At 65.0% G+C, this 226,970-nt stretch carries 220 protein-coding genes, 4 tRNA genes and 1 pseudogene (1 of these 225 running past the window's edge); 88 read left to right on the top strand and 137 right to left on the bottom strand.

Annotated features, from left to right (window positions below; translation table 11 throughout):
- Positions 1–101 carry the end of an FmdB family zinc ribbon protein gene (locus ACFVYC_RS01125; protein WP_387545640.1) on the top strand. Its footprint begins 172 nt before the window's first position, so 101 of the gene's 273 nt are visible here — the last part of the coding sequence; its start codon lies off the left edge, out of view; it ends in the stop codon at positions 99–101.
- Positions 102–192: 91 nt separating this feature from the next.
- The gene (locus tag ACFVYC_RS01120; protein WP_387545638.1) at positions 193–918 is read left to right on the top strand and encodes an RcpC/CpaB family pilus assembly protein; all 726 of its coding nucleotides are present in this window, start codon (positions 193–195) and stop codon (positions 916–918) included.
- 54 nt (positions 919–972) lie between these two features.
- Here ACFVYC_RS01120 and ACFVYC_RS01115 read toward each other — a convergent pair whose 3' ends face one another.
- From ACFVYC_RS01115 to ACFVYC_RS01085, 7 genes are all read right to left on the bottom strand, one after another.
- A complete protein-coding gene (locus tag ACFVYC_RS01115) occupies positions 973–5,091 on the bottom strand; it encodes an AAA family ATPase (protein ID WP_387545636.1) in 4,119 nt (1,372 codons plus the stop codon).
- A gap of 130 nt (positions 5,092–5,221) precedes the next feature.
- Positions 5,222–6,811, bottom strand: a complete 1,590-nt coding sequence (guaA, locus tag ACFVYC_RS01110) for a glutamine-hydrolyzing GMP synthase (protein WP_387545634.1) — start codon at positions 6,809–6,811, stop codon at positions 5,222–5,224.
- A gap of 88 nt (positions 6,812–6,899) precedes the next feature.
- Complete coding sequence (locus tag ACFVYC_RS01105; protein WP_387545631.1) at positions 6,900–7,424, bottom strand: DUF3817 domain-containing protein; 525 nt, start codon at positions 7,422–7,424, stop codon at positions 6,900–6,902.
- Entirely contained in the window at positions 7,421–8,257 is an 837-nt protein-coding gene (locus ACFVYC_RS01100; protein ID WP_387545628.1) for an SURF1 family protein, read from the bottom strand. Before ACFVYC_RS01100 ends, ACFVYC_RS01105 begins: the two co-directional genes overlap by 4 nt.
- 104 nt (positions 8,258–8,361) lie before the next feature.
- On the bottom strand, positions 8,362–8,850 hold the full coding sequence (locus tag ACFVYC_RS01095) for a PTS sugar transporter subunit IIA (RefSeq protein WP_307094404.1): 489 nt from the start codon (positions 8,848–8,850) through the stop codon (positions 8,362–8,364).
- Between the two features lie 41 nt (positions 8,851–8,891).
- Complete coding sequence (locus ACFVYC_RS01090) at positions 8,892–10,631, bottom strand: glycerol-3-phosphate dehydrogenase/oxidase (RefSeq protein ID WP_387545626.1); 1,740 nt, start codon at positions 10,629–10,631, stop codon at positions 8,892–8,894.
- Positions 10,632–10,734: 103 nt separating this feature from the next.
- Positions 10,735–11,871, bottom strand: coding sequence for a GuaB3 family IMP dehydrogenase-related protein (locus tag ACFVYC_RS01085; RefSeq protein ID WP_387545625.1), 1,137 nt, complete (start codon positions 11,869–11,871; stop codon positions 10,735–10,737).
- A gap of 133 nt (positions 11,872–12,004) precedes the next feature.
- On the opposite strand from ACFVYC_RS01085, the gene ACFVYC_RS01080 reads away from it, so the two are divergent.
- The 4 genes from ACFVYC_RS01080 (at position 12,005) to ACFVYC_RS01065 (ending at position 14,889) form a co-directional block, all read left to right on the top strand.
- Entirely contained in the window at positions 12,005–12,874 is an 870-nt protein-coding gene (locus tag ACFVYC_RS01080; protein WP_387545623.1) for a WXG100 family type VII secretion target, read from the top strand.
- A 52-nt stretch (positions 12,875–12,926) separates the two neighbouring features.
- A complete protein-coding gene (locus ACFVYC_RS01075) occupies positions 12,927–13,565 on the top strand; it encodes a hypothetical protein (protein WP_387545621.1) in 639 nt (212 codons plus the stop codon).
- On the top strand, positions 13,562–14,209 hold the full coding sequence (locus tag ACFVYC_RS01070) for a hypothetical protein (RefSeq protein ID WP_387545619.1): 648 nt from the start codon (positions 13,562–13,564) through the stop codon (positions 14,207–14,209). The genes ACFVYC_RS01075 and ACFVYC_RS01070 overlap by 4 nt, the downstream gene beginning before the upstream one ends.
- 74 nt (positions 14,210–14,283) lie before the next feature.
- Entirely contained in the window at positions 14,284–14,889 is a 606-nt protein-coding gene (locus ACFVYC_RS01065) for a hypothetical protein (RefSeq protein WP_387545616.1), read from the top strand.
- A 34-nt stretch (positions 14,890–14,923) separates the two neighbouring features.
- On the opposite strand, the gene ACFVYC_RS01060 is transcribed toward ACFVYC_RS01065, so the two are convergent.
- The 6 genes from ACFVYC_RS01060 to ACFVYC_RS01035 form a co-directional block, all read right to left on the bottom strand.
- Positions 14,924–16,690 (bottom strand): ABC transporter ATP-binding protein, encoded by a 1,767-nt coding sequence (locus ACFVYC_RS01060; protein ID WP_387545614.1) that lies wholly within the window; start codon positions 16,688–16,690, stop codon positions 14,924–14,926.
- Positions 16,691–16,767: 77 nt separating this feature from the next.
- Positions 16,768–18,279: an IMP dehydrogenase gene (guaB, locus tag ACFVYC_RS01055; RefSeq protein ID WP_050054391.1), complete on the bottom strand. Its 1,512-nt coding sequence runs from the start codon at positions 18,277–18,279 to the stop codon at positions 16,768–16,770.
- A 214-nt stretch (positions 18,280–18,493) separates the two neighbouring features.
- Positions 18,494–20,572: an acyltransferase family protein gene (locus ACFVYC_RS01050; protein WP_387545612.1), complete on the bottom strand. Its 2,079-nt coding sequence runs from the start codon at positions 20,570–20,572 to the stop codon at positions 18,494–18,496.
- 37 nt (positions 20,573–20,609) lie between these two features.
- Positions 20,610–21,689: a flavin-containing monooxygenase gene (locus tag ACFVYC_RS01045; protein WP_387545610.1), complete on the bottom strand. Its 1,080-nt coding sequence runs from the start codon at positions 21,687–21,689 to the stop codon at positions 20,610–20,612.
- Between the two features lie 171 nt (positions 21,690–21,860).
- Positions 21,861–23,495 (bottom strand): LuxR C-terminal-related transcriptional regulator, encoded by a 1,635-nt coding sequence (locus ACFVYC_RS01040; protein ID WP_387545608.1) that lies wholly within the window; start codon positions 23,493–23,495, stop codon positions 21,861–21,863.
- 208 nt (positions 23,496–23,703) lie between these two features.
- Positions 23,704–25,227, bottom strand: a complete 1,524-nt coding sequence (locus ACFVYC_RS01035) for an ATP-dependent DNA ligase (protein WP_387545605.1) — start codon at positions 25,225–25,227, stop codon at positions 23,704–23,706.
- 59 nt (positions 25,228–25,286) lie between these two features.
- Between ACFVYC_RS01035 and ACFVYC_RS01030 the strand changes: the two genes are divergently transcribed.
- Positions 25,287–25,889 (top strand): dihydrofolate reductase family protein, encoded by a 603-nt coding sequence (locus ACFVYC_RS01030; RefSeq protein ID WP_387545603.1) that lies wholly within the window; start codon positions 25,287–25,289, stop codon positions 25,887–25,889.
- Positions 25,890–25,960: 71 nt separating this feature from the next.
- On the opposite strand, the gene groL is transcribed toward ACFVYC_RS01030, so the two are convergent.
- Both groL and groES read right to left on the bottom strand, forming a co-directional pair.
- The gene (groL, locus tag ACFVYC_RS01025) at positions 25,961–27,571 is read right to left on the bottom strand and encodes a chaperonin GroEL (RefSeq protein WP_387545601.1); all 1,611 of its coding nucleotides are present in this window, start codon (positions 27,569–27,571) and stop codon (positions 25,961–25,963) included.
- A gap of 77 nt (positions 27,572–27,648) precedes the next feature.
- The gene (groES, locus tag ACFVYC_RS01020; RefSeq protein WP_003805290.1) at positions 27,649–27,942 is read right to left on the bottom strand and encodes a co-chaperone GroES; all 294 of its coding nucleotides are present in this window, start codon (positions 27,940–27,942) and stop codon (positions 27,649–27,651) included.
- 225 nt (positions 27,943–28,167) lie between these two features.
- On the opposite strand from groES, the gene ACFVYC_RS01015 reads away from it, so the two are divergent.
- On the top strand, positions 28,168–29,103 hold the full coding sequence (locus ACFVYC_RS01015; RefSeq protein WP_387545599.1) for a DMT family transporter: 936 nt from the start codon (positions 28,168–28,170) through the stop codon (positions 29,101–29,103).
- On the opposite strand, the gene ACFVYC_RS01010 is transcribed toward ACFVYC_RS01015, so the two are convergent.
- Complete coding sequence (locus ACFVYC_RS01010) at positions 29,028–29,405, bottom strand: hypothetical protein (protein ID WP_387545597.1); 378 nt, start codon at positions 29,403–29,405, stop codon at positions 29,028–29,030. The two genes, ACFVYC_RS01015 and ACFVYC_RS01010, sit on opposite strands and share 76 nt — an antisense overlap.
- A 53-nt stretch (positions 29,406–29,458) precedes the next feature.
- Between ACFVYC_RS01010 and ACFVYC_RS01005 the strand changes: the two genes are divergently transcribed.
- Positions 29,459–30,700: a class I SAM-dependent methyltransferase gene (locus tag ACFVYC_RS01005; protein WP_387545596.1), complete on the top strand. Its 1,242-nt coding sequence runs from the start codon at positions 29,459–29,461 to the stop codon at positions 30,698–30,700.
- On the opposite strand, the gene ACFVYC_RS01000 is transcribed toward ACFVYC_RS01005, so the two are convergent.
- Together ACFVYC_RS01000 and ACFVYC_RS00995 are read right to left on the bottom strand one after the other, a co-directional pair.
- The gene (locus tag ACFVYC_RS01000; protein ID WP_387547060.1) at positions 30,684–31,481 is read right to left on the bottom strand and encodes a shikimate 5-dehydrogenase; all 798 of its coding nucleotides are present in this window, start codon (positions 31,479–31,481) and stop codon (positions 30,684–30,686) included. The genes ACFVYC_RS01005 and ACFVYC_RS01000 overlap by 17 nt on opposite strands.
- Positions 31,482–31,590: 109 nt before the next feature.
- Positions 31,591–33,036, bottom strand: a complete 1,446-nt coding sequence (locus tag ACFVYC_RS00995; protein WP_387547058.1) for a glycoside hydrolase family 3 N-terminal domain-containing protein — start codon at positions 33,034–33,036, stop codon at positions 31,591–31,593.
- 388 nt (positions 33,037–33,424) lie between these two features.
- On the opposite strand from ACFVYC_RS00995, the gene ACFVYC_RS00990 reads away from it, so the two are divergent.
- Complete coding sequence (locus tag ACFVYC_RS00990; protein WP_387545594.1) at positions 33,425–34,576, top strand: glutamate--cysteine ligase; 1,152 nt, start codon at positions 33,425–33,427, stop codon at positions 34,574–34,576.
- Between the two features lie 89 nt (positions 34,577–34,665).
- On the opposite strand, the gene tsaD is transcribed toward ACFVYC_RS00990, so the two are convergent.
- From tsaD to ACFVYC_RS00960, 6 genes are read right to left on the bottom strand one after another with little or no spacing between them, the layout of a single operon-like run.
- A complete protein-coding gene (tsaD, locus tag ACFVYC_RS00985) occupies positions 34,666–35,757 on the bottom strand; it encodes a tRNA (adenosine(37)-N6)-threonylcarbamoyltransferase complex transferase subunit TsaD (RefSeq protein ID WP_387545592.1) in 1,092 nt (363 codons plus the stop codon).
- The gene (rimI, locus tag ACFVYC_RS00980; RefSeq protein ID WP_387547055.1) at positions 35,754–36,230 is read right to left on the bottom strand and encodes a ribosomal protein S18-alanine N-acetyltransferase; all 477 of its coding nucleotides are present in this window, start codon (positions 36,228–36,230) and stop codon (positions 35,754–35,756) included. The genes tsaD and rimI overlap by 4 nt, the downstream gene beginning before the upstream one ends.
- A gap of 44 nt (positions 36,231–36,274) precedes the next feature.
- Positions 36,275–36,946 carry a tRNA (adenosine(37)-N6)-threonylcarbamoyltransferase complex dimerization subunit type 1 TsaB gene (gene tsaB / locus ACFVYC_RS00975; RefSeq protein WP_387545590.1) on the bottom strand — a complete coding sequence of 224 codons (672 nt, stop codon included), beginning with the start codon at positions 36,944–36,946 and terminating at the stop codon, positions 36,275–36,277.
- Positions 36,946–37,551 carry a tRNA (adenosine(37)-N6)-threonylcarbamoyltransferase complex ATPase subunit type 1 TsaE gene (tsaE, locus tag ACFVYC_RS00970; RefSeq protein WP_387545588.1) on the bottom strand — a complete coding sequence of 202 codons (606 nt, stop codon included), beginning with the start codon at positions 37,549–37,551 and terminating at the stop codon, positions 36,946–36,948. Before tsaE ends, tsaB begins: the two co-directional genes overlap by 1 nt.
- Entirely contained in the window at positions 37,548–38,771 is a 1,224-nt protein-coding gene (gene alr / locus ACFVYC_RS00965; RefSeq protein ID WP_387545587.1) for an alanine racemase, read from the bottom strand. Before alr ends, tsaE begins: the two co-directional genes overlap by 4 nt.
- A gap of 37 nt (positions 38,772–38,808) precedes the next feature.
- Positions 38,809–39,900: a carbohydrate kinase family protein gene (locus ACFVYC_RS00960; protein WP_387545584.1), complete on the bottom strand. Its 1,092-nt coding sequence runs from the start codon at positions 39,898–39,900 to the stop codon at positions 38,809–38,811.
- Between the two features lie 277 nt (positions 39,901–40,177).
- Here ACFVYC_RS00960 and ACFVYC_RS00955 point away from each other — a divergent pair, with 277 nt between their 5' ends.
- The 5 genes from ACFVYC_RS00955 (at position 40,178) to ACFVYC_RS00935 (ending at position 46,098) form a co-directional block, all read left to right on the top strand.
- On the top strand, positions 40,178–40,423 hold the full coding sequence (locus tag ACFVYC_RS00955; protein WP_387545583.1) for a hypothetical protein: 246 nt from the start codon (positions 40,178–40,180) through the stop codon (positions 40,421–40,423).
- A 151-nt stretch (positions 40,424–40,574) separates the two neighbouring features.
- Entirely contained in the window at positions 40,575–41,996 is a 1,422-nt protein-coding gene (locus ACFVYC_RS00950) for a 6-phospho-beta-glucosidase (protein ID WP_387545580.1), read from the top strand.
- 75 nt (positions 41,997–42,071) lie between these two features.
- Complete coding sequence (mshA, locus tag ACFVYC_RS00945) at positions 42,072–43,337, top strand: D-inositol-3-phosphate glycosyltransferase (protein WP_387545577.1); 1,266 nt, start codon at positions 42,072–42,074, stop codon at positions 43,335–43,337.
- Between the two features lie 36 nt (positions 43,338–43,373).
- Positions 43,374–45,050 (top strand): formate--tetrahydrofolate ligase, encoded by a 1,677-nt coding sequence (locus ACFVYC_RS00940; protein ID WP_387545575.1) that lies wholly within the window; start codon positions 43,374–43,376, stop codon positions 45,048–45,050.
- Positions 45,051–45,180: 130 nt separating this feature from the next.
- Positions 45,181–46,098, top strand: coding sequence for a DUF559 domain-containing protein (locus tag ACFVYC_RS00935; protein WP_387545573.1), 918 nt, complete (start codon positions 45,181–45,183; stop codon positions 46,096–46,098).
- Positions 46,099–46,182: 84 nt separating this feature from the next.
- On the opposite strand, the gene ACFVYC_RS00930 is transcribed toward ACFVYC_RS00935, so the two are convergent.
- From ACFVYC_RS00930 to glmS, 8 genes are all read right to left on the bottom strand, one after another.
- Positions 46,183–47,268, bottom strand: coding sequence for an inositol-3-phosphate synthase (locus tag ACFVYC_RS00930; protein WP_387545571.1), 1,086 nt, complete (start codon positions 47,266–47,268; stop codon positions 46,183–46,185).
- A gap of 163 nt (positions 47,269–47,431) precedes the next feature.
- Positions 47,432–48,472 (bottom strand): L-glyceraldehyde 3-phosphate reductase, encoded by a 1,041-nt coding sequence (gene mgrA / locus ACFVYC_RS00925; RefSeq protein ID WP_387545568.1) that lies wholly within the window; start codon positions 48,470–48,472, stop codon positions 47,432–47,434.
- A 109-nt stretch (positions 48,473–48,581) separates the two neighbouring features.
- Complete coding sequence (treZ, locus tag ACFVYC_RS00920; protein WP_387545566.1) at positions 48,582–50,351, bottom strand: malto-oligosyltrehalose trehalohydrolase; 1,770 nt, start codon at positions 50,349–50,351, stop codon at positions 48,582–48,584.
- A complete protein-coding gene (gene treY / locus ACFVYC_RS00915; protein ID WP_387545563.1) occupies positions 50,348–52,675 on the bottom strand; it encodes a malto-oligosyltrehalose synthase in 2,328 nt (775 codons plus the stop codon). Before treY ends, treZ begins: the two co-directional genes overlap by 4 nt.
- Entirely contained in the window at positions 52,672–54,927 is a 2,256-nt protein-coding gene (gene glgX, locus ACFVYC_RS00910; protein WP_387545561.1) for a glycogen debranching protein GlgX, read from the bottom strand. Before glgX ends, treY begins: the two co-directional genes overlap by 4 nt.
- A gap of 63 nt (positions 54,928–54,990) precedes the next feature.
- A complete protein-coding gene (locus ACFVYC_RS00905) occupies positions 54,991–56,583 on the bottom strand; it encodes an NAD(P)H-hydrate dehydratase (protein ID WP_387545559.1) in 1,593 nt (530 codons plus the stop codon).
- A gap of 31 nt (positions 56,584–56,614) precedes the next feature.
- Positions 56,615–56,962 carry a holo-ACP synthase gene (locus ACFVYC_RS00900; protein ID WP_104042503.1) on the bottom strand — a complete coding sequence of 116 codons (348 nt, stop codon included), beginning with the start codon at positions 56,960–56,962 and terminating at the stop codon, positions 56,615–56,617.
- Between the two features lie 236 nt (positions 56,963–57,198).
- On the bottom strand, positions 57,199–59,085 hold the full coding sequence (gene glmS / locus ACFVYC_RS00895; protein WP_387545556.1) for a glutamine--fructose-6-phosphate transaminase (isomerizing): 1,887 nt from the start codon (positions 59,083–59,085) through the stop codon (positions 57,199–57,201).
- Between the two features lie 135 nt (positions 59,086–59,220).
- Here glmS and coaA point away from each other — a divergent pair, with 135 nt between their 5' ends.
- The 3 genes from coaA to mscL are packed head-to-tail and all read left to right on the top strand — an operon-like array spanning position 59,221 to position 61,504.
- Positions 59,221–60,189, top strand: a complete 969-nt coding sequence (coaA, locus tag ACFVYC_RS00890) for a type I pantothenate kinase (RefSeq protein WP_387545553.1) — start codon at positions 59,221–59,223, stop codon at positions 60,187–60,189.
- Between the two features lie 5 nt (positions 60,190–60,194).
- Positions 60,195–61,079 carry a D-alanyl-D-alanine carboxypeptidase family protein gene (locus tag ACFVYC_RS00885; RefSeq protein ID WP_387545550.1) on the top strand — a complete coding sequence of 295 codons (885 nt, stop codon included), beginning with the start codon at positions 60,195–60,197 and terminating at the stop codon, positions 61,077–61,079.
- A gap of 20 nt (positions 61,080–61,099) precedes the next feature.
- Positions 61,100–61,504: a large conductance mechanosensitive channel protein MscL gene (gene mscL, locus ACFVYC_RS00880; RefSeq protein ID WP_387545547.1), complete on the top strand. Its 405-nt coding sequence runs from the start codon at positions 61,100–61,102 to the stop codon at positions 61,502–61,504.
- Between the two features lie 64 nt (positions 61,505–61,568).
- On the opposite strand, the gene glmM is transcribed toward mscL, so the two are convergent.
- The 3 genes from glmM to rplM form a co-directional block, all read right to left on the bottom strand.
- The gene (gene glmM / locus ACFVYC_RS00875; protein WP_387545545.1) at positions 61,569–62,930 is read right to left on the bottom strand and encodes a phosphoglucosamine mutase; all 1,362 of its coding nucleotides are present in this window, start codon (positions 62,928–62,930) and stop codon (positions 61,569–61,571) included.
- A 146-nt stretch (positions 62,931–63,076) separates the two neighbouring features.
- Complete coding sequence (rpsI, locus tag ACFVYC_RS00870; RefSeq protein WP_050684362.1) at positions 63,077–63,583, bottom strand: 30S ribosomal protein S9; 507 nt, start codon at positions 63,581–63,583, stop codon at positions 63,077–63,079.
- Between the two features lie 38 nt (positions 63,584–63,621).
- On the bottom strand, positions 63,622–64,065 hold the full coding sequence (gene rplM / locus ACFVYC_RS00865; protein WP_015937805.1) for a 50S ribosomal protein L13: 444 nt from the start codon (positions 64,063–64,065) through the stop codon (positions 63,622–63,624).
- Positions 64,066–64,360: 295 nt separating this feature from the next.
- Between rplM and ACFVYC_RS00860 the strand changes: the two genes are divergently transcribed.
- The 18 genes from ACFVYC_RS00860 (at position 64,361) to ACFVYC_RS00775 (ending at position 80,048) form a co-directional block, all read left to right on the top strand.
- The gene (locus ACFVYC_RS00860) at positions 64,361–65,026 is read left to right on the top strand and encodes a prepilin peptidase (protein ID WP_387545542.1); all 666 of its coding nucleotides are present in this window, start codon (positions 64,361–64,363) and stop codon (positions 65,024–65,026) included.
- Positions 65,027–65,302: 276 nt separating this feature from the next.
- A complete protein-coding gene (locus ACFVYC_RS00855; RefSeq protein WP_387545540.1) occupies positions 65,303–65,503 on the top strand; it encodes a Flp family type IVb pilin in 201 nt (66 codons plus the stop codon).
- 91 nt (positions 65,504–65,594) lie between these two features.
- Positions 65,595–65,990: a TadE/TadG family type IV pilus assembly protein gene (locus tag ACFVYC_RS00850; RefSeq protein ID WP_387545539.1), complete on the top strand. Its 396-nt coding sequence runs from the start codon at positions 65,595–65,597 to the stop codon at positions 65,988–65,990.
- Complete coding sequence (locus ACFVYC_RS00845; protein WP_387545537.1) at positions 65,978–66,946, top strand: pilus assembly protein TadG-related protein; 969 nt, start codon at positions 65,978–65,980, stop codon at positions 66,944–66,946. Before ACFVYC_RS00850 ends, ACFVYC_RS00845 begins: the two co-directional genes overlap by 13 nt.
- 20 nt (positions 66,947–66,966) lie before the next feature.
- A complete protein-coding gene (locus ACFVYC_RS00840) occupies positions 66,967–67,755 on the top strand; it encodes a Flp pilus assembly protein CpaB (protein ID WP_387545536.1) in 789 nt (262 codons plus the stop codon).
- The gene (locus ACFVYC_RS00835; RefSeq protein WP_387545535.1) at positions 67,752–68,951 is read left to right on the top strand and encodes a CpaE family protein; all 1,200 of its coding nucleotides are present in this window, start codon (positions 67,752–67,754) and stop codon (positions 68,949–68,951) included. The genes ACFVYC_RS00840 and ACFVYC_RS00835 overlap by 4 nt, the downstream gene beginning before the upstream one ends.
- 35 nt (positions 68,952–68,986) lie before the next feature.
- Positions 68,987–70,402, top strand: a complete 1,416-nt coding sequence (locus ACFVYC_RS00830; protein ID WP_387545534.1) for a CpaF family protein — start codon at positions 68,987–68,989, stop codon at positions 70,400–70,402.
- Between the two features lie 176 nt (positions 70,403–70,578).
- Positions 70,579–71,355 (top strand): type II secretion system F family protein, encoded by a 777-nt coding sequence (locus tag ACFVYC_RS00825; RefSeq protein ID WP_387545532.1) that lies wholly within the window; start codon positions 70,579–70,581, stop codon positions 71,353–71,355.
- A 10-nt stretch (positions 71,356–71,365) separates the two neighbouring features.
- Positions 71,366–72,238, top strand: a complete 873-nt coding sequence (locus tag ACFVYC_RS00820) for a type II secretion system F family protein (protein ID WP_387545531.1) — start codon at positions 71,366–71,368, stop codon at positions 72,236–72,238.
- Positions 72,239–72,548: 310 nt separating this feature from the next.
- On the top strand, positions 72,549–72,764 hold the full coding sequence (locus ACFVYC_RS00815; protein ID WP_387545528.1) for a Flp family type IVb pilin: 216 nt from the start codon (positions 72,549–72,551) through the stop codon (positions 72,762–72,764).
- Between the two features lie 88 nt (positions 72,765–72,852).
- Positions 72,853–73,227 (top strand): TadE/TadG family type IV pilus assembly protein, encoded by a 375-nt coding sequence (locus tag ACFVYC_RS00810; protein WP_387545527.1) that lies wholly within the window; start codon positions 72,853–72,855, stop codon positions 73,225–73,227.
- A complete protein-coding gene (locus ACFVYC_RS00805) occupies positions 73,215–74,180 on the top strand; it encodes a pilus assembly protein TadG-related protein (protein WP_387545525.1) in 966 nt (321 codons plus the stop codon). Before ACFVYC_RS00810 ends, ACFVYC_RS00805 begins: the two co-directional genes overlap by 13 nt.
- A 28-nt stretch (positions 74,181–74,208) precedes the next feature.
- Positions 74,209–74,967 (top strand): Flp pilus assembly protein CpaB, encoded by a 759-nt coding sequence (locus tag ACFVYC_RS00800; protein WP_387545523.1) that lies wholly within the window; start codon positions 74,209–74,211, stop codon positions 74,965–74,967.
- Positions 74,964–76,157: a CpaE family protein gene (locus ACFVYC_RS00795; protein WP_387545522.1), complete on the top strand. Its 1,194-nt coding sequence runs from the start codon at positions 74,964–74,966 to the stop codon at positions 76,155–76,157. The genes ACFVYC_RS00800 and ACFVYC_RS00795 overlap by 4 nt, the downstream gene beginning before the upstream one ends.
- Positions 76,157–77,656 (top strand): CpaF family protein, encoded by a 1,500-nt coding sequence (locus ACFVYC_RS00790; protein ID WP_387545520.1) that lies wholly within the window; start codon positions 76,157–76,159, stop codon positions 77,654–77,656. The genes ACFVYC_RS00795 and ACFVYC_RS00790 overlap by 1 nt, the downstream gene beginning before the upstream one ends.
- 8 nt (positions 77,657–77,664) lie before the next feature.
- Complete coding sequence (locus tag ACFVYC_RS00785) at positions 77,665–78,597, top strand: type II secretion system F family protein (protein WP_387545517.1); 933 nt, start codon at positions 77,665–77,667, stop codon at positions 78,595–78,597.
- Between the two features lie 7 nt (positions 78,598–78,604).
- Complete coding sequence (locus tag ACFVYC_RS00780) at positions 78,605–79,489, top strand: type II secretion system F family protein (RefSeq protein ID WP_387545516.1); 885 nt, start codon at positions 78,605–78,607, stop codon at positions 79,487–79,489.
- A 94-nt stretch (positions 79,490–79,583) separates the two neighbouring features.
- A complete protein-coding gene (locus ACFVYC_RS00775) occupies positions 79,584–80,048 on the top strand; it encodes an Hpt domain-containing protein (RefSeq protein ID WP_387545515.1) in 465 nt (154 codons plus the stop codon).
- Between the two features lie 22 nt (positions 80,049–80,070).
- Here ACFVYC_RS00775 and ACFVYC_RS00770 read toward each other — a convergent pair whose 3' ends face one another.
- A complete protein-coding gene (locus ACFVYC_RS00770; protein ID WP_387545513.1) occupies positions 80,071–80,862 on the bottom strand; it encodes a response regulator transcription factor in 792 nt (263 codons plus the stop codon).
- A 254-nt stretch (positions 80,863–81,116) separates the two neighbouring features.
- Here ACFVYC_RS00770 and ACFVYC_RS00765 point away from each other — a divergent pair, with 254 nt between their 5' ends.
- On the top strand, positions 81,117–82,787 hold the full coding sequence (locus ACFVYC_RS00765; protein WP_387545510.1) for a sensor histidine kinase: 1,671 nt from the start codon (positions 81,117–81,119) through the stop codon (positions 82,785–82,787).
- A gap of 22 nt (positions 82,788–82,809) precedes the next feature.
- On the opposite strand, the gene ACFVYC_RS00760 is transcribed toward ACFVYC_RS00765, so the two are convergent.
- The 31 genes from ACFVYC_RS00760 to rpsJ all read right to left on the bottom strand — a co-directional run bounded on the left by ACFVYC_RS00760 (position 82,810) and on the right by rpsJ (position 101,415).
- The gene (locus ACFVYC_RS00760; RefSeq protein WP_387545508.1) at positions 82,810–83,703 is read right to left on the bottom strand and encodes a tRNA pseudouridine synthase A; all 894 of its coding nucleotides are present in this window, start codon (positions 83,701–83,703) and stop codon (positions 82,810–82,812) included.
- A gap of 32 nt (positions 83,704–83,735) precedes the next feature.
- Positions 83,736–84,320: a 50S ribosomal protein L17 gene (gene rplQ, locus ACFVYC_RS00755; RefSeq protein WP_387545507.1), complete on the bottom strand. Its 585-nt coding sequence runs from the start codon at positions 84,318–84,320 to the stop codon at positions 83,736–83,738.
- Positions 84,321–84,391: 71 nt separating this feature from the next.
- Entirely contained in the window at positions 84,392–85,402 is a 1,011-nt protein-coding gene (locus ACFVYC_RS00750) for a DNA-directed RNA polymerase subunit alpha (protein ID WP_013601812.1), read from the bottom strand.
- A 131-nt stretch (positions 85,403–85,533) separates the two neighbouring features.
- Entirely contained in the window at positions 85,534–85,935 is a 402-nt protein-coding gene (rpsK, locus tag ACFVYC_RS00745; protein ID WP_018769149.1) for a 30S ribosomal protein S11, read from the bottom strand.
- 53 nt (positions 85,936–85,988) lie between these two features.
- Complete coding sequence (rpsM, locus tag ACFVYC_RS00740) at positions 85,989–86,363, bottom strand: 30S ribosomal protein S13 (RefSeq protein ID WP_003803743.1); 375 nt, start codon at positions 86,361–86,363, stop codon at positions 85,989–85,991.
- A 185-nt stretch (positions 86,364–86,548) separates the two neighbouring features.
- The gene (gene rpmJ / locus ACFVYC_RS00735; RefSeq protein ID WP_009358722.1) at positions 86,549–86,662 is read right to left on the bottom strand and encodes a 50S ribosomal protein L36; all 114 of its coding nucleotides are present in this window, start codon (positions 86,660–86,662) and stop codon (positions 86,549–86,551) included.
- A gap of 70 nt (positions 86,663–86,732) precedes the next feature.
- Positions 86,733–86,954 (bottom strand): translation initiation factor IF-1, encoded by a 222-nt coding sequence (gene infA / locus ACFVYC_RS00730; protein ID WP_009358723.1) that lies wholly within the window; start codon positions 86,952–86,954, stop codon positions 86,733–86,735.
- A gap of 172 nt (positions 86,955–87,126) precedes the next feature.
- Positions 87,127–88,062, bottom strand: coding sequence for a P1 family peptidase (locus tag ACFVYC_RS00725; protein WP_387545504.1), 936 nt, complete (start codon positions 88,060–88,062; stop codon positions 87,127–87,129).
- A gap of 127 nt (positions 88,063–88,189) precedes the next feature.
- A complete protein-coding gene (gene map / locus ACFVYC_RS00720) occupies positions 88,190–89,017 on the bottom strand; it encodes a type I methionyl aminopeptidase (protein WP_387545502.1) in 828 nt (275 codons plus the stop codon).
- Between the two features lie 70 nt (positions 89,018–89,087).
- Positions 89,088–89,657 carry an adenylate kinase gene (locus ACFVYC_RS00715; RefSeq protein ID WP_258802896.1) on the bottom strand — a complete coding sequence of 190 codons (570 nt, stop codon included), beginning with the start codon at positions 89,655–89,657 and terminating at the stop codon, positions 89,088–89,090.
- Positions 89,658–89,662: 5 nt separating this feature from the next.
- Positions 89,663–90,973 carry a preprotein translocase subunit SecY gene (secY, locus tag ACFVYC_RS00710; RefSeq protein WP_387545500.1) on the bottom strand — a complete coding sequence of 437 codons (1,311 nt, stop codon included), beginning with the start codon at positions 90,971–90,973 and terminating at the stop codon, positions 89,663–89,665.
- 216 nt (positions 90,974–91,189) lie between these two features.
- Positions 91,190–91,681 (bottom strand): 50S ribosomal protein L15, encoded by a 492-nt coding sequence (gene rplO, locus ACFVYC_RS00705; protein ID WP_307094345.1) that lies wholly within the window; start codon positions 91,679–91,681, stop codon positions 91,190–91,192.
- Positions 91,682–91,888, bottom strand: coding sequence for a 50S ribosomal protein L30 (gene rpmD, locus ACFVYC_RS00700; protein ID WP_013601818.1), 207 nt, complete (start codon positions 91,886–91,888; stop codon positions 91,682–91,684).
- Positions 91,889–91,890: 2 nt separating this feature from the next.
- A complete protein-coding gene (gene rpsE / locus ACFVYC_RS00695) occupies positions 91,891–92,613 on the bottom strand; it encodes a 30S ribosomal protein S5 (RefSeq protein ID WP_387545496.1) in 723 nt (240 codons plus the stop codon).
- The gene (rplR, locus tag ACFVYC_RS00690; protein ID WP_079596676.1) at positions 92,610–92,993 is read right to left on the bottom strand and encodes a 50S ribosomal protein L18; all 384 of its coding nucleotides are present in this window, start codon (positions 92,991–92,993) and stop codon (positions 92,610–92,612) included. The genes rpsE and rplR overlap by 4 nt, the downstream gene beginning before the upstream one ends.
- Before the next feature lie 2 nt (positions 92,994–92,995).
- Positions 92,996–93,532: a 50S ribosomal protein L6 gene (gene rplF, locus ACFVYC_RS00685; protein WP_387545494.1), complete on the bottom strand. Its 537-nt coding sequence runs from the start codon at positions 93,530–93,532 to the stop codon at positions 92,996–92,998.
- Between the two features lie 18 nt (positions 93,533–93,550).
- Positions 93,551–93,949, bottom strand: coding sequence for a 30S ribosomal protein S8 (rpsH, locus tag ACFVYC_RS00680; protein WP_387545492.1), 399 nt, complete (start codon positions 93,947–93,949; stop codon positions 93,551–93,553).
- Positions 93,950–94,034: 85 nt separating this feature from the next.
- Positions 94,035–94,616, bottom strand: a complete 582-nt coding sequence (gene rplE, locus ACFVYC_RS00675) for a 50S ribosomal protein L5 (RefSeq protein ID WP_307094343.1) — start codon at positions 94,614–94,616, stop codon at positions 94,035–94,037.
- The gene (gene rplX / locus ACFVYC_RS00670; RefSeq protein ID WP_104042536.1) at positions 94,616–94,975 is read right to left on the bottom strand and encodes a 50S ribosomal protein L24; all 360 of its coding nucleotides are present in this window, start codon (positions 94,973–94,975) and stop codon (positions 94,616–94,618) included. The genes rplE and rplX overlap by 1 nt, the downstream gene beginning before the upstream one ends.
- A gap of 3 nt (positions 94,976–94,978) precedes the next feature.
- Complete coding sequence (rplN, locus tag ACFVYC_RS00665; protein ID WP_024366126.1) at positions 94,979–95,347, bottom strand: 50S ribosomal protein L14; 369 nt, start codon at positions 95,345–95,347, stop codon at positions 94,979–94,981.
- 712 nt (positions 95,348–96,059) lie between these two features.
- Positions 96,060–96,365, bottom strand: coding sequence for a 30S ribosomal protein S17 (gene rpsQ, locus ACFVYC_RS00660; protein WP_104042537.1), 306 nt, complete (start codon positions 96,363–96,365; stop codon positions 96,060–96,062).
- On the bottom strand, positions 96,362–96,691 hold the full coding sequence (rpmC, locus tag ACFVYC_RS00655) for a 50S ribosomal protein L29 (RefSeq protein ID WP_163161897.1): 330 nt from the start codon (positions 96,689–96,691) through the stop codon (positions 96,362–96,364). Before rpmC ends, rpsQ begins: the two co-directional genes overlap by 4 nt.
- A gap of 2 nt (positions 96,692–96,693) precedes the next feature.
- Positions 96,694–97,110 (bottom strand): 50S ribosomal protein L16, encoded by a 417-nt coding sequence (gene rplP / locus ACFVYC_RS00650; RefSeq protein WP_013601829.1) that lies wholly within the window; start codon positions 97,108–97,110, stop codon positions 96,694–96,696.
- Positions 97,111–97,941, bottom strand: a complete 831-nt coding sequence (rpsC, locus tag ACFVYC_RS00645) for a 30S ribosomal protein S3 (RefSeq protein ID WP_387545486.1) — start codon at positions 97,939–97,941, stop codon at positions 97,111–97,113.
- Positions 97,942–98,307, bottom strand: a complete 366-nt coding sequence (gene rplV, locus ACFVYC_RS00640) for a 50S ribosomal protein L22 (protein ID WP_009358304.1) — start codon at positions 98,305–98,307, stop codon at positions 97,942–97,944. It lies immediately after the preceding gene.
- Between the two features lie 38 nt (positions 98,308–98,345).
- Positions 98,346–98,627, bottom strand: coding sequence for a 30S ribosomal protein S19 (gene rpsS / locus ACFVYC_RS00635; RefSeq protein ID WP_018773666.1), 282 nt, complete (start codon positions 98,625–98,627; stop codon positions 98,346–98,348).
- 12 nt (positions 98,628–98,639) lie between these two features.
- Complete coding sequence (gene rplB, locus ACFVYC_RS00630; protein ID WP_387545483.1) at positions 98,640–99,479, bottom strand: 50S ribosomal protein L2; 840 nt, start codon at positions 99,477–99,479, stop codon at positions 98,640–98,642.
- 29 nt (positions 99,480–99,508) lie between these two features.
- Positions 99,509–99,814 (bottom strand): 50S ribosomal protein L23, encoded by a 306-nt coding sequence (rplW, locus tag ACFVYC_RS00625; RefSeq protein WP_011692807.1) that lies wholly within the window; start codon positions 99,812–99,814, stop codon positions 99,509–99,511.
- A complete protein-coding gene (gene rplD / locus ACFVYC_RS00620) occupies positions 99,811–100,434 on the bottom strand; it encodes a 50S ribosomal protein L4 (protein ID WP_142038810.1) in 624 nt (207 codons plus the stop codon). The genes rplW and rplD overlap by 4 nt, the downstream gene beginning before the upstream one ends.
- Before the next feature lie 4 nt (positions 100,435–100,438).
- A complete protein-coding gene (gene rplC / locus ACFVYC_RS00615; protein ID WP_013601833.1) occupies positions 100,439–101,089 on the bottom strand; it encodes a 50S ribosomal protein L3 in 651 nt (216 codons plus the stop codon).
- Between the two features lie 17 nt (positions 101,090–101,106).
- Positions 101,107–101,415: a 30S ribosomal protein S10 gene (rpsJ, locus tag ACFVYC_RS00610; RefSeq protein ID WP_003803825.1), complete on the bottom strand. Its 309-nt coding sequence runs from the start codon at positions 101,413–101,415 to the stop codon at positions 101,107–101,109.
- A gap of 385 nt (positions 101,416–101,800) precedes the next feature.
- On the opposite strand from rpsJ, the gene ACFVYC_RS00605 reads away from it, so the two are divergent.
- A complete protein-coding gene (locus tag ACFVYC_RS00605) occupies positions 101,801–103,237 on the top strand; it encodes a GH1 family beta-glucosidase (protein ID WP_387545480.1) in 1,437 nt (478 codons plus the stop codon).
- Positions 103,238–103,242: 5 nt separating this feature from the next.
- On the opposite strand, the gene ACFVYC_RS00600 is transcribed toward ACFVYC_RS00605, so the two are convergent.
- The 7 genes from ACFVYC_RS00600 to rpoB all read right to left on the bottom strand — a co-directional run bounded on the left by ACFVYC_RS00600 (position 103,243) and on the right by rpoB (position 115,876).
- A complete protein-coding gene (locus ACFVYC_RS00600; protein WP_258061655.1) occupies positions 103,243–103,368 on the bottom strand; it encodes a hypothetical protein in 126 nt (41 codons plus the stop codon).
- 101 nt (positions 103,369–103,469) lie between these two features.
- Positions 103,470–104,660: an elongation factor Tu gene (gene tuf / locus ACFVYC_RS00595; protein WP_163161890.1), complete on the bottom strand. Its 1,191-nt coding sequence runs from the start codon at positions 104,658–104,660 to the stop codon at positions 103,470–103,472.
- A gap of 261 nt (positions 104,661–104,921) precedes the next feature.
- Entirely contained in the window at positions 104,922–107,036 is a 2,115-nt protein-coding gene (fusA, locus tag ACFVYC_RS00590; protein WP_387545477.1) for an elongation factor G, read from the bottom strand.
- A 69-nt stretch (positions 107,037–107,105) separates the two neighbouring features.
- Entirely contained in the window at positions 107,106–107,576 is a 471-nt protein-coding gene (rpsG, locus tag ACFVYC_RS00585) for a 30S ribosomal protein S7 (protein WP_026531948.1), read from the bottom strand.
- Position 107,577: 1 nt separating this feature from the next.
- The gene (rpsL, locus tag ACFVYC_RS00580; RefSeq protein ID WP_011692814.1) at positions 107,578–107,952 is read right to left on the bottom strand and encodes a 30S ribosomal protein S12; all 375 of its coding nucleotides are present in this window, start codon (positions 107,950–107,952) and stop codon (positions 107,578–107,580) included.
- Positions 107,953–108,367: 415 nt separating this feature from the next.
- Positions 108,368–112,267 (bottom strand): DNA-directed RNA polymerase subunit beta', encoded by a 3,900-nt coding sequence (locus tag ACFVYC_RS00575; protein WP_387545473.1) that lies wholly within the window; start codon positions 112,265–112,267, stop codon positions 108,368–108,370.
- A 99-nt stretch (positions 112,268–112,366) separates the two neighbouring features.
- A complete protein-coding gene (rpoB, locus tag ACFVYC_RS00570; RefSeq protein WP_387545471.1) occupies positions 112,367–115,876 on the bottom strand; it encodes a DNA-directed RNA polymerase subunit beta in 3,510 nt (1,169 codons plus the stop codon).
- A 677-nt stretch (positions 115,877–116,553) separates the two neighbouring features.
- Between rpoB and ACFVYC_RS00565 the strand changes: the two genes are divergently transcribed.
- Complete coding sequence (locus ACFVYC_RS00565) at positions 116,554–117,753, top strand: acetyl-CoA C-acetyltransferase (RefSeq protein WP_387545469.1); 1,200 nt, start codon at positions 116,554–116,556, stop codon at positions 117,751–117,753.
- Positions 117,753–118,259 (top strand): aminoacyl-tRNA deacylase, encoded by a 507-nt coding sequence (locus ACFVYC_RS00560; protein ID WP_387545467.1) that lies wholly within the window; start codon positions 117,753–117,755, stop codon positions 118,257–118,259. The genes ACFVYC_RS00565 and ACFVYC_RS00560 overlap by 1 nt, the downstream gene beginning before the upstream one ends.
- A 139-nt stretch (positions 118,260–118,398) precedes the next feature.
- Here the strand turns inward: ACFVYC_RS00560 and rplL are convergent, their stop codons facing one another.
- The 9 genes from rplL to ACFVYC_RS00515 form a co-directional block, all read right to left on the bottom strand.
- Positions 118,399–118,773, bottom strand: coding sequence for a 50S ribosomal protein L7/L12 (gene rplL / locus ACFVYC_RS00555; protein WP_306634857.1), 375 nt, complete (start codon positions 118,771–118,773; stop codon positions 118,399–118,401).
- Between the two features lie 78 nt (positions 118,774–118,851).
- Positions 118,852–119,448: a 50S ribosomal protein L10 gene (gene rplJ, locus ACFVYC_RS00550; protein ID WP_387545466.1), complete on the bottom strand. Its 597-nt coding sequence runs from the start codon at positions 119,446–119,448 to the stop codon at positions 118,852–118,854.
- 294 nt (positions 119,449–119,742) lie between these two features.
- Positions 119,743–120,861 carry a GNAT family N-acetyltransferase gene (locus ACFVYC_RS00545; protein WP_387545464.1) on the bottom strand — a complete coding sequence of 373 codons (1,119 nt, stop codon included), beginning with the start codon at positions 120,859–120,861 and terminating at the stop codon, positions 119,743–119,745.
- Positions 120,862–120,868: 7 nt separating this feature from the next.
- Positions 120,869–121,978 carry a GNAT family N-acetyltransferase gene (locus ACFVYC_RS00540; RefSeq protein WP_387545461.1) on the bottom strand — a complete coding sequence of 370 codons (1,110 nt, stop codon included), beginning with the start codon at positions 121,976–121,978 and terminating at the stop codon, positions 120,869–120,871.
- A gap of 127 nt (positions 121,979–122,105) precedes the next feature.
- The gene (rplA, locus tag ACFVYC_RS00535) at positions 122,106–122,813 is read right to left on the bottom strand and encodes a 50S ribosomal protein L1 (protein WP_387545460.1); all 708 of its coding nucleotides are present in this window, start codon (positions 122,811–122,813) and stop codon (positions 122,106–122,108) included.
- Positions 122,814–122,994: 181 nt separating this feature from the next.
- On the bottom strand, positions 122,995–123,426 hold the full coding sequence (rplK, locus tag ACFVYC_RS00530) for a 50S ribosomal protein L11 (protein WP_018773647.1): 432 nt from the start codon (positions 123,424–123,426) through the stop codon (positions 122,995–122,997).
- Positions 123,427–123,555: 129 nt separating this feature from the next.
- Complete coding sequence (nusG, locus tag ACFVYC_RS00525; RefSeq protein ID WP_387545457.1) at positions 123,556–124,398, bottom strand: transcription termination/antitermination protein NusG; 843 nt, start codon at positions 124,396–124,398, stop codon at positions 123,556–123,558.
- A 114-nt stretch (positions 124,399–124,512) separates the two neighbouring features.
- Entirely contained in the window at positions 124,513–124,797 is a 285-nt protein-coding gene (secE, locus tag ACFVYC_RS00520) for a preprotein translocase subunit SecE (protein ID WP_387545455.1), read from the bottom strand.
- Between the two features lie 82 nt (positions 124,798–124,879).
- Positions 124,880–124,952: transfer RNA gene (locus tag ACFVYC_RS00515), tRNA-Trp, on the bottom strand.
- 275 nt (positions 124,953–125,227) lie between these two features.
- On the opposite strand from ACFVYC_RS00515, the gene ACFVYC_RS00510 reads away from it, so the two are divergent.
- Positions 125,228–126,445 carry a pyridoxal phosphate-dependent aminotransferase gene (locus ACFVYC_RS00510; protein WP_387545454.1) on the top strand — a complete coding sequence of 406 codons (1,218 nt, stop codon included), beginning with the start codon at positions 125,228–125,230 and terminating at the stop codon, positions 126,443–126,445.
- A 104-nt stretch (positions 126,446–126,549) separates the two neighbouring features.
- On the opposite strand, the gene ACFVYC_RS00505 is transcribed toward ACFVYC_RS00510, so the two are convergent.
- Both ACFVYC_RS00505 and ACFVYC_RS00500 read right to left on the bottom strand, forming a co-directional pair.
- Positions 126,550–127,239 (bottom strand): LuxR C-terminal-related transcriptional regulator, encoded by a 690-nt coding sequence (locus tag ACFVYC_RS00505; RefSeq protein WP_387545452.1) that lies wholly within the window; start codon positions 127,237–127,239, stop codon positions 126,550–126,552.
- Entirely contained in the window at positions 127,236–128,678 is a 1,443-nt protein-coding gene (locus tag ACFVYC_RS00500) for a PspC domain-containing protein (RefSeq protein ID WP_387545451.1), read from the bottom strand. The genes ACFVYC_RS00505 and ACFVYC_RS00500 overlap by 4 nt, the downstream gene beginning before the upstream one ends.
- Before the next feature lie 124 nt (positions 128,679–128,802).
- Here ACFVYC_RS00500 and ACFVYC_RS00495 point away from each other — a divergent pair, with 124 nt between their 5' ends.
- The 9 genes from ACFVYC_RS00495 (at position 128,803) to ACFVYC_RS00455 (ending at position 136,723) form a co-directional block, all read left to right on the top strand.
- Complete coding sequence (locus tag ACFVYC_RS00495) at positions 128,803–130,335, top strand: PspC domain-containing protein (RefSeq protein WP_387545449.1); 1,533 nt, start codon at positions 128,803–128,805, stop codon at positions 130,333–130,335.
- A gap of 1 nt (position 130,336) precedes the next feature.
- Positions 130,337–130,615: a hypothetical protein gene (locus tag ACFVYC_RS00490; RefSeq protein ID WP_387545446.1), complete on the top strand. Its 279-nt coding sequence runs from the start codon at positions 130,337–130,339 to the stop codon at positions 130,613–130,615.
- 3 nt (positions 130,616–130,618) lie between these two features.
- Positions 130,619–130,876, top strand: coding sequence for a PspC domain-containing protein (locus tag ACFVYC_RS00485; RefSeq protein ID WP_387545445.1), 258 nt, complete (start codon positions 130,619–130,621; stop codon positions 130,874–130,876).
- Between the two features lie 138 nt (positions 130,877–131,014).
- Positions 131,015–131,983, top strand: coding sequence for an ABC transporter ATP-binding protein (locus ACFVYC_RS00480; RefSeq protein ID WP_387545443.1), 969 nt, complete (start codon positions 131,015–131,017; stop codon positions 131,981–131,983).
- Positions 131,980–132,837 (top strand): ABC transporter permease, encoded by an 858-nt coding sequence (locus ACFVYC_RS00475; RefSeq protein ID WP_387545441.1) that lies wholly within the window; start codon positions 131,980–131,982, stop codon positions 132,835–132,837. The genes ACFVYC_RS00480 and ACFVYC_RS00475 overlap by 4 nt, the downstream gene beginning before the upstream one ends.
- Before the next feature lie 85 nt (positions 132,838–132,922).
- Positions 132,923–134,194 carry a sensor histidine kinase gene (locus ACFVYC_RS00470; RefSeq protein WP_387545438.1) on the top strand — a complete coding sequence of 424 codons (1,272 nt, stop codon included), beginning with the start codon at positions 132,923–132,925 and terminating at the stop codon, positions 134,192–134,194.
- A complete protein-coding gene (locus ACFVYC_RS00465) occupies positions 134,191–134,820 on the top strand; it encodes a response regulator (protein ID WP_387545436.1) in 630 nt (209 codons plus the stop codon). Before ACFVYC_RS00470 ends, ACFVYC_RS00465 begins: the two co-directional genes overlap by 4 nt.
- 97 nt (positions 134,821–134,917) lie before the next feature.
- Entirely contained in the window at positions 134,918–135,943 is a 1,026-nt protein-coding gene (locus ACFVYC_RS00460) for an ATP-dependent 6-phosphofructokinase (protein ID WP_387545434.1), read from the top strand.
- 63 nt (positions 135,944–136,006) lie between these two features.
- Positions 136,007–136,723 (top strand): GNAT family N-acetyltransferase, encoded by a 717-nt coding sequence (locus ACFVYC_RS00455; RefSeq protein ID WP_387545432.1) that lies wholly within the window; start codon positions 136,007–136,009, stop codon positions 136,721–136,723.
- Here the strand turns inward: ACFVYC_RS00455 and ACFVYC_RS00450 are convergent.
- From ACFVYC_RS00450 to ACFVYC_RS00425, 6 genes are all read right to left on the bottom strand, one after another.
- Positions 136,685–138,205 carry a DHA2 family efflux MFS transporter permease subunit gene (locus tag ACFVYC_RS00450; RefSeq protein WP_387545430.1) on the bottom strand — a complete coding sequence of 507 codons (1,521 nt, stop codon included), beginning with the start codon at positions 138,203–138,205 and terminating at the stop codon, positions 136,685–136,687. The two genes, ACFVYC_RS00455 and ACFVYC_RS00450, sit on opposite strands and share 39 nt — an antisense overlap.
- Positions 138,206–138,254: 49 nt before the next feature.
- Positions 138,255–138,704: an ankyrin repeat domain-containing protein gene (locus ACFVYC_RS00445; RefSeq protein WP_387545428.1), complete on the bottom strand. Its 450-nt coding sequence runs from the start codon at positions 138,702–138,704 to the stop codon at positions 138,255–138,257.
- Positions 138,704–139,786, bottom strand: a complete 1,083-nt coding sequence (locus tag ACFVYC_RS00440) for a YgfZ/GcvT domain-containing protein (RefSeq protein ID WP_387545426.1) — start codon at positions 139,784–139,786, stop codon at positions 138,704–138,706. Before ACFVYC_RS00440 ends, ACFVYC_RS00445 begins: the two co-directional genes overlap by 1 nt.
- A 157-nt stretch (positions 139,787–139,943) precedes the next feature.
- Complete coding sequence (locus ACFVYC_RS00435; RefSeq protein WP_387545424.1) at positions 139,944–140,696, bottom strand: flavodoxin family protein; 753 nt, start codon at positions 140,694–140,696, stop codon at positions 139,944–139,946.
- 38 nt (positions 140,697–140,734) lie between these two features.
- Positions 140,735–141,343 (bottom strand): FABP family protein, encoded by a 609-nt coding sequence (locus ACFVYC_RS00430; protein WP_104042566.1) that lies wholly within the window; start codon positions 141,341–141,343, stop codon positions 140,735–140,737.
- Between the two features lie 169 nt (positions 141,344–141,512).
- Positions 141,513–142,280 (bottom strand): permease, encoded by a 768-nt coding sequence (locus tag ACFVYC_RS00425; protein ID WP_387545422.1) that lies wholly within the window; start codon positions 142,278–142,280, stop codon positions 141,513–141,515.
- Positions 142,281–142,616: 336 nt separating this feature from the next.
- Between ACFVYC_RS00425 and ACFVYC_RS00420 the strand changes: the two genes are divergently transcribed.
- From ACFVYC_RS00420 to asd, 14 genes are all read left to right on the top strand, one after another.
- On the top strand, positions 142,617–143,315 hold the full coding sequence (locus tag ACFVYC_RS00420; RefSeq protein ID WP_387545420.1) for a winged-helix domain-containing protein: 699 nt from the start codon (positions 142,617–142,619) through the stop codon (positions 143,313–143,315).
- Between the two features lie 49 nt (positions 143,316–143,364).
- The gene (gene mshD, locus ACFVYC_RS00415) at positions 143,365–144,333 is read left to right on the top strand and encodes a mycothiol synthase (RefSeq protein ID WP_387545418.1); all 969 of its coding nucleotides are present in this window, start codon (positions 143,365–143,367) and stop codon (positions 144,331–144,333) included.
- A 130-nt stretch (positions 144,334–144,463) separates the two neighbouring features.
- Positions 144,464–146,713: an RNA degradosome polyphosphate kinase gene (locus ACFVYC_RS00410; protein WP_387545415.1), complete on the top strand. Its 2,250-nt coding sequence runs from the start codon at positions 144,464–144,466 to the stop codon at positions 146,711–146,713.
- An 11-nt stretch (positions 146,714–146,724) separates the two neighbouring features.
- On the top strand, positions 146,725–147,693 hold the full coding sequence (locus tag ACFVYC_RS00405) for an NUDIX domain-containing protein (RefSeq protein ID WP_387545413.1): 969 nt from the start codon (positions 146,725–146,727) through the stop codon (positions 147,691–147,693).
- Positions 147,694–147,777: 84 nt separating this feature from the next.
- Positions 147,778–149,412 (top strand): hypothetical protein, encoded by a 1,635-nt coding sequence (locus tag ACFVYC_RS00400; RefSeq protein ID WP_387545410.1) that lies wholly within the window; start codon positions 147,778–147,780, stop codon positions 149,410–149,412.
- Positions 149,409–149,801: a GntR family transcriptional regulator gene (locus ACFVYC_RS00395; protein ID WP_387545409.1), complete on the top strand. Its 393-nt coding sequence runs from the start codon at positions 149,409–149,411 to the stop codon at positions 149,799–149,801. The genes ACFVYC_RS00400 and ACFVYC_RS00395 overlap by 4 nt, the downstream gene beginning before the upstream one ends.
- The gene (locus ACFVYC_RS00390) at positions 149,801–150,322 is read left to right on the top strand and encodes a DUF1648 domain-containing protein (RefSeq protein ID WP_387545407.1); all 522 of its coding nucleotides are present in this window, start codon (positions 149,801–149,803) and stop codon (positions 150,320–150,322) included. The genes ACFVYC_RS00395 and ACFVYC_RS00390 overlap by 1 nt, the downstream gene beginning before the upstream one ends.
- Before the next feature lie 2 nt (positions 150,323–150,324).
- Positions 150,325–151,128, top strand: coding sequence for a thymidylate synthase (locus tag ACFVYC_RS00385; RefSeq protein ID WP_387545405.1), 804 nt, complete (start codon positions 150,325–150,327; stop codon positions 151,126–151,128).
- Positions 151,125–151,709 carry a dihydrofolate reductase gene (locus tag ACFVYC_RS00380; RefSeq protein WP_387545402.1) on the top strand — a complete coding sequence of 195 codons (585 nt, stop codon included), beginning with the start codon at positions 151,125–151,127 and terminating at the stop codon, positions 151,707–151,709. The genes ACFVYC_RS00385 and ACFVYC_RS00380 overlap by 4 nt, the downstream gene beginning before the upstream one ends.
- 2 nt (positions 151,710–151,711) lie before the next feature.
- Positions 151,712–151,930, top strand: a complete 219-nt coding sequence (locus tag ACFVYC_RS00375; protein ID WP_387545400.1) for an NF038396 family protein — start codon at positions 151,712–151,714, stop codon at positions 151,928–151,930.
- Positions 151,931–152,051: 121 nt separating this feature from the next.
- Positions 152,052–153,068, top strand: coding sequence for a WXG100 family type VII secretion target (locus tag ACFVYC_RS00370; protein WP_387545397.1), 1,017 nt, complete (start codon positions 152,052–152,054; stop codon positions 153,066–153,068).
- 20 nt (positions 153,069–153,088) lie between these two features.
- The gene (locus ACFVYC_RS00365) at positions 153,089–153,730 is read left to right on the top strand and encodes a hypothetical protein (protein WP_387545395.1); all 642 of its coding nucleotides are present in this window, start codon (positions 153,089–153,091) and stop codon (positions 153,728–153,730) included.
- Complete coding sequence (locus ACFVYC_RS00360) at positions 153,727–154,137, top strand: hypothetical protein (protein ID WP_387545392.1); 411 nt, start codon at positions 153,727–153,729, stop codon at positions 154,135–154,137. The genes ACFVYC_RS00365 and ACFVYC_RS00360 overlap by 4 nt, the downstream gene beginning before the upstream one ends.
- Positions 154,138–154,246: 109 nt before the next feature.
- Positions 154,247–155,377: an aspartate-semialdehyde dehydrogenase gene (asd, locus tag ACFVYC_RS00355; protein WP_387545391.1), complete on the top strand. Its 1,131-nt coding sequence runs from the start codon at positions 154,247–154,249 to the stop codon at positions 155,375–155,377.
- Positions 155,378–155,561: 184 nt separating this feature from the next.
- Here asd and ACFVYC_RS00350 read toward each other — a convergent pair whose 3' ends face one another.
- Positions 155,562–156,698, bottom strand: a complete 1,137-nt coding sequence (locus ACFVYC_RS00350) for a winged helix DNA-binding domain-containing protein (protein ID WP_387545389.1) — start codon at positions 156,696–156,698, stop codon at positions 155,562–155,564.
- A 55-nt stretch (positions 156,699–156,753) separates the two neighbouring features.
- Here ACFVYC_RS00350 and ACFVYC_RS00345 point away from each other — a divergent pair, with 55 nt between their 5' ends.
- On the top strand, positions 156,754–157,251 hold the full coding sequence (locus ACFVYC_RS00345) for a hypothetical protein (RefSeq protein WP_387545386.1): 498 nt from the start codon (positions 156,754–156,756) through the stop codon (positions 157,249–157,251).
- Here the strand turns inward: ACFVYC_RS00345 and ACFVYC_RS00340 are convergent.
- The 8 genes from ACFVYC_RS00340 to ACFVYC_RS00305 form a co-directional block, all read right to left on the bottom strand.
- Complete coding sequence (locus ACFVYC_RS00340) at positions 157,232–158,299, bottom strand: UDP-N-acetylmuramate dehydrogenase (protein WP_387545384.1); 1,068 nt, start codon at positions 158,297–158,299, stop codon at positions 157,232–157,234. The two genes, ACFVYC_RS00345 and ACFVYC_RS00340, sit on opposite strands and share 20 nt — an antisense overlap.
- A 39-nt stretch (positions 158,300–158,338) precedes the next feature.
- On the bottom strand, positions 158,339–158,776 hold the full coding sequence (locus ACFVYC_RS00335) for a MaoC family dehydratase (RefSeq protein ID WP_387545383.1): 438 nt from the start codon (positions 158,774–158,776) through the stop codon (positions 158,339–158,341).
- Between the two features lie 2 nt (positions 158,777–158,778).
- The gene (locus ACFVYC_RS00330; protein ID WP_387545381.1) at positions 158,779–159,240 is read right to left on the bottom strand and encodes a MaoC family dehydratase N-terminal domain-containing protein; all 462 of its coding nucleotides are present in this window, start codon (positions 159,238–159,240) and stop codon (positions 158,779–158,781) included.
- 41 nt (positions 159,241–159,281) lie between these two features.
- On the bottom strand, positions 159,282–159,506 hold the full coding sequence (locus tag ACFVYC_RS00325) for a DUF3188 domain-containing protein (protein ID WP_387545379.1): 225 nt from the start codon (positions 159,504–159,506) through the stop codon (positions 159,282–159,284).
- A 55-nt stretch (positions 159,507–159,561) separates the two neighbouring features.
- Positions 159,562–160,482, bottom strand: coding sequence for a DUF2797 domain-containing protein (locus ACFVYC_RS00320; protein WP_387545376.1), 921 nt, complete (start codon positions 160,480–160,482; stop codon positions 159,562–159,564).
- A gap of 29 nt (positions 160,483–160,511) precedes the next feature.
- Positions 160,512–161,375, bottom strand: a complete 864-nt coding sequence (locus tag ACFVYC_RS00315) for an HpcH/HpaI aldolase/citrate lyase family protein (RefSeq protein ID WP_387545375.1) — start codon at positions 161,373–161,375, stop codon at positions 160,512–160,514.
- 167 nt (positions 161,376–161,542) lie between these two features.
- A complete protein-coding gene (locus ACFVYC_RS00310) occupies positions 161,543–162,484 on the bottom strand; it encodes an aldo/keto reductase family oxidoreductase (protein ID WP_387545373.1) in 942 nt (313 codons plus the stop codon).
- 58 nt (positions 162,485–162,542) lie between these two features.
- A complete protein-coding gene (locus tag ACFVYC_RS00305) occupies positions 162,543–164,255 on the bottom strand; it encodes a glycoside hydrolase family 13 protein (protein ID WP_387545372.1) in 1,713 nt (570 codons plus the stop codon).
- A gap of 97 nt (positions 164,256–164,352) precedes the next feature.
- Between ACFVYC_RS00305 and ACFVYC_RS00300 the strand changes: the two genes are divergently transcribed.
- A complete protein-coding gene (locus tag ACFVYC_RS00300) occupies positions 164,353–165,561 on the top strand; it encodes an ROK family protein (protein ID WP_387545369.1) in 1,209 nt (402 codons plus the stop codon).
- Here ACFVYC_RS00300 and ACFVYC_RS00295 read toward each other — a convergent pair.
- The 3 genes from ACFVYC_RS00295 to yidC all read right to left on the bottom strand — a co-directional run bounded on the left by ACFVYC_RS00295 (position 165,554) and on the right by yidC (position 167,718).
- A complete protein-coding gene (locus tag ACFVYC_RS00295; protein WP_387545367.1) occupies positions 165,554–166,213 on the bottom strand; it encodes an SDR family oxidoreductase in 660 nt (219 codons plus the stop codon). The genes ACFVYC_RS00300 and ACFVYC_RS00295 overlap by 8 nt on opposite strands.
- A 63-nt stretch (positions 166,214–166,276) precedes the next feature.
- Positions 166,277–166,834 (bottom strand): dihydrofolate reductase family protein, encoded by a 558-nt coding sequence (locus ACFVYC_RS00290; RefSeq protein ID WP_387545365.1) that lies wholly within the window; start codon positions 166,832–166,834, stop codon positions 166,277–166,279.
- 65 nt (positions 166,835–166,899) lie between these two features.
- Entirely contained in the window at positions 166,900–167,718 is an 819-nt protein-coding gene (gene yidC / locus ACFVYC_RS00285) for a membrane protein insertase YidC (RefSeq protein ID WP_387545362.1), read from the bottom strand.
- 240 nt (positions 167,719–167,958) lie between these two features.
- Between yidC and ACFVYC_RS00280 the strand changes: the two genes are divergently transcribed.
- On the top strand, positions 167,959–169,152 hold the full coding sequence (locus ACFVYC_RS00280) for an acyltransferase (protein WP_387545360.1): 1,194 nt from the start codon (positions 167,959–167,961) through the stop codon (positions 169,150–169,152).
- Positions 169,153–169,218: 66 nt separating this feature from the next.
- On the opposite strand, the gene ACFVYC_RS00275 is transcribed toward ACFVYC_RS00280, so the two are convergent.
- From ACFVYC_RS00275 to ACFVYC_RS00260, 4 genes are all read right to left on the bottom strand, one after another.
- Positions 169,219–169,292 (bottom strand) — tRNA-Met (locus tag ACFVYC_RS00275).
- Positions 169,293–169,353: 61 nt separating this feature from the next.
- Positions 169,354–169,425: transfer RNA gene (locus ACFVYC_RS00270), tRNA-Thr, on the bottom strand.
- Positions 169,426–169,774: 349 nt separating this feature from the next.
- Positions 169,775–171,919, bottom strand: a complete 2,145-nt coding sequence (locus tag ACFVYC_RS00265) for a DEAD/DEAH box helicase (RefSeq protein WP_387545358.1) — start codon at positions 171,917–171,919, stop codon at positions 169,775–169,777.
- Between the two features lie 405 nt (positions 171,920–172,324).
- Positions 172,325–172,981, bottom strand: coding sequence for an MOSC domain-containing protein (locus tag ACFVYC_RS00260; RefSeq protein ID WP_387545356.1), 657 nt, complete (start codon positions 172,979–172,981; stop codon positions 172,325–172,327).
- Between the two features lie 169 nt (positions 172,982–173,150).
- On the opposite strand from ACFVYC_RS00260, the gene ACFVYC_RS00255 reads away from it, so the two are divergent.
- From ACFVYC_RS00255 to ACFVYC_RS00240, 4 genes are all read left to right on the top strand, one after another.
- Positions 173,151–173,768, top strand: a complete 618-nt coding sequence (locus tag ACFVYC_RS00255; RefSeq protein ID WP_387545355.1) for a Tat pathway signal protein — start codon at positions 173,151–173,153, stop codon at positions 173,766–173,768.
- Between the two features lie 2 nt (positions 173,769–173,770).
- Positions 173,771–174,982 (top strand): glutathionylspermidine synthase family protein, encoded by a 1,212-nt coding sequence (locus ACFVYC_RS00250; protein WP_387545353.1) that lies wholly within the window; start codon positions 173,771–173,773, stop codon positions 174,980–174,982.
- Between the two features lie 13 nt (positions 174,983–174,995).
- The gene (locus ACFVYC_RS00245; RefSeq protein WP_387545350.1) at positions 174,996–176,537 is read left to right on the top strand and encodes an APC family permease; all 1,542 of its coding nucleotides are present in this window, start codon (positions 174,996–174,998) and stop codon (positions 176,535–176,537) included.
- 69 nt (positions 176,538–176,606) lie between these two features.
- Entirely contained in the window at positions 176,607–177,779 is a 1,173-nt protein-coding gene (locus ACFVYC_RS00240; protein ID WP_387547051.1) for an acyl-CoA dehydrogenase family protein, read from the top strand.
- Positions 177,780–177,803: 24 nt separating this feature from the next.
- Here the strand turns inward: ACFVYC_RS00240 and ACFVYC_RS00235 are convergent, their stop codons facing one another.
- The 8 genes from ACFVYC_RS00235 to ACFVYC_RS00200 are packed head-to-tail and all read right to left on the bottom strand — an operon-like array spanning position 177,804 to position 184,417.
- Positions 177,804–178,271: an alpha/beta fold hydrolase gene (locus tag ACFVYC_RS00235; RefSeq protein ID WP_387545348.1), complete on the bottom strand. Its 468-nt coding sequence runs from the start codon at positions 178,269–178,271 to the stop codon at positions 177,804–177,806.
- Positions 178,202–178,600: an alpha/beta fold hydrolase gene (locus ACFVYC_RS00230; RefSeq protein ID WP_387545346.1), complete on the bottom strand. Its 399-nt coding sequence runs from the start codon at positions 178,598–178,600 to the stop codon at positions 178,202–178,204. Before ACFVYC_RS00230 ends, ACFVYC_RS00235 begins: the two co-directional genes overlap by 70 nt.
- Before the next feature lie 32 nt (positions 178,601–178,632).
- Positions 178,633–179,322, bottom strand: a complete 690-nt coding sequence (locus tag ACFVYC_RS00225; RefSeq protein ID WP_387547048.1) for an SDR family oxidoreductase — start codon at positions 179,320–179,322, stop codon at positions 178,633–178,635.
- Positions 179,267–180,853: an MFS transporter gene (locus ACFVYC_RS00220; RefSeq protein WP_387545345.1), complete on the bottom strand. Its 1,587-nt coding sequence runs from the start codon at positions 180,851–180,853 to the stop codon at positions 179,267–179,269. Before ACFVYC_RS00220 ends, ACFVYC_RS00225 begins: the two co-directional genes overlap by 56 nt.
- Positions 180,850–181,359 carry a winged helix-turn-helix transcriptional regulator gene (locus ACFVYC_RS00215; protein ID WP_387545343.1) on the bottom strand — a complete coding sequence of 170 codons (510 nt, stop codon included), beginning with the start codon at positions 181,357–181,359 and terminating at the stop codon, positions 180,850–180,852. The genes ACFVYC_RS00220 and ACFVYC_RS00215 overlap by 4 nt, the downstream gene beginning before the upstream one ends.
- A 46-nt stretch (positions 181,360–181,405) precedes the next feature.
- Positions 181,406–182,569, bottom strand: a complete 1,164-nt coding sequence (locus ACFVYC_RS00210) for a cystathionine gamma-synthase (protein WP_387545341.1) — start codon at positions 182,567–182,569, stop codon at positions 181,406–181,408.
- 27 nt (positions 182,570–182,596) lie between these two features.
- On the bottom strand, positions 182,597–183,982 hold the full coding sequence (locus ACFVYC_RS00205; protein WP_387545338.1) for a cystathionine beta-synthase: 1,386 nt from the start codon (positions 183,980–183,982) through the stop codon (positions 182,597–182,599).
- A 42-nt stretch (positions 183,983–184,024) separates the two neighbouring features.
- Entirely contained in the window at positions 184,025–184,417 is a 393-nt protein-coding gene (locus tag ACFVYC_RS00200) for a VOC family protein (RefSeq protein ID WP_387545335.1), read from the bottom strand.
- A 132-nt stretch (positions 184,418–184,549) separates the two neighbouring features.
- Between ACFVYC_RS00200 and ACFVYC_RS00195 the strand changes: the two genes are divergently transcribed.
- The 3 genes from ACFVYC_RS00195 to ACFVYC_RS00185 all read left to right on the top strand — a co-directional run bounded on the left by ACFVYC_RS00195 (position 184,550) and on the right by ACFVYC_RS00185 (position 187,430).
- The gene (locus ACFVYC_RS00195) at positions 184,550–185,533 is read left to right on the top strand and encodes a DNA-3-methyladenine glycosylase family protein (RefSeq protein ID WP_387545334.1); all 984 of its coding nucleotides are present in this window, start codon (positions 184,550–184,552) and stop codon (positions 185,531–185,533) included.
- Positions 185,534–185,652: 119 nt separating this feature from the next.
- Positions 185,653–186,621: an ATP-binding cassette domain-containing protein gene (locus tag ACFVYC_RS00190; RefSeq protein WP_387545332.1), complete on the top strand. Its 969-nt coding sequence runs from the start codon at positions 185,653–185,655 to the stop codon at positions 186,619–186,621.
- The gene (locus ACFVYC_RS00185) at positions 186,621–187,430 is read left to right on the top strand and encodes an ABC transporter permease (protein WP_387545329.1); all 810 of its coding nucleotides are present in this window, start codon (positions 186,621–186,623) and stop codon (positions 187,428–187,430) included. Before ACFVYC_RS00190 ends, ACFVYC_RS00185 begins: the two co-directional genes overlap by 1 nt.
- Before the next feature lie 90 nt (positions 187,431–187,520).
- Here the strand turns inward: ACFVYC_RS00185 and ACFVYC_RS00180 are convergent, their stop codons facing one another.
- Both ACFVYC_RS00180 and ACFVYC_RS00175 read right to left on the bottom strand, forming a co-directional pair.
- The gene (locus ACFVYC_RS00180) at positions 187,521–188,438 is read right to left on the bottom strand and encodes a hypothetical protein (protein WP_387545328.1); all 918 of its coding nucleotides are present in this window, start codon (positions 188,436–188,438) and stop codon (positions 187,521–187,523) included.
- A 131-nt stretch (positions 188,439–188,569) separates the two neighbouring features.
- On the bottom strand, positions 188,570–190,261 hold the full coding sequence (locus ACFVYC_RS00175) for an AMP-binding protein (RefSeq protein WP_387545327.1): 1,692 nt from the start codon (positions 190,259–190,261) through the stop codon (positions 188,570–188,572).
- Between the two features lie 103 nt (positions 190,262–190,364).
- Between ACFVYC_RS00175 and ACFVYC_RS00170 the strand changes: the two genes are divergently transcribed.
- On the top strand, positions 190,365–190,643 hold the full coding sequence (locus ACFVYC_RS00170; RefSeq protein WP_387545325.1) for a putative quinol monooxygenase: 279 nt from the start codon (positions 190,365–190,367) through the stop codon (positions 190,641–190,643).
- 80 nt (positions 190,644–190,723) lie between these two features.
- On the opposite strand, the gene ACFVYC_RS00165 is transcribed toward ACFVYC_RS00170, so the two are convergent.
- Positions 190,724–191,152 (bottom strand): thioredoxin family protein, encoded by a 429-nt coding sequence (locus ACFVYC_RS00165; RefSeq protein WP_387545324.1) that lies wholly within the window; start codon positions 191,150–191,152, stop codon positions 190,724–190,726.
- Between the two features lie 274 nt (positions 191,153–191,426).
- Between ACFVYC_RS00165 and ACFVYC_RS00160 the strand changes: the two genes are divergently transcribed.
- Positions 191,427–192,158: a potassium channel family protein gene (locus ACFVYC_RS00160; RefSeq protein ID WP_387545321.1), complete on the top strand. Its 732-nt coding sequence runs from the start codon at positions 191,427–191,429 to the stop codon at positions 192,156–192,158.
- Between the two features lie 356 nt (positions 192,159–192,514).
- Positions 192,515–193,570 (top strand): LysM peptidoglycan-binding domain-containing protein, encoded by a 1,056-nt coding sequence (locus ACFVYC_RS00155; protein ID WP_387545318.1) that lies wholly within the window; start codon positions 192,515–192,517, stop codon positions 193,568–193,570.
- A 151-nt stretch (positions 193,571–193,721) separates the two neighbouring features.
- On the opposite strand, the gene ACFVYC_RS00150 is transcribed toward ACFVYC_RS00155, so the two are convergent.
- Positions 193,722–194,153: a CBS domain-containing protein gene (locus ACFVYC_RS00150; protein ID WP_387545317.1), complete on the bottom strand. Its 432-nt coding sequence runs from the start codon at positions 194,151–194,153 to the stop codon at positions 193,722–193,724.
- Between the two features lie 276 nt (positions 194,154–194,429).
- Between ACFVYC_RS00150 and ACFVYC_RS00145 the strand changes: the two genes are divergently transcribed.
- On the top strand, positions 194,430–195,245 hold the full coding sequence (locus ACFVYC_RS00145) for a hypothetical protein (protein WP_387545315.1): 816 nt from the start codon (positions 194,430–194,432) through the stop codon (positions 195,243–195,245).
- Between the two features lie 151 nt (positions 195,246–195,396).
- Here the strand turns inward: ACFVYC_RS00145 and ACFVYC_RS00140 are convergent.
- Both ACFVYC_RS00140 and ACFVYC_RS00135 read right to left on the bottom strand, forming a co-directional pair.
- A tRNA-Tyr gene (locus ACFVYC_RS00140) sits at positions 195,397–195,478 on the bottom strand.
- 188 nt (positions 195,479–195,666) lie between these two features.
- Positions 195,667–195,921, bottom strand: a complete 255-nt coding sequence (locus tag ACFVYC_RS00135) for a hypothetical protein (protein WP_387545312.1) — start codon at positions 195,919–195,921, stop codon at positions 195,667–195,669.
- Positions 195,922–196,108: 187 nt separating this feature from the next.
- Here ACFVYC_RS00135 and ACFVYC_RS00130 point away from each other — a divergent pair, with 187 nt between their 5' ends.
- The gene (locus ACFVYC_RS00130) at positions 196,109–196,600 is read left to right on the top strand and encodes a YajQ family cyclic di-GMP-binding protein (RefSeq protein ID WP_050054209.1); all 492 of its coding nucleotides are present in this window, start codon (positions 196,109–196,111) and stop codon (positions 196,598–196,600) included.
- Positions 196,601–196,779: 179 nt separating this feature from the next.
- Here the strand turns inward: ACFVYC_RS00130 and htpX are convergent, their stop codons facing one another.
- Positions 196,780–197,646: a zinc metalloprotease HtpX gene (htpX, locus tag ACFVYC_RS00125; RefSeq protein WP_387545309.1), complete on the bottom strand. Its 867-nt coding sequence runs from the start codon at positions 197,644–197,646 to the stop codon at positions 196,780–196,782.
- Between the two features lie 106 nt (positions 197,647–197,752).
- Between htpX and ACFVYC_RS00120 the strand changes: the two genes are divergently transcribed.
- From ACFVYC_RS00120 to ACFVYC_RS00110, 3 genes and pseudogenes are all read left to right on the top strand, one after another.
- Positions 197,753–198,238, top strand: coding sequence for a Fur family transcriptional regulator (locus tag ACFVYC_RS00120; protein WP_387545307.1), 486 nt, complete (start codon positions 197,753–197,755; stop codon positions 198,236–198,238).
- Positions 198,239–198,245: 7 nt separating this feature from the next.
- Complete coding sequence (locus tag ACFVYC_RS00115; RefSeq protein WP_387545306.1) at positions 198,246–199,742, top strand: catalase; 1,497 nt, start codon at positions 198,246–198,248, stop codon at positions 199,740–199,742.
- Between the two features lie 140 nt (positions 199,743–199,882).
- Positions 199,883–200,517, top strand: a pseudogene (locus ACFVYC_RS00110) (DUF2461 domain-containing protein).
- Between the two features lie 3 nt (positions 200,518–200,520).
- Here ACFVYC_RS00110 and ACFVYC_RS00105 read toward each other — a convergent pair.
- The 7 genes from ACFVYC_RS00105 to ACFVYC_RS00075 form a co-directional block, all read right to left on the bottom strand.
- Positions 200,521–200,880 carry a nuclear transport factor 2 family protein gene (locus ACFVYC_RS00105; protein ID WP_387545304.1) on the bottom strand — a complete coding sequence of 120 codons (360 nt, stop codon included), beginning with the start codon at positions 200,878–200,880 and terminating at the stop codon, positions 200,521–200,523.
- A 163-nt stretch (positions 200,881–201,043) separates the two neighbouring features.
- Positions 201,044–202,591, bottom strand: a complete 1,548-nt coding sequence (locus ACFVYC_RS00100; RefSeq protein WP_387545302.1) for an amino acid permease — start codon at positions 202,589–202,591, stop codon at positions 201,044–201,046.
- A gap of 173 nt (positions 202,592–202,764) precedes the next feature.
- Positions 202,765–203,175: a DUF779 domain-containing protein gene (locus ACFVYC_RS00095; protein WP_387545299.1), complete on the bottom strand. Its 411-nt coding sequence runs from the start codon at positions 203,173–203,175 to the stop codon at positions 202,765–202,767.
- A gap of 3 nt (positions 203,176–203,178) precedes the next feature.
- Positions 203,179–204,702, bottom strand: coding sequence for an aldehyde dehydrogenase family protein (locus ACFVYC_RS00090; RefSeq protein ID WP_387545298.1), 1,524 nt, complete (start codon positions 204,700–204,702; stop codon positions 203,179–203,181).
- Positions 204,703–204,806: 104 nt separating this feature from the next.
- Positions 204,807–206,144 carry a GAF domain-containing protein gene (locus ACFVYC_RS00085; protein ID WP_387545295.1) on the bottom strand — a complete coding sequence of 446 codons (1,338 nt, stop codon included), beginning with the start codon at positions 206,142–206,144 and terminating at the stop codon, positions 204,807–204,809.
- A 116-nt stretch (positions 206,145–206,260) separates the two neighbouring features.
- Entirely contained in the window at positions 206,261–207,694 is a 1,434-nt protein-coding gene (locus ACFVYC_RS00080) for an FAD-dependent oxidoreductase (RefSeq protein ID WP_387545292.1), read from the bottom strand.
- A gap of 102 nt (positions 207,695–207,796) precedes the next feature.
- Positions 207,797–208,795 (bottom strand): DNA topoisomerase IB, encoded by a 999-nt coding sequence (locus tag ACFVYC_RS00075; protein ID WP_387545290.1) that lies wholly within the window; start codon positions 208,793–208,795, stop codon positions 207,797–207,799.
- 84 nt (positions 208,796–208,879) lie between these two features.
- Between ACFVYC_RS00075 and rarD the strand changes: the two genes are divergently transcribed.
- Positions 208,880–209,902, top strand: coding sequence for an EamA family transporter RarD (gene rarD, locus ACFVYC_RS00070; protein ID WP_387545287.1), 1,023 nt, complete (start codon positions 208,880–208,882; stop codon positions 209,900–209,902).
- Between the two features lie 631 nt (positions 209,903–210,533).
- On the opposite strand, the gene ACFVYC_RS00065 is transcribed toward rarD, so the two are convergent.
- The 7 genes from ACFVYC_RS00065 to ACFVYC_RS00035 form a co-directional block, all read right to left on the bottom strand.
- Complete coding sequence (locus ACFVYC_RS00065; RefSeq protein ID WP_387545284.1) at positions 210,534–212,318, bottom strand: DUF2334 domain-containing protein; 1,785 nt, start codon at positions 212,316–212,318, stop codon at positions 210,534–210,536.
- 65 nt (positions 212,319–212,383) lie between these two features.
- The gene (gene wecB / locus ACFVYC_RS00060) at positions 212,384–213,574 is read right to left on the bottom strand and encodes a non-hydrolyzing UDP-N-acetylglucosamine 2-epimerase (RefSeq protein ID WP_387545282.1); all 1,191 of its coding nucleotides are present in this window, start codon (positions 213,572–213,574) and stop codon (positions 212,384–212,386) included.
- A gap of 49 nt (positions 213,575–213,623) precedes the next feature.
- Positions 213,624–214,235, bottom strand: a complete 612-nt coding sequence (locus ACFVYC_RS00055; RefSeq protein ID WP_387545280.1) for a calcium-binding protein — start codon at positions 214,233–214,235, stop codon at positions 213,624–213,626.
- 35 nt (positions 214,236–214,270) lie between these two features.
- Positions 214,271–215,608 (bottom strand): glycosyltransferase family 2 protein, encoded by a 1,338-nt coding sequence (locus ACFVYC_RS00050; protein WP_387545279.1) that lies wholly within the window; start codon positions 215,606–215,608, stop codon positions 214,271–214,273.
- 12 nt (positions 215,609–215,620) lie between these two features.
- Positions 215,621–215,884, bottom strand: a complete 264-nt coding sequence (locus tag ACFVYC_RS00045) for a hypothetical protein (protein WP_387545277.1) — start codon at positions 215,882–215,884, stop codon at positions 215,621–215,623.
- 586 nt (positions 215,885–216,470) lie between these two features.
- Entirely contained in the window at positions 216,471–217,841 is a 1,371-nt protein-coding gene (gabT, locus tag ACFVYC_RS00040; protein WP_387545275.1) for a 4-aminobutyrate--2-oxoglutarate transaminase, read from the bottom strand.
- Between the two features lie 85 nt (positions 217,842–217,926).
- The gene (locus tag ACFVYC_RS00035) at positions 217,927–219,357 is read right to left on the bottom strand and encodes a gamma-aminobutyraldehyde dehydrogenase (protein ID WP_387545274.1); all 1,431 of its coding nucleotides are present in this window, start codon (positions 219,355–219,357) and stop codon (positions 217,927–217,929) included.
- Positions 219,358–219,512: 155 nt separating this feature from the next.
- Here ACFVYC_RS00035 and ACFVYC_RS00030 point away from each other — a divergent pair, with 155 nt between their 5' ends.
- Entirely contained in the window at positions 219,513–220,949 is a 1,437-nt protein-coding gene (locus ACFVYC_RS00030; RefSeq protein ID WP_387545272.1) for a PucR family transcriptional regulator, read from the top strand.
- A gap of 83 nt (positions 220,950–221,032) precedes the next feature.
- On the opposite strand, the gene ACFVYC_RS00025 is transcribed toward ACFVYC_RS00030, so the two are convergent.
- Positions 221,033–222,601, bottom strand: coding sequence for a CHAD domain-containing protein (locus tag ACFVYC_RS00025; protein WP_387545269.1), 1,569 nt, complete (start codon positions 222,599–222,601; stop codon positions 221,033–221,035).
- Between the two features lie 144 nt (positions 222,602–222,745).
- On the opposite strand from ACFVYC_RS00025, the gene ACFVYC_RS00020 reads away from it, so the two are divergent.
- From ACFVYC_RS00020 to ACFVYC_RS00005, 4 genes are all read left to right on the top strand, one after another.
- Complete coding sequence (locus ACFVYC_RS00020) at positions 222,746–224,050, top strand: CynX/NimT family MFS transporter (protein WP_387545266.1); 1,305 nt, start codon at positions 222,746–222,748, stop codon at positions 224,048–224,050.
- 6 nt (positions 224,051–224,056) lie between these two features.
- A complete protein-coding gene (locus ACFVYC_RS00015; protein WP_387545264.1) occupies positions 224,057–224,737 on the top strand; it encodes a FadR/GntR family transcriptional regulator in 681 nt (226 codons plus the stop codon).
- Between the two features lie 138 nt (positions 224,738–224,875).
- Entirely contained in the window at positions 224,876–225,451 is a 576-nt protein-coding gene (locus ACFVYC_RS00010; protein WP_387545262.1) for a hypothetical protein, read from the top strand.
- 140 nt (positions 225,452–225,591) lie between these two features.
- The gene (locus tag ACFVYC_RS00005; protein ID WP_387545260.1) at positions 225,592–226,806 is read left to right on the top strand and encodes an AI-2E family transporter; all 1,215 of its coding nucleotides are present in this window, start codon (positions 225,592–225,594) and stop codon (positions 226,804–226,806) included.
- Positions 226,807–226,970: the final 164 nt, after the last annotated feature.

Below are 226,970 nucleotides of genomic sequence, written 5' to 3'. Positions count from 1 at the left end.
GGGACTCCAAGGGGAGCGCCGTCTCGCCCGCCCCGGCTGCTTCGACGCCCGCTCCTGCCGCGGCACCTGCCGCTTCCGCGCCGGCTGCCGCAGCCAGCTAAGCAGGACTGTTCGACGCCGGCAGGGCCGGTTTGTCCACATAGCGCACCGTGCTCCTGTTGCGGGTATCCCCCGCGGCCATAGCGTAGGCGCATGCCTGTAAACCTTCTCCGTCCCGGCCGGGCCGCATCCCGCTACCCGCGGACCCCACGGCGTTCCGGCAGTGCCGGCCGCAGATCCACACCGGTCCGGTTCGGTGCGTGGCTGGGCCGGAACCGGCGGCTCGCCGTTGCGCTGTTGCTGTGTGCGGCGGCTTCAATCACCGTGCATCAGCTCACCCCCGCGCCTGTCCACACCGTCACCGGGCTGGCCGCCGCCAGGGATCTGCCCGCCGGTGCGGTTGTGGTGGCGACAGACCTGGCCCATGTACAGGTGCCGCCGGCCATGATGGCCCCAGGTTTCCTGGCCAAGGAGAGCGAGTTGGCCGGAAAGCAACTGGCCGCTCCCCTGCGAAGGGGACAGCTCCTGACGGACGCGCAACTGCTCGGTCCCGGGCTCCTGGCCGGCACTCCGCCGGGCTCGGCGGCGGTGCCGCTTCGCATGGCTGATCCGTCGTCCATCCAGCTCGTCTCGCCGGGGCAGCTCGTGAACGTGGTGCTGACGGCGGGCAACGGCTTCGACCAGCAGGCGCCGTCAGAAGTCCTGGCAACAGGTGTGCCGGTGTTGTGGACCTCCGGCAAGGGCGGCGGGAGCGGGCAGTGGCTGGGCACCGCTGAGACTGACGGGCTAATGGTGGTGGCGGCCAGCGGGGAGCAGGCTGCCCGGCTGGCCGGTGCTTCCACCCAGGGCAAACTGTTCTTCGTCCTCGTTGGCCCCTAGCTGCCCGCCCAGGGCGGCGCCGGCAGTCAGGGCCGGCCAGTCAGCGCCGGTCCGTCAGCCCCAGTGCGGGGGTTTTTGTTCCTTCAGCCAGGCGTCATGGTCATCGTCGGCATCGCCCCAGCGCCGGGGGTCATCCTCGGAAGCCTTCGTGGGCAGAATGCCTTGCGTACCGCCTTGCCCCCTGCCCTCCTGCTCCTGGACCTGTTCGGCCTCGGGAGCCCGGTCCACCGGGATGGGCTGCCCGTCTCCGGATTCGTCTTTGTTGTCTTCAGGGGCCACGCGGACCGCCTCCTTGCTGTCCAAGTCTTTCGCCTGCGGCCGGCGGCGTGCCCGCTCCCCGGCGTCGATACCATTGAGCGCCTGGTCCACGTCGTCGTCAAGGAACCCTGTTGAGGTTCCCGTCCGGCCGGGAAGCACCACCCGCTCAAGTCCCAGGTAGCCGGCAATCCGGTCGGCGCAGGCTGAAGGATCAGTGAAAACCTCAATGGTCCACAGCGGCATGTACCGCCAGCCCAGCCGCTCCAGCAGCTGCGGCCGCAGCCGGCTCCGTTCGCGCACGCTCATGGTGCGGTACAGCTCGGTACCATCGGACTCGATGGCCACAGGCCACGGCAGGTCGGTCTCGTCCCGGCCCATGGTGCCCAGCGGATCCGCGGCCGCCACCACGTCAATTGCGCCGTCATACTGGTGCCAGACCCGCGCGCCGCGGGCCCGCAGCCGGTCCCCGAGATCGGCCACCAGCGGATCGGCGCCCAATGCCTGTTCGCTGGCCGCGGCACGGGAAGCGGGAGTACCCAAATCCGTATTTCCCGCAATTTCACGGTCCAGCAGGGAATACAGGTCCACTGCCCCGTGCGTCAGCCGGGTGTGGTCCAGGTCCTCGGGCCGGAAGCAGGTCAGCACGTGGATGGACCGGCGGGCCCGCGTCATGGCGAGGGCGAATTTTTCCCGGCCGCCCTCAGCAGAGAGCGGCCCGAAGTTATGCAGGGCACGGCCGTGGGGGGTGCGTCCAAAGCCCGGCGAGAAAATGACGTGGTCGCGCACCAGGCCCTGTGCCCGCTCGAGGTCTACCACGCGGAAAGACTCAGGCCCGGCGCCAAAGAATGCTGCGAGGCCGGGGTGGTTGGGCAGCTGAAGCCGGATGGACTCGCCAATCCTGGCAGCATGGCGGAGGCTTGCGGTGACCACTGCCAGTGACGTGCGGGGGCGGGTGCGGGCGTGTTCAAAGACCAGCTGCACCACCCGGTTGACCTCGGCCACCACCGACTCCACGCCTTCGTGGTCCGCGCTGGGAAGGCCGGTGCCGTCCGGCAGGTACTCCACCAGCAGGGACCGGTCCAGGCCCGTAGCGGACTGGCCCTCCGGAAGGCGGTGCAGGGCGCCGTCGTAGAAGTTCTTGCTGAGCTGGAGGACCAGGTCCTCGTCCACCGCGCGGTAAACGAAGTTCAGCCGCCACACCGGAAGCACGGCCGAGAGTGCCCTGAACGCACTCTCCACGCGCTGGTGTGCCGTCTCCCCGGCGGCCAGCCGCTCCACGCCCACCGTAAACGTCCGGGGGCTGGCGATCATCGCATCGCCGAAGGCGATCACCTGGCGGGCGCGGGCGATGGATGGCAGCACGGCCTGCAGAGATGTGGCCTCGGAGTCGAGGATCACCACGGCGTCAAAGTGCTGTTCGGCGGGAAGGAGGCCGGTCATCAGGTAGGGACTGACGGACCAGACGGGAACGAGGGTGCCGATGAGGTCGGGAGCCTGTGCCGTCAGCGCGGGCAGGGAGACCCTGCCGTCTTTGAGGAGGCTGCGCAGGAGGTCAGCCTGCCGGGGGTGCGCTGCGATGCCGGCCCGCCACCGTTCGGCCAGATCCCAACGGAGCCGTGCCGCTCCGCTGGCGATGTGTGCGTTATCCGCCAGCCGGTATTCGGCCTCGAGCTGCCGCAGGGCGTCACCGTCGGACATGGCGAGGTAGTCGTCTCCGCTGATCATCGCTTCGAGCGCCGACTGCCACCAGGCGAGTTCCAGTTCCGCTGCGACTGAGCCTGCCGGAACCTCACGTTCCGCCAGGTCTGCCAGGAGCTCCCCCAGCCCGTGCTCGCGCATGTTCTCCACCAGGAGGGTACGCTCCGGGAGTGTCTTGAGGGTGTCGGTGTCCGCCACCAGCCGCTCGAGCCGCTCCATCAGCTCTTCATACCGGACTTTGGACAAGGCGCCGCCGGCCTCCGTGTGCCGGAGCGCCTCGCCCAACTGGGTGAGTTCGCGGTCAAGGGCGCGGTACATCACGTTGATCTCGGCAAGCCCGGACGGCACCGCAGGGTGGCGCTGCGTGGTGGCATATCCTGCCCACAGGGCGCGCTGCTCCTGGACCAGGACCAGCGAGCTGTGCAGATCCGCTATATGGACGCCGGGACGGACGTACTCCTTGGCCACCCTGCGCAGCCGCGAACGCTGCATTGCGGTCAACTCGATGCCGCGCTCACGGCGCCAGGCGGACGGCGCGGTGGCAGAGATGAGGTCAGTGACCGGCCTGTCGAAGATGTCCGGGGTGAACTTGTCCAGGCTCCCGCGCACGGCTACGAGGAGCTCGAGCTGTTCGCCCCATTCAGCGAAGGAGGCGCCCAGCCGGATTTCCGCATGCTCCGCCACGGCGTTCATACGTTCGCGCAAGGCCGGGAGGCCCTTCTCCACGGACCGGACCAGGTCCTGGGCTTCCTCGGTCTCCTTGCGGTTGAGGAGCCGCGCGCCATGCCAGGGGCTGTTGGTGGACGCCTTACTGAAGCTGCCCAGCTCGGCGGCACGCCGAAGCCTGCCGGCAAGTTCATCGCGGTCCCTGATGCTGTCCAGGACACTGCGTTTGAGCCGCACAGTGGTGGCGGGCGCCGGGTGGATCGACGTCAACTCAGCAAGCGACTGCATCGCCTGGTAGGGCGAGCAGCCCCAACGCTGGCGGACGTTGTGCAGCGATGCCACGTGGTCCATCAGGGCGTGGCGGTGCTCCGTCAGGGTGTCATGCAGGTTTCCGAGCTGGGGTTGCAGGGATTTTTCGTTCCGGACAATCGCCCGCAGCAGTTGGCCCTTCAACTGCTGCGCACTGACGTTCCCGGACAGCTGAAAGAGGATGGACTCAAGGCCAAGGCCTTCGAGCTGGCCGGACACTTCATTGAGGCTGGCGCGGCGGTCGCCTACTACCAGGACCGTCTTTCCGGCGTCCACGAGGGCGCCGATGGTGTTGATGGCCGTCTGGGTCTGGCCGGTACCCGGCGGGCTGCTGACCACCAGGGAATCGCCGGCGCGGGCCGCGTCAATCACGTACTGCTGGTCGATGTCCGCGTCCAGCAGGAGCATCTCGTCCCGGGGATGCCTGCTGTCCAACGGCGGGAAACGGGACGGGTCCGGCTCGTCAAAGTCCACCACTTCGCCGCCGGCAGCGGTGGCCAGGGCGGAGACGAGAGGGTTGGAGTCGTTGATCCAGGGGTCGTCCAGGTTCCCCGAAAGGTCCGCGAAGGTGGAAACCAGCAGGTTGTGCTGTGCTTCTGCGCCGTGGATGGGCCGGATGAGCGTGGCCAGCCTGTCCAGGACGGGCTGGGGATCGAAGCGGGCAGTGCTGTAGGCGAGCCGGGTAACGGCGTTAACGTCGAAGACGATCCCGTGGGTGTTCTTCAGGTGCCGCACCAGGGCCGGGTTGATGTGTGCCTGCTCCGTCAGTTGAAGCTCGTAGTCGTCCTCCCCCGGACGGACCGTCAGCGAAATCGCCGTGAGCATGACCGGGGCCGAGATGCGCTGGGGCTTGCCGCCCACAGCCGACGTCCACACCACCGTGCCCGCGGAGAAATAGCCGGCGTCGATGCCGCGGTCATTGGCAAGCTCGAAAATCTTGGACCGGATGTTGCGGGAGGCCCTGGCAGCCACGACGTACTGCTGGCGGTCGCGGATCAGCGTGGAAAGCCGGGTCTTGCGCCCCGCCATCAGCTGGGCGAGGCCGGACGGGTGGGCGTGCGTCAGGTCGATGGAACCTTCGGGGGTCTTGGTGAAGCGCAGCATCGTATCCGCCCCGGTGACGGGCTTAAGCCCGGACAGCCATTTACGGAGCTCCTCGGAGCCTTCCGGGTGGCCTTGACCAACTGACACTTCTGCCTTCTTTTCTGCGTTTGCACGTGACGCCCTGGACCATACCGGCATAGATTCGAGCGTAGCCGCTACAACGCCCGGACTGAGAGACCGCAACACGGGACCGGGCCAAATTGCGGAGGTTTTCGCTGCGGAGACAGCAGTGGCCGGCCTCCTTCCCGGAGGCCGGCCACTTATGGTGCTATTCCCACTCGATGGTTCCCGGCGGTTTGCTGGTGACGTCGAGCACCACGCGGTTGACGCCGTCCACCTCGTTGGTGATCCGGTTCGAGATCCTGGCCAGGAGCTCGTACGGCAGCCGTGACCAGTCCGCGGTCATGGCGTCTTCCGAGGAAACAGGACGGAGCACGATGGGGTGGCCGTACGTGCGGCCGTCGCCCATAACGCCCACGCTGCGGACGTCGGCGAGCAGGACCACCGGCATCTGCCAGACTTCGTTGTCCAGCCCGGCTGCGGTGAGTTCCGCCCGGGCAATGGCGTCGGCCTTGCGCAGCAGGTCCAGCCGTTCCTTGGTGACCTCACCGACAATGCGGATTCCAAGTCCCGGTCCGGGGAAGGGCTGGCGGCCCACAATTTCCTGCGGCAGACCCAGTTGGGCACCTACAGCGCGGACCTCGTCCTTGAAGAGGGCCCGGAGCGGCTCCACGAGCTCGAACTGCAGGTCCTCAGGCAGGCCGCCCACGTTGTGGTGGCTCTTGATGTTCGCCGCGCCTTCACCGCCGCCGGATTCGACAACGTCCGGGTACAGGGTGCCCTGGACCAGGAACTTGATCTTTTCGCCGTGGGCGGCTGCCTCGGCGATGATGGCAAGTTCGGCCTCTTCGAAGGCGCGGATGAATTCGCGGCCGATGATCTTGCGCTTGGTTTCCGGATCGCTGACGCCGGCAAGGGCGGCCTGGAAGCGTTCCTGCTCGTTGGCGACGTAGAGCTTGACGCCGGTGGCGGCGACGAAGTCGCGTTCCACCTGTTCAGCTTCGCCTTCGCGCAGCAGGCCATGATCCACAAAAACGCAGGTGAGCTGATCGCCCACGGCGCGCTGGACAAGGGCGGCGGCGACGGCGGAGTCAACCCCGCCGGACAGGCCGCAGATGACCCTGGCATCGCCGATCTGCTTGCGGATGCGCTCCACCTGCTCTTCGAGGATGTTGCCGGTGGTCCAGTTTGGTTCCAGCCGGGCACCTTTGAAGAGGAAGTTCTCCAGGACCTGCTGGCCGTAGGCGGAGTGCTTGACCTCGGGGTGCCACTGGACCCCAAACAGGCCCTTTTCCTCGTTGGCGAAGGCAGCTACTTCAGCACCCGCCGTCGTCGCCAGGACTTCAAAGCCCTCCGGCGCCGTGTGCACCGAGTCGCCGTGGCTCATCCAGGTGTTCTGGTGCTGGGGCATGCCCTCGAGGACCGAACGGCCCTCACCGAGGATGGTGGTTTCCGTGGAGCCGTACTCCCGCAGCCCGGTCTTGTCCACCTTGCCGCCGAGGGCGTTGGCCATCGCCTGGAAGCCGTAGCAGATGCCGAAGACGGGGACGCCAGCCTCGAAAAGGTCGGCACCGACGCTGGGTGCACCGTCAGCATAGACGCTGGAGGGCCCCCCCGAAAGGATGATGGCGGCGGGGTTCTTGGCCAGGAGCTGCTCGGTTGTGTAGGTATGCGGAACCACTTCCGAATACACATTCGCTTCCCGGACGCGGCGGGCAATCAGCTGCGCGTACTGGGCACCGTAGTCAACAACCAGCACCGGCTTCTGGGAAGTCTGGGATGCAGTGGGAGTAGTCACCGTACTAGCCTACTGGCCGCCGTTGCACCGGCGCACCTTGAGAAGCCGCGCTGTGACGCAGCGAACTCCCCAGCGTTGCTGCGGCTTCCTAGTACCGCTGCGGCGCCTGGGGATTCGCGGCGAGCTCTGCCTCAACTTCGGCGTGGAACTTCTTCTCCACAATGAAGGACAGGAACGGGATGACGCCGCCCAGTGCCAGCAGGATCATTTTCAGGAACGGCCACCGCATCAGTGACCAGAGCCGGAAGTTCGAGACCAGGTACACCACGTACATCCAGCCGTGCACAATCAGGACGGCAACGGACAGGTTGACTCCGCCCAGTACCCCCCGCGGTTCAGCCTCGGCGAACCCGAAGCCGAAAGGCTGGCCGGTGGCGGCGTTCGTGCCGCCGGCGAAGAGGTACTGCCCGAACCCGTACCGGGCGATCAGTTCGGCGCAGAGCAGCAGCAGCATGGTGCCCGTGAGGTAGGCCAGCAGCTTGTAGAACTTCAGGGCCGAGCGGATCTGCGCCTCGGTGCCGCCAAAGCGGCGCTTCTTGCCGGAAGCCTTGCCGGCCGTGGCGCTGCCTGTGTTGGTGCCTGCGGCGGGGGTTGCGGGTTTCGGATCAATCATGGCTGTACCTTTTGCTGGTTCTGTTCGGGGAGTAGCGGGGTCTCGTCATCGTCGTCGAGGCTTTCCTCGAGGTCCCGGTGGTAGTCGTCCTTGACCAGCCGCCACCAGATGAAGAGCGCAAAGCCGGCGAAGACAACCCACTCCAGGGAGTAGAAGAGGTTAAGCCAGTTGATCTGCTGAGCGGGCGGCTGCGGGCCGATCTGCAGGGGAAGAAGGTCCCCCGGCACTGCCGCGGGGCTGACGTCCGCACCCTCAGCGATTTCCGAGGTGGCAGCAACAAAGCCGGGATAGCTGCTGATTTCCCAGTAATTGATCAGCTCGGCCACCGAAACCGCGGTGGCTTCCCCGGGTGCTGCGGCCGTCCCTGCCAAGGGCGCTTCGGACGGCAGCAGCCGTCCGGTGAGTTCAACGGTGCCCGACGGCGGCGCCGGGGCATCTGTGGGATCTGCCACCCATCCCCGGGCCACCGGGATCCACGTCAGGGGCGACGCCGCAACACCGCTGAGGGCGGGGGCGCCGGTGACGGCGAAGGCGGAGACCACCCAGTAGCCGGTCTTGCCTTCGTGCAGGCGGCCCGGGACCAGGACCTGCCGTGCCGGATCATAGGTGCCCTGCGCGCTGACCATTTGGTCGGCGTCGGTGCCGTGGAAGAAGTCGCCGGGCTCAAGCGTTTCGGTCAGCGGCTGCACCTGCTCGGTGGCCGGGTTGACCGGCACTTCCGGTTGGGTGGAGCGTCCGAACTGCCATTGGCTGAGCAGCACGAAGACCCCGGAAATGACGATCGCGAGGATGAAACCTACGATCCATCGGGGTTTGAGGGCAGTTTTCCACACGTCTTAACCGTACTTCGTCCCGCTGTAGAACAACTAAACGCCGAGGGCGGGCGCCCTCCCGCACGGCAGCAGCACCACACGGGAAGGGCGCCGTGACCGGTGCGTCAGTGGTCGAAAAACACCAGGCTGGAATTGATGAGCTCCGCGATCACTTCTGCGTCATAGGCGCGGCGCAGCGATTCGCGGAATGACTCCTTGGACAATGAGCGGGCCAGTGTTGCCAGGACCTCGAGGTGGTCGGAGAAGGAACTGGCAGGGGTGGCAATCAGCAGGATTACCGTGGCCGGACCGTCTGCGGCACCGAAGTCCAGCGCGTGGCCGTATTTGGCAATACCCACCGCTATTGAGGTGCGGGACACAAATTCACTGCGGGCATGGGGCAGGCCGATCCCGCCCGGCAGTCCGGTGGCCAGCTGGTGCTCGCGCGCGTTGACGTGTTTGAGGAATCCGGGCAGGTCCGATACCCGTCCGGCGGCGAAGAGACGTTCCGCCAGCTGGGTGGCAGCGTCCGCCTTGTCCGATGCCTCAAGCTCCAGGATCACCATTTCAGGTGTGGTGAGGCCGGCATCATACCGGTCAAGTGGTTCCGCCAAGGCGTGTCCCTTCAGTCAGCAAAGCTGGTGCGGCGCGCCCCTCAGCGCAAGGGCACGATGTCTTCCACACCCAGGCGGGCGGCGTCTGCGGATTCGTCGTCCGGCTGTTGCTGGCTGAGGCGTTCCGCCTCTACCCGTGCAATGTAGTGCCTTACCTCGTTTTCACGTTGGGCGTCACTCCAGCCAAGGACGTCACCCATCAGTTTAGCGACTACCGGTACGGCAGACACGCCACGGTCCCAGGCCTCGATGGAAATCCTGGTCCGCCGGGTCAGGACGTCGTTGACATGGCGGGCGCCCTCGTGGCTTGCCGCGTACACCGCTTCCGCCTGCAGGTAGTCATCGGCGCCGGGGATCGGCTCCGCCAAAGCAGGGTCCTCCGCGATGATGGCCAGCACCTCGGGCGTCAGGGACCCGTACCGGTTCAGCAGGTGCTCAATCCTGGCCACGTGGACGCCTGATTCCTCCGCCGTGCGGTTCCTTCGGTTCCAGGCGGCCTTGTAGCCGCTCGCCCCCAGCAGCGGGATGGTTTCCGTGCAGCTGGGCGGTACCCGCTCGTCCATGGTGCGGGTGGCCTCGTCCACGGCGTCCTTGGCCATGACCCGGTACGTGGTCCACTTGCCGCCGGCCACCACCACCAGGCCGGGGACGGGGTGCGCCACCACATGTTCCCGCGACAGCTTGGCGGTGGAGTCGTTTTCCCCGGCCAGCAGCGGGCGCAGGCCGGCGTACACACCTTCCACATCTTCGCGGGTGAGCGGGCGCTTCAAGACCTTGTTGACGTGTTCCAGGATGTAGTCGATGTCCTTGCTGGACGCGGCCGGATGGGCCTTGTCCAGGTGCCAGTCCGTGTCAGTGGTGCCGATAATCCAGTGCCGGCCCCAGGGAATGACGAACAGCACAGATTTTTCGGTGCGGAGGATCAGGCCCACGGTGGACTGGAAACGGTCCCGCGGAACCACCAGGTGGATTCCCTTGGATGCCCGGACCTTCAGCTGGCCGCGGTCGGTGACCATTGCCTGCGTTTCGTCCGTCCAGACTCCGGTGGCGTTAATGACCTGCTTGGCGCGGATGTTGAACTGCGTCCCGTCCTCGTGGTTGACCACCTTCGCCCCCACCACGCGTTCGCCTTCGCGCAGGAAGTCCACTACCGCCATCTGGTTCACCGCATGGGCACCGTAGTAGGCAGCTGTCCTGATGAGGTTGGCGCAGTATTTCGCGTCGTCCACCTGGCCGTCGTAGTACCGGATGGACCCCACGAAAGCGTCGTTCTTGAGGCTCGGGGCGGCCCGCAGCGTCCCCCGCCTGGTGAGGTGCTTATGGAACGGCACTCCCCTGCTGTGGCCACTGGAGACGGACATGGCGTCGTACAGGGCAATGCCGGCACCAACGTAGGGGCGCTCGAAGAAGGGTTTCGTCAGCGGATACAGGAACGGCACCGGCCGGGCCAGGTGCGGCGCCAGTTCGGAGAGCAGCAGCCCGCGCTCCTGCAATGCCTCCTTGACCAGGCCAAAGTCGAGCATTTCCAGGTAGCGAAGGCCGCCGTGGATGAGCTTCGAGGACCTGGACGACGTGCCGGCAGCCCAGTCGCTGGCCTCGACGATGCCCACGTCCAGTCCACGGGTGACCGCGTCAAGGGCCGCACCGGTACCCACGATGCCGCCGCCGACAATCAGGATGTCCAGTTCCTGGCCCGGCTCCGCGGTTGCACGCAGCCGCTGGATGGCTGCTTCCCTGGCTGCGGGGCCCAGGGCCCCGCCGTTAGCAGGAACACTCTTCATCGAACGCCTCCAGTGCCACTAGTCCCGGTAGTGAACCCACCCTACTTCGTTGCGGCACGCTTGGGCAGGGCGGCAGGAACCAATTGGGGCCTCCCGCCGCCGGTCAGTTTCCTGCGTAGGGGGAAACCACGACGTCGACCCGCTGGAATTCCTTCAGGTCCGAATAGCCGGTGGTCGCCATGGAGCGGCGGAGCGCGCCGATGAGGTTGGAGGTTCCGTTGGTGTGGTGGCCAGGTCCGAAAAGCACCTCTTCGAGCGGACCAACGGTACCGACGTTGGCGCGGTCGCCCCGTGGCAGTTCCAGGTGGTGGGCTTCCTGCCCCCAGTGCCAGCCCTTGCCGGGTGCCTCATCCGCCCTGGCCAGCGCGCTGCCCAGCATCACGGCATCGGCGCCCATGGCAATCGCCTTGACGATATCGCCCGAGCTGCCCATGCCGCCGTCGGCAATCACATGGACGTAGCGGCCGCCGGACTCGTCCATGTAATCGCGGCGGGCTGCGGCGACGTCGGAAATTGCCGACGCCATCGGCGAGTGGATGCCCAGGGCACGGCGGGTCGTGGTGGTGGCGCCGCCGCCAAAGCCAACCAGCACGCCGGCAGCACCGGTGCGCATCAGGTGCAGCGCCGGTGTGTAGCCCGCCGCGCCGCCTACGATCACGGGGACGTCCAGTTCGTAGATGAACTGCTTGAGGTTCAGCGGCTCGTGGTCCTTGGAGACGTGCTCGGCGGACACGGTGGTGCCGCGGATAACAAAAATGTCGACGCCGGCGGCCACCACGGTCTTGTAGTGTTCCTGCGTGCGCTGCGGGGTGAGTGATCCGGCCACAGTCACGCCGGCGGCGCGCATCTCGGCCAGGCGGGACGTGATCAATTCCGGCTGGATGGGGGCCTTGTACAGGTCCTGCATCCGCCCCGTCACGGCCGGGCTGTTGGTCTCGTCCTGGAGGGCGCCGATTTCGTCGAGGACGGGCTGCGGGTCCTCGTACCTGGTCCAGAGGCCCTCGAGGTCAAGGACGCCGAGGCCGCCAAGCCGGCCCAGGGCGATAGCCGTTGCCGGAGACATGGCCGAATCCATGGGCGCTGCGATGACGGGCATGCTGAACTGATAGGCGTCGATCTGCCAGGAGACGGAGACGTCCTTGGGGTCGCGGGTACGACGGTTGGGGACAATCGCAATGTCATCCAGGGAGTAGGCACGACGCCCACGCTTGCCACGGCCGATCTCGATCTCGTAAGTCACTGCTCTAGGTTATCCCAGCCGGGGCACCCCCTATGGGCAGCGGTGCCCATGGCAGCTGCCGGAAGAAGTCCGTAACCTAAGGTCAGGGGGCTTCGATGAACGCTTCCGTGCGCGATTCCAAGGAGAACTAACTATGGCCCCTGGCCTTTACGGTGCCGACATTGAGCAGTTGCGGTCCTTGTCCAAAACCATGGGCCTCTCCGGGTCCCGCTTGATGGAAACGGAACGCCGGATCAGCAGCCTGGTCTCAAGCGCTGGATGGAAGGGCAACGACGCTCTCCACTTCCGCCGAGAATGGAGTGACACGTGGCGCCCCATGATGAACAGGACCTCGCAGTCGCTGATCGATGCCTCCAAAATGCTCCTCACGCAGGCCGACGAGCAGGAAAATGCCAGCACCAGTAGCGGCGGAGATTCAAGTCCCGGCGGGGCGGCCAATCCGCCCAGCCCTGGAGCATCGGGAACCACGCCGTCCATCGGGCTTGAGGGCGTCCTCTCCGTTGCTGGAAGCCCCGGATGGTGGGCCGCCAACGCCGCGGTGACCGGGGCCGGCCTCTACACGGACAACCTCCTGGCAACCATGGCCAAGGGCGGCCTCCTCACGAAACTGACCAACTGGCCCTGGCTGACAGCACAGTATGCCCAGACTCCCGGGGTTGGCTACGTTCGGGGAACACAGGTTCTCAACGGCACGTCCATGCTGGGACGCCTTTCCGGCGGGCTGGGCGTGGCCACCGGGTTGCTTCAAATCGGACAAGGCGCCACCACGGGCAACACGGGGATGGTGCTCGACGGCAGCATCTCCACTGTTTTGGCGGCGGGAAGCTTCATCCCTGGTGCCGGTCCCTTCTTCGCGGTTGCCGGGATAGCCTGGGGTGGCATGGGCCTCCTTGCCACGAACCTGGGATACGGTTCAGCCTCCGAGATGGTCGGAGATGCGGCCAAAAAGACCGTCGATGCTGTAGCCGACGGCGCCAAGAAAGTCTGGGGCTGGCTCACCTGACCGCCGGGCTTCCCTAGAATGACATCCGAGACCTGTCTACCCAAAGGCTGCTGTGACCACTCAAGAAGACTCACCCCTGCTCATCACCGAACACGAACTCATTGCCCTGATCGCCCTGGCGGGAACCAGCGGAGCGCTGAAGTGCCAGAGCCTGTTCAGGCTTGACCATGCGGCCGGCGCACCCCTTGAGCAGGCGGGTGTGGCTACCCTCCTGGAACGCGGGCTTATGACAGTTGAAGGGGAGGGCCTCCTGCCGGCGGGTCCTGCCACCGCCGTTGCAGCGATCCTTGCAGACTCCGACGCGTGGCTGGAGGTCGCTTTGGTGACGCCGAAGTCGGAGCATGTCTACTTCCTCTTCGGTTCCGGTGACGCCGCCCTGATCCTCAGCCTCAGCAAGTACGGTGTCCACGAGCTGCGCCCCTTGACCAATGCCGATGGCATGTTCACCACCGCCGTCGAGATGGTCAGCTTCTACCTTGGCACCGCGCCGGATGGCCGCCCGGCGGCGGGCACGCTCCGCCGGCACGTTGCGGACGGCACCTTCCACGCAGTCCATATCAAGGCTGCGGCGGATGGTTCCCTGGAGATAGCCACCGGCGATGCCGCACAACCTGCCCGCACTGCCCTGAGGCCGGAAGACCTGGAGGACCGGCTGCGCCAGGGTTTGGGTTTGGGCCTTAGGACGGCATGACACATCCCGTTCCCTTCCCTGCCAGCCTGCCCTCACATTCCCTCGATCATTGGCTCTCCCCGGAACTGGCCCGGGTCAGTCCCCCGAACGCGCCGTCGCGGTTGCGGCAGCTAGCGGACGCCCAGGGCACCCTGGCGGCGGGCTGGAGCAGCGCCATCGCCGGCGGACCAGTCCTTGCCCTGGCCGGCGCGTTCTTCTCAGCCACGTCAGGAAACCCGGCCGCGGTGCTGGTCCTCGGCGCGCTGGGGGCCGCCCTGCTGGTGCTCGGCCTCTTCTCCTGGAAGCGGGTCCGGGCCACCCTGCCAAACACCGACCGGATCCTTATAACCCGTGGCCCCGGATCGGCCCGCGGCGGCATCGTCACGGTGTCAGTGCTGGCCGCCATGGGGGGTGGGATCCTGTCCTTGTTCCTGCCGGCGGCCGCTGCAAGGGGCAACGCCACCGTGGTACTGCTGGCAGGCTGCTTTCTGCTCACCCTTGCCCTCCTGGTGGCCTGCATATTGGTCCCTTCGGCAGTGATGGGCCGGGCGCGGCAGTCCTTCCGGCTGCGGGTCCAGGCAAACCCCGGACTCCGGAGTGCTGTGGAAGCCGACCTGGCGACCTGGCGCGACCCCTACGGCAACGCCGGTTACGGCCCGCTCTAAGCGCCGGCGGACACACGGGATGCGATCCTCCTGACGCCGCCCGCCGAACCCGCCGGGTTGGCTACAGTGGCCAGATGGCAGAACGATGGATCTTCGACGGGCACATCGCCGGCATCGGCACGTCCTCCGGCCTGCGGGCAGTGGTGGGCATGTGGCAGGAGTCGCCGTTCGGTTCCTTTGCGGACGTGATGCTCCAACAGCCTTCCGGGCATCGGCTGCTGCTGGCGCCCACCATGGAGGTGGCTGACTTCGTCTCCAGTACTTACAGCTTCGACGAGGTGCGTGTTGTGGACGTGGCCGCGACCTGGGATCACGCTGGCCTTGCAGCCGACGCCGGTCCTCTGGTAATCCGCGCGGTCGTGGGAGCCAGGACTATCCTGGGGAGCGCACTCCGGGCAGTCCCCAGGCCTCTCGCCGTCCACCCCCGCTGGCTGGGCGCCGTCAGCCCACTGGCTGCGCTGGTAGCCCCGGGTGCGCGGACGTTCGGCACCGCCGGAGGCGGCCGGCTTGAGTATTACGGGGTGAGCGACCTCCACAACATCAGGTCCGCCGCCGTTCGCTGGAACGGCACCGACGCGGGCGCGCTGGCGCCCATCAAACCTGCGGTTACCTTTGGTTTCAGCAGTGTCCCGCCGCGGCCAACCATTGCACGGGTCCGCACCACGGTGGTGGAGAAGTAGCTCAATCGCCGCCAGGACCGGGACGCCGCCGGACTCAGGCGCCTTCGGACTCCTCTACAGTCAGCTGCGATTCAAACATCCGAAAGTAGCGCCCCCTCAGTGCCACGAGTTCGGTGTGGGTGCCCTCTTCCACGATCTGCCCGTCTTCGAGCATGTACACGATGTCGGCCTTTTCGATGGTGGCCAGCCGGTGGCTGATGGCGATGATGGTGCTGCTCCGGTCCGCGAAGAGGCGGGTGAAGATGCGGTGCTCGGCCAGGGCATCAATGGCCGACGTGGGTTCGTCCATCACCATAAACGAGGCATCCCGGTAGAAGTTGCGAGCCATAGCCAGCCGCTGCCACTGGCCACCGCTGAGCCCGCTGCCTTTCCGGCCGCGGGGATCCTCCATCCAGTTGCTGACGTGGTTGTCCAGCCCGTTGGGCAGTTTATTGATGAAGTCCAGGGCCTCGGCATCCCCGGCGGCCCGGCGGACGCGGTCATCGTCCCGCGGTGAGTCGACGTCGCCGAAGTAGATGTTCTCCGCGGCTGTGGCGAACTCATACTTGAGGAACTCCTGGCTCAGCACGGCCAGGTGGCGGTGCCAGGAGGTCACGTCGACGGCGGCGAGGTCCACGTCGTCGAGCATTACCTGGCCCGAGTCCGGGCGGTAGAGGCCGGCCAGGATCCGGATGAGGGTGGACTTTCCGGCGCCGTTTTCCCCCACGATAGCGATGTGCTGGCCTTCGCGGATGGTCATGCTGATGCCCCGGATCACCTCGATGTCGCTGCCGGTGTACGTGAAGCGGATGTCCTTCAGCTCCACTGTCTTCGGGGATTCCAGCAGCGGGGGTGCGTGCTCGGAATGCACCGGCAGGGCCATAAACAGCTCATAGTCCTTGAGGTTTGCGTGGTCCTCGTCGATGGAGCTGAGGGACGAGACGAGGTTGTTGGCCGTGGACAGCGCCCGGCTGACGATCTGCTGCACGTACAGGAACTGGCCGACAGGCTGGGCGCGGGCGATGATCTGCCCCACCACCCAGATCAGCGAGACCACCTCCGCGCCATACTGCAGGGCGTCGGCGGCGAGCTGCTTGGGGATGTAGCGACGCTGGAAATCAAGACGGCGGCGCTCGTCTGCGTCCCGAAGGCGGGAACGGAAGTCCATCAGGAAGCCCACGATGCCGTAGAGGCGCATCTCGGCTATGTGCTGCGGCCGGAGCAGGTTCTGTTCGATCATCCGGCGCTGCCGCCGGGAATCCACCTGCGTGTTCCAGTGCGCAATCTGCTCCCGGGACAGCTTGAACTGCAGGTACACGCTGGGCACGATGGCCACCAGGACGATCACCGCGATCCACCAGCTGACCAGCAGCAGCGCGCCGATGGCGAGGATGACCGAGACGAGCTGGGTAAAGATCGCCGCGATCCGGTCCAATACACGCGCGTAGGAGTCGGAGAACCTTTTGGCGCGGTCGTACAGGTCCACGGTTTCTTTGTCGTCGTAGCGCCAGAATTCCAGCGCAAGGAACCGCTCGTACATCTGGTCGCCCACGATGGCGCCCACCTTGAAACTCATAAGCTGCTGGATGTAGCGGTCCACGCTGTTGAATGCACCCCAGAACAGGCCCAGGGCGGCGGTGATGATGACGTAGACAATGGCCAACTGCCCGGCTTCCGCGTCACCGGCGTACGCAGCGGCCAGCGCGGTGGTGGTGAGCGCAGCGAAGTAGGTGGTCACCAGCGGCAGCACGGCCGAGATCAGCGAGCCGAGCACTTTCATCACCACAGCGCCCGGGGAGGCACGGAAGCTGACGCGCAGCACTTGGGCTACCGCCCGGGCATACGGGCGAAGGGCCAGCCGGCGAGGCGGCTGGCCCTTCGTTTTATCCCCTGCCGTTGTCAGCGCGATCCGTAGTTCGGCGCCTCGACGGTCATCTGGATATCGTGCGGGTGCGATTCCTTCAGCCCTGCCGGGGTGATCCGGACAAACTTGCCTCGGGCCTTCAGCTCAGGGACGGTGGGGGCACCCGTGTAGAACATGGTCTGGCGCAGGCCGCCCACCAGCTGGTACGCCACGGACGCCAACGGTCCGCGGTAGGCCACACGGCCCTCGATGCCTTCGGGGATCAGTTTGTCGTCGCCGGAGACGTCCGCCTGGAAGTAGCGGTCCTTGGAGTAGGACGTGTTCTTGCCGCGGGACTGCATGGCGCCGAGGGAGCCCATGCCGCGGTAGGACTTGAACTGCTTGCCGTTGACGAAGATCAGTTCACCCGGAGATTCGTCGCAGCCGGCCAGGAGGGAGCCCAGCATTACGGTGTCGGCGCCGGCAACGAGGGCCTTGCCGATGTCGCCGGAGTACTGCAGGCCGCCGTCGGCGATCAGCGGAACGCCGGCGGGGATGGCTGCCTTGGCGGATTCGTAGATGGCCGTGATCTGCGGAACGCCCACGCCGGCCACCACGCGGGTGGTGCAGATGGAGCCAGGTCCCACGCCCACCTTGATGCCGTCAGCGCCGGCGTCGATCAGGGCCTGGGCGCCTTCACGGGTTGCGGCCTGGCCGCCAATGACGTCCACGTGCGCGGCGACGGGATCAGACTTGAGGCGGCGGATCATGTCCAGCACACCCTGGGAGTGGCCGTTGGCGGTGTCCACGAAGAGGGCGTCGACGCCGGCATCAACCAGTGCCATGGCGCGCTCCCAGCCGTCCCCGAAGAAGCCGATGGCTGCGCCCACGCGAAGGCGGCCTTCGTCATCCTTGGTGGCAAGCGGGTACTGCTCCGCCTTGGTGAAGTCCTTGGTGGTGATCAGGCCCTTCAACCGGCCCTGCTCGTCCACCAGCGGCAGCTTTTCGATCTTGTTGGTGGCCAGCTTGTGCGAGGCCTCCTCGCGGCTGATCCCCACGTGCCCGGTGACCAGTGGCATCTTGGTCATCACGTCGCTGACGAGCCGCAGCGGGAAATCGGACTCGGGCACAAAGCGGGTGTCGCGGTTGGTCACGATGCCCAGCAGGCGGTTGTCCTCGTCCACCACGGGCAGGCCGGACACGCGGTACTGGGCGCACAGGTCATCCAGTTCGCGCAGGGTTGCCTCGGGCCGGATGGTCAGCGGGTTGGTGATCATCCCGGACTCGCTGCGCTTGACGCGGTCCACCTGGTCCGCCTGGTCGGCGATGGACAGGTTGCGGTGCACCACGCCCAGGCCGCCCTGGCGCGCCATGGCGATGGCCATCCGGGATTCCGTCACGGTGTCCATAGCCGCGGACAGCAGGGGTGTCTGCACGGTGATGCGCTTGGAGATCCGGGAAGAGGTATCCGCCTCGGAAGGGATGACCTCGGTGTGGCCGGGCAGGAGCAGGACGTCGTCGTAGGTCAGGCCGATGAAGCCAAAGGGGTTGTGTTCGGGCTCGGTCATGAGTGCGCCTCTTACCTTGGTTGCTGTGCGGGTAGGGGTTGCAGCCGATGACCAGCCCGTCATTACGGGACTGGCCTGTGCAGAAGATTGTGCGGACCACCGCTGGATGCGGCGCTCGGGGTTCAGAAAGTGTTGAGTAAATATTAGAACCTCGACGCCGATCCCCCTATTCCAGGCAGGAATTGTGAGCAACCGCACGGCCCCGCCCGCAGCGTCAGTTCCAGCCTGTCGAGGCGAGGAGCCGCTGCTCGAACATGGGGATCATGCTTTCCACGTAGGTGCGGGTGAGGTGGTTGTCGTCCTTGTAAACGTAGACGTTCCCCACCACGCCGGGGCAGATGCCGCGGGCACAGATAAAGTCGCTCAAGTCCATCAGGTGCAGCCCCTCCACCTGGCCCGCGTAGCTGTCCAGCGGTGAGGGGTTCACCAGGGACTCCTCCAGGGACACACTGCATTCCGGCGCGTCCGGGCCGTTCCGCTGGATGCACTCAGGCATGTTGAACGTGAAGCGGGGGTTGTCCCTGATGCCGATGATCTCGATGCCGGCGTCCGCGAACGGCCGGATACCGTCCAGGTAGCCCGGGACTTCGGTCTCGAAGGGAGCTTCCTCATACGTCAGGCTTGCCACGGTGAACACGGCATCGGGCCGGTGTTCCAGGACATACGCGGCGCTGGCCCGGTTGTAGGCATTGCACTCCGCGTTCCTTTCAGGTGACTCGGCACCAAAGCGGCATGCCGGCATCAGCAGCGTCACCAGTTCCCAGCCCCGCTCAGCCGCGATCGGCGCCAGTGCCCCCAGGTACTGCTGCGAGTGGGAGTCGCCCAGGACCACGATCCGTTTGGTGGCTTCCCCCTCCGGGACCTCCTGCCGGCACCCCTTGAGAATGGGGTCGCCGGTGGCGTTGGCACCAGTGCAGGGAGCGTGGATGCCGGCCCAGTCACGGTCCAGCGCGGCCGGCCCTGGAATGATCTTTGCCTGTGGATCGGAAACCGGCGCGTTGTCCGGGCTGAGCACCGCGGCCCCCGGCGTGAGCTCCCGCGGCTGGGCCGCCGTCGCGCTTTCCTCTGCGGTGAGCGTGGTCTGCCAGACGGCCACGGGACCGGCGAGGACTGCCCCGCAGGCAACAATGACGACGGCGGTGCGCCAGGCCCGAAGTTTCGGCCAGTGCCAGTCCCGCAGCGGCCTTTCAACGAACCGCGTAGTGAGGACAGCGAGCACAACCGCTGCCCCAACGATTGCGAGGCCCTGGATCAGGTTGGGTGCCTCCACTCCGGTGGCCGCGAGCGCCAGCACCAATACCGGCCAGTGCCACAAGTACAGGGCATACGAATTGTCACCAAGCGCCACCAGCGGCTTGCTGCCCAGGAACCGGTCGACGCCGTAGCGGCTGCCGCTTTGGCCCGCGACGATGATGGCAGCCGCGGCGAGGGTGGGCCACAGCGCGACGTACCCGGGAAAGGACCGGTCCACTGTGAGCAGCAGGCCGCAGGAGATCATGGCAGCCAGTCCTGCCCAGCCCAGGACCACCCGCAGCGCCCGGGCAGGTTTCAGGTAGGGCAGCGCCAGGGCCAGGAGGGATCCCAGTGCAAACTCCCAAAGCCGGGCCCTGGTGTCGAAGTAGGCGTACGCCTGGTTCGTTGCGGTCTGCTCCACGGAGTACGCCAGCGAGAAAGCGAAGACCGCCCCGAAGACCAGCGCCAGCAATCCGCGGTAGTTCACGCGGGTAAAAGCCGGGACCCGCTGCAGCAGCACCAGCAACCCGGCAGTGCCGGCGAAAATCACTGGCCACAGGATGAACACCTGGCCCTGGATGGACAGCGACCAGAAGTGCTGGAGCGGGCTGGCGCCGGCGTGGTCCTGGGCGTAATAGTCAACAGCAGTGTCAGCGAGCAGCCAGTTCTGGCCGTAGAGCAGCGACGCCCAGGCCTGGTCCAGCACCTGCGGCCACCGGCTCTGCGGCAGGATCAGCCACGTGCCGGCCAGGACGCCGAGAATGACCACGACGGCGGCCGGCAGCAGCCGCTTGAACAGGTGCAGCCAGTGTGCCAGAAGCCCGAAGGGACGTCCTGCTTCGGCTTTTCGGACAAAGGAAAGCGTCAGCAGGAAAGCCGAGATCAGCAGGAAGATGTCCACTCCGCCGGACACCCGGCCCAGCCAGACATGATAGGCAACCACCATCAGCACGGCGAGGGCGCGGAGGCCCTGTACCTCGGGCCGGAACGTTGGTTTCCGGCCCTTGGCGTCGGCTCCGGGAAGCGTTCCGGCTGCAGCCTCTGTTCTCGCTATCGACACAAAAAGACCTCACAGGCGCATAGGCAAAACATCGATTCTACCCGTTTGGGGTTATTTTCCCTGCCAGGTACCGCGAATCCCGGCCTGCGCCGGGGAGGGTGGCGGATGCCGCAGCGTGCAGGAATTCCTGCCCCAGGAAGAACAGGCCAGGGATATCCAGAGCCACGCCCCGGTGCTGCCGGGGAAGCCCGCCGCCGTCAAGCAGGTTCGGGTCGATCCAGCTGAAGTCGTCCCGGAACCCGGTGCACCAGATGACGTTTGCGACGTCCAGCCGGGCTCCGTCCGCCAGGACCGGCTTCCCGTCCTCGACGCCGGCCACCCTCGGCCTGACCTGCACGCCGGCCGCGATCAGGTCCCTGGTCTTGGTCCTGATCAGGGGCGTGGCGTGCGCCTTGAAGGTGGGGGCCACCCTGCGTCCAACCGGCGAATCGAGCGTCAGCACGTGCAGGCCGAGGAAGCGCACGATCGGCAGGACGAAGCGGGCCGCGGCGCGCCCGTGCTTCACCGGGAGTTCGCCGCTTGGCTTTCCGGCCACGGTGGTCGGGTGCGTGCGGCCCACTTCGAGGGCAATCTCCGCCCCCGAGTTTCCCAGCCCCACCACCAGGACCGGGCCGTCCTGCAGTTGCCCTGGATTCCGGTAGTCGCCGGAGTGGAGCTGGAGCGTGGAAGGTGCCAGGTCGGCAGCGAAAGCGGGCAGCCTGGGAGCCTGGCTGACTCCGGTGGCGACGACGGCGTTGCGCGCCTCCCAGCGGCGGCCGTTGGAGGCCGCCACGAAGTGGTCGGCCTCCCGCCACAGGCGTTCCACGCGGGTTCGGTGCAGCACAGGCAGGGCGTTCCTTGCGGCATAGCCTTCCAGGTACCCGGCCACCTCGTCCTTGGTGGGGAAAGACAGCGGGTCCGCCGGAAACGGCTCGCCCGGCAGTCCGTCGTACTTCGCGGGGGTGAACACCCGGAGCGAATCCCAGCGCTGGCGCCAGGCGTCACCGGTGCGCGCGCTCGCGTCCAGGATAAGGAACTTCCGCTGCTGTTCCTTCAGGTGGTGGCCCAGGGCGAGTCCTGCCTGGCCGCCGCCGATGATGATCGTGTCCAGCATGCCGGTCACGTTGCTGTTGTTCATGGCTGCGCTCCTGTTTCAGTGATGAAGATGCCTGCGGCAGACCCCTCCCGTCCCGCTGGGCCCAGGACTGGAAGGTTCATGTCTTGAGGCTACGGGCGCAGCCAGCCGGTCCGCGTCGGGTAAAACATGCAAATTGGAGCGGGCCCTTGATGGGTAATTATGTGCAGGCACTCACCCCGCGATCCCGTGCTCAAAGGCGTACCTGGTGGCGGCTGCCCGGGAGGACAGCCCAAGCTTCAGGAAGATGTTGCTGATGTGCCGGCCCACGGTCTTTTCGCTGAGGAAAAGTGCTGCAGCGATGGCCCGGTTCCCCTGGCCGGATGCCACGAGCCGAAGCACCTCCGCTTCCCTGGGCGTCAGTGGTCCGAAGGCACCGCCGTCGGCCTTCTGCATCAGGGACGCGGCCCAGGCCGCGGCGGGAGCAGCCCGCAATTCAAGGAACTCCGAATGGGCCGCCTCAAAGTCCATCAGGGCCGAGACTTCATCACCGAGGTCCCGGCCCGCCCGCCCGATCAGGGCCCGGCAGCAGGCAGCCTCATAGGGCGCTCCAAGGTCCAGCCAGAGGTGCCAGGCCTGGCGGAGCGCCCGGGCTGCACCAGCAGGATCGCCTTCGTGCAGCCGGACCGCGCCGTCCGCCTGGCCGGCCACGGCCCGGACCATGGCCATGGGGCATTCGCGGGCAAAGGCTTCCAACTCGTCAGCCGCGCGCCTCGCTGCCTCCGGATCAGGCACGGCCAGTTCGATTTCCACCAGCGCCGGCAGCAGGGTCCGGCGGGTAGCGGCGTCGGCTGCCCCGGCTGCCCTGCGGATCATCGACTGCGCCTGCTGCTTGTCCCCGCGTGCCAAGGTGAGGAGCGCAAGACCAGGCTGTGGTTCATAGCCGGTGCGGGCCGCTTGGCGGTAGGACGCTTCGGCATCGTCCAGCTGTCCCCGCAGCCGTTCCACTTCTCCCTGCTGGTAGTAGCCTCCGTAAAGTGCCTGGGGATCACCACGCACCGCAAGTCCTTGGGCAGCTGCAGCCGCAGTGAGCGCTTCGGCCCAGGCACCGTGCAGCCGGAAAAGCTCGGCGCGGTGGGCCTGGCACTGGCCGCTGAAAAAGACCATGTCCGGGCGAGCCCTGCACCAGCGGTCCAGGGCGGCCGTCCATTCCAGGGCTCTCTCCAGGTCGAAGGCCAGGTGGCAATTAACGATGACTGCGCAGTAGGCAATACCTGAGGGAATAGGGGAAAGTTCTCCGGCAGTGACAGCCACCATGACCTCGTCGAACATCTTGAGCGCCTCGTCAGGGTGGCCCAGCATCAGGGTGGCCTGGCCTGTGCCGAGGAGACCAAGCGCGGACATGTCCTTGCTGTGGAACTGCTGGCCCAGTGCGGCAACAAGCGAAAATGTCTCCAGCGCGGCGGCCGGGTCGCCGCCATAAAGTTTGCCCAGGCCCTCGGGGAGGAACAGGAGTGCTTGCACGGCCGTGGGCCCGGCCAACTCATCCACGAGCCGCTGGCCGCGTGCCAGCCACCCTCCCGCCTGGGCATGCTGCCCCAGCAACATCAGTTGCATGCCCATCCAGCCTGCGCACCGGGCGGCACTCTCGACGTCACCGACGACCAGGTACTCCTCGTGGGCGCGGGTGAGGGTCGCCAAACCGGCGGCGCTCTCCCCCGTCAGGATTTCGGCCGTCGCCAGTCGTTCCAGGTCGGCAGCGGGCAAGCCGCCGCGCTGGTCGGCTTCGCGGAGGGTCAGGCAGGCCTCGGTCCAGCGATGTTCCTGAAAGGCCCACCTGCCGTGGTCAAGGCCCGTCTCAGCTGACATGGTGGCCTCCTGCCCGCCTACCCCAGCCGGAGTGCCGCCGTCGCGCACTGCACGCGACGTTGCCTGGCGCCGACCGTACTTAAGCGCCACCGTACGCCCGCGGCGGACGCGGGACAAGCGGCCCGGGGGCCCTGGCGAGACCCCGCTGTTGCCCGCAATCGGGGCGCCTGAGGCACGTCACACCCGGGTGGGTTCCCCCGCGCGCCTGCTACGAACGCAACAGCGAGCGCAGCGTTTGAATGGTGTCGGCTTCCGCAGCCGTCTTATCGTCGCGGTAGCGCTTGACGCGTGCGAACCGCAGCGCGATTCCGCCGGGATAGCGCGGGGATTGCTGCACGCCATCGATCGCGATCTCCACCACGGTGACGGGCTCCAGCCAGACGGTGCCCGCCGTGCGCCGCACTTCAAGCTCCTGGAACTTCTCGGTTTGCCAGCGCAGCAGGGCATCGGTGAGGCCCTTGAAGGTCTTCCCCACCATCACGAAGCTGCCGGGTTCGCCGAACTCGCCGGCGGGGTCGAGCGCTCCGAGATGCAGGTTCGACAGCAGCCCGGCGCGCCGTCCGGACCCCCACTCGCACGCGAGCACCACGAGGTCATAGGTCAGCACCGGCTTCACCTTGATCCAGTTGGAACCGCGCCGGCCGGCCGCGTAGGTTGAGCCCACGGCCTTCACCACCACCCCCTCATGCCCCGCAACGAGCGCAGCCTGCGATACTTTCTCGGCAGCCGCGGCATCCGCCGTGATCTCCCCCGGGATCCGGTATTCGGGTGCAATGCGTTCGAGCACAGCGATGCGCGTGGCCAGTGGCTCGTCCAGCAGGTCGCGGCCGTCGATGTGCAAAACGTCGAAGAACCAGGGATGCAGCAACGTGCTGCGCGCGGCGTCCGCCCCGAACCGCGACATGGTCTCCTGGAATGGCCGCGGGCCGCCGTCCTCGTCGAGGGCGAGGGTTTCGCCGTCGAGGATCACATCGTGCACCGGGAGCCCGCGCACCACCTCCACCACCTCGGGCAGCCGGTGGGTCACCTCGGCCAGGGTGCGGGTGTAGATGCGCACCTCGTCGCCGAGCCGGTGCACCTGGATGCGCGCGCCGTCGAGCTTGTATTCCACAGATGCTTCCCCCGTGGCATCGAGCGCCGCCGCTGCACTGGCGGCGGTTGAGGCGAGCATGGGCTGCACCGGCCGGCCGACGACGAGGCCAACGGCGTCGAGCTGGGCCGCCGTGCCCGTGACCGCCAGCAGGGCGGTCCCGCCGAGATCGCCGGACAGCATGGCGGCGCGGCGTACGGCGTCGACGGGCCGATCCGCGGCACGGGCAATAGCATCGGTGAGAACGCCTTCGAGCGCACCGGTGCGCAGTTCACCGAGCAGTACGCCCGAAATGAAGGCCTGCTCGCGTTCGGTGGCTGCCGCCGTCAGCGACCGGAGGGCGGCGGCGCGCTCCGCGGCCGAGCCGGCGCCTGCCGGGACGAGCAGCCGGTCCAGTGCAGCGTCGAGGTCGGCGACGGTCAGGCTGGGCTCGGCGGCCGGCTCCCCCATGGCCGCTGACATGCCGCGCCAGCCGACCCCCACCCTGCCTTGACGCGGTTTGGCGATCAGCAGGCCCACCGCCGTCGCAATGTCCCCGGCCTCAAGCCGGCGCAGCAGGTCTGCCAGCGCGGCGACCTTCGCGAGCCTGGAGCGCGTGGACGCAACAGCGTCAGTAGTCTTCACGAGCTCCTCGAGCAGCATGGCACCAGTCTGCCACGCCGGCTCTGGACAGCATCCGGGGGCAGTCTCACACTGGACGGATGGGAATCATCGTCGCGAACCTGTTCCTGACCCTCGACGGCGTCTACCAGGCGCCGGGCGGCCGCGAGGAGGACCCCGAAGGCGGCTTTGCCTTCGGTGGCTGGCAGGCGCCGGTCTCCGATAATGAGGCAGAGGCGGCCATCGAGGCCGAGGTCGGCAAGATCGACGCCCTGCTGCTCGGCCGGAAGACCTACGACATCTTCGCTTCCTACTGGCCCCACCAGTCCGACGACATCGGCGGCACGCTCAACCGCGTGCCCAAGTTCGTGGTCTCCGGCAACCTCACCGCTCCGGACTGGGCGGGCACCACAGTCCTGCCGGATGCCACGGCCGCGGGCAGGCTGCGCGAGGAATACGGGCAGGTCCACATGTTCGGCAGCGGCGTCCTTATCCGTTCCCTGCTGGCCGCAGACGTTCTCGACCGCCTGCATATCTGGCTTTACCCGGTGGCTTTGGGCCAGGGCAAGCGCCTCTTCGACGCCGGGACCGTCCCGGCAACCTTCCGCCTCGCCGAGCCGGCGCGCACCTTCCCAAAGGGAGCAGTGTCACTGGTGTACGAGCGTGCCGGCGAAGTGGAGACGCAGGAGATGGCGGCCACTTAATTCCCGCCGTCACACAAAAAACCGGCCCAGCAGGTGCTGGACCGGTTTTTTGCGGCTACAGGGCGGGGATGCTAGTGGCTGTGGCCTGCGTGCTCGTCTTCCTCGGCAGGCTTCTCCACAACGAGGGTCTCGGTGGTGAGAACCAGTGCAGCGATGGAGGCTGCGTTGCGGAGGGCTGCGCGGGTGACCTTGACGGGGTCGATGACACCGGCAGCGATCAGGTCTTCGTACTCGCCCGACTTGGCGTTGAAGCCGTTGTTGGTTTCGAGGTCGGCGACCTTGGCGGTGATGACGTAGCCATCGAAGCCGGCGTTCTGGGCGATCCAGCGCAGCGGCTGCACCAGTGCGCGGCGGACAATGCCCACAGCAGCGGCGGCGTCGCCTTCGAGTGCCTTGACGGCGGGATCCTCGTCGAGGGCCTTCAGTGCGTGGATCAGCGCGGAACCGCCACCGGCCACGATGCCTTCTTCGAGGGCAGCGCGGGTGGAGGACACTGCATCTTCGATGCGGTGCTTCTTTTCCTTCAGCTCAACCTCGGTGGCTGCGCCGACCTTGATCACGCCGATGCCGCCGGCCAGCTTGGCCAGGCGTTCCTGCAGCTTTTCCTTGTCCCAGTCGGAGTCGGTGCGGGTCAGCTCGGCACGGAGCTGGGCAACGCGTGCTGCCACGTCTTCGGCCGAACCTGCGCCGTCAACGATGGTGGTGTTGTCCTTGGTGACCGTGATGCGGCGGGCGGTACCCAGCACCTCAAGGCCAACGGTGTCCAGGCTCAGGCCCAGTTCCGGGGACACAACCTGTGCACCGGTGAGGGTGGCGATGTCCTGCAGCATGGCCTTGCGGCGGTCGCCGAAGCCGGGAGCCTTGACGGCGACAACGTTCAGGGTGCCGCGGATGCGGTTGACGATCAGCGTGGACAGGGCCTCGCCGTCGATGTCTTCGGCGATGATGAACAGCGGCTTGGAGCTCTGCAGCGCCTTTTCCAGCAGCGGCAGGAATTCCTGCACCGCGGAGATCTTGCCCTGGTTGATCAGGATGAGGGCATCCTCGAGGACTGCTTCCTGGCGTTCCGCGTCGGTGACGAAGTACGGGGACAGGTAACCCTTGTCGAACTGCATGCCCTCGGTGAGGACCAGTTCGGTCTGGGTGGTGGAGGACTCCTCGATGGTGATCACACCATCCTTGCCCACCTTGCCGAATGCCTCGGCGAGGAGCTCGCCGATCTCGTCGCTCTGGGCGGAGATTGCTGCCACGTTGGCCACCTGGGTGCCTTCAACGGGGCGGGCGTTCTCCAGCAGGCGGGCAGCAACGGCTTCAACGGAAACCTCGATGCCGCGCTTGATCTGGCCGGGAGCGGCGCCTGCCGCTACGTTGCGCAGGCCTTCCTTGACCAGGGCCTGGGCCAGGACCGTCGCGGTGGTGGTGCCGTCGCCGGCAACGTCGTTGGTCTTGGTGGCAACTTCCTTGGCCAGCTGCGCGCCAAGGTTCTCGTACGGGTCGTCCAGCTCAACTTCGCGGGCGATGGTGACGCCGTCGTTCGTGATGGTGGGCGCGCCCCACTTCTTGTCCAGGACGACGTTGCGGCCGCGCGGGCCGAGCGTCACCTTGACGGTGTTGGCGAGCTTATCGATGCCGGCTTCAAGAGACCGGCGGGCAGCGTCATTAAACGCAAGCTGCTTTGCCATGGTTTTGTCCTTTCAAGACAGAACCCCGCGCAGCTGACCAGCAGAATGCAAGACCAGCGGCACGGGGATCCGGGGAGTTACTTTACGACGATCGCCAGGACGTCGCGGGCGGACAGCACGAGGTACTCGGTGCCGCCGGTCTTGACTTCGGTTCCGCCGTACTTGGAGTAGATAACGACGTCGCCCACGGCAACGTCGACAGGAACGCGGTTGCCATCTTCGAAGCGGCCGGGGCCTACTGCAACAACTTCGCCCTCCTGGGGCTTCTCCTGCGCGGAGTCCGGGATAACCAGGCCGGAAGCCGTGGTCTGCTCGGCTTCGAGCGGGCGGACAACAATACGATCCTCAAGAGGCTTAATAGAGACCGACACTCGGACCTCTCCTTTTCGTCAGCAAATTCGTGGACTGGAAAGCTTCCCGCCGTGGCTGGCAAACCGTCGTCGCGGTGCCGGCAGCAGCCTGGCTGGCAGCTCTTCATGTGTTAGCACCCTCCTAGGGAGAGTGCTAATGAAGACTCTATGTAAGGGTTAGCACTCGGTCAAGGCGAGTGCCAGCGTTTCGTCATTGGAGTACTCGCTGCCGTGTAGGTTTGATCGGTGCGAGCCGCCGTTTACCTCATCCTTGCCAACCTGTTCTGGGCCGGAAACTTTGTGGTCGGACAGGCCGCCATGAAAACCATGGAGCCGCTCCAGCTGACGTTCTGGCGCTGGGTGATCGCGGCTGGGCCCCTCCTGCTGCTGGCCCACCTCGTGGAAAAGCCGGACTGGCGCGCGGTCCTGCGGCGCTGGCCTATCCTGCTGCTCCTGAGCGCCCTGGGCATGAGCGGCTACACCCTGCTTCTTTACAGCGCCCTGCAGAATACGTCCGCCCTGAACGCTTCCCTGGTGACGGCGGCAAACCCGGCGTTGATTATGGTGCTGGCGGTGGTCCTGCTCCGAGACAGGCCGCGCCCGCTGAGCTGGGTGGGCATTGGCCTGGGTCTCTGTGGCGTCCTGCTGGTGCTCACCGGCGGCGACCTCCAGCGGCTGTTGACCTTTTCGATCAACAAGGGCGAACTGCTGATCCTCGCTGCCATCACCGTCTGGGGCCTCTACACCATCCTCGCCCGCCGGCTGAGCGTCCCCGCAATCACCTCCACGGCCGTCCAGGTGGCGATTGCCGCCGTCGTCCTCAGCCCGCTGGCCCTCATCACGGGCGCCGGCCTGCCGGAAACCCCTGGGGAGGGCTGGTCCCTGGTGTTTATCGCCCTGTTCCCCTCACTGGGTTCGTACCTGCTCTGGAACCTGGCCCTCAAACGCACCACCCCGGCCAACGCCGGCAACTACCTGAACCTCATTGCCGTATTCACCGCCATTATCACGGTCATCCTGGGCCAGCCCATTACTGTTCCGCAGGTCCTCGGCGGCGTCCTGGTTATTTCCGGGGTGCTGCTGACCAGTGCAGGCGGCAGAGCGCCTCAGCGTCCCAGGTCGTCGAAGTCGACGTCATCGCCGGCCTCGCCGTCACCGTCCGCCGGTTTCCGCGCCCGGTAAAGAACCACGCCTGCGGCAGCTGCGGCCAGCAGGGCGAACACCAGGATGGCGATGCTGCCTGCGCGGGCGCCGTCGTACAGCCCGCGGATGTCCCGGGCTTCCTGGGTGTCGTCCGCGATGTCGTTGCCGCCTACTGAGTAGACGGTGGCGTTGAACGTGTCCAGGAAAAAGATCACCACCAGGAGCGCGATGCACACCACGGCCACCAGGGCTCCGGCGATCAGTGCCGGCCGGGCGAATCTGGCGGGGCCCCTGTCCCGGGCTGGTTCTCCGGACGGCTGGGGGCCTGCGCTCTCTTCCATGGTTTCAACACTATCCGCATCCCGCCGGACGCTCCTCCACTAGGCTGGAATGCATGTCTCACGCTCCCCAGGACCACATCGCGCCGTTGCTCACCCCAGAGGGCTGGGAGCTTTTGGCGTCTTTGGGCCCGTACCAGGAGGACAAGTCCTTCGAGCTCAATTCAGCACTGCGGAAGGCCGGCCACTCCCCCGCCCTGGTCTCCGCAGTCCTGACCCAGTCCCGGCTCCGCACGAAAGCCGAGGCGAAGTTCGGTGAGTTCGCCCGCAGCATGCTGTTCACCCAGGCAGGCCTGGAGCAGGCAACAAGGCTCACCGTGGCCGCGCGTCACGCCCAGCGCTTCGCGGGGGCCGGCATCAGCCACGTGGCGGACCTGGGCTGCGGCCTTGCCGCCGACTCGCTGGCGTTGGCATCGATGGACATCAACGTGACGGCGGTGGAAATGGACGAGGCCACCGCCGCCTGCGCCACCGTCAACCTCATTCCGTTCTCCAACGCCACGGTGGTTCATGCAGATGCCACCGCCGTTCCGCTGGACGGGATCGACGGCGTCTGGCTGGACCCTGCCCGGCGGGTCACCTCCACGTCCGGTACCAAACGCATCTGGGACCCCGAGGCCTTTTCGCCGCCTCTGTCCTTTGTTGAATCCCTGGCGGCGACCGGCCGTGCGGTCGGGGTGAAGATGGGGCCGGGGATGCCCCATGACTCCGTGCCGGCAGACTGCGAGGCCCAGTGGGTCTCCGTGTCCGGCGATGTCACCGAGGTGGCGCTGTGGTTCAACGCCGTGCGCCGGCCCGGCGTCCGCCGGGCAGCGCTGGTCCTGGGTTCCTGGGGTGCGGCCGAGCTCACCAGCGGCGAGGATTTCGGGGCGGGTCCCGCCGCCCCTGTGGGTCCGGTGGACGGCTACCTGTACGAGCCCGACGGCGCCGTGATCCGCGCGGGGCTGGTGGCCGACGCCGCCCTGCAGCTGGGCGGGCACCTGGTGGATGAACACATCGCCTACATCTGCGCGCCGCAGTTGGTGGACACACCCTTCGCGCGTGCCTACAAGGTGCTGGACGTTATGCCGTACAACGTCAAGGCGCTCAAGGCCTGGGTGAAGGCGGAGGGCATCGGGGTGCTGGACATCAAGAAGCGCGGCACCGCCGTCACCCCTGAGGATCTGCGGAAGCAGCTTCTCGCCGGAGGAAAAAAGGCCGGCAACAAAACAGCCACCCTGGTCCTGACCCGGATCGGGGAGGACAGGGTGGCCATCGTGGTGGAACCTGTCCAACACGCCGCTACTGGGCGCGCGTAAACTCCTCGGCCGCACGGACCTGCTCAGCGGTGGGCCGAACCCCGGTGTAGAGCACAAACTGCTCCAACGCCTGGATGGTGGCCACCTCCGCTCCGGTAATTACCGGCTTTCCGGCGGCCCGGGCGGCACTGATCAGCGGGGTTTCGGCAGGCAGGGCAACCACGTCGAACACCACCCGGGCGGCGTCGATGGTTTCCTGCGGGAAGGCCAGGGTGTCCGCTCCTGGCCCGCCGGCCATACCCAGGGGTGTGACGTTGATGATCAGGTCTGCAGTCCTGCCGTCGAGCGCCGGACGCCACTGGAACCCATACTGTTCCGCGAGCGCCCGCCCGGTGGTTTCGTTCCGTGCGAGGACCGTGACGTCAGTAAACCCCGCGTCCCGAAGCGCAGCGACGGTGGCCTTGGCCATGCCTCCGGCCCCCTGGACCAGCACCGAATAGCTGTTGGGCACCGCGTTCGAGGCGAGCAGCTGCTCGATCGCCGTGTAGTCGGTGTTGTAGGCCTTCAGGTGCCCGTCGGTGTTGACGATGGTGTTGACGGAATCGATGGCTGTGGCCGACGGGTCCATTTCGTCAACGAGGGCAATCACGTCCTCCTTGTACGGCATGGAGATGGCGCAACCGCGGATTCCCAGCCCCCGCACTCCGGCGATGGCCTGCTCCAGGTTGGTGGGGGCGAATGCCTTGTAGATCCAGTTCAGGTCCAGCTGCCCGTACAGGTGGTTGTGGAACCGGGTCCCGTTGTTGCTGGGCCGGGCCGAGAGCGAGATGCAGAGGGTCATGTCTTTATTCAGAATGGGCACCTGACCATTTAACCCGTTCCCGCCCAACTAGCTCGCAATAGTTGTCGTTTTGACCGCGCAAAACGACAACTAATGCGAGTCAGTTGGGTCAGGGGCAGCCGGTGCCCGCCGGGAAGCTTCCGACGGCGACGGGCAGCTTGCCGGGTGCTGGCGCCTTCCCGGCCAGGACGGCGGCGAGGGCGTCGAAAGCCCCCTGGCTGCGGCCGTACAGGGCCACCTTAACCGGAGCGGCCGAGCCCTGCAGCGGCCAGGGGGCGTCGAGGGCGACGGCGATGTCTCCCCCCGCGGGCCGTCCGCCGTACGGGATGAGGCTGACCAGGGGGCCGGATCCCAAGCTGAGACCGTAACGGGCCGCAGCGTCCTCGAACCGTGCCCTGTCCGCGGGGCTGCCGCCGGACACCCGGACCGCTCCGGGAACGAGGGGTCCGCCGCAGTGCCCGGAGAGGACGGTGACGGCGGCGGCGGACACCCTGGCGGAAAGGGGGGCTCCGCTGCCGGCGGCAGCGCCTGTTGGTTTGCCCGTGCCCGCAGCTGCCCGGGCGTGCCAGGTCATCATGGTTGCCACCCGGACGGCCGCCTCGTCCAGGCGGGCCGCGGGCAGGGTACCGGCGGCGACGGCGCCAACAATTGCGGCGTGGGCCTGCGCGACGTCGGCGGGCATCAGCAGCAGGTCGGCTCCCGCCGCGAGGGCCATAACGGCGGCGGATCCGGCCGGATACTGCTTGTGCACTGCCCCCATGTTCAGGGCGTCCGTCACCGCCACCCCCTTGAACCCGAGCCCCCGCAGCGCGGCGTAGGTAGGTGTGGAGAGCGACGCCGGGACTCCAGGTTCCAGCGCGGGCACGGCGATGTGCCCGGTCATCACCATGGGCGAACCGGCGGCGATCGCGGCCTGGAACGGCTTCCAGTCACGTGAGCCCAGCTCCGCCACGCTGGCCGGCTGCACGGGAAGGTTGAGGTGCGAATCGGTGGTCACCGACCCGTGGCCGGGAAAATGCTTGACGGTGGGAAGAACGCCGGCGGCCAGCATGCCCTGCGAATACTCCACCCCCAGCGCGGCGGCGGTGTCCGGGTTGCCCGACATGGACCGGGCCCCGATCGTGGGATCCGCCGGCCCGATGGTTACATCAGTGTCCGGGGCAAAATCCGTGTTGAAACCCAGCGGCACCAGTTCCCCCGCAAGGCCCTGCCCGGCCTCACGCGCCAGGGCTCCGCTGCCCGCGGCGCCGTAGCTCATGGGGCTCGGCCATTCCGTCAGCGGCGCACCGAGGCGCGCCACCAGCCCGCCCTCCTGGTCGACGCCGATCATCCCTGGCCAGGGCCTGCCGTCCGCAGTGGCCGCCTGCCCCAGCCGCTGGTTGATGGCGCCCATGGCCGCGAGGTCTACTCCCCCCTCCGGGTCCAGCGGCACGTTGTCGCCCATGATGATGGACCCGGCGAGGTGCAGGCGTTCGACGACGGCGGCATGGGCGCCGGCGTCCCTGCCGGTGAAGAAGGGAAGGAGGACCTGGCCGGCCTTCTGTTCCGGCGACATCCCCGCCACGGCGGCTGCGGCGGCGTCCTGGTCGCGCTGCTGCGGGCCCCACCCCAGCGGGCGCAGGGCTGGGTCGGCCGACGGCGAAGGTGCGGGGGAAGCGGTACGGGGTGCCGGCGTCGTACGCGGTGATGCAGAAGGCGCGGCGGACGTGGAAGGGGCCTGCGACGGGACAGGGGCCGGGGCGGCAGTGCAGGCCGCGAGCCCCAACGCAGCAGAGGCTGCAGCCAGAACCGGGAAGGTTTTGTGAAGACTGTCACGCAGGTGTTGGAACGAGGCCATCAATACGATGCTACCCCTGCACTAGACTTGAAACACGCGTTCGCCTGCCGGCAGAAGCCCCTCAGTGACGGCGTGAGCCAGCGGCAACAGGACAGTTAGGAAACGCGTGAACATTGAGTTCGCTTCATCGAGGCAGTCAACACTTGGTGTCGAATGGGAACTCGCGCTGGTGGACGGCAGGACGGGTGAGCTCGCCTCCGTCGCCAATGAGGTGCTCCGCGGCGTGGCTTCCCGCCACCCGGAGCTGAACGAGGATGACGAGCACCCGCACATCAAGCAGGAACTGCTGCTGAACACCGTGGAGCTGGTCACCGGGATTTGCGAGACCGCCGCGGAGGCCAAAGAGGACCTCAGCCGGTCCCTCGCGGCCGTGCGGGAGATCACCGATCCCATGGGCGTGGAAGTGTTCTGCGCCGGCAGCCACCCGTTCAGCCCGCCGCAGCTGCAGCCGGTGACGGACAAGGCCCGGTACGCAAAGCTGATCGACCGTACCCAGTGGTGGGGCCGGCAAATGGTCATCTACGGCGTGCACGTACATGTGGGGCTGGACCGCCGCGAGAAGGCGCTTCCCGTGGTGGACGGGCTGGTCAACTACTTCCCGCACTTCCAGGCGCTCTCCGCGTCGAGCCCGTTCTGGGGCGGCGAGGACACCGGCTACGCATCCCAGCGGGCACTGATGTTCCAGCAGCTCCCCACGGCGGGCCTGCCCTTCCAGTTCAGCTCCTGGGACGACTACGAGTCCTATGTGCAGGACATGTTCACCACCGGCGTGATCGACACCCTTTCGGAAATCCGCTGGGACATCCGGCCCGTGCCGAACCTGGGGACCATCGAAATGCGCATCTGCGACGGTTTGGCCACACTGGAGGAAGTAGGCGCCATCGCCGCCCTCACCCAGTGCCTCGTGGACGAGTTCTCCACCACCCTGGACAACGGCGGGACCATCCCCACCATGCCGCCGTGGCACGTTCAGGAGAACAAGTGGCGGGCGGCCCGCTACGGGATGGACGCCATCATCATCCTGGATGCCGCAGGCAAGGAGCAGCTGGTCACCGACCACCTCCTGGACACCCTGAACCGGCTTGAGCCCGTGGCCGCCAAGCTCGGCTGCCCCGATGAGCTTGCCGACGTCGAAAAAATCATCCGCCGCGGCGCCGGGTACCAGCGCCAGCGCCGGGTTGCCGAGGAGCACGGCGGGGACCTCCAGGCAGTGGTCCTGGACCTGGTCAAGCAGATGCGGAACGGCCCCACCGCCTGATTTTCCCCTCGTTGCTCTATCAGTTGTGGTTCCCAAACAGGTGTTTTAGGGACCACAACTGATAGGGCATCGGGAGGGACATCCTGGGGTCAGGCCGGGAGGGACACCGACGTGACCGGCAGGGACGAGTCCGGGGCGAAGCCAATTCCGCTGGGACGTACGCCCGCCATCACCAGTTGCGCACCGAGGGCGGCCACCATGGCGCCGTTGTCCGTGCAGAGATCCAGCGGGGGTACGTGCAGCCTGATCCCTGCGGAGGCGCAGCGCTGGGCCGTCAGCTCGCGCAGCCGGGTGTTGGCCGCCACACCGCCGCCCAGGAGCACATCCTTGATGCCGTTTTCCCTGCAGGCCAGGACAGCCTTGGAGGAGATAACGTCCACCACGGCTTCCTGGAAGGCGGCCGCAATGTCCGGGACCGGAACGTCCTCGCCGCGGGCCTCGAACTGCTCAACGCACCTGGCAACCGCAGTTTTCAGGCCGCTGAAGGACCAGTCGTAGCGGTGCGGGCCCGGTTCCTCAGCGGTTCCCATGTACTTGGGCTGGCTGAGGCCGCGCGGGAAGCGGATGGACTTTGCGTTGCCGGTGCGGGCCACCTTGTCGATGGCAGGCCCGCCCGGATAGCCGAGTCCAAGGATGCGGGCCACCTTGTCGTACGCTTCGCCCGCGGCGTCGTCGATGGTGGAGCCGAGGAGGACCACGTCATCGGTGATGCTGTTGATTTTCAGGATCTCGGTGTGCCCGCCGGAGACCAGCAAGGCGCCGAGGTTCTCGGGCAGCTGCGGGGCCCGCCCGTTGTCCGGCCCGTCCAGCAACCCCACGCCCACGTGGGCTACAAGGTGGTTGATGGCGTAGAGCGGCTTCCCGGTGGCAACGGCCAGGGCCTTGGCTGCGCAGACGCCCACCATAAGGGCACCGGCCAGGCCCGGGCCGGAGGTCACGGCGATGGCGTCCACGTCGTCCAGCGTCACGCCGGCCTCGGACAGTGCCTGCTCAAGGGTGGGCACGAAGGCATCAAGGTGTGCCCTTGAGGCGATCTCGGGGATGACGCCTCCAAACCGGACATGCTCATCCATGGAAGATGACACGGTGTTGGTCAGGAGGGTGGTCCCGCGGACAACGCCCACGCCGGTCTCGTCGCAGGACGATTCGATGCCGAGCACCAGGGGCTGCGAGCGGTTCATGGCCTGCCTCCTTCCGTTGATCTGTCGTCTGATCCTTGGCCGTCCCTGCCGGGAAGCTGGAGCCGCATGATCAGGGCGTCCACGCCGTCACGGTAGTAGCGGGGGCGGACGTGGATCTGTTCGAAACCGAAACGCCGGTAAAGCTGCTGGGCACGGGGATTGTCCGCGCGGACCTCCAGCAGGACGTCCACCGCGTACCGCCGTTGCGCCTCCTCGACGAGCCGGGTCAGCAGCGTGGTGCCGATCCCCCGCCCTTCGTATTCAGGCACGACGGCGATGGTCTGCACGTCCGCGATGGGTTCGATGCACATCAGCCCGGCGTAGCCCACGATGCCGTCGCTGCCCTCGGCCACCAGGTACCAACGGGTCTCCGGCTGGGCCAGTTCGTCGTAAAACATGTGCAGGGGCCAGGCATCCACGGGGAAAAGCCGCTGCTCCAAAACGCTGACGGCGACGACGTCGTCAGGGGTCATCGCGCGGACCGAGACGCCATGGTTGCCGGGATCGGGGGCAGTGCTCACAGGGCCCTCTTCCTCGGTCCGGGGACCTGGGCGTCGGATTCGCGGAGGTACAGCGGGGTGGAGTCCAAAAGTGCATCCCCTGCGGCGAGCCGGGCCAGCGCGAACTGGCCCAGGTACAGCGCGTCCGGCTGTTCCTGGGCGAATTCCGGGTTTGCCTTCAGAGTCTCTGCGTAGAGCCCGGCGCCGGCGCCGTAGGCGGGCAGGTCCGGCAGGTCCGTGGCGAAGCTGACGTGCGGGCCGTCCTCCAGCACGGGAAGCTGCCCGTCCGCAAGGCTGTAGCCTGCCCAGTAGACCTCTTTGCGGCGCGCGTCCGTCACCACCAGGAATTCGGCGGCAGCCGTGGTGGATTCGGCGACTTCCAGCGCCACGGCGTCCAGGCTCATCAGGCCATGCAGTGGCTTACCCCAGACAAACGAGAGGGTGCGGGCCGTGGCGATGCCCGACCTCAGCCCCGTGAACGGGCCGGGGCCCACGCCCACCACCAGGGCGTCGATGTCGCTGCCGCCCACGCCGGCGTCCGCCAACAGCTGTTCAATTCCCGGCGCGAGAACCTCCGCATGGCTGCGGGTGTCCTCGGTGGAGAAACTGGCCACCACACCTTCGAGGGCGTCGCCGGAAACCAGTGCCGCGCTGGCCACGGCGGAGGTGTCGATGGCGAGGATGAGCATCAGGCGTTCCCTTCAAAGGTGGCAACCGGCTCCGGAGGAGCAGGCCAGCGTGGACCGTATCCGCGCATCACGATGGTGCGGGGCTCGTCAGTGTCCTCGTTTCCGAAGTCCAGGGTGCCGCCGTCGGACCTCGTGAAGCCCGTAATACCGAGTCCAATGGCACGGTGCAGGTCGATCTCCAGCCGGCTCTCGCTCAGGTGCTCCACCCGGTCGTGGCCCCATTCCACCACCGTCACGGAGGAGTCGAGGGTGTTTTCGAGGTCGATGTCGTCAATTTCGGCGGCCGAGTCCAGGCGGTAGGCATCCACGTGGACCAGGTCCGGTCCGCCGGGGCGTGGGCCGTCGGGCAGGTTGGGGTGGATGCGTACCAGGACAAACGTGGGCGAAATGATGCCGGCGCGGACGCCCAGCCCCTCTCCCAAACCTTGCGTGAACGTGGTTTTCCCGGCACCCAGCTCGCCGGAAAGCACCAGCAGGTCCCCGGCTTCGAGGACCGCCGCAAGGCGTACGGCGAGCGCGTGGGTCTGCTCCGCCGTCGTCGCCGTGAGGGACTTTTCCCAGTTGGGACGGGCCCCGCCGTTGTCGCGGGCCTGGGGCGCGTTCACGCGGCCCCCTCCGCAGACTGCACGACGGCGGCCGGGGCCTCTTCGTTGATAAAGCGGCGGGGAACCCGGGGGCTGATCCGGGTGACGATTTCGTAGTTGATGGTTCCGGCGGCACGCGCCCAGTCATCGGCAGTGGGGCCGGCGTCGGCGCCGTCGCCGAACAGCTCGGCCTCGGCACCCAGCAGGCCCGCACCCGCAGGGCCAGTGCCGCCGAAGTCGATGACCATCTGGTCCATGGCGATCCGTCCCACCACGGGGTAGGTTTTGCCGGCCACCCGGACGGGGCCGCCGGTGGCGACGCGCGGCACGCCGTCGGCGTAGCCCAGCGGGATCAGGCCCAGCGTGCTGGGGCCGCTGGTGCGGTAGTGCAGTCCGTAGGAGACGCCTTGCCCGTCCGGGACTTCCTTGCACTGGGACACCAGGGTCCGCAGCGTCATGGCCGGACGGAGCCCCAGCTCCGCGGACGTCTGCCCGTCAAACGGCGACAGCCCGTAGATTCCCAGTCCCACGCGGACCAGGTCAAAGTGGGTATCCGGGCGGGACAGGGTGGCCGGCGTGTTGGCAAGGTGCCGGACTTCAGGGTCCACACCAGCATCCTCGGCAACGGCGATCGCTTCCCGGAACGCTGCCAGCTGCTGGTCGGTTTCGGGCCGCTCGGGTTCGTCAGCCACCGCGAGGTGCGAGAAGATCCCCACCACGCGCAGCAGTCCCTGGTCCTGGTATTCCATGGCTTCGCCCACCAGGTGGTCCCAGGTATCAAGCGTTGCCCCGTTGCGTCCCAGGCCGGTGTCCACTTTCAGATGGATGCGGGCGGGGCGCTCCTGCTCCCGCGCTGCCGCGACAATACGGTCAAGCTCCCAGCCCGAGCACCCAATGTCGACGCCGGCTGCCACCGCCGCACTGAAGTTGCTTTCGGTGGTGTGCAGCCAAGCGAGCAACGGCGCCTCGATGCCGGCGGCACGCAGCGCCAGGGCCTCGGAAATGTGGGCGACCCCCAGCCAGGAGGCGCCGGCGTCCAGCGCCGCACGCGCCACCGGAACCGCGCCGTGTCCATAGGCATCCGCCTTCACCACCGCCATGACTTTCGCCGGGGAAGCTGCGGCCGCCAGCCGGCGGACGTTGTGCCGGATGGCGTCAAGGTCGATCACGGCTGACCGTTCATTGCGGGGGTCCTGTGCCGTGGCGGCATCGAAATCACCGGTTGCTGCGGGGTAAGTCACCCTAGTGATTCTAGTGCTGGCGCTTCGGGCCGAATAATCAGGCGTCCGAGAGGTGTGCGATGGTGGCCGATGCCCTGCGCTGGGCAGCGAGCGGGACGTCGTGGACGATGTCGGCCAGGAAGGAGAAGCGGCGGAGCCACTGGCTGGACTTTCGTTCCGGGCGGGCGTTTGCCCGTTTCCACCAGTCAGCGATGTCTCCCCAGCCAGGGGCAGCCAGCGATCCTCCCACCTCCTGCACCGCCAGCGAGGCACACAGGTTCGCGAACCGCAGCCTGTTGCCCAGGGGCCAGCCGGCCAGGGTCCCCACGATGAATGCGGCGTCGAAACAGTCACCGGCGCCCGTGGGATCAAACGCTTTGACGGGCAGCGAAGGCACCCATTCTTCCTCGCCTGTTTCGGAATCGACCGCCATGGCACCCTGCGGCCCGAGGGTCACCACGGCAACCGGCACCCGGTCCGCCAGCGCGTACAGGGCGGTCCACGGATCGTCCTTGCCGGTGAACGCCATGGCCTCGCGCTGATTGGGCAGGAACGCGTGGAAGTACTGCAGGTTGTCCAGCCGGACCGGCGCCCACACGCCACTGGGGTCCCATCCGACGTCGCCGAACAGCTTGACCCCGGCCTGATGCGCTTCCTTCGCCCACGGCTCAACTTCCATCCCCACCTCCGCGATGCCGGCGAGCGCGGGAGGCGGGTTCCCGATGAGCTCGGAGGCAGTGACCGGCGCCGCATGGCCGTGCGTCACCAGCGACCGGTCCTTATCCACGCACAGTGACACAGTGACCGGAGAGTGCCAGCCGGGCACCTTCCGCGACAGGCTCAGGTCCACGTGCTCCTGGCGGGACAGGATCTTCCAGTTGAAGTCGCCATAGCCGTCGTCCCCGAAGGCTGCCGCGAGGCCGGTGCGCAGGCCCAGCCGGGCCGCAGCAATAGCCTGGTTCGCCACACCGCCCGGGCAGCTGCCCATGCCGTCGCTCCAGATCTCCGTACCCGGTTCCGGGCCGTGGGGCAGGCCGGTGAAGATGATGTCCTGGAACACCGTTCCGGCCAGCAGCACGTCAAACCCGGGGTCCGAGGGCGAGCGGACGGCAGCCAGGGGGTCAAACGGGCGTGCGGGAATCGCGTCCATGTGCCGCACACTACGCCCTGCCCCGGACATCCGGTAGGGGCGGGCACGTCCCGTGAGATCGCCCACCTTATTATGAGCTGCTCATATTAATTCCGTAGAGTTAATACCAGGCCGCCAAACTTTAGGTGGTGCCGCAGCGTAAACCGTCCCAGCGTGCTGGCAGTCGGCCGCCGCAGTCCGGCCCCCGATGTCCGCCTGTGCCCCTCCTGATTGGCGCGCAGGCGGTACTGCACCGGCATCGGCAATACCGGCAAGCCCCCGATAACCAGGAGACACCATGACTCTGCATTCCCAACTGGCCGCAACCCAGAAAACCCAAGCCACCGTCCGCAGCAGCACACCGCGTGGGGGCAGCTACATCTCCCTCCCGGCTGACCGCGAAATTCCAGTCCGCGCCGGGGGTCATTACGTTTCACTGCCCGGCGCGCTGCCCGGCAATGCCAACAAGGCCCAGGGCACCTACGTAACGCTTCACTCGGCTCCTGCGGGAGAGACGGAAATCAGCTACACCCGCGTCGGCTGACCCTCAAAAGCACCATGGCGCCTGCCGCCCTTTCCGAAAGAAAGGGGCGGCAGGCGTTTTTGTGCCTTCAGCACCACGCCCAGCCCCGCCCGCTCAAGCAGGGCCGCCGTCTCCCCCGCCCGAGCCGGAAAGCGAAGCTAGACTGCTGATTATGCGGCTACTGATTGTGGGCGGCGGTGGTTTCCGGGTTCCGCTGATCTACCGCGCGCTGGTCTCGGGCCCCTTCACCGGAGTGGTCACCGAACTGGTGCTGTACGACGTCGACCTCTCCCGCCTTGCCGCCGTGACAGCTGTCCTGCGCAGTATGCCCGTTGCAGGTGCCAGCCTGCCGGTCCATCCCACCACCAACCTCCCGGAGGCGTTGCAGGGTACCCGGATGGTGTTCGCCGCCATCCGCCCCGGCGGTACCGCCGGCCGGGTGGCCGACGAAAAGGTGGCGCAGGACCTGGGCCTGCTGGGGCAGGAAACCACCGGGGCCGGCGGTATTTCCTACGCGCTCCGGACCATCCCGCACATGCTGGACCTCGCGCACCTGATGAGGGAACACTGCCCGGACGCCTGGCTGATCAACTTCACCAACCCGGCCGGCATGGTCACCGAAGCGCTCGTGCCCGTGCTCGGCCGCCGGGTCATCGGGATCTGCGACTCCGCGGGCGGACTGGTGCACCGTGCGGCCCGGGCTGCCGGCATCACGCTGCCGGAAGGAGCGCTCGACGGCGTGGGCTACTACGGCCTGAACCACCTGGGCTGGCTGTACCGGCTGGAGTCCGGCGGACGGGACGTGCTTCCCGCGCTGCTGTCGGATCCGCAGGCGCTTCAGTCCTTTGAAGAGGGCAGGCTGTTTCCGCAGCCGTTCCTGGCCCGCCTCGGTGCGCTTCCCAATGAGTACCTGTATTACTACTACCAGCAGGACGCCGCCCGGGAGGCGATGCGTGCCATGTCCGCCACCCGCGGGGAATCCATCCACAGCCAGCAGCAGGAGCTGTACCCGCGGCTCGCCGCCGCGGGCGGAAAGGCGTTCGGGTTGTGGGAGGCTGCGCGCCGGTCCCGGGAGGAGGGCTACCTCGCCGAGGCGCGCGGGCAAGACGAACGCCGCGATGAGGCCGACCTCGCCGGCGGAGGCTACGAGCGCGTCGCGCTGGCAGCCATGCGCGCCCTCTCGGGGTCCGGTCACGCGCAGCTGGTCCTGAACACCCGCAACACCTTGCCTTCGGAACCCGCCGCGACGGCAGCGCACCAGCCGTTCACCGCTCAGCCGTCCACCTCCGAAGCCGCCATTCCGGGACTGCCGGCGGACGCCGTCGTCGAACTTCCCTGCACCATAACGCCCGACGGCGTGCTGCCGCTGGCCCAGCAGTCTCCCCCGCCGGAGCAGCTCCGGCTGCTGCGGCAGGTGAAGGACGTGGAGCAGCTGACCGTGCGTGCAGTAGCAGAGGGTGACCGGGACGCGGCATTCCAGGCTTTCGCCCGGCATCCCCTGGTAGGCTCCGACGAGCTCGGCGCGGCGCTGCTGGCAGGGTACGAGCAGGCGTTTCCGGCCCTGGGGAAGCTGTGGCGCGGCGGCACGCGTTGACACAGGAGTAATGTTTTAGCGAATGCCCAGTACTGACCCGGCGCGCACCTGCGCCGGCGGCCGGAAGGAGGTCCCGTGGCACCGGTCCGCAGGGTGGCCTTACTGTCCCTCCACACATCCCCCATGGAGCAGCCGGGTTCCGGTGATGCCGGCGGCATGAACGTCTACATCCGCGAACTGGCCTCCGCGCTTGCCGAAGCCGGCGTGGAAGTGGAGATCTTCACGCGGTCCACCTCCGCCGGCCAGCCCGCCGTCGAGCACCCCGATCCCGGGGTGTGCGTCCACAACGTCCTGGCCGGGCCCGCGAAGAAGATTCCCAAGGAGGAGCTTCCGGGACTTCTCCACCACATGGTCGAAGAGATTGAGCAGATCCGGCAACGGCAGCCGCACGGCCGCTACGACGTTATCCATTCCCACTACTGGGTCTCCGGAATCGCGGGGCTGGAGCTTTCGGAACTGTGGGGCGTGCCGCTGGTCCACACCATGCACACCATGGCCAAGGTCAAGAACCTGCTGCTCGAGTCCGGTGAGCAGCCCGAGCCGCGGCGCCGGGAGCTGGGTGAGCACCGGATAGTGGACGGCGCCGCGCGGCTGGTTGCCAACACAAGTGCCGAGGCGGCCGAGCTTGTGTCCCACTACGGCGCCTCGTACGACCTGATAGACATCGCCCCGCCGGGTGTGGATCTCAGCACGTTCACGCCTGCATTCCGGGCCAGGTCGCGGAGTGAGCGGAACATCGGCCCGGAGACTTTCCACCTCGTGTTCGCGGGCCGGATCCAGCGGCTGAAGGGGCCGCAGATCCTGGTGAAGGCAGCGGCCCTGCTCCGGCACCGGCGTCCGGACATCAACCTGCGGCTCACCGTCCTGGGCTCACTGAGCGGGAACAAGGAATTCAACCTCCGGCGCCTGGTTGCCGAGGCGGGAATGGACGACGTCGTCACGCAGCTTCCGCCGGTGAAGGCACCGGAGCTTGCGGCATGGTTCCGGGCGGCCGACGTTGTGGTGATGCCCTCCTACAGCGAGTCCTTCGGGCTCGTGGCCCTCGAAGCCCAGGCCTGCGGCACGCCCGTGGTGGCCACGCGGGTCGGCGGGCTGTCGCGGGCGATCTTCGACGGCAGGACCGGGCTGTTGGTGGACGGCCATCACGCCTCGGACTGGGCCGATGCGCTGGAGGCCCTTTATGACGACCCCGCCACCCGGGAGGACATGGGCCGGGCAGCCGCCATCCGCGCCCAGAACTCGGGGTGGCAGCGCACGGCCGCCATCACGCTCGAGACTTACCACGCCGCCGTCGACAACTTTGTGCAGCGCCGGCTGACCACACCGGTTCCCGCCTCCTGACCGCCCACTGCCACTTCGCTCCAGCAAAGGACAAAGATGTCTGCTACCCCGAGTGACCTTGAAATTGCCCGCGCGGCACGGATCCGGCCCATCGAGGAGATCGCCGCATCCGCGGGGATCAACGCGGAGGCGGTGGAACAGTACGGGCGGTACAAGGCGAAAATTGATCCCGCGCGGCTATCGGCGCCCCCGCCGCACGGGAAGGTGGTGCTGGTCTCGGCCATGTCCCCCACTCCGGCCGGTGAGGGGAAATCCACCACCACCGTGGGGCTCGCCGATTCCCTTGCCCGGGCCGGGCACCGGGTGATGATCGCCTTGCGGGAGCCGTCGCTGGGACCGGTCCTTGGCATGAAGGGCGGAGCGACGGGCGGCGGATACTCGCAGGTCCTGCCTATGGACGAAATTAACCTGCACTTCACCGGGGACTTCCACGCCGTGACGTCGGCAAACAATGCCCTGATGGCGCTGGTGGACAACCACATCTACCAGGGCAACCAGCTCAATATCGACCCCCGGCGAATGACGTTCAAAAGGGTGCTGGACGTCAACGACCGCGCCCTGCGGGAGGTGGTCATCGGCCTGGGCGGGCCGGCGCAGGGGATTCCCCGCCAGGACGGTTTCGACATCACGGTGGCCTCGGAGATCATGGCCGTTTTCTGCCTGGCCACAGATCTGGCGGACCTCCGCGGGCGCCTGGGCCGGATCACGTTCGGCTACACCTATGACCGTTCCCCTGTCACGGTGGCTGATCTGGGTGTGCAGGGGGCCCTGACCCTGCTCCTGAAGGAGGCCATCAAACCGAACCTGGTGCAGACCATCGCGGGCACCCCGGCCCTGGTCCATGGCGGTCCCTTCGCCAACATCGCCCACGGCTGCAACTCCTTGATTGCCACCCAGACAGCTCGCCGGCTCGCGGACGTGGTTGTCACGGAAGCAGGCTTCGGGGCTGATTTGGGTGCCGAAAAGTTTATGGACATCAAGTCCCGGTTTGGCGGCCTGGCCCCGTCAGCGGTCGTGGTGGTGGCGACAGTACGTGCACTGAAAATGCAGGGCGGGGTTGCCAAGGACCGGCTTACTGCACCGGACCTGCCGGCCCTCGAAGCCGGGGTGGCCAACCTGCGCCGGCATGTGCGGAACGTGGAAAAGTTCGGTGTCACGCCGGTGGTGGCCATCAACAGGTTCTCCTCAGATTCTGCTGAGGAGCTCGAGTGGCTGCTGGCCTGGTGTGCGGCGGAAGGAGTTGCGGCCGCCGTCGCCGATGTGTGGGGTCGCGGCGGCGGGGGTGACGGCGGCGACCAACTCGCGGCCCTCGTGGCGCGCGTGGTGGCCGGGCCCAACAGCTTCCGGCCTTTGTACCCGCTGGAGCTGCCGGTGGAGGACAAGATCCGGACCATCGCGCAGGAGATTTACGGTGCGGACGGCGTCGAGTTCTCCGTGCCCGCCCTGAAGCGGCTGGCCGACATCGAAAGGAACGGTTGGTCCGGGATGCCCGTGTGTATGGCCAAGACCCAATACTCGTTCACGGACGACGCCTCCCGCCTCGGCGCACCCAAGGGTTTCACTATCCACGTGCGCGACCTCCTCCCCAAGACAGGCGCCGGCTTTATCGTGGCGCTGACCGGAGCGGTGATGACCATGCCCGGCCTGCCTGCCGCCCCCGCCGCCATGCGAATGGACGTGGACGATGCCGGCAACCCGGTGGGCCTCTCCTGACCTCTCCCCCAACGTTGACCTATCAGATTTGGCTGCCATAAGGAGGTTTTGGGGACCATAACTGATAGGGCAACGGCAACCTGTGGATATCTTCTGCAGGCAAAACGGCGTCCGGGTAACAATGGTCGGCATGCGACCTCCCGCGCCTTTACCGGCCCGCCTCTCCTCGATGCCGTTCACTGTCCACGAAGCCCGGGCGGCGAGGCTCAGTAATGGCAGGCTGCGTTCTTCGGATATCGCCTCCACAGGACGCCTACTCTATCTGCCGGCCGGCTGGGAATTCGAACTCCACGGGCTCTCCCGGGCACTTTCCGCTGCCACTCCCGGGGCATGGATCTCGCATATCACGGCAGCAGTGTTGTGGGGGCTGTGGCTTCCGGCCTGGCTGCAGGATTGCCGGCAACTCCACCTCAGTAAGCCGAAGACGCTGCCACCGGTCCGCCGTGAAGGCGTCATTGGACATACGGTGCTGGCGTTCGAAGACGAAACGATGATCTGGGAGGGAATGCGCATTTCGACTCCTGCCCGCACATGGCTGGATCTTGCAGCCTTGTTGCCCCTGGCGGATCTTGTGGCCGTAGGCGACCAATTGGTACGTCAGCCACGAAACGGTTTGGAAGAACGAACAGAGCCCTGGAGCACAGTGGAGCGGTTGCAGTGCATGCTGAACAAGCATCCCAAAATGAAGGGGATCGTTAAAGCCCGGGAGGCATTACTGCTGATCCGCCCCGGAGCTGACTCCGCTCCAGAGACCTTCCTGCGTCTTGCCCTTGGCGAGGCTGGTCTCCCCGAGCCCGAACTACAAGTGCGGATCGTGCCCGGTGATCCCTTTTCCCCGGCTGCTGACATGGGATACCGGCGGCATCGCATCGCCATCCAGTACGACGGCGGCCACCACCTCACGAGGGAACAGCAGTCCCGGGACAATCGGCGGGACGAAGTCTTCAACCGGGCGGGGTGGCGGTACTTCAAATTCAATGCCGATGATCTCGCCAAGGACTTCCGGGGCGCAATCAATCAAGTGCGGTTGGCCCTCCGGGGTTCTTAAAAGCCAGTTGCCCTATCACTTATGGTTCCCAAACCAAGGGTTTGAGGACCAAAAGTGATAGGGCAACTGCAGTAAATGCCCGGGTTAGCGCTCGAGGTCTCCGCGGATGAAGGCTTCAACTTTCTCGCGGGCGAGGTCGTCATTGAACTGCTCCGGCGGGGACTTCATGAAGTAGCTCGATGCGGAGAGCAGCGGGCCGCCGATACCGCGGTCCAGGCCGATCTTGGCGGCGCGGATGGCGTCGATGATCACGCCGGCGGAGTTGGGCGAATCCCAAACCTCGAGCTTGTACTCGAGCGATACGGGGGCGTCGCCGAAGTTGCGGCCTTCGAGGCGGACGAAGGCCCATTTGCGGTCGTCGAGCCACTGGACGTAGTCGGACGGGCCGATGTGGACGTCCTTGGCAGCCAGTTCGGCTTCCACGTTGGACGTGACGGCCTGGGTCTTGGAGATCTTCTTGGATTCCAGGCGGTCGCGCTCCAGCATGTTCTTGAAGTCCATGTTGCCGCCGACGTTCAGCTGGTACGTGCGGTCCAGGGTGACACCGCGGTCTTCGAACAGCTTGGCCATCACGCGGTGCGTGATGGTGGCGCCGATCTGGCTCTTGATGTCGTCGCCGACGATCGGGACACCGGCAGCCGTGAACTTGTCCGCCCACTCCTTGGTTCCGGCGATGAACACGGGGAGGGCGTTGACGAAGCCGACACCGGCGTCGATGGCGCACTGGGCGTAGAACTCGGCAGCTTCCTGCGAGCCGACGGGCAGGTAGCAGACCATAACGTCAACGGCGGCGTCCTTGAGTGCCTGGACTACGTCCACGGGCTCTTCGGTGGACTGCTCAATGGTCTCGAGGTAGTACTTGCCGAGACCGTCGAGGGTGTGGCCGCGCTGGACGGTGATACCGGTGGGCGGCACGTCAGCGATCTTGATGGTGTTGTTTTCGCTCGCGAGGATCGCATCGGCAAGGTCAACGCCGACCTTTTTGCCGTCAACGTCAAACGCGGCGACGAACTCAACGTCACCTACGTGGTACTGGCCAAACTCAACGTGCATCAGGCCCGGGATCGTGGCCTTGGGATCTGCGTCCTTGTAGTAGTGGACGCCCTGGACCAGCGATGCGGCACAGTTTCCTACGCCGACGATTGCAACACGAATCGGATGTGAAGACACGGAACTCCTTTAGGACAAACGTCAGCCGGCCGGGTTCCGCTGCGAGGAAAGTACGACGGCGGCCGGCAGGCTCGGCGCCGCGCGGCGCCTTTTCATATTACCCAACAAGGTGGGACGGAAAGTTGTTCCCCCGTCCCACCTTCTGGAAAATGACGGAGGCGAATTAGACGGGCTGAGTGCTGAGGCTGATGTCCGATTCCTCCGCGAACTGGTCGATGGCGGCCAGCTCGCTTGCGGTGAACTCGAGATTGTTGATCGCCGCCAGGGTGTCCTCCAGCTGAGCGACGCTGGACGCACCCACCAGCGCGGACGTGACGGGCGAACCTTTGGGCTGGTCCCGCAGGATCCACGCGATGGCCATCTGTGCCAGGGACTGCCCGCGGCCCTCAGCGACGGTGTGCAGGCCGCGGATCCGGTCCAGCTTCTCGGCAGTGATGGCGTCCTCGGAGAGGAAGCGGGCTTTGGCGGCGCGGGAATCAGCGGGGATGCCGTTGAGGTAACGATTGGTGAGCATGCCCTGGGCCAGCGGCGAGAAGGCAATGGACCCGGCCCCCACCTGGTCAAGTGCTTCGTACAGGTTGGGGCTGCCGTTCTCGGTCCACCGGTTGAGCAGGGAGTAGCTGGGCTGATGGATCAGCAGAGGCGTGCCGAGTTCCTTCAGGATTCGTGCCGCCTCAAGGGTCTGTTCCGGGGTATAGGAGGAAATGCCCGCGTACAGTGCCTTGCCCGATCGCACCGCATAATCCAGGGCACCCATGGTCTCTTCCAACGGGGTCTCCGGGTCCGGCCGGTGGCTGTAGAAGATGTCCACGTAGTCCAGGCCCATCCGCTGGAGCGACTGGTCCAGGCTGGAGATCAGGTACTTGCGGGAGCCCCATTCACCGTAGGGGCCGGGCCACATGTAGTAGCCGGCCTTCGTGGAGATGACCAGCTCGTCACGGTACGGCTTGAAGTCGTCCTTCAGGTGCCGGCCAAAGTTGGTCTCGGCGGAACCGTCCGGCGGCCCGTAGTTGTTGGCGAGGTCGAAATGGTTGACGCCCAGGTCAAAGGCGCGGCGAAGGATGGCCCGCTGTTCGTCAAAGCGCTTGTCGTCGCCGAAGTTGTGCCAGAGGCCGAGTGAGATGGCCGGAAGTTTCAGGCCGCTGCGGCCGACGCGGCGGTAGGGCATGGATTCGTAGCGGTTTTCCGCCGCGGAGTAAGTCATGGATTCCATCCTGCCAGCTGTGACCGGCGCAACAGAGGGGAGCCGGGAAAGTTACGCCGCGGGCTGACATCATCAGCCCGCGGCGCATCTTCCGTTACAGACCGGAAGGTCAGGACTTCAGGATCGCGGCGCTCCAGGGAGCCAGGTCCAGGACATCGCCTTCAAGGCCGGTCCCCTCATCCGTGGCCAGCAGGACAGACCCGGAGGCGTCCTCCAGCCGGACCTTCGCGTCCGAAAGGTTCAGCAGCACCTCAACGCTCCCCCGCCGGAAACGCAGCCAACCGGCGTCGTCGTCGAACGTTACGTCCGTCTCCCCGAAGCCAAGGCCTGCAAGCTCGCCGTGCTCCCGGCGCAGCGCGGTAAGCGAGCGGTAAAGCTCCAGCAGCCGGGCGTGGTCTCCCCCGGCAGCTTCGTCCCAGTTCAGCTTGGACCGGCGGAAGGTCTCCGGGTCCTGGGGATCGGGCACGACGGCGGGATCCCACCCCATGCGCTCGAACTCCTTGATCCGCCCTTCCGCCGTAGCCTTGCCGAGCTCCGGTTCCGGATGCGAGGTGAAGAACTGCCACGGTGTGCTCGCCGCGAATTCCTCGCCCATAAACAGCATGGGCGTGAAGGGCGACGTCAGGGTGAGCACTGCCGCAACGGCCAGTTGCCCGTAGGACAGGGACTGCGAGAGCCTGTCCCCGGTGGCCCGATTGCCGATCTGGTCGTGGTTCTGGTTGCACACCACCAGCGCGGCGGGGTGCACCAGCGAGGCATTGATGGGCCGGCCGTGGTGGCGGCCGCGGAAGCTGGAGTAGCTGCCGTCGTGCAGGAAGCCGTCCTTCAGGACCTTCGCCAGCACCGCCAGGGACTGGAAGTCCTCGTAGTACCCGGTGGTCTCGCCGCTGACACTCACATGCACGGTGTGGTGGAAATCGTCGCTCCACTGCCCGGCGAGCCCGTAGCCGTTGGCGTCCCGCGGGTAGATCAGGCGCGGGTTGTTCAGGTCAGACTCGGCGATCAGCGTTTTCGGCAGTCCGGTTTCCGCCGAGACGGCATCGCCCAGGGCGCCGAACTCCTCCAGGATGTGCACGGCCCGCTCATCGCGCAGCGCGTGCACGGCATCCAGCCGCAGCCCGTCCACATGGTAGTCCCGGAGCCATAGCGCGAGGTTGTCCAGGATGTACTCGCGCACTACGTCCGAGCCGGGGCCGTCCAGGTTAACGGAGTCGCCCCAGGTGTTGGCGTCCCCTTGCTTCAGGTACGGGCCGAACTTGGGCAGGTAGTTGCCGCTGGGTCCGAGGTGGTTGTATACCACGTCCTGGATGACGCCCAGGCCGGCGGCATGGGCTGCGTCAACAAAGCGTTGGTACGCGGCCGGCCCGCCGTAGCCTTCATGGACGGCGTACCACTGCACGCCGTCGTAGCCCCAGTTGTGGGTGCCGTTGAAGCCGTTGACCGGCAGCAGTTCCACGAAGTCCACGCCCAGGCCCGCCAGGTAATCCAGCTTCCCGGCCGCAGCGTCGAGGGTCCCCTCCGGCGTGAAGGTCCCCACGTGGAGTTCGTAGATGACCGAACCCTGCAGCTCCTTGCCCTTCCAGCCGCCGTCCTGCCAGCTGTGGGACGAGGGGTCGTAGGTTCGGGAGAGCTCATGGACGCCGGAGGGCAGCCGGCGCGAGCGCGGATCGGGCACCGGCTGGCCGTCGCCGTCCAGAAGGTAGCCGTAGTCCACGTCGCCGTCAGCGGGTGCGTCCGGCGCCGTCCACCACCCCTCCAAGCCGGGTGCCGTCGCCTTCTTCAGCATCGGGTACTGCCGGCCGTCCGCCAGCAGGATTACCGACTGTGCGTCCGGAGCCCAGACGTCGAAACGCCCGGGCCCCACATTGACGAGGGTCATGCCTTTTCTCCATCCACCGGTACGAGCAAAGCCACGGGGTAGGTACCCAGGACGTCAGCCACCAAAACCGTGCCCGGCCCGTAAACGGAACCGGAGAACTCATCACGCACCGCAACGGGGAGTTCGACGGCGGTGTCCCGCCATCCGCCGTCGGCCGCCAGCCCGGCGGGGAGCCGGGTAGCCAGGGTCAGGGCGCCCAGAACCCCGTCAGCACCGCGGTGGAAGGCGACCAGATGCTCTGCGGCCGCACCTGTTGCTGCCACCGGGGCGTAGCCCTGGAACAGTTCGGGCCGGTCGCGGCGGAGCCGGAGCGCCCGGGAGGTGACCAGGAGCTTGCTGATTTCGGTGCCCGCTTCCGGCAATGTGCCGGCGTCGAGCCTTGCCAGCTCCGCCTGGCGGACCGCGAAGTCCACCGGCCGCCGGTTGTCCGGGTCGGTCAGGGACCGTTCCCAGAATTCGCTGCCCTGGTAGACGTCCGGGACTCCCGGCATGGTCAGCTGGACCAACTTGGCGGACACGGAGTTGGACGCGGCGTAGGAGTCGGTCCGTGCCACGAAGTCCTCCACCACCCTGGTGACCCGGCCGTCGTCGAACACGGCGTTCACCGCGGCCTTTACGGAGGACTCGAACTCCTCGTCCGGGTCCGTCCACGTGGTGGAGTTGCCGGCTTCGCGGGCAGCCTTTTCCGCGTAGCCCTGGAGCCGTTCCCGGCTGGCCGGCCAGGCGCCGATAATGGCCTGCCACAGCAGGTTCTCGTACGGGCCGTCCGGAATCGGGGCAAGTTCCCGGAGGGTGTTGAGGGTGGCCGTCCACTCCTGCGGCAGTTCCGCGATCACGGAGATCCGGGCCCGCGCATCCTCGCTGCGCTTGGTGTCGTGCGTGGACAGGGTGGTCATGGACAGCGGATATTGTTCCTGCCGCCGCGCCATCCGGTGGTGGAACTCCTCGGGTGAAACGGAGAACTCGGTCGGTTCGGCCCCCACCTCCGTCAACGTGCCCAAACGGGTGTAACGGTAGAACGCCGTGTCCTCCACACCCTTGGCCATCACCATGCCGGAGGTCTGCTGGAACCGGACCGCGATCGGATTGGCCGGGTCCAGGAGCAGCGGAAGCAGCGTGCCGACGGCGACCTCCAGCTCGGGCCGGCGGGCCGCCGCGGACTCGCAGGCTTCCTTGAGGATCTCGGCGCCCGTGGGCAGGTAGGACCTGTACACCGGGAAGGCTGCGATGATTTCCGCCAGCGCGTCAGCTGCCTGATCCACCGGAAGCCCGTAGGACTCCGGAACCAGGCGGGCCAGCCGCAGCACCTCTGAGCGGAGGATGCCGTCGGCGATCATCCGCTTGGTGCCGCGGATCATCTCGGCGTAATCGGCGGGTGCGGCTGATTCCCGGAGCTTCGCGTCAAGGTCCTCGAGCGGCTGCTGGCCGGCCGGATCAACAAACACCCGGTCAACATCAGCAAGGGCGTCGTACCCGGTGGTGCCCTCGGTGGCGAAGTCCTGGGGCAGGACTTCGCCCGGCTCCAGGATCTTTTCCACTAGGACGTAGGCTCCGCCGCTGAGGTCCTTCAGCCACCGCAGGTAGCCGGCAGGATCCGCGAGGCCATCGGGATGGTCCACGCGGAGCCCGTCCACGAGGCCCTCAGTGAACCAGCGGCCCACTTCGGCATGGGCTTCCTCGAACACGCGGGGCGTCTCCACCCGGATCCCTGCCAGCGTGGTGACCGCGAAGAAGCGTCGGTAGTTCAGTTCGGCATCCGCGCGGCGCCAGCCGATCAGCTCGTAGTGCTGGCGGCTGTGCACCTCCTGGGCTGAGTCGCCGTCGGAATATGTTCCTTCGGCGATCGGGAAGCGGTGGTCGTAGTAGCGGAGTTCGCCGTCCTTGACCTCCAGCTTGTCCAGGTCATCATCCGAGCCCAGCATGGGCAGCCGGATCTTGCCGCCGGCCAGTTCCCACTCGACGTCGAAGGCGTCCGCGTAGGGTGATCCCTGACCTTCCTTCAACAGGGACCACCACCACGGGTTCTGCGCCGGCGTTGCGACGCCCACGTGGTTGGGCACGATGTCCACCAGGACACCCATGCCGTGTTCGCGGGCCGCTTTGGACAGGGCGAGCAGGCCTTCCGGCCCGCCCCGCTCCGGGTCTACGGCGGAGGGGTCGGTCACGTCATAGCCGTGGTCCGAGCCCTGCTCCGCCGTCAGGATGGGCGAAAGGTACACCCAGTCCACCCCGAGCGATTTCAGGTACGGGACCTTCTCCGCGGCGTCAAACAAGGTGAAGCTGCTGCGGATCTGGAGCCGGTAGGTGGAGGAAGGGACCCTCACTTCTCCGTAGCCTTCCGCGAGCCCACCTTGGTGGTCTTGCCGGGTTCAGCGATGACGGGGGTGCTGATGGATTCCGCCTCGCTGGAGGTGGACTGCGTCAGCGCCGCGAGCGATGCCGCCACGGAGTGGTCCGGCTCTACTTCCTCAACAGTGTGGGCCCGCAGGACCACCAGGGACTTCGCTTCCACGGGCAGCGGCTCCCCGGCCGTCACTGGCTCAGTGTCAGCGTTATGGCCCGCGGTGTCGATGATGATGTCCCAGGCCGGCGCGTACTCATCAGACGGCAGGTTGAACTTGACCGTGTCATCGTGCGCGTTGAAGTACAGCAGGAAGTTGACGTCGGTGATCCGGCGCCCGCGGCTGTCCTTGCCCTGGATGCCGTCGCCGTTCAGGAAGACTCCGACGGACCGGCCGAATCCGCTGTCCCAGGCCTCGGGCTTCATGGTTTCACCGTCCGGGTCCAGCCATACGATGTCCGGCAGCCGTTCGCCTTCGCCCCGCAGGACGGGCCGGCCGTCGAAGAACCGGCTGCGGCGGAAGGTGGGATGCTTGGCGCGGAGCGCGTTGACTGCGGAGGTGAATTCCACCAGCGGCTGGTCGATGCTGTCCCAGTTGATCCAGGTGAGCTCGGAGTCCTGGCAGTAGCCGTTGTTGTTGCCCTGCTGCGTGCGTCCCATTTCGTCGCCGTGCAGGAGCATGGGTACGCCTTGGGACAGGAGCAGCGAGGCGATGAAGTTGCGCTGCTGGCGGGCCCGCAGCGAGAGGACCTTGGGATCATCTGTGGCGCCCTCGACGCCGCAGTTCCAGGAGCGGTTGTGGGATTCGCCGTCGTTGTTGTCCTCGCCGTTGGCATCGTTGTGCTTCTCGTTGTAGGACACCAGGTCCGCCAGGGTGAAGCCGTCGTGTGCCGTGACGAAGTTGATGGAGGCCACGGGGCGGCGTCCGGAGTGTTCGTACAAGTCTGCAGAACCGGTGATGCGGGAAGCGAATTCGCCCAGGGTGGCGGGCTCGCCGCGCCAGAAGTCGCGGACCGTGTCGCGGTACTTTCCGTTCCACTCTGTCCACTGCGGCGGGAAGTTGCCCACCTGGTAGCCGCCGGGGCCAACGTCCCAGGGCTCGGCGATCAGTTTGACCTGGGAGACTACCGGGTCCTGCTGGATGAGTTCGAAGAAGGTGGACAGCTTGTCCACGTCGTAGAACTCGCGGGCCAGGGTGGAGGCGAGGTCAAAGCGGAAGCCGTCCACGTGCATCTCGGTGACCCAGTAGCGGAGGGAGTCCATCAGCAGCTGCAGGGAGTGCGGCTGGCGGACGTTCAGGGAGTTGCCGGTGCCGGTGTAGTCCATGTAGTGCTTTTCGTCGCCCTCCATCAACCGGTAGTAGGCGGCGTTGTCGATGCCCTTGAAGGACAGCGAGGGGCCCAGGTGGTTGCCTTCGGCGGTGTGGTTGTACACCACGTCGAGGATGACCTCGATGCCGGCCTTGTGAAGCGAACGGACCATTGCTTTGAAGTCCTGGACCTGCTGGCCGGTGTCGCCGGTGGAGCTGTAGGTGTTCTGCGGCGCGAAGAAGCCGATGGTGTTGTAGCCCCAGTAGTTGTTCAGGCCCTTGTCCTGCAGGGTGCCGTCATTGACGAACTGGTGCACGGGCATCAGCTCGATGGCCGTGATGCCCAGCTTCTGCAGGTGCGAGATCACGGCCGGGTGCGCCACGCCTGCGTAGGTGCCGCGCTGCTCTTCGGGGATCTCCGGGTGCAGTTCGGTGAGGCCCTTGACGTGGGCTTCGTAGATGACCGACTGGTGGTAGGGAATGCGGAGGTTCTGGTCGCCGTCCCAGTCGAAGAACGGGTTGATGACCACACCCATCATCATGTGGCTGGCGGAGTCCTCATTGTTGATGGAGTCCGGCTCGCCCAGGTTGTACGTGAACAGCGACGGGTCCCAGTCCACCTGGCCGTGGACGGCCTTGGCGTAGGGGTCCAGCAGGAGCTTGTTGGGGTTGAAGCGGTTGCCGGAATCAGGGTCGTACGGGCCGTGGACCCGGTAGCCGTACTTCTGGCCGGGCTGGACCTGCGGGATGTAGCAGTGCCAGACGTACCCGTCCACCTCATCCACGGTGATGCGGGTTTCCTTGCCGTCCTCGTCGAAGAGGCAGAGCTCCACTTTTTCGGCTCGTTCGCTGAACAGCGCAAAGTTGGTGCCGGTTCCGTTGAACGTGGCGCCAAGGGGATAAGCCGATCCGGGCCAGACTTCCATAATGCTCCTATGTTTTGATCGGCAGCAGAAGGCAGGCCCCCTGTTGCCGGTGCGAACTTATGCCTACCGTAACGGCTGGGTGTGACTATTACGTTTCCGGACCCCAGAGTTACTAAGCGTGCTTACTTTACCCCAAACATGAGGTAGGGAGTCCGCAATTCCGCCAGCAGCGATCGGCCCGCCAAAGCAGGCGTCCGACGCCGCCCTCCCGGCCCTGCCATGCATGGCGGCTCCCAGCGCGGCCAGCACAGCCCAACGGCCTTCAGGTTCCATGCCCGGATTCAGGGGGCGTCCGACGTCGGGACCGCCTTGGGCGAGCAGGGCACCAATGATGCCCGCGAGGACGTCGCCGCTGCCGGCGGTGGCGAGCCGGGCGGTGCCGTCCGCCTGGCTGAACACGTCCCCGGAGGGTGCGGCCACCAGGGTCGTGGCGCCCTTGAGCAGGACGGTCGCCCCGGTCAGCCCGGCAGCCCGGCGGGCGGCGCCGAGGGTTCCTTCCTCCACTGCCGAGCGGTCAAGGTCAGCGCCCAGCCGTTTCAACAGTGCGGCGAGTTCGCCGGCGTGCGGGGTCAGCACCACGTGCGGGGCGAGGACATCGGGGAGGGCTGGCAGGGCACCGGCATCGGCCACCACGGGCAGGCCGGACTCCACGGCGTCCCGCGCGCGTTGCAGCTGCTCGTGGTCTTCGGGCCCCATTCCGGACCCCACCAGCCAGGCCTGCACCCGGTTATCGGCCACTTTGCCGGTACTGCAGACCACTTCGGGGCAGGACTGGCGGACCAGGCCGGCGACCTCGGGCGGACCAAGGTACCGGACCATCCCCACCCCGGCGGCCAGGGCGCCCCTGCAGGCCAGGACGGCGGCGCCGGGGTAGTCGGCGGATCCCGCCACCACTCCGAGGACGCCTCGTGAGTACTTGTGGGCACGCCGGGCAGGATTGGGAAGGAGGTCAGCGATGTCCGCATCTTCCAGCCGGCGCAGCGCAGGCCGGGCGAGGTGGTCTTCGATGCCGATGGGCACCACCTGCACCCTGCCGGCGTAATCGGCGCCGGGGTCAGCCAGCAGGCCGGCCTTGGCTGCCGCGAAGGACACTGTTACATCCGCAGGAAGCACGGGCCCCGACACCTCACCGGTATCGGCGTCGACGCCGCTGGGAAGGTCGCAGGCCACCACAAAACCGGCAGTGTGGCCGGCCCGGGCATCAACGAGGGCACCGACCAGGCTGGCGGCACTCCCCCGCAGCCCGCCCTTCGCACCCGTCCCCAGGACAGCATCGATGACGACGTCGGCGCGCGCCGCTTCTGAGGCCAGCCCGGCGAGTGCGTCGGCGGAAAGGTGCCGGACCCGGCCGCCAGCCCGTTCAAAAGCAGCCAGCCCCCCGGGGTGGGCTGAATCAGCGGTGAGCACCGCCGTCGTACGCATCCCCCGGGCGGCCAGGAAAGCCGCGGCGTAGAGGCCGTCCCCGCCATTGTTGCCTTTGCCGGTGAGCACCACCACGCTGGCGCCGTAGATCCGCCGGTTGCGGGCCTTGAGCTCGAGGACCACCGTGTTGGCCAGTCCGTGGGCCGCGCGCTGCATCAGGACGTCGCCCAGGCCCGCGGCGAGGAGGGGTTCCTCGGCCTCCCTGACCTGGGTTCCGGTGTAGGCGCTGATCACGGTGTCAGTGGTACCGGGCCGGACGGCCGGTTCAGCCTTCGGCCAGGACCGTGGCCGTGGCGATGCCGCCGTCGTGGCTGATGGAGAGGTGCCAGCGCTTGACGCCCTTGGACTCGGCGACGGCCAGCACGGTGCCCTTGACCTGGACAGTGGGGCCGTTGTGGTCCAGGCCGATCCAGCAGTCCTGCCAGTTCATGCCGGCCGGCGCACCGAGGACCTTAGCGACGGCTTCCTTCGCGGCGAACCTTGCGGCCAGCGAGCGGGTGTTCAGTTCCCGCTCGGCCGGGACGAACAACCGGTCCCGCAGGCCGGGGGTGCGCTCAAGCTGGCGGCCGAACCGCTCGATGTCTACAACGTCTACGCCTATGCCAACGATCATGCGGCTTATTCTACGGTGACGCCCGTTACTGGCCGGACCATCGCCGGCGTCCCGCTCCTCCGCGGCTGAACACAAATGCGTCTCTTTCACGCCGGGAGCTCAAGCGGGCGCCCCGCCTTTCCGGGGCTCCCCGGAGTTGAAGTTGGTAAAAGTTACGCAAACGGGGTTCTGCGCGGCACAAACAAAAGGCCCCGGGTTCGTGAACCCGGGGCCTTTGTTTGTCAGTCTGGAACCAGTTACTCGACCGTGACGCTCTTGGCGAGGTTACGGGGCTGGTCCACGTCGTAGCCCTTGGCAGCGGCGAGTTCCGCGGCGAAGATCTGCAGCGGGACGGTGGTCAGCAGCGGCATGAGCAGGGTGGGGGTTTCGGGGACGTAGAAGACGTGCTCGGCGTAGGCCTTCACGGCTTGGTCGCCTTCCTCGGCGATCACCAGGGTGCGGGCGCCGCGGGCACGGACTTCCTGGATGTTGGAGACCACCTTGGCGTGCAGGGAGTCGCGGCCGCGGGGGGACGGGACCACCACGAACACCGGCTGGCCGTCATCGATCAGGGCGATGGGGCCGTGCTTGAGTTCACCGGCGGCGAAGCCCTCGGCGTGGATGTACGCGATTTCCTTGAGCTTCAGCGCGCCTTCGAGGGCCACCGGGTAGCCCACGTGGCGGCCCAGGAACAGCACCGACTTTTCATTGGCCATGCTGCGGGCGAGCTCCCGGAGCGGGCCGGCGCCGTCCAGGATGGTCTGGATCTTCGCGGGGATCTTGTTCAGGTCCGCGAGGACGTCCTTGATCTGGCCGGAGAAGATGTTCCCGCGCAGCTGCGCCAGGTACAGGCCCAGCAGGTAGGCGGCGGTGATCTGGGCCAGGAACGCCTTGGTGGACGCCACCGCGATCTCCGGGCCGGCGTGCGTGTAGAGCACGGCGTCCGATTCACGCGGGATGGTGGACCCGTTGGTGTTGCAGATGGAGATGGTCTTCGCGCCCTGTTCCCGCGCGTAGCGGACGGCCATCAGGGTGTCCATGGTTTCGCCGGACTGGCTGATGGACACCACCAGGGTGTTCGAATCCAGGATCGGATCGCGGTAGCGGAACTCGTGGGCGAGCTCCACCTCGGTGGGGATCCGGCACCAGTTCTCGATCGCGTACTTCGCCACCGTGCCGGCGTAGGCTGCGGTGCCGCAGGCCAGGACGATGATCTTGTTGACCTGCTTCAGCAGCTCCGGGTCGATCCGGAGCTCATCCAGGGTCAGCATGCCGTTCAAGTCAGAACGTCCCAGCAGGGTCTGGGCGACGGCGTCGGGCTGGTCATGGATTTCCTTCTCCATAAACGAGCTGAACCCGCCCTTTTCGGCAGAAGCGGGATCCCAGTCGACGTGGTATTCCTTGCCGGCGGCCGGGTTCCCGTAGAAGTCGGTGATATCCACGGTGTCCGCGGTGATGGTGACGATCTGGTCCTGGCCCAGCTCCACTGCACGGCGGGTGTAGTCGATGAAGCCGGACACGTCCGAGCCCAGGAAGTTCTCGCCCTCGCCCAGGCCCACCACCAGGGGTGAGTTGCGGCGGGCGGCCACCACGACGTCGGGCTGGTCGGCGTGGACCGCGAGGAGCGTGAACGCGCCCTCGAGGCGCTGGCAGGCGAGCTCCATCGCGGTGGTCAGGCCGCCGTCGGAGACGTCGCCGCCGAGCTTGTTCCGGAAGATGTCCGCCAGCAGCGCCGCGGCCACCTCGGTGTCCGTCTCGGACAGGAAGGTGACGCCCTTTTCCAGCAGCTCGAGCTTGAGCTCGGCAAAGTTTTCGATGATGCCGTTGTGGATCACGGCGAGCCTGCCGTCATCGGCCAGGTGCGGGTGGGCGTTCCGGTCGGTCGGCCCGCCATGGGTGGCCCAGCGGGTGTGGCCGATCCCGGTCACCGTTTCAGGCAGCGGACGCGCTTCCAGCTCGGCAATGAGGTTGCTCAGCTTTCCCGATTTCTTCCGGGACTCGATGGAGCCGTGGGACACCACGGCGACTCCCGCGGAGTCGTAGCCCCGGTACTCCAGGCGGCGCAGCCCCTCAAGGACAACATCCAGCGCACTGTGACTTCCGCCGTTATTAGAACGGCCCACGTATCCTACGATTCCACACATAGGCTCAAGACTATCGGCACGAGTGCCCCAGATCTAAACCCGGACGCGGCGCCGGGGAGCCGCTGGTGTTGCGCACGCCCTTGTGCGGGCACGCGCCCGCATTTCGCTCTCAGCCGGGGTGGGGGCAGAATCTCTATGGTGACTGTGCAACGCAATGACGCGAACGGCGAAGGCGTCTCCCCGTTCGTTGAGCTGGACCGGCAGACCTGGTCCCGGCTCGCAGACGAGATGGAACAGCCCCTTAACCAGGAGGACATCGTCCGTCTCCGCGGCCTTGGCGATCCCCTGGACATCAAGGAGGTCCGGGAGGTCTACCTGCCGCTCTCCCGGCTGCTGCACCTGTATGTCGAGGCCGCTGGCCAGCTCCACGCCGCCACCACTACCTTCCTGGGCGAGCAGACCCAGCGCACCCCGTTTGTGATCGGCGTGGCGGGCTCGGTGGCCGTCGGCAAGTCCACCATTGCCCGCGTACTCCGCGAGATGCTGCGCCGCTGGCCGGGCACCCCGAATGTTGAACTCATCACCACTGACGGCTTCCTGTACCCGCTGGCTGAGCTGAAGCGCCGGCAGCTGCTGGAGCGCAAGGGCTTCCCCGAGTCCTATGACCGGCGTGCGCTGCTGCGTTTTGTGAGCGAGATCAAGGGTGGCGCCGAGGAAGTGCGGGCACCCTGGTACTCCCACGTCACGTACGACATCGTTCCGGGCAGGGAAGTGGTGGTCCGCAGGCCCGATGTCTTGATTGTGGAAGGGCTCAATGTCCTGGCGCCGGCGAGGCCCCGGCACGACGGCCGGCAGGGGCTGGCGCTGAGCGACTTCTTCGACTTCTCCATCTATGTGGACGCGAAGACCTCCTACATCGAGGAGTGGTACGTGGACAGGTTCCGCAAGCTCCGCACCACGGCGTTCGCGCAGCCGGAGTCCTACTTCCACCGGTACGCGGCGCTGTCCGACGACGAGGCCGAGAGCACCGCCCGGGACATCTGGAAGCGCATCAACGAGCCCAACCTGGAGGAGAACGTCCTTCCCACCCGCGGCCGGGCCCAGCTGGTGCTCACCAAGGAGGCGGACCACTCGATCCGCCGGATGCTGCTCCGAAAGGTTTAACACGGGTGTGCTACCACTGCGCTCCTCACGCCGGTACGGCTGAAAAGGTGACCAGCCGCCGCAGCTTCGCCCAGTTCCTCGCAGCGGGGGCGGGGCTCACTGTGCTGGCAGCCTGCACGCCGGAGGCACCCGGGGCGGTGGCGCCGTCGTCCGGCTCTCCTGCTGCGTCATCTTCGCTCGCTCCGTCACCCACCGCAGTCCCGGGCACGACGGCGGAGGCCACGGCGGCGGCTCCCCCGCCTCCGGAGCCGTCCCCCACGCCGTCGCCCTCCTCTGCCTTGCCGCGGCAGTTCTCCCTCACGGACCCTGCCAGCCCGTGGCTGGTGGTGAACAAGCACCGGCCGCTGGTCCCTGCGGACTACGTGCCGGCTGACCTGGTGCAACCCGCCGTCGCGATGTCCGCCTTCGGGGAGGCAGCACTACTGAACAGGACCACGGCGGCGGCGGCGGAAGCGATGTTCGCGGCGGCCGCGCAGGCTGGCGTGGCGATGGTCCTGGCGAGTGGGTACCGCTCCTACGGCACGCAGGTGTTCACGTACAACGGCTATGTCGCGTCCAGGGGCCAGGCCGACGCGGACACGGCCAGTGCCCGGCCGGGGTACTCGGAACACCAGACGGGGTGGGCGTTCGACATCGCCGACGGCGGCGGCGCCTGCGGATTCCAGCCGTGCTTCGCCGACCAGCCCGCGGCCGTGTGGGCGAAGGCGAACGGGCACCGGTTCGGATTTGTGGTGCGGTACCCGTGGATGTTCCACCCGATCACGGGCTACTACTACGAGCCGTGGCACCTGCGGTACATCGGGGTGGAGGCGGCCACGGACATGGTGAACCGCGGCATCAACACGCTCGAGGAGTATTTCGGCGTGGAGGCGGCGCCGGGGTATCCGTGAGATGGGCTAGCGTGATTCCTATGCTGACTGGATTCAAGAATTTCATTATGAAGGGCAACGTCGTGGACCTTGCCGTCGCCGTTGTGATTGGAACTGCCTTCGGCGCGGTGGTAACGGCGCTGGTGAACAAGGTGCTGATGCCCTTCGTCGCGGCGATAGTGGGCTCCCCGAACTTCGACAGTTTTGCGAAGGTTGAGCTCAACGGCAACGCCATCGAGTTCGGTGTCCTGCTGACCGCAATCGTCAACTTCCTCCTGATTTCCGCGGCCATCTACTTCGTGGTGGTGATGCCGATGAATCTGATGATCGAACGGCGCAACCGCAGGCTGGGGGTCAACCAGGACGTGAAGGAGGCTTCTGCGGAGGATCCGCAGATCGCGCTGCTGACCGAGATCCGCGATGCGCTGAAGAGCCGCACGCCCTAGCAAGTCAGATGCAAAGAGCGACCCGCTTCTTGTCGGAGGCGGGCCGCTCTTTTTGTGCTGGAACCTATTCGGAGACGAGTTCCAGTGCCAGCTCTGCGCGGACCACCTGGGCAAGGTGATCGGCGATGGAGTGGGCGGTCTCTTCGTCGGCCGCTTCCACCATGACGCGCACAACGGGTTCGGTTCCGGAGGGGCGAAGCAGGACGCGGCCGGTATCGCCCAGCGAGGCTTCCGCTGCTGCCACGGCCTGGGCCAGGACCTCGTTGCTGCGGACTCCGGCACGGTCCACGCCCTTGACGTTGATGAGTACCTGCGGGAGCTTGGTCATGACCGTGGCGAGTTCCTTGAGCGGCTTTCCCGTCAGGGCAATCTGCGCGGCGATTTGCAGGCCGGTGAGGACACCGTCCCCGGTGGTGGCGTGGTCGGCGAAGATCACGTGGCCGGACTGTTCGCCGCCCAGGTTGAAGCCGCCGTCGCGCATTTCCTCAAGGACGTAGCGGTCCCCCACTGCGGTTTCGCGGATGCGGATGCCGGCATCGCGGAGCGCGATCTTCAGGCCGAGGTTGCTCATGACCGTGGCCACCAGAACGTCGTCTTTGAGCTTGCCTGAGGCTTTGAGTGCAACGGCGAGGATGGCCATGATCTGGTCGCCGTCCACATCGTTGCCTTCGTGGTCCACCGCAAGGCAGCGGTCGGCGTCGCCGTCATGGGCGATGCCGAGATTGGCGCCATGCTTTACGACAGCTTCCTTGAGGGGCCCCAGATGGGTGGAGCCAACGCCGTCGTTGATGTTGTGGCCGTCCGGGTCCGCGCCAATGACTACAACGTCCGCGCCGGCGTCCTTGAACACCTGGGGCGAGCAGCCGCTGGCGGCGCCGTGGGCGCAGTCGAGGACGACCTTGAGGCCGTCAAGGCGGTGCGGCAGGGTCTGGAGCAGGTGGACGATGTAGCGGTCCTCTGCGTCGGAGAAGCGCTGGATGCGTCCGACGTCAGCGCCGATTGGGCGGACTGCGTCTCTGGCCATCTGAGCCTCGATGGCGTCCTCCACCTCGTCGGGGAGCTTCTGGCCACCGCGGGCGAAGAACTTGATGCCGTTGTCCGGGGCCGGGTTGTGGGAGGCGGAGATCATCACACCGAAGTCCGCGTCCAGATCGGCAACCAGGTATGCGGCGGCTGGTGTGGGGAGGACTCCGGCGTCGTAGACGTCCACGCCGGAGCTGGAGAGCCCTGCCTCCACGGCGGCGGCGATGAATTCGCCGCTGGCGCGCGGATCGCGGGCCACCACGGCGCGCGGCCGGGACCCGTTCGAGTTGCGCTCGTGGCCAAGCACCACGGCGGCCGCCTGGGCCAGCTGCATGGCCAGCTCCGCAGTCAACAGACCGTTCGCCAGCCCCCGGACACCGTCAGTTCCAAATAATCTAGACACCGGTCAAGTCTAGAGGATGGGCGTGCTGCGGCTTGAAACCGCTGGTCACGGGCCTGCCGAAACGCTTCTCCGGATGGAGGCAAGAGCGCGTTAAACGGCAGAAGCCCGCCCCGCCGATGGCGGAACGGGCTTCTGTGCAAGCGGATTTAGCGCTTGGAGTACTGCTGAGCCTTGCGGGCCTTCTTGAGACCGGCCTTCTTACGCTCGATGACGCGGGCGTCACGGGACAGGTAGCCTGCCTTCTTCAGCGTGGCGCGGTTGTTCTCGACGTCGATCTCGTTCAGTGAACGGGCGATGCCGAGGCGCAGGGCACCGGCCTGGCCGGAGATGCCGCCGCCGTGGATGCGGGCGATAACGTCGTAGGCGCCTTCGAGATCAAGGATCTTGAAGGGCTCGTTGACGTCCTGCTGGTGCAGCTTGTTCGGGAAGTAGTTGTCCAGCGCGCGGCCATTGATGGTCCACTTGCCGGAGCCGGGGACAACGCGAACGCGTGCAACGGCTTCCTTGCGGCGGCCAACTGCTGCGCCGGCAACGGTCAGGGCCGGGCGCTCCTTCTTCGGCGCAGCGGCGTCAGCAGCTGAGCTTTCAGAGGTGTAGCTGGTCAGGGTTTCCTCAGCCTCAACGGCTTCGGTGGTCTCTTCGTTCTGAGCCACGATTCTCCTTGTATAGATAAGTTGTTTGGTGGCCAGGACTACTGGGCGACCTGGGTGATTTCGAAAGTCTTGGGCTGCTGGGCGGCGTGCGGGTGCTCAGCACCGCGGTACACCTTCAGCTTGCCCAGCTGCTGTGCAGCGAGGGAGTTCTTGGGGAGCATGCCCTTGATGGCCTTCTCAACGGCGCGGACCGGGTTGGATTCCAGCAGCTCCGCGTAGTTGACGGAGGTCAGGCCGCCCGGGTAACCGGAGTGGCGGTAAGCGCGCTTCTGCTCCAGCTTGGCGCCGGTGAGGGCTACCTTCTCAGCGTTGATGATGATGACGAAGTCGCCCATGTCCATGTGGGATGCAAAGGTGGCCTTGTGCTTGCCGCGCAGCAGGATTGCGGTCTGGCTGGCGAGACGACCAAGGACAACGTCTGTGGCGTCAATGACGTGCCACTGGCGGTTGATATCGCCGGGCTTCGGGGTGTACGTACGCACGGTGTTTGCCTCGTTCTTATTCTGGCGTTCTGGTTTAGGTGTCACTAGCTCGTGCACCTACTATCTATGCGCTACCGGAACAGAGGTGAGGGCTCTATGTAACCAGTCATCCTGTGGTTCCGAATGTGCACGTTGAGTAGTTATCCTGCAACCGGATTCTCAAGCGGGCACGCACCATCGGAATAGGACACGCACAACGACTACCAAGATTAGCGCGTTAAGGGGTTCAGGGTCAAAATGGGGTAGCCGGGCGGCGCCTCAGCTCCCGCCGGCCTGACGGAGGCAGGGGGTCGCAGTGTTTGCAACGGGTAATGACGGCACCACGGACTGGCTCCTTGTCATTGGGGCCGCGCTCCTGGGGCTGGTCCTCTCCCCCGTTGCGGAGGCCCTCATTGCCAGGTACCTGCCGAGACTGGGCGGCCTCCCCCGCCCTTCAGTACGCATCACGACGGCGGCGCTCACCGGCCTCTTCTGCCTGGCCTTCGCCATGCGCCTTGGAATCACCCTCGGCTTGCCGGCTTTCCTATTCCTGGCCGTGCTGGGCGTACAGCTCGCCCGGATAGACGTTGCCCTGCATCTCCTGCCCAACCCGCTCGTATTAATACTGCTCGTGGGCGGCTTCATGCTGTTGTTCAGCCCGGGAATGATTAACCATCAAATTGATAATCTTTTCCGCGCGGCGTTGGGGGCCGCCATATTGTTCCTGGGCTATCTTATATTGGGACTAATTTCTCCTGGCGGGATTGGTATGGGCGACGTGAAGCTGGCAGCACCTGTCGGTCTATACCTGGGATACCTAGGTTGGAGCCAGCTGCTTTACGGAGGCCTCCTCGGGTTTATCCTGAACGGCCTTGTCACGGTCATTATTCTTGGCCGAAAAGGCAGGAATAAAGCCACAGAAGTGGCTCACGGTCCGTCAATGCTTGGTGCTGCCGCGGCAGCCGGCCTCCTCTTCCCTTAATCCCGTCCGGCGGGATTTTTGTGTCCTTCCGCTGGTCAGGGGCACTTCGGAACGAGTAGTAGGCAGGCGTAGCCGGCTGATTCCCGAGTACTGCTTCTACCTTTCGAGTACGTACTCTTTTAGCGCTTGCTAAAAGTCGAGTACTACTACGCATTGTTGCCTTCAATCCTCAAATGACAATCTCTTCCTAGCGAAGTCCAGCCGCTATGAATTATGGGGCAGCTGGAGATTCATTGAAATCAATTAATCCATTTCATCGAATTAAAGGAAAACATAATGACTTCTCTCATGGTCTCAATGATGGCTTTTATCGCCGGCGTCAAGGATCGGTTTGAGTCCGAAAAGGGAGCCACGGCAACGGAGTATTCACTTCTCGTAGGTCTCATTGCCCTACTCATCGTTGGCGGTGTCACTGCCTTTAGCGGTGCTCTGAACGGCTTCTTCAACCAAATCGCCGGCACAGTAAACGGCTGGTAACAGAAGTTACTGCAGGAGCTACAAGGTGCCGCGTTCGCAAGCGCGGACGCGGCACTTCTTATGTTGGCCGCAGAGGGACTCGGGGAGAAAAGTGAAACCTAGCAAAGATCCGCAAGGGCGGGAACACGGAGCAGTCGCCGTGGAGTTCGCGCTCGTCGCACCTATCCTTGTCGCGATACTCATTGCCATCGTCGAGTTCTCGAATGCCTACAACGTCCAGGTGTCCGTCACACAGGCCTCACGGGAGGCTGCTCGGACCATGGCTATCACCAAAGATATGGTCAAGGCCACTACAGCCGGAAGGGCCGGAGCGCCCTCAATCAACGCGGCCTTGCTCAGCTTCGACTACTCCGCGGCGGGATGTCCTTCCGTCAGCCCGGCTCCGACAGCCCTCGTTACCGTCACCTACACAGGAACTCCGCTTACAGGGTTCTTCGGGTCTTCCTTGGTCCTGACAGGCAAAGGAGCCATGCAATGCGGCGGCTGAAAAAGGCCTACGGAGCCGACCGGGCCGGTGAGCGGGGAGCGGCCGGCGTAACGGTAGCAGTCATGATGCTCGCTCTGATCGGGGCAGGAGCGATGGCTGTCGACGTCGGCCAAATTTATTCAGAACGTGCCCAACTTCAGAACGGAGCGGACGCTGGGGCACTCGCGGTGGCGGCCAGCTGTCAGGCAGGGGCTTGCAACTCCAGCCTGGCGGGGAGTTTTGCGAATGCGAACTCGAACGACAACGCCAGCGATGTTGCGGTGGATTTGTCGGCGACTGGTCAAGTCACGGTCAGCACATCAACCAGGACGGGCTCGTCGTCTTTCCTGACCAATCTGTTTGCGACGGCACTCGACGCCGGCCCCGTCCAAGTCGGGGCGAGCGCGACCGCAGCGTGGGGTGCCCCCGGATACGGTCCGGCTGCCCTTCCGTTGACATTCGCACCATGCCAGTTCGACATTGGCGGAGGTCTGCAAACCATTACGATCCATGGCACTGAGACCTGCGTCAGCGACAGCCCTTCCGGCGCTTCGGTGGCAGGCGGGTTCGAATGGCTGGTTCCGGATGCCGGTGTTTGTGGGACGACTGTTCGTCCCGATGATCCGGCAACTCCAGGGGTGACGGATCCTTACTCGCAGAGCAAGACAGGCCTCAGTATGCCGTCCACGTGCAAACCAGTCATCGAAACATTGCTCAATACGGTCGTGCTGTTCCCTGTTTACTCCAGCGTCGTGAAGACAGGTGCAAACGCAAAGTACTACATCAAGGGTTATGCAGCCTTCAAGTTGGCGGGCTACAGGTTCCCCGGCATGTCGGGCGGCGATATGGCCGGGCTGGGCGGCAGTGATAACGGGATTCGCGGTCAGTTCGTGACCTGGGTAGCGGACCCCACCACCTACTCGGGTGGCGGATATTCGGGTGGCGGGGTCTCCCTGCCAGCCCATCTCATCAATTAGGGCAAGACCAAGGGGAAGACATGAAAGCTCGCCTACTGGGAGGCATTGCCGCGCTGGTTGTAGCGGTGATAGGCACAGTCCTTCTGTTCAATTACGTTCAAGGCGCGGAGCGCCGCGCACTGGCCAACACCGAGACCGAAGTGGTCTTTGTGGTGAAGCAGGAGGTGCCTGCCGGCACACCTGCAGGCCAGCTCAACCAGTACCTCATAAAGAAGGCCGTACCGCGGATGGCGGTAGCGGAAGACGCCGTCGTGGATCTTGGTTCGGTAGGCGCAATGGTCACCTCCGTCGGCCTGGTTCCTGGCGAACAGCTACTGACCAGCCGGCTGGTGGACGCAACCACCTTTATGGGTCCCGCCCGGGTTGAGGTTCCGGCTGGGCTTCAGGAAATCACTTTCAGACTGGACATTGATCGGGTTGTAGGTGGAAGCATCCAGGCCGGCGACACTGTTGGCGTTTTCGTGTCCCTCGGTGACCCGGCCGCCGCGGACCCCGCCGCGGCCGGTGCAAGTGGGACGCAGCTGACCTTCCATAAGGTCCTTGTTACAGCAGTTCAGTTCAGTTCAGGACAGGCTGCACAAACGCAGGGCGAGGCCACGCAGGCCACGTCCGCGGGCGCGCTCAACTCCGAAAGTAGCAGCAAGCAGGGCTCCAGTGACTCATACCTTATTACCCTTGCCCGGAATGCCGTCGACGCGGAAAAGTTGGTATACGCCGCGGAATTCGGGAAGATCTACCTTTCGAAAGAACCCATAGACGCTACTGAGGGCACTAACGGAGTCGTCTCCCAGACAAAGGTTTTCCGATGAGCCGGTTCATCCTGATCACCGCCTCTGCGGAGTACGAACGGACCATCCGCGCCTCAATAGCACCCCTCAGCGGGTCACTGCAGTCCTTTCAAGCCAGCTACCTCCCGGAGAGTCCGGAGGCCATCATCCACCAGCAGGTTGGCGAACAGCCCGAGGTCCTCATCCTGGGGCCCGAATTGCCGCGCGACGAAGCGTTGAAGTTCGCGGCGGTGATGGACCTTCAGTACCCGGAAATCAGCATCGTCCTCGTGGCAGAAGATGATGGTGAACTCGCGCTGAACGCCATGCGGTCGGGAGTGCGGGACCTCATTCGTCCGTCAGCTGACATGGAGCAGATCCGGGCACTGGTTGAGCGCGCCAGCCTGGCAGCTGCCGGCCGTCGCCGGGGACTCGCGCCCAACACAGCCGAACGTCCGACTACAGAGGGAGGCCGCGTCATCGCTGTCATGTCCCCAAAAGGGGGCGTGGGCAAAACGACGGTTGCAAGCAACCTGGCGATCGGGTTAGGTCAAATAGCTCCAATGAGCGTTGTTCTGGTGGACCTGGACCTACAGTTTGGAGACATCGCCAGCGGGCTGATGATTGACCCTGATTTCACGATCACCGATTCGGTAGTGGGTGCGGCCAGTCAGGACGCCATGGTCCTTAAGACCTACCTCTCCCTTCACCCCGGGAACATCTACGTGCTGTGCGCCCCCCGCAACCCCATCGACATGGATGGGATCAACGGAGAACATATCGTCCACCTGCTGCATCAGCTGCGAACCGAATTCCAGTATGTGGTGATTGACACCGCACCCGGGTTGGGAGAGCACGTGCTGGCAACACTGGAGGGGGCCACAGACGCAGTATGGGTCTGTGGAATGGATGTACCCAGTATCCGGGGCATGCGCACAGGTTTTCAGATTCTTTCCGAACTGAACCTGCTTCCCGACGGGAGGCACGTCGTGCTGAACATGGCCGACCGCCGGACTGGCCTCACAGTGCAGGACGTGGAAGCCACCATCGGAGCCCCGGTGGACGTTGTCCTTCCCCGCTCCCGCGCGGTTCCATTCTCGACAAACAAAGGCGTCCCGCTGCTCCAGGACGGCAGCCGTGACGCTGCGGCCAAAGGTTTGAGGCACCTCGTTGAGCGCTTCAAGCCTAACTGGGAGGGCCCCCGAAAGAAGCTTCACAGAAGGGCGGTTGTGCAGTGACACTCTCAAACAGATTCGCAAAGCTTCGGGGCGAGGTGACCGCACCCGATGCGCCCAATTCACAGGACACGTACTCGGCGCCGGCAACGCTGGGTGCCCTGCAGCAGGCGCAGGCGGCGGAACAGGCCCAGACTCCCACTCCCGTTGAGGTCACTGCTGGGATTGCCAGCGAGGCCCTGAACGGCCTCAAAGAGCGGGCCAGCCAAGCCCTCTACGAGAGGTTGGGCTCCCGGATCACGGATTCAAACCTGGATGAAGTCGAACTTCATCAGTTCGTGAAGGACGAGTTGAAGACGATAGTCGACGAGGAACAGGTCCCGCTAACACAGGGCGAGCGGCAACGACTGTCCCGCGAAATCATAGACGACGTCCTCGGTCACGGGCCTTTGCAGCGGTACCTCGATGACCCGTCAGTCACCGAAATAATGGTGAACCGGGCCGACCAGATCTACGTTGAGCGGAACGGCCACCTTTTTCTCACTGACACCAGGTTCGTCACTGACGAGGCGCTGCGCAGGGTGATCGAAAGAATCGTCACCAGGATCGGTCGGCGCATTGACGAGTCGTCTCCGCTGGTCGATGCACGCCTCCCGGACGGTTCGCGCGTGAACGCCATCATCCCACCCCTGGCCGTCAACGGTGCATCTCTAACAATCAGGAAGTTCGGCCGCGAGGCCCTGACCGTGCAGAAGTTGCTCGAGCTCGGAAGCCTTTCACCTGAAATGGCAGAGCTGCTCCAGGCCTGTGTCCTTGCCCGCATGAACATCATCGTTTCCGGCGGTACGGGAACAGGCAAGACGACAATGTTGAACGTGTTGTCTTCGTTCATACCGTCCACCGACCGAATCGTCACCATCGAGGATGCTGTCGAACTTCAGCTTCAGCAGGAGCACGTTGTTCGTTTGGAAAGCCGGCCGGCGAACATAGAGGGCAAAGGAGAGGTTTCGATACGCGACCTGGTCAGGAATTCCCTTCGCATGCGGCCAGATCGAATCGTGGTCGGTGAAGTCCGCGGAGGTGAATCGTTGGACATGCTGCAGGCGATGAACACCGGGCATGACGGTTCCATATCAACTGTGCATGCAAATTCGCCCCGCGACGCGGTGGCCCGTCTGGAAACTTTGGTTCTCATGGCAGGCATGGACCTCCCCTTGCGGGCTGTCCGTGAGCAGATCGCCTCCGCGGTCAATCTCATCGTGCACATCTCACGTCTCCGCGACGGATCGCGCCGTGTTACTCACATCACGGAAGTGCAAGGTATGGAAGGCGACATTGTGACCCTCCAGGATGCTTTCGTTTTCGACTATTCTGCGGGGATCGATGCCGACGGGCGTTTCCTCGGGAAGCCAGTACCTACCGGGGTCAGACCACGCTTCACGGACAGGTTCGACGAACTGGGTATTCGAGTTTCTCCGGCGGTCTTTGGCGCTCCAGCAGTTAGGAGCCGATGATGCAGGTCCCTGAAGTCCCCGTGACGATGATGATCACGGGCGTGGCATTGGTAGTCGCAGCTATCGTTCTCCTCGTTGCCGTTGTCTTGAAGCCCGGGAACACTATTCCGCTGTCCCGCCGTCGTCCAGATGTCCCGGCCGCTGCAACAAGGCTAAGTGTCCTCACGGATTCCGCGTTGGGTGCCATCAACAAGCAACTGAAGGGCAGGGACGGTTTTGCGATAAGTCGCGGCAGGCTCGAACGCGCAGGCTTAAAGACCCAGCCGGCGAACTTCCTTCTGATGGCGGGAGCCGGCGCCCTGGCAGGCAGCGTCTTCGGGTTCCTTCTGGGTGGCCTGTTCTTCGCCATCCTGATGATCCTGCTGGTGCCTGGCGTCATGTTTGCTTCGCTGTCGGTCTTTGCGTCCCGGCGTAAAAGCAAGTTCGACGAGCAACTACCAGACACACTGCAAATGCTGACTGGCGGCATGCGGGCCGGGCACTCACTCCTTCGGGCTATAGACGGGACGGCACGGGAATCGGACGCCCCAATGTCGGAGGAGCTCGCCAGGATCGTCAACGAGACCCGGATTGGGCGGGACCTGGGCGAATCGATGAATGACGTTGCTGGCCGCACGAGCAGCGAGGACTTCGCCTGGATTGCGCAAGCTATCGAGATTCACCGGGAGGTGGGAGGCGACCTTGCGGAAGTTCTGGACCACGTGGCTGAGACGATCCGCGATCGAAACCAGATCCGGCGTCAAGTTAAGGCCTTGAGCGCTGAGGGAAGGATGTCGGCCGCCGTTCTGATGGGGCTCCCTGTAGTCCTGTTCTTCGCACTGATACTCATCAACGGCCAGTATGCAAAGACCTTTATCAGCACCGTTCCCGGCTACCTCATGCTCGGGGCTGTCGCGGTCATGCTCACCGCCGGTGGTTTCTGGCTCAGCCGACTGATCAAACCCAGGTTTTAGGAGGCCCGAGATGTCACCCTTGGCTTTTGCCTTGATTCTTGCAATAGTCGTACCTGTCACGTATCTGGTGTGGGCGGTCGCTGCCACAGACCGTGCTGCCATACGGAACATCCAGGCAAACCTTGGACAGCGAGCCAGGAACGCCGATCCCAAGAATCTCTCGGCTGAATTGAGCACCATCGTCCGCAGAATCACGCCCGCGGGTTATGTCGCCTGGCTCGACAAGCAACTCGGCGCCCTGGGGCGGCCGAAGGAGTGGCCGCTGGAACGCCTCCTCGTTGTCAAACCGGTGTTGGCACTCGGAGGAGCCGCAGTCGGACTGTACATCTTCCTGGCATCCCCGGCACCGGCACGCTTTGCCGTTCTGCTCGCCTCAATAGCGTTCGGCTACTTCGCGCCGGATCTGCTGATCCGAACAAACGCAGAGAAACGGCGGGCCAGAATTAGACAGGAACTGCCGAACACGCTGGATCAGATGCTTATTTCTGTACAGGCCGGGTTGGGGTTCGAGGCCGCGATGGCCCGCACTGCCCAGAACGGGAGCGGGCCGCTCGCGGATGAACTAACCCGGACCTTGCAGGACATGCAGGTAGGTCGGTCCCGGAAGGAGGCGTACCTAGCGATGTCTGACCGCGTTGACGTCCCGGATCTGCGATCTTTTATCAGGGCAATTGTTCAAGCAGACGCCTATGGCATCGCAATCGCAAAAGTTTTGAAGCTTCAAGCTTACGAGATGAGAATTAAGCGACGTCAGCGGGCAGAAGAACATGCAATGAAAATTCCCGTGAAGATCCTTTTCCCGCTCATCTTCTTCATCTTCCCGGCCCTCTTCATTATCCTGCTGGGGCCGGCAGTCATGAACATCATCGCAGCCTTCTCCTAGGTCGCCACGCCTCTGAACGCCAGGGCGGAGTTTCCATTGACCCTGGCACTCAGCTCGCGCTGTCCTAGCGCGGCCCCATAGACCGGACCCCCTCGGCACCCAGAACCGAGGGGGTCCGTTTGCGTGCCTGGTCAAAGCGCCAAGTCACATTGTTAGCGCAGCAAAGTCAAAGCAAAAGCGCAGGAAATGTGCGGGAGTAAAAGCGTTTGCACAGGATATTCCAAGATCCAGGGTTAGAGCGAAAACCGCTTGCTAACTTCGTCTTAGTGCTGGTGCAGGGCCAGCCAACCGACTCGCTCAGGAGTACACAATGCTTTCTCTCTACACCAATCTGATGATCCGCCTTCGCCGTGAAGAGAAGGGCGCCACTGCCGTTGAATACGGCATCATGGTCGCGCTCATCGCCGTGGTCATCATAGTCGCCGTCACACTCCTCGGAAAGAACGTCATGGGCACCTTCAATGATGTGGCCAACAGCGTGAAGCCGACGACCGCCGCCACGACCCCCGCTGCCACCACCCCGTAAAAACACGTCACCTTCCGGACCCCATGTCGGAACCGGAAAGCCTCAAGCAGGAGGGCACAAACGAGTCATTCGAGAGGAGGTGCAGCAGGTGTCACATGATTCGGAACGCGGTGCAGCCGCCGTCGAATTTGCGATCCTGCTGCCCCTCCTCTTGATGCTGGTGCTGGGCACGATCGAATTCGGCCGGGCATACAACGCCCAAATCACTCTCACCAACGCTGCCCGGGACGGCGTTCGAGTCATGGCAATTGCCAATGACCCAGTTAGCGCCAAGGTGGCGGCGAAGAATGCGGCTGCCTCCGTCGGCACCACTATCCCCACCTCAGACGTCACCCTCAGCACCAACACATGCAGCACCGGCGCCCAGGTCACGCTCACCATCAAGTACAGCCTGTCCACCATCACCGGCATTGCAGGACCGTTTTCCATGACGGGCAAGGGGGTCATGCTGTGCGGCGGCTGAGCACGAATAGGCAACACAAAGAACAGGGCGCAGTCAGCGTCATCGTCGCCATCCTCCTGGTAACCCTCCTAGGCTTTGCGGCAATCGCCGTTGACGTCGGAGTTATCTACTCAGAACGCGCTCAACTGCAAAACGGCGCCGACTCCGCCGCCATAGCCCTCGCCCAGAAGTGCGCCAAAGACGGGGACGACCCCGCGTGTTCCACGACGTCCGACCTCGCCACCAGCCTCGTCAACCAGAATGCTCTGGACGGCATGAGCAAGGTCTACGACATCGAGCTGAATGAGACCGCCCGAAAGGTCAGTGTCACTACGTCAGCTAAAGAAGGTGGGGGCCCAGACAACTCTGTCTCGCTTTTCTTCGCAGACGTCTTGGGCATCCCGAGCAAAGAGGTCGGCGCTCGAGCAACCGCGGAATGGGGTAACCCCTCCAAGGGACCGGTTATCCTCCCGCTGGCCATTGCCCACTGCAAATTGAACATCCCGGCCGGCGGCGCAAAGGGCACAGAACAGTTACTGGAACAGTCAGTCAATGGATGCGGTGGTATCCCCGGCGGGTTCGGCTGGATACAGACCACATCAACAAAATGTTCGGTAACCGCAACCGCGGGAGCCGCCAGCAACTCCGGCATCTGGTTCGCCAGCGACACGGGCGCGAGTGTCCCCTCCACGTGCAGCGCCGCTGACTTCACCCAGATGCAGAACCAAACGGTCCTCCTGCCGTTGTACGACATTGCGACGGGAACCGGCTCCAGCGGGAAGTACTACATCAAGGGCTTTGCCGCGTTCCACGTAACCGGTTACCACTTCGCCAGCATCAGCTGGACAGCCGGGGCGAAAGTGGACAACAAGGCCATCAGGGGATACTTCGTGAAGTTCGTCTCACTGGCGCAAGGCTTTGAACTCGGGAATACCACCAACTATGGGGCGTCCGTCGCCCGCCTCACCCTCTAATCCAGTACCCTTCATCCAGGAGTTGAAAGTGAAGTCTCGCCTGTTCGCCGGAACGGCTGCGGTCGCTTTGGCGATTGTGGGAGCCCTCCTCATCGTCTTCTACGCCCAGGGCGCGGACCAGAGGGCGCTGGCTTCAACGGAACCCAAGGACGTCCTCGTGGTTAAGACGGCCATCCCGGCCGGGACCCCGGTCAATGACATGGCCGCCTCACTGGTAATCGAGAAGGTACCGGCGGCAGGAGTTTCAGACTCCGCCCTCGGCACCCTGGACAACAAAGCCGGCACTGTCGCCGCCGTGGACCTGGTCCCCGGCGAGCAGCTCTTGGAAGAACGGCTCGTCGCCCCGGAAGACGTCAAAGCACAGGGCGCCGTCGAGGTGCCCGCCGGCCTGCAGGAAGTCTCCTTCGAAGTGGAACCCAAACGGGTGGTCGGCGGCCGGATCAACGTGGGCGACCGCGTGGGCATCTCATTGAACTTTGAGAACGGCGCTTACAAGGCAAAAGCGGAGGACGCCACCACGCAACTAACCATCCGCAAGGTCCTGGTGACGGCCGTTCAACGCGCCCCCCAGCCTGCGAGCGCCGAGCAGCCGGCCGAGGGTGGAGCGGACCCCGCGGACACCACGCTCCCCGAGGGCTCCCTCATGCTGACGGTCGCCGTCACCGACGTTGACGCCGGGAAAATCATCTTCACCTCAATCAACGGCAGCCTCTGGCTCACCAAGGAACCCCTGGACGCCCAGGACAACGGCCCCCGGATCGAACGGAAGGAAGTGGTGTACAAGTGAGCCGCTTCGTCCTCCTCTCCCCCAGCGCAGAATTCGACCACAAACTCCGCCAAGCAGTAGCAAACGGCCTCCGCGGCTCCGTCCAGACCATCGCCTCGGACATCCTCCCCGCCGGCCCGCAGGAGCTGTTCGCCCTCCTGAACCAGGAGCAGCCTGAAGTCCTCATCATCGGCCCGGACGTCCCCTACGAGGAGGCACTGCGGTTCGCCAAGGTCTTCGACGTCCAGCTCCCCGGCCTTAGCCTGGTGCTGGTCAGCGACGTCGACGCCGGGCACCTCCTCACCGCCATGCGCGCCGGCATCCGCGACATTCTCAGCCCACAGGCTGACGCCGCCGAAATCCGCGTCCTCCTCGAACGCGCCTGCCAGTCCTTCGCCACCCGCCACCGCGCCCCGGAAACGCAAGGAGAAACAGGAGGCAAAGGCCTCGTGATCGGCGTCTTCTCCCCCAAGGGCGGAGTCGGCAAGACAACCCTTGCCACCAATATCGCCATCGGACTCGGCCAGATCGCACCGATGAGCGTTGTCATCGTGGACCTGGACCTGCAGTTCGGCGACGTCGCCTCGGGCCTGTACCTCACCCCCGAGCACACCGTCACGGATGCCGTCTCGCCGGCAGCCGCCCAGGACTCCCTCGTCCTCAAGGCCTTCCTCACCGTGCACCCGGCCGGCATCTACGCCCTCTGCGCGCCGCCCAACCCGGTGGACGCGGACCACATCACCCCGGAACAGATCACCCGCCTCCTCGAGCAGCTGGCCCAGGAATTCCAGTACGTCGTACTCGACACCGCTCCCGGCATGCCCGAAATCGGCCTCGCCGCCATGGAACAGTGCACCGACGTAGTGTGGGTCAGCGCCATGGACATCCCCAGCCTCCGCGGCCTGCGCTCCGGCCTGGAAGTGCTCCGGCAGCTCGACATCATGCCCGAGTCACGGCACGTTGTCCTGAACATGGCCGACGCCAAAGCCGGCCTCAACGTCCAGGACGTCGAATCCACCATCGGCGCGCCCGTGGACGTCAGCGTTCCCCGGTCCCGCGCCGTGGCCCTCTCCACCAACCGCGGCATCCCCGTCCTCCAGGAATCCAAAAAGGACCCCGCCGTGAAAAGCCTCCGTCAGCTGGTGGAAAGGTTCAACCCTGCGTGGCGCGCCCAGGCCCAGCGCAAGCTTCACCGAAGGGTGGTCATCTGATGAAGCTTTCCGAGCGGATCAGCGCTCTCCAGGACCGTAACCAGCCAACCGGCAGCAATGTTGCCGTACTTGAACCGCCGAGCGCCGCCGTCGTTCCCCCCGCACCAGTGGGCGAGCCGCGGCGCCTTCCTGCCCAGCAGGCTCCAGCAACATCAACGTACGACGCCGGCACCCCCGCTGTGCCCAAGGTCCAGCCCGTGGATGTCTTCGCAGCTATGAAGCACCGGGCGGCCACCGCCCTTTTCGAGCGGATGGGGGCGCGCTTCAACGACGGCGCCGTCACCGAGCAGGAACTCCGGGCCACCGCCAAGGAGGAACTGACGCGGATCATTGACGCCGAACAGGTCCCGCTCACCGCCGAAGAACGCACCCGGCTGGTCCGGGACGTGGCCGACGACGTGCTGGGCTACGGCCCGCTCCAGCGACTGCTGGATGATCCCGCCGTCACGGAAATCATGGTCAACCGGATGGACCAGATCTACGTGGAGCGCAAGGGCAAACTGACCCTCACCGAGTCCCGGTTCAGCTCCGAGGAACACCTGCGCAAGGTCATTGAGCGGATTGTGTCCAAGGTGGGGCGCCGCATCGACGAGTCTTCCCCGCTGGTGGACGCCCGACTGGAGGACGGCTCCCGCGTCAACGCGGTGATCCCGCCGCTGGCCGTGGGCGGCTCGTCGCTGACCATCCGTAAGTTCAGCAAGGTCCCCCTGACCGTCCGCAACCTGATCGATTTCGGGACGCTGACCCCCGAGATGGCCGAGCTGCTGGACGCCTGCGTCAAGGCCAAGCTCAACATCATCGTCTCCGGCGGTACGGGCACCGGCAAGACGACGCTGCTGAACGTGCTGTCTTCCTTCCTTCCGGCTGATGAACGCATCGTCACCATCGAGGATGCCGTGGAACTCCAGATCCAGCAGCAGCACGTGGTGCGGCTCGAAAGCAGGCCACCCAACACCGAGGGCAAAGGCGAAGTCACCATCCGCGAGCTGCTCCGGAACTCGCTGCGTATGAGACCCGACCGGATTGTGGTGGGCGAGGTCCGCGGCGGGGAATCGCTGGACATGCTGCAGGCCATGAACACCGGCCACGACGGTTCCCTTTCAACCGTGCACTCGAACTCACCCCGCGACGCCGTTGCACGTCTGGAGACCTTGGTGCTGATGGCCGGGATGGACCTGCCGCTGCGCGCCATCCGCGAGCAGATTGCCTCCGCTGTCAACCTCATCGTCCAGATCTCCAGGCTGCGCGACGGCTCCCGCCGCATCACCCACGTCACCGAAGTCCAAGGCATGGAAGGAGACATCGTGACCCTCCAGGACGCCTTTGTCTTCGACTACTCCGCCGGCGTGGACGCCCACGGACGCTTCCTGGGCAGGCCCGTGGCAACCGGCATCAGGCCGCGGTTTATCGACAGGTTTGAAGACCTGGGCATCCACGTCTCCCCCGCCGTCTTCGCCGGTCCTACAGCCCCCGCCAGCCAGACCACCCCCGGAAGATAGGCCCGGCCATGATTCTCGCTGTTGGTGCAGTCATCCTGCTCGTGGCCGTCAGCCTCCTGGGCGTGGCGGCACTGCTGCCGAGCGCTCCCGAAGTGCCGCTGGACCGTCGTCGTCCGTTCGAACCCGAGCCGCCGTCGTCAATCTCCCGCCTGGCACTCTCCGCCGTGCGGTCCTTCGAACGCCTCCTGCAGGGACGCCACGTCTCCCTGTTCTCCCGGGCGGAACTCGAAAATGCCGGACTCCACCTGAGCCAGGCCGAGTTCTTCCTGTTGGTGGGCATCGGGGCCGGCATCGGAATGCTCGCGGGTGTGGTCACGGTGGGGCCACTTGCGGGCATCCTGCTGGCCGTCCCCGCACCGTTCGTGGGAAAACTCATTCTGGGATTCCTCGCCGGAAAACGCCGTGGCGCCTTCGACAGCCAACTCGGCGATACCCTCCAGTTGCTCTCCGGAGGCCTCCGTGCCGGCCACAGCATCCTGCGGGCCATCGACGCCGCGGCCACCGAATCACAGAAGCCGACGTCGGAGGAGATGCGGCGGGTGATCACCGAAACCAGCCTGGGCCGCGACCTGCTCGCTGCCCTCAATGACACCGCCGACAGGATGAAAAACGAGGACTTCGTCTGGATTTCCCAGGCCATCCAGATCAACCGCGAAGTAGGCGGGAACCTGGCGGACGTCCTGGACCAGGTCAACGAAACCATCCGCGAGCGCAGCGAAATCAAGGGACACATCAAGGCACTGGCCGCGGAGGGAAAGTTCTCCGCCTACATCCTCATTGCCATGCCCTTTGGCATCGTGGCCATGCTGCTGGCCGTCAGCCCGACCTACATGAACTCCATGTTCACCCATCCCCTGGGCTGGGTCATGATCGGAGCCTCATTTGTCCTCATGACCATCGGCGCCCTCTGGATGCGCAAGATCATTGACCTGAAGTTCTGAGGACGCCATGAACCTGATAGTTCTCCTCTCCATCCTGCTGGTCTGTGTCCCCGCCGCTGGCCTGGCCTGGTCCGTCCTTACCGCGGACAGGCAGGGCCGCCTGGCCGTCAACGATCTCCTCTCGCGCGGGGCCGCCCCGCTCACTGTGGTTGAAGCCAGCAGGCCCGGCCTGCTCGAGGGCATCGGCCGGCGCCTCACACCGCCGTCGTATGTCTCCTTCCTGGACCGCCTGCTCGCCCTCGCCGGCCGCCCCGCCACCATGCCGCTGGGCAAAGTCCTCGGCTCCAAACTGGCGCTCGGCTTCGCGGGCGTCGCCGTCGGGGTCTACCTGACGTCGATCGGCAGCACCCCCCTGATGAAGCTCGCCGGCCTGTTCGTCCTGTTCCTGGGGTACTTCATCCCGGACCTGCTGCTCTACAGCAAAGGGCAGGAACGCCAGAAGGTCATGCAGCTGGAACTGGCCAACACCCTGGACCAGATGCTCATCTCCGTGGAGGCCGGGCTCGGCTTCGAAGGCGCCATGGCCCGGGCCGGCGAGAACGGCAAGGGACCGCTGGCGGAAGAGCTTGTCCGCACCCTGCAGGACATGCAGGTGGGCCGCAGCCGCCGGGAGTCCTATGTTGCGCTGGCCGAAAGGACCAACATCCCGGAGCTGCGCAGCTTCGTGCAGGCCGTGGTCCAGGCGGATACCTACGGCATCGCAATCAGCCGGGTGCTCCGCGTGCAGGCGAAGGTCATGCGGGTCAAGCGCCGCCAACGCGCCGAAGAAAAGGCCATGAAGCTTCCCGTGATGATCCTGTTTCCGCTGCTGTTCTTTATCTTTCCGGTTCTCTTCATCGCAATTCTTGGACCTGCGGTCATCAACACGATCGAAACATTCAGCGCCCAATAGGCTCCGCTGGTCCCGGCTGCAGAAATGCCTCAAGTTTTACACAGGATCACCCGAAATAGGGCAGCCAACTAATTCCAGGAAGTAGCCTTGAAGAATGCACAGTCCAGATCCCGGCTCCAGCGACAGGAGCGCAGCTGCGTTTCCTCCGCAGCCCGGGATCACAACAGTTACCGGCTCGGACATTTCGCAGGAAGCTGTCGGGCTCTTGCCGCTCGTTGACGCGGCAGTCCTGGAGGAGCTCGAGGACGAGCTTGCCGGTTCCGGACTCGCGCAGCGTTTCGCCGTTGATTACGCAAGCATGTGGGACCAACGCTGCTCGCGGCTTGCCGCGGCGGTGGACAGCCAGGACAGCGATTCAGCCCTGGATGCGGCCATCAGCCTGAAGATCAGCTCAGCCATGGTGGGCGGGCTCCGCCTCGCCAGGCTTGCCGAGCTGCTGGAAATGCTGATCCGCCGCGGAGACTTCGGCCAGGGCCAGGTCCTTATGGAGCGGGTGGCCCTCGACGGCGGCCTGACGGTGTCCGAGCTGCAGTCAACCTACATCCTCAAGAACGGCTAGCCCTTCGCGCATGGCGCTCCGGTCAGGGGACCTGTCCAGCGTCCGGCCGGCTCGGCGCCAGCCGGTACCCGACGCCCCGCACGGTCTGCAGCCAACAGGGCGATACCGGGTCCTCCTTCAGCTTCCGCCGCAGGTTTCCGATGTGAACCTCGACGGCGCGTTCGTCGGCTTCGCTGATGTAGGTGTCCTCGTCGTAGTACTCGCCGCGGACTGCCCGCACAAGATCAGCCCGTGTGCAGACCGCCCCGCCGCCGCGCAGGAGGACGTGCAGCAAATCGAATTCGCTCCGGGTAAGCGCCAGGGGCTCGCCTTTGATGTCCACCGTGCGGGTCCGGTGATTCAGCGCCAGCCCGTTGTGGTGCAGGACGGCGGAGTCTTCCGGCCGGGCGGCCGCAGCAGGCGCCGCGCCCCGCACCGGCGACGCCTCCTGCCCATTAACCTCATGCCGGGGCCGGCGCATCATGGCTGCCACGCGGGCCCTCAGTTCGCGTGGCCGAAAAGGCTTGGCAATGTAGTCGTCAGCACCGGCGTTGAGGGCGGACAGCAGGTCGGGCTCCTCTGACCTGCCGGTGAGCATCACCACATAGGCATTGCTGAAGTTGCGGATCCGCCGAAGCACCTCGAAGCCGTCGATGTCCGGAAGCCCGATGTCAAGCGTCACCACGTTGGCCTGCTTGTCCCGGACCACTTCCACTCCGGCCCGCCCGTCAACCGCCGTATGCACCTCGAAGCCTGCCTGGCTCAACACTCCCTCAAGGAGGTTCCGCACATCGGCATCGTCTTCGATTACTACAGCCACACCAAGATCGTCCATTGATATCCCTGCGCCAGGCGGTTATGACCCCCCATCAGCCCAGCGCCAATGCCATAACCACTCAAACCCTTTATACGCTACAAGTAACCACGAATGGTGACATCCGTTTCAACTATGCATTTCGAAAGTCAATTATTATGACAAGAGATGTAGATTACGAGCCGGAGAGGACGTGTGCGCGTTGCCCCATAGGAAGACGTACGCACATGCTGCGGCAATTCGCTTCCTGCCCGCGGCCGGTTCGGGCAGGATCAATGGCTGAGCGCGTTTTTCCCCGCGGGCCGGCCCGCTTGTTCCAACGGCTCGGGCCGCGTTCGCAGGTTGCCTTGTGCCAGCTTCCCCTGACGCTTATCGTCGCAGCCCTTGCCGTCGCCACGCCGTATGCCTGGCCCACACTCCTTAACAGCCCGCTCTTTCTGGCCGGGATCCTGCTCTCCGGTGCGCTCTTCCTCGGCTGCCTTCTCGTCCCCTGGGAGCGGCTGATGCACCGCCCCTACCTGCTGATCCCCATCCTGGACTTCGTCGCGATCGGGCTGCTGCGGAACGGGGCAGCTCCCCTACTCCCGGGCCTGGCCGTACTGGCGGTGTTCCCGGTCATCTGGCTCTCTGCCTCCGGCATGCTCACCCGGATTAGCCTGGTCCTGAGCTTCTTCGGCCCCCTGCTCATCATGGTGCCCTCACTGGCAGCACGGTTCCCCAACCTGACGGCCTCGGACGTCACCACCACCGTCCTCTTTCCCCTCATGATGCTCGCCGTGTCCCTGGCCATCAGGTTTGCCAGCGTCCATGTCCGGCTGCAGCAGCGCGAGCTGGCGGAGAAGGACAGGGAGCTCCGGAAGCTGCTCCGTGAGAGCAGGGAGCGGGAAAAGCTGCTTCTGACGGTCCTGGACGCTACAGATGTCGGAATTGCCGCCGTCGACCGGTCCGGCCACTTCCTGGTGTCCAACAACAGGCAACGAAACTTCCGGCAGGCCACACGCGCCGACGACGCCGTGCCCGGCCAGGGCCACCAGCTGATCTTCGGGCAGGACCGGCGGACCCTGCTGCCGCCGGAGAAGCGTCCCATCAGCCGCGCGATCGCCGGCGAGTCATTTGCCGACTACCTCGTGTGGGCCGGGGAGGGACCGGAGCAGCGGGCAGTATCGACGGCGGCCCGGCCACTGGTCAGCGAGGACGGCCAGCTCACCGGTGCTGTTGTCGTCTACAGTGACGTCACCGGTTGGGTGGAGGCGCTGGCGGCGAACCAGGAGCTGGTCTCCAACGTGACGCACGAGTTCAAGACGCCCCTGAACTCCATCATCGGGAACGTGGACCTGGTGCTCGACGACGTGGCCGCTCTCCCGCCGCCGGTGGCTAAGCGGCTGCTGGTGGTCCAGCGGAACGCCGAGCGGCTGCTGGCACTGGTGGCGGACCTTTCAGCGTCGGCATCCGCCGCGCTCAACGTCCATCCCAAACGGACGGATCTCGCCAGCCTGGTGGAAACAAGCATCGGCTCCGCGCAGGCGCAGGCGGAGCACGCGAACATCGTGCTCACTGCCGATGTCCCCTCACCGCTGTGGGCTTACGCGGACCCGCTCCGGATCGGACAGGCCCTGGACAACCTCGTCTCCAACGCCATCAAGTACTCCCCCGACGGCGGGAGCATCAGTATCAGCGCCCAGAGCACCAAGGAGTGGGTGCAGCTCAGTGTCAGCGACACTGGGATGGGAATCAGCGGCGAGGACACCACCCGGGTCTTCAACCGCTTCTACCGGACGGAGTCTGCCAAGGGTGCGGCCATCGCCGGCGCCGGGCTGGGCCTGTCCATCACCAAGATGATTGTGGAGGGCCACGGCGGAAACATCACCTGCGCCAGCGGGCAGGGGGGCCAAGGGAGCACCTTTACCCTGACACTCCCGGTCGAAGGACCCCCGCCGTCGTTCTAGCGCCATGGAGCAATCGATGAGGCTAGTGCTCCCGCCGCGCCCGGGTGAGTTCCGCGCGGGCCAGCAGTTCGTCGTCGGACGGGTAGGCAACTTCCTCCAGCACCAGCGGGTGCGGGGCGGCCAGCACGGACTTGGCATCCCGTTTCCGGGCCAGCAGCCGCTCGTGGAGCCAGCCCGGCTCCTCCACACCCTCCCCCACATACAGGGCGGAGCCGATCAGGGCACGCACCATGTTGTGGCAGAAAGCGTCTGCCTGGACGGTGGCCACGATGACGCCGTCCTCCGACCGGGCGAACTCGAAGCGTTGCAGCTCGCGGATGGTGGTGGCTCCTTCGCGGGGCTTGCAGAAGGACAGGAAGTTCTGCAGCCCCAGCAGCGTGGAGGCGCCTTCGTTCAGCAGCGCAACGTCCAGCGGGTTCTTGTGCCAAAGGGTGGAATAGCGGCCGAGCGGGTCCCACAATGCGGGGCCGTCGGCGATGCGGTAGCTGTACCGCCGCCACAGGGCAGAGAAACGGGCGTCGAAACCCGCCGGCGCCAGCGAGATCCGATGAACCTCCACCGCTCCGGTGAGGTCACCAAGCCCCCGGCTCAATGCTCCGCGCATCCTGCGGAGCATCGCGACGGCGGGATCAAGTTCGTGCCCCCGCGGCAGTCCCAGCCACTCGGCTTCCGTTAGGTCCAGGTGCACTACCTGGCCGCGGGCATGCACACCGGCGTCGGTGCGGCCGGCGACGGTCACGCGGACCGGACGCCGGACCAGCAGGTGCAGTGCTTCCTCCAGGACGCCCTGGACTGTCCGAAGCCCCGGCTGCAATGCCCACCCGCTGAAGGGGCCGCCGTCGTACGATACATCAAGCCTGATACGCAAAAACCCGCCGCCCCCCATAACGGGGGCCGCGGGTTTTTGGTCGTTCATAGACTTAAGTCTATGCGAAGGAAGTCAGCGAATTACTTCGCGTCCTTTTCCTCTGCAGCGGGAGCTTCCTCAGCGGCCGGAGCCTCTTCGGTTGCAGCCTCTTCAGTTGCAGCTTCCTCGGCCGGAGCCTCGGTGGTTTCCTCAGCGACAGGAGCCTCTTCAGTCTTGGCAACCTCAGCCTCGGGAGCTTCCTCGGCCGCCGGAGCAGCCTTGGCAGCAGCCTGGGTAGCCTCGGCTACAACGGCCTGCTTGGCGGAAACGGGCTCAAGGACGAGCTCGATGACAGCCATGGGAGCGTTGTCGCCCTTGCGGTTGCCGATCTTGGTGATGCGGGTGTAGCCGCCGTCGCGGTTCTCCACAGCCTGGGCGATGTCGGTGAACAGCTCGTGGACGACGCCCTTGTTGCTGATCAGGCCGAGCACGCGGCGGCGGGAAGCGAGGTCGCCACGCTTGGCGAAAGTCACCAGGCGCTCTGCGTACGGCTTCAGGCGCTTGGCCTTGGTCACCGTGGTGGTGATCCGCTTGTGCTCGAACAGTGCTGCTGCCAGGTTCGCGAGCATGAGGCGCTCGTGAGCCGGGCCGCCTCCGAGGCGCGGACCCTTAGTGGGGGTAGGCATAATTGTTTCTCCTCAAATGGAAGCCGTGGGCGGTGCACACCATGGTGCCTGCCCGACGGCCAAGGTCTGGTTTAGAGTTCGTCGTCGCCGAAGGCGGCGTCGTCCTCTTCGATTGCTGCGGCGCGTGCTGCGAGGTCAAAACCGGGAGGCGAGTCCTTGAGGGACAGGCCCAGTTCAACCAGCTTTGCCTTGACCTCGTCAATGGACTTGGCACCGAAGTTGCGGATGTCCATCAGGTCAGCCTCGGAGCGTGCAACGAGTTCACCCACGGTGTGGATGCCCTCACGCTTGAGGCAGTTGTAGGAACGGACGGTGAGGTCCAGATCCTCGATCGGCAGGGCCATGTCAGCTGCCAGGGCAGCGTCGGTGGGCGACGGGCCGATCTCGATACCTTCAGCTGCGGTGTTCAGCTCACGTGCCAGACCGAAGAGCTCCACCAGGGTGGTGCCTGCGGAAGCAACGGCATCGCGCGGGGCGATGGCCTGCTTGGTCTCGACGTCGACAATCAGCTTGTCGAAGTCGGTGCGCTGCTCAACACGGGTTGCTTCCACGCGGAAAGTAACCTTCAGCACCGGCGAGTAGATGGAGTCGACCGGGATGCGGCCGATCTCTGCATCGCCGGACTTGTTCTGAGCTGCCGAAACGTAGCCGCGGCCGCGCTCGATGGTCAGTTCGAGTTCGAACTTGCCCTTCGAGTTCAGCGTGGCGATGTGCAGATCCGGGTTGTGGAATTCGACGCCGGCCGGCGGAGCGATGTCCGCGGCGGTGACGACTCCGGGGCCCTGCTTGCGCAGGTAAGCAACAACCGGCTCATCGTGCTCGGAGGAGACCGACAGGCTCTTGATGTTCAGGATGATCTCAGTGACATCTTCCTTGACACCCGGAACCGTGGTGAACTCGTGCAGCACGCCATCGATCCGGATGCTGGTTACAGCGGCACCGGGGATGGAGGAGAGCAGGGTACGGCGGAGGGAGTTTCCGAGGGTGTAGCCGAAGCCCGGTTCCAGCGGTTCAATGATGAAACGCGAACGGTTTTCGGAGACTACCTCTTCGGAGAGGGTGGGGCGCTGTGCAATGAGCACTTAGGTTTCCTTTCGGCGAGCATCCGCTATATGACGCAACACAGGTGGTGGAAATTCGGTCTGAAGACTTAACGCGCTGGGCTTGCCCGGACCATCAACGGTCCGGGCAAGCTCAGGCGGCGTAGAAAGCCTTAGACGCGGCGGCGCTTCGGCGGGCGGCAGCCGTTGTGCGCAGCGGGGGTGACGTCCTGGATGGAGCCGACCTCAAGGCCTGCGGCCTGCAGCGAACGGATCGCGGTTTCGCGTCCGGAGCCCGGTCCCTTGACGAAAACGTCAACCTTGCGCATGCCGTGCTCCTGGGCGCGCTTGGCAGCGGCTTCGGCAGCCATCTGTGCAGCGAACGGAGTGGACTTACGCGAGCCCTTGAAGCCAACCTCACCTGAGGAAGCCCAAGAGATAACAGCGCCGTTCGGATCCGTGATGGAAACGATGGTGTTGTTGAACGTGCTCTTGATGTGCGCCTGGCCAAGCGCGATATTCTTTTTGTCCTTCTTACGCGGCTTGCGAACCGCGCCACGAGTCTTCGGGGGCATTATTTCTCCTACAGAAAGTTATTGGGGAAAGTACCGTTAATCCCGGACGGGATTTAACGGGCCTTCTTCTTGCCGGCGACGGTGCGCTTCGGGCCCTTGCGGGTACGGGCGTTGGTCTTCGTACGCTGTCCGCGTACGGGCAGGCCCTTGCGGTGGCGCAGGCCTTCGTAGCTGCCGATTTCAACCTTGCGGCGGATATCTGCTGCTACTTCGCGGCGAAGGTCACCCTCAACCTTGTAGTTGCCTTCAATGTAGTCACGCAGCTCAACCAGCTGTGCATCAGTCAGGTCCTTGACGCGAACGTCAGCGCTGATGCCAGTGGCAGCCAGGGTTTCGTGTGCACGGGTCTTGCCCACGCCGTAGATGTAAGTAAGCGCAATTTCCAGCCGCTTTTCGCGGGGAATGTCTACGCCAGCGAGACGAGCCATAGTGGCAGTGCTCCTTGAATAAACCGGAGGTCGTAAGCAGTACACCCGCACGTTCTGTGCGGCCCCGGCCTCCGACCGGGGGTTAGCTGTCCGGACTCTTTCGAGCTAAATGTTCCAGATCAGCTTGTGCTGCCTTTATTTACTTGCGTGGGTTAGCAACCCAGGATTTCCTTCAGGGAAGGAAATTAGCCCTGGCGCTGCTTGTGGCGCGGGTTCTCGCAGATCACCATGACCCGGCCATTACGGCGGATCACTTTGCACTTTTCGCAGATCTGCTTGACGCTCGGCTTGACCTTCATGGCATTCCTTTGCGTGTAACAGTTGGTCAACTGGAGCGGCCCTCAGTTCACACTGAAGCCGCCCAGCAATTTACTTGTAGCGGTAGACGATACGACCACGGGTGAGGTCGTACGGGCTCAGCTCCACCACTACGCGGTCCTCGGGGAGAATCCTGATGTAGTGCTGGCGCATCTTTCCAGAGATGTGTGCCAGAACGATGTGCTTGTTGGTGAGCTCAACGCGAAACATCGCGTTAGGCAGCGCCTCGGTCACAACGCCTTCGATCTCAATGACCCCGTCCTTCTTGGCCATACCCTCCGCTAACTGTTGTTGCCGCAGTCCTCCCGGATTGCACCGGACATGACCACGAACGTTTTTGTTGGATCGATTGTCAGTTCCAGGCCCCAAAAGGGCGTGGCAGTCCAGACAACCAACAAGCAACACTACTCCGTATCGCCGTAAAAGTTAAATCGGCAATAGTAACCTACTCGCCGCCGTACGCACCATAATTCCCGGCCGGAGTACTCACAGCCCGGGCGCTTGCCACCCCGTCGAGGATGGCCATACGTACGACGTCGGCTGCCGCACTCTGCAGCGCAATCAGGCTCATCTGCCGGGCAGCTTCGTCCGTGCGGTCCAGGTGCACGGCCCCGGTTGCGAGGCAAAAGACGGTGTCTCCGTCGGCGAGAGTGTGACTGGGATTCAGGGCCCGGGCGATTCCCGCATGCGAAGCCGACGCCGTCCGCTTGCACTCGGCCACATCGAGGATCGCATTGGTAGCCACGACAACAAGGGTTGTGTTGAGCGTTGACCCGGGCTGCACTGCCGACTCCTGGAGTACGGAGTGCTCAATCACCGGCAGTCCCAACGCATTCACCACGGCCAGCGCGCCGACGACGATTCCGTTGTCCATGGTGATCGACGCCGTGCCGATTCCGCCCTTATAGGTCTGGGCCATCAGCGCTCCGGTGCCGGCTCCGACGTTGCCGCGCTCGACGTCGTGCCCTTCCTGTTCCGCGGCGGCCGCGGCAGTTGCCGCGTAGCCCATGTCCGCCGTCGGGCGTGCTGAGAAGTCACCGCCGCGGCCGAGGTCGAAGATCGCAGCCGCCGGGACAATCGGCACCACTCCCCCGGGGACGGCGAAGCCCCGATCATTCTCCTCGCACCAGCGCTGGGCGCCGGCCGCGGATGCAAGGCCATAGGCGCTCCCGCCGGTGAGTACCACGGCGTCCACAGCGCTGACCAGGGTGGTGGGGTCCAAGGCATCAGTCTCGTGGGTGGCCGGCCCGCCGCCCTGGACGTCCACCGAACCAACCGTCCCCTGCGGCGGGAGGACCACGGTCACGCCGGTCAGCCAGCCGTCGTCGGACTTCTGCGCATGGCCAACCCGAATCCCGGGCACATCAGTGATTGCTCCCATGGCACCCATTGTGCCCTTGCCCTTCCTGACGACGCGGATAATCTCTATCGACGCTCAAAATCCCTGGCGACACCCCTATTAGGAGGTCACCAGGGATTTTGCGCGTCGCGAGGGAAAATGCGCGTCGCTACGGGATCGGGACCGGGGTGACGCCGAGGGGCACGAGGTGCTCCGCACCGCCGTCGGGCGCCGAAAGCACCCAGATGCCCTTGTCGTGGACCGCAACGGAGTGCTCCCACTGGCAGGAACGCCTGCCATCCGTAGTGACAACGGTCCAGTCGTCCTCCAGCACCGCGGTGTCGATGCCGCCGCGGACCAGCATGGGCTCGATCGCCAGGCAGAGGCCCGGCCGGATCTTCGGGCCGCGGTGGCTGGTGCGGTAGTTGAGCACGTCCGGCGGCATGTGCATTTCCGAGCCGATACCGTGGCCCACGTAGTCCTCGAGGATACCCAGGGGCTTGCCCTGCACCGAGGAGACGTAGTCATCGATGGCCGCGCCGATGTCACCCACATGCTTGCCGGTGGCCAGGGCGGCGATACCCCGCCACATTGCTGCACGGGTTACATCCGAGAGGCGCTGGTCCTCGGGGTCAGCGGTGCCCACGATCACAGTCCGGGCAGAGTCCGAGTGCCAGCCGTTGACGATCGCGCCGCCGTCGATCGAGATGATGTCGCCGTCACGCAGCACGCGGCTGCCGGGGATACCGTGCACCACCTCCTCGTTCACGGAGGTGCAGATGGTGGCCGGGAAGCCGTGGTAGCCGAGGAAGTTCGACTTTGCGCCGGCTTCGTTCAAGACGGCGGCGAAAACGTCGTCCAGGTGCTTGGTGGTGACTCCCGGGACCGCTGCCGCAACCGCGGCGTCCAAGGCACGGCTCAGAACCAGTCCGGCTTCGTGCATGGTGCGCATCTGGGCGTTGGTCTTGTATTCGATGCGGGGCTGGCCAAAGGCCATGGTGTTTCCTTTCAAATAGCTGAGGCTCCTCCCGTTTACCGGGAGGAGCCTCGGAAAAGCTTTGCCTGGATCAGGCTGCCTGTGCGGCCTTGATGGCCTGCATCACGCGGTCGGTGACCTCGTCAATGGGGCCTATGCCGTCCACCTGGGTGAGGATGCCGCGTTCGGCATACTTCGCCACCACGGCTTCGGTCTGCTCGTGGTAGAGGTCCAGGCGGTGGCGGATGACGGCTTCGTTGTCGTCGCTCCGGCCCGTCTCCTTGGCCCGTCCCAGCAGGCGGTGCACCAGTTCCTCGTCGTCGGCAGTCAGCTGCAGGACGACGTCGAGCTTCTCCTCGCCCTTGGCGAGGATCTCATCGAGGTAATCCACCTGCGCGGTGGTGCGGGGATAGCCGTCGAGCAGGAAGCCGCTTTCGACGTCGGCCTCACTGAGCCGGTCGCGCACCATCTTGTTGGTCACGCTGTCCGGAACGAAGTCGCCGGCGTCCATGTACTTCTTGGCCTCAATGCCAAGCGGCGTCTCGCCCTTTACGTTCGCACGGAAGATGTCGCCGGTGGAGATCGCCACGACGCCGAGGCGCTCCGAGATCCGTTCAGCCTGCGTTCCTTTTCCGGAACCGGGAGGTCCAATAATCAGCATTCTCGTCATCGCAAAAGCCCTTCGTAGTGACGTTGTTGTAGCTGCGCATCAATCTGCTTGACGGTCTCCAGGCCAACGCCCACCATGATAAGGATCGAGGTGCCACCGAACGGGAAGTTCTGGTTCGCGTTGATCAGTACCAGTGCCACCAGCGGAATCAGCGCCACGAAGCCCAGGTAGAGGGCGCCGGGCAGGGTGATGCGGGAAAGCACGTACTGCAGGTAGTCAGCGGTCGGTTTGCCCGCGCGGATACCTGGAATGAAGCCGCCGTACTTCTTCATGTTGTCCGAGACCTCTTCAGGGTTGAAGGTGATCGCGACGTAGAAGTAGGTAAAGAACACGATCATGGCAAAGTACAGCACCATGTAGATCGGCTGGTCACCGCGGACCAGGTTGTTGTTGATCCATTCCACCCACGGCTGAAGCTGTTCGCCCTGCTGCGGCTGGTTGAACTGGGAGATCAGGCCCGGCAGGTAAAGCATGGACGAAGCGAAGATCACCGGGATAACGCCGGCCATGTTGACCTTGATGGGGATGTACGTACTGGTACCGCCCACGGTCCGTCGCCCGATCATCCGCTTGGCGTACTGAACCGGCACACGGCGCTGCGACTGCTCAACAAACACCACGAGGGCCACGGTCAGCAGGCCGATGGCGAGGACCATAAAGAACGTTCCGGGACCCTGCGAGCTCCAGATGGCGCCGAGGGAGGTGGGGAACGTGGCCGCGATGGAGGTGAAGATGAGCAAGGACATACCGTTGCCCACGCCCTTCTCGGTGACGAGCTCGCCCATCCACATGATCAGGCCGGTGCCGGCCGTCAGGGTAATGATGATGAGGATGGTGGTGATCACGCTGCTGTCGGGGATGATCGGCAGGTTGCAGCCGGGCAGGAGCTGCCCGGACCGCGCCAAAGAAACCAGCGTGGTGGCGTTCAGCAGGCCCAGGGCGATGGTGAGGTACCGCGTGTACTGGGTCAGCTTGGACTGACCGGACGCGCCCTCTTCGTAAAGCTGCTGGAACCGGGGAATAACCACCCGGAGCAGCTGGACGATGATGCTTGCCGTGATGTACGGCATGATGCCCAGCGCGAAGATGGACACCTGGAGCAACGCGCCGCCGCTGAACAGGTTAACGAGCTGGTACAGGCCGCCTGCGGTCTGACCGTTCTGCAAGCATTGCTGGACATTCTGGTAGTCCACACCTGGCGAGGGAATGAAAGCACCCAAGCGGAAGATGGTGATGATTCCCAGCGTGAACAACAACTTGCGTCGCAGATCAGGCGTGCGAAAGGCCCGGCCAAATGCGCTAAGCAAGCGTCCTCCTGGTGGTAATTAAGAGTGGTGTGATGGGGATCTATGAATCCCAACACCCGAGTCTAACGGTTGGATGCACCATGCGAACAATCGTGAGAAGCGCGCAGGCGGTGGGCGGCGGGAAAAATTCGCCCGGCGGATGTGAAAAACTCCCGGTCTCCAGGGCCTTGGCCCCGGAAACCGGGAGTTCAACAACGGGCTTGGCACCCACCGGCTCTAGAGAGCGGTGGTGCTTCCGCCTGCTGCAGCAATCTTTTCAGCGGCGCTGGCCGAGAATGCGTGGGCGGTGACGTCAACCTTGACGGTGATGTCGCCGGTGCCCAGCACCTTGACGGGCTGGTTCTTGCGAACGGCACCCTTTTCGACCAGGTTCTCCACGGTGACTGTGCCACCTTCCGGGAACAGCTCGTTGAGCTTGTCCAGGTTTACAACCTGGAACTCAACCCGGAACGGGTTCTTGAAGCCGCGCAGCTTCGGCAGGCGCATGTGCAGCGGCAACTGGCCGCCGGCAAAGCCAGCCTTGACCTGGTAGCGGGCTGCAGTACCCTTCGTGCCACGACCGGCGGTCTTACCCTTGGAACCCTCACCACGACCAACGCGGGTCTTGGCGGTCTTGGCACCCGGGGCGGGACGCAGGTGGTGAACCTTCAGGGCGTTCTGCTTCTCAGCAGCGGCGCTCTGTGCCTTGTCAGCAGTGTTCTCTGCCATTTACTTCGCCTCCTCTACCTTTACCAGGTGCGGAACCGTGTTGAGCATTCCCACGGTGACGGCGTCGGCGGTGCGGACAACGGTGTGTCCGATCCGCTTCAGGCCGAGGGACCGCAGGGTGTCGCGCTGGTTCTGCTTGCCGCCAATGGCGGACTTGATCTGAGTGATCTCCAACTGGGAGTCGGAGGGAATCAGGTTCTTAGCCATAACTAGGCACCTGCCTTCGAAGCCAGGAGAGCCTTCACCAGTGCCGGCGGAGCGATCTCGTCGAGGGGCAGGCCGCGGCGTGTTGCCACTGCTGCCGGCTCTTCAAGGCGCTTCAGGGCATCAACGGTCGCGTGAACGATGTTGATGGCGTTGGAGGAACCGAGCGACTTGGAGAGGATGTCGTGGATGCCCACGCACTCCAGTACTGCACGGACCGGGCCACCGGCGATAACACCGGTACCGGCGGAAGCCGGACGCAGCATAACAACGCCTGCGGCGGCCTCACCCTGAACGCGGTGCGGGATGGTGTTGCCAACGCGGGGAACGCGGAAGAAGGACTTCTTGGCCTCTTCAACGCCCTTCGCGATTGCGGCAGGAACTTCCTTAGCCTTGCCGTAGCCAACGCCGACCATGCCGTTGCCGTCACCGACGACGACCAGGGCGGTGAAGCTGAAGCGACGACCACCCTTGACCACCTTGGAGACGCGGTTGATGGTGACGACGCGCTCTACGAACTGGCTCTTCTCGGCTTCACGGCCGCCGTCGCGGCCGCCACGGCCACCACGGTCGCCGCGGCCCTGGCCACGGTCGCCACGCTCGCCGCGACGAGCGCCGCCACGGCGGTCGTCGGCAGCTGCGGGAGCAGTGGTCTCAGTGGCAGCTACGGCTTCAGTAGCCTTCTGATCTGCAGACACAGTGTCCTTTTCCTTGTTTGCTTCCGTCACAGTGACAGCCCACCTTCACGTGCACCGTCAGCGACGGCGGCGATCCGGCCGTGGTACTTGTTACCACCGCGGTCGAAGACAACAGCTTCGATACCGGCAGCCTTGGCACGCTCTGCGACAAGTTCGCCGACGCGCTTGGCCTTGGCAGTCTTGTCGCCGTCGAATGCACGAAGGTCGGCTTCCAGAGTGGAGGCGCTCGCTACGGTCAGGCCCTTGGTGTCATCGACAACCTGGACGAATACGTGGCGTGCGGAACGGTTGACGACCAGGCGAGGACGTACAGCCGTACCGGAAATGCGCTTACGGATACGAAGCTGGCGGCGGCTGCGCGAAGCAGACTTGCTCTTGTTCGTACGCTTCTTGTTAATTGAGATGGCCATGGTTACTTACCAGCCTTTCCGACCTTGCGGCGGATGACTTCGCCGGCGTAACGGATGCCCTTGCCCTTGTAGGGGTCCGGCTTCCGCAGCTTGCGAATGTTGGCAGCAACCTCGCCGACCTGCTGCTTGTTGATTCCTGAAACAGAGAGCTTGGTCGGGGTCTCAACTGCAAAGGTGATGCCCTCCGGTGCGGAGACATTTACCGGGTGGCTGTAACCGAGAGCGAACTCAAGGTCAGATCCCTTGGCCTGAACGCGGTAACCGGTACCGACGATTTCAAGCTTCTTCTCGTAGCCCTTGGTGACGCCCTCGATCATGTTGGAGATCAGGGTGCGGGTCAGGCCGTGGAGTGAACGGGAGGCGCGCTCGTCGTTCGGGCGGGCGACAGTCAGGGTGTCTGCTTCCAGGGAAACCTCGATCGGGCTGGCCACAGTGTGGTTCAGCTCGCCTTTGGAACCCTTGACGCTGACGACAGAGCCGTCAACCTTGACCTCAACGCCGGCAGGAACGGTGATGGGGAGACGTCCAATACGTGACATTATTCTCTTCCTTTCCCGTTACCAGACGTAAGCGAGGACTTCGCCGCCCACGCCCTTCTTGCCGGCCTGCTTGTCAGTCAGGAGGCCGGAAGAGGTGGACAGGATTGCGACACCCAGGCCACCGAGCACGTGCGGCAGGTTGGTGGACTTTGCGTAAACACGCAGGCCCGGCTTGGAAATACGACGAACACCAGCAATTGAACGCTCGCGGTTCGGTCCGAACTTGAGGTCGATGGTCAGCTTCTTGCCGACCTCAGCCTCTTCTTCCTTCCAGCCGGCGATGAAGCCTTCGGCCTTGAGGATGTCAGCAACGCGTGCCTTGAGCTTGCTGTACGGCATGGACACGGAATCGTGGTATGCCGAGTTTGCATTGCGCAGACGCGTAAGCATGTCTGCGACAGGATCTGTCATTGTCATGGTGGGCTCTTGCCCTTCCTCATAACGGTTTCCGCGGTGCTGCTTCGATTCGAAGCCGTACCGCCGGACCTTTTACGTAGTTAGATTAGTCTTCGGCCTTGAACGGGAAACCAAGCGCCTTGAGCAGCGCGCGGCCTTCGTCATCGGTCTTGGCAGTGGTGACAACCGTGATGTCCATACCGCGGACGCGGTCGATCTTGTCCTGGTCGATCTCGTGGAACATAACCTGCTCGGTCAGACCGAAGGTGTAGTTGCCGTTACCGTCGAACTGCTTGCCGGAGAGACCACGGAAGTCCCTGATACGGGGCAGTGCGAGGCTGACCAGACGGTCCAGGAATTCCCACATACGGTCGCCACGCAGGGTAGCGTGTGCACCGATGGGCATGCCTTCGCGCAGCTTGAACTGTGCGATGGACTTGCGGGCCTTGGTAACCTGCGGCTTCTGGCCGGTGATCTGGGTGAGGTCGCGGACAGCGCCGTCGATCAGCTTGGAGTCCTTGGCGGCATCTCCAACACCCATGTTCACAACGACCTTCACGAGGCGCGGAACCTGGTTGACGTTTTCGTACTTGAATTCCTCAATGAGCGTGCTCTTGATGGATTCGGCGTACTTGGTCTTCAGACGAGGAACGATCTTCGTTGCCGGAGTCTCGAGAGTCTCAGTCATTAGATGTCCTTCCCTGAGCTCTTGGCCACGCGGACACGCACTTCGCGCTGCACGCCATTGCGCTCAACGGTCTCGGTGCGGAAGCCAACGCGGGTGGGCTTCTTGGTGGACGGGTCAACCAGAGCCACGTTGGAGATGTGGATCGAAGCTTCAACAACCTCGATGCCACCGGTCTTGGTGCCGCGCTGCGACTGACCGACCTTGGTGTGCTTGGTTACGCGGTTAATGCCTTCAACCAACACGCGGTTGGTTTCGGGGAACACGCGCAGGACCTTGCCCTGCTTGCCGCGGTCGCCGCCGCGCTCAGCCTTGGCGCCAGTGATGACCTGAACGAGGTCACCCTTTTTGATCTTAGCCATGGACTAGAGCACCTCCGGAGCCAGAGAAACGATCTTCATGAACTTCTTGTCGCGAAGTTCACGACCAACCGGTCCGAAGATACGGGTACCGCGGGGGTCACCGTCAGCCTTCAGGATCACAGCTGCGTTCTCGTCAAACTTGATGTAGGAACCATCCGCACGGCGGCGTTCCTTCTTGGTACGGACGATGACTGCCTTGACAACATCGCCCTTCTTTACGTTGCCGCCCGGGATTGCATCCTTGACGGTTGCGACAATGACGTCGCCAATGCCTGCGTAGCGACGGCCAGATCCACCGAGAACGCGAATGGTAAGGATTTCCTTAGCACCCGTGTTGTCGGCGACCTTGAGTCGCGACTCCTGCTGAATCACTATTTACTCCTTGCGTCGCGCCGGTTCTCAGACCGAAAATCTTCCTACGGAATGAGCCTTGCGGAACGGTTGATCGGGGTGTCTCTTGACCTGCCTGGATTTTGCCAGACCAGGCCTAAACTCCCGTGCCAGAAGCAGTTGCTCCCATCCGTTCCAGGAATCCTGGGCGCAAGGGGGCACTATGCCGTGGCACGCTTGTTTACGAGGTTTGATGTCGGCACACAAAAGGCGCCATACAAACTCAAAATCTTAGCACGCTTTCCGGTGATCCCCATATCACCGCCGGCGCTCCCCCGCAAGACGGACGACGGCGTCTCGCACCGCAGCCTTTCCGCCCGCCCCGCCTGCCACTCCCCTGGAGCCGCCGCGCCGCCGTCGCACGCCCTCTCACTTCCTGCGGCCTTTCGGCAAACGCTCTATCACCTCCTGCGCCTTCTTGACGGACGCTCTATCACCTCCTGCGCCTTCTTGACGGACGCTCTATCACCTCCTGCGCCTTCTTGATGGACGCTCTATCACCTCCTGCCGCCCTCAAGCGTGAAGTGATAGAGCGTCCGCCAGAATGCAGCCAAAAGTGATAGACCGTCGTTAGAAACACGACCGAAAGTGAGAGAGCGTCCGGGGGTGGATGACGGCCCGCGGCGACGGGTTAACGCGGAAGCCCCCGCTCCCAAAAGGGAGCAGGGGCTTCCGGTTACCGAAGCAGCAGGTGCTACTTGGCCTTCTCGAGGATTTCCACGAGCCGCCAGTTCTTGGTGGCGGACAGCGGACGGGTCTCGGCGATGACAACGAGGTCGCCGATGCCGGCGGTGTTCTCTTCGTCGTGTGCCTTGACCTTGGAGGTACGGCGGATGACCTTGCCGTACAGGGCGTGCTTCACGCGGTCTTCAACCTGGACAACGATGGTCTTTTCCATCTTGTCAGAGACCACGTAGCCGCGACGCGTCTTGCGGTAACCGCGCTGCTCAGCCGTGGCTGCGGTAGCAGTTTCGGTCACGTTCTCGTCCTTTTCACTCACTTGGCATCCTCCTCGGTCTCAACCGTCTCAGCCTTGTCGGCCTTCTTGGTTGCTGCCTTCTTGGACTTCTTCTCTTCCTTGGCTTCCACAACCGGTGCGGCAACCTCGGCACGAATGCCCAGCTCGCGCTCACGGAGAACGGTGTAGATGCGGGCGATGTCCTTCTTTACCGCGCGCAGACGACCGTGGTTCTCCAGCTGTCCGGTGGCGGACTGGAAACGCAGGTTGAACAGCTCTTCCTTGGCCTTGCGGAGTTCTTCAACGAGACGCTCGTTGTCGAAACCGTCCAGCTGTGCGGGAGCCAGATCCTTGGATCCTACTGCCATTTCTATTCACCACCTTCGCGACGCAGAATGCGTGCCTTCAACGGGAGCTTGTGGATTGCCAGGCGCAGGGCCTCGCGGGCTACCGATTCTTCAACGCCGGAGATCTCAAAGAGAACCCGACCCGGCTTGACGTTTGCGACCCACCATTCCGGTGAACCCTTACCGGAACCCATGCGGGTTTCGGCAGGCTTCTTGGTGAGGGGACGGTCCGGGTAGATGTTGATCCAGACCTTTCCGCCACGCTTGATGTGGCGGGTCATCGCGATACGTGCAGACTCGATCTGACGGTTGGTGACGTATGCCGGGCTCAGGGCCTGGATACCGTACTCACCGAAGGAGACCTTGGTGCCGCCCGTAGCAGCGCCGGAACGACCCGGGTGGTGCTGCTTGCGGTGCTTGACTCGACGTGGGATAAGCATTTAAGCCTGTCCTCCTTCTGCAGCAGCAGGTGCTGCTTCAACTGCCGGTGCTTCGGCAGCAGGAGCTGCGTCAGCTGCCGGACGGTCGGGGCGACGGCGGCGGTCACCACGGTCAGCGCCACCCGGGCGGCCCGGACGGTCGCCGGAGCGGCCGCGGGACGGGGCGGAAGCGGCCTGCTGGGCCAGTTCCTTGGCGGTGACGTCACCCTTGTAGATCCAAACCTTCACGCCAATGCGGCCGAAGGTGGTCTTGGCTTCGTAGAAGCCGTAGTCGATGTTCGCACGGAGGGTGTGCAGGGGCACACGTCCTTCGCGGTAGAACTCCGAGCGGGACATTTCAGCGCCACCCAGTCGACCCGAGCAGGCGATCCGGATGCCCTTGGCACCTGCACGCTGTGCGGACTGCATGGCCTTCTTCATTGCGCGGCGGAAAGCCACACGTGAAGTCAGCTGCTCAGCAACGCCCTGGGCTACAAGCTGTGCTTCCATCTCGGGGTTCTTGACCTCGAGGATGTTCAGCTGAACCTGCTTGCCGGTGAGCTTTTCGAGCTCGCCGCGGATGCGGTCTGCTTCTGCTCCACGGCGGCCGATGACGATACCGGGACGGGCCGTGTGGATGTCCACGCGGACACGGTCACGGGTGCGCTCGATCTCAACCTTGGCGATACCGGCGCGCTCCATGCCCGTGGACATGAGCTGGCGGATGCGGATGTCTTCGCGAACGAAGTCCTTGTACCGCTGGCCGGCCTTGGTGCTGTCAGCGAACCAGTGCGATACGTGATCGGTGGTGATGCCGAGTCGGAACCCGTGCGGGTTTACTTTCTGTCCCACTTAGCGAGCCTCCTCTTTCTCCGGGGTAGCGACTACCACGGTGATGTGGCTGGTGCGCTTCTTGATCTGAAATGCACGACCCTGGGCACGCGGCTGGAACCGCTTCATGGTCGGGCCTTCATCAACAAACGCTTCGCTGATGATGAGGTCGCCTTCGTCAAACGCAACGCCGTCGCGGTCCGCGAGGACCCGGGCGTTGGAGATTGCCGACTGAACTACCTTGAATACCGGCTCCGAAGCTGCCTGCGGGGCAAACTTCAGAATTGCCAGAGCCTCATTCGCTTGCAAACCACGAACAAGGTTGACGACGCGCCGGGCCTTCATAGGCGTTACGCGGATGTGGCGCGCAATTGCCTTGGCTTCCATTGCTTTCCTTCTCTCGTCTTTGACGTAAGTGCAGGCGCCTAGCGGCGCTTGCCCTTACGGTCGTCCTTGACATGGCCGCGGAATGTCCGCGTGGGAGCGAATTCGCCGAGCTTGTGCCCGACCATCGACTCAGTGACAAACACCGGGATGTGCTTGCGTCCGTCGTGCACGGCGATCGTGTGCCCGAGCATGTCGGGGACGATCATCGAACGGCGGGACCAGGTCTTGATGACGTTCTTGGTGCCCTTTTCGTTTTCCCTGGCTACCTTCACAAAGAGGTGCTGGTCAACGAAAGGACCTTTTTTCAGGCTGCGTGGCATGTGTCCAGGCTCCTATCGCTTGTTCTTGCCAGTACGACGGCGACGAACAATAAGCTTGTCGCTCTCTTTGTTGGGGCGGCGCGTGCGGCCTTCCCGCTTACCGTTCGGGTTGACGGGGTTACGTCCACCGGACGTCTTGCCCTCGCCACCACCGTGCGGGTGGTCAACCGGGTTCATGGCGACACCACGGACAGTCGGGCGAACGCCCTTCCAGCGCATACGGCCGGCCTTGCCCCAGTTGATATTCGACTGCTCGGCGTTGCCCACCTCGCCGACGGTTGCGCGGCAGCGCACGTCAACGTTGCGGATTTCACCGGAAGGCAGACGCAGCTGGGCGAAGCGGCCTTCCTTGGCGACGAGCTGGATCGATGCACCGGCGGAGCGGCCCATCTTGGCGCCGCCGCCCGGACGCAGTTCAACTGCGTGGATAACGGTACCCACCGGGATGTTGCGCAGGGGCAGGTTGTTGCCAGGCTTGATGTCAGCGTTGGCACCTGCCTCTACGAAGTCACCCTGGGACAGCTTGTTCGGGGCGATGATGTAACGCTTGGTGCCATCAACGTAGTGCAGGAGGGCGATGCGAGCCGTACGGTTCGGATCGTACTCAATTTCAGCAACGCGGGCGTTGACGCCGTCCTTGTCGTGGCGACGGAAGTCGATCAGACGGTACTGGCGCTTGTGTCCGCCACCCTTGTGACGGGTGGTGATCTTACCGGTGTTGTTACGGCCGCCCTTTTTGGGCAGCGGACGTACCAACGACTTTTCCGGCGTCGACCGCGTGATTTCGATGAAGTCCGCTACGCTCGAGCCACGACGGCCCGGGGTAGTCGGCTTGTATTTACGGATTCCCATAATTTATTTCCTCGTTAAAGTGGTCTCCGCTACGCGAGCGGACCGCCGAAGATGTCGATAGTGCCTTCTTTGAGGGTGACAATCGCACGCTTGGTGTTCTTGCGGGTACCCCATCCGAATTTGGTGCGCTTGCGCTTACCGGCACGGTTGATGGTGTTGATCGATTCGACCTTGACGGAGAAGATTTTCTCCACGGCCAGCTTGATCTCGGTCTTGTTCGACCGGGGGTCCACCAGGAAGGTGTACTTGCCCTCGTCGATCAGGCCGTAGCTCTTTTCCGACACGACGGGTGCAAGCACGACGTCGCGGGGATCCTTGATGGTGGCTGCACTCACTTGGCATCCTCCTCGTTCTTTGCCACTGCCTTGCCGGCAACGAATGCTTCGTAGGCAGCCTTGGTGAAGACAACGTCATCAGACACGAGAACGTCGTAGGTGTTCAGCTGGTCTGAGTACAGAACGTGAACACCGGCGAGGTTGCGCACGGACAGTGCAGCAACGTCGTTGGCGCGCTCGATGACAACCAGCAGGTTCTTGCGGTCGGAAACGCCGCGCAGCGTTGCAAGTGCAGTCTTGGCGGAAGGCTTGGTGCCCTCAACCAGTTCGGCAACAACGTGGATGCGTCCGTTGCGTGCCCGGTCAGACAGTGCGCCGCGCAGTGCAGCAGCAATCATCTTCTTGGGGGTGCGCTGGCTGTAGTCACGCGGGGTGGGACCGTGGACAACGCCACCGCCGGTCATGTGAGGAGCACGGATGGAACCCTGACGGGCGCGGCCGGTACCCTTCTGCTTGAACGGCTTGCGTCCTGCACCGGAAACTTCAGCGCGGGTCTTGGTCTTGTGGGTACCCTGGCGAGCAGCAGCGAGCTGGGCAACGACAACCTGGTGCAGCAGCGGCACGTTGGTCTGTACGTCGAAGATCTCTGCAGGCAGGTCAACCTGGACAGTGTTAGCCATTGAACTAGGCTCCCTTCACGGCGGTGCGTACGAGGACGACCTGGCCGCGGGCGCCGGGAACGGCACCCTTGATAAGGAGCAGCGACTTCTCGACGTCAACCGCGTGGACCGTGAGGTTCAGCGTGGTGTGACGAACGGCGCCCATGCGGCCGGCCATTTTCATGCCCTTGAAGACGCGGCTCGGGGTGGATGCGCCACCGATTGAACCGGGCTTACGGTGGTTCTTGTGGGCACCGTGGGAAGCTCCAACGCCGTGGAAGCCGTGACGCTTCATAACACCGGCGAAGCCCTTACCCTTGGTGGTGCCGATGACGTCGATCTTCTGGCCGGCTTCGAAGACCTCTACGGAGAGCTCCTGGCCCAGCTCGTACTCAGCAGCATCTGCGGTACGGAGTTCGACGACGTGGCGGCGAGGCGTAACGCCTGCCTTCTCAAAGTGACCAGCCAGCGGCTTGGTGACCTTGCGGGGATCGATCTGGCCGTAGCCGATCTGTACGGCGACGTAGCCATCAGCTTCTGCGTTGCGCAGCTGAGTGATGACGTTCGAATCTGCCTGGACCACAGTGACGGGGATGAGCTTGTTGTTCTCGTCCCAGACCTGGGTCATGCCGAGCTTCGTGCCCAGCAGGCCCTTTACGTTACGGGTTGCGGTCATAGTCTCTCAGCACCTCCCTACAGCTTGATTTCGATGTTCACGTCTGCCGGCAGGTCGAGACGCATAAGCGAATCAACAGCCTTCGGCGTGGGATCGATGATGTCGATAAGACGCTTGTGCGTGCGCATTTCGAAGTGCTCGCGGCTGTCCTTGTACTTGTGCGGAGAGCGGATTACGCAGTAAACGTTCTTCTCCGTCGGCAGCGGCACGGGGCCAACTACAGTTGCGCCTGCGCGCGTGACCGTCTCAACGATCTTCCGTGCTGAAACGTCAATGACCTCGTGGTCGTATGACTTCAGCCGGATGCGGATTTTTTGTCCCGCCATGTCGCCTGACTCTCTTTCAGTAAATGCTGCTCTGTTTACTTACCTGTTGTGCGGCTGCCGAAGCATTTGAAGTCGTAACTACCACCCGCCGCACAAGCTGAATCCGGATAAATCCGGGTTCCTCAACCTGCCGGCGCAACCGACCCCCGCGGTCGGGCGTGTCGCGCTTTCCGCGCGTACTCGTCCGCAGTTCCATGGGGAGTGGGTTATGTTTGGGCTCTTACTTGGACCCTGACACCCGGCATTATCCGGATCGGGACGCGAAAGAGCGCTTGAACAACTCATCTAGTATGCCGGAATTTGGCGCCAGAAGCGAATTGGCCCTACTCAGCGGTGCCGGCCCCGGGTCATTGCCAACGCGTACGCCCGAATGGATGATAGGGGCATGACGCTGGAGAGCACCGAATCCGTGACTGAACTGGCCAGCCGCATGCCGCCGTCGTTCACCCTGGGCGTTGCGGCCGCAGCGTTTCAGATCGAAGGAGCCCTGACCCAGGGAGGCCGGGGGCCTTCCGGCTGGGACGCCTTCGCTGAGAAGCCAGGCAGCATCATGGACGGGCACTCTCCCGCAGTGGCCTGCGATCACTATAACCGCCTCCCGGAGGACATCGCCCTGCTGCGGGAGCTGGGCGTGGACTCCTACCGCTTCTCGTTGTCCTGGCCCAGGATCCAGCCAGACGGGCGGGGCAGCCTTAATCCGGAGGGACTGGATTTCTATGACCGGCTGATCGACCAGCTGCTCGCTGCCGGCGTCTCCCCCATGGCCACCCTCTACCATTGGGATACTCCCCTGCCGCTGGAACACCGCGGGGGCTGGATGAACCGTGAAACAGCTGAACGGTTCGGCGAGTATGCCGCTGCCGCCGGCGAACGCTATGGCGACCGCGTGGCGCAGTGGGTCACGCTGAACGAGCCACTGTCGGTGACCCTGAACGGGTACGCCCTGGGCGTGCATGCCCCCGGCCGCACGCTGATGTTCGACGCCCTTCCGGCCATCCACCACCAACTACTGGCGCACGGGCTGGGTGCGCAGGCCCTTCGTGCCGCCGGAGTCAAGGGCGATGTTGGCGTCACCAATCTGCACTCCCCCGTTCGTCCCGCCACCGGCAAGCCAGGGGACAGGCTGGTGGCGAGAATGTACGACCTGCTGATGAACAGGATCTACGCCGATCCCGTGCTGCTGGGCCGTTACCCCCGCCTGCCGCTGTATGCCAGGCCGTGGCTGCGGTCCATTGGCAAAATTTCCGACGCCGACCTTCGGACTATTCATCAGCCGCTCGATTTTTACGGCCTCAACTACTACTTCCCGATCAAGGTGGCGATTGGCCGCGGTGTGGCACCTATCCCCGCTGAACCGCACAAAGCAGTCAGGACGCTGCCGTACCACGAGGTGGGCTATCCCGAGCTTGACCACACGGGGTTCGGCTGGCCGGTGGCTCCTGACCACTTGGGCGTCCTGCTCAAGGAACTGCAGGACCGGTACGGTGCCGCGCTCCCGCCCGTCTATATCACCGAAGGCGGGGCCAGCTTCCCGGAGCCCGACCAGGTGTCCGGGCCTGTCCAGGACGAGGATCGGATGAACTACATCGCTTCACACCTGCGCGCGGCCCTGGACGCGACCTCCCCGGGCGGGGTGGCGGCGGGCGTGGACCTGCGCGGCTACTACGTGTGGACGCTTATGGACAACTTCGAGTGGGCCGCCGGCTACTCGCAGCGTTTCGGACTGGTCCATGTCGACTTCGAAACACTGGAGCGAACGCCCAAGCGGTCCTTCTACTGGTACCAGGCGCTCAGCAAGGCACGAAGGGCCGCGGACGGCTAGTCCGGCTACTGGTTCTTGTTTGCCCGGTTGATTCGCTTTGCACGGTCTATTTCATTGCGGAAGTGCTTCTTGGCCCAGAACACACCGGCGACCACAACAACCGCGATAATCAGAAAAATCAGCCATCCCATGATGAACTCCTCTCGGTCCAGCAACAGTATCAGGGTGGGGTTAACAAAAAAGAACGGCCCCGCTGCAGTTGCAGCGGGGCCGTTCTTCAGGTCAACCGGAATTACTTGTTGATCTTGGTAACGCGTCCTGAACCAACGGTGCGGCCGCCTTCGCGGATTGCGAAGCCGAGGCCCTCTTCCATGGCGATGGGCTGGATGAGCGCAACGGTCATCTCAGTGTTGTCGCCAGGCATAACCATTTCCGTGCCCTCGGGCAGGGTGATAACGCCGGTTACGTCCGTGGTACGGAAGTAGAACTGCGGGCGGTAGTTGGAGTAGAACGGGTTGTGACGTCCGCCTTCGTCCTTGGAGAGGATGTAGACGTTAGCCTCGAAGTCGGTGTGCGGGGTGATGGAACCCGGCTTGACGACAACCTGGCCACGCTCTACGTCATCGCGCTTCAGACCGCGGAGCAGGAGGCCACAGTTCTCGCCGGCCCATGCTTCGTCGAGCTGCTTGTGGAACATCTCGATACCGGTAACCGTGGTCTTCTGGACCGGACGGATGCCGACGATCTCGACCTCGGAGTTGATGGCGAGGGTTCCACGCTCGGCGCGGCCCGTAACAACGGTGCCACGGCCGGTGATGGTGAAGACGTCCTCGATGGGCATGAGGAACGGCTTGTCACGGTCACGTACGGGGTCCGGAACAGACTCGTCAACAGCAGCCATCAGGTCCTCAACGGACTTGACCCACTCCGGGTCGCCTTCCAGTGCCTTCAGGCCTGAAACGCGGACAACCGGTGCTTCGTCGCCATCGAAGCCCTGCGAGCTGAGCAGCTCACGAACTTCCATTTCAACGAGGTCCAGCAGTTCCTCATCGTCAACCATGTCGGACTTGTTCAGCGCGACCAGCAGGTAGGGAACACCCACCTGGCGGGCGAGCAGAACGTGCTCGCGGGTCTGAGCCATCGGGCCGTCAGTGGCGGCAACCACGAGGATTGCACCGTCCATCTGGGCAGCACCGGTGATCATGTTCTTGATGTAGTCAGCGTGACCGGGAGCGTCTACGTGTGCGTAGTGGCGCTTTTCGGTCTGGTACTCAACGTGGGAGATGTTGATGGTAATGCCGCGCTGACGCTCTTCGGGAGCAGAGTCAATCGACGCGAAGTCACGCTTCTCGTTGAGAGTCGGGTACTTGTCGTACAGCACCTTGGAAATGGCGGCCGTCAACGTCGTCTTACCGTGGTCAACGTGACCAATGGTGCCGATGTTAACGTGCGGCTTAGTCCGCTCGAACTTTGCCTTTGCCACAGGTTCCTCCTAGAACGTTTTCAAATGACATACCCTTCAGCCGCGCTTGTCGCGGCGGAAACTCAGGTAAGTCTACTTGGGGGGCTTTGGATTGGTGAAATTGCAGATTCAGGAACTAATACTAGTCCCTAGAGCCTGTTCGTGCAGATGGCCGGAATCCGGCTTTGACCGGACGAATCCGACCGTCCCCGGCCACCTGCACCAGGCGGGCCTCCGTCAACCGGAAGCACACCCGAGTTTTTCGCTGCGAGCGTCCGAGGACTATTCGCCGCGGGTCTTCTGGATGATCTCGTCGGCAACTGCCTTCGGGACCTCGGCGTAGCTGTTGAACGTCATGGAGTACACAGCGCGGCCCTGGGTCTTCGAACGCAGGTCACCGATGTAGCCGAACATGCCGGACAGCGGAACGTGCGCACGAATAACCTTGACGCCCTGTGCATCTTCCATGGACTGCATCTGGCCACGGCGGGAGTTGAGGTCACCGATAACTTCACCCATGTATTCCTCAGGGGTGCGGACCTCTACATCCATCAGCGGTTCGAGCAGAACCGGGTTCGCCTTGCGTGCAGCTTCCTTGAAAGCCATACGGCCTGCGATCTTGAAGGCCATTTCCGAGGAGTCGACATCGTGGTAGGCGCCGTCAACCAGCGTGGCCTTGATGCCGACTACCGGGTAACCGGCCAGGACGCCGTCGTTCAGCGCATCCTGGATACCAGCGTCAACAGACGGGATGTACTCGCGGGGAACGCGGCCACCGGTGACCTTGTTCTCGAACTCGTACAGCTCGCCTTCGGCGGTGTCCAGCGGCTCGATCGCAATCTGGATCTTTGCGAACTGACCCGAACCACCGGTCTGCTTCTTGTGCGTGTAGTCGTGGCGTTCGACGGCGCGCTTGATGGTTTCGCGGTAAGCAACCTGGGGCTTGCCCACGTTTGCCTCGACCTTGAACTCGCGGCGCATGCGGTCCACCAGGATGTCCAGGTGGAGCTCGCCCATGCCGGCGATGATGGTCTGGCCGGTGTCTTCGTTGAGGGACACCTGGAAGGTGGGGTCCTCAGCGGAGAGCTTCTGGATGGCCGTGGAGAGCTTCTCCTGGTCACCCTTGGTGTTCGGCTCGATGGCGACCGAGATCACGGGCTCCGGGAAGCTCATGGACTCGAGCACGATCTGGTTGCTGGAATCACACAGGGTGTCACCCGTGGTGGTGTCCTTCAGACCGATCGCTGCGTAGATGTGGCCAGCGGTAGCGCCCTCAACGGGCATTTCCTTGTTGGCGTGCATCTGGAACAGCTTGCCGATGCGCTCCTTCTTGCCCTTCGTGGAGTTAACCACCTGGGCGCCTGCTTCCACGTGACCGGAGTACACGCGGATGAAGGTGAGCTGGCCGAAGAACGGGTGCGCAGCAATCTTGAAGGCCAGTGCGGAGAACGGCTCTTCGGAGGAAGGCTTGCGGGTCAGTTCCTTCTCTTCGTCGCGAGGATCGTGGCCGACCATCGGGGGGACGTCGAGCGGGTTCGGCAGGTAGTCCACCACTGCGTCGAGCATGGGCTGAACGCCACGGTTCTTGAAGGCGGAACCGCAGAAGATCGGGTAGAGCTCGGAGTTGATCGTCATCTTGCGGATGCCGGCCTTGAGCTCGTCGATCGAGATTTCTTCACCCTCGAGGTACTTCTCCATGAGTTCCTCGGAGGACTCTGCAACCATCTCGACGAGGTTTGCGCGGTACTCTTCAGCCTTTTCCTGGAGGTCAGCCGGGATCTCGCGGATCTCGTACTTCGCACCCATGGTGACGTCACCCTTGGCATCGCCGGGCCACACCAGTGCTCGCATGTAGAGCAGGTCCACGACGCCGATGAAGTCGTTCTCGGCACCGATGGGCAGCTGCATAACAAGCGGCTTGGCACCCAGGCGGCTGATGATGGTGTCTACGGTGAAGTAGAAGTCCGCACCGAGCTTGTCCATCTTGTTGACGAAGCAAATGCGCGGGACGTTGTACTTGTCAGCCTGGCGCCAAACGGTCTCAGACTGCGGCTCAACGCCTTCCTTGCCATCGAAGACAGCGACAGCGCCGTCGAGGACGCGCAGGGAGCGCTCAACCTCAACGGTGAAGTCAACGTGGCCGGGGGTGTCGATGATGTTGATCTGGTTGTTTTCCCAGAAGCAGGTCACGGCGGCAGACGTGATGGTGATGCCGCGTTCCTTTTCCTGTTCCATCCAGTCAGTGGTCGAAGCGCCGTCGTGCGTTTCGCCAATCTTGTGGTTCACACCCGTGTAGAACAGGATGCGCTCGGTGGTGGTGGTCTTGCCGGCATCAATGTGGGCCATGATGCCGATGTTGCGGACCTTACTAAGGTCGGTAAGCACGTCCTGTGCCACGGTGTCTCCCTTTCGGATGGACTACACGTTCGCCGCCGGCCTGTGAGGGCCGGCGGCGTACGGGAAGTATTACCAGCGGTAGTGTGCGAAGGCCTTGTTGGACTCGGCCATCTTGTGGGTGTCTTCGCGACGCTTCACAGCGGCACCGAGACCGTTGGAGGCATCCAGGATTTCGTTCTGGAGGCGCTCGGTCATCGTCTTTTCGCGGCGGGCCTTGGAGTAGCCAACCAGCCAACGCAGGGCGAGTGCGGTGGAGCGGCCCGGCTTGACCTCAACCGGAACCTGGTAGGTGGCGCCGCCGACGCGGCGTGAGCGGACCTCAAGGGAAGGCTTGACGTTGTCCATAGCCTTCTTGAGGGCTGCTACGGGGTCGCCGCCGGACTTGGCGCGTGCGCCTTCGAGGGCACCGTAGACAATGCGCTCTGCAGTGGACTTCTTGCCGTCAACGAGCACCTTGTTGATGAGCTGGGTGACCAGCGGGGAGCCGTAAACGGGATCTAGTACGAGCGGCCGCTTGGGGGCCGGACCCTTGCGAGGCATATTACTTCTTCTCCATCTTTGCGCCGTAGCGGCTGCGGGCCTGCTTACGGTTCTTGACACCCTGGGTATCGAGGGCGCCACGGACGATCTTGTAGCGGACACCCGGGAGGTCCTTCACACGACCGCCGCGAACGAGCACAATGGAGTGCTCCTGCAGGTTGTGGCCTACACCGGGGATGTAAGCGGTGACTTCCACGCCGCCGTTGAGACGCACACGTGCCACCTTACGGAGGGCCGAGTTCGGCTTCTTCGGGGTGGTGGTGTAAACGCGGGTGCAAACACCGCGGCGCATCGGGCTGCCGTTAAGCGCAGGAGCCTTGGTCTTTTTGACCTTAGGCGTGCGGCCCTTGCGGACCAGCTGGTTAATCGTAGGCACTCTCGTGTTCTCCGTTGGTTTGATCTCTACCGGCGCATTCGGGCGTCAGCCGTCACTGCATCGGTTTTGGCGTTGTCCCTGCAGCCTTGGCGTCTAGAACCGTGCCTAGGCGTGCAAAAAAGTGGCATTCGTTGCGCACCTAGCCCGCAACCCGGAAACAAGCTCACACCCAGCATCATGAGAACAAAACCAAAATGATGCTGCGGCGGCCTTCATCCACTGCCACACAGAACAATTACAAAAATTCTAGCACGGCTTGATCAGGGGCCTTAATCGGGTGTATACGAAAGGCCCCTTCTCCCGCCGTCATCCTCCCCCTGACGGGAGAGCAGCGCTTAAACAGAAACGCGGGGTCACTCTGAGCCCAATCCGAAGTGAGGATCGGGCCGTAAGTGACCCCGCGTTGCCTTAGGCGCTAGCGGAAGTCGTTGCCCAGGTCGTAGTCATCCAGCGGGATGGCGTGGAACTCAGGAGCTCCGTCGCCGCCCAGGGTGTCGTACGAGAAGTCACTGAATGCGCTGGGGCCGGTGAACAGGTTGGCCTTTGCTTCCTCAGTGGGCTCGACGGTGACCTCGGTGTAGCGCGGGAGACCCGTGCCGGCCGGGATCAGCTTACCGATGATCACGTTCTCCTTGAGGCCAAGCAGCGGATCGCTCTTGCCTTCCATGGCCGCCTGCGTCAGGACGCGGGTGGTCTCCTGGAAGGAAGCTGCGGACAGCCAGGACTCGGTGGCCAGCGACGCCTTGGTGATGCCCATGAGTTCAGGACGTCCGGAAGCCGGAGTCTTGCCCTCTGACACCACACGGCGGTTGGCATCCTCGAAGCGGCTGCGCTCGGCGAGCTCGCCGGGCAGCAGGTCCGATTCGCCGGACTCGATGACCGTGACGCGGCGCAGCATCTGGCGGACGATAACCTCGACGTGCTTGTCGTGGATACCGATGCCCTGGCTGCGGTACACGCCCTGGACCTCGTCCACCAGGAACTTCTGAGCCGCACGGGGACCCATGATGCGCAGGACCTGCTTGGGATCCACCGGTCCGTTGATCAGCTTCTGGCCGACGGTGACGTGGTCGCCATCCTCGATCAGCAGGCGTGAACGGCGCAGGACCGGGTAGGCGATCTCTTCGGTTCCGTCATCGGGAGTGATGACCAGGCGCATCTGGCGCTCGGACTCTTCGATGGTGATGCGGCCGGCTGCTTCTGCAATCGGTGCAACACCCTTCGGAGTACGGGCTTCGAAGAGCTCCTGGATACGGGGCAGACCCTGGGTGATGTCGTCGCCACCGCTGGCGGAAACAGCACCACCGGTGTGGAACGTACGCATGGTCAGCTGGGTACCGGGCTCACCGATGGACTGTGCGGCGATGATGCCCACGGCCTCGCCGATGTCCACGGTCTTGCCGGTTGCCAGCGAACGGCCGTAGCACAGGGCACAGGTACCGACGCTGGACTCACAGGTGAGTACGGAGCGGACCTTGACCTCGGTGATGCCGGCCTTGAACAGCTCGTCAATCACCACGTCACCGCAGTCGGTGCCTGCGGCTGCGAGGACCTTGCCCTCGGAGTCCACGACGTCGACAGCCAGCGTACGTGCGTAGGCGCTGTTCTCGACGTTCTCGTCCAGTACCAGCTCACCGTTGGAATCGGCGACGGCGATGGGCGTGACCAGGCCACGCTCGGTGCCGCAGTCCTCTTCACGGACGATGACGTCCTGGGACACGTCCACCAGACGACGGGTCAGGTAACCCGAGTTGGCGGTACGCAGCGCGGTGTCAGCCAGACCCTTACGGGCACCGTGCGTGGCGATGAAGTATTCCAGAACCGACAGGCCCTCACGGTAGGAGGACTTGATGGGACGGGGAATAATTTCACCCTTAGGGTTGGCCACCAGGCCACGGATACCCGCGATCTGGCGAACCTGCATCCAGTTACCACGTGCACCGGAGGACACCATGCGGTTGATGGTGTTCATCGGGGACAGGCTGTCGCGCATTGCCTGGGCGATCTCGTTGGTTGCCTTGTTCCAGATCTCGATCAGTTCCTGGCGACGCTCGTCGTCGTCGATCAGGCCCTTGTCGTACTGGCCCTGGATCTTGGCTGCGCGCTCCTCGTAGCCGGCAAGGATCACCGGCTTGTCCTTGGGCACCTCAATGTCGGAGATGGCCACGGTGACGCCCGAGCGGGTTGCCCAGTAGAAACCGGCATCCTTCAGGTTGTCCAGCGTTGCCGCCGTGACAACCTTGGGGTAGCGCTCGGCAAGGTCGTTGACGATCCGGGACAGTTCTCCCTTGTCGGCAACGTCCTCAACCCACGGGTAATCCTCGGGCAGGGTCTCGTTGAACAGAACCTGGCCGAGTGAGGTTTCCACCAGTGCCGTCTGGCCCTGCTCCCAGCCTTCCGGAGCTTCCCAGCCGGTGTACGGCACGAAGCCGTCGAGGCGGATCTTGACCTTGGAGTTCAGGTGCAGCTCGTGCAGGTCGTAGGCCATGATGGCTTCCGCTACCGAACCGAAGATCCGGCCTTCGCCGGCTGAACCGACACGCTTGGTGGTCAGGTGGTAGAGGCCGATGATCATATCCTGCGAAGGCAGGGTAACCGGGCGTCCGTCAGAGGGCTTCAAAATGTTGTTGGAGGACAGCATCAGGATGCGGGCTTCAGCCTGGGCCTCGGGGCTCAGCGGCAGGTGCACTGCCATCTGGTCGCCGTCGAAGTCAGCGTTGAAGGCGCCACAAACCAGCGGGTGAAGCTGGATTGCCTTGCCTTCAACAAGCTGAGGCTCGAACGCCTGGATGCCGAGGCGGTGCAGGGTAGGTGCACGGTTGAGCAGCACCGGGTGTTCGGTGATGATCTCTTCCAGCACGTCCCAAACCTGCGGACGGTAACGCTCCACCATGCGCTTGGCCGACTTGATGTTCTGGGCGTGGTTGAGGTCAACCAGGCGCTTCATCACGAACGGCTTGAAGAGCTCCAGTGCCATCTGCTTGGGCAGGCCACACTGGTGCAGCTTCAACTGCGGACCGACCACGATGACCGAACGGCCGGAGTAGTCGACGCGCTTGCCGAGGAGGTTCTGGCGGAAACGGCCCTGCTTGCCCTTGAGCATGTCGCTCAGGGACTTCAGCGGACGGTTGCCCGGTCCGGTGACCGGACGGCCGCGGCGGCCGTTGTCGAAGAGGCTGTCAACAGCTTCCTGAAGCATGCGCTTCTCGTTGTTGACGATGATCTCCGGAGCACCCAGGTCAAGCAGACGCTTGAGCCGGTTGTTGCGGTTGATCACACGGCGGTACAGGTCGTTGAGGTCGGAGGTCGCGAAGCGGCCGCCGTCCAGCTGGACCATGGGGCGCAGTTCCGGCGGGATCACCGGGACGGCGTCGAGGACCATGCCAAGCGGGCTGTTGTTGGTGGTCAGGAACGCGTTGACCACCTTCAGGCGCTTGAGGGCACGGGTCTTGCGCTGGCCCTTGCCGTTGGCGATGATGTCGCGCAGCAGGTCCGACTCGGCCTGCATGTCGAAGCTCTCAAGACGCTTCTTGATGGCTTCGGCACCCATGGAGCCTTCGAAGTACATGCCGTAGCGGTCACGCAGTTCGCGGTACAGACCTTCGTCACCTTCGAGGTCTGCGACCTTGAGGTTCTTGAAACGGTCCCAGACCTGCTCGAGGCGCTCGATGTCGGCGTCGGCACGCTTGCGCACGTTGGCCATCTGGCGGTCGGCGGAGTCGCGGGCCTTCTTCTTGTCGGCAGCCTTGGCGCCTTCACCCTCAAGGCGGGCAATTTCACCTTCGAGGTCGCGGGCGATCGCCGCGATGTCGGAGTCGCGGTTGTCGATCAGCTGCTTCTTCTCGATGTCGTGCTCAACCTGGAGGTTGGGCAGTTCCTCGTGACGGGAAGCTTCGTCAACGCTGGTGATCATGTAGGCAGCGAAGTAGATGACCTTTTCGAGGTCCTTCGGTGCCAGGTCAAGGAGGTAGCCCAGACGGGAGGGAACACCCTTGAAGTACCAGATGTGCGTGACGGGAGCGGCCAGCTCGATGTGGCCCATGCGTTCGCGGCGGACCTTTGCGCGGGTGACTTCAACGCCACAACGCTCGCAGATGATGCCCTTGAAGCGCACGCGCTTGTACTTGCCGCAGTAGCACTCCCAGTCCCGGGACGGGCCGAAGATCTTCTCGCAGAAGAGTCCGTCCTTCTCGGGCTTGAGCGTGCGGTAGTTGATGGTTTCCGGCTTCTTAACCTCGCCGTAAGACCAGCCACGGATGTCTTCCGCGGTGGCGAGGCCGATCTGCATGAGGCCGAAGGAGGATTCGCTGGACATATGGTCCCTGTTCTCTCTTGTTCTCTAAATTCTGAAGTCTTTGTGCGGGAGGAGGAAGGAGGACGACGGCGGACGTGCGGCCCGCCGTCGTCGGACCCCTTAGACCTCTTCTACGGAACTGGGCTCTGCACGAGACAGATCGATGCCCAGTTCTTCCGCAGCGGTGAAGACTGCGTCATCAGAGTCACGCATTTCAATTGTGGTTCCGTCCGTGGAGAGGACTTCCACGTTCAGGCACAGCGACTGCATTTCCTTGATCAAGACCTTGAAGGACTCGGGAACACCCGGCTCGGGGATGTTCTCGCCCTTGACGATGGCTTCGTAAACCTTCACACGACCATGGATGTCATCAGACTTGATCGTGAGGAGTTCCTGGAGCGTGTAGGCAGCGCCGTACGCTTCGAGCGCCCACACTTCCATCTCACCGAAGCGCTGGCCACCGAACTGTGCCTTACCACCCAGCGGCTGCTGCGTGATCATGGAGTACGGGCCGGTGGAGCGCGCGTGGATCTTGTCGTCCACCAGGTGGTGGAGCTTCAGGATGTACATGTAGCCGACCGAGATCGGGTCCGGGAACGGCTCGCCGGAACGGCCGTCGAACAGACGGGTCTTGCCGGAGGAGTCGATCAGGCGCTGGCCGTCGCGGGTGACGTTGGTGGAGTCCAGCAGGCCCGTGATTTCCTCTTCGCGGGCGCCGTCGAACACCGGCGTTGCAACAGTGGTCTGGCCACTCTCACGCGGCAGGTTCGGCAGCTGCTTGACCCACTCGGGCTCGCCTTCGATCTTCCAACCGGTCTTGGCAACCCAGCCAAGGTGCGTTTCGAGCACCTGGCCCACGTTCATACGGCCCGGGACACCCAGCGGGTTCAGGACGATATCAACGGGGGTGCCGTCAGCAAGGAAGGGCATGTCCTCGATCGGAAGGATCTTGGAGATAACACCCTTGTTGCCGTGGCGGCCGGCGAGCTTGTCGCCGTCGGTGATCTTACGCTTGGCAGCCACGTAGACGCGGACCAGCTGGTTCACGCCCGGGGGCAGCTCGTCGTCGTTGTCGCGGTCGAAGACGCGCACACCGATGACGGTGCCGGACTCGCCGTGGGGAACCTTCAGGGAGGTGTCACGGACTTCGCGGGACTTCTCACCGAAGATGGCGCGCAGCAGGCGCTCCTCCGGGGTCAGCTCGGTTTCACCCTTCGGGGTGACCTTTCCGACCAGGATGTCGCCTGCTTCGACCTCGGCACCGATGTGGATGATGCCGCGCTCGTCCAGGCCTGCGAGGACTTCCTCGGACACGTTGGGGATGTCACGGGTGATTTCCTCGGCACCAAGCTTGGTGTCGCGGGCATCGATCTCGTGCTCCTCGATGTGGATGGAGGAAAGAACGTCCTCGGCAACAATGCGCTGCGAGAGGATGATGGCGTCCTCGAAGTTATGGCCTTCCCATGACATGAATGCCACAAGCAGGTTCTTACCAAGGGCGAGCTCGCCCTGGTCCGTTGCCGGGCCGTCGGCGATGATGCCGCCAACTTCCAGGCGCTGGCCTTCGTTTACCAGGACGCGGTTGTTGTAGCAGTTGCCCTGGTTGGAGCGGGCGAACTTGTTGATGCGGTAGTTGGTTTCCGTACCGTCATCGTTAAGCATGATGACCAGCTCGGCGGAGACCTCGGTAACCACACCTGCCTTCTTCGCGATGGTGACGTCACCGGCGTCGACAGCAGCGGCGCGCTCCATGCCGGTGCCCACGAACGGAGCCTCGGAACGGACCAGCGGCACGGCCTGGCGCTGCATGTTGGCACCCATGAGTGCGCGGTTTGCATCGTCATGCTCGAGGAACGGAATCAGGGCGGTAGCCACGGACACCATCTGGCGCGGGGAAACGTCCATGAACTCAACGTCCTCGGCAGGAACCAGGACAGGCTCGCCTCCACCACCACGGGCACGGACCAGGACGGTGTCCTCGGCGAACTTCTTGTTCTCGTCCAGCGGCGCGTTGGCCTGGGCAATCAGCACCTCAGCCTCGTCGTCGGCCGTCAGGTACTGGACGTCATCGGAAACGACGCCGTCCTTGACCAGGCGGTACGGCGTCTCGATGAAGCCGAACGGGTTGATGCGGCCGTAGGATGCCAGCGAACCGATCAGACCGATGTTCGGGCCTTCAGGGGTTTCGATGGGGCACATACGTCCGTAGTGGGACGGGTGCACGTCACGGACTTCCATGCCGGCGCGGTCACGGGACAGACCACCGGGGCCAAGTGCCGACAGGCGGCGCTTGTGGGTCAGGCCCGAGAGCGGGTTGTTCTGGTCCATGAACTGCGACAGCTGGGACGTTCCGAAGAACTCCTTGATCGCGGCAACCACGGGGCGGATGTTGATCAGGGTCTGCGGCGTGATGGCCTCGACGTCCTGGGTAGTCATACGCTCGCGGACAACGCGCTCCATGCGGGACAGGCCGGTGCGGACCTGGTTCTCGATGAGCTCGCCTACAGCGCGGATGCGGCGGTTGCCGAAGTGGTCGATGTCATCGATCTCGACGCGCAGGTCCACTTCCTGGCCTTCGCGAATGCCCTTGGTAGTCTTCTCGCCAGCGTGCAGCGCAACCAGGAACTTGATCATGGCAACGATGTCTTCAACGTGCAGGACCGAAGCTTCCTTGTCGCCAAGGGAGCGGTCGATGCCAAGCTTGCGGTTGATCTTGTAGCGGCCAACCTTGGCCAGATCGTAACGCTTGGAGTTGAAGTACAGGTTGTCCAGCAGCGACTGGGCAGCCTCGACGGTGGGCGGCTCGCCCGGGCGCAGCTTCCGGTAGATGTCCAGCAACGCGTCTTCGCGGGTTTCGGTGGCGTCCTTCTCCAGGGTTGCCCGCATGGAGTCGTACTGGCCGAACTCTTCGAGGATCTGGCCTTCGGTCCAGCCGAGGGCCTTCAGCAGGACGGTGACCGACTGCTTGCGCTTGCGGTCAAGGCGAACGCCGACCTGGTCACGCTTGTCGATTTCGAGCTCGAACCAGGCGCCGCGGGACGGGATGATCTTCGCAGTGAAGATGTCCTTGTCGCTGGTCTTGTCCGCGGTGCGCTCGAAGTAGGCGCCCGGGGAACGGACCAGCTGGGAGACGACGACACGCTCGGTGCCGTTGACCACGAAGGTGCCCTTCTCGGTCATCAGCGGGAAGTCGCCCATGAACACGGTCTGCTGCTTGATTTCGCCCGTGTTGTTGTTCATGAACTCGGCCTTGACGTACAGCGGAGCCGAGTACGTTGCGTCCCGGTCCTTGCACTCGGCCATGGTGTACTTCGGATCGGCGAACTCCGGATCGGAGAAGCTCAGGGACATGGTGCCCTGGAAGTCCTCGATCGGGGAGATTTCTTCGAAGATGTCCGAGAGTCCGGACGTGGTGGCGACGCTAAGATCGTTTTCTTCGACAGCCTTCGCTACGCGTGCCTGCCAGCGTTCGTTTCCAACCAGCCAGTCAAAGCTGTCCGTCTGGAGGGCAAGCAGATTCGGAACGTCAAGAGGTTCGTGAATCTTTGCGAATGAGAGCCGGCGAGTGGCACCATCAGTGCTGTCGGCGGTGTTAGCGGTTTCGTTATTAGAGGTGCTCGAGGCGACCAAGAGGGATCCTTCCACAGACCTTCAGGCGTTTTCAGATCTCCCCCGCTGTGCACCCTGCGGAATGACTCCGCAGTGCTACCAATCCGGTTCCGCTATATGACCCGGGGCCCGCGCTGACCATGCTGTGACGTTGTTGACGGCACGTTGATTGCCAGCTGCCAGGCGAAAGCCCACCGCTATATGAAGGCTGAAGGTAAACAGGGAAGACGCAAATATCTACGATACGGCAAAATAACCTACATGTCTACCCCACATCCGGCGCGATTGCAAGCACCGGTTTTGCCGCCCGCTTCCTGGCCGCATCCGGCAGGAGGGACTAAAGCCGCAGGGTGACGCCTTCGGCGGATCACTCGTTTGCGCGGCGAAGTAGATTTTACTCGTACGCGTTGGCGTCCCTTTAAGGACCCCGTACTCGGCGTAGAGCGTGTTGCACTGCTCGCAGGCGGCTTTGACCCCTCCTGCCTGGAGAGCCACGGGGTCTGACGAGCGCGACGGCGTCGCCTGGGAAGGTGCAGCGCTGGACGCAGTGGGGGTAGCCGACGTCGTTGTTCCGGGAGTTTACAGGGCGCACTGCCGATTTTCGCGGAATCACCGGTGCCAAGTCAGCGTTGGAATACTAAGTGACGAGGCTCACGATAGCCTTGGCCTACATCCTTTACAGAGCGGAAGAGATCACAATGGGCAACTCCACGGACAACACTGACGTTGTCATTCTCGCAGCAGTTCGTACGCCGCAGGGCCGGATCAACGGCCAGCTGGCGGGCTTCACCGCCGTGGACCTCGGGGCGCACGCCATCAAGGCAGCACTGGAGGCCAGCGGCGTGGAAGCCGGCCAGGTGGAGGCCGTCATCATGGGACAGGTGCTCCAGGCGGGCGCTGGCCAGAACCCCGCACGGCAGAGCTCCATCGGCGCCGGCATCGGCTGGAACGTTCCTGCAGTGACCGTAAACAAGGTCTGCCTCTCAGGGCTGACCGCGGTGATCGATGCCGCCCGGTTGATCCGCAGCGGAGAGGCGTCCGTGGTGGTGGCCGGCGGGCAGGAGTCCATGACCCGGGCACCGCACCTGCTGCCCGGCTCCCGGCAGGGGTGGACCTACGGTTCAATACAGGCTGTGGATGCTGCTGCGCACGATGGACTCACCGACGCCTTCGACGGCCAGTCGATGGGCCTGTCCACTGAGACCCGGAACCTTGCGCTGGGGATCGACAGGACATCGCAGGACAACGTTGCGGCCCACTCGCACCAGCGGGCGGCCCTGGCAGCAAAGAACGGGACGTTCGACGACGAGATCGTGCCCCTCAGCGTGAAGCAGCGCAAGGGAGATCCGCTGGTCGTCGACACCGACGAGGGAGTACGCCCCAACGCCTCCGTTGAGTCCTTGGCCGGGCTGCGCGCAGCGTTCGTCACCGACGGCACCATCACCGCCGGCAACTCCTCTCCCCTGTCCGATGGCGCAGCCGCCCTGGTCCTGGCCTCCCGGGCCTTCGCCGAGGAAAACGGGCTTGAATTCCTGGCAGTGGTCGGCAAGCCGGGGCAGGTTGCCGGGCCGGACAACTCGCTGCACTCCCAGCCGTCCAACGCCATCCTGAACGCCCTTGGCCGCGCGGGCTGGACTACCGCGGACCTGGACTTCATCGAGATCAACGAAGCATTCGGGTCAGTGGCCGTTCAGTCACTGCAGGACCTCGACTACCCGCTGGAGAAGTGCAACATCCATGGCGGTGCCATCGCACTGGGACACCCTATTGGTGCATCGGGGGCCCGCTTGGCTGTCCACGCGGCGCACGAGCTCAAGCGGCGCGGAACGGGCAAGGCCGCGGTGTCCCTTTGCGGCGGCGGCGGGCAGGGCGAAGCGCTCCTGCTGTACCGCGACTGATGGCAGACGAAGCCGGGGCCGGCATGTCGGTTCATGGCGGCGCCGGCAGGGACAGGTTCCTTGCCGACGCCGCAGCCCGCGGGCTGCAAGTGGACGTTGTGGAAAGGCCAGCTGCCAGGAGCCTCGCGGAGGCGGCCGGCATCCTCGGAATCACGCCCGCGGACATCGTGAAGTCGCTGGTGGTCAAGCACAAGGACGGCTCGTTCCTCTTCGCCCTGATTCCCGGCGACCGCCAGATCTCCTGGCCCAAGCTCCGCAACCTGGTGGGCGTCAACAAGCTGTCGCTGCCACCCGCGGAGGTGGCGCTGGATGCAACAGGATATGAACGCGGCACCATCACGCCGCTGGGCAGCACCAATGACTGGCCGGTGTACGCCGACGCCACTATCACGGGCCGGAGGATCTCCATGGGTGCAGGTGCCCATGGTTACAGCGCCTTCGTGGATGCCGATGCCCTCACTGGTGCGCTGCGCGCCGTCGTCGCGGACATCAGCGACCCCGCCTGACCCCACTCAGCCCAGCTGACTCGCAGTTGACGTAGTGAAAGCGCGTTTTCACAGCGTCAACTGCGAGTCAGTTGGGCGGGAGAACGCAAAAAGCCCCGCCCACAAACGTGGACGGGGCTTTTCGAAGGAAAAGGCGTTGTTACTTGAGGGTAACGGTGGCGCCTGCAGCCTCGAGCTGCTCCTTGGCCTTCTCGGCAGCTTCCTTGGTGGCGCCTTCGAGAACAGCCTTGGGTGCGCTGTCAACCAGGTCCTTGGCTTCCTTGAGGCCCAGGGAGGTGATGGCGCGAACTTCCTTGATCACTGCGATCTTCTTTTCGCCGGCAGATTCGAGGACGACGTCGAAGTCGGTCTTCTCTTCAACCTCTTCAGCAGCGGCGCCGGCGGGGCCAGCAACAGCTACTGCAGCAGCGGTAACTTCGAAGGTCTCTTCGAAGAGCTTGACGAACTCGGAGAGCTCGATGATGGTCAGTTCCTTGAAAGCTTCAATGAGCTCTTCGTTGGTGAGCTTCGCCATGGTAGGCGTCCTTCCTGTTGTGGTGTTCCGGCGGCACAGGGCCGCGCGTCACACCGGAGTCTTGTGGGGTAAAGAGAATTAGTTCTCTTCGGCTGCGGGAGCGTCAGCTGCGGGAGCTTCGGCTACTGCTTCAGCTGACGCATCAGCAGCTTCTTCAGCGGCAGGCGCCTCGGCAGCTGCCGGTGCACCGTTCTCTTCTTCAAGCTTGAGGCGCAGTGCGTCGATGATGCGTGCAGCTGCGGCGGCGGGTGCCTTGAGGACACCTGCAACCTTGGCGAGCTGCAGCTCACGGGACTCGAGTGCTGCCAGTGAGGCAACCTCAGCGGCGTTCAGTGCCTTGCCCTCGAAGTAACCGGTCTTGATGACCAGCTGCTTGTTGGTCTTGGCAAAATCCGTCAGGCTCTTGGCAGCGGCAACTGCGTCACCCTTGATGAACGCGATTGCAGTGGGGCCGGCAAGCTGGCCGTCGAATGCTTCGACGCCGGCTTCCTTGGCTGCAATGGCGGTCAGGGTGTTCTTGACGACCGCGAACTTGGTGTCCTGGCCGAGAGAAACACGCAGCTGCTTGAGCTGTGCAACGGTGAGCCCGCGGTATTCGGTCAGGACAGCGGCGTTCGATTCCTTGAAATCGTTAGTGATCTCAGCTACTGCTGAAACCTTGGTAGGCGTTGCCATAACCCTCCTTCCGGGGATAGTGCCGGTATGCGACGGTCCCCGCTCAGGTGAGCTAAAACTAAAAACGCCCCGCGCAGATGCACGGGGCTTGGCTCAACACAGATAATCCGTGGAGCTTTGCTTCGTTCACCTGCGCCGGCCGCCCTACGTTGAGGGTCCTTCGTCCAGAAAGCCACTGTTTCCCACGCGCACAACTACAGATTTGAGCAATGCTCGAGAGAGTGGATTTCCAACAACCGACGGTCTTTGGTCCTCCAAGTCTACGGGAGAGCCATCACTGCGCCAAATCCGGACTCAACTGGTGCTGGTGTGCAGGTGCGGGAGCTCCTTCTGCCAGATCCCGGTCACGCCGGCCGTCTGGAAACCCAGCTGCTTGTTGACGGTCAGGAGGTACCGGTTCTCCGGGGCGTTCCAGGTGTAGATAATCCGCGCATCGGGAAACTGCTCGGTGAGCCGTTCCATGTTGGCCACCTTGATCAGCAGGCCCAGCTTGTTGCCGCGGTGTTCCTGCAGCACCAGCGTATCGTCCTGGAAGACAACGTCCGCGCGGTGCGCCAGCACGGTGATGGTGGTCAGGCCCACCAGCGCGCCGGTGGCGAGGTGTTCGACGGCGGTGACCACCGTCCGCCTGCCCTGCGCGATGGCGACTTCTTCGGCTTCCCGGAGGATGCCGCCGTCGAGCACCATATCCTGCTCAACGGGCGGGTCCAAGGAGGGGTCGACGTCGGCCCCCGCCTGGTTCTCCAGGGCCGCCACGGCTTCCAGCCAGCTGTCCGGGCAGCGGTCCGTCCAGTGGTGCAAGCGGTAGCGTCCGCTGTTGGCCGCGTCCGCCTCGGCCTGCAGGTCTGCAACCAGCTTGGTGTCCAGCGGCAGCGCGCAGGAACTGAACTGCTCGATGTGCTGCAGGGTGTAACCGGTCTTCTGCGCGAACTCGACTTCGCGGCTCTCCAACGGCACGAAGCCCTGCCCCGAGCCGGGAACCAGCTGGGCGCGCTCAAACTCATGCAGGGAGGCCCCGGGGTGGTTCGTGTCCACCAGGATCATAAAGCGGCCTTCCCCGCGGGCGAACTGCTCCGCGGCCTGGAGGAGGCGCCGGCCTACGCCCTGGCGCTGGAACTCCGGCAGGATGTCGAGAGTGAACTCGGCCAGGTCCAGGTTGTCGGTGAGGGGAAGGGCGATGTCGACGGTCCCCACGATCTCCCCGTCCACCTTGGCTACGAGAATAAGCTGGCGCTCGTACGGGTCCTGGAACTCAAGCAGCTTCTCCAGGGGGCCGTAGGCAAGATCGTCGCTCCCCCAGGTCTGCATTCGAACCTTGCGGCCCACCTCGACGGCGGCGAGGAAGTCCGCTGCGTCCGGCGTGTCCAGTGAATCGGGAATCCAAAGCTGCTCGATCTTCACGTCTTTAGCCATAGGCGCATCATCCCAGCCGTTTCTGCCACTCACCTTCATAACCTGCAGGTTTGAATCCAAGTGCGATATTTATGGCCAGCATATGTTGGTTTTCGTTGGCATTCCACGTCAGCACCGACCGCGCTGACGGCCACCTGTTCCGGGCGCGCCGCAGGTTGGCCACTTTGGCCAGCATGCCCAGGCGGCGGCCGCGGTGTTCGGAAGTGACCAAGGTGTCCTGCTGCACGATGGAGTCCGGCACCCCGGCACGCCAGTTCAGGACCGTATAGGCCACCAGTTGCCCCGAATTTCGGTGCCGGGCGGCCGTCACAGCTGACTGGACCCCACTCCGGATCAGCGTGTTCTCCTCTTCCCGGACCCTGGCGGCATCCCAGTCCTCGCCCTCCCAATTCATCCCGGCGATGGGAACGTCCGTGGTCATGGTGGCTTTGAGCCGGGCATAAGCCTGCACCAGAGCCTGCGGGCAGCTGTCATCCCAGCCGAGGATGGTGTATTCCGCAGCCCGGGCCGAGGCTTCGGCCTCCAGCCCGTCCAGCAGCTCCGGCGGAACGGGCAGGGCGAGGCGGCTGGACCGTTCCACCTGCTCCAGCTCGTAGCCGGCGGCAACTGCGAAAGCCACGGCGGGCTCGTCCAGCGGAAGGCCGCCCGCACCCGATTTCGCCGGAAGAAGGACCGCTCCGTCCGCCGGCAACGGCACCTCGTGGTAGGCGTCAAGGGATGTTCTGCCGCGTTCGCGGGCGACGGCTTCAGCGTGCTCCAGAAGGGCACGCCCAAAGCCCCGGCGCCGGTGGGCGGGGGCGATTAGGACCTGGATACCTGCGGTGTGCGTGTTCTCCCGCAAGGGGAGGGTCACCGAGCACATACCCACGGTTTCAGTGCCGCTTTTCGCCAGGTACAGGTGCCGTTCCTCATACGCGTTGCCCCGCCAATACTCCCCGGCTTCCTGAAGCGTGTCACAGCGGTCCAGGTTGCCCCAGACAGCGAGTTCGTGCTCCACGCGCAGGGCGTGGCACTCCTTGAACTGGGCTGTTTCGCTGCCCGGCGGCAGGATATCCACAGCAGTTATCGCCAGCGCGTCCGTTGCTCCAAGGGACGGTTCCAGATCCGGTGCGGCCATTCCTACAGCTTAGGCAGGAACCTGCCTGTGGGGCATGGGTTTCCTGGGGGTTAAACCAAAACCGCCCGGAGCTTACGCCGGGCGGTTTTGTTTGCAGCGTATCCGCTGCGGAGTTTCAGACGAGGACTTAGGCCTCGGTCAGAACCTTCGTGACGTTCGGGTCAACGGAGATGCCGGGACCGAACGTGGTGGCAACCGTGGCCTTCTGGATGTAGCGGCCCTTGGAAGCGGACGGCTTCAGGCGAAGCACCTCTTCCAGTGCTGCTGCGTAGTTCTCGGCCAGCTTGAGGGCGTCGAAGGACACCTTGCCGATGATGAAGTGCAGGTTGGAGTGCTTGTCGACGCGGAAGTCGATCTTTCCACCCTTGATGTCGTTGACGGCCTTGGTGACATCGGGGGTCACGGTGCCCGTCTTCGGGTTCGGCATCAGGTTACGCGGACCCAGGACCTTACCGAGGCGGCCAACCTTGCCCATGAGGTCAGGGGTGGCGACGGCGGCGTCGAAGTCGGTCCAGCCGGCTGCGATCTTTTCGATCAGGTCATCGGAACCAACGAAGTCGGCGCCGGCTGCGATTGCTGCCTCAGCCTTGTCGCCCGTAGCGAAAACCAGGACGCGGGAAACCTTACCGGTGCCGTGGGGCAGGTTTACGGTGCCGCGGACCATCTGGTCAGCTTTACGGGGGTCGACGCCGAGGCGGAATGCAACCTCAACGGTGGCGTCGAACTTGGACGGGTTGGTGTCCTTGGCGAGGGTCACTGCCTCGAACGGCGCGTAGAACTTCTCCGCGTCGATCTTGGCGGCTGCTGCCTCATATGCTTTGCTGCGCTTTGCCATGCTGCTGTTTCTCCTTGTGCAGTTGTGGTCTGCGGACCGCGCTGGGCCCTGCCACAGTCGGTGAGCGGGCTCGTTATCCGTGCCCGGTTCCCAACATTTCAATTTCGGTGGTGCCGGTTTCCCGGCGGTGCCGCCCGTCGTCGTACTCGGTGACCCGAGCCGACATCCGGCAGCGAGGGGATTAACCCTCGACGGTGATACCCATGGAGCGGGCGGTGCCGGCGATGATCTTCGCTGCGCCTTCGAGGCTGGTGGCGTTGAGGTCTTCCATCTTGGTGGTGGCGATCTCGTTGACCTGGGCCTGGGTCAGCTTGGCAACCTTGACGGTGTGCGGGGTTGCTGAACCCTTGGCGACGCCTGCGGCCTTCTTGATGAGCTCTGCAGCCGGCGGGGTCTTGGTGATGAACGTGAAGGAACGGTCCTCGTAGACCGTGATTTCCACGGGGATGACGTTTCCGCGCTGGGCTTCCGTCGCAGCGTTGTACGCCTTGCAGAATTCCATGATGTTGACACCGTGCTGGCCAAGCGCAGGACCGATCGGCGGAGCCGGGTTAGCGGCACCTGCCTGGATCTGCAGCTTGATGAGGCCGGTGACCTTCTTCTTGGGAGCCAATGTAGGGTCCTTCTCTCAATAACGTCCTGGGGCACAGGAGCGTGCCTCAGGTTTTTGGCCGCCATGGCGAGGCGGCCGGCCGTTCCGGAGCTGCTAAAGCGGGCAGTCCCGGGACGAATTCTTGGGTTGTCAGATCTTGGTGACCTGATTGAACGCCAGGGTGACGGGCGTTTCGCGCTCGAAGATGGAAACCAGTACCACGAGGGTCTGGGACTCGACCTTGATCTCGGAGATCGTGGCGGGAAGGGTCTCGAACGGGCCTTCCTTGACGATGACGGACTCGCCAACTTCGAAGTCGACATCCACGGGAGCCTGGTGCTGCTTGTTGACCGGTTTGCCCTTCTCGGCCTGCTCTTCCTCGAAGACGGGGGCGAGCATGGAGAAGACCTCGTCCAGGCGCAGCGGCACAGGGTTGTGGGCATTGCCCACGAAGCCGGTGACGCCGGGCGTGTGACGGACGGCGCCCCAGGAGGCGTCGGTCAGGTCCATGCGGACCAAGACGTAGCCGGGGATGCGGACGCGGTTGATGACCTTGCGCTGGGCGTTCTTGATCTCAACGACTTCTTCCATGGGCACCTGGATCTCGAAGATGTAATCTTCCATGTCCAGGGTCTGGATGCGGGTTTCAAGGTTGGCCTTCACGCGGTTTTCGTAACCGGCGTAGGAGTGGATGACGTACCAGTCGCCTTCCTGGCGGCGCAGCTTGGCCTTAAACTCCTCAGCGGGGTCGACCTCGGCCTTGGCGGCTGCGGCGGCAAGGGCGTCGCTGGACTCTTCCCCGGAGCCGGCGTCGTCAGACTCAGCGTCCTGGTCCGACTCAGCGTCTTCGTCAGACTCAGCGTCTTCATCAGACCCGGCGTCGCTGGCTTCGGGCGCGGAGGACTCAACCTCAGACACGTCACCGGCTTCTGCCGTGATGTCCGCGGACTCTTCCAGCTCAGTCTCGGTTACCTCGAGCTCCTGCTCAGACACTTGGTCTCCTGCTTCCTCATTGCCTAACATGCCTATTTAAATGGCTCAATTCCGCACACCGGTCTGTCCCTCCGGTTTTCCGGATGGAACATACGGCCTGCGGACAGTTCAGCCTTAGCTGTCCGTGGGGACGCTACCGCCGAAGATCCAGCTGACAGCGGTTCCAAAACCGAGGTCCAGCAGGCTGACGATGATCATCATGATGCCAACGAACACCAGCACCACGAGCGTGTAGTTGATCAGTTCCTTGCGGGTTGGTGCAACAACCTTCTTCAACTCGCCGATGATCTGGCGGATGAAGAGTGCAATGCGGGCGAAGAAGTTGGCCTTGACGTCCTTCTTAGCTGGGCGGCCCTTGGAGCTGCTGGCAGCTGTTTCGGTCACCTGGTCCTCGCTCATCTTTGCAATGTTGGATTACCCGGCCCTGATCAGAACCATGGTTGCTGCGCTTGCCCCGGACTTTCGTCCGGGGCAGCTTGCGCAGGGCAGACAGGACTCGAACCTGCAACCTGCGGTTTTGGAGACCGCTGCGCTACCAATTGCGCCACTACCCTATGGAGTGATTCCACCCTCCGACAACGAACCACCAGTCTGCACTGGGGCGCACGTCATCATCCGTGTTTCAACACCGGTGAACCAGTCTACGCAACAACTTCGCGTTCGTAAAACCAGCCCGCTCCCGGCCCTCTCCGCCGACCAGTCATGACCTTGACTAACAGGCAGTCACATTCAAAACCGGCAACCCGGAGGGTCCGGTGAACAGCATAGAGTAGAACACGTCGAATCCCACATTCCAGCCTTCGGGCTGCAAGCGAAGAACGGACCTGCCATGTCTGCCGCCCGCGTTTCCCAGCGCATATCCGCTATTGCCGAATCCGCAACCCTTGCCGTTGATGCCAAGGCGAAGGCGCTGAAGGCAGCAGGCCGGCCGGTTATTGGTTTCGGCGCGGGTGAACCCGACTTTCCCACCCCGGACTACATCGTCCAGGCGGCGATCGAGGCGGCAAGCCAGCCCAAGTACCACCGCTACTCCCCCGCCGGCGGGCTGCCCGAGCTGAAGAAGGCCATCGCCGAGAAGACCCTCCGTGACTCCGGTTACGCCGTCGACGCTTCCCAGGTCCTGGTGACGAACGGCGGCAAGCAGGCCGTCTACAACACATTTGCCACCCTGGTTGATCCGGGCGACGAAGTCATTGTGCCCACCCCGTTTTGGACGACGTACCCGGAGGCCATCCGCCTCGCCGGCGGCGTGCCTGTTGAGGTTTTTGCCGGGCCGGAGCAGGACTACCTGGTGACCGTGGAGCAGCTCGAAGCAGCCGTTACTGACAGGACGAAGATCCTGCTCTTTGTCTCGCCGTCGAACCCCACCGGTTCCGTTTATTCTCCCGAGCAGGTGGCGGAGATCGGCCAGTGGGCTGCGGCCAAGGGCCTGTGGGTGGTCACCGATGAGATCTACGAGCACCTGACCTACGACGACGTTCCCTTCACCTCCATCGCCACCGCAGTCCCCGAACTGGGCGACAAGGTAGTCATCCTCAACGGCGTGGCCAAGACCTACGCCATGACCGGCTGGCGCGTGGGCTGGATGATCGGCCCGGCCGACGTCATCAAGGCCGCCACCAACCTGCAGTCGCACGCCACATCCAACGTCTCTAACATTCCCCAGGTGGCCGCCCTGGCCGCCGTCTCCGGGCCGCTGACCGCCGTCGATGACATGAAGGTCGCCTTCGACCGCCGCCGCAAGGCCATCGTCGCCGGCCTGAACGCGATTGAAGGCGTGGAATGCCCGACGCCGAAGGGTGCCTTCTACGTCTACGCGGACGTCCGTGCACTGCTGGGCAAGGAGTTCCCGACCGCCTCCGGCACCGCCACGCCGCAGACCTCCGCTGAGCTCGCAACCTTGATTCTTGACGAGGTTGAAGTGGCAGTAGTTCCGGGCGAGGCTTTCGGGCCGTCCGGCTACCTCCGCTTGTCCTACGCGCTTGGCGACGAGGACCTCGCCACCGGTGTGCAGCGCCTGCAGGACTTCCTCGGCAAGGCCCAGTAGGCACCCTCTCTCACTTACTGCAGGAATACCGCAAACGCTCTATCACTCTCTTCAGGGGAGGGATAGAGCGTTTGGCGTTAAGCCGCATCAAGTGAAAGAGCGTTTCAGAGGAGGCGACGCTCGGCGGCCCACTTGGTCAGCTCGTGCCGGCTGGAGAGCTGGAGCTTGCGGAGCACCGCGGAAACATGGGTTTCCACCGTCTTGATGCTGATGAACAGTTCCTTTGCCACTTCCTTGTAGCTGTAGCCGCGGGCGATCAGGCGCATGACCTCCAGCTCCCGGGCCGAGAGCTTGTCCAGTTCGTCGTCGGCAATGTCTGCCGGCGCGGTGCCAAAAGCGTCCAGGACAAACCCTGCCAGGCGTGGCGAGAAGACGGCGTCCCCGCCTGCCACCCGGTACACGGCATCAGTGATTTCCGCCCCGGAAATGGTCTTGGTGACGTAGCCGCGTGCTCCTGCGCGGATTACGGCCACAACGTCCTCGGCCGCGTCCGAGACGCTGAGGGCAAGGAACCTGGTGGTGGACAGCAGTGCCGCGGAGCCGGCGATGACTTCCCGGCCACCGCCGCCAAGTCCGCCCGGCAGGTGGACATCCAGCAGCACCACGTCCGGGCGTTCCTGCGCAATAACGGCGATGGCCTGCTCCACCGTGGCCGCTTCCCCCACCACGTAGATGCTGGGGTCGAGGTCCGCTTTCAGGCCGGAGCGGAAGATGGCGTGGTCGTCCACGATGACCACCCGGGCCGACCTGGCGGTCCGGACGGGTCCCGTGCCGGCTCCCTGCGTTGTGTTCATGGTTTGCCTTCCGTGCTGTCCTGCGGGGCGGCGGGGAAGCCCAGGCGGACCTCCGTGCCTTCACTGGTACTGGTGATGGTGGCCGTGCCGCCGTGGCGGCCCATCCGGCCGATGATGGATTCCCGGACGCCGAGCCTGTCCTCCGGCACATCCTGCAGTTCGAAGCCGGGGCCCCGGTCCTTGATGAACACCTCGGCGCGTCCGTCCGACGCCTCCAGGTAGACGGAGACGGCCCCGCCGCCGTGGCGGGAAGCGTTCAGCATGGCCTCGCGGCTGGCCTGGATCAGGGCTTCATGCCCCTCCGTGACGGCGGCGTCTCCCACGCTGACCACCTCGACGGCGTTGCCCAGCAGGTCTTCCACTTCGGCAGCTGCGGCCTTGATCCGGTCCGACAACTGCCCGGCGTCCTTGCCGGGGTCCTCGAACAGCCAGCCACGCAGTTCACGCTCCTGCGCACGGGCCAGCCGGACGACGTCGTGCTCATTGGCGGCGCGCCGCTGGATGAGTGCCAGCGTCTGCAGCACGGAGTCGTGAAGGTGGGCTGCAATCTCAGCCCGCTCGGTTTCCCGGATCCGGCCGGCGCGCTCACCTTCGAGATCGCGCCAGAACTTCAGCGCCCACGGCAGCAGGACCAGCACCACCCCTCCGAGGACGGCCACGGAGGCCAGTAGCGCCAGCCAAGTCTGTTCCCAGGAACCCGATCCCGACACCATCACCAAAACACCGGCCACCACCAGCGCCAGTCCGGCAGCCAGCCGGGCCCATCCACCGGCCTGGTCCGCTTTGGTTTTGTCCACAAGCCCGGCCCGCCGGGTCTCATCCAGCTGCATCCAGGCAATTGAAGCCCCGCCGAGAACTGCTGCCGCCGGAATCAAGGTGCCCAGCGGAACGTCGACGCCCAGGAGCTGGGCAACCAGGATGCCTGCCACCAGGAGCAGCCCGACACCGAGCAGGATCTCCTTGCCGAACCGCATCTCACGGAACCTGAACCAAGGCGGCCGTGCAGCATCGGCTGCGTGTTCCGCTGCCTGCCCCGCCGCTGTGTAACCACGGGCATCGGGAGGGGCAGTAGCTGCGCCGGGGCCGCCGCCGGCCACACCTGGCGGCACCGCTCCAGAGCCGTCCAAGGAGACTTCAGGGGCGGCGGAGGCCATTGTCCGGGGAACGAAGCCCTGCACCGGCCTGCGGCTCACAGCGGGGGCTATGGGCGACGCCGGGCGGCGCGCCTGCCGGCGGGCGTTTTCGTCCGCGGTGGGCACCATGATCCACAGCCAGGCATAGAAGACGACGCCGGCCCCGCCGGCCAGCGAAGCCAGGAGCATGGCCACCCGTACGTTCCGGACGGGCCAGCCCAGATGCACGGCAAGGCCGGAGCACACACCCGCGAGAAAGCGGTCGCTGCGGCGGACCAGCGGAGGGCGGGCAGGGACGGTTGTCATGCTTCAATCCAAGCACGGATCAGGGTTCCCCGGACCGCATTCCGGCCCGAACCGGGGGCCACTCAGGGACCGTTCAGGGTGTCCCCCAGTAGAGCCGAATCCCTGCGGGCGGAAGGATCGAGGTATGAACTCGCAAACCCCCACCCCTGATGACGGCCAGCCAACGGAGCCCCTCCCCAAGCGGGAAACCGAACACCCCACGGAGCCCCTGCTGCCGTCCGCTTCCCCACCGGCGTCGGACCAGGACCAGGACCAGCAGTCCACGCATGAGAGCCCGCAGGACTCCACCCGGGATTACCCGGCGCAGGACACCTCCGGCGGGCACTACACCGGCAGCTACGCCTACGCCGGAATGCCCGGCCAACAGACCGACTTCTTCGGCTGGGTCCGCAGCCATGGAATCAGCCGCGGCCAGGACCGTTGGATCGGCGGCGTCTCCAGCGGCATCGCCCAGCGCCTGGGCATCGACCCGCTGATCGTCCGCGGCGTCTTCATCGTCCTCACCCTCTTCGCCGGCATCGGCGTGCTTGCCTACGGCCTCGCGTGGGCTTTCCTGCCCGAGCCCGACGGCAGGATCCATGTCCAGGAAGCCGGCGCCGGCCGGTGGACCACCGGAATGACCGGCTCCCTGATCGCCGTCATCCTCGGCTTCAGCGGACTGGGCGGCGGCTTCTGGGGCTGGGGCAATCACGGCTTCGGCGCCTTCCTCTGGACCCTCTTCTGGGTTGGCGGCGCCATCTACCTGATCTACTACCTGGCGCAGCGGAACAAGGCGGCCGTTGGGACACCGGCGACCGCAGGAGCACCCGGCACCACCTCTTACACCGGCAGCACGGCATACCCCGGCACCAACGCGTACTCCGCAGCGACCTCCACCGGCACCACTCCCCCTTACTCCGATGTTGCGGGGACCGGTCCTTTCACCGGCAGCCCGTACGGCGGAACCGGGTCCGGCAGCGGATGGAACAACGGCGGTGCCGGTGGCACCCGGCCACCGCAAGGTCCCTCACCCGCGCCCAAGGTCCGCCCTGCGGGCCCTGGCGCCCCCGCCGTCGCCATCGCTGCCGGCAGCGCCCTGCTGGTGGGCGCGGGACTCAAAGCGCTGGATGTCACCAACATCATTGACCTCGGAGATTCCACCCACGCCATCGCCTGGGCCAGCGCGGCAGCCGTCCTGGGCCTCGGGATCCTCATCCTGGGCCTGCGCGGCAGGACCTCGGGCATCCTCTCGTTCTTCGCGGTGGCGGCCCTGGTCATCGGCGGAATCTTCAACGTGGTGGGCAACAACGGCGACCGGGTCCGCTTCCAGCAAGTGGACTGGACGCCCACGAGCATCGGGCAGGCCACAGAAGGACTGAGCATCACGGCAGGACGCGGGACCGTTGACCTCACCGACCTGGCCCTGGCCACACCGCTCCAGTCCGAAGTGTGGGTCCCGCTGGACTTCACGGCCAGCAACGTCACCGTGGTCATTCCGGACACCGTGCCCGTGGACATCAGGGCCGACATGACCCTCGGAAACCTGACCGAAGGCGGAAGCCAGCGCGGCGGAACCACCACGCGGGAAAGCAGCTACAACACTGACAAGCCCGGAAGCCACCTGGTGATCCAGATCGACGGCACCGTCAGCAACGTCATCATCAAGGAAGGTAACTGACATGAGCAGCCACACTCCGGACCCGTACGTTCCGGGAAGCACGACGGCGGCACGCACCGATTCTGCCCCTCCCTCGGGGGCGCGGGTGGGGACCATCGTGTGGGGACTGATCGTCCTGGCCCTCGCCGCGCTGATCATCATCGCGCAGCTGGGCATCGTCACCCTCAACGGAACCTACGTCCTGATCGGTCTGATGATCGGCGCCGGCGCAGCCCTGGTGGTCGGCGGCCTCCTCTCCGCCCGGAAACGTGACAACAGTCCTACAACAGGGAAGTCTTAAGCCATGGACAAGTTTTTCAGCATCGTCAGGGGCTTCGGCCTGAAACGCGGACCGGAGCGCTGGCTCGGCGGCGTGCTGGGAGGCATCGCGGCGAAGCTCAACGTGGATGTGGCCTTTGTCCGCATCGCTTTCCTGCTCTTCTGCCTGCTGCCCGGCCCGGCCGTCATCTTCTATCTCCTGGCCTGGGTGGTCCTGCCGGACCAGCGAAACGTTATCCCGCTCCAGACCTTCCTCGACCGGCGGTCCATCAACCGCCCCTAAGACCGCCAGCCGAAGGCCCGCGCTCCTTTCCAGGAGCGGGGGCCTTCGTGTTTCCTCACGGGGTCAACCGTCCGGTGGACGCCAGGTTCAACCGGTTGGGCGTGCCGGTGAGGACGGCTCCACTGCCACGCTGGAGCCATGAACACATCAGTGCCGCTTTCCGGCCCTGTCCCTGACGCCATCACGGTCCGGAACCTGGGCAAAAATTACACACAACCCAAGGGCAGAGTGCTCGCCGCCGTGGACCAACTCCACCTCACTGTCCGTTCCGGCGAAACGTACGCCCTACTCGGCCCAAACGGTGCCGGAAAATCCACCGCCATAGAAATCCTGGAAGGACACCGGCGCGCAGACAACGGTGAAGTCCGCGTTCTGGGGATTGACCCGTGGAAGGCGCCACCGGCGTTCCGGGCAAGGATCGGCATCGTCCTCCAGGAAGCATCCGATGCCGGTGAGCTCCGGGTGCAGGAGGCGCTGAGTTCCCTCGCTGCCTGTTTCCCGGCGCCCCGGCCGGTGGCTGAAGTCCTCGACGCCGTTGGGCTCGGCGGGAAGGAAGCGGTCCGGATCTCCACCCTTTCCGGCGGACAACGCCGCCGCCTTGACGTGGCACTCGGGATCATCGGGCGGCCCGAGGTGCTGTTCCTGGACGAACCAACGACAGGCTTCGACCCTGCGGCCCGCCGTCAGTTCTGGGATCTGATCAGGGACCTGGGCAGCGGCGGCACCACCATCGTCCTGACCACCCACTACCTTGACGAAGCAGAACAACTCGCCGACCGGATCGGCGTGATCAACCATGGACGCCTGATCGCCGAGGGGGCTCCCCACCAGATCGGCGGCGCCGGCCTCCGCGTGCCGCGCGTGAGATGGCGGGACGGCGCAGGCCTCCACGAGGAGATCACCGACACCCCCGCCGCCCTGGTCAACAAGCTATCCGACGGCGGCACCAGGGAACTGCTGGAACTGGCTGTCGTCCGGCCCAGCCTGGAGGACATCTACCTTGAGCTGATCGGCACCATAGACCCTCCCGTGCCTGATGCCACGCCGGGCGACAACCCGCGCACCGCCCCCACCCCGGCACCTGCCGTGCAAGGAGTCCCCTCATGAGCACCGTTACCGCAACCGCAACGGCCGTTGCACCAGCCTGGAAGCCGTCAGTCCTGGGGCTTGGCCTCCGGCGCACCGTCCTGGAGATAAAGCTATTTAACCGGGATGTACTTTCTCTGGTACTGGTACTGTTCTTCCCCATCCTGATGCTGTCCCTCTTCGGCTCGGTCTTCGGCGACGAGCCCGCTTTCGGAGCCGGCCCCAACGGCGAAGGCGGAATCACACCCGCCCATTACTACTTGCCCGGGCTGCTCGCGCTCAGCACTATCCTCAGCGGCTTCCAGAACCTCAGCAACTACGTTGCCACGGAGCGCTTTAATGGAACGGTCAAGCGCCTCGCCGGAACCCCGCTGCCCGCAGCCTCCTACTTCCTCGGCAAAACGGGCCAGACCCTTTACCTGATCGGCGCCCAGACGGTACTGCTCCTCCTGGCGGCGCGGTTCCTCTTCGACGTCCCGCTTCCCGCGGATATCGGCCAGTGGCTCTTGGTGGGCGCGCTGATGGTCCTGGCGACGGCGGCGTGGGCCACGATGGCCATTGCCTTCACTTCGATTCCCAAGTCAGCGCAAAGTGCGTCCACCCTTGCCGTGCTTCCGGTACTGCTGCTGTCCTTCACCTCCGGCGTTTACTTCCCCTTCTCGCAGCTCCCGGAGTGGCTGCAGTCGGTCACGAATTTCTTCCCGCTGCGGTGGACAGCGAGTGCCCTCAGGTCCGTGTTCCTGCCCGCCGGATTTGAGGCAGTGGAGCCGGGCGGCGAATATGCCGTGCCCACGACCTTTTTGGTGCTGGCGGTCTGGGCAGTGGCCGGCGCCGTACTGGCACGGTTTGCTTTCAAGTGGCCGCCACAGAAGTGACTCCGAAGATGCCGGTCCTGTCCGTGGGGCGGACAGGACCCGGCACCGGGTTGGATGCGTTCCGCGGCCCCGATAGGGTGCACACATGAGCAACCTCGGCGGCCGGACGGAACGGCTGCTTCCCGCACGTTCTGTGTGGTCCACCTCGATGGTCTGGTGGCACGTGGGCTTCTACACGGCCCTGGCAAGCATCGCGTGCCTGGCGGTGCTGGGCCAGCCCCAGACGCCGGGCACGCCGTGGGTGCTGGCGGCAATGGTCCTGCTCTGCACGGTGTATCCGTTCCTGACCCGGGCCAAGGACCTCAGAACCCGCCGGCCGGCGGTCTATGTCGCACTGCTGGTCACCGTGGTGGTGTTCCTGGCCTTCGTCCATGACGGTGCCGGGGCCCTGCTGTTTGTCGCCTTTCCGCAGGTCTGGATGTTTTCGGCCTCGCAGCGCCAGGGGGTGGTGGCCACGGCAGTCCTCTGCCTCGGTGTGGCTGCCGGACAGATCAGCCGCTGGGGCCTGGGACTGGAGGTTTACGGCATCACCGCACAGCTTGTCACCTCCTTCGTGGCAAGCTGCATGATCGGACTGTGGATCTCGAAGGTCATCGAGCAGAGCGAACAGCGCGCCGAGCTGTTGGCAGAACTTGCCGCAACCCGGGCCGACCTCAATGCCGCCGAGCAGGCCCGCGGTGCCCTGGTGGAACGCGAACGCATGGCGCGGGAAATCCACGACACCCTTGCCCAGGGCTTCACATCCATCGCCATGCTCTCCGAGGCGGCTCAGGCACAGCTCCGCAGGGAGGGTCCGGCGGAGCTGAAAGGCACCCTGGAGTTCATCTCCCGGACTGCCCGTGACAACCTTGCCGAGGCCCGATCCCTGGTGGCTTCCGGCATAGCCACAGATGTCCAGGGCGGCGACCTGTTAGCTGCGCTGAGGCGCCTGCCGCAAAACCTGCACCTCGAGGACGTACGGCTGTCCATCGACGTACCGGACACCCTTCCCGCGCTCTCCTCAGCCGAACAGGTGGCCCTCCTCAGGACTGCCCAGGAGGCGCTGAACAATGTGCGAAGGCACTCGGGTGCTGCCAACGCGTGGCTGGAGATCCGCACGGAAGCAGCCGCTGCGCCTCCCCGGCTGCGGCTCACGGTCCGGGACGACGGGCAGGGCTTCGACCCCGCCGCTGACCGCGGCGGCTTCGGCCTGAAGTCCATGGCTGCCCGGCTTGACGAGATCGGCGGCCAACTGCGCGTGGAGTCTTCAGGCACCGGAACCTTGCTCACTGCTGTCGTTCCCGTCGCATTGCCTGCGCAAGCCCTGCCAGGGCAGCAGCCCGGCGGGCAGGACCTGCAGCAGGAGAGCGCCCCATGAGCCGGGAGCCTGTCCGGGTGCTCCTGGCCGACGACCATCCCGTGGTCCGCGGCGGCCTGGCCGCCCTGCTCGGCACTGCTGCCGGAATTGAAGTGGTGGCGGACGCGTCCGATGGGGAGGAAGCAGTAGCGGCCGTGGGAGAACACCGGCCACACGTTGTACTGATGGACCTGCGGATGCCCGTGCTGGATGGCGCCGGGGCAACGGAACAGATCCTTGCCCGGTTTCCGGACACCAAGGTCCTGATCCTCACCACGTACGACGGCGACGCCGACATTGTGCGTGCCGTGGGTGCAGGAGCGGTGGGCTACCTCCTGAAGGACTCCCCCGGCGACGTCATCATTGGCGCAGTTTTTGCCGCTGCCCGCGGTGAGACGGTGCTGGCGCCGCCGGTGGCGGCGCGCCTGGTATCGCGCCTTCGTGAACCCGAGCGGCCACAGCTGACGCCCCGCGAAGTGGAGGTTCTCCGCTGTGTGTCACAGGGATTGAGCAACGGCGAAGCTGCGGCCAGGCTCCATATTGCCGAGGCGACAGTAAAAACCCATCTCCTGCGGGTCTTCAACAAGCTTGACGTGGACGACCGCACGCGGGCAGTAGTCATCGCGATGGAGCGGGGCCTTTTGTAACCGGTTTGTGTCGTACCCCACACCCCCCACTAGACTCTATGTGAGCTCAGCGTGGCGCTCTGCCTGTATACCTTCTCCCAGGATTTGAGCCAGAGACATGAAAATTGGAATTCTCACCAGCGGTGGCGACTGCCCCGGACTGAACGCCGTGATCCGCGGAGCCGTCCTCAAAGGCATTGCCATCCACGGCCATGAATTCGTGGGTTTCCTTGACGGCTGGCGCGGCGTGGTCGAGGGCGACATCATCGACATCCCCCGCACCATGGTCCGCGGCATCGCCAAGCAGGGCGGCACCATTCTGGGCACGTCCCGCACCAACCCCTTCGAGAACGGCGGCGGCCCCGAGGTCATCAAGGCCCACATGGACCGACTGGGCATCGACGCGATCATCGCGATCGGCGGTGAGGGAACCCTGGCTGCTGCCAAGCGCCTCACCGACGCCGGCCTGAAGATCGTGGGCGTTCCCAAGACCGTGGACAACGACCTCGACGCCACCGACTACACCTTCGGCTTTGACACCGCCGTCCAGATCGCCACCGAAGCCATCGACCGGCTCCGGACCACCGGCGAATCCCACCACCGCTGCATGATCGCCGAAGTGATGGGCCGGCACGTCGGCTGGATCGCGCTCCACGCCGGCATGGCAGCCGGCGCGCACGCCATCCTGATCCCGGAGCAGAAGGTCAGCATCGACCAGATCACCGAATGGGTGAAGGAAGCCCACGCCCGAGGCCGCGCGCCACTGGTCGTCGTGGCTGAGGGATTCGTCCCCGAGCACATGGAAACCCCGCACTCCGAACGCGGCCTGGACACCTTCGGCCGGCCACGCCTCGGCGGCATCGCCGACCAGCTCGCCCCGGAACTCGAAGCCCGCACCGGCATCGAAACCCGCGCCACCATCCTCGGCCACATCCAGCGCGGCGGCGTGCCATCGGCCTTTGACCGGGTCCTGGCCACCCGGCTGGGCATGGCCGCCATCGACTCGGTGGTGGAAGGCTACTGGGGCACCATGGTCGCCTTGAAGGGTACGGACATCGAGCACGTGGGCTTCCAGGAAGCCCTGGGCCAGCTCAAAACCGTCCCGCAGAACCGCTACGACGAAGCCGCCGTCCTCTTCGGCTGAGCCGATCCATCCCGCCGAGGTGTCCTGTCCGGCTTCGCTTCCGGCCCGCCCTAGGCTGGGAGTATGACACTTGACCCCGGTTCTGCCGCCATCATCCAGCTTGCGTGGGCCCGGCGCCTGGGACTGGACGACGACGCTTTCGGAACTGCCCTGGCCTCCGGCGAGCGGATTGTCCGGGCCGATGAAACGGCCCGGACCGTGGAGTTCGTGCGGCTCTTCGGCAGTTCGGCGCTCGTTGGTCCGCAATGGGTCATCGATGCCGCAGCAGCCATACCCGATGAGGAGATGGCCCAGCACGTCACGCTCCTGACGCTGACCCGGTCCCATGGCGGGCACGGTCTAGGGGCTGCCGCGTTGTTCTTCGCGGACGATCTGCCCCTGAAGCAACCTTCGGAGGAGATGACTGTTTCCCACAGCAACCCGGAGGCCATCGAACTCGAGGGCCGCTGCCCGCCGGATGACGTCAACGAGGTTGGCCTTTCAGACCTCGAAAACCGCTACACCATCGTGCACGAGATCGACGGCCGGCGCGTACCCCTGGCCTGCGGGGCCTACTCCGAGTGGGTGGGCCTGCTTGCCCACCTGGGTGTCCTGGTGGATCCGGAATGGCGGCGCCGGGGCCTGGGCTCGCTCGCCGCGTCCATCGCGGCGCACGAAGCCCTCTCGGCGGGGCTCACACTGCAGTGGCGGACCGACGTCAGCAACACCGGATCCCTGGCACTGGCCCGGAAGCTCGGCCTGTCAGCCGGCGGAATCCAGACCAGCGTCCACCTTGGCTGACGGAGCAGACCTGCTGCCGCCCCAACCCTGAACCGGCTGGGGCTTCGCAAAGAACAGGGCCACGGCGGCGCCGACCAGGATCACACCGGCGGGCAGCAGGATGGACTGCCCCATCGCCGTCGAGAATCCGCTGTGCAGGGCGTCCGGCAGGGTGCCGCTAAGGGCCATACCCTCGCCTGCTGCCCCGCCGGGTGCGCCCGCGGGGAGCTCGGCCGCGAGCCGGGCCTGGATCAGCACGGCGATGGCGGCGCTGCCCAGCACGGCCCCGAACTGACGGGTGGTGTTGTAGACACCTGAGCCTGCACCGGCCTGGCGGGCCGGCAGGTTGCGGGTTGCGGTGGTGCTGAGCGGGGCCCAGATGCCGGCGTTGGCAAAGCCCAGGATGGCGCTTGGCAGCAGGAACATCAGGATGGGCGTGTCCGGCTGCATGAGGACGGCGTTCCAGGCCAGTGCCACGGCCATCAGGGTTAGGCCGGCGGCAGCAAGGTACTTTGGATTCACCCGGTCCACGATCTTCCCCACTACGGGCGCCAGGCCCCCGGAAATCAGCGCCATGGGCACCATCAGGAGGGCTGATTGCGTAGGGGTCAGTCCCCGGACCATCTGGTAGTAGAAAATGAGGGGCAGGCCGAAAGCGGTCACGGTGAAGCCCACCATGGTGATGCCCAGATTGGCCAGGGAGAAGTTCCGGTCCCGGAACAGCCCCAGCGGCAACAGCGGTTCCCCCTTGTTGAACCGCTGCCACACCACAAAGCCGGCCAGCACCAGCAGGCCCGCGATGATCAGGCCCCACACGCTGACAGGGCCCATAATGGTGCCCCAGTTGTAGGTCTCACCTTCCTGGATGCCGAAGACCAGGAGGAAGAGTCCGACGGCGCTGAGCACCACGCCGGGGATGTCGAACCTGTGCGGATGGGTGCTGAGGGTGGGGACGTTCCGCAGCGCCAGGATGAAGCCGGCGATGCCGACGGGCACGTTGATGAAGAAGATCCACTCCCAACCGAGGGAGTCCACCAGGAGGCCGCCCAGGATGGGCCCCACAAGCGTCGCCATACCGGCGGTGGCTCCCCAGATGGACATCGCGGCTCCGCGCCTGTCGGGCGGGAAGATCCGGGTGATGACAGCCATGGTCTGGGGTGTCATTATGGCCGCGCCCAGGCCCTGCAGCACGCGGGCGGCGATCAGGGTCTGGACATCACCGGACAGCCCGCACCACAGCGAAGCCAGCGTGAACACCACCAGGCCCAGGAGGTAGAGCTTCTTGGGCCCGAACCGGTCTCCGAGCCTGCCGGTGACCAGCAGCGGCACGGCATAGGCCAGCAGGTAGGCGCTGGTGACCCAAATGACCGAGTTGATGTCGGCGTCCAGGCTTTCCATGATGCGCGGATTGGCGACGGACACGATGGTGCTGTCGATCAGGATCATAAAGAATCCGATCACCAGCGACCAAAGGGCCGGCCACGGCCTTGCTACTTTTTCCACTGGGTCATCCTTCGTCAGGTGGTCATCTGCCGGGCGGGACCCGGTGGTATCAGCCCAGGAGATCCAGGATCTCCTGGCGGGCAAACATTTGGGCAGCTGCCCGGGCCGACGGCGAACCGGCGTCCGGATCAGCGCCGGCATCCAGCAGAACGCGGGCAACATCGGGGTAACCCTTGAACGCCGCTCCGGCGAGCGGCGTCTGGCCGCGGTCGTTGGCGGTATTGGCTTCCGCGCCATGCTGCAGGATGAGCTGGGCGGTCTCCGCGTGGCCGTGGTAGGCGGCCAGCATCAGGAGGGAGTCGCCGGCGGAATTCGTCAAGGTGGCGGGAGCGCCGGCGTCGAGATAGGCCCGCAGCAGCGCTGTGTCCCCTTCCCTGGCTGCCTGGAAGAGCGTGTGCGCCAAAGCCAGCGCGTCGTCGTCGGGCCCGCCCTGGGCCGCAGGGGCGTCGGACGGAGCTGGGTTGGTCTGCCCTAAGTTCGTTCCGGCGTTGTCAGTCATTAGCGTGGCCCCTTGAGGAATCCGGTCTGGCGCCCCACCACCTGGCCGGCGTCGGGGGCAACGATGAGTTCCTGGACGGCAGGATAAGGCTCGTCCCCGTCCAGGACAGTCAGTATTTCATCCGCCGCCACGGAACGCTTTATGACTGCCAGGGCCACCGGTCCCATCTCGTAATGCTGGGCCACGGACGTCACCGTCCCCACTTTCCGCTCCCCCACCAGCACGGCGCTTCCGGCCTGCGGCAGGGTGTGCTGTGATCCGTCCAACTGGAGGAACACCAGCCGGCGCGGCGGGTGCCCGAGGTTGTGCACGCGCGCAATGGTTTCCTGCCCTTTGTAGCAGCCCTTGGCCAGGTGCACGGCCGTGCGGAGGAGGTCCAGCTCATGCGGGATGGTTTTGTCATCCGTCTCGGCACCGATCCGCGGGCGCCAGGCTGCCAGCCGCAGCGCTTCCGCCGCAAGGACCCCGGCAAGCGGCCGTCCTTCAACGGTCTGTTCCAGTTCCGCGGCTGGAACCAGGTACTCAAACCATGGCCGCTCCAGCCCGGGATGGTTTTCCGTGGGGACGGTGGCGTACGAGTAGCCGCCCGGGGCCACCGCGGGCCAAGGGTCCTGCCACACCAGCAGTCCGGACCATTCCGGAAGTGCCCGGGTGCTGCCCACCACCGCCCAGTCAGCGGAGACATCGGCAATTTCCACACGCAGCGTGAACTTCATCCGGTTCAGGAACTCTGCCAGGGGTGCTGCCTCGGCCGCCTCGACGAGCAGCCAGGTGGTCACGCCGTCGTCAATCACCCGGGCGTCGAACTCGATCCGGCCCTGGACGCTCAGGAGGAGCAGCTCGCTGGCCTCCCCCGGCTGGAGGTTTGTGACCTGCTGCGAGGACAGCGTGTTGAGCCAGCTCAGCCTGTCCGGCCCGGTGACGGTAACAACGCCGCGTTGGGAAAGGTCGACGACGGCGGTACCGGCAGCGAGTGCACGCTGCTCGCGCAGCGGCTCACCGTAGTGGGACGCAACGCCGGCGTCCGCGCCGGCAGCCTCAACGGCTCCAGGGCGCGACAACAGGGGGCTGGGAGTAGTCATACTGGGGGCAACGTCCTTAGGTCAGCGTGTATTCCGGCGGTGCAGCGGGCTCGCGGCCCAAGGCCAACGACCGCAGTGTTCCCTGGCCGTGGAACCGCTCCGGCGAGAGCCCCGGCCCGAGCTTGCGAGGTCAGGGAGCCGGTGCGGCCTTGCGAGGTCAGGGGGCGGGTGGGGAGTATTCGGGATTTTCGAAATCAAACCGGGTTCCTGCCGCCCATTCCTCGGGGAGGTTGCCGTGGGCAGGATAACCGCCGGCGTCCTTGAGGATCCGGGCAAGGTGCAGGAGGTTCCAGGTCATGAAGGTGGTGTTTCGGTTGGTGAAGTCGGTTTCCGGGCCGCCGGAGCCCTCGTCCAGGTAGCTCGGGCCGGGTCCCACCGCCCCGATCCAGCCCGCGTCCGCCTGGGGCGGAATGCTGAAACCGATGTGCTGGAGGCTGTAAAGGACGTTCATGGAGCAGTGTTTGATCCCGTCCTCATTGCCGGTGATCAGACAGCCGCCCACTTTAGGGTAGAAGGCCCACTGGCCCTTGCTGTTGACTTCGCCGGAGTGGGCGTACAGCCGCTCTATCAGCTTCCTGGTCTGCGAGGAATTGTCTCCCAGCCAGATGGGCCCAGCCACCACCAGGATGTCCGCCTCCTCCACCGCCGGATAGAGCTCAGGCCATTCGTCAGTGGGCCAGCCGTACTCGGTCATGTCCGGGTAGACGCCGCTGGCAATATCGTGATCCACGGTGCGGATCACCCGGGTGCTGACACCCTGCTTTTCCATAATGAGCCGGCTGATGTTGATCAGCCCGTCAGTGTTGGATGTCTGGGGTGACTTTTTCAGGGTTCCGTTGAAGAAAACAGCCTTCAGATCGCTGTAGTCCCGGCGGTTCCCGGAGGCAGGTACGCCCTGGGGATCTTCCATGTGCCACCACCCACTTTCGTTCCTCCGGACCGGCGGGGTCAGGAGACTTTTTTGAGGAAGGCAGAGGCATGGGCTTCCAGCCCCTTGCCCTCTTTGCCGCCAACGGCGACGTCCCAGCGCCACAGCAGGTTTCCGTCCACCAGGCCGAAGATCCGGGTGGCGGCGCTGTAGTCCTTGGAGTGGCTCCCCCGCATCACCATGTCCGTGGTGAGCTGGATCTGCGGTCCCTTGATCTGCCCGTAGTACAGCTCGGAAATTCCGCCGGGGTGCGAGATGGACACGGAGATGTCAAAGCCGCCCTCGCTGTTGCGGAGGGCTTCCACCTCATCGGCGCTCTTCAGCGCAGGCACAATGTCCGCCGGGATCAGGCCCGGGCCGCCGTCGGCATCGAGCTGTTTGCGTTCAAGTGCCCAGAAGCCGGTCTCAACGGTCAGCGGCCTCAGCCGCGTGCCGTCGTCGTCCGTCAGCCAGCTCTCCGCACGGTACTGGAGATAAGCCAGCCCGTTGTGGGTGAACGACACGTGCTGCAGGAAGTGTTCCGAGTCCTCGTCCCCGGTGCCCAACCGGCCGCGGCCTTCCCACTCACCAATGAGCCAGGAAAGCGGAACAAGTTCTGGGGTCAGGTCTGTGGGAATTTCAATCGGCACAGCAAATACCTCGGGAAACTGCTCGCTCCGGAACGGGACTACTTCTGGCCTTTGAACAGGCGGTAGACCACAAATCCGGCGAACCACGCCATGGACAGGCTCGCGATGCCGAGCAGGACAAGGAAGAAGATTTCAAAAGCAAGTACGGACATGATGCCATCCTAACGCGTTAGTAGATGAGTAGTTTGTCTATGAAGTAAGCCAGGGAACCCACCGCCGAGACGGGCGCCAGCCCAATGCTAAGGGCAGCAGGAACATTGAGCGGTGCGCCGCGGAGCGTCACGAGCCGGCGGAAGCTGACCAGGACCGCGCCCACCACCACCCCAAAAACCGCCGCCGGGAGGACGGCGATGTCGGAGAGCACCAGCCCTGCGAGCGGACCGGCAAGTCCCGCCAGGACGATACCTAAGGGTGCGATGATGCTGTCCGGCCACCGGATCAGGCAGGCCAACAGGGCAACGGCCGCGCTGATGGCCGCAACCAGCAGCATCTCCCTCACCCCGTTAAACCGCGCGCCGGCGATCCAGCCCGCACCAAGGCAGGCCAGCAGCACTCCCACCGAGCAACCAAGCGTGGACTCCAGCCGCTGGGCCTGCCCCGTGCCGCGGATCAGCTGCACAACAAATACAGCCATGATTCCCAAGGCAACAAAGGGCGGGGTCCAGTCGAGGAAACCCGGGGCGGGGGCGTAGGCGGCAGCGAGCGCGGAGCCTGCCCCGGCCAGGGCGATCACCGCCGCGAGCGTCTTTTTGGCAGGGATTCGAAGGAAGTGGGGCCAGCCGATACCCACCGCCGCGGCGCTGGCTACGGCAACTGCCACCAGGGCCTCGCGGGAGGTGTAGACCCCGGCGATGATCGCAGCCAGCCCGGCGATGCCCACCACACCGATGGTCCACGAGCCCAGGGAGCGTACAGGCGCCTGCAGTTCCGCCGTCATATGGAGCCCGGCCCGGGGTTAGTCTGTGCACTCACTGCGCTGCATCCCATCCTGCGTCGACCTTGGAAGGCGGTCCGCCCTCAGTGGCAGGGCATCGGGCCCTGCCACAATCCTGCCCTATGTGAACGGCTTATGTCGCAAAACGAACCCTGATCAGGGCCGAACCAGTGCCAGCTTCGGGGGTGCCGGGTATACTCGGAGCTCAGCTAAGTTCCCTGCTGAGGTGGCCGGACCGCTGTCATTGGCAGAGTCCCAAACCGGGGCAGGGAACCAGTACCGGCCGGTGAGAATCCGGTTCAGTCGCCCAACGATGCGCGGACGGCCCTTGGAGGAACAATGTCGCACATCCTGTTATTGACGAACAGCACCGGTTCTTCGGTGGACATCCTGCCTGCCTTGGAACTGCTGAACCACCGGGTCCACATCCTCCCTGCCGAGCCAACCGCCCTGCTGGAGACGGACCCCTGCGACATCGTGCTGCTGGATGCCCGCAAGGACCTTGTGGGCGCCCGTTCCCTCACCCAGCTCCTCAAAGCCACCGGCCTCAGCGCCCCGCTGGTGCTGATCCTCACTGAAGGCGGCATGGCTGCCGTCTCCTCCGCCTGGGCTGTGGATGACATCGTGCTGGAGTCAGCCGGACCCGCCGAGGTGGAGGCCCGCATCCGGCTGTCCGTTGCCAGGGCTGTCCCCGAGCAGGACGACACGCCGTCCGAGATCCGTGCCGCCGGCGTGGTCATTGATGAGGCGAGCTACACCGCCCGCGTAAACGGCGCTCCACTGAACCTGACGTTCAAGGAATTCGAGCTCCTGAAGTACCTGGCGCAACACCCCGGCCGTGTGTTCACCCGCCAGCAGCTGCTCACCGAAGTGTGGGGCTACGACTACTACGGCGGCACCCGTACCGTGGATGTCCACGTCCGGCGGCTGCGGGCAAAGCTGGGCGCCGACCATGAAAACCTCATCAGCACTGTCCGCAATGTTGGCTACCGGCTCACCTTGGTGCGGCAGCAGGAAGACGAGCTGACTGAAGCCTGAGCCGGGTGGCCCCGGTCCGGTATCCGTTGATCCCGTATAGCCTTGCCTCATGACTTCAGCGCACCCTGAGAAGTGGCCCGTCCATGTTGTCAAAGGCGGTGTTGACCGGCAACTCCTGAATGACTGCAGCAATCTGCTGGCTGCTGCGGAGGAATCGGACGGCAATCCCTCCATCTCGGAGCAGACCCTTATCAGCATGCGTGCCGGCGATTCGGCTGAACACCAGGTGCTTACTCTTGCCCTGTACGCCCCGGATGAGGACTCTGATCCCTCCTCCGGCCAGGACCTTGCAGGGTTCGCCGCCGTGGTGGAGGAACCTGACGGCAGCGGAGTGCTCGAAATTGCCGTGCATCCCAGTTACCGCAACCAGGGCGTGGCCGACCGTCTGGTGAGCGCCCTCCAGGACCGGCGCGGGTTCCACGGACTGAAGGCCTGGTCGCACGGGAACCACGAGGCAGCCGCGGACCTTGCCGCCCGCTACGGCTACGTGCCCGTGCGCGAGTTGTGGAAGATGCGGATGACGACGGCGGCAGCGGACCTTCCCGACGTCGTCCTTCCGGACGGCGTGACCATTCGGGCGTTTGTCCCGGGCCAGGATGAGGACAGCTGGCTGGCTGCCAACCGTGCAGCGTTTTCGCACCATCCCGAGCAGGGCAGCCTTACCCGCGCCGACCTCGATGCCCGGATGGCTGAGGACTGGTTCGACCCCGCAGGTTTCCTCCTTGCCGTCAACGGGGACGGCTGGCTGCTCGGATACCACTGGACCAAAGTGCATCCGAGCCACGGCTCCCACCCGGCCATCGGTGAAATCTACGTAGTGGGCATTACCCCGGAAGCCCAGGGTTCAGGCCTCGGCAAGGCCCTCACTGTGGCGGGCATTAAGTACCTGCAGGACCTGGGCCTGCACGCCGTCATGCTGTACGTCGACGCCGATAACGCGCCCGCGGTCTCCCTGTACCGGCGGCTGGGCTTCACGCGCTGGGACATGGACGTGATGTACGGCCCCGCGGCGGGTTAGTCCAATCCCCTGACCCAAGCGCCCATGGGCGCTAAACCTAGGGCTTCCGGCTACTGAATGCTTGTAAGGTGGAAACAGAACCGCGCAGGCCGGATTCGGCCGCATCACAGCGCCAGGTAAAGGAGATGCCATGAACCCGGAACCTTCCGGAGCAGCCACGTCCCAAGAGACTCCAGTCCCAGTGCGCGCCCGATTCGGCTCCTCGGAGGTTCCGGCGTCGCGGGCCACGCAGGACCGGATCGACATCCCGGATTTCGCGCCCAACCTGGAACCTGAGGGCGACATCCGGCCGGACCGCTTCCTTGACCGGGAACTGAGCTGGCTCAGCTTCAACTCCAGGGTCCTGGAACTCGCCGAAGACGCTTCCCTGCACCTGCTGGAACGGGTCAGCTTCCTCTCCATTTTCGCGTCGAACCTGGACGAGTTCTTTATGGTCCGCGTCGCCGGCCTGAAGCGGCGCATCGCCACCGGACTGGCAGTCCCCTCCCCCGCAGGACTGAGCCCGGTGGAAGTGCTGGAAAAAATCGGCGAGGAAGCCCACCGGCTCCAGCAGCGGCACGCACAGGTCTTCGCGGAACAGATCCGCCCGGCCCTGGCGTACGAGCACATCCACCTGATGCACTGGGACGAACTGGACGATGCCGCCAAGCAGCAGCTCAGCCAGATGTTCGCCGAGAAGGTGTTCCCCATCCTGACGCCCCTGGCGGTGGACCCGGCACACCCGTTCCCCTACATTTCGGGCCTGTCCCTGAACCTGGCCGTAGTGGTGCGGAACCCCGTCAGCGATAAGGAACTGTTCGCCCGTGTAAAGGTTCCGGACCAGTTGCCGCGGCTCATTTCCATTGATGGCCCGCGCGCCGGTGCCGTCGCGGGCCGGGTGGCGCGCTTCATCGCACTTGAGGAAGTCATTGCCGTCCACCTGGACAAGCTGTTTGCCGGGATGGAGGTTCTGGAGCACCATACCTTCCGGGTCACCAGGAACGAGGACGTGGAGGTTGAAGAGGACGACGCCGAGAACCTGCTGCAGGCGCTCGAAAAGGAACTGCTGCGCCGCCGCTTCGGCCCGCCCGTCCGGCTTGAGGTCACCAACGACATCAACCCCAACATCCGTGCGCTGCTGATCCGCGAGCTGGGCGTTGAGGAATCCGAGGTCTACTCGGTCCCGGCACCGCTGGACCTTCGGGGCCTTTCGGTCATTGCGGGCATCGACCGCGCCGACCTGCACTACCCCAAGCACGTTCCGCACACCTCCAGGTACCTCAACGAGTCCGAGACCTCGAAGGCCGCCAACGTTTTCGCGGCCATGCGCCGCCGGGACATCCTGCTCCACCACCCGTACGACTCGTTCTCCACCTCTGTCCAGGCCTTCCTGGAACAGGCGGCGGCGGACCCGAAGGTCCAGGCCATCAAGCAGACCCTGTACCGCACCTCGGGCGACTCCCCCATTGTGGACGCGCTCATTGATGCGGCAGAGGCCGGCAAGCAGGTCCTTGCCCTGGTGGAGATCAAGGCAAGGTTTGATGAGCAGGCGAATATCTCCTGGGCCCGCAAGCTTGAACAGGCGGGCGTGCACGTGGTGTACGGCATCGTTGGCCTGAAAACACACTGCAAGCTCTCGCTGGTGGTGCGCCAGGAAGTGGACGGGCTTCGGCGGTACTGCCATATCGGCACCGGCAACTACCACCCCCGGACAGCCCGCTACTACGAGGACCTGGGCCTTCTCACGGCGAACGACCAGGTGGGCGAGGACCTTTCCAAGCTCTTCAACCAGCTCTCCGGCTACGCGCCCAAGTCAACCTTCAAGCGGCTGTTGGTTGCCCCGCGTTCGGTGCGTTCCGGGCTGATCGACCGGATCGAAACCGAGATCCGCAACGCCCGCGCCGGACGGCCGGCGCGCGTCCAGATCAAGGTCAACTCCATGGTGGACGAGGCCATCATCGATTCGCTGTACCGTGCATCCCAGGCCGGCGTAAAGGTGGACGTTGTGGTCCGCGGCATCTGCTCGCTGCGCCCCGGAGTGCCGGGCCTCAGCGACAACATCACCGTCCGCTCCGTCCTGGGCAGGTTCCTGGAGCACTCCCGTGTGTTCGCTTTCGAGAACGGCGGCGAGCCGGTGGTGTACATCGGGTCTGCGGACATGATGCACCGCAACCTGGACCGCAGGGTGGAGGCCCTGGTCCAGCTGGCCGCCCCCGATGACATCAACTATGTCCTGGACCTTCTGCGCCGCTACATGACCCCGGAAACTGCAAGCTGGCACCTGGATAACGAAGGGAACTGGTCGCGCCACCACCTGGCCGACGACGGCAGGCCGCTGGAGGACGTTCAGTCCTTCCTGCTGGCGTCACGGCCGCGGCAACGCAGCCTGAGCCGACGGTAGGGGCTGCGGTTTTGCCGAGCGACGCACTCGTAGAAGACCAGACAGACCACCCAGGCGAACCGGTAGCCGTCACGGCTGCCGGGGCGTTGCCGTGGCGCGTCAACAAGGACGCCCTTGAAGTACTGCTGATCCATCGGCCCCGTTACGACGACTGGTCCTGGCCAAAAGGCAAGATTGACGACGGCGAAACCATCCCGGAATGCGCCATCCGCGAGGTGTGGGAGGAAATTGGACTCAGCGCCTCGCTGGGTAGACCCCTGCCGCCCATCCATTATCACGTGGCCAACGGCCTGAAGGTGGTGCATTACTGGGCTGTCAGGGTCAACGGCGACAGGCTGGTTCCGGACGGCAAGGAGGTGGACAGTGTGATGTGGTGCGCCCCGGAAAAGGCGGCCCGGCTGCTGTCCAACCCCTCCGACGTCGAACCCCTCGAATACCTGCGGGACGCCCATGAGCGCGGGGAACTGGACACCTGGCCCCTCTTGGTGGTCCGCCATGCAAAAGCAAAGCCGCGCTCGTCCTGGACCAAGGCCGAAGGTGAACGGCCCCTGGCTGCCACCGGAATGCGCCAGGCCCAGGCGGTGAGCCGGCTGCTTCAGGTGTGGAAGCCGCCGCGGGTTCTCACCAGCCCGTGGCTCCGGTGTGTCGCCACGGTGGCGCCCTATGCCAAGGCAACCGGCGCAAAGGTCAAGCTGGCGGAGGCCCTTACCGAGCACCGGCACGCCCGGAGCCCTAAAAAGACGGCGTCCGTCATCGAATCATTGCTTGATAAGCAACGATCGGTAGTGGTGTGCACCCACCGCCCGGCGTTGCCCACCGTGTTCGGGCAGTTGGCCCGGCACATGCCGAGGGACCTGGCCGCCCTCCTGCCAGCAGAGGAACCGTACCTCTCCCCGGGCGAGGTGGTGGTGTGCCATGTGGCTCCCGGCGGGAAAAACCGGATTGTTGCCGTGGAGCAGTTCAAGCCGTTTGACGATTGACCCCACGCGGTGACGGCCGCTCTTGACCCCGGCAACTTTGTATCAAACACTTAGTACATTGTTGCGCGACTTTTTGGGGGAAAAGTGCCTGATTCCGATCTGGTCAGCCAGTTCAGCAACGTTCCGCCGATGATGGCACTGTGGCCGTTCCTGCTCGCAGCCGGGGTCTATGTGCTGCTCCGGTGGGTGATCCGGGAACCGCGGGGCGGAGCCTCGGCAGCCACGGCCTCCCAACACAGCTTCTGGGTGGGAACCATGGGCTGGCTGGCCAGTTCCCTCCAGCCTGCTGGAAACGCCGGGATCCTCCCCGCCGGTTCCGCGGCGCCGGCCATGACTCCCGGCAGTATTGTTACCGCCCTTGCGTGGCCGGTGCTGGGCTGCCTGGCCGTTCATGCCATCGGCCAATTGAGCTACCCAGGGCCGCGGTTGCCGCGCCGGTTGGCCACGCTGGAGGTACGGCGTGTCCGGGACTTCCTGCCGCGTCCGCTGGCCTGGACTGTGCTGGCGGTCATTGCCGGGGCTGCCCTGCAGATTTTCTGGACGTCAACCCTTCCCGGCTTCGCTCCGGTCCCTTACGGTTCCAGTCCTGACTCCGTGCATGGCCACACCGCTCATGGCGGTGACGGCAGGGTACCCGGCATTGCACTGGCCTCCTACCTCGGCTCTGCCCTCCTGGTCCTGGTTGCAGGAACGTGGCTGGTGCTGCAGCTCATCACGCGGCGCCGGCAGCTCGAACCGCTGAACGCGCGGGAGAATGACCTCCTGCGGACCATTGCCATGAACCGGCTGCTCCGAACCGTGGCCACCATCGCCGCGGGTCTGGCCGCCATCGCAGGCAACCACGCGGCCAGGCCGGAGCCTTCAGCGGGCTCGGGGGCGTGGACGAACGCGGCTGGTGCGGCGGGGCTGGCGGTGCTGCTGGTGATGTGGTGGTGGGCCCCGCCCAAGCTTCCTGGTGCGCGCGATGTGGCCAGGAACCGGGGGCGGCCGGAACGTGCCGCGGCAACCCATCCAGCTACCCGGCTTTCGGTGTCCCTGGGCGCGGCGCTGGGACTTGCCGGCCTGGTTCCCGCCGTCGTGGCGCTGATCATCCCGGGAGTGGTGACGGGGCAGCCGGCCCTGGTAGTGGCAGTGTCTGCCGCGTCGGTCCTGGTGGCCGCCGCAGCGGGAGAACTGCTGATGCACCGCAACTATGGAGCGCGGGGGGCACCCCGCACCTGGCCGCGGCAGCCTGTCAGCCCGTTACTGCTCAGCACCGGAATCGCGGCACTCGCCGTGCTGGTGGTGGTGATTGTGCTCACGGGTGTTGCCGAAGCAGCTTTGGGGGTACCGCCGTCGTGGCCCGGCACCGTCTGGGCAGGGGCAGCCGTGGCGGTCCTTTCCGCCCTGCCCTTGACGGCAGCCCGCGTCCGGCACGGTATCCCGGCCGCAGTGCCAGGCCTGGATGCCGCGCTCCGCGCCATCACCGTGCATCGGGTGGTTCGAGGACTCGCTGCCTGTTTCACTGTGCAGGCCGGGGTACTGCTGCTGTCCGCCGCCCCGGCTGTCAGGAGGGCCCTGAACCTGAACCCCGCGGCATGGGCCGGCTTTTGGGACATGGCGTCCGCCGTCGGCGCCCTGCTTGCTGCGGCAGGAGTGGTGATCGCGGCCATCCCCGTGCGCGGTTTTGCCCGTACCGCTCCCCCTGTCAGCCGTCCCGTGGGGCAACCGGCCCGATGAGCGCCGGGATTTTTGTAGACCTCCGCTCGGCTGTCCCGCCCTACGAGCAGATCCGTTCGCAGATCAACTCCCTGGTGGCTGTGGGTGCCCTCGCACCCGGCAGCCGCCTGCCCACGGTCCGGAGTCTCGCAGCGGATCTCGGGATCGCAGCCGGCACTGTAGCCCGGGCCTACAAGGAACTGGAGGCCGCGGGACTTGTTGAAGCCCGACGGCGGGGAGGCACCATTGTCAGCGGCCCGCACGCGGGCAGCCCCGGCACGCAAGGGTTGGTTCCCGAGGCGGTGACAGCCGCCGTCGGGCATTTCATTGAGGTGGGCCGGGAGGCGCAGCTGAGCGACGAACTGCTGCTGGACCTGCTCCGCAGCCGGCTGGGACAGGACTGGACTTGATGGACAATCCGGAGGCCGGCCCAGTACGGACTTGGTTCCTCCCGTCAGTCCTGCTGGTGCTGGCCACGGCTGTTTATGGTGCCATTCTCTACCCGGCAATGGCTGATCCAATCCCGGTCCATTGGGACGGCAGCGGCTCCGCCGACCGGTACGCCGCCAAGACGGTGGGTGCTGTATTCGCCCAGCTGATGGTTGCCCTGGGAATTGTCGTCTTCCTTTGGCTGCTGCACAAGTTCGTCCCGGTCCGGATGCTGCGACACGGGGAAACCGACCACGCACAGGCCTGCCGTGAGGCTGCAGCCGGGAAGAAGGTCCTGGCGGACTTCGCTCCCGCGGTTGCCGTCCTCTTCTCCTGGCTCAGCCTGCGGGGATGGCTGGGCCTGGCCGGACCGTGGACACTTTGGCTGCCGTTCGCGTTGGTGGTGCTGTTCACCGTGCTGCTGGTGATCCGCGTCCTTTCGGTCGCCCTCGCGCCGCCGTCACCAACTCCGCCTAAGATGCCCCCGGCGGATAGACTCTAGGCGTGAGCATTCCAACTCCTTATGAAGACCTCCTTCGTGATGTCCTGGCGTCCGGCACGCACAAATCCGACCGTACCGGGACCGGAACCACCAGCGTTTTCGGCCGCCAAATGCGCTTTGACCTGACGAAAAGCTTCCCGCTGATCACCACCAAGCGCGTCCATTTCAAGTCCGTGGCAGTTGAGCTCCTGTGGTTCCTGCGCGGCGAAACCAATGTGAAGTGGATGCAGGACCAGGGCGTCACCATCTGGAACGAGTGGGCCGACGCGGACGGTGACCTGGGACCCGTCTATGGCGTCCAGTGGCGCAGCTGGCCCACCCCCGACGGCGGCCACATCGACCAGGTCGCCGAACTCATCGAGAACCTCAAGTCCAACCCGGACTCCCGCCGGCACATCGTCTCGGCGTGGAATGTCTCCGAACTGCACGACATGGCCCTACCGCCGTGTCACGCTTTTTTCCAGTTCTACGTGGCGGACGGCAAACTCTCCTGCCAGCTGTACCAGCGCTCCGCGGACATGTTCCTGGGTGTCCCCTTCAACATCGCCTCGTACGCCCTGCTCACCTGCATGGTGGCCCAGCAGGTGGGACTGGAGCCGGGCGAGTTCGTCTGGACCGGCGGCGACGTGCACATTTACGAGAACCACATGGACCAGGTCCTCAAGCAGCTGGACCGGGAACCGTACGAGTACCCGCAGCTGAAGATCATCCGGAAGCCATCCTCGATCTTCGACTACACGCTGGAGGATTTTGAAGTGGTGGGCTACCAGCACCACCCCACGATCAAGGCTCCGATCGCCGTATGAGCACGGAGAATTTCACAGATCCGCAGTCCTTCACGGAAGAGCTGGCGGCGTCGGTCACCGGTGTGGGCCTGGTGTGGGCGCAGACCCCGGACGGCGTCATTGGCAAGGACGGCGATATGCCCTGGAACCTGCCCGAGGACCTGAAGCACTTCACCCGGCTGACCATGGGCCACCCCGTGGTGATGGGACGCAAAACCTGGTTGTCCTTTCCCGAGAAGTACCGCCCCCTGCCGGGCCGCACCAACATTGTGATCACCCGGCAGAAAAGCTGGGCCGGGACACACGAGGCGGAGGGCGCCGTCGTGGTTCCTTCCCTTGATGACGCGTTGCTTGAGTCCCAGTTCGTCGACGGCGGGGAAACCGTCTGGATCCTGGGCGGCGGCGAGATTTTCCGCCAGTCCACCGAGCTCGCCAACGTCGCGGTGGTCACCACCATCGACGTTGATGCCGACGGCGACACTTTCGCCCCCGAGCTTGGCACCAGTTGGGAAGCTGCCGCCTCCGTCCCGCCGGACGGCTGGATGACGGCTGCCAACGGCACACGTTATAGATTCACCAAGTGGTCAAGGACTGAGGGCTAGAAATGTTGAAGAAACCGGAAACCCTCTTTGTGCTGGGCTACATGCTGCTCCCGCTGCTGGCGCTCCTGTCCGCCATTGTGGGGTTCACCATGATCCTGGGCGGCAACAAGATCGCCGGGGCCATCGTGCTGGTGGTGGTGACGCAGGCGTTTGCCTTTGGCGCGTTCTTTGCCCTGCGTGCCCGGAAGGCCGCCGTGCTGGAGGAAACCGACCGGGGCTAGCCTGTTCAACTGACGACGGGGGCATGGGGAGGCCACCCCATCGCGGCGCCCGCGGTTCCGCTATTAGAGTTGGGCGGGCAGGCGAACATGTGCTGCAGAGACATTTGGGGGAAGGTGCGTTGTGGCAGGAAATTTGTGGGGCGCCGACGTCGCTGGGCTCCGGACGCTGGCGAAGCAGTTCGGCAAAGCTTCCGACACCTTGATCCAGCAGTCAGCACTGCTGAGCAACCAAATCAACAACAACCCTTCGTGGAAAGGCCAGGACGCCGCCTCGTTCCGCGCCGACTGGAACGGCACCCACCGGGCATTCATTCAGCAGACGGCTTCCGCGCTCAAGCAGGAGTCCACAAGGCTGCTGGCGAACGCCGATGAGCAGGAGAAGGCTAGCAACGGAGCCCCTGGATCCGGCATCGGTCCCTTTCCTGGCGGGTCCGGACCCGGTTCGAAGGAGAATCCATGGGGCCCCGACTGGCTGGCAAAGGGCTCGCCGTTCAGGGACGTCTGGGGCTTCCGGGGAGTAGGGAAAGCAGCCCTGGATCTGCCCAAGAATGTCTTTGGTCTGTCCACGATGGCTTCCAAGGGCATGGACAACTTCACTGATGCTGCCCGTTGGGCCAAGCTCCCGGCCAATAGCGTCACCTATAACTTGTTGGATTCAGGCACAGATCTTCTCGGGCTCAAGAATCTCCACAAATACGTCCCGGCCCTCAACCAGTTCGGCGGAGTTTTCAAGGAAAGCGAGTGGCTGTTCAAAGGCCAGGGCCCGGTCCTGGAAGGCCTCGGGAAGGGCGGTCTTGGCCGTGGCCTTGGTTGGGCGGGCGTCGGATTGAACGCATTTGACGCTGCCAGGTATCTGGCGGAGGGCAAAACCGGTGATTTTGCCTGGTCAAGCGCCAAGGCCGCCCTCGGCGTCGCGTGTTTCCTTCCGCCGCCGGTCGGAATAGTCTGTACCGCAGCCAGCGCGGCGATCACGATCTATGAGATCCCTGCGGTCAAGGAATTCGTGAACGGGGCAGCCAGCAACGTCGCGGATTCTGTGACCAGAGCCGTGAAGGATCCTGGGAAATTCGTTGAAGACACTGGCAAGAATCTGGCCGACCTCGGCAAAGGCGCCGCCAACTTCCTCGGCTTCGGCTAGAACAATTGAAGGGTAACCTCTTGACAACCAGCATCGAGTCCACCGAATCGCGCGACACGGCGGTGGGCTTCGGCTTCGCCGAAATCGCCTACCTGATCAGAAGGTTCGACACCGACGCGGCAAGGAAATCCGCTCAGGTACTGCGCTTGGAAGAGGAAGCCTCGTCCGATCCGATCTGCATCGCCGGAGGATCCTCGCTCCTGGGGAGGGGCTTTGCCCGCGTTGACGACGACCTTGAACTCGAAGGGCCGGCAGTGCCCGCCGCGTACGCCTTGTCCAAAGCCAGTCTGTGGACTGAAATCAGTCTGGTTGATGGTGAAAAAACGGACACTGTGGTGCACGTGGAGTCCGACCAGGTCTCCCTGCTGCTGCAGCCGAGAACCCTCAGCACGTGGTTCATGTTCGCCCAGGACCCCAACGTTGAAGGAGCGGACGCCGAACTCTTCATCATCGAGGAACACATCCGAAACCACCCCGAGGGCTCTGCGTTCATCCGTTCCAAGACAATGGACAGCGAAGACCACCTCCTGATACGTCCTGACGGTGCCGGCTGGGCGGTTGCAAAAGTGCTCGATCCCACAACGGACGTCGAGGAAACAACCGGCCTGGACACCGCCGGACTGCTGGCTCGCATCCGGATGACCAGAGGGGGAACCCGATGAGCAACGAGACACCGGAACCGGGCCGGCCGTCCCGGCGCAAAGGCTATTACAAGCGCCAGATAGAACTGGAAGCCGCGAAGCAGGGACTCACGGTTGAGGAATACGGCGTCTATAAGGGCTCCACCGGCAGTGCCATTAAGCCGATTACTTCGGCAGGCGGCCTGCTCTTCCTTGCCATCCTGATTTCACTGTTCTCCGCCGGAGTTGTGGGTGGCATGATCGTGCTCCTGAGCGGCGAAGGAGTCACCAACTGGGTGGAATTTACCATCAGCTGTGCGATCGTACTTTTTGTGGTGCCCACCTCCTGGGCCTACTACCTGAAGGAACGCAAGGCGGCACGCCTCCGCAAAGCGGCCGGAAAAACTCTTCAGCCCCCAACACGCCGTTCAAGCAGGACTGACTGGTAGCTTCCCACCGCCCTGCAGCCACCCGCCCTCCTGCGGTAGGCAGGAAGCTGACTGCCCGCAGTGACGTAACCGACTGCGCTGTGCCGGTTCCGAAGTCTAAACTGTACGAATGACTACAGCAGCTACCCCTTCCGTCGGCCTGGTCGGATGGCGCGGCATGGTCGGTTCCGTCCTGATGCAGCGCATGCAGGACGAGGGCGACTTCGCCAACATCAACCCGGTGTTCTTCTCTACCTCCAACGCGGGAGGTGCCTCGCCTTCCTTCGCTGCGGGCGCCGGCAAGCTTGAAAACGCGTTCGACGTCGACACGCTGGCCAAGCTGCCCATTATCGTCACCGCCCAGGGCGGCGACTACACCAAGCAGGTCCACGGCGAGCTGCGCAGCCGCGGCTGGGACGGCCTCTGGATCGACGCCGCCTCCACCTTGCGCATGAATGACGATTCCATCATCGTTCTGGATCCCATCAACCGCGACGTCATCGACAAGGGCCTGGTCAACGGGACCAAGGACTTCATCGGCGGCAATTGCACCGTGTCCTGCATGCTCATGGGCCTCGGCGGGTTGTTCAAAAACAACCTGGTCGAGTGGGGCACCTCCATGACTTACCAGGCGGCCTCCGGCGGCGGCGCCCGGCACATGCGCGAGCTCCTCAGCCAGTTCGGCACGCTCAACGCAGAGGTTGGCACGGAACTGAACGACCCGGCGTCGGCCATCCTGGACATCGACCGCAAGGTCCTGGCGCACCAGCGCACGGACATCGACGCCACCCAGTTCGGCGTCCCGCTGGCCGGCTCCCTGATTCCCTGGATCGACGCGGACCTGGGCAACGGGCAGTCCAAGGAAGAGTGGAAGGCCGGGGTTGAAACCAACAAAATCCTCGGCACCTCCGAGCAGGACCACGTGATCATGGACGGCCTCTGTATCCGGATCGGTGCGATGCGCTCCCACTCGCAGGCGCTCACCCTCAAGCTTCGCGAGGACCTGTCCGTGGCCGAGATCGAGAAGCTGCTGGACGGGGACAACGAGTGGGCCAAGGTGGTTCCCAACACCAAGGAAGCGTCCATGGCCGAGCTGACCCCCGTGGCGGCGTCGGGCACCCTGGACATCCCGGTGGGCCGCATCCGCAAGCTCGAGATGGGCCCGCAGTACATCAGCGCCTTCACCGTGGGCGACCAGCTCCTCTGGGGCGCCGCCGAGCCGCTGCGCCGCATGCTCAACATCGCCACCGGGAACCTGTAGCCACCCGCTGCTCAAGAGCGGCCCTGCCGCGCATGACCGCTGCTGCCCAGCACCGGTCATGCGGGGCAGGGCCGCTTTTGCTTTTAGGCATCTGCGCCCGCCATAAGTGAGCGTTAGTCGAAAGGCCGCGGTAAATGAGAGAGCGTCAGTCGAAAGGCCGCGGTAAATGAGAGAGCGTCAGAGGTCAGGCGCCTAGGAACGCCTGGTACCGCCGGGCGGCACGGGCGAAGGCGGCCCGGGCCGTGGCCCCGAGGGGCTTGGTCCCGTCAAAGAGGTCGGGTACGACGGCGGCACGCGCCCCTGAGCCTTCCCGCGCCCACGTGCCGATCACCTCTCCCCCGGCCACCACGGTCTTCTTGAAGACGCCGTTGCCCCCGGGAACGATCCTGTTGAAGTACTCCGGTTTCAGGACCAGGCTCCGGTCCGTGTAGCCAAGCACAAATTCGTCGAAGCCGGGCAGCAGGAGGACGGACCGCTGGCCGGGGACACGGTCGTCGAGCAGTGACGCCGTCTCCGCGGACATCCAATAGCTGGTCCCGCCGAATTCCAGTTCCACCAACTGGTCTTTGACGTCCTCGAAAGCCGCACGGACATCCGTCAGCGGAAGCTGCGTCCACCAGGCGAAGTCCCGGATGGTCGCCGGGCCGTGGCTCCGGAAGTAGCGCAACAGGAACTCCGCAACCGCTTCCTCCCGGGCGGGCCGCCGCGACACCGGGATCCAGCTCTGAAAGTCCACAAGCAGCTGCTGGTTCCCGGCCAGCGGCCCCTGCACGAGCCACCCGTGCCTGCACAACGTCCCCAGGATGTGGATGCCCCGCTGGCCCTGGGTCGCCTGACCGGCGGCGTCGAAAACCTGGAAAAGCTCCGCGCGGCTGACCGCCCCACCGCCGGCAACCCGTTCCAGGGCGAGGTCGCGGGACTTCTCTATGTCCGGCCATGTGATGCCCAGTTCGCGGTGCCGGGACGCGATGCTCTTCGTGAGCCGCTCCGCGGTGAGGTCCAGCATCCAGTGCAGGTCCTCCGGCGCGACAAGATGCAAGGTACCCCGCATCGGCCACGACCGCACTACAGCACCCGAATCCAGGGCGGACCGGACGTCCGCCAGGCCCGAACCCGGCGCCCTCGAGCCCACGGCCCACAGGGCGGCCTGCAGGTCCTGGGCCTGCATCGCCGTCATCCATCGGACCGTCCCGGCCACGGAGCCGTCGACATCCGGACCCAACCCCCGCGGCGCGGCCGGATACGGCACCAGCCGTTGCGACGCCAGCCGCAGCCTGCCAAGGGTCCGGCGGTCAAGGCGGTTCCGCATCTTTGCAGCCATGGCCCCATCCTATGGTCGGGCCCGGCCCGTCAACATGGCCGGTTAGGGTAGAAGCATGACTTTGGGGAGTTTGTGGCAGTTGCTTGATGCAAAAACGAAGCGGTGGATGGCTGCGGGGACAGTGTCAGTCCTTGCGGGAACAGGCCAGGGGCTGGTCTCCTGGTCCGCATTCCTGGAGAACGGACGGTCGGATCCCCTGCTGCTCCTTCCGTCCCTCGCTTTAAGTCTGGGCGGCGGCTACGCGGTGCTCTTTCCCGGCATCAGCGTGAACCGGAACGGCATGCATCTCTTCCGGAACTGGCACCGGCACGCGCGGGCAGGGAAGGTGCTCTGGGTCCTGTCCCTCGGCATCGCCGCCGGGGGCCTTGTGACCTGCGTGGTGGCTGGCATCGCCAACCCGCTGGCACCGGGCCTGCTCGTCTGGCTGTTTATGGGGCTCTACCTGGCCAGCGCGGGCTGGGCTTCGGCCATGATGGGCCTGGGCAACGCCGCAGCGGGTGAGGCCCTGAACAGAGATCCTGCTGAGGCGCTGGCTACAGTTCGAGGCCGATAAGCAGCGGCTCCGGGTGCAGTTGGATGCCAAAGCGGCGTTCGACGCCGGCACTCACCTCTCGGGCCACCGCCACCACGTCTGCCGCCTTGGCTGAGCCGCGGTTAGTGATGGCCAGGGTGTGCTTGGTGGACAGGGACGCCCGGCCGCCGCTGACACTGCCCGGCTCCAGGCCGAAGCCTTTGGCAAAGCCCGCCTGGTCGATCAGCCATGCGGCCGAGAGCTTCACCAGGCCGTCCTGGCCGGCAGGGTAGCGGGGCGCCCCCTCGGGAAGCGCCGCAGCGACGTCGGCCGGGACAATGGGGTTGGTGAAGAATGAACCGGTGGAGTAGGTGTCGCGGTCCGTAGGGTCCAGCACCATGCCCTTGGACGCCCGCAAGCGCAGTACTTCCCGGCGGACGTCCGTGGAGTAGGCGCGCTTCCCCTGCTCCACTCCCAATGTGCGGGCAAGCTCTGCGTACCGGATGGGAGCACTCATCCGCCCGATCGGCAGCTGGAATTCAACCGTCAGCACCACATAGCGGGGCGAGCCGTTGACGGTGGTCTGTTTAAGGATGGAGTCCCGGTAACCGAAGTTCAGCTCCGAGTTGGTGAACGTTTTTACGGCGTTCTGCTGGCGGTCCCAGGTCCGAACCGCGGCGATGGTCTGCGAAACGTCCGAACCGTAGGCGCCGACGTTCTGCACCGGAGTTGCCCCGGTGGAGCCCGGGATGCCTGCAAGGGCCTCGACCCCGGACCAGGCGTGCAGGACCGCGTGATCCACCAGCTTGTCCCAGTTGTGGCCGGCCTGCACCACCAGGGCCACGCCGCCGCAGGAGTCCTCTGCGTTGACGGTGAAGCCCTCTGAGGCGATCTTAACCACTGTGCCGGGGAACCCGTCGTCGGAAATCAGCAGGTTGGAGCCGCCGCTGATGATCAGCAGCGGCTCACCGGCTGCGTCCGCGGCGCGGACGGCGTCAATGATTTCAGCCTCGGTGCGGGCCTCGATGAAGGAGCCCGCTGGGCCTCCGACGGCGGCCGTGGTCAGCTGGGAAAGCAGGGTGGAAGTCACCAGACAACACTATCGAAGAAAGTGGGTCCGCTTCCGTGCTCAGCTGAGCCGGACGACTGCCTGGGCTTTCATCAGGACTTTTTGCCCGGCGAAAACTACGGTGAGGTCAACACGGGCGGTGCCGGCATCGGCGTCGAGCTTTCCAATGGTGCCGCTGACCTCGATGGTGGCGCCGGGCTCAGCGGTGCCGGTGGTGTCGGTGACCAGGACTGGCTTGGTGAAGCGGGTCTGGAAGTCCACAACGGCGGCCGGGTCGCCTGCCCAGTCGGTGACCAGCTGCACGGCAGAGCCCATGGTGAACATGCCGTGCGCGATGACGCCGGGCAGTTCCACGCCGGTGGCGAAGGCTTCGTTCCAGTGGATGGGGTTGAAGTCGCCGGAGGCGCCGGCGTACTTGACCAGGTCCGTGCGGGTGACCTCGATGGTGCGGGAGCCGATTTCCTGGCCGGCGGTGAGTTCGTTGAAGGTGGGGCTCATGGTTACTGTCCCTCTCCGCGGACCAGGATGGATGACGTGGTGGTGGTGACCGGTTCCCTGGAATCGTCAGAACCGAGAGCGAAAATTTCCGAACGTGTGGTGATCATGGCTCCGCCGCCCATGGCCCTGACGCCGTCCACGTGGAGTTCCGCCACCAGGCGGTCGCCGGCGAGGATGGCCCGGTGGTGGATGAAGCGCTGGTCGGCGTGGACCACGCGCGAGAAGTCGATACCGGCGTCCGGATCCTCGATTAGCTGGGCGTCGGCGCGCTGGGCGATGATGATGGCGAACGTCGGAGGTGCAACGAGGTCCGTGTGCCCAAGGGCCTTGGCAGCCTCGACGTCGAAGTGCGCAGGGTGGGTTGCTTTGACGGCGCGGGCGAACTCGCGGATTTTCTCGCGGCCGACGTCGTACACCTCTGCGGCAGGGTAGCTTCGGCCCTGCAGGTCCGGATTGATAGTCATGGGCTCAAGCCTATCGTCCGGCTCCGGAGCGGCCCGAAAGGTTACCGGCGGAGATTCTTGCGGATGCTTTGGCCGCGGACCACGATCCCGGCGATATGCAGGACGAGGCCCAGCCCGATGAGCGGCAGGGACGCGGTCGCGAGGGCGGAGTTGCCGCTGGTGTTCCCCACCAGGTTCAGGATGATGCCGACGGCGATCAGTCCCATCGCGCTGAAGACCAGGACCTTGTAGCGGGTGGGCGCGGTGGCCCAGAATTCGTTCAGCACCCTGCCAGTCTACCGGGGTGCCTCCGCGTAAGGGCCGCCCCGTGTGCACGCCGACTCAGAACAGCGCTTCCTGGACGGCGGGAACCTCTGAGCTGTAGGTGCCAAGTTCGATGGTGCGGCCCTTGAGCCGGCCAAGGTCCACGACGAACTCCAGGCCGGCGTCATCGAGGGCCGCGAGCACAAAGCTGCCGCAGACGGACCGGATGGTGAACCCGTGCTGACCCGAATCCAGCGCGTGCGGGTAGGAGTGCCGGGCGGTGGCGGAGCACAGCCGTTCCGCCAGTGCAGGCCTGTTCCAGCCTTCGTCCACCACCTCGAAACCGTCTTCGCCTGACGCTGAAATGACCCGGCGCGCGGTGGCTGCGAGGGCCGCGTTATGGGCGGTGAGCCGGCCTGCGGAAGCCGGGGCGGCCAGGGCGGCGGCCTTTGCGGCAGACCGCACCTGCTGCGGAAGCCCGCCGTCGCGCGTTACCAGATCCTCGAGGACGCGCACTACCCGACCGTCCGCCGCGCGGGCAACGTAGCTTGCCGCCACGGCGCCCTGTTCGGCGAGCCGCTGCCACTTTCGAAGATCCGCCGCCGTGCCTACCTTGCTCACCCCGTTGGCGAAGGTGGCCACGTAAAGCCAGTGCGGCTGCATCAGGTAGCTGCGCAGCCCGGGCGGCACACGGCCGCCCCGGTGGAAGTCGTGCATCAGCCGGAAGTCGTCCGCCACAAAGCACCGTCCGCACTGGTTCCCGCGGTCCGCCGGTGACCGCCCGGCGCACAGGACGTGGTCGCGGCGGGCGGGGCCGTGCACGAGGTGGTGGCCAAGGCATGACTTCCCCTCGGCGGCGAGCCGAAAACCCAGCCGGATGCCGCCGTCGAGCGCTGCCTCCCGGAAGGTGCCATCCGACGCCTGCAGCCGCAGCACGGGGCGGGCCGCCGGCGTCGCAGGCCAAAAGACCCCGTGGACCAGATATCGGGTATCGGTCACGGGGTCTCCTGAAGTGAAACGTGCGGGTGCTACAGCGCGGGCTGCACCCCAAAGGCTACCGCGAGCTTCATGATCTTCTCGGCGCGGCCCAGGCGGGGCAGGTCGGAACCGTCACGGATGACGCGGCCGTTGGCTTCGAAGTCATTCATGAAGTCGGTGGCCCAGGCGACGTCGGACGGCGTGGGGCTGATGACCTCGTTGATGACGGGGGTCTGGTCGATGGCGAGGCACAGTTTGCCGGTCATGCCCATCATCACGGTAATCCCGGTCTGCTCGCGCAGGATGGGGTGGCTGGTGCCGACGGTTGGGCCGTCGATGGGGCCCGGCAGGTTGCCGACGCGGCTGGCCACGACCAGTTTGGCGCGCGGGTAGGCCATGGCCTCGGCGGTGGCGGCCATACCGGTGTCGCGGCGGAAATCACCGGAGCCGAAGGCCAGCCGGAACGCGCCCTGCGCCTTGGCGATCTGGTTGGCTTCCTCGATGCCGACGGCGGATTCCACCAGCGGGATGACGGGGGTCTTGCCGTCCATGCGGTGGAAGCTCTCGGTGACCTGGTCCGCGGATTCGGTCTTGGCGAGCATCACGCCGAGCAGGCCGGGGGTGCCGCGGAGGCCGGCGAGGTCGTCCGCCCAGAAGCGACTGGTGGCGTCATTAATGCGGACCCAGGCCTTGCCGCCGCCGGTCAGCCAGTCCACCACGTTGCTCCGGGCCTGGTCCTTCTGCGAGGGGTCCACCGCATCTTCAATGTCCAGGATGATCGAATCCGCGCGGGACACGGCCGACTGGTCAAAAAGCTCAGTCTTCATGGCATTCACAAGGAGCCATGAGCGCGCGATTTCTGCTGGGATATTGCGTTCCGGCCTTACGGTCTCGGTGGCGATGGTAGACGTCATGTATCTACCGTATCCGCCCGGCCACCGCGATGCCTCTGAAAAGGGTCCCCGTGTGAGGTTCAATACGAACTAAACGGGTTATGACGGGAGCCCGCGCGGATGCAGGTAGCGGCAAGTGCCGTTGGGCGGCCCCACAAGGACACTTGCCGCTACCTGGTTTGGGTTGGTCAGGGGATATTGCTGCCCCGCGCCGCCACCCAAAGCCGGTACCACTCGGCGCGGTCCATCGCCCGGGCCACGCGGGCAGCGTCAGCGCACGCGCGGATCCGGCCGGGGTTGACCGTTCCGATCACCGGCGCGATGCCTGCAGGGTGCTTCATGAGCCACCCCAGCAGGACGGCCTCCCCCGCGCTTCCATACCTTGCTGCCAGTTCCGCGACCAGGTCCGCGGTGGCGGCTTCGGCAGACGTGGGGCTGTCCTGTTCCGCGCCCGTGTAGAGGCCGCGGGCCAGGGAGCCGTAGGCCTGCAGGGTGATGTTGTGGCGCGTGCAGTACTCCAGGGTGCCGTGCGGGAAGCTGTAGTCCAGGTGCTCGGCATGGTTCACCAGCACCTGGCTTTCCAGCCACGCCCGCTTCAGCAGGCTCATCTCCAGCTGGTTCGCCACCACCGGAGTCTCCAGCCGGTCCTGCAGCGCCTCGATCTGCGCCCCGGACATGTTGGACACACCCAGTTGCCGGACCTTGCCTTCCGCCATCAGCTGGCCGACGGCGGCGGCCACCTCCGCAGGATCCGCCAGAGGGTCCGGGCGGTGCAGCAGGAGGATGTCCACGTAGTCCGTCCGCAACCGCTTCAGGCTTTCGTTGACCCGCCCGAGGATGGCCTCGCCGCTGAGGTCGTAGTGCGTCTGCAGCCCGCGCTCGTTCAGCCTGATGCCGCACTTGGTCTGCAGCCGGATGCGGTCCCGGAGCCCTGGCGTGGCAGCCAGCACCTCGCCGAAGACCGCCTCGGATTTGCCGCTGCGGTAGATGTCCGCGTGGTCAAAAAGCGTGATCCCTGCGTCCAGCGCGGCCTCGACGGCCGCAGCGGCCTCGTCCACGTGCTCGCCGGCGTGCGGCTCGTCTGACCAGCTGCCGCCCAGCCCCATACAGCCATATATCAGTTCCTGCATCAGCCCAGCTCCTGCATCAGGCCGGCCGCCCCCGGGCTCGGGGACCGGCGCGCGGGGATCACCGAAGCCACGCGGTGGTGTTGGCGGGCAGCTTTCCGTCCTCGAGGGGGGCGCTGCTCACCAGGACCGTGCCTGCCGGAAGGTCCACGGCGGTGTCCCCGAAGTTGGTCACGGACTGCCAGCCGTTGGGACGGCGGAAGTGCAGGATGTCAGCCGTACCGGTTTCCACCCACTCCAGCTCCTCATCGGTCTGCAGTTCGCGGCGGAGCTTCAGGGCGGCGCGGTAAAGCTCCAACGTGGAGCCCTGGGTGCCGTCCTGCGCCTGCACGGCGTACTTGCTGAACCAGTCCGGCTGGGGCAGGTGTGCGCCGCCGTCGCCGAAGCCGAAGGAGGTTCCCTCCACCTTCCAAGGCAAGGGAACGCGGCAGCCGTCGCGGCCGATTTCCACGCCCTTGTTGCGGAAGAAGGACGGGTCCTGCCGCTCGGACTCGGGAATGTCGCCAACTTCCTGCAGTCCAAGTTCCTCGCCCTGGTACAGGTACGCGGAGCCGGGAACGGCGAGCATCAGCAGCGTTGCGGCACGGGCACGGCGTTCACCAAGCTCCACGTCCAGCTCCTCCGCAGGGGCACCGGCGAGCAGCCAGTCCTTGCCGTCCTGGCCCTTGGTGTGCTCCTTGCCCTTGGATACCTGGGGTAGGCCGTAGCGGGTGGCGTGGCGGACCACGTCGTGGTTGGAAAAGACCCACGTGGAGGAGGCGCCGGTAGCGGCGGCTTCGCCGAGGTTCCGGGTGATGATTTCGCGGTACTCGGCGCCGTCGAAATCAGCCTGCAGCAGGTCGAAGTTGAAGGCCTGGCCGAGCCCCTCCGGGCTGGCGTAGCGGGCGCGTCGCGTCGCGTGGACCCACGCTTCGGCGACGGCGGTGCGGGGCGGGTTGTACTCGTTGAACACCTCGCGCCATTCGGCGTAGATCTCGTGGACTTCGTCGCGGTCCCAGAAGGGGTGGGTACCGTCGTCGAATCCGTCAACGCCGGTGTTGGCCGCGCTCAGTTCCAGCTTGGACAGCAGTGGCTCGGTGAGGTCCTTGGTGAGCGCATGCGCCACGTCCACGCGGAAGCCGTCCACGCCCCGGTCGGACCAGAAGCGCAGGGTTTTGAGGAAGTCCTCGCGGATTTCCCGGTTGGACCAGTTCAGGTCCGGCTGTTCCTTGGCGAAGATGTGCATGTACCACTGGCCGGGGGTGCCGTCCGGCTCGGTGATGCGCTCCCAGGCCGGACCGCCGAAAACGGAATCCCAGTCCGACGGCGGGAACTCGCCGTTGGGGCCCTTGCCGTCACGGAAAATGTAGCGGTCACGGGCAGGTGATCCCTTGGGCGAGGCGAGCGCTTCCTTGAACCATTCGTGCCGGTCCGATGAGTGGTTCGGGACGATGTCCGCGATCAGCTTGATACCGGCCCCGTGCAGGGCGTGGGCCATCTCGTCGAAGTCGGCCAGCGTTCCCAGTTTGGGGTCGACGTCACGGTAGTCATCCACGTCGTAGCCGCCGTCTGCCAGCGCCGACGGGTAGAACGGGCTCAGCCATACGGCGTCGATTCCCAGCGACTTCAGGTACGGGACTTTGGAGGTGATGCCCTTCAGGTCACCGATGCCATCGCCGTTGGAGTCCGCAAAGCTCCGCGGGTAGATCTGGTACACAGAGGCCTGGCGCCACCAGTTTGGATCGGCCAGGCGGTCGGAAACGGAAAGGGTGGCCAGTGTGGCGGTGGTGGACAAGGGGTGATCCTTTGCTTCTTGTCGACTAACATTTATATTGTTTCTAAATTTAGTTGCCCGATCATTATCTGGCGCGATCCATGGAAAGGTCAACAGCATGTCTGAGACTGCCCCCGCAACTCCCCAGCTGCTGCGCAGGGTCAGCGCGGGTTCAGTCCTGGAGTTCATGCGCTCCTCCGGCGACGTGACGGTCACCGAGGTCATGGAGGCGACGGGACTGACGCGTGCCACGGCCATCTCCGTGTGTGAAGACCTCAAGGGACGGGGCTGGATCCGGGAGCTGGAAAACCAGCGGGCTTTTGGCGGGTACCAGAAGGGCCGCCCTGCCAGGCGCTTCGAGCTGAACGAACGGGCCGGGGTGGTGCTGGGGATGGATGTGGGCATCTCCAAGGCGACGGTGGTGGTGGCGGACCTCCGCGGGAATGCCCTTGGCCGGTCCAGCCTGCCGTTCGCGGAGGTGGAGATTTCCGCCGAGGAGCGCGTCGCCGTCATTGACCGCGCGGCCGTGACGGCCCTGAACAGTGCAGGCGCCTCCCCCCAGTCCGTCCTTGCGGTGTCCGCCGGAATCGCGGCTCCCGTTGACCGATACGGCGACGTGCTGGCGGCCCAGCACTTCTGGGGCCTGTTCGACGTCGGACTGAAGTCGGCGCTGCGCGACCGGCGCGGCTGGACAGTGCTGCTGGAAAACGACGCCAACCTTGCTGCCCTTGGGGACCGCTGGAGGGGCGCCGCCGCGGGAGTCGAGGACGTCGTCGTGATCCTTGCCAGCGAACGCCTGGGTGCGGGGATGCTCGACGGCGGGCGGCTGCTGCACGGCAGCCGGGGCGGCGCCGGCGAGCTGGCGTTCCTCGAACAAGTCCAAGGCGTGGGTGACACCTTCGGCATCGCAAGCCTGGCCAGGACCTGGGCCGCCGAGGCCCTCGCCGGCAAAGCCAGGACATCCCTTCGCACCCACCTGCAGGATGGCGGCGTGGAAGCCCAGCACGTCTTCGCCGCCGCGGCGGGCGGGGATGCCGTTGCCCTGAAGATCCTGGACCGTCTGGCCGACAGGATGGCCAGGGTCATTGGTGCGGTGGCAACGATGCTCAACCCGGAACTTGTGGTCATTGGCGGTGCCGTAGCCAACTCCGCCGGCGTACTGTTGGAACCGATCGCCCGGAAGCTGACGGACTTCACCGCCACGCCGCCGCGCGTGGCGGTATCGCCACTCGGCGACTCGATCGTCACGGTCGGCGCCGTGCGCGCCGCCCTGGACTACGTGGAGAAGAACTCCCTGGACCTGGAACTTGCCCCGGCTGTCAGCTGAACGACTCCAGCGCTGCGGCAACCGGCAGCGAACCGTCGCAGAATTCGATGGTATGGCCGGCCGTCCCGGGCAGGTCCAGCACTGCAGCTGCCACGATGGCAGTGTTGCTGCGCGACGTTCCCCGGTCCCCCTCCCCCGGTTCGGGGTCCACCCGAACCAAGCCGTTACCGGGCTTGTCCGTCAGGGTTCCCGGCCCCAGGACGGTCCACGCGAGGCCGGTACCGCGAAGGTAACCATCAGCGGCGGCCTTGGCCTCGGCGTACGCGAAGAAGCCGTTGCTTTCCGGCACGCCGTGGTCCTTGCGGGCCCCCAGGTAGGACACCATCACGTAGCGGTTCACGCCTGCCTGCGCTGCGGCGTCCATGGAACGGATCGCGGCGTCCCTGTCCACAGCGTACGTGCGGGCCGGGTTTCCGCCGCCCGCGCCGGCTGACCAGACCACGGCGTTGTGACCCTGCAGCGCCGCGGCGAGTTCCGCCGTCGTCGAGTTTTCAACGTCCAGGACCGACGGCGTTGCGCCCGTTTGCGCGACGTCGGGGACATGGTCCGGGTTGCGGATGAACGAGGTGACGCTGTGGCCTTCTTCGGCGAGCAGTCTGGACAGGTGCAGGGCCACTTTGCCGTGGCCGCCGATGATTGCGATTCGGGTCATGGCCCCATTCTGCTCCCCCGCCCCGCGGATGCCACATCCCGGCGCTTCGTTCCCGGGCTTGGATCAGGAGACGGTGCGGTACCGGAGGTACACCACGCCGTTGCGAAACCGCCGCTCTTCCTGGAGGTCCAGGCGGAGGTTCAGTCCGTCCGGCAGGAACCTCAGGCCGCCTCCCACGGCCACCGGGTTGAGGAAAAGCCGGCATTCGTCCACGAGCCCTGCCCGGAGCGCGGTGGCAGCAAGGGTGGCGCCGCCGATGCCGATGCTGCCCTCTGTGCCGGCCTTCATCACCCGGACTGCTTCCGGGTTGAAGGTGCGTTCAATGCGGGTACGGGCTGTGGGGGCATCGGCGAGGGAACCGGAGTAGACAACTTTGTCTGCACCCTGCCAGATCCGTGCGTAGTCCTGAATCACAGGCGGATCCTCCGGGCCGCCCATCGTTTCCCAGACCGACATGACCTGGTACATGCGCCGCCCGAAAAGGTAGGTTCCGGCGTCGCGCTCAAGATCGTTGACGAAGGCGTGGACTTCCTCGTCGGGTGCGCTCCAGTCGAAGTTGCCGGTGCTGTCCGCGACGTAACCGTCCAAGGAGGCGATTCCGGTATAGATGAGCTGCGCCATTGGCCCATTTTGCCCGTGCGGCAGGTCTTTCGGTAGTGGGTGCGGCTCTCCGGGCTTTGTTGCCGCTACGTGCCGGGGCTGGTGCCGGCCGGGGCCGGCCTGTCCCGGACAAGGAATTGCTGGCCCAGGGTCCAGGCGTTCGTAACGGTCCAGTAGATCAGCACACCGATGGGAAAGAGGACCCCGCCCAGCGCGAACACCACCGGAAGGATGTACAACAGCATCTTTTGCTGCCGCATGAAGGGGCTGTCGTCGGACCCTGACGGCACAGTCCGCGCCATCACCAGTTTTTGGGTGAGGAACTGCGCCGCCGTCATGGCAAGGATCATCAGGATGGTCAGCACTGTCACGGCCGCATGGTCACCCACGCCTCCGTGCAGCACGGATGCGGTCAACGAGGCGCCGAAGATGCTGGATTGGTCGAACTGCACCACCTGGTCATGGCTCATTGCGCCAATTCCCTCTCCCTGCGCTGCCCGGGTGCTGATGCCGGACAGGACCTGGAAAAGGGCGAAGAAGAATGGCACCTGGATCAGCATCGGCAGGCAGGCCGAGAAGGGATTAGTCCCGTGCTTTTTATACAACGCCATCTGCTCCTGCGCCATGGACTGGCGGGAAAGCTGGTCCGTTTTGCCCTGGTACTTTTCCTGCAGCGTTTTCAGGTCCGGCTGCAGGAGACGCATCCGGCGTTGTGCACGAACCTGGGCGAGGAACACCGGGATCAGAGCTGCCCGTATGACGAGCACCAGCCCGATGATGGCCAGCGTCCAGGTCCAGCCTTCCGCAGCCGGCATACCGAGGGCCGCCAGTCCATCGTGAAAGGCCACCATGATGACGGACACCAGCCACCTGAACGGCTCCATCACCTCATTCAAGAAGTCCATTCAGTCCCCCACTCCGCTGTTGCTGCAAAAGCTACTATGCCTGCACCGTCCCTGTCATGGAGCCGGCCTTTCTTCCACGTGACCCGGCTGGGAAATGGCCACGTAGCCCTTGGCCAAAATTCGAGTACAGGAGACGGGTGCCCTTGGAAGTATGGGCTGATAGCGTCAGTTACAGCTCGATGGTAGCGCCACCTGCGCCTGCCGTTGAGGTCTGAGAGGGACCAGCGAGGGGACCGGGACATGGAAAAGCGGACGGCGAGCACCAATCCCCCGCTTCCGGCCGTCGCGCTTGGACGCCTTACCGAGCCGGATACCACCGCCGACCGTCTTGTCCGCGACCGCACGGGGCGGGACCGGTACCTGGACCTGCTCCGGGCGGTCGCCCTCACGCGCATCGTCGCGTATCACACTTTTTCCGGTGCAGCCTGGCTGACCCTGGTCTTCCCGTCCATGGGCGTGATGTTCGCCCTCGCGGGTTCCCTCATGGCTCGTTCCCTCGAACGGCCAGCCCTGGGCGTCCTGAAAAGCCGAGCCCGGCGTCTCCTGCTCCCGCTGTGGGTTTACAGCGCCACTGTTGTGCCCCTCATGCTCCTGCAGGGCTGGAGCCCGGAGCAGCAGGAGGGACGTTCCTGGGCGGACATCGTGTTCTGGTTCATCCCCCTGGGAGACGCGCCCTACCCGGATACCATCGGATCCGAGGACGACGTGTTTGGCAACATCTGGGCGCACGAAGCCGGGGTGATCCTCTGGTACATCCGCGCCTACTTCTGGTTCGTGCTGCTGTCACCCCTTCTGCTGGCGGCTTTCCGCCGGGTGCCCTGGATTACGCTGATGGCGCCGCTCGCACTCTTCGTGCCCATCGTCGCCGGCTGGATCACACTGCCCACGTGGGCTGAAAACGGCGTCAGCGACTTCGCAACCTACGGCTCCTGCTGGATCCTCGGGTTCGCCCACTACTCGGGGATGCTGCGCAGGATCCCGGCCTGGACCGTGTTTTCGGCAGGTCCGGTGATCATGGTGCTGGGCCTGCTGTGGGCAGCACCCCAGCTTGCGGACGTGGGGTGGGACATGAACCACGTTTTTGGAGGGAATGGGCTGTACGCCTTTGGGTTCTGCGCGATGCTCCTGTGGATCTCGCCATCCTGGACGTCACTGCCTCGGCCAGTCAGTTTCCTCGACAGGCCACTGACACTCATAAACAACAGGGCAGTCACCATCTACCTGTGGCACACCCTGCTGCTGTCGCAATGCTACACCCTCGTCAACAAGCTCTGGGAAATCGACCTGATGGGCGAAACCATCCCGTGGCTGCTGGACAGTGAATGGCTAATATTCGCCGGCGCCTGGCTGCTCCTTGCCCTCGTGTTCGTGACCGTGGGCTGGGTCGAGGACGTGGCGGCGAAACGGGCGCCACGGCTCTGGCCGGACCGATAACCCGACCTGTCCGTTACGCAGGACTAAAAAAGCCCCCGGATCTGTTGATCCAAGGGGCTTTTCCTGTAGCGGTGGGGAGGCTCGATCTCCCGACCTCACGATTATGAGTCGTGCGCTCTAACCAACTGAGCTACACCGCCACGAATGAGGAAAACCTGTGTCAAGCCGGTCAAAACCGCCTTGACACAGGCCCTCATTCAGAGCCCCCCACCGGAATCGATCCGGTGACCTCGTTCTTACCAAGAACGCGCTCTACCACTGAGCTAGGGGGGCAACGAGTAAATACTCTACCGGAAGATTTCACCACCAACAAATCGGCCCGAAGGCCAGCCGGGAGGCCACGCAACACTTGCATATGGCCTCCCGGTGACCCCTAATTTCCGCGTCATTGCTGGGGTGCGCGGGGGTGAGGGCCGCCGCCGGGAACAGGTCTGCGGATAGTCTTCGCGGCCAATCCCGGGCGCGATGTGTCGAGTCCCACACCCGGTTGAAGTGTTGCGGCAGCTACCGGGACTTCCGGGGCGCGGAAGTCCCGGTAGCTTTCAAGGAACTCCGGTGGTTAAACGCCGGTGGGCCGGCTCGAAAGCCGGCCCACCGGGGAACGCGTCAGACTAGCTGGCGGTTACCACTTGCCCTTGCGGTTGAAGTCGCGCTGTCCGCCCTCGTTGCCGTGGCGGGGCTTGCGGGAGCCGTCGCCGTGGCCGCCGAAGCGGGAGTCACTGGCCTGGCCGCGGCTGGAACCGCTGTCGGCACTGAAGGAACGCTCGCTGTACGAGCGGCCGCCGCGGTCAGCAGAGGAGCGCTCGCCGTCGTTTTTGCGGAAGTCCTTCTTGAACCCGCCTGCGCCCTTGAAGTTGCCCCCACGGTCGCCGCCACGGTTGCCCTGGTAAGAGCCACGGTCGCCGGAGGGCTTCCGACCGTTGTCCAACTCCAGGTGGATCAGCTCGCCGCCGATCCGGGTGCGGGACAGGGCACGCAGCTGCTCGGGGCTTAGGTCCGCCGGAAGCTCCACGAGGGAGTGGTCCGAGCGGATGTCGATGCCGCCGATCTGGGCCGAGGAGATGCCGCCCTCGTTGGCGATGGCGCCCACGATGGAGCCGGGCATAACGCGCTGGCGTCGTCCCACGGCGATCCGGTAGGTGGCATTGCCTTCGGTCAGCGTGCGGGTGGGCCCACGGGAGCCGAAGCCGTCCTTGGAGCGCTCGCGCTTCTGGAACTCGGGAGCTGCGGGCAGCTCCTTGACCAGCAGCGGCTGGCCGCCCTGGGCCATCACGGCAAGGGCAGCTGCGATCTCCGCGGCCGGGACATTGTGCTCTTCCTCGTAGGAGGCAATGAGGTCGCGGAAAGCTGACACGTCCTCGGAAGCGAGGGTCTCTGTGATCTTCTCGGCGAACTTGCCCAGGCGCAGCGTGTTCACTGTCTCCGCGGTGGGCAGGTGCATCTGCTCCACCGGCTGGCGGGTCGCCTTCTCGATGGAACGCAGCAGGTACTTCTCCCGCGGCGTCATGAAGAGGATGGCGTCGCCGGAACGGCCTGCACGGCCGGTGCGGCCGATGCGGTGCACGTAGGACTCGGTGTCATGCGGGATGTCGTAGTTGATCACGTGGCTGATCCGCTCGACGTCAAGGCCTCGGGCCGCGACGTCGGTAGCAACGAGGATGTCGATGCGGCCTTCCTTCAGCGCATCGACGGTGCGCTCGCGCTGCTGCTGCGGGATGTCACCATTGATCGCTGCTGCCTGGAAACCGCGGGACTTCAGCTTGTCAGCCAGGTCCTCCGTAGCCATCTTGGTGCGCACGAAGGCGATAACGCCGTCGAACTCTTCAACCTCGAGGATGCGGGTCATGGCGTCAAGCTTGTGCGGGCCCATGACCTGCAGGTACCGCTGGCGGGTGTTGGCGCCGGTGGTGGTCTTGGACTTGACGGAGATCTCGGCCGGGTTGTTCAGGTACTGCTTGGACATGCGGCGGATCTGGCTCGGCATGGTGGCCGAGAACAGTGCCACCTGGCGGTCCGAGGGCGTCTGCTGGAAAATCTGCTCCACGTCCTCGGCGAAGCCCATGCGCAGCATCTCGTCGGCCTCGTCCAGCACCAGGTACTGAAGCTCGGACAGGTCCAGGGAACCCTTCGAGATGTGGTCGATGACACGGCCCGGAGTACCAACAACAACCTGCGCGCCGCGGCGAAGTCCCGCGAGCTGCGGGCCGTAGGCGGAACCGCCGTACACGGGCAGGACGGTGAAGTCGTCAATGTGCTTGGCGTAGGAGGTGAAGGCCTCGGCTACCTGGAGCGCGAGCTCGCGGGTGGGAGCCAGCACCAGGGCCTGGGTCTTGCGGGACGGGCCGTTGAGGTCGTGGAGCTCGGCCAGGCGGGACAGTGCCGGTACTGCGAATGCTGCAGTCTTACCGGTGCCGGTCTGGGCGAGGCCCACAACGTCCCGGCCTTCAAGCAGCAGCGGGATGGTTGCAGCCTGGATGGGGGACGGCTTTTCGTAGCCGACGTCCTGCAGGGCAGCGAGGACACGGCCGTCAATGCCGAGGTCGGCGAACTTGATGCCCTCTTCTTCGTCGTCCTCGACCTTGGCGGCAGGGGCGGCGGGAGCCTCACCAGCAGCTTCGGCTTCGGTGGGAGCTTCGGCTTCGGTGGGGGCTTCCACGGGAGCTTCGGCTGCCGGAGCGGCGGGCTCTGCTGCGGGAACAGCGGCCTCGGTAAATTCAACAGCGGCAGTTGCAGCTTCGAAGGTGGCGTCGTTTTGATTTTCGGGCATAGGAGAATATTCCTCATCCATAGGGGGCCAGGCGGCACTACCCGAGGTGAGCGGAGCCGCAGTACGTGTGCCGTGGTTGCCGGGCATACATTGACCGGCCGGTCACAGAAGTCCGGCGCTTTCGCAATCCCGTGGCAGGACTTCCCGCTGCATCTCTTGGCTGCTATCCCAGCAGTCTGTACAGCGTTTTCTTTAGCCGGCTCTCCCTATGAAAATGCCCGCATCACAGTTGCGGGCCCCAACACTTACCAGTCCTGCCTCAAGAATTGGGCAGGAAAAAGGGATTTCCGGAGTGGGGGATATTTCAAGTGTAGGGCACGCACCTGTCCCGGGGGTAATTGAGGGCCCGACGACGGCGGTGAGCTTGCGCACATGACTCCCCTCGCCGCTGCCCCAAGCGGGCGGCTAACGCGCCAGCCGCCGCTCCAGCACCTCAAACTTCTGCCCGAACTCAGGCTGCTGCAGGCGGATCTCGCCGTCGGCCTCGGCGTCACGGAGCGCCTCCATGGACTCCAGGTCCGGTTCGCTGAACCACTTGCCCACCGTGACCCCGTGCTTGGGGACGTACAGCCGGTGGATATGGTCCCCAGCCCGGATGGTGCCAACCCGGATCACCCGAAGGTAGGCGCCCACACGGCCTTCGCCGGTGAAACGTTTGACGAACTGCGGCTCCCCCATCCGGCGCTGGAACGTGGCGCAGGGTGTGCGTGGAGAGGTGACCTCCACTTCCAGGTCCAGGCCGATCTTCCAGCGTTCGCCGATCACCGCCCCGGTGGCGTCGATCCCGCCGACGCGCAGGTTTTCGCCGAAAATCCCCGGCGGCAGGTCCCGGCCCAGTTCCTCTGCCCAGAAATCCGCATCCGCCTGGGAATAGGCGTAGATGGCCTGGTCCGGCCCGCCATGATGGACCCGGTTCGCCTGGATGTCACCCTGCAGGCCCAGCTTGTGGACCTTCACCGGGCCGTCCACCGCACGCTTGTCAATGGCGGTCACCCCCACGCTGGAGGCATCCGGCAGGAGCTGGTGGACACGGCAGACGGCGAGCACAGCGGCGGTTTCCATGGCACCAGTGTAAGTATCCGGCGCCGCTCCAGCCCGCGATTCACGCCATGGGGAGTTCTGCCGGGCTGCCTCCTCGCAGCACCGGGCCGCAGGGACTACGCTGATTCGAGGATTGCAATTGGGGGTGCAGCGCTGTGCCCAATTCACGTTATCAACTGAGGGGGACGCCATGGACCCGAATAAGGATCCGGAGCACGATCCAGCCAAGGGCGATGGCCAGCAGGCCGGCCAAGCCCGCGGGTCCGGTGCTGCTCCGGACGGCGGCCCGGCCCAGGACGCCCCCAAGCCTCCCCCGTGGCAGGTCCCCAAACCGGAACTGCGCCCGGAGCTCCTCAACGAACCAGTCACGCCGGTTGACCCCTTCGCCCGGGACCGGGAGAAGCAGCAGACGGAACTGGCGGCACGGAAAAAGCGCTCACAACGGCGGACCGTGGTGGTGGGCCTTGGCGTGACGGCGCTGCTCGCGGGGACCATCACAGCAGTGGTGGCCAGCAACCAGGACGAGCCGGAATACGCGCAGGTGTGCTTCAACGACGACACCGGCGAGCGCGTGGAAGACACCAACTGCAACAGCTCAGCCGGGCGCGCCGGCGGCATCTACGCCTGGTACTTCTACTCGCGCGGGGCGAGCGTTCCCGCCGTCGGGCAGAACCGTTCCACGGCGCCCAACTTCACCAGGACGGTACCCAGCGGGGCAAAGGCGTCCACCGGGTACAGCAACAAGGGCGGAACAGTCAGCAGGGGCGGCTTCGGCAGCAGCTCCAAGGGCGGAAGCACGGGGGGTTAGGCGTGAAGCGGTTGTTGAGCAAGGCCAGGCCCGGGTGGAAGCAGAAAATTGAAGAACAGGGCCTGGTGTTCTCCACCACCACCATGCCTGACGGCCGAAAAATCGAATACTGGAACGAAGCCGCCTACTACGAATTCACCATGGACGAGGTGGAGACCCTCGAAGAAACGGCCGAGGGCATGCACAAGATGTGCCTGGAGGCCGCCCGGTTCCTGGCCACCGGCGCCATGGGACACCTCGGCATCGGGCCGCAGGCCCTGGAGCTTGCGGCCGAGTCGCTTCAGGCCGGGGACGTGGACGTCTACGGCCGGTTCGACTTCATCTACGACGGCCAGGGCGGCCCCGCCAAGATGCTTGAATACAACGCGGATACTCCCACCGGTTTGATCGAGGCCGCCGTGGCCCAGTGGTTCTGGCTGCAGGACGTCTTCCCGGGGAAGGACCAATGGAACGGCATCCATGAAGCGCTGATCCGGCAGTGGAAAAAGATGCAGTTCCGCACCGGCATGAGCACCCTGCACGTGGCGCATTCAGAACTTGAGGAGTCCGGCGAGGACTGGATGACCGCCGCCTACATGCGCGACGTGGCCAGCCAGGCAGGATGGACCACCATCGGCATCAACATGTCCGACATCGGCTGGGACCCCAACCTGAACCGTTTTGTGGACCTGGACAACTTCATGATCAGCACCATGTTCAAGCTGTATCCGTGGGAGCTGATGATGAAGGAACCGTTCGGCCCCCGCCTGCTGGAACGCGCCCATAACCCCCGGTGGGTGGAGCCGGCCTGGAAGATGCTGCTATCCAACAAGGCACTCCTCGCGGCTCTGTGGCACCTGTTCCCACAGCATCCCAACCTGCTTCCGGCGTACCTCAACGAGCCGGGGCCCCTGAAGGAGTGGGTGGCTAAACCCCTGCACGGCCGAGAAGGGGACAACATCAAGATCCACGCCCAGGGCATCAGCCTTGAACAGCCCGGAGGGTACGGCCGTGAAGGCTGGTGCTACCAGCAGTACCATCCGCTGCCCGATTTCGATGGCAACCACCCTGTCCTTGGCCTGTGGGTGGTGGACGGCGAGTCCGTGGGCTGCGGGATCCGGGAATCCGACGGCCCCATCACAGACTATTTCTGCAGGTTCGTGCCCAACACCATAGACGCTGCGGCCCCGCTCACGGCCGCGGCCCATTCAAGCAAAGCAGGTATCGCACTATGAGCCCGGTGACACCATGAGCACAGAAACCACGACGGCGGGAGGGCCAGGCGGCGGGCCAGGCTCCTCGGTTCCGCCCAAGGGGCTCCGCGCCGGAATCCTGGACCTTGGCGACTCCGTCATGCTGGGGCTGGCATCAACGGCCCCGGTGTATTCGCTGGCCGCCACCCTGGGCCTCATAGTCGCCGTGAACGGCAACTACACTCCCCTGATCCTGCTGCTGGGCTTCATTCCCGTCCTGTTCATTGCGTTTGCCTTCCGGGAACTCAACAGCGCCATCCCTGACTGCGGCACCACTTTCACCTGGTCACGGCGGGCTTTCGGGCCCTGGGCAGGATGGCTGGGCGGCTGGGGTGTGGCGCTCGCCGGCATCGTGGTCCTGGCCAACCTCGCACAAGTGGCCGGACAGTATCTGTGGCTCCTGGTGGGTGACGGGTCGCTGGCTGAAAACAAGGTGGTGGTCACCGCAACCGGCGTGCTGTTCATCGCCGTGATGACGCTGGTGAATTACCGGGGCATCCGGCTGGGTGAGCACGTCCAGCGGGTTCTGACGTACGTGCAGTACGTCGCGCTGGGCATCTTTGCGCTGGCCATTGTGGTGCGAATCGTTGGCGGTGCGCCGGAGGGCCAGCCCTTCGATTTTGAGTGGTTCAACCCGGCCGGCGCTTTCGCCGATCCCGGTGCCGTGGTCCACGGAGCGCTGCTGGCGCTGTTTATTTACTGGGGCTGGGACACCTGCCTGGCAGTTAATGAGGAAACCGAAAACCCCTCCAGCACTCCAGGCCGGGGCGCAGTGATCTCCGCGTCCGTCCTGGTGGCCATCTACGTATCAGTCGCACTCCTGGTGATGATGTACGCCACCGTCGGCTCTGAAGGGATCGGCCTGGGCAACGAGGCCAACCAGGACGACGTCTTCCTTGCCATGAAGGACGTGGTGCTGGGACCCTGGGGCTGGCTGATCGTCGTCGCGGTCCTGGCGTCGGTGCTGTCCTCCACCCAGACCACCATCCTGCCGACTGCCCGCGGCACCCTGTCCATGGGAGTACACGGCGCCCTGCCAGCCAAGTTCGGCGAGGTGCACCAGAAGAACCAGACACCCGGCTTTTCCACTAAGGTCATGGGGGCGGCAGCCATTGCCTACTACGTCGCCATGAGCTTCCTGAGCGAAAATCTGCTCTCCGACTCCATCAGCGCCATCAGCCTCTTCATCGCCTTCTACTACGCCCTCACGGGTTACGCCTGCTTCTGGTACTTCCGGAACACACTGCGCCAGTCCACCCGGAACCTGTGGTTCCGGGGAATCCTGCCGCTGCTGGGAGCGCTGCTGCTGACCGCCGCCTTCTTTATCTCGGCTGTACAGATGTGGGATCCGGCGTACGGAGACACGCAGATCTTCGGCGTCGGCGGTGCATTCATCAGCGGCGTGGTGTTGCTTTCCCTCGGTGTGGTGCTGGCGGTGGTCTGCCGGTTCCTGCCCGCCACCCGCGGCTACTTCACGGGCGGACAGCCCGCCTCCGGTACTGTTCAGGGCACGGTTTCGGGCACCGGCAAGCCCTAGGATGCCCACATGACCGATCCTGCTGATCCCTTCGCCGCTGACCTTCCGGATGTCCCGGAAGAACCCGCTATGCCGGATCCCTCAGATGTCCTGGCCCTTAATTCCTTGCTAACCCCGGATGAACTGGCCCTGCGGCAGAAGGTCCGTGACTTCACCGACCAGCGCATCAGGCCGGACGTCGCCGCCTGGTATGAGGAGGCGGTCTTTCCCCTGGATCTGGCCCCGGAACTGGGTGAGCTCGGGGTCCTGGGGATGCACCTGAAGGGCTACGGCTGCCCGGGCCGGTCCGCCGTCGAATACGGCCTGGCCGCGATGGAACTGGAGGCGGGTGATTCCGGAATCCGCACATTCGTTTCGGTGCAGGGTTCGCTGGCCATGACCGCCATCCACACTTGGGGAACAGAGGAGCAGAAGCAGGAGTGGCTCCCCCGCATGGCCGCCGGTGAGATCATCGGATGCTTCGCACTGACCGAGCCCGCGGCAGGTTCGGATCCTTCGTCCATGACCACCTTTGCGCGAAGGGACGGGAGCGGCCCGGGTGCCGGCTGGGTGCTGAACGGCGCCAAGCGCTGGATCGGGCTGGCCTCGGTGGCGGGGGTCATGGTGGTGTGGGCCATGACCGACGACGGCGTGCACGGATTCCTGGTGCCTTCGGGAACACCCGGCATGACCGCCACGCCCATCCGGCAGAAGCTGTCGATGCGTGCCTCCATCCAGTGTGACGTGGTGTTCGACGACGTCCGGCTGGGTCCGGAGGCCCTGCTCCCTGCGGCGCGCGGCCTGCGCGGCCCGTTCACCTGCCTGAACGAAGCACGGTACGGCATCGCCTGGGGTGCCATGGGTGCTGCCCGGGATTCCTACCAGGCAGCACTGGCGTACTCGCAGGAGCGGCTCCAGTTCGGCAAGCCGCTAGCCGGTTACCAGCTGACCCAGGAAAAGCTGGTCAACATGGTGGTGGAGATCCAGAAGGGCACACTGCTGGCGCTGCATTTGGGCCGGCTCAAGGATGCCGGTGTCCTGCGGCCGGAGCAGATCTCGCTGGGCAAGCTGAACAATGTGCGTGAAGCCCTCACGATTGCCCGTGAGGCCCGGTCCGTCCTGGGCGGTAACGGGATAACGCTGGACTACCCGCCGCTGCGGCACGCAGCCAACCTGGAGTCGGTGCGCACCTATGAGGGCACCGACGAAGTCCACACCCTGATCCTCGGCCAGCACATCACCGGCCTAGGCGCCTTCCGCTGAACCACTCGCAATCCAGCCGACGCTTTAGCTTAGGACCTGCAGGAAGCGCCGGACCTCTGCGTTGAACGCTTCCGGCGCCTCAGCAAAAACCAGGTGCCCGGCGCCGGGAATCACCGTAAGCGCTGCTCCCGGAATCTGCCGGTGGAGCCCGCGTGCCACAGGCAGCGGCGAGCGCTGGTCGTCTTCGCCATGGAGCAGGAGGGTGGGAACGGCAACTGTGGGCAGGAGGTCACGGTAGTCGGCGCGCCCGCTTGCGCTGAGTAATGCCCGCAAGCCCGCCGGGTGGACATCACGCATGATGCCGGCAACTTCGGCGACCACCGCAGGATCACTTCCCGCCGTGAACAGGGTGGGCAGCCACTCGGCAACGAACCTTTCCGGCGGCTCCCCGATTTCCGCCTCCACCATGGCAATCCGGCGGTCTACTTCTTCGGGCGGCAGCGACCCGGCCCAGCCGGCATACGCCGACACCAGCACCAACGATGCCGGCACGTCCGGTAACCCCTGTACAACTCCAGCGCCACCATGGAACCCCAGGACACTCCCAACACGTGCGGCTTTACGGCCCCGCCTGTAACTTGCTCGACAAACCCGGCGGCCAGAAGCCCCAGGTCCCGGGCCGACAGGTCAGGGGCAGGATCATCGGACCGGCCGCAACCGGGGGCGTCCCAGGCAATCACGGTGAAGTCGCCGGCGAGGCCTTCCAATTGGTGCCGCCAGATTCTGCTGTCCTCACCGACGCCGTGGAAGAGGACCAGGGGCGGACCGCTGCCCGTCCGCTGGAAGGCAATCCTGATTCCGGCGACCTCAACGGCGTCCATATCCGCGATTCTAGGACAACCGCGGTGGGACGTCAGGCCGAAAAACCGCCGTCGGACTTGATGAGCTGGCCGGAGACCCAGCGGCCGGCGGGTGAGAGCAGGAACGCGACTGTACCGGCGACGTCGGCAGGGGTGCCCAGCCGACCCGTCGGCTGGCGGGACAGGACTGCTGAGCGGACCCCGTCATCCATCCATCCTGTGTCCACCGGGCCGGGGTTCAGGACGTTCGCCGAGATGCCCAGCGGGCCCAGCTCGCGGGCGGCGGCAATCACGATCCTGTCCAGCGCCCCCTTCGACGCGCCGTAGGGAAGGTTGAACGCTGTGTGGTCACTGGTCAGCGCAACGATCGCGCCGCCGTCGTCCGTCACCTGCCGGGCGAAGGCGGCAATCAGCTGCCAGCTTGCCCGCGTGTTGACGGCAAAGTGACGCTCAAAGGACTCCAGGCCGGTGTCCAGGATTCCGGAATCCACGGACTCGGCATGGCTGAGCACCAGGCCCTTTAGCGGCCCGGCCAGCCTCACCGCTTCGGCCAGCAACTGCTCGGCGGTGCCAGGGTCTTCGAGGTCGGCGGGCAGGGTGTGGACGCGCGCGCCGATGGCTTCCAGCTCCGCAGTCAGGCGCACGACGTCGTCCGGCTCGCTTCCCCACGGCATGCGGGCGTCGTAGTCATGCCAGTAAGCCAGGACCAGGTCCCAGCCTTCTGCAGCAAGCTGGCGGGCGATGCCGGCGCCGATCGACGCGAGCCGGCCTGCACCCGTGATCAGTGCGGCGTTCCGGACGGGGCCTTCGGAAGGGGTTTCCATCCGACCAGCGTACTGGCCCGTCCGCTGCGCCCAGGTCAGGCGGAAACCCCCGCGGGGGCGGGCTCCCCGGTGCTGCGGTGCTGCGGTGCTTTCGGATGGTGGCGCTGATGACCGCCGCGATGGTACACATGGCTGCCGCGCCGAACCAGGCATAGGTGTACTGGCCGGTGGCATCCCTGATGGCGCCGGCGCCCAGTGCTGCCGCGGCCGCTCCGAGCTGGTGGGCCGCAAATACCCAGCCGAACACCACGCTGCCGTCCGCGCCGAAGGTTTCCCGGCATATGGCCGCCGTTGGGGGCACCGTGGCCACCCAGTCGAGGCCGTAAATCACCACAAAGACGATCATGCTGGGCTGGACTTCGGCGCTCAGCAGCAGGGGGAGCACCAGCAGGCCGATCCCGCGGAACTGGTAGTAGACGGCCAGCAGGATCCGGGGGTTGAACCGGTCGGTCAGCCAGCCGGAGGCGATGGTGCCCACGATGTCGAAAATACCGACGACGGCGAGCAGTCCCGCTGCTGTAGTCTCAGCCATGCCGTGGTCGTGCGCGGAGGGAATGAAGTGGGTGCCGATCAGGCCGTTGGTGGTGGCGCCGCAGATGGCGAACCCGGCCACCAAAGCCCAGAACGTCCGCACGCGGCTGGCCCTCTTGAGGACCTGCAGCGCACGCACCGCGGCGTTACTGCGGGGACCGGCGTCCGGGGCCGGGGGCGCGGGCAGGGTTCCGCCGGCAGGTGCGCCCTCCCCGTAAGGCAGCACGCCGACGTCGGCCGGGGAGTTCTTGAGGAACTTCAACACCAGCGGGACCACGGCCAGGGCGCCGGCGGCGATCAGCAGTGACGCCTGCCGCCATCCCGGATCCTGGGCCAGCATGGCGATAAACGGCAGGAAAACCAGTTGGCCGGCTGCACTGCCCGCCGTCAGGATGCCGATCACCAGCCCGCGGCTCTTGACGAACCACGTGTTGGCAATGGTGGCGGCGAAGACCAGCGCCATGGAACCGGTGCCGAGCCCGATCAGCAGGCCCCAGGTCAGCAGGATCTGCCATGCCTGGTTCACCAGCACGGTGAGGGCACTGCCAGCACCAATGAGCACCAGCGCGGTTGCGGTTACTGCCCGGATGCCAAACCGCTCCATCAAAGCAGCTGCGAACGGCGCCGTCAGCCCAAAGAGGACCAGGTTGATGCTGACCGCTGCCGACAATACAGTGGTGGACCAGCCGAACTCCTGCTGCAGCGGCACCATCAGGACCCCGGGGGCTGCGCGGAAACCGGCGGCACCCACCAAGGCGAGGAAGGCTACGGCGGCGACGATCCAGGCGGGGTGGAAGCGCCTGGGCCGCGGGTCAGGCGCAGGGACGCCGGCGGACGCGTCGCTGCCAGGTCTGTCGCCAAGGCCGGGGCTGGCTTCCGCACCTGTGGCAGTTCGGTTATCGATCCTGTCGGCGCTCACGCTGCTGCTCCCGTCCCGGCCGCGGCGGTGGCAAGTTCCACCGGGGACGTTGTCCTGGTCTGGCTGTGCCAGCTTGTAGTGGCCGCAGTCAGCCGTTGTCCGCACGCGGTGCAGGTATCCGCGGAGCTGGTGCGCTGCCCGCAGCCGCGGTGAATGACGAACATGTGCGCCTGCTCCGTGGGCGCCGGGAGGTGCTTCTCGGACCAGAGGGTGACCGCATTCAGCACCGGAAGGGCGTCCTCGCCCTTCTCCGTGAGGACGTACTCGCTCCTGGTGCGGCCGCCGTCGTCGTACGCCTTTTTGATGAGCAGCCCTGAGTCCACCAGGCCCGCCAGGCGCCTGGTGAGCACGGAATCGGCCACTTCGAGCCGGGCCTTCATGGCGTCAAAGCGGCCGTTGCCGAAGAACACCTCCCGGAGCACCAGGATGGTCCAGGGATCGCCAAGGATGTCCAGGCCGCGGGCCATGCTGCAGTTGCGCCGGGACCAGTCAGATCGAAGTGCCATACCGGCACCGTACCTGACTTTCTTCAAGAAAGCCAGCTTCCTGAAGTCAGGGGATGGAGGTGAACGCCTGCTCCAGGTCCGCCACCAGGTCCTCCACGTCCTCGATGCCACAGGAGAGGCGGAGCAGGTTCACCGGAACCGCCAGTTCGGTGCCTTTGACCGACGCGTGGGTCATCTCGGACGGGTAGTTCATCAACGATTCAATGCCGCCCAGGGACTCGGCCAGGGTGAACACCGACGTGGATTCAGCAACCTTCCGGGCAGCGGCTTCACCGCCCTTGAACTGCACTGACACCATGCCACCGAAGCTTCGCATCTGCTTCCTGGCAAGCTCGTGCCCGGGATGGGACGGCAGCCCCGGGTACAGGACGGCTTCCACCTCGGGGCGTTCCAACAGCCATTCCGCCACGGCCTGGCCATTGAGGCTGTGCCGGTCCATCCGCACGCCAAGTGTCTTCAGGCCGCGCGTGGTGAGGAAGGCATCCATCGGCCCCGAAACAGCGCCCACGGCAAACTGCACAAAACCGATTTTTTCGGCCAGCTCAGCGTCCTTGACCACCACGGCCCCGCCCACCACGTCCGAATGCCCGCCGATGTACTTGGTGGTGGAGTGCACCACGATGTCCGCGCCCAGCGCCAGCGGCGTCTGCAGGTAGGGCGACGCGAAGGTGTTGTCCACCACCAGGAGGGCACCGGCGTCGTGGGCCACCGCGGCGAGCGCCTCGATGTCGGTGATCTTCATCAGCGGGTTGGACGGTGTTTCCACCCAGACGAAGCGGGTCTTGTTGGCGGCAACTGCCTTGGTGACGGCGTCGAGGTCGGCCATGTCCACCGGGGTGTTGCCGATCCCCCAGCCGCCCAGTACCCGGCTGATCAGCCGGTAGGTTCCGCCGTAGGCGTCGTTGCCCAGCACAATATGGTCGCCGGGCCGGGTCAGCGCCCGGATGAGCGAGTCCTCAGCCGCCAGCCCGGAACTGAAGCTGTAGGCGGAGGTTCCGCCTTCCAGCGCGGCGAGCTGTTCCTGCAGTGCGTCCCTCGTGGGATTGCCGCCGCGGCCGTATTCATAGCCGTCGCGGAGTCCGCCGATGCCGTCCTGCGCGTAGGTGGAGCTGAAGTGCAGCGGCGGCACCACCGCACCGGTGCGGGGCTCGAAGGCCTGGCCGGCGTGGACGGCGCGGGTGTTGAAACCTTGGTTCTGCGAGGCGGACATAATGCTCCTTGTGTCGGGGGAAGCAGGTCAGTTGCTGAGGTAGGCCAGGAGGTCGTGGCGGGTGAGGATGCCTACGGGTGCGCCCACGAACGTGACCATCACGGTGTCCACATCCGAGAGCAGCTCCCGGGCGGCCGAGATGGTTTCGAGCGAGCCGATGACCGGCAGCTTCGGGCCCATGTGCTCGGAAATCTTGTCCGTGAGCTTGGCCTCGCCGCGGAACAGCTTGGCCGTGAGGGTGCGCTCATCCACTGCGCCGAGCACCTCGCCCATCACCACCGGAGGCTCCTGGGACAGGACCGGGATGTGGCTGACGCCGAACTCATTCATGATGTTGATGACGTCGCGGACGGACTCGTTCGGGTGGATGTGCACCAGGTCCGGCAGCTCGCCGTTCTTGGAACTGATGACCTCGCCCACCGAGGTCTCCTCGCCGCCCGACAGGAAACCGTAGGACCGCATCCACTGGTCATTGAAGATTTTGGCCAGGTAACCGCGGCCTGAGTCGGGAAGGATCACGACGACGACGGCTGACTCGGGCAGGCCCCGCGCCGCCTGCAGCGCGGCCACCACGGCCATGCCCGAGGATCCACCCACCAGCAGGCCCTCCTCGCGGGCGAGGCGGCGCGTCATGGCGAACGAGTCGGCGTCGGTAACGGCGATGACCTGGTCCGGGACGGACTTGTCGTAGTTCGCCGGCCACATGTCCTCCCCCACGCCTTCGACGAAGTAGGGGCGCCCGGTGCCGCCCGAGTAGACCGAGCCTTCCGGGTCTGCACCGATGATCCGGACCACCCCGCCGTCGGACGCCGGCCGGTCAGCCGAGACTTCCTTGAGGTACCGGCCTGTGCCGGTGATGGTGCCGCCGGTGCCGGCGCCGATGATGCAGTGGGTGATCCTGCCGTCGGTATCACGCCAGATCTCCGGGCCGGTGGTCAGGTAGTGGCTGCCGGGCGCTGCGGGGTTGGAGAACTGGTCCGGCTTGTACGCACCCGGCGTCTCCCGGACCAGCCGGTCCGAGACGCCGTAGTAGCTTTGCGGGCTGTCCGGCGGCACGGCGGTAGGCGTCACCACCACTTCGGCTCCGTAGGCTTCAAGGACGGCGCGTTTGTCCTCGCCCACCTTGTCCGGCACCACAAAGATGCACTTATAGCCCTTTTGCTGGGCCACCAGCGCCAGGCCCACGCCCGTATTGCCGGAGGTGGGTTCAATGATGGTGCCGCCGGGCTTCAGCCTGCCGTCCCGCTCGGCATCTTCAATCATCTTGACCGCGATGCGGTCCTTGATGGAGCCGCCCGGGTTCACGTACTCCAGTTTGACCAGGACTGTGGCTTTGATGCCCTCCGTCACGTGGTTGAGCTTGATGAGCGGGGTATTGCCGATGAGGTCCAGGACGGACTGGGCGTACTTCATGAGTACAAAGCTACCGCTTTCGCAGGCGCCGGCCCCCGCCGTTCAGCTCCCGGCCGAGGAATCTGTCTGCCAGAGGCCCATGATGTTGCCTTCGGTGTCCTTGAAATAGGCGTAATACCCCATGCCGGGAACGGCATCCTTCGCCTGGGCCACCGACCCGCCAGCGGATTCGACCTGCGCCAGGGCGGCGTCCAGGTCCTCCACATCGATGGTGATGATGGGTGTCCTGAGGTTGTCCGTGCGCGGAAACAGGGCACCGTTAATGGCACCTGGCGCGCTGGGCATCCCTGTTTGTTCGTCCGATGGCGTGGTGACGGCCACGGTGTAATCCATCTCCTGCATGGGGCTCAGGTTCCAGCCAAACGCGCTTTCGTAAAAGGTGTTGGCGCGTTCTTTGTCGTCGGTGGGGATCTCGAAATGAACAACTCCAGCCACTGCATGCTCCTTTGGATGCGAGGGGAAGGCGCGGACGCCCCGCGCCACACGTTGGAGTCTAGTCCCGGCACCCGTGGCCCGTAAGGGGGCTCCGGAACCTCCTTTGTCGGCGCCCCGTGGGACGATTGCTGTATGACGATCGCAGAGGCACCCCCGCGGCTGGCGGCGGCCGCGGATGCCTCGCTCCGGTGGTATCCGGGCGGCCCCTATGACCTGGCCCGGACCCTCGGCCCGCTCCTGCGCGGCAACAGCGATCCGTCCTTCAGTGTCCAGGGCGGTGTTATCTGGAATGCCTTCACCACCGCGGAGGGCCCGGCCACGGTCAGGTTCAATCCGGCCGGCGGCGCCGGGTTGGAGCCCTGGGTGGACGTCCAGGCGTGGGGTCCCGGCGCCGGCGCTGCCATCGAGTCAGTTCCGCGGCTCCTCGGGGCGCAGGATGACTGGCACGGCTTTGACGAGCCCGCATTCCACGCCACACTCCCCCGTATGGTCCGGGAGGCACGACGCCGGAGCCTGGCCCTGCGGCTTCCGTCCAGCGGGCGGGTGGTGGACCAACTCTTGCCCATCATCCTGGAGCAAAAAGTGACAGTGATTGAGGCACGCCGGGCCTACCGTTACCTCCTGCACCGCTACGGCTCCCCCGCACCGCAGGCCGGTTCCCTGGCTCCTGCCGGGCTGGTACTGGCACCCACCGCAGCCCAATGGCTGCAGGTCCCCAGCTGGGAGTGGCACAGGGCCGGAGTGGGGCCGCAGCGCTCGGCCACGGTCATGCGGGCGCTGCGGTCCGCCGTCGCGCTTGAACGGCTGGCAGGGCTGCCGGCCCTGGAAGCTGCAACGAAGATGCAGGCCATTCCGGGCATCGGCATCTGGACCGCGGCGGAGGTAGTGCAGCGCACGCATGGCTGCCCGGACTCCATCTCGGTGGGCGATTATCACCTGGCCGCCTACGTCGGGGCTGCGCTGACGGGGCAGCGGACGGACGACGCCGGCATGCTCCGCCTGCTCGCTCCATGGCAGGGGCACCGCCAGCGCGTGGTGCGGATGATCCAAAGCAGCGGCTTCCGCAAACCCACGTTCGGCCCCCGCATGACCATCCAGGACCACCGCCGGCACTGACACCGCGGACCGGATGATCCACCGCGGTTTTCCCGTGGACTCGCACTGGCGATGGGTATAGCGTGGCGCTGGGAGCCCGTTCCAGAGCCCTCGGTAAAGCCGAATCCCCTGGAGTCACCATGATCCACACGGACAAACTGACTAAGACCTTCACCGTCAAGAAGGAAACAGTGGAAGCCGTCAAGGGCGTCAACATCGACGTTGCCCCCGGCGAGCTGGTGGCATTCCTTGGGCCGAACGGCGCCGGCAAGTCAACCACGCTGCGCATGCTCACCACCTTGCTGCGGCCCACGTCGGGGACCGCCTCCGTGGCCGGCGTGGACGTCACGGCCGACCCCGCCGGGGTCCGGGCGAGAATCGGCTACATCGGCCAGGGCAACGGCGGCGGCCACAGCTTCCGGGTCATTGACGAACTGGTGATGCAGGGACGCTTTTACGGCATGAACTCCGCGGACGCCATGGCCCGGGCCCAGGAGCTCCTGAAATCCCTGGACCTGGCGGACCTCGCAAAGCGCACCGTCATCAAACTGTCCGGCGGGCAGCGGCGCAGGATGGACGTGGCGCTGGGCCTGATGCATTCCCCGCGGCTGCTCTTCCTCGACGAACCCTCTACGGGGATGGATCCACAGAACCGCGCCAATCTGTGGGAGCACATCATGCGGATGCGCGAGGAACACGGCACCACGATCGTCCTGACCACGCACTACATGGACGAGGCGGACTCCATGTCCGAGCGGGTCATCATCATCGACCACGGCAGCATCATCGCCGACGACACTGCCGCCCGGCTCAAGGCAAATCTCGCAGGCGACCTGCTCGCCGTCGAGGTCGCAGCGGGCAGCGCCTCCGGGGTGCGCGGGCTGCTGGGGCGCGCCGCGGCCGACGGTGAGGTCAACGAAAATGCGTACGACGGCGTGGTCCGCTTCCGCCTCCGGCTCCCCGAGGGCGCCCGGCTGGCTCCCGCGCTCCTGAAGGAAATGCACGACGCCGGCGCTCCCGCCCAGTCCCTGGAACTGAAGCCGCCAACGCTGGACGACGTATTCCTCGAACTCACCGGACGCAACCTGAGGGAAGGGGCAAACCGCTGATGGCCATCCAAACCTCCAGCACCGAGGTCCGGGAAAAGCCCGGCCTGGGCCAGGTGCTGCACGACACCCGATTTGTGTTTTGGCGCGAGATGCTGCTGCCGCTCCGCGACCCGTTTTCGTTGATCTTTTCGCTGATCCAGCCGCTGGTGTTCCTGGGGCTGTTCGGCCCGTTGCTGGGCGCTGCCGTGGGCGCCCCTGCCTTCGGGGGCCAGTCAACGCTGCAGTGGTTCCTGCCGGGTGTGGTGGTGATGATTGCGCTGTTCGGCACCTCCATGACCGGCTCGAACCTGCAGTACGAGCTGATGACGGGCTCGTACGAGCGGATCCTCGCCACGCCGTTGTCCCGGTCCTCGCTGATGATAGGCCGTGCCCTGAAGGAGTGGGCGCCGCTGGTGGTCCAGGGTCTCTTGATCGCCGTGGTCTGCATCCCGTTCGGTTTCGTCTTCTACCCGCTGCACGTGCTGTTTGGGCTGGTGATCCTGGGGATCTTCGGGATCGGACTGGGCGCGCTGTCCTATGCGCTGGCGCTCGTTTCGCAAAACAAGGAGTGGATCTTCTGGGGCGTGCAGCAGACGCTGCTTTTCCCGCTGATGATCCTTTCCGGGATCATGCTTCCCATCGAGGCCGGACCGGCGTGGATGAAGACTGCCAGCCTGTTCAACCCGCTGACCTACCTGGTAAACGCAGAGCGCGAGCTGTTTGCGGGCAGCGTCGGAGCCGACACCCTCCTGGGCCTGCTCGCCGCCTCGGCGACCGCCGCCGTCGGACTTGTTATTGGTGTGAAGGCCATCAACCGGAACATCAAATAGCGCGCTGTTGCACGTCGGCACGGCCAACGCGGGGTCACTTCTGGCCCAATAACGAACCATTTTTGGGCGAAAAGTGACCCCGCGTCCGCATCAACGCGAACGCCGCGCGTGTTTGATTCTGGCAACAAGCTGCAGAAAGCCATCGGCAAGATCGTCAGCGTTCGGCTTGAAGTAAAACCATCCTGCGTTGATGAAGGCCTCGTCGCGCCGGTTATCGCGTGTCTGCTGTTCCCTTGACCGGTGATGGGCGCCGTCATACTGCACAGCGATCCGGTGCTTCCGGTAGCCAAGGTCGGCAGCGGGCGAAAAGGGATTGTGCGGATCCAGCTGAAGCTGCAACTCCGGTTCCGGCAGGTGTGCATCCAGCAGCGCCATGCGAAGGAATGTCTCAGGGAAGGAGTCGGATCCCACCCGCATCTCGTCGAGTGCCAGACGCGCCTTTTCCACGCCCTTCATATTGGGGTGCTGCCGGATCATGAGGCGAAGTTCTTCCTTGCTGGCGTACGGGATGGTGCGGAACTCCAGTCCCGGTCGCGGTACCCGAATCAGCTGGTCCCCTTGGGCAATCACGAACCGGAGCGGCAGTTCATGTGCCAGGTCGAGCCACGTCCGCGCGGGGGTGGTGACTGGAATGCCGTCAATTTCTGTCACTTCCCCAGGGATCACGTGAACCCGGTGGCCGATGACTCCCGTCCGCCTGACACGGGGCAGCCCATGTGGCTTGCTCAAATGAATCAATGGCTCCTTGTCCATCCAGGACGGTACGTCCAGCCCGTTCAGGTGCGCGGCTGTCCGGTGGGAAACCCAGGCATTCGGTGTCGCAGTGGCCAGGATCCGGGCACGCTCAGCCAGGGCAGGCTCCATCCCAGCGTGTTGCCGGATCAGCCGTCCGCCCGATCGTAGATCCTTGGCCCGCAGACGCTTGGATGCCACTTCAAGGTCCCGAGCTTGGTAGATCGTGAAAGGCAGCTTGGCGAGCTGGGCGGGCAGCGGCTTGGCATTAACCATGCCACCAAGTCTGCACTCCGGCGGGGCGGCCATCGCGGGTTATCCACAGGCCCGGATCAGGCCCGGAATTCGGGGTCACTTTTGGCCCCATAAAGCGCAATTATTGGGCCGGATGTGACCCCGCATTGGAGTCAGAGCCCGAGCCTGGCCACGGCTTCCTCCCGCATCTCCACCTTCCGGACCTTCCCGGACACGGTCATGGGGAAGCTCGCCCGGACGTCCACGTAGCGGGGAATTTTGTAGTGGGCGAGCTTGCCCCGGCAGAAATCCGCAACAGCAGCGGTATCCAGCGGGTCGGCGCCGGGCTTCAGGATGATGCACGCCATCAGTTCCTCCCCGTACTTGGTGTCGGGCACGCCGATCACCTGCACGTCCTCGATGGACGGATGCGTATAAAGGAACTCCTCGATCTCGCGGGGGTAGATGTTCTCGCCGCCCCGGATCACCATGTCCTTGATGCGGCCCTCCACCACCACGTAGCCGTCTTCATCCATCCGGGCGAGGTCACCGGTGTGCATCCAGCCTTCAGGGTCGATGGTCTCTGCGGTTTTATCCGGCTGGTTCCAGTACCCGTCCATCACCGCGTAGCCCCGGGTGCACAACTCCCCGATCTGCCCGCGCTCGAGGTTGTCCCCCGTACCCGGGTCCACGATTTTGCTCTCCAAATGCGGCATGGTCCGGCCCACGGTTTCCGTGCGGTGCTGCAGGGTGTCACCGTCCCTGGTCATGGTGGACACCGGCGATGTCTCGGTCATCCCGTAGCAAATGGCCACATCCCTCATGTTCATCTCCGAAATGACCCGGTTCATCACCTCGATGGGACACAAGGATCCGGCCATCACGCCGGTGCGGAGGGTGGACAGGTCGTAGGAGGCAAAGTCGGGCAGGGCGAGCTCGGCGATGAACATGGTGGGCACGCCGTACAGGGAGGTGCCGCCGAAGTCCTGGACCGCTTCCAGGGCTGCGGCGGGGTTGAAGCCCCGGCTTGGGATGATGGTGGCAGCGCCGTGGCTGAGCGCGTTCAGGTTGCCGATCACCATCCCGAAGCAGTGGTAGAACGGCACCGGGATCACCACCCGGTCATGCTCGGTGTAGCCCAGCAGCTCCCCGATGGAGTAGCCGTTGTTCAGGATGTTGTGGTGGGTCAGCGTTGCGCCCTTCGGGAAACCCGTGGTCCCGGAGGTGTACTGCAGGTTGATGGGTTCGCGCGGGCTGAGCTCAGCCATGCGGGCCTTCAGGCCGGAATGCCCGACGTCGTCCGCGCGCTTCAGCAGCTCAGCGTACGTCAGCTCGGAGTCACTCAGGGGGATGGCGCCGTCGTACTCTTTCCCTCCGGGCCCTTCCCCGCCCGGTGCCGGCAGGAACACAAGTTCACGCAGGGCCGGGCACTCTGCGAGCGCCCGGCGTGCCATGCCCACGTAATCGCTGTTCCGGTCCGAGGGGGCCGTGACCAGCATCCGCATGCCGCTCTGCTTCACCACGAAATCCAGTTCGTGGCTGCGGTAGGAGGGATTGACGTTGACCAGGATGGCACCGGCCTTGGCGGTGGCGTACTGGAGGAGCGTCCACTCGGCGCAGTTGGGGCTCCAGATCCCCACCCGGTCGCCCTTGGCGACGCCCAGGGCAAGCAGTGCGCGGGCGAGCCGGTCGACGTCGTCGTTCATCTTGGTGTAACTCCAGCGCCTCGCGTCCGCACCCAGTACCGGGGCGGCCTCGATCAGCGCATCGTGGAAAGGAAACCTGGCCACCACCCGCTCAAAGTTCCCGCCGATGGTTTCCTCAAGAAGCGGAACGTCAGTGTCCCCGGCTATGTAAGCACGCATGAGGGCACGCTACCAAGCGCCCCCCGGCAAGAGAAGCGCAACAGTCCGGCGGCGGGCGTAAACAGGAACAAAGCCGCGGGCGGTGGCCGGTATTGTGAAATCCATGAGTTCACCCATTGACCTGCAGGCAACCTTCATCCCCAACAACGGCGAGTTCTACCGAGTAAAGCTGGCCCTGGAAATCGCCATTGACGAGGTGGTGAACGAGCCGGGCTGCATCCGTTACGAGCTGACCGAAGCCACCGAGGAGAAGCTCGTCCTGACTGAACAGTGGGCGTCCGAGGAGGACCTGGACAAACACTCCAAGGGCATCGCTGTCCAGGACCTGAACGAATCCCTGAGTGCGCTGCTGGCCGAGCCGGTCAAGCTGGAACGCCTCTAGCCGCAACCGGTTAAAGCGAAGCGGTGCCCTCCGTGGGGAGGGCACCGCTTCGAAGTTAAGGAAGGCTCAGACGCCGGGAATCAGGCCTCGGGAATCTGTGTGCCGTCCTGGGGACCGGCTGTGGGCTTGCCGGTTGCGGCAGCGGCTTCCTCCCGCTGGCGCGCCACATGCGCGTGGACCTCGTCCATGTCCAGGGCCTTGACGGCGTCAACAACCTGTTCGAGCTGCTGGGAGTTCAGCGCGCCGGGCTGCGAGAACACCAGCACCTTTTCGCGGAAAGCCATCAGGGTAGGAATGGAGGAGATGCCCGCCTCGGCGGCGAGCTGCTGCTCAGCCTCCGTGTCCACCTTGGTGAAGAGGACATCCGGGTGCTTCTCGGAGACGGTGGCGTACGTGGGCCCGAACTGCTTGCAGGGGCCGCACCACTCTGCCCAGAAATCCACCAGGACAATGTCGTTGCCCTCGATGGTCGATGCGAACTGTTCACCTGTGATGTCAACGGTAGCCATGTGTCAACGGTACGCGCGGCGGCGCGCGATGTCGCGGCGGGAACCGCTTGTTCGCTCCCCGCGTCATCGGGAATAACCTGCCTGCCCTCGTATTCAGCGGGATGAGGGACGCTTATTCTGAGGGGCATCAGCGTTGGGTCGTGGAGTCGGTCAGCGGGCTCCGCGAAGGTGCCGTGCGCCGCTTCCGCGTAATGTCCTGGTGTCGCTGCTGGGTGAGCCGTCCCGGCTTGGCAGGCGCGAAACCGCCGGCACGCGTCCGCGTAGGATTTCCTGCATGACCCAACAACGGTACCGGGACCTGGCGGACTGGCCGCTGACGATGACGGCGCTCATCTTCCTGGCAGCGTACGCGTTGCAGGTGGTCGGACGCATTGAAGGCGGCGGCGCCTTCTGGCTGGAGGCCGTGATGTGGGCAACCTGGGGCATCTTTGCCGTGGATTACATCGCCAACCTGTGGCTGGCGGAAGACCGGAGCAGCTGGTTCTTCCGGAACCTTCATGAACTGCTTATTGTTGCCCTGCCGTTCTTTCGGCCGTTGCGGCTGCTCCGGCTGGTGACGCTGTTGTCCGTACTGCACCGGACGCTGGGCGACACCCTCCGGGGGCGCGTCGTCACGTACGTGGCGGGATCGGCCGCCATGCTGGTCTTTGTGGGCGCCCTCGCCGTCCTTGACGTTGAGCAGTCAGCCCCGGACGCCAAGATCGTCACCTTCGGTGATGCACTGTGGTGGGCCATGACCACCATCACCACCGTTGGGTACGGGGACATGTACCCGGTGACGCCCATCGGCCGCATGGTGGCGGCCGCCCTGATGATGAGCGGGATAGCCGTCCTGGGCGTCGTCACGGCGTCCATCGCGTCCTGGCTGGTCCAGCGGGTGGAGGATACGGCCGAAGCAGTGGCTGATGCTGAGGAACCAGTCCGTGCCGAGCTGGCAGAACTGGTGGCGGAAATGGCCTTGCTTCGCCGCGAACTTGCCCAGCTGAAGGACCAGCACAGCCGTTAACCCACACTGTTCCTGCAGCAAGTACCAGGCCGGCCCGGAATGAGTATCCGGGCCGGAACGCCCAAGTACCGGGCCAAAATATTCGGGTAATCCCTACTGGTGCCCCCGGCCTCCGCACTTCCTAGACTCGGGATTCCTAGGAACGAACACGTGCTGGCCTGTTCACCGGACGGCTTCCGGATGGCAGCGCCTCCTCGCGGAGCTTCCGTATCTTCTGGGTATGCGGACGCCTCCATCATGTGCCAATGGCGGCCAATCTGGAGTAGGGCCGTCGGGCGCATCACACCTCGATCCACCCCGCCTTCGCTTCGTGCGCCTGCAGCAGCCTGGTGGGACCGACCCTCGATGGGCAACCCATGAACGAGCTGTACTTTCAAGGCACAGAGCCACCAAGCCGCAGTTTCGCCCCCGATGTCCCCGGGCCTGACCTGGCACTCGGCCGGCCGGCCATCAGCAACAAGTTGTGGGCCGGGATGGCCACCGTTGCCGTTGCGGCGGCCGTTGGTGTCGGGGCGCTCGCTGCACCGGCCACCTCCCTGCTGCAGGATACGACGGCGGCCGCCCCCGTTGCCGAGGCTGCCCTCGAAGCAGACGTAGGGGCCGAAGCCGAGGGCCGGGCTGCCGCCGGCGTCGATTCCTCCGGCACCTCGTCCGGTGCTGGCCAGGACCAGGGTGCTGCGTCCGCAGACGCTCCGGCGGCTGCGCCTGCCGCGGCGCCTCCTCCTGCCGAGACGCCCGCGGACGTACCTCCGGCACCACCCGCCGTCGAGCAGGCACCCGCTCCAGAGCCGCCTGCGGCTCCTGCGGCTCCCGCCCCGGACGCCAACCTGTACACGGTGGCGCCCGGCGATACCGTGGGTGCCATCGCGGGCAGGTTCGGGGTGGACATGAACGCGATGCTTGCTGCCAACGGGCTCAGCGCCTACAGCATCATCGTTCCAGGACAGACACTGGTCCTGACCGGTCCGGCCATTCCAGTCCCCGCAGCGGAAGCCGCACCTGCCAGCGCTCCGGCCCCGGCAGCGGCTCCTGCTCAGGCCCAGGCGCCCGCTGCTGCTCCCGCCGCAGTTCCGGCCGCTCCCGCAATCCGTACCATCTACGTGGCCGGCGCAGGCGGGCAGTCGATGGTGGACGCCTGCATCGGACCGATCCACTACACCCCGAACGACGGCTACTCGCTCTTCATCACAGAGCATGATTTCTGCGGCGGCTGGGCGCGCTTCTCCGGAATAGGGGTGGGTGAGACGGTCAGCATCCCCGGCTACGGAACCTATACGGCGACTGCCAGGGGCCAGGTACCCAACCCTGGAACCACCAACGACGTCATCGCAGTTTTCGGTGGCTTCCCGCGGGCCATCCTGCAGACCTGCGTCCCGGGGACCAGCCAGATGCTCCTGATCGCCCTGAACTGAGGATGCCGGAGGCGCTTTCCCCCAGCTTGTCCGCGGCTCCTAACCTCTCAGGCAGGGAGTTGCGGACAAGGCCAGGGCGGGACACGAAGTAACGCCACGGAGGGGACTCCGTGGCGTTGGTCGCGGGAAAATTCCGGGCAGGGACTTCCAGCTATGCGTTCATCCGTTTGCGTTCCGAGATGTGCTCCACGAGCTCACCAACACGCTGTTCAGAGTAGTTGCGGGCGATGTCTCCCTGGCTGATGATGCCTACCAACTTGTGGTCGGCGATGACCGGGAGCCGCCGGACCTGGTACCTTTCCATCATTTCGATGGCCGCATCAACATTCGCGTCGGCATCGATCCAGTAGGGCCGGCCCGAGGCGAGGTCATGCGCCATCATTTCGCGGGGATCGCGTCCTGCGGCAACGCACTTGAGCACGATGTCGCGGTCGGTGATCATGCCCCTCAGCTTGCCGTCGTCTCCGCAGATCGGCAACGATCCGCAGTCCAGATCCAACATCATCCGGGCAGCATCGGCGAGGGACTGGTTTTCCTTAATACACTGTGCGTCCGTCGTCATGAATTCACGTACGGCACTCATTGGTCCTCCTTTATCGATTCTTTGATCGACGCAGGCATCGGGGCACGTGCGCCGATGGTGCAAGACTACGCCGGGCCGGTTGCACTGTCGACGGCGGATGCCCCCCCCTTCGCCGGGGAATTCGGGGAGCTCGAAGGACTCCTCCAGGCCTCCTGAAACGTATGGTTCAAAAGGCTTCTCCTTGGGGTGGCAGTGCTCACAGTAAGCACTGCACCAACCGCAGGGCTGGTATCGTTATCTGTTCGTAACATACCCTGACTGATTGCGTGTAAAGATATGCCTGCGGACTCTGCTACCGACGACAAGCCAAAACAGTTCCTCGGACTAAGTGGCACCCAGACAATTGGCTCGGCTTTGGCCGCGGTGACCTCCGCCTTGGTGGGGTCCTTTCTAGGAGTTGCCGGAACACTTATCGGTGCCGCCCTCGGCTCCATCGTTGCCACGGTAGGCGCCGCTCTTTATGCCCGGACGCTCAGTTCGGCCGCCACCATGGCACTCACGAAAATCCCTCAGCGAGGCAAGCAGGGCCTGCGGACTGAGCACGACGTTCCAGCCGACAGCGCCCCGGCCGGGAGCGATGAACTTCAACCCAAGGCTGCGAGCAGGCGGCTTACCCCCAGGACGTGGATCAAGGTCGGAGCAGTCAGTGCTGCCGCTTTCGTTCTCGCAATGGTGGGTCTCACGGCGGTCGAGTTCGGAACCAATCAGCCCATCTCCAGCCTTGTCTCGTCCACGTCGAGCATGGACGACGATGCCGCGGAGCACACGACCACGCTCGGCAAGGCATTGAGCGGCAATACGGCCGTTCCCGGTGATCCGGAAAAATCGACTGGAGACGTGGGGCAGGCGCCCGGGCAAGCTGAGGAAGGCTCCACCCAGGAAGGTGGCCTGACGACCAACGGCAGCCCCAGCGGCGGGGACACCGGCTCTGCCGGAACCGAAGAGCCAGGAGCGAACGAACTGGGCGCCACCGTGCCGGCAGACCTTGCCCCCGAGGCAGAACAGAGCATGGAGCCCGCCCCCGGGACCAAAAAGACTCCGGAGCCGGAGGTTTCCTCGGATCCGGAATCGGCCGGGCAGACCGCACCGTAGGGCGAAGACTGCCGATACTGGCCCACCATGGAGCCAGGCCCGGTAGTACCACGCCAGAAAACCAGGCAAAGAAAAACACCCCGGTCCTCGGACCGGGGTGTTTTTGATGATCCGAATCATCCATAAAGAATGTCTCGATTCACCGCGTGGGTGGCAGATGAGGGATTCGAACCCCCGTAGGCGTTGCCAGCTGATTTACAGTCAGCCCCCTTTGGCCGCTCGGGTAATCTGCCGAACTTCAAAAGAAGATCACCCTCGGCTGCAGTTGGTGAAACGTCCGTTTCCGGACCGTTCCGCTTCCAGTAACCGCGGGCAACACAACAATACAGAACTTCCGCCGAAGAATCGAATCGGGGCACGAAAGCCCGGAATGGCACGCATTTCCGGACTTTCACACTCTTCAGCACAGGCGTGGGACGCGTCAGGCTTCGCCCAGGATCCGCCCGGCCAGCCGGGCCTCGAACTTCAAGGCCTGCTCCTCGGTGATCTGGTTCAGCTGCACGGCGCGCAGCAGGTCCTCGCTGACACCCTCCATCCGGGAGGCGGCATCAGCCACCGGACTGAAGATGATTGATGCAGCCACCGCCGCTGCCGCCACTGAGGTTGCTGCTGTTGCCACCGCGCCGGCGGCCGCCGAGGTGGTTTGAGTGACATATCGGACGGCCTTGCGGTGCATGGTGTTCCCTTCGTGCGGCTTTCCAACTCCTACAACTCTGCCCGGGCCTCCTTCGTTCCCCCGGAACGTCCGCTGAGAGGGAACTGTGAATACCGCTCCCCCCTCATCAGGAGCATCCGTATTAGGCTTGAATCCAGCCACCCAGGCCCTGTCCGCGGACGGGGCTCCCACCAGCACAAGGAGAGTCATGGCAGGCGAGTCAACGTTCGACGTCGTAAGCAAAGTGGACAAACAGGAAGTGGCAAACGCCCTCAACCAGGCACAGAAGGAACTTGCCCAGCGCTACGACTTCAAGGGCGTAGGCGCCGAGGTGGATTTCAGCGGTGAGAAGATCCTGATGAAGGCCAACTCCGAGGAACGCGTCCTGGCGGTACTGGATGTCCTGCAGTCAAAACTGATCCGCCGCGGCATCTCGCTGAAGTCTTTGGACACCGGCGAACCCTACGCCTCCGGCAAGGAGTTCCGCCTCGAAGCTTCCATCAAGGAGGGCATCGCCCAGGACCTCGCGAAAAAAATCAACAAGCTGATCCGCGACGAAGCCCCCAAGTCCGTGAAGTCCCAGATCCAGGGCGACGAACTGCGGGTAACGTCCAAGTCCCGCGACGACCTGCAGGCCACCATGGCACTGCTGAAGGACTTCGACGAGGCGGACCTGCAGTTCGTGAACTTCCGCAGCTAGCAGCGCCCGCCGTCGGGTTTCGACGCACAAAAGTTTTGCCGCCACACACAATCGCCGGCGCTACCTTTACTCGGGTAGCGCCAGCGATTTCGCGTGTCCAGGATGGTTTCCGTTGTCGCCACATGAGGAGGTCACCTCAGGGAAAGTGCGACGGCGGCACTTCGGTTTGCGGGTCACGATCAGCCGAACTGCCTGCCGGCCATCCGTTCCAGCCGCGATATGCGGTCCCGCATGGGCGGATGCGTGGCGAACAGCTTGTTCATGGCACCGCCGCGGAACGGGTTGGCGATCATCAGGTGCGAGGCGTTCACCAGCCCCTGGTCCTGCGGAAGCGGCACACGGGTGACGCCCTGCTCAATCTTGCGCAGGGCTGAGGCAAGCGCCAGCGGATCGCCGGTCAGCTGCGAACCGTCCTCGTCGGCGTCGTACTCCCGGGTGCGGGAGATCGCCAACTGGATGAGAGACGCCGCGAAGGGGGCGAGCAGTGCCATCGCCAGCATCGCCAGCGGGTTGGAATTGCGCCGGTCGCCGCCAAAGAACAGCAGCATCTGCCCCACCGAGGTGATCACCCCGGCGACGGCGGCAGCCACCGATGAGGTGAGGATGTCCCGGTTGTAGACATGCATCAGTTCGTGTCCCAGGACTCCGCGGAGTTCGCGGGCGTCCAGGAGCCCAAGGATGCCCTCGGTGCAGCAGACGGCAGCGTTCCGGGGATTCCGGCCCGTGACGAAGGCGTTCGGATTCATGGTGGGCGAAAGATAGATACGCGGCATGGGTTGGTTGGCCCGGACGGACAGCTCCCGGACTATCTGGTGCAGCTGTGGAGCCTGCGCTTCGGTGACGGGGTAAGCCGCCATGGAGCGGATGGCTATTTTGTCGCTGTTCCAGTAGCCGTACGCCGTGGTAGCCACCCCTACCAGCGCCATGATCCAGATCGGCGCCGAGCTTCGTGTGCTGGCGCCGATCAGCGCCCCGAGGCCCAGCAGTACCGCCCAGAGGGCACCGAACAGCGTCGCCGTCTTGAGTCCGTTGCAGTGTTTGTGCACCTTTTCCTCCTCCCTTTTCTATGGAACGGTTATCGGGGACCAGGGTTCCGGCGAGGTTAGCCACACCTTATTGTGAGATGTTCATAATAAGTGTTTCAATGGTGACATGACAGAGCACTTTGACGGCCACGAGGCATGGGCTGCCGCCCTGCGCGCCCATGGCCGCAGGGTGACAAAGCAGCGGCTGGCGGTCCTCGCCGCCGTCGAGCGCCACCCGCATTCCCCTGCCGAAAGCATCCTTTCTGCGGCCCGCGCCGAGCTTCCTGAACTTACGGCCCAGTCTGTCTACGTGGTGCTGGGGGACTTGACGGACCTGCATATGCTGCGCAGGTTTGAACCTCCGCATTCCCCTGCGCTGTACGAAACCCGGGTGGGCGACAACCACCACCACGCCATCTGCATCAGCTGCGGCCGGGTGGAGGACGTGGACTGCGCGGTGGGCCACGCTCCCTGCCTCACACCGCACTGGGACGAGAACGCTAAGCCGATGACCATCCAGATCGCCGATGTGATGTACCAGGGCATCTGCCAGGACTGCCAGCAGTCCCAACAACTTCCTTCCAATCGTCAGTCACAAGAAAAAGAGAAATAGGAGAACAATGACTGCCATTTCAACAACCCAGTCAGGTGCCCCCGTTACGTCCGACGCGCACTCGAAGTCAACCGGTGCCGACGGTGCCATCATTCTGACTGACCACTACCTGGTGGAAAAGCTCGCCCAGTTCAACCGCGAGCGGGTGCCGGAGCGCGTAGTGCACGCCAAGGGCGGCGGTGCATTCGGTACGTTCAAGGCCACCGAGGACGTGTCCAAGTACACGAAGGCAGCCTTCCTCCAGCCCGGCGTCGAAACCGAGATGCTGATCCGCTTCTCCTCCGTGGCCGGCGAAAACGGCTCCCCGGACACCTGGCGCGATCCCCGCGGATTCGCCGTCAAGTTCTACACCTCCGAGGGCAACTACGACCTCGTGGGCAACAACACCCCGGTGTTCTTCATCCGCGACGGCATCAAGTTCCCGGACTTCATCCACTCGCAGAAGCGCCTGCCGGGCACCCACCTGCGCGACGCCGACATGCAGTGGGATTTCTGGACTCTCTCCCCCGAGTCCGCACACCAGGTCACCTGGCTCATGGGCGACCGCGGCCTGCCCGCCTCCTGGCGTGAAATGCAGGGCTACGGCTCACACACCTACCAGTGGATCAACGCCGAGGGCGAGCGCTTCTGGGTCAAGTACCACTTCAAGTCCAACCAGGGCGTGAACTCCATGAGCAGCGAGCAGGCCGAGCAGCTGGCCGGCTCGGACGCTGACTTCTACATCCGCGACCTGTCCGAAAACATCGCCGCCGGCAACCTGCCGTCCTGGGACCTGCACGTCCAGGTCATGCCGTACGAGGACGCCAAGACCTACCGCTTCAACCCGTTCGACCTCACCAAGGTGTGGCCGCACGCTGACTACCCGCTGATCAAGGTGGGCACCATGGAGCTGAACCGCAACCCGGAGAACTACTTCGCGCAGATCGAGCAGGCCACCTTCGCGCCGTCGAACTTCGTACCGGGCATCGCCGCTTCGCCGGACAAGATGCTGCAGGCCCGCATCTTCTCCTACGCCGACGCACACCGCTACCGTGTGGGCACCAACCACGCCCAGATCCCGGTGAACCAGCCGAAGAACCAGGTCAACAACTACAGCCAGGACGGCGCCGGGCGTTACCACTTCAACGCCCCGTCCGTGCCGGTCTACGCCCCCAACTCCGTGGGCGGACCGGCTGCAGTTGAGCCGCAGAACCCGGCGGGCGGCTGGGAGAACGACGGCGAGCTGACCCTTGCCGCGCACTCCCTCCACGCCGAGGACAGCGACTTCGTCCAAGCCGGCACGCTGTACCGCGAGGTCTACGACGAAGCCGCCAAGGGCCGCTTCCTGGAGACCATCACGGGCGCCGTGGGCGGCGTCAAGAGCCCCGGCATCAAGGAACGTGCCATCCAGTACTGGACCAACGTTGACGCCGAACTCGGCGCCAAGCTGCGCGCCAACCTCGGGACCGTGGCTGCCCCGTCAGCACCGACCTCCGATGCAGAGGCTGCCAACAAGATCGGCTGATCCAGCTTCTTTCCTAAGCAGTTGAAAAACCACCCCGCTACGGTTTCCCGTGGCGGGGTGGTTTTTTTCCAAATAGTGGCGCTTTCCACATAGGCACCAGGCCCATGGCCACCACCGGCAGCCGTCCCTAGGATCAACGCATGACAACTTTCCACGGCATACCCGCCGGCGCCTTCGAGTTCTACAAAGAGCTGCAGGACAACAACAACCGTGAGTGGTGGCTGGAGCATAAGGACCGGTACCAGGAGCTGGTCCGGGAACCCATCACCCTCCTGCTGGCGGAACTTGAGCCCCGGTTTGGCCCCGGCCGGATTTTCCGGCCCAACCGGGACATCCGGTTCTCCCAGGACAAGTCACCCTACAAAACGGCGCAGGGTGCTTTTGCGTCCGTCCAGGAAGGCATGGGCTATTACCTGCAGGTCAGCGCGGACGGGCTGCTGGTGGGCGGTGGCTACCACTCCCATACGCCGGCCCAACTGGCGAGGTACCGCAACTCGGTGGATGCCTCCGGAACAGGAGAGTCACTTGGCACATTGTCGACGCCGTCAGTGCTGCCGGTTTTGTGGTGGAAGGGGAACAGCTCAAAACCGTCCCGCGCGGGTACCCCCGGGACCATCCCCGGGGTGAGCTGCTGAAGCACAAGTCCCTGGCGGCCAGCACCGACCTTGGGCAGCCGGCCTGGCTGGAGACGCCCACAGCTGTGCGGGAGATCGGGGCGTTGTGGGATGAGTTGCGGCCGTTGGTGGACTGGGTGGGCCGGCACGCCGCACCCTGAATATCAGCTGCGGGCTCCCAGCTCCACGTTGTAGGAACGGATCCTGACCACCCGCGCGTCCTCGAAGTCGTAGATGTCGCACGACGCAACCCGGCTGATGCTGGCATCAGCAGAGACGTAGCTGGCAACGCTGTCGACCACCACGCTTGACGAAGCCACCACCACCCGGAACCGATCGAAAGTGGTCTGCACGTCTTTCAGGTCCCGCGCCAGGGACGTGCATACATCCACCACGCCCAGCTTGCCGGTGAGGGCTTCGCCGCCCACCAGCTCCCAGACAATGTCGTCGTCCAGTTGGGGTATGGCGTCCTCAAAGCGGTGGCTGGAGAAAGCCGTGGCCACCGCCTCCATGGTCATCTGCATAACGTCCGCTCCTCCGCACCGTTCCGGCCACCTTCAATCCACTTATTGAACTCCAAAGTGCGGCCGGCTGCACCTGAATTCCTGCACGGCCGGGGAAAGGAAACCGCCCGCTGATTCAGGATCAGCGGGCGGTTTCTGTTGCTGGTAAGCAGCTCGAGCGATGTCAGGCGCGGGTCAGCTCGTCTTCGTCGTCCTTGCGGGCTGCAACGGGCGTGCCGTTGACGGCCGTGTTGGCCTCGCTGAACCGCTCGTTCAGCCGGGAGTGGCGTTGGCCGTAGGCGAAGTAGATGGCGAGTCCAATCGCCAGCCAGATGGCGAAGAAGATCCAGGTCTCCACGGCGAGGTTGGTCATGAGGTAGAGGCAAAGCACTGCAGAAACAACCGGCAGGACCTTGCCGAAGGGGACACGGAAGGCCGGTTTCAGGTCCGGGCGCTTCTTGCGCAGCACCAGGATGCCAAGGCTCACCACCACAAACGCGGACAGCGTGCCGATGTTGATCATTTCCTCAAGCAGGTCCACGTTCGTCAGGCCGGCCACCAGCGCCACTGCGGCGCCGCAAATGATCTGGAGACGCACCGGGGTGGACCGCTTCTCGCTGGTCTTGGACAGCGCCCGCGGCAGGAGGCCGTCGCGGCTCATGGCAAGGACCACGCGGGACAGCCCCATCAGGAGCACCATGATCACGGTGGTCAGGCCCACCAGGGAACCGAATGCAATGATCTTGGCTGCTGACGTGTCGCCCACTGCTTCAAAGGCGGTGGTAAGGGTGGGGCTCTCAGCCTCGGCCAACTGGGTGTAGGACACCATGCCCGTCAGGGCCAGGGAAACCAGGATGTAGAGCAGCGTCACCAGGGCAAGGCCGCCGAAGATACCGCGCGGCAGGGTCTTCTGCGGGTTTTTCACTTCCTCAGCGGAGGTGGCCACCACGTCGAAGCCGATGAAGGCGAAGAAGACCAGTGCGGCGCCGGCGAAAATGCCGAGGGTGCCGTACTGTGCCGGGGCGGCTCCAGTGAGGAAACCGAAGAACGACTGCTTCAGGACGTCGGCTGCGCCTGCCCCGCCCGTGGGCTCGGCGGCCGGGATGAACGGCGTGTAGTTCTCGAACTTCACATAGGTGAAGCCCACAACGATCACAAAGAGGACCACGCCGATCTTGATCAGGGTGAAGATGTTGCCCACACGGGCGGACAGCTTGGTGCCCAGCACCAGCAGCACCGTGAACACGGCAACGATGAGGAATGCTCCCCAGTAGAGGTCCACGCCGCCGAGGGAAATTGCCGCGGGAATGTCGGCGCCCATCAGGGCGAAGACCTTGCTGAGGTAGATGCCCCAGTACTTGGCAATGACCGCGGCGGCGGTGAAGAGCTCAAGGATCAGGTTCCAGCCAATGATCCAGGCAAGGAGTTCGCCCATGGTGGCGTAGGTGAACACGTAGGCGGAGCCTGCCACGGGGATGGCAGTGGCAAACTCGGCGTAGCACATGATGGCAAGGGCGCAGGTGATGGCGGCGATCGCGAAGGACAGCGTGACGGCGGGGCCGGAGAAGTTGGCTGCCGCCTTCGCTCCGACCGAGAAGATGCCGGCGCCCACGGCCACTGCGACGCCCATGATCATGAGGTCCCAGGTACTGAGGGAGCGTTTGAGCTTGCGTCCGGGTTCATCGGCGTCGGCCATCGACTGCTCGATAGATTTGGTCCGGAGAAGGTTCATAGGGGGATCACAATCCTGATTTCTGATGGAAACAGACCTATCAACGATAGTGTCCATCCACTGGACGGTCCCAATTGTTCCGAATGGTGAGACGGCCTTCCTGCCGAACCCTGTTCTGCAAAAACGCTTGAGGCCCTCCCACAGGAGGGCCTCAAGGGCTCTAGACCGAACTCTTACGCAGGCCAGTCCATCAGGGTGGACCGGATCAGGAACCGCTTGCCTTCCGGTGCTTCCACCGAAAAGCCGCTGCCCCGCCCCGGCACCACATCAACGGTCAGGTGCGTGTGGCTCCAGTAGTTGAACTGTTCCCGCGACATCCAGAACTCCAGGGGCCGGGGTTCCAAGCCATCTGAAACATCGAACAGGCCCAGCAGGACATCGGAGTCGCCGGTGAGGAAGTCGCCCTTCGGGTAACACATGGGCGAGGACCCGTCGCAGCACCCGCCGGACTGGTGGAACATCAGCGGCCCGTGCTGGAGCCAGAGCTTCCGCAAGAGCTCCGCGGCCGCCGGGGTGAGCGCCACACGGGAGAAGTCCTCCCCGGGCAGCGTTACTGCGGCATCAATCGCGCTTCCCGCAACCATGGCCTAGAAGAAGCCCAGCTTGTTTTCGTTGTAGCTGACCAGCAGGTTTTTGGTCTGCTGGTAGTGGTCCAGCATCATCGCGTGGTTCTCCCGCCCGATGCCGGAGGACTTGTAGCCCCCGAACGCAGCCCCTGCCGGGTAGGCGTGGTAGTTGTTGACCCAAACGCGGCCTGCCTGGATTTCGCGGCCTGCCCGGTATGCAACGTTGCCGTTGCGGGACCACACTCCGGCGCCCAGTCCGTACAGGGTGTCGTTGGCCAGGCCCATGGCGTCGCTGTAATCGCTGAACTTCGTAACGGCCACCACCGGACCGAAGATCTCCTCCTGGAAGATCCGCATCTTGTTGTGGCCTTCGAAGACGGTGGGCTGGACGTAGTAGCCGCCCGCCAGGTCGCCCGGCAGCTCGGCGCGGCCGCCACCGGTCAGGACCTTGGCTCCCTCCTGCTTTCCGATGTCGATGTAGGACAGGATCTTTTCCAGCTGGTCGTTCGAGGCCTGGGCACCCACCTGCGTCTCGGTGTCCAGCGGGTTGCCCTGGACCATCTTCTCCACCCGGGCGATGGCATCAGCCATAAAGGACTCGTAGATGTCTTCCTGCACCAGCGCACGGGACGGGCAGGTGCAGACTTCGCCCTGGTTGAAGGCGAACAGGGCGAAGCCCTCCTGCGCCTTGTCATAGAACGCGTCATTGTCCTGGGCGACGTCGTTGAAGAAGATGTTTGGGCTCTTCCCGCCCAGTTCCAGGGTGACCGGAATGAGGTTCTGGCTGGCGTACTGGCTGATGAGGCGGCCCGTGGTGGTCTCGCCGGTGAACGCGATCTTGCGGATCCGGGGGCTGGAGGCCAGCGGCTTGCCGGCTTCCACGCCGAAGCCGTTGACGATGTTGAGCACACCGGCCGGGAGGAGGTCGCCGATGAGTTCGATCAGGACCAAAATGGAGGCCGGTGTCTGCTCCGCCGGCTTCAGCACCACGGCGTTGCCGGCGGCGAGCGCCGGGGCCAGCTTCCACACTGCCATCAGGATCGGGAAGTTCCACGGGATGATCTGGCCCACGACGCCGAGCGGTTCGTGGAAGTGGTAGGCGGTGGTGTCGTCGTCGAGCTGGGACAGCCGGCCCTCCTGGGCGCGGACGGCAGAGGCGAAGTAGCGGAAGTGGTCGGCCGCGAGCGGAAGGTCGGCGTTGAGGGTCTCCCGGATGGGCTTGCCGTTGTCCCAGGACTCGGCCACCGCGAGCATTTCCAGGTTCTCGTCGATCCGGTCGGCGATCTTGTTCAGGACCGCGGCGCGCTCGGCCACGGACGTTTTGCCCCACGACGGTGCAACCTTGTGCGCTGCGTCCAGCGCCAGCTCGATGTCCTCGGCCGTACCGCGGGCCACCTCGCAGAAGGCCTTGCCCGTCACCGGTGTGATGTTTTCGAAGTACTGGCCCTTGACGGGGGCAACCCACTCGCCGCCGATCCAGTTCTCGTAGCGGTCCTTGAAAGTGACCTTCGAACCCTCGGTTCCGGGCTGTGCGTAAACAGTCATTGCTAGCTCCTTTGCTGTGCAGATCAGGCTTTCGCCGTTGGAGCCCAGCGTAGGGGCATGAGGGTTGCAGCAAGGTTGCACCGCCGTGACCCAGGTCACGGCATTTAGGCTCGCAGTTCTGCTTCCAGCCGTTCCAGGTCCGCGACGACGGCGGCCCGCTTGGGCGAGCGGGCAGGCAGGAGGCGGAGCGCGGCACGGCGGACGCCGACGTCGTTCCTTGCCTCCGGGAGGCCCGCATACCTGAGCAGGGCCTCGGCACTGCCATCCGTCAAGACTGCTTCGCGCAGCAGCGAGGAAACCTTGTTCCGCAGCTCGATGATGCCCGGCGCCTCGGAGCGGGGAAGCACGGCACCCCGGTATATTTCCAGGGCGATCCGGTGGGCACCTCGCTGCAGGCAGCTCAGCACCTGGGCACTGTCCGGGGCAAGGTCCAGCGGCAGCCGGTAGGGCCGGGAGCCGGGAACAGCCCCCGGGTTGAGCTGCTGGAGCACTTTCCGCAGGCGCACCATTTCGGCTCTGAGGGTAATCGTGGAACCGTCCCGGGGGTACAGCAGGACGCTGAGTTCTTCCGCGCTGAGACCGCCTGGGTGGGTGCTGAGCAAGGCAAGGATTTCGCTGTGGCGTGCGGACAGGACAACGGTCCTGCCCTCGAGGCTGAGCAGGGCCTGGTCGCGGCCCAGCAACTGCAGGCTGTTGCGGTAGAGGCTGCCTTCCCTGGCCGCTGGCCCCTCCGCGCGGGAAGCGGTACTGCCCTGCCGTCGTCGTGCCGGCTTGTCCGCCAGCGCCGCCGACTGCAGGCGTTCGATCCGCAGCTGCGCCTGAGCGGCGGCGACGGTCGCTTCGACCAGGGACAGGGTGTGCGGAGCCACCGCGGTGTCAGTGCCGGTGATGTCCACAACCCCAAGGAGTGCTCCGGAGTCAGGGTCGTGAAACGGGACGGCGGTGCAGCTCCAGGCGTGGACGGCACGCTGGTAGTGCTCCGCACCGGCGATTTGGATGCCGCGGCCAAGTGCGAGGGCAGTACCGGGCGCACTGGTGCCGACGGTGGCCTCGGACCAGTCGGCGCCGGGAACGAACATCATGCCTTCCGCCCTTCGCTGCAGGGCGGGGTCGCCTTCAACCCAAAGCAGCCGGCCCACCTCGTCCGCTACTGCCACCAGCAGTCCGCTGTCGTGGCTGGGCTGGACCAGGAGCTTGTTGATGACCGGCATGATGGCGGCGAGCGGGTGCCGGCGCCGATAGTCATCCAGCTCGGACCGGTCAATGGCCAGCGGGGCGGCAGGGTTGTCCGGGTTCGCCTTGAAGCTGGCGGACCGCTGCCAGGACTCCCTGATCAGGGGGCGCAGCCCGCTGGGAGCCTCGGAAAGGTGACTGCCGTCGAGCTGTTCATGCGCCGCGAGGGCGCCGCGCTGCAACGGCTCCGCCTGAATCAGGTTCCTCATCGAACTCCTGTGCTGCCTGCAGGCACGGCGCCACAATGCCGGCCAAGGGTGGTGGCCATTCTAACGTGACCCTCCTCACCCACCTAGCCAGGGAGTTTTGGGGCAGTCCAAGGGGGTCAGGCGCGGGAGATGCGGATCATCTCCTCGCGCGGCACCACCTTGATGCGTTCGCGCACCACGTGGTCCGTGCCTTCGGGCCCGCTCCACGCTGCACCCAGGCCGGCTTCATGGGCATCGAGCTTGTTCCAGCCTTCCCACGTGGTGTATTCGATGCCGCGCTCTTCCAGCAGGTCGATGATGGCCTGCGGATCCGGGTTCTGGGCTGGCGGCAGGGTGAGCCGGTCCTCGAGCAGGAAACCGATGGTTTCCAGGGCGTCGCCCTTGGTGTGGCCGATCAGGCCCACCGGTCCACGCTTAATCCAGCCCGTGGCGTAGATCCCCGGCACGGGCTCACCTCCGGCGTCCAGCACGCGCCCGCCTTCGTTGGGGATGACGCCGCGCTTGGCGTCGTACTCCAGCTCGTCCAGGGCCGAACCGTGGTAGCCGATGGCACGGTAGACCGCCTGCACGGGGTATTCGATGAACTCGCCAGTGCCCTTGGCGTTGCCCGTGCCGTCAAGCTGCATGCGCTCAAACTTGATCCCGCCCACCTTGCCCGTGCCGCCGTCGTCGTAAATCTCTACGGGGCTGTGCAGGAAATGCAGGTGCAGGCGGCGGGAGGAGGGATTTTCGGACTCGGTGTGCTCCTCCACCAGCCAGTTGGTCAGCGTGTTCACCATGGTCTTGATCTGGTTGTTGCTGCGGATCGCTTCATCGGAGGCTTCATCGAACTCGAAGTCCTCCGGGTAGAGCACAATGTCCACGTCGTTCATGTGGCTGAGCTCCCGGAGTTCCAGGGGCGTGAACTTCACCTGGGCCGGGCCGCGGCGCCCAAAGACGTGCACGTCCGTCACCGGCGAAGCCTTCAGGCCCTGGTAGACGTTGTCCGGAATCTCGGTGGTCAGCAGTTCCTCGGGGTGCTTCACCAGCATCCGGGCAACGTCCAGGGCCACGTTGCCGTTGCCGATGACGGCAATCTCCTTGGCTTCCAGGGGCCACTCCCGGGGCACATCGGGGTGCCCGTCGTACCAGGACACAAAGTCCGCGCCGCCGAACGAGCCCGGCAGGTCGATGCCCGGGATGTTCAGGTCCGCGTCCTTGATGGCGCCGGTGGAGAAGATGACGGCGTCGTAGAAGGCGCGGAAATCGTGCAGGGTGAGGTCCCGGCCATAGGTCACGTTGCCCAGGAACCGGATGTCACCGCGGTCCAGAACCTTGTGAAGGGCATTAACGATCCCCTTGATCCGGGGGTGGTCCGGTGCCACGCCGTAGCGGATCAGTCCGTAGGGCGCAGGGTAGGCCTCGAAGAGGTCGATGCTGACCTCGAAGTCGCCGTCCGCTACGCCCCTGGACTTGGTGAGGATATCCGCGGCGTAGACGCCTGCCGGCCCGGCGCCCACAATTGCTACGCGGAGGGAACGTGCGGAGGTGGTTTCGCCGTGGTTGGACACCTGGGACCCTTCTGACCGATGAGCTTGCGCGCAGGAGCAGCGCACAATCAATTATTCTAATTGGCCGCTTCCGCGGCGCATCGCTCCCTGTAACGCAGGGCCCTAACCGCTTTTCGCCAGCGGAACCACGTTGCCTTCGCGGTAGAGCAGCGCCCGCAGCTCCGCTTCGGCGGAGTCGGGCCGCTTGGGGTCGATGGTTTCGCCCTCGTGGTAGTGGTCCAGGACGCGCGGGTCCACGTAGCTCTTGCGGGCGATCGACGGCGTGTTGCCCAGCACCTCGGACGCTTCCATCATGGCCCGGCTGATGGCCCGCTTGCGTTTGGCGGCCGTCCGCTGGGCGCCGGTCCGGGCCAGGCTGGCGGCAGCAGCCACAGTGCCCCGCAGTGTGCGGAAGTCCTTGGCGGTGAAGTCCGATCCGGTCCGCTCCTTGACGTAGGCATTAATGTCGGCGCTCGTGACGGGGCGCCAGTGCCGCCCCTCCTTGTAGGCCATGAGCCTGGCATTGGCACCACGGCGCTTAAGCAGGCGCAGCAGGGCGGCGAGGTCGGCGTCGCGGATTTCCGATTCCCAGTCCTTGCCGCTCTTGGCGGGGAACCTCAGGTGGATCCGGTCCTTGCGCACCTGGACGTGGGCGCAGAGCAGGGTGGCGAGCCCGTGGCTGCCGTTTTCGTTTGTGTACCGCTCGGACCCCACGCGCAGCGAGCCGCTGTCCAGCATTCTGAACGCTCCGGCGAGGACGCGGTCGCGGGAGAAGCCCTCGCTGCGAAGGTCCATGGTGACCCGCCGCCGGGCCGCCGGCAGCGACTCTGCCAGTTGCAGGGCACGGTCGAACTTCACCCTGTCCTTTCGTTCCCGCCATTCGGGGTGGTAAATATACTGCCGCCGGCCTACAGCGTCCATTCCGGTTGCCTGGATGTGGCCGTTTTCAAACGGTGCGATCCATACGTCAGTCCAGGCCGGCGGGATGCCAATGCTGTCCAGCCGGTCCCGAACTGGGCCGGGCGGCAGCGTTGAACCATCGAGGTCCCGGTAGCTGAAGCCCTTGCCCGCGGCGACCCTGCGGTACCCGCGGCCCGAGGCGTTGCTGCGTCGGAGCCTCATCAGGTGGCCTCCGGCCAATCGGCAAATATCATAAAAGCAAGCCTACTGACTATTTGCCGGAATACCTGCCCTGGGACTGATGTTATGGATGTCGTGCCTTCTCCCGATGGATCCCCTTCCACTGCCCGTGTTCCTGCTCCGGCCGCTCCTTCAGCGGCGCAGTCCGCAGCAGGCGCCAAGGGTGCACCTCCCAAGTCCGTGGACAAGGAGACGACGGCGGGTGTCCTCTTTGGCATCGGCGCCTACGGGCTGTGGGGGCTTCTCCCCCTGTACTTCTTCGTCCTGATGCCGGCGGGCGCCGTCGAAATTGTGGCAAACCGTGTGGTGTGGTCGCTGCTGTTCTGCGCTCTGCTCATCACCGTCACCCGTTCGTGGTCCAGCCTGGCCCGCGCCCTCCGGGACCGCGCAGTGTTTGGTTCCCTGGGCCTGGCCGCTTTCCTGATCGCCGTCAACTGGCTGACCTACACGTACGGCGTGACCACCGGCCAGGCCGTGGAGGCGTCCCTGGGCTATTTCATCAACCCGCTGGTCTCCGTCTTGCTGGGCGTCTTTGTGCTGAAGGAGAAGCTCCGCCCGCTTCAGTGGGCGGCTGTGGGCATCGGGTTCATTGCGGTGGGTGTCCTCACGTACTCCTATGGCAAGCTGCCGTGGATCGCCCTGACCCTGGCCTTCAGCTTCGGCCTCTACGGCTTCGTCAAGAAACGCGTAGGCCCCAGGGTGGACGCCCTCACGAGCCTGAGCGTGGAGAGCATGGTGCTGGCCCCGTTTGCGGCAGCCACCATGATCTATCTGGCCCTAGCCGGAACCGCTACGCTGACCACGCAGGGCCCGGGCCACTTCTGGCTGCTGCTGGCCTCCGGGGTAATTACCGCGGTGCCCCTGTTGTTCTTCGGGGCTTCGGCCCGACGGCTCCCCATGACCACCATCGGGTTGCTCCAGTATTTCGCACCCCTGCTGCAGTTCATCATCGCCCTCGTGGTTTTCCGCGAAGCGATGACTCTGGATCGCTGGATCGGGTTTGGCGTGGTCTGGGTGGCGTTGCTGGTCCTCACGGTGGATATGCTGCGGACTGCCCGCAAAGCGTCGGTGGCCCGGCGGCGGCCGTAGTTGGTCCGGGCACCTGCGGTATTCTGCAGCCCGCCATATTCCTCGACCGCATCCCGCTTTTCTGACCAGTAAGTCGGAAGCGCGTCGTAGGGGAACGGGTCCGTGAGCACCGGCTCGCCGTTCCGCTCGCCCACCAGGGCGATCCGGCTCAACGGGTGCGACGAGTCGCCCAGCAGCGGAATGTTCTGCGGATCGCCGGTCGCGAGGAGCTCCCGGGGATAGCTCGTCTCCGGGTGGAGCGGCTGCTCCCAGGTCTGGGCGAGGGCCTGCGGCACGAGCCAGGCGATCAACCCCGCTGCTGGGACCACGAGGACGACGACCGTGGCCAGGATGCGGTATCAGCGCTTGCCCGTAGGGCCGAAGAACACCGGCGGCGCCATGGTGCTGCCAGTCCACTCCGGCCCGCGGCGTCGCGGAGGCCGTCGTTCGGAAAAGGCGTCGGCCACAGCATGCTCGTTCCCCCAGGCGGCGGTTCGTCCCCTCGACGGACCAGCTGACCCATCCCCCGGACGGGCCAACGGAGCCAGCGTGCCAGCCACACAACCTCGGGCCTGCGTGCTCCAGCCGGGCGTGTTGGGGGCGAGGAGTCTTCATCGGAAACAGCTCAACGAGTCACCCGGCCGCCCGGTCCTCATTTCAGGTCGTAGACCGGGACGAACGTGTAGCCGAGGTTCTTGATGCCGGTGACTGTCTGCTTGAGCGCGTCCAGGTCCAGGTAGGGATGAAAGAAGAAGCTGGCCGTTGACTCTCTGACCACCAGGTGCGCCTCGGCCCGTTCAATGACGAACTCCGGACCCCGGATGGGGTGGTGGTTCTGCTCCGTCTCGGTGATATTTTGGAGGGTCTCGGGGTACACCGTGGTGCCGTAGATGTCGTGGACGGTGTACGGGAAGTGCTGGCCGTAGGAGGACGCCGGGGTGATCTCCTTACCCGAGATCATGCCGGCGTAGTAGTCGGAGCCTTCGTATCGTGCGTCGTACACTTCGGCCATCGCGGCATAAGCGTTGACGGACGCCGAGTAGTGGGGAGTCTCGAAGATCGTCGGTGCGCCCAGGCCGGCGTCGATCATCACCTGCCGGCCGTGCTGGATCCGGGCGACGTGCTGCTCAACACTGTCCTCCGCGACCGGGCCGATCTTGCGGATGTAGGAATCGATCTTGCACTCCGTGAACTCGTGGGGCGGCAGGGCGGTGTCCGTGCAGCCGTGCTGGTAAAACTCGTAGTCCTCGCCCGATCGGCCGCTGTACGGATTGTCGAGGGCACCGAACTGGTGGCTGGTGCCGTGCTGGATGAGGGTTCCGCCCCGGGCCTGCATGTACTTCAGTGCCTCGACCACCTGCGGTGTATCGAGCAGGCTGCGCCCGTACCATCCCCCTTTGTCCGGGGTGCGGGCCACGTGCACTGGCACGACTGCAACCTGGAACGGCACCCCTGCACCGTGCAAATAGTCGGCGACCTTCCGCAGATCGTCGGGATCCGCTTCAGGGCCTACATCCTCCAAGCGCACAGCAGCTTGCCGCACCGGTTCCGTTCCCGGCGCGAGCAGGTCGTAGAACAGATCCGAGAAGATCAGGTAGATGTCGTTCTGGTCTATGTCATTGAGAGGCACCTCTGCCAGATAGGTGAGGTGGCCTGAGCTTACGGCCCAGGCCGGTCCCGTCGTCGGTGATTCACCGACAACGTCACAAGCCTTGGGGCGCTCCGGGTCACCGCACACAATGGCCGCAAGGGTCCTGGCCTTTCCACCCTCCAAAATGCGCGGACTGTAGACGGTGTGGGAGTGAGGCGCGTAGCGGCGTACGGAACGATCCTTGTATGACACGGCTTTCACCTGGGCGTTGCCCACCTCCAGAGGAGCGGTGGGATTCCAGCCGTACCGGGTCACAAACTCCGTGATCGAGTCCGGCTCGTATCCGACGAGGTCATCGATGTTCTGGCCCGCCCAGAGCACAGGCACGGTGCCCTCCCGGACGTCCGTGAGGAATGCCTCTGGCGGTATGGACTCGGAGTCCATCCCTAGGTAGACGACGGCGTCGAAGTCCTGCATCCTGTCCGCGGTGTAGTCGCCCACCGCCGCGACCTCGGCTTCGCCGAAGTGCGTGACCAGATTCCCAGCGGCAATGCCGTACATTTCGGCGTCCTCCGGGGCGTTACCGGTGCCGTCGTAGAGCACCAGCGTGCGTGCCCCGCCCGGTCGACCGAAACGCGGCGCGAACGTGGCGGTCTTCACCGTCGATGCCCCGGTATCGGAGTCCGTCACCGTGGTGTAGCGCTGAGCGAGTGGGGAGTTCTCTCCCTCGACGAGGCTTTCGTCGGTGAGGCCGAAGACTACGCCCGCGGCGACCAGGGTCAGGGAAACCAGGCCAATTATCCACCCCCTGCGCCCTCTGCTGGACAACTGGTACTGATTCTCCATGGCTCTTCCTTGAGGGTGTGGGTGACGGCTTCGCTGGTCGGCGTGGATTCCGCGTGCGGAGGCTTTCAGACGACGGGGACAGCTGTTGCCCAGTCCCGGAACTCCTGCACGGTGTCGTTGTGCCCGTAGTGGCGGGCCAGGGCCCGGACTGTCCGCTCGGCGGCGTGGCCGTCGCCGTAGGGATTGAGCGCCCTCGCCATGCGTTGGTAGGTCCGTTCGTCCTTGATGAGAGTGGACACCGCGTCGACGATCGTCTCCTCGTTTGTGCCGACCAGTTGCACGGCGCCCACCGCCACGGCCTCCGGACGTTCGGTGGTGTCCCGCATGACCAGCACAGGCTTGCCCAGTGAGGGCCCCTCCTCCTGCACGCCGCCGCTGTCGGTCAGGATGATCGAAGAGCGCTCCAGCAGCGCACAGAACTGTGCATAAGGCAGCGGTTCCGTGACGAGGACGTTGGGGCAGTCCTGCACCGTAGGCAGGATCGCCTCACGTACCAGGGGATTGCGGTGCGCGGGGAAGATGAAGTCGTGATCAGGGTGCGCTGCGGCTAATCGGGCGATCGCCCGGCCGACCTGGCGCAGCGGTTCGCCCCAGGACTCGCGGCGGTGTGCCGTCACGACCACCACCGGACGTCCGGTCGCCAGACGCGCACTCAATGCGGGGTCCTCGATCCTCGGGCAGGAGGCGACGGTGATAAACAGGGCGTCAATGACAGAGTTGCCCGTTACCACGATCGTGTCAGGAGCGACGTTCTCGTGCAGCAAATTATCCCGCGCGGCCCAGGTCGGCGCCAGGTGGAGGGATGCCATCTGACCGGTGAGGCGACGGTTCATCTCCTCGGGATAGGGCGAGTACTTGTTGCCCGTCCGCAGTCCCGCCTCGGTGTGCACCACCGTGACGCCGGCGTAGAAGGCCGCCAGGGATGCGGCGAAGGTGGTCGTTGTGTCGCCCTGCACCAGGACCGCGTCGGGTCGGTCCTTCTCGAAGACCTGCGCCAGTCCCTGGAGCGTCCGCATCGTGATCTCGGTCAGCGTCTGACCGGCGGCATGGATGTTCAGGTCCTGGTCCGGGACGATGCCGAAGGACTGATTGACCTGGTCCAGCATTTCGCGGTGCTGGCCCGTGACGACCACGTGCACCTCGAAGCGCGGGTCGTCACGCAGCGCGATCACGAGAGGTGCCATCTTGATGGCTTCGGGCCGTGTGCCGTAGATCGCCATGACGGAAACGGGCGTCCTGCGAAATGAGTGAGACATGGGATTGCTCCTGGTGCGTTGGGGGCCGGTGGGAGCCCGAAGGCCCTGCTCAGTCGGAGGCGGCGTCGAGGATGTTCAGGTCGGTAAAGCGGACTCTCGCGTCCTCGGTGTACAGGCCGATAGTTCCGCCGCGGTACGGTCTTTCGTCGTCGGTGATGGTCGCGAGCTCCCGCCCGTCGACGCTCACCGTCATGCGGGGCCAGTCGTGCTCCACGCGCACGCGGTAGTCCTGGCCGATGGGGAACTGCGGTTCCTCGCCGGTGGCGATGAACCGCTGGTTGCCGGGGTAGGCGGGGTCCTGCTTGGAGATCTCCCACCCGTTGGGCTTGAGCGCCACGGCGTAGAAGTGCTCGTCATCGCGGAGGTTCCACAGCACCCAGCCGACCTCCCAGTCATTGGGCGGGCCGTCCCGCACCTGGGCCTCGGTGTGCACCGTCACCTCTAACGTGGGGTCCATGTAGGAGCGGGTGGTGTGCACGAGACCGCCGTGGGTGATGTCCGTGGATGCGGCTGACTTGGGATGGAGAACGACCTCGTCGTCATTGCCCGAGGCCTCGCCGTAACCGTTGTACATCAAGGTCCACCGTCCGATGACCTCCCCGTCCGACCAAGGACCGGTGTGACGCTGGCCAAGACCCATGGTGGCAGCGATGCAAATCATGAGCAGGATCGTGGCCCCAATTAACAGGTCTGTCCTCATGCCGGTGCCGTCAACGGGTTGTCCAGCTCCCCGGGGGCCGAGTCCTGATCGTCCGCGGTCCGATCCGTCTTCGCCCAGGAGTTCCGCCCCGTGAGGGAGCGGAAAGCAGCCTTCCACCCGGCGACGTACCAGAGGACGGCGTAGCCGACGTAGGCGTGCAGGACCACGAGGGCGGTCAGCGGCCCGAAGCTGTGATCGCGTTCGAGGCGCCAGTAGACGGCTCCTAACATTAGCGCGGGTCCGAACGCCACGGCGTATGCCGAGACCCACACCCACGAGAAGTCTAGGGACCCCGCGAAGGCGCCGATGCCGATGCTGACGATCCACAGCAGGAAGCCGGCGCTGAGGAAGGAGGCGAGCAGGAGGAGGTAAGGGCTGGTCAGGTGGTAGAGCAGGTCCACGCGGCGCGCGCCCGTTAGGTCCCGCAGCACCCAGGGGACCAGAGTCCAAGCCTGCAGGTGCCCCTGGAACCACCTGGTCCGTTGTTTGACCCAGCGCCGGACGTCCACGAGACCTTGCTGGTGCACGGCCGAGGTGGAGCAGAACTCGATATTCCACCCCCTGATCAGCAGCCGCACGCCGAGGTCGAGGTCCTCGGCGAGGCTCCTGGACCAGGGTGCGGGGCCGAGGCTGATGAGGGCCGAGAGCCTCACGAACTGCCCGTTGCCACCCAGCCCCACGCTCCCCAGGTGCCGGCGAGCGCGTTGGAAGACCTCGGTGTAGAGCACGAACTCGATATCCTGCATCCGTGCCAGCAAGTTCTGGTGGCGGTTGTTAATTCGGACGCCGATCTGGACGGCACCCAGCTGGGGATCGACGAAGAGCGGAATCACCTCGTCCAGCGCCTGCGGCTCCATCCTCCCGTCGGCGTCCACGACGCAGACAACGACATCCGAGGGGTCGGTGTAGGCGCCAAGCGCCCCGGAGCGGATGTGCCGGATCGCCGCGTTAAGCGCTTCGCCCTTACCCTGGCGGGCGGTTGGCAGTCGTCGTTGCAGCAGGCTGACCCTGGGATCGGGGTGGGCTTGCACGATGGCCGCTGTGCCGTCGTCAGAACCGTCATCGATCACCAGGACCTGGATCCGCGGGTAGTCCATCTCCACGAGCCGATCGAGATTGGCGGCGAGGACCCGCTCCTCGTTGAGACAGGGCACCACGAAGATGACGGCTTTCTCGGCCGCGGTTGCTGGGAGGGTCACCGCTCGACGTCGCGCGTACGCCGGTTCGAACCGGGACAGCACGAGCATCAGCACACCGTACAGAACCGACAGGAGCACCAGGCTCACGGCCAGGATCAGGACGAAGTCGATGCGCTGATCGTTCAGGAGAAGCATGGTCTATGTCCCCTACACCCGTGCTTCATGGCGCTTGGCCGTGGAGCCGACCTGCCGCATCGGCGTCGCGGACTGCGGAACGCCCGTCGCGGCCGGCCTGCTGTATACGAGGCGCCGGCGGACGGAACGAGTCGTGTTCAGAAGGCCTGACACCACGACGGCGCCGATCATGAAGAGCGCGTAGGCCAAGAACAACATCATCGAGACCATGAGCAGGAATCGTCCCCCCACGTGGAGCGCCGACTGTGCGGCCTCCACCGACATGAAGACGCTCATCGGTTTGACCAAGTACGGCATGAGGTTAGCCCCGCGGCGGCGTGAGCAGCCCGGTCTTTGGTCCCCGTTGATAACTGAGTCATCGCGTTTCCCCTGTCGTAAGTGAAATGCTGTTATTGGCCCGGGGATGTCCCTCCCGCTCCAAGGGCCCGGCCGGCGTAGGACAGACGCTGCAGGCAGCGCTATCGGCGGCTCCGAGTGTCTTTTCCGGGTGTCCGGTAGTAGCGAGGGGTCTCAAGGTGCATCTCCTCGGAGTTAGGTGTTCCAGGAGCCACTGCATAGCCCGCCGGTGTGTCCAAACTACGGGCCCTCCGAAGCCCAAACACGAGTACCCGGTACCTCAAATAAGTTCATGGGGGTACTTACGAAAGGCTTCATGCGGACCGGGGTAATTAGGTGTTTTTCAGTGGCGGCTGCGGAGGAATTAGGTACTTTCGTCACAACATTAGGGAGATGGGTAGCTGCTCCATCGGGATCCATCAAAACAACGAAAAAGCAGCATCCCGGCTGTGCCGGGATGCTGCTTAACTTTCAGATGCTGGCCCGCTCGAGTTAACTGGTCGGCGCGGGGTTTGACGCTGGTCTGTTATGCGTTGGCTTTGATGGCCGCGGCCAGGACATCCAGTCCGTCATTGAGCAGTTCGTCGGTGATGACGAGCGGTGGCAGGAGCCGGATGACGTTGCCGTACGTTCCGCAGGTGAGGATGATGACGCCTTCCTTGAGGCAGGCGGCGGCAACAGCCTTGGTAAGTTCCGGGTTGGGTTCCTTGGAGCCTGCCTGGACAAGTTCAATGGCCAGCATGGCGCCGCGGCCGCGGACGTCGCCGATCACGGACGAGCCGGCAGCGGCCAGTTCGCCCTGCAGTTCACGGAGCCGGGTGGTGGCCACCGCTTCGATGTGGCGGGCGCGGCCGGCGAGGTTGTATTCCTCCATGGAGCCGATGGACGCCAAAGCGGCAGCGCACGCCACCGGGTTGCCGCCGTAGGTGCCGCCCAGGCCGCCCGGGTGGACGGCGTCGAGCAGGTCTGCCCGGCCGGTGATGGCGGACAGCGGCATGCCGCCGGCGATTCCCTTGGCAAGGGTCATGATGTCCGGAATGACGCCCTCGTGGTTGACGGCGAACCATTCACCGGTGCGGCAGAAACCGGACTGGACCTCGTCGGCGATGAAGACGACGCCCTTCTCCTTGGCCCATTCGGCCAGCGCTGGGAGGAAGCCCTCGGCCGGGACGATGAAGCCGCCCTCGCCCTGGATGGGCTCGATGATGATCGCGGCGACCTGGTCCCCGCCGATCTGCTTTTCGATCATGGTGATGGCGCGCTTGGCGGCCTCGGCACCGGTGATCTCCGGGTTTTCCTCACGGTACGGGTAGCTCATGGGCATGCGGTAGACCTCGGGCGCGAACGGGCCGAAGTTGGTCTTGTACGGCATGGCCTTGGCGGTCAGCGCCATGGTGAGGTTGGTGCGGCCGTGGTAGGCGTGGTCGAAAGCCACGACGGCGTCACGCCCGGTGGCGAGGCGGGCCACCTTGATGGCGTTCTCCACTGCCTCCGCGCCGGAGTTGAAGAGGACGGTGCGCTTCTCGTGGTCGCCCGGGGTGAGGCGGTTCAGCTGCTCGGCGACTGCCACGTAGCCTTCGTACGGGGTGACCATAAAGCAGGTGTGCGTGAAGTGCTCCACGGCTTCCTTCACGGCGCCGACGACGGCGGGATCGGAGGCTCCCACGCTGGTCACGGCGATGCCTGAACCCAGGTCAATGAAGGAGTTGCCGTCCACGTCGTGGATGATGCCGCCGTCGGCGTCCGCAACATACACGGGGACGCCGGACGCTACGCCGGCAGCGACCACGGCCTTGCGTCGTTCGGCCAGGGCCAGCGACTTGGGGCCCGGGAAGTCGGCCTGGACGCGCCGCTTCTGCTCCAGGCGGAAGGTGATGTCTGATGCGGTGGTGGTCATGGCGAGACCTTTCTTTTGCTGATTGGGCCCACACCGGCAGGGTCCCCCTGGCCGAAGCGGAGCGAGGTGAGGGGGCCGGTGGGGATTAGGAGTCGAGCGCGGACATCACGTGCTTGATGCGCGTGTAGTCCTCCACGCCGTACATGGAGAGGTCCTTGCCGTAGCCGGACTGTTTGAAGCCGCCGTGGGGCATTTCGGCGGTGAGGAGGATATGGGTGTTGATCCAGACGGCGCCGAAGTCCAGGTCGCGGCTTAGGCGCATGGCCGTGCCGTGGTTCGTGGTCCACACGCTGGAGGCCAGGGCATAGTCCACATCGTTGGCCAGCTCCACGGCCTCTTCCTCGGTGCTGAACTTCTGCACCGTGATGACGGGCCCGAAGGTTTCCTGCTGGACGATGTTGTCCGTCTGCCTGGCACCGGTGATGATGGTGGGTTCGAAGAAGAAGCCCTTCTCCCCCGCCCGGTGTCCGCCGGTTTCGATCCGGCAATGCGCGGGCAGGTTCTCCACCACGGAGCTGACCTGGTTGAAGTGGTTTACGTTATTCAGCGGGCCGAAGTAGTTGTCTTCGTCGTTCTGGGATCCCGTGCGCAGGGTCCTGGTGTGCTCCACCATGGCCGCCACCACGTCGTCGTGCACCGAGTCCTCCACCAGCACGCGGGTGATGGCCGTGCAATCCTGGCCGGCGTTGAAGAACGCGAACTCGGCGATGGCCGCTGCGCTCTTCTTGATGTCGGCATCCTTGAAAACGATGGCCGGGGCTTTGCCACCGAGTTCCAGGTGGGCGCGTTTGAGGCCCTTGGCCGCACCGGACGCAACGGCGATGCCGGCCCGGACCGAGCCGGTGATGGACACCAGGCCCGGGACCTTGTGGTCCACCATCAGCGAACCGGTCTTGCCGGTGCCCAGCACCACGTTGAGCACGCCCGCGGGCAGGATGTCACCGGCCAGCCGGGCCAGGACCAGGGTGGATTCCGGGGTGGTGTCCGAGGGCTTCAGGACTACCGTGTTGCCCGCCGCGAGCGCGGGACCGATCTTCCAGATGGCCATCAGGAACGGGTAGTTCCACGGGGCCACCTGGGCCACCACGCCGATGGGTTCGCGGCGGACGTAGGAGGTGTGGCCCTCGAAGTACTCGCCGGCGGACTTGCCTTCGAGGATGCGCGCGGCTCCGGCGAAGAAGCGCAACTGGTCAGCTCCGGCGGCGATTTCCTCAGAGGCGATCAGGGAGCGCACCTGGCCGGTGTTGCGGTGCTGCGCCTCCACCAGTTCATCGCTGTTGGCTTCGATGGCGTCCGCCAGCTTGAGCAGCATCAGCTGCCGCTGCCCTGGGGTGACGTGCTTCCAGGACTTGAAGGCCACCTTCGCGGCGGCCATTGCCGCGTCAACGTCTTCCTGCCCGGAGATGGGCGAGTGCGCCACGACGTCACCGTTGGTGGGGTTGACAATGTCCAGCGTGCCGGCGCCGGAAGGCGTAACGAACGTCCCGTTGATGAAGTTCTGCAAGGTTTGGACCACGGTGTTCAACCTCTTTCCTGGGGGCCATCGGCGCGAAGCGGATGGATTTGACTGCCTCGAGCCTATGCCAGCTCCCTTGCTCGGTGAATAGCCACCTGCACACCCTTTCTGCTGCTTGTTAGTGCGGTTGACTAGCGCCCGTTTATCCTTGGTTCATGGCCATCTCCCTCGCTGCCCTTCTGGGTGTTAAATCCCTGAACCTGTCCAAGGCAGGGGTTGCCGAGACCACCTGGCACCAGGACATCAACTGGGTGGCGGTGACCGAACTGGAGGACCCGCAGCGGTTCATCAACGGCGGTGAACTGATCCTCACCACCGGCCTGAGGCTCAAGTCCGCGCCCGAGCAGCGGCGGTTCGTCCGGCAGGTGCAGCGGGCCGGCGCGGTGGGTATCGGCTTTGGTGTGGGGCTTTCGCATGAGGCCGTGCCGCCGGCACTGCTTGCGGAGGCCAACCGCTGGGGCCTGCCCGTGGTGGAGGTCCCCTACGCGACGCCGTTCATCGCCATCGGCAAGCTGGTGGCAGACGCCCAGTCAGCGGACCACTACGCCAAACTGGAGCGGCTGATCGCCGGGCATCAGGTACTGGCGCGCGCACTGCTGACCGGCGGCGGCCTGGGCGAACTGCTCAAAAACCTGGGCGGCATGCTGCGGGCTGACATCGCCCTCACCCAGTTCACTGCCCAGCTGTACAACAACAGCGAGGACACTCCGCAGGCGGACACCTGGGCCTCGTACCCCATCCCCACCGGCCGGCGCGATGCCTGCACGCTGTGGGTTCGAAAGCCGTTCGAGGATTCGGGCATCATCGGCTACGCCCAGAACTTGATCAGCGTGGAACTGAACAACATGGTCAAGCAGCGCCAGTCCGAGCGTGCACTGTGCGGGCAGGTGCTGGAGGACGTGATCCACGGGGCGCTGGAAACCAGCGAGGCCCAGCGCCGCCTGGCCGGGGTCGGCGTGAACAGCACCCGCAAGAATGTGGTGCTGCTTGCCGTCTCCGCGGCACACCACAAGGCCCTGGTGAGCACCTCGGTACCGCGGGAACTGGAGAACGCCGTGGCCGCCGTCGTCGGCAAGGATCTGATGCTGGTGATAAATGACGACGGCGGCGCGGCGCCGTCAATGGCGCGGAAGTTGAGTGACCACCTGGCGGAGGCCGGCATCCACGCGACCATCGGCATCGGCGGCGCGTACACCAAACCGAATGGCCTGCGCTGGAGCTACTTCGAGGCGCGCGACGCCGCAAGCCACGGACTACCCGTCAACGAGCCGGAGCGGCTGAGCCTGACGTCGCTGCTGCTGGCCAGTGAGGACGTGCCGCTGGCCGACATGGCGCACGAGTCCCTGAATCCGCTCCGGACCTTCGACGCCGCCCACGGCGCCGAACTGATGACCACGCTCGAAAGCTACCTCAACAACAACGGCTCCGTGGCCGCCGTCGCCGAGGAACTCACCCTGCACCGGAACACCGTCCGCTACCGGTTGGCGCAAATCACCGAACTCACCGGTTACGACCCCGCCATCACCACCGACCGTGTGCAGCTCTGGCTGGCCCTGGCGGTGGCCCGGCTGTCCGCGCGGCAGGGAAAGTAACACCAACGTGGGGTCAGATCCTGCCCAATAATTGCCGTTGATCGGGGCGATATCTGACCCCGCGTTGCGGTGTGGCGGAGCCCCTACAGAACCCCGCCCCGCAGCAGGTGGCGGGACTTTTTGCGGGCTTTTCGGTACTTGGCCTCGGCCCCGTCCATGAGTTCGGCTTGTTGTGCCCGAAGTACCGCCAGCGCCTCGGCCGTGGCCTCCGGCAGCCCGTGACCCGATTCGAGGGTCTGCAGCAGGTTCCGCGCAATCACGGCGTCGTGGTAGTCACCCAGGATCTTCTGCTGCCGGTGGGCGGCCTTGGCCACCTTCCTCGCCCGTTTTCCCCGCACCAAGACGGCCGACTCGGCAACATGGCGCAGCCGTTTGGCGTCCTTGCGCACCTGGTGGAGGGCGTTCTCGTGGGCCGTTCCGCGCCGGGCATGGGCCGCGGCCTTGTGCGAGCGCCGCAGCCGGCGGGCGGACTTCCCCACCACTTTTGCCGCAACGGTCCTGCCGGGGGCCACGGCCTGCGACAGCACCGGCGGCTGGCTGCAAAAACTTTCAAGATCGTCCAGCAGCCGGAAGTAGCGCTCCGATTGCAGCACCTCCTGAAGCCGGCGGTAACCGGCGTCAAACGCCGCCCCGGCCTTACGCTCCACGTGCTCCCTCGCGGCGTCGGAGCCCTCGCCCGGCGGCAGCGCATCAAGATGCTCCCGCAGATGGCCGCGCAGGACTTCAGCGTCCCGTGGTTCGCCCAGCAGGAGGCCCAGCCAGCGAAGCTCGTCCCGCAGGCGCCGCACCGGGATGGCCCGGTAAAGCTTCCGATAGCCGCCCAGTACCGAGCGGATACGCCGGATCGCTGACCTCATGTCATGGACGCCCTCGGGCTCCTCCAGCCTCACGGCAGCATCCTCGGCGAGGAGCAGGCGCAGCTGCTCCGCCACATAGACGGTGACGACGGCGGCCGCCGGTGCCTTCTTTCCAGCCAGGAGGGCGGCGGGACTTTCCCCGTCCTGCTCGCCAGTGCCCCCTGGGATGCTGCCGAGTGCCCGGGCGAGTTTGGACGCGTGGCCGGCGGGCCGGGCGCCGGCGGCAGCGAGAAGTTCCCCAGCGGGGCCGAAAAGCTCAGGTCCGCCGTCGACGAGTTCCAGTTCCCACTCCCGCCAGCGCTGAGGCTGTTCGTCCGCGGGACCGCGCAGGCGCGTCGCCTGCACCTCGTCATCTGCCAGGTCTGCCAGATGAACGCCGTCCTCCCCGTAGAGGGCATGGGTGGTGCGCCGTGTTTCGAGCCGGACAACCGGAGCCACTGCCGTCCCGCGCAAGTGCGCCTGCACGTGGGCCAGCAGGATGTCGGGTACGACGTCGGGCTGGCCCAGCGGTGCGTGCAGCTCGCGGCGCTGCCGGGGTTCTTTTTCGGACCCCCCGGTGGCTTCCGGAGGGAGCTTCAGGTGCCAGCCGGCATCGATCCCACCGGTGCGGCGGCGCAGGGTGAGGCGTCGGGAGGCCAGGGTGTGCCGGTCAGTATCGAAATAGACCGCCTCCAACTCAGCGGTCTGGGGAGTACCCACACGGGCCACACCGGGCAGTTTCTCCAGCGCGGGCACTGTGGCGTCGTTGCCGACGTCGTACTTCTTCTCTATCTCGATTCCCTGGGAAGCCTTCACAGCAGTCCTTCCGCGTTGGTCCTGCCTCGGGGCTGCGCGGTGGCGTCCGGGCCCTCGCTGGAAGTCTATTCCCGGGCGCGGCGAGCCGGGAGAGTTTAGCCACAAAATTGGAGACATCAAACGTCTAACCTTTAGCCTTGGAGGATGCCCGCCACTCCCCTTCAAGCCGCCGCGGCTGCCGTGTCCGCGCCAACTGCCGAAACCCCGCCTGCCAGGCCCGGGTCGGCCGTCGTGTTCGGAGTTATCGCGCTGGTGCTGATCGGGCTCAATCTGCGCGCGGGCATCACCGGGGCGTCGGCACTGCTGCATGACCTGCAGACGGTGCTGGGGTACGGGCCGCTGGTTGCTGCGTTTATCCCGTCGATCCCCACCCTGTGCTTTGCCCTGGCGGGCGCCGCCACGTCCTGGCTCACGGGCAGGCTGGGGGTGGAGAAGGCGATTCTGTTGTCCCTGGCCATGCTCGCCGGTGGCCTCCTGCTGCGCGGGATCCCCGCCACCGGAATGCTGGTGGCCGGAAGCGTGGTGGGGATGTCCGGGCTCGCCGTCTGCAACGTGGCCATGCCGTCCTTCATCCGCGAGCACTTTGCCCACCGGACCTCCCTCATGACCGCCGTCTATACGGTAACCATGACCACGGGGGCGACCGTCACCTCAGTCGCCGTCGTCCCGCTGGCACAGGCCCTCGGATCCCCGTCCGCCGCCGTCGGAGCGATCGGCATTACTGCCGTGGCGGCCTTCCTGGGATTCCTTCCTGTGGCACTGCACGCCCACCGGAACAGCACCCGTTCCACGTCACGGCATGTGTCCCCGTGGCCACTGCTGCGGACCCGGAAAGGGTTGCTGCTGACCGCGATTTTCACGCTTCAGGCGCTGCTTGCCTACGCGCTGCTGAGCTGGTTCCCGTACATGCTCACCACCATGGGACTTGATGCTTCGGAGAGCGGGCTGATGTTCGGACTGATGCAACTGGTGTCCGTTCCCGCGGGCATGCTGCTCATCGCCATCGGCTCCCGCCCACGGATGCTGCGGCCGGCGTTTTACCTGGTCAGTATCACCATGGCCGCGGGTCTGGTCCTGCTGCTGGTCCTGCCCGCAAGCCTGGCGATCATACCCGCGGTCCTGCTGGGCTTCGGCCTGGGCATCTTCCCGCTCGTAATGGTGATGATCAGCCGCAGCGGTGCAACCACGGCCGAAACCACTGCACTGTCCACACTTGCCCAGTCCACGGGCTACCTGCTCGCCACCGCGGGCCCGTTCGGAATGGGGCTGCTGCACAGTGCCACCGGCGGTTGGGCCCTGCCCCTCACTTTGCTGCTGGCCCTGTCGCTGGTGCAGATTGTGGTGGCGCACCTGATCACGGGCGGTGCGATGGCCCGGAGCGTTGCGCGCAGTCCGGCCGGCAACCTGGCTGGCGCCTCGGCCGGTCGCACTGACGGCAAAGGGAAGTAGGACGCCATGGCACTGACCCCCTCCCACCGCCCGCCGCTTGCAGACGAAGTCACCGCAAAGCTGCGGACCATGATCCAGTCCGGCGAGTGGCCCCTCCACGAGCGCATCCCGTCAGAGACCGGACTGATGACGGACCTCAGCGTCTCGCGCGGCACACTTCGCGAGGCCATCAAGGCACTCGCGCACAGCGGCACGCTGGAAGTCCGCCGCGGTGACGGCACCTACGTCCGGGCCACCAGTGAGATCTCCGGCGCCGCCCGGCGCATGTACCAGGACCACACCGAGGCCCACATCCTGGAAGTCCGGCTTGGCCTGGACACACAGGCCGCCCGGCTCGCGGCGCGGAATGCAACGGCGGACGACGTCATAGCCCTGGGAACCCTGCTCACCGACCGGAACGACGCCTGGCACTCGGAGGACTTCGAGGCCTGGGCACGGGCGGACTGGGGGTTCCATGAGCGCGTGGCGCAGGCATCGGGCAACCCCTTGTTGCACGAGCTTTACGTCAGCTTCGGCGCCGTGGTCCACGAGGATCTGCTGCGGCAGCTCCGACGGCCCGGCTTCAAAGGACTCCAACAGGAGGGGCACGACCTCCTGCTGAAGGCCATTGAGCAGCGGGACGAGGACGCAGCAGTGGCCACCGTCAACACAAATCTGAACTCCTGCGCGGAATGGCTGGCCGAATAGCCGGAGCTTCCCCTCCGGACGGGCGATCCTTTTACGTCCAACGGGGTTAAGATTAACCTTCCGACGTTTCAGACCCACCCCAGATGAAACTATCCCGCGGCACCCTGGCTCCATCTTTTAAAAAGTTGGAGGTACACAGTGACATACAGTGCAACTACGAGGCAAAGGTTCCCGCGAAAAACCCATCGATCATCCCGGCGGCTCGTCGGAATCCTGTGTGTCACCGCGGCAGCGGCCTGGCTGTTGGCCGTGATGCTGGCTCCTGCCATCGCGGCCGGCCAGCCCATCCGCGCACTGGCCATCTCAGTGCATATCATCGCCATGGTCCTGGGCTTCGGCGCTATCCTCCTGGTGGACTGGCACGGTTTCCTGTGGCTTATCGGAAAGCGCCAACTGGCTGAAACGATCCGGCTCGACGGTGCCGCCAGTCCCCTCATCTGGTCCGGAACCGCGCTGCTGCTGCTGAGCGGTGCCTTCCTTAACCCGGCGCTCGGCAACCCGTGGACGGTAGTGAAGCTGGGGGCAGTCCTGGTGCTTATGCTCAACGGCATCATGCTGATACCGCTCATGCGCCGCCTCGTGGTCATGCCGCGGTCCACGACTTTTGCCAGCCTCCCCGTCGGCCAGCGCATCCATATGCTCCTATGCCTGGGCATTTCGCAAGCGTGCTGGTGGGCGGCAATCGTCATCGGCTTCATCAACGCCGAACTTTAGCGGCGGAGCGCTCTGCCGCCACTGAAAACACCCGGGGTTTCGCCCCTCCTCAATCGGTCAGTAGGCTTACTATTTGAGACAGGTAGTATCCCTGCTGCGCACACCCGCGCCCAGGGCACCGCCGATGATGAGGAGTCCCCATGGCGCGAGCAACACGCCTGACCGACCATGCGCCGGAAAGCGACACCCCGCAGCCGGTACCCGCAGCCGGATCAGCCCTGCAGCAGGCATCGGCCGCCGCTGCAAGGAAAAAGGAGGCGAAGCCAGCCAGTGCGCTATGGGCAGACGGGCTGGGCAGGGTGGGCATCCGCTCCGCGCAGATCCTGCTGATCCTGACAGTCGCCGTCGTCTCTGTCTACGCGCTGATGCAGATCAAGCTGTTGGTCATTCCCATTCTGATCGCGATCATCCTGGCCGCTGCCATCGGCCCGTTCGTTAACATGCTGCGGCGCCGCGGCCTACGCGGCGGCCTGGCCACCGGCATCGCCTTTATTGGACTGTTGCTGGTGCTTGGCGGCGTTTCCACCGTCATCTACTACTCGGTCCGCAACCAGTGGGGCGAACTGGCCCAGCAGGCATCATCCGGGCTGGACGAGCTGGAGCAGTTCCTGCTGACCGGACCTATTCCCTTCGAGCAGGAGCAACTGGACCAGGCCCGCGAGGGGATTGTCCAGTTTGCCACCAGCAGCCAGGTCCGTTCCGGCGCCATCACGGGACTGTCCCTGGTCACTGAGTTTCTCGCCGGGGCAAGCCTCGTGGTGATCATCCTGTTCTTCTTCCTGAAGGACGGCGCCAAGATCTGGAACTTCTTCCTCCGCCCCTTCACAGGGGAACGCGAGGCCAAGCTGCGCCGCGTAGGCAGCCGCACCCTTGAGGTACTGGGCGGCTACGTCCGCGGCACCGCCATCGTTGCGCTTGTGGACACTGTGGCCATTGGGGCCGCCCTGCTGATCATGCAGGTTCCGCTGGCCATCCCCCTGGCCATCATCGTCTTCATCGGAGCCTTCGTCCCCCTGGTGGGCGCAACCGTTGCCGGCATTCTGGCGGCCCTCGTGGCACTGGTGGCTAACGGGCCCGTGGTGGCACTGATCGTGGTGGCCGTGGTCATCGCCGTCAACCAGCTCGAAGGCGACCTCCTGCAGCCGATCGTGATGGGCAAGTCCCTGCAGCTCCACGCCCTGGTGATCCTGATGGCGTTGACCGCCGGAACCATCCTGGCCGGCATCGTGGGCGCAGTGCTCTCCGTCCCGCTGGCTGCCGTCGCCTGGGCCATCATCCAGGTATGGACAGCAGAGGATCCCAAGCTGGAGGACATGAACCCGGACCTGCCGCCGCCCAACAGCCAGCCCATCTAGCCTCACGGGGAGGCGTAAGACTTCACGCGGACGTACGACGACGGTCCGGCATCTGGCTTGAGTTCTAGCGGTCGTTGCAACACCCATAGATTTTGGGAGTTGCAACGACCGTGCCGCATTTAAGCGATGTTTCAGCGGAGACCCGGAAGTACGCGAGATCGACT

This window comes from Pseudarthrobacter sp. NPDC058329, assembly GCF_042879835.1.
Taxonomy (GTDB): domain Bacteria; phylum Actinomycetota; class Actinomycetes; order Actinomycetales; family Micrococcaceae; genus Arthrobacter.
The sequence above is the reverse complement of the archived record's forward strand: the minus strand, read 5'-3'. Positions and strand labels throughout refer to the sequence as shown.

Coding starts and splice junctions, on each gene's coding strand:
- ACFVYC_RS00145 (WP_387545315.1), top strand. CDS start 194,430: ATGCCTGCGGACTCTGCTACCGACGACAAGCCAAAACAGTTCCTCGGA.
- ACFVYC_RS01090 (WP_387545626.1), bottom strand. CDS start 10,631: ATGAAGAGTGTTCCTGCTAACGGCGGGGCCCTGGGCCCCGCAGCCAGG.
- asd (WP_387545391.1), top strand. CDS start 154,247: ATGACTACAGCAGCTACCCCTTCCGTCGGCCTGGTCGGATGGCGCGGC.
- ACFVYC_RS00455 (WP_387545432.1), top strand. CDS start 136,007: ATGACACTTGACCCCGGTTCTGCCGCCATCATCCAGCTTGCGTGGGCC.
- ACFVYC_RS00725 (WP_387545504.1), bottom strand. CDS start 88,062: ATGGGAGCAATCACTGATGTGCCCGGGATTCGGGTTGGCCATGCGCAG.
- ACFVYC_RS00995 (WP_387547058.1), bottom strand. CDS start 33,036: ATGTCGCCGGAACAGAAGGCCGGCCAGGTCCTCCTTCCCTTCTTCACC.
- ACFVYC_RS00495 (WP_387545449.1), top strand. CDS start 128,803: ATGAACTCGCAAACCCCCACCCCTGATGACGGCCAGCCAACGGAGCCC.
- tsaD (WP_387545592.1), bottom strand. CDS start 35,757: ATGAACCGCTCGCAGCCCCTGGTGCTCGGCATCGAATCGTCCTGCGAC.
- rpsM (WP_003803743.1), bottom strand. CDS start 86,363: ATGGCTCGTCTCGCTGGCGTAGACATTCCCCGCGAAAAGCGGCTGGAA.
- ACFVYC_RS01035 (WP_387545605.1), bottom strand. CDS start 25,227: ATGCTGCTCGAGGAGCTCGTGAAGACTACTGACGCTGTTGCGTCCACG.
- ACFVYC_RS00100 (WP_387545302.1), bottom strand. CDS start 202,591: ATGAACCTTCTCCGGACCAAATCTATCGAGCAGTCGATGGCCGACGCC.
- ACFVYC_RS00150 (WP_387545317.1), bottom strand. CDS start 194,153: ATGAGTGCCGTACGTGAATTCATGACGACGGACGCACAGTGTATTAAG.
- ACFVYC_RS00855 (WP_387545540.1), top strand. CDS start 65,303: ATGACTTCTCTCATGGTCTCAATGATGGCTTTTATCGCCGGCGTCAAG.
- ACFVYC_RS00050 (WP_387545279.1), bottom strand. CDS start 215,608: ATGCTTCTCCTGAACGATCAGCGCATCGACTTCGTCCTGATCCTGGCC.
- ACFVYC_RS00380 (WP_387545402.1), top strand. CDS start 151,125: ATGAGCACGGAGAATTTCACAGATCCGCAGTCCTTCACGGAAGAGCTG.
- ACFVYC_RS00310 (WP_387545373.1), bottom strand. CDS start 162,484: ATGCAGGAACTGATATATGGCTGTATGGGGCTGGGCGGCAGCTGGTCA.
- glmS (WP_387545556.1), bottom strand. CDS start 59,085: ATGTGTGGAATCGTAGGATACGTGGGCCGTTCTAATAACGGCGGAAGT.
- ACFVYC_RS00960 (WP_387545584.1), bottom strand. CDS start 39,900: ATGGACGCGATTCCCGCACGCCCGTTTGACCCCCTGGCTGCCGTCCGC.
- ACFVYC_RS00175 (WP_387545327.1), bottom strand. CDS start 190,261: ATGCGTGCTTACATAGCCGGGGACACTGACGTTCCGCTTCTTGAGGAA.
- rplF (WP_387545494.1), bottom strand. CDS start 93,532: ATGTCACGTATTGGACGTCTCCCCATCACCGTTCCTGCCGGCGTTGAG.
- ACFVYC_RS00770 (WP_387545513.1), bottom strand. CDS start 80,862: ATGGACGATCTTGGTGTGGCTGTAGTAATCGAAGACGATGCCGATGTG.
- ACFVYC_RS00240 (WP_387547051.1), top strand. CDS start 176,607: ATGCCGGATCCCTCAGATGTCCTGGCCCTTAATTCCTTGCTAACCCCG.
- ACFVYC_RS00955 (WP_387545583.1), top strand. CDS start 40,178: ATGACTCTGCATTCCCAACTGGCCGCAACCCAGAAAACCCAAGCCACC.
- ACFVYC_RS00030 (WP_387545272.1), top strand. CDS start 219,513: ATGGCCATCTCCCTCGCTGCCCTTCTGGGTGTTAAATCCCTGAACCTG.
- ACFVYC_RS00315 (WP_387545375.1), bottom strand. CDS start 161,375: ATGACGTCTACCATCGCCACCGAGACCGTAAGGCCGGAACGCAATATC.
- coaA (WP_387545553.1), top strand. CDS start 59,221: ATGGTGACTGTGCAACGCAATGACGCGAACGGCGAAGGCGTCTCCCCG.
- rimI (WP_387547055.1), bottom strand. CDS start 36,230: ATGACCCCTGACGACGTCGTCGCCGTCAGCGTTTTGGAGCAGCGGCTT.
- ACFVYC_RS00475 (WP_387545441.1), top strand. CDS start 131,980: ATGAGCACCGTTACCGCAACCGCAACGGCCGTTGCACCAGCCTGGAAG.
- ACFVYC_RS00545 (WP_387545464.1), bottom strand. CDS start 120,861: ATGGCTAAAGACGTGAAGATCGAGCAGCTTTGGATTCCCGATTCACTG.
- rplR (WP_079596676.1), bottom strand. CDS start 92,993: ATGGCCATCTCAATTAACAAGAAGCGTACGAACAAGAGCAAGTCTGCT.
- ACFVYC_RS00815 (WP_387545528.1), top strand. CDS start 72,549: ATGCTTTCTCTCTACACCAATCTGATGATCCGCCTTCGCCGTGAAGAG.
- rplV (WP_009358304.1), bottom strand. CDS start 98,307: ATGGAAGCCAAGGCAATTGCGCGCCACATCCGCGTAACGCCTATGAAG.
- ACFVYC_RS01080 (WP_387545623.1), top strand. CDS start 12,005: ATGGCCCCTGGCCTTTACGGTGCCGACATTGAGCAGTTGCGGTCCTTG.
- ACFVYC_RS00280 (WP_387545360.1), top strand. CDS start 167,959: ATGGAAAAGCGGACGGCGAGCACCAATCCCCCGCTTCCGGCCGTCGCG.
- ACFVYC_RS00230 (WP_387545346.1), bottom strand. CDS start 178,600: ATGGACGCCGTTGAGGTCGCCGGAATCAGGATTGCCTTCCAGCGGACG.
- ACFVYC_RS00425 (WP_387545422.1), bottom strand. CDS start 142,280: ATGACGGCGGAACTGCAGGCGCCTGTACGCTCCCTGGGCTCGTGGACC.
- ACFVYC_RS01030 (WP_387545603.1), top strand. CDS start 25,287: ATGGGAATCATCGTCGCGAACCTGTTCCTGACCCTCGACGGCGTCTAC.
- rplJ (WP_387545466.1), bottom strand. CDS start 119,448: ATGGCAACGCCTACCAAGGTTTCAGCAGTAGCTGAGATCACTAACGAT.
- rplC (WP_013601833.1), bottom strand. CDS start 101,089: ATGACCGCAACCCGTAACGTAAAGGGCCTGCTGGGCACGAAGCTCGGC.
- ACFVYC_RS00160 (WP_387545321.1), top strand. CDS start 191,427: ATGACCCAACAACGGTACCGGGACCTGGCGGACTGGCCGCTGACGATG.
- rarD (WP_387545287.1), top strand. CDS start 208,880: ATGGATGTCGTGCCTTCTCCCGATGGATCCCCTTCCACTGCCCGTGTT.
- rpsJ (WP_003803825.1), bottom strand. CDS start 101,415: ATGGCGGGACAAAAAATCCGCATCCGGCTGAAGTCATACGACCACGAG.
- ACFVYC_RS00510 (WP_387545454.1), top strand. CDS start 125,228: ATGTCTGCCGCCCGCGTTTCCCAGCGCATATCCGCTATTGCCGAATCC.
- ACFVYC_RS00940 (WP_387545575.1), top strand. CDS start 43,374: ATGTCTGCTACCCCGAGTGACCTTGAAATTGCCCGCGCGGCACGGATC.
- ACFVYC_RS00470 (WP_387545438.1), top strand. CDS start 132,923: ATGAGCAACCTCGGCGGCCGGACGGAACGGCTGCTTCCCGCACGTTCT.
- ACFVYC_RS00600 (WP_258061655.1), bottom strand. CDS start 103,368: ATGGGATGGCTGATTTTTCTGATTATCGCGGTTGTTGTGGTCGCCGGT.
- yidC (WP_387545362.1), bottom strand. CDS start 167,718: ATGGACTTCTTGAATGAGGTGATGGAGCCGTTCAGGTGGCTGGTGTCC.
- ACFVYC_RS00300 (WP_387545369.1), top strand. CDS start 164,353: ATGTCTGAGACTGCCCCCGCAACTCCCCAGCTGCTGCGCAGGGTCAGC.
- rpmC (WP_163161897.1), bottom strand. CDS start 96,691: ATGGCAGTAGGATCCAAGGATCTGGCTCCCGCACAGCTGGACGGTTTC.
- ACFVYC_RS00395 (WP_387545409.1), top strand. CDS start 149,409: ATGAGCGCCGGGATTTTTGTAGACCTCCGCTCGGCTGTCCCGCCCTAC.
- gabT (WP_387545275.1), bottom strand. CDS start 217,841: ATGACCACCACCGCATCAGACATCACCTTCCGCCTGGAGCAGAAGCGG.
- ACFVYC_RS01045 (WP_387545610.1), bottom strand. CDS start 21,689: ATGAACAACAGCAACGTGACCGGCATGCTGGACACGATCATCATCGGC.
- ACFVYC_RS00840 (WP_387545536.1), top strand. CDS start 66,967: ATGAAAGCTCGCCTACTGGGAGGCATTGCCGCGCTGGTTGTAGCGGTG.
- ACFVYC_RS01070 (WP_387545619.1), top strand. CDS start 13,562: ATGACACATCCCGTTCCCTTCCCTGCCAGCCTGCCCTCACATTCCCTC.
- ACFVYC_RS00330 (WP_387545381.1), bottom strand. CDS start 159,240: ATGACTATCAATCCGGACCTGCAGGGCCGAAGCTACCCTGCCGCAGAG.
- ACFVYC_RS01040 (WP_387545608.1), bottom strand. CDS start 23,495: ATGTCAGCTGAGACGGGCCTTGACCACGGCAGGTGGGCCTTTCAGGAA.
- ACFVYC_RS01120 (WP_387545638.1), top strand. CDS start 193: ATGCCTGTAAACCTTCTCCGTCCCGGCCGGGCCGCATCCCGCTACCCG.
- ACFVYC_RS00845 (WP_387545537.1), top strand. CDS start 65,978: ATGCGGCGGCTGAAAAAGGCCTACGGAGCCGACCGGGCCGGTGAGCGG.
- ACFVYC_RS00115 (WP_387545306.1), top strand. CDS start 198,246: ATGACTGCCATTTCAACAACCCAGTCAGGTGCCCCCGTTACGTCCGAC.
- rpmJ (WP_009358722.1), bottom strand. CDS start 86,662: ATGAAGGTCAAGCCGAGCGTCAAGCAGATCTGCGAAAAGTGCAAAGTG.
- guaB (WP_050054391.1), bottom strand. CDS start 18,279: ATGACCGAGCCCGAACACAACCCCTTTGGCTTCATCGGCCTGACCTAC.
- wecB (WP_387545282.1), bottom strand. CDS start 213,574: ATGTCTCACTCATTTCGCAGGACGCCCGTTTCCGTCATGGCGATCTAC.
- ACFVYC_RS00500 (WP_387545451.1), bottom strand. CDS start 128,678: ATGACAACCGTCCCTGCCCGCCCTCCGCTGGTCCGCCGCAGCGACCGC.
- ACFVYC_RS00410 (WP_387545415.1), top strand. CDS start 144,464: ATGAACCCGGAACCTTCCGGAGCAGCCACGTCCCAAGAGACTCCAGTC.
- infA (WP_009358723.1), bottom strand. CDS start 86,954: ATGGCCAAGAAGGACGGGGTCATTGAGATCGAAGGCGTTGTGACCGAG.
- rplB (WP_387545483.1), bottom strand. CDS start 99,479: ATGGGAATCCGTAAATACAAGCCGACTACCCCGGGCCGTCGTGGCTCG.
- ACFVYC_RS00105 (WP_387545304.1), bottom strand. CDS start 200,880: ATGCAGATGACCATGGAGGCGGTGGCCACGGCTTTCTCCAGCCACCGC.
- ACFVYC_RS00335 (WP_387545383.1), bottom strand. CDS start 158,776: ATGAGCCCCACCTTCAACGAACTCACCGCCGGCCAGGAAATCGGCTCC.
- rpsK (WP_018769149.1), bottom strand. CDS start 85,935: ATGCCCCCGAAGACTCGTGGCGCGGTTCGCAAGCCGCGTAAGAAGGAC.
- ACFVYC_RS00460 (WP_387545434.1), top strand. CDS start 134,918: ATGAAAATTGGAATTCTCACCAGCGGTGGCGACTGCCCCGGACTGAAC.
- ACFVYC_RS00015 (WP_387545264.1), top strand. CDS start 224,057: ATGGCACTGACCCCCTCCCACCGCCCGCCGCTTGCAGACGAAGTCACC.
- ACFVYC_RS00170 (WP_387545325.1), top strand. CDS start 190,365: ATGAGTTCACCCATTGACCTGCAGGCAACCTTCATCCCCAACAACGGC.
- glgX (WP_387545561.1), bottom strand. CDS start 54,927: ATGGAAGTCTGGCCCGGATCGGCTTATCCCCTTGGCGCCACGTTCAAC.
- mshD (WP_387545418.1), top strand. CDS start 143,365: ATGACTTCAGCGCACCCTGAGAAGTGGCCCGTCCATGTTGTCAAAGGC.
- secE (WP_387545455.1), bottom strand. CDS start 124,797: ATGAGCGAGGACCAGGTGACCGAAACAGCTGCCAGCAGCTCCAAGGGC.
- rplX (WP_104042536.1), bottom strand. CDS start 94,975: ATGGCTAAGATCAAAAAGGGTGACCTCGTTCAGGTCATCACTGGCGCC.
- ACFVYC_RS00605 (WP_387545480.1), top strand. CDS start 101,801: ATGACGCTGGAGAGCACCGAATCCGTGACTGAACTGGCCAGCCGCATG.
- ACFVYC_RS00435 (WP_387545424.1), bottom strand. CDS start 140,696: ATGGAAGATCCCCAGGGCGTACCTGCCTCCGGGAACCGCCGGGACTAC.
- ACFVYC_RS00780 (WP_387545516.1), top strand. CDS start 78,605: ATGAACCTGATAGTTCTCCTCTCCATCCTGCTGGTCTGTGTCCCCGCC.
- rplE (WP_307094343.1), bottom strand. CDS start 94,616: ATGACTGAGACTCTCGAGACTCCGGCAACGAAGATCGTTCCTCGTCTG.
- ACFVYC_RS00775 (WP_387545515.1), top strand. CDS start 79,584: ATGCACAGTCCAGATCCCGGCTCCAGCGACAGGAGCGCAGCTGCGTTT.
- rplP (WP_013601829.1), bottom strand. CDS start 97,110: ATGCTTATCCCACGTCGAGTCAAGCACCGCAAGCAGCACCACCCGGGT.
- ACFVYC_RS00485 (WP_387545445.1), top strand. CDS start 130,619: ATGGACAAGTTTTTCAGCATCGTCAGGGGCTTCGGCCTGAAACGCGGA.
- ACFVYC_RS01010 (WP_387545597.1), bottom strand. CDS start 29,405: ATGGAAGAGAGCGCAGGCCCCCAGCCGTCCGGAGAACCAGCCCGGGAC.
- ACFVYC_RS00565 (WP_387545469.1), top strand. CDS start 116,554: ATGGGCAACTCCACGGACAACACTGACGTTGTCATTCTCGCAGCAGTT.
- ACFVYC_RS00255 (WP_387545355.1), top strand. CDS start 173,151: ATGGACCCGAATAAGGATCCGGAGCACGATCCAGCCAAGGGCGATGGC.
- ACFVYC_RS00950 (WP_387545580.1), top strand. CDS start 40,575: ATGCGGCTACTGATTGTGGGCGGCGGTGGTTTCCGGGTTCCGCTGATC.
- ACFVYC_RS01105 (WP_387545631.1), bottom strand. CDS start 7,424: ATGATTGATCCGAAACCCGCAACCCCCGCCGCAGGCACCAACACAGGC.
- rpsG (WP_026531948.1), bottom strand. CDS start 107,576: ATGCCTCGCAAGGGTCCGGCCCCCAAGCGGCCGCTCGTACTAGATCCC.
- ACFVYC_RS00540 (WP_387545461.1), bottom strand. CDS start 121,978: ATGGCCGCACCGGATCTGGAACCGTCCCTTGGAGCAACGGACGCGCTG.
- ACFVYC_RS00155 (WP_387545318.1), top strand. CDS start 192,515: ATGAACGAGCTGTACTTTCAAGGCACAGAGCCACCAAGCCGCAGTTTC.
- ACFVYC_RS00295 (WP_387545367.1), bottom strand. CDS start 166,213: ATGACCCGAATCGCAATCATCGGCGGCCACGGCAAAGTGGCCCTGCAC.
- rplQ (WP_387545507.1), bottom strand. CDS start 84,320: ATGCCTACCCCCACTAAGGGTCCGCGCCTCGGAGGCGGCCCGGCTCAC.
- ACFVYC_RS00165 (WP_387545324.1), bottom strand. CDS start 191,152: ATGGCTACCGTTGACATCACAGGTGAACAGTTCGCATCGACCATCGAG.
- mscL (WP_387545547.1), top strand. CDS start 61,100: ATGCTGACTGGATTCAAGAATTTCATTATGAAGGGCAACGTCGTGGAC.
- ACFVYC_RS00265 (WP_387545358.1), bottom strand. CDS start 171,919: ATGCCCGAAAATCAAAACGACGCCACCTTCGAAGCTGCAACTGCCGCT.
- rplO (WP_307094345.1), bottom strand. CDS start 91,681: ATGGCAGAGAACACTGCTGACAAGGCACAGAGCGCCGCTGCTGAGAAG.
- groL (WP_387545601.1), bottom strand. CDS start 27,571: ATGGCAAAGCAGCTTGCGTTTAATGACGCTGCCCGCCGGTCTCTTGAA.
- ACFVYC_RS00440 (WP_387545426.1), bottom strand. CDS start 139,786: ATGACTACTCCCAGCCCCCTGTTGTCGCGCCCTGGAGCCGTTGAGGCT.
- ACFVYC_RS00420 (WP_387545420.1), top strand. CDS start 142,617: ATGTCGCACATCCTGTTATTGACGAACAGCACCGGTTCTTCGGTGGAC.
- ACFVYC_RS00785 (WP_387545517.1), top strand. CDS start 77,665: ATGATTCTCGCTGTTGGTGCAGTCATCCTGCTCGTGGCCGTCAGCCTC.
- ACFVYC_RS01065 (WP_387545616.1), top strand. CDS start 14,284: ATGGCAGAACGATGGATCTTCGACGGGCACATCGCCGGCATCGGCACG.
- ACFVYC_RS00790 (WP_387545520.1), top strand. CDS start 76,157: ATGAAGCTTTCCGAGCGGATCAGCGCTCTCCAGGACCGTAACCAGCCA.
- ACFVYC_RS00560 (WP_387545467.1), top strand. CDS start 117,753: ATGGCAGACGAAGCCGGGGCCGGCATGTCGGTTCATGGCGGCGCCGGC.
- ACFVYC_RS00055 (WP_387545280.1), bottom strand. CDS start 214,235: ATGATTTGCATCGCTGCCACCATGGGTCTTGGCCAGCGTCACACCGGT.
- ACFVYC_RS00185 (WP_387545329.1), top strand. CDS start 186,621: ATGGCCATCCAAACCTCCAGCACCGAGGTCCGGGAAAAGCCCGGCCTG.
- ACFVYC_RS00065 (WP_387545284.1), bottom strand. CDS start 212,318: ATGGAGAATCAGTACCAGTTGTCCAGCAGAGGGCGCAGGGGGTGGATA.
- ACFVYC_RS00180 (WP_387545328.1), bottom strand. CDS start 188,438: ATGGTTAATGCCAAGCCGCTGCCCGCCCAGCTCGCCAAGCTGCCTTTC.
- treZ (WP_387545566.1), bottom strand. CDS start 50,351: ATGACCCTCGTCAATGTGGGGCCCGGGCGTTTCGACGTCTGGGCTCCG.
- ACFVYC_RS01115 (WP_387545636.1), bottom strand. CDS start 5,091: ATGCCGGTATGGTCCAGGGCGTCACGTGCAAACGCAGAAAAGAAGGCA.
- ACFVYC_RS00130 (WP_050054209.1), top strand. CDS start 196,109: ATGGCAGGCGAGTCAACGTTCGACGTCGTAAGCAAAGTGGACAAACAG.
- ACFVYC_RS00075 (WP_387545290.1), bottom strand. CDS start 208,795: ATGAGGCTCCGACGCAGCAACGCCTCGGGCCGCGGGTACCGCAGGGTC.
- ACFVYC_RS00900 (WP_104042503.1), bottom strand. CDS start 56,962: ATGATCGTTGGCATAGGCGTAGACGTTGTAGACATCGAGCGGTTCGGC.
- ACFVYC_RS00195 (WP_387545334.1), top strand. CDS start 184,550: ATGACGATCGCAGAGGCACCCCCGCGGCTGGCGGCGGCCGCGGATGCC.
- map (WP_387545502.1), bottom strand. CDS start 89,017: ATGGCCTTTGGCCAGCCCCGCATCGAATACAAGACCAACGCCCAGATG.
- ACFVYC_RS00765 (WP_387545510.1), top strand. CDS start 81,117: ATGGCTGAGCGCGTTTTTCCCCGCGGGCCGGCCCGCTTGTTCCAACGG.
- ACFVYC_RS00135 (WP_387545312.1), bottom strand. CDS start 195,921: ATGCACCGCAAGGCCGTCCGATATGTCACTCAAACCACCTCGGCGGCC.
- ACFVYC_RS00445 (WP_387545428.1), bottom strand. CDS start 138,704: ATGACTGACAACGCCGGAACGAACTTAGGGCAGACCAACCCAGCTCCG.
- ACFVYC_RS00390 (WP_387545407.1), top strand. CDS start 149,801: ATGGACAATCCGGAGGCCGGCCCAGTACGGACTTGGTTCCTCCCGTCA.
- rplA (WP_387545460.1), bottom strand. CDS start 122,813: ATGGCAAAGCGCAGCAAAGCATATGAGGCAGCAGCCGCCAAGATCGAC.
- ACFVYC_RS00095 (WP_387545299.1), bottom strand. CDS start 203,175: ATGGTTGCGGGAAGCGCGATTGATGCCGCAGTAACGCTGCCCGGGGAG.
- ACFVYC_RS00350 (WP_387545389.1), bottom strand. CDS start 156,698: ATGGCTGCAAAGATGCGGAACCGCCTTGACCGCCGGACCCTTGGCAGG.
- rpsH (WP_387545492.1), bottom strand. CDS start 93,949: ATGACAATGACAGATCCTGTCGCAGACATGCTTACGCGTCTGCGCAAT.
- ACFVYC_RS00215 (WP_387545343.1), bottom strand. CDS start 181,359: ATGGCACTTCGATCTGACTGGTCCCGGCGCAACTGCAGCATGGCCCGC.
- ACFVYC_RS00490 (WP_387545446.1), top strand. CDS start 130,337: ATGAGCAGCCACACTCCGGACCCGTACGTTCCGGGAAGCACGACGGCG.
- ACFVYC_RS00260 (WP_387545356.1), bottom strand. CDS start 172,981: ATGGAAACCGCCGCTGTGCTCGCCGTCTGCCGTGTCCACCAGCTCCTG.
- ACFVYC_RS01005 (WP_387545596.1), top strand. CDS start 29,459: ATGTCTCACGCTCCCCAGGACCACATCGCGCCGTTGCTCACCCCAGAG.
- ACFVYC_RS00120 (WP_387545307.1), top strand. CDS start 197,753: ATGACAGAGCACTTTGACGGCCACGAGGCATGGGCTGCCGCCCTGCGC.
- tsaB (WP_387545590.1), bottom strand. CDS start 36,946: ATGCTCATCCTCGCCATCGACACCTCCGCCGTGGCCAGCGCGGCACTG.
- ACFVYC_RS00245 (WP_387545350.1), top strand. CDS start 174,996: ATGAGCACAGAAACCACGACGGCGGGAGGGCCAGGCGGCGGGCCAGGC.
- ACFVYC_RS00375 (WP_387545400.1), top strand. CDS start 151,712: ATGTTGAAGAAACCGGAAACCCTCTTTGTGCTGGGCTACATGCTGCTC.
- ACFVYC_RS00210 (WP_387545341.1), bottom strand. CDS start 182,569: ATGTCCGCCTCGCAGAACCAAGGTTTCAACACCCGCGCCGTCCACGCC.
- ACFVYC_RS00760 (WP_387545508.1), bottom strand. CDS start 83,703: ATGAACGACCAAAAACCCGCGGCCCCCGTTATGGGGGGCGGCGGGTTT.
- ACFVYC_RS00085 (WP_387545295.1), bottom strand. CDS start 206,144: ATGAGGAACCTGATTCAGGCGGAGCCGTTGCAGCGCGGCGCCCTCGCG.
- ACFVYC_RS00715 (WP_258802896.1), bottom strand. CDS start 89,657: ATGCTGATTATTGGACCTCCCGGTTCCGGAAAAGGAACGCAGGCTGAA.
- ACFVYC_RS00045 (WP_387545277.1), bottom strand. CDS start 215,884: ATGAGCGTCTTCATGTCGGTGGAGGCCGCACAGTCGGCGCTCCACGTG.
- ACFVYC_RS00020 (WP_387545266.1), top strand. CDS start 222,746: ATGCCCGCCACTCCCCTTCAAGCCGCCGCGGCTGCCGTGTCCGCGCCA.
- ACFVYC_RS00505 (WP_387545452.1), bottom strand. CDS start 127,239: ATGAACACAACGCAGGGAGCCGGCACGGGACCCGTCCGGACCGCCAGG.
- rpsS (WP_018773666.1), bottom strand. CDS start 98,627: ATGCCACGCAGCCTGAAAAAAGGTCCTTTCGTTGACCAGCACCTCTTT.
- ACFVYC_RS00345 (WP_387545386.1), top strand. CDS start 156,754: ATGACTTTGGGGAGTTTGTGGCAGTTGCTTGATGCAAAAACGAAGCGG.
- ACFVYC_RS00205 (WP_387545338.1), bottom strand. CDS start 183,982: ATGAAGTACGCCCAGTCCGTCCTGGACCTCATCGGCAATACCCCGCTC.
- rpmD (WP_013601818.1), bottom strand. CDS start 91,888: ATGGCTAAGAACCTGATTCCCTCCGACTCCCAGTTGGAGATCACTCAG.
- ACFVYC_RS00835 (WP_387545535.1), top strand. CDS start 67,752: ATGAGCCGGTTCATCCTGATCACCGCCTCTGCGGAGTACGAACGGACC.
- ACFVYC_RS00820 (WP_387545531.1), top strand. CDS start 71,366: ATGTCACCCTTGGCTTTTGCCTTGATTCTTGCAATAGTCGTACCTGTC.
- ACFVYC_RS01000 (WP_387547060.1), bottom strand. CDS start 31,481: ATGACCCTCTGCATCTCGCTCTCGGCCCGGCCCAGCAACAACGGGACC.
- rplL (WP_306634857.1), bottom strand. CDS start 118,773: ATGGCGAAGCTCACCAACGAAGAGCTCATTGAAGCTTTCAAGGAACTG.
- ACFVYC_RS00360 (WP_387545392.1), top strand. CDS start 153,727: ATGAGCAACGAGACACCGGAACCGGGCCGGCCGTCCCGGCGCAAAGGC.
- ACFVYC_RS00005 (WP_387545260.1), top strand. CDS start 225,592: ATGGCGCGAGCAACACGCCTGACCGACCATGCGCCGGAAAGCGACACC.
- ACFVYC_RS00480 (WP_387545443.1), top strand. CDS start 131,015: ATGAACACATCAGTGCCGCTTTCCGGCCCTGTCCCTGACGCCATCACG.
- rplD (WP_142038810.1), bottom strand. CDS start 100,434: ATGGCTAACACTGTCCAGGTTGACCTGCCTGCAGAGATCTTCGACGTA.
- mgrA (WP_387545568.1), bottom strand. CDS start 48,472: ATGACTTACTCCGCGGCGGAAAACCGCTACGAATCCATGCCCTACCGC.
- ACFVYC_RS00090 (WP_387545298.1), bottom strand. CDS start 204,702: ATGACTGTTTACGCACAGCCCGGAACCGAGGGTTCGAAGGTCACTTTC.
- ACFVYC_RS00290 (WP_387545365.1), bottom strand. CDS start 166,834: ATGGCGCAGCTCATCTATACCGGAATCGCCTCCTTGGACGGTTACGTC.
- ACFVYC_RS00935 (WP_387545573.1), top strand. CDS start 45,181: ATGCGACCTCCCGCGCCTTTACCGGCCCGCCTCTCCTCGATGCCGTTC.
- ACFVYC_RS00190 (WP_387545332.1), top strand. CDS start 185,653: ATGATCCACACGGACAAACTGACTAAGACCTTCACCGTCAAGAAGGAA.
- ACFVYC_RS00465 (WP_387545436.1), top strand. CDS start 134,191: ATGAGCCGGGAGCCTGTCCGGGTGCTCCTGGCCGACGACCATCCCGTG.
- ACFVYC_RS00575 (WP_387545473.1), bottom strand. CDS start 112,267: ATGTCCAGCGAATCCTCCTTCGGCCTCATGCAGATCGGCCTCGCCACC.